The organism is Parabacteroides sp. FAFU027 (assembly GCF_022808675.1).
Classification (GTDB): Bacteria; Bacteroidota; Bacteroidia; order Bacteroidales; family UBA7332; genus CAXXIC01.
The window spans coordinates 230,685-403,689 of the sequence record NZ_JAKZKV010000003.1 but is presented as its reverse complement, the minus strand read 5'-3'; the positions used below and the strand labels follow the sequence as shown (position 1 = coordinate 403,689).

The window sequence follows — 173,005 nt, the reverse complement described above, 5'->3', positions numbered from 1 at the left end:
GTCGGCAAAGCGTTGATGACCACATTGGTCGTGATAGAGTCCACGCAACCAGCCGCATTTGTTACGATGACCTTATAGGTACCGGCATTTGCGAGGGTTACATTCGGGATAGACGGATTTTGCAGAGCAGAAGTGAATCCGTTCGGACCTTTCCATAGATAGGATGTGCCACCACCGGAAGTCAGGTTCAAAGTCTTACCAACGCAAACCGGGGTATTGCTACCGATAGTCGGAGTCGGCAAAGCGTTGATGACCACATTGGTCGTGATAGAGTCCACGCAACCAGCCGCATTTGTTACGATGACCTTATAGGTACCGGCATTTGCGAGGGTTACATTCGGGATAGACGGATTTTGCAGAGCAGAAGTGAATCCGTTCGGACCTTTCCATAGATAGGATGTGCCACCACCGGAAGTCAGGTTCAAAGTCTTACCAACGCAAACCGGGGTATTGCTACCGATAGTCGGAGTCGGCAAAGCGTTGATGACCACATTGGTCGTGATAGAGTCCACGCAACCAGCCGCATTTGTTACGATGACCTTATAGGTACCGGCATTTGCGAGTGTTACATTCGGGATAGACGGATTTTGCAGAGCAGAAGTGAATCCGTTCGGACCTTTCCATTGATAGGATGTACCACCACCGGAAGTCAGGTTCAAAGTCTTACCAACGCAAACCGGGGTATTGCTACCGATAGTCGGGGTCGGCAAAGCGTTGATGACCACATTGGTAGTGATAGAGTCCACGCAACCGGCCGCATTTGTGACGATGACCTTATAGGTACCGGCATTTGCGAGTGTTACATTCGGGATAGACGGATTTTGCAGAGCAGAAGTGAATCCGTTCGGACCTTTCCATTGATAGGATGTACCTCCACCAGAAGTCAGATTCAAAGTCTTACCAACACAAACCGGAGTATTGCTACCGATAGTCGGAGTCGGCAAAGTATTGATGACCACATTGGTAGTGATAGAGTCCACGCAACCAGCCGCATTTGTTACGATGACCTTATAGGTACCGGCATTTGCGAGGGTTACATTCGGGATAGACGGATTTTGCAGAGTAGAAGTGAATCCGTTCGGACCTTTCCATAGATAGGATGTGCCACCACCGGAAGTCAGGTTCAAAGTCTTACCAACGCAAACCGGGGTATTGCTACCGATAGTCGGAGTTGGCAAAGTATTGATAACGACAGTTGTGGTAGTTGAGTCAACACACCCAGCCGCATTCGTTACAATGACTTTGTAGATTCCCGCCATAGCTGCAGTAACATCTGTTCTGGTCGGATTTTGCAGTGTAGAGGTGAATCCGTCCGGACCTTTCCATAGATAGGATGTGCCACCGCTGGATGTCAGGTTCAAAGTTTTACCTACGCAGATAGGTCCATTGTTTCCAGCTGTTGGATTTGGTTTCGGATTAACAACTACAATTCCTGTATCAGGATCGGAATAACATCCGTTAGCACCTATAGCGACAACAACAGCAAATGGCACAATAGCCGGATTTACAGTTAAAGTGTTAGATGTTGTTGGAGTTCCTCCATTCCATGAATACATAAAATAAGGAGTTGGGGGAGTTGTAGATGTGTCATAGAATGGAATTCCTCCATTCGCGATAGTTGTAGCCGTAAAAGTAACAGATGGAGCGCCTTGGCAGATAACAGGATTGTTTACAGATACTTTAGGTTTAGTGCTGATCTCTGCCATTACAAAGTCTTTCATTTCTGCTGACCAGGAGGTTCCGGAAGTAAGGGTAGTGATAAGAGCTCTGGAATAGCAGGGTTCTGCTTGTTGTCCAGGGGCTCCTCCGACTAAATTAAGATCCAGGTAACCTTCAAAGAATTCGTATTGATCATATTGAACTGAAGGGAAAGGCCATCCAGAGGGGACGTTAGCTAGGTTTTGATTTGAGAAAATATCCCAGACAACACCTCTGGTATAGCCAGCACTGTTGATTGAGTCCAGTCCCGTTCCATTCCATTTTGCCACTCGGATATCCGCTTGAGCGCCACCGTTGACTAAGTTGATCTGGACGTATAAGTCCCCAATAGCGTGTTCACCGTGGAATGTGTTGTCTGGAGCCGGATTGGGATAAATATCCCCATTTTTAAACAACCAGAAACCCAAAGTACATGAGCCATTGTTTACAATACGGTCGAAGAAACAGTACAAAAAAGTATGGCCAAATGTCGGACTGCTGACTACCGGGTCTTGGTTAATGGCAAATCCAACGTTGCTAAGGTCAACTTTTGGTGTTGATTTCTGGTCAGTCCAACGCCAGCTAGATATTGGTTGATCGGTTTTTGATCCCTGTACCAGAATGTTATCACCCGTAAAGCTGAATGGGTCATTAATAATCCCCTTAACCGGTATTGCCGGGTTATTTAAAACGTAAGGCCATCCGGTGGGATCTGTTTCAGTCAATATATAGGGATATCCATCAATAAGCGGAGGAGTCCCTTGTCCATACGCTTTGGTTCCCCAAAGCATCAATGTCAGGAAGATGGACAGAATGTACCACCCTCGCGATCGTAAGTCAAATTGTGTTTTCATAACTTCTAAAATTTAAGTGAGTTATTAGAAGAGAGGATACAGCTTTATTTAGGCTGTTTTTAATGAAAACATCGACGAGTAGTAAGACCCCTTTGGGGTCATATTCATGTGCGGCAAGAAATTGTATAAAACAACAATCGCTGATTAACTTTCTATATACATACAACATAGGTCCTTCCTCTTATATATCTTTCGCCGGAGATACATTATATAATATAAGAAGGATGATTAAGGAAAAAAAACGGGCGAGGGAAAAAAGAGAAAGAACTGAATTTCCATATCCATCTATGGGTCGGAAAGCGCTGCAAGCTTTTGCAGTAAATAATAGATTGATTTTGCTTTTTCAGATTGATTTTAGGTTTTAGGTTAATACTATGGTGTGGAAATGAAATACTTATGGATGTGCATCATATTGATGTTTGACGAATCTATAAATAAAACATGCGGTATGTGGAATGGTTCTATATAGCGTGGATTAATCGTGTGTAAATAAGTGTAATAACTGTGTAGTTGTGTGGTCGCTATTTAGAGCTTATTTGTAATCAATGCGTATATTATAGAATAAAAATGCGTCTTCGAACTGTATATCCAAAGACGCATTTGTTATTTTTGAAGTAAAGTGAGGCTTTTTATACCCGGCTGGCTTTCAATCCACGGATAACCGCAGAGGTAAAGCCGGCATGCTCCATTTCGTTTAATCCCTTGATGGTGATGCCTCCCGGAGTGGTTACTTTATCGATCTCCACTTCCGGGTGAGAGCCGTTGGCTAACAGTAATTCTACCGCGCCTTTAACAGTCTGTGCAACAATTTCTTTTGCGGCTTCGGGGTAGAATCCCATCTCCACGCCACCTTCCATTGCGGCACGTACATAGCGAAGTGCATAAGCAGTTCCGCAAGAGGCAAGGGCTGTACCTGCACTCATCATCTTTTCATCCACGATGATGGATTTACCCAATTCGTCAAAGATGGATTTGATCAAAGCCTCTTGTTCATCGGTTGCGTTGCATGACGCCATGATGGTCATGCTTTCCAGGATCGAGATAGCGGTATTCGGGATCACGCGAAATAGGATCGGATCGTAACAATCGTCTTTTTTGAGGAATTCATTCAACTGGTCGAAGGTGATTCCCGCAGCGATAGATACAATGATCTGTTTTTCGTAGTCGATTTCACCTTTCAACTGTTCCAGCACCGATTCCATCAGCCATGGTTTCAGCGCTACGACAATGATATCAGCATCATTGATGGCTTTTTTGCTGTCGGATGTGGTGTTGATTTTTTCGTTGAATGCTTTGAGTGAATCCAGCGCTTGCTGGTTGAGGTCTGATACGGTGATGTTTTCCGCTTTGACCAATGTTCCCTGTGTGAGGCCCCGGGCAATGGCTCCGCCCATGTTTCCTCCTCCGATAATAGCTATTTGCATAGTAAAAGGAATTTGTTAATGCGTCTATATGTTTAGTAATCGTAAAATATACCGATGTGAAATGGTTGGCATTATAGAATTTTACCTCAATTTACAATGATTGCAAACTAAAGTATCTGTGGTGGTCAAAGTTACAGATTCCGATTCATTCAGCCAATCTTTTTTAAGACTAATCCAATGAACAATGAATTACAGGTGGTTGTTTGATTTTATCGCAAACGGATTAAAATCAAGGCAAAATGAAGACAAGTTGGATATATCTGCTAATACTCTTTTTTCTGCCCAATTGTATTCAGTCACAGAAAAAGAACAACATCATGGATAAGTTTAATAAACTGACTCCCGAGGAGGAGTATGTCATTATCAAAAAGGGAACGGAACGTCCTTTTACGGGCAAGTACGTGAATTTTAAAGGGAAAGGTCTCTATCTCTGTCGTCAGTGTAATGCGCCGCTATACCGCTCTTCCGATAAATTTGAATCGGAATGTGGCTGGCCTTCGTTTGATGATGAGATTCCCGGAGCGGTGAAGCGCATCCCGGACGCTGACGGACAACGTACCGAGATTGTCTGTGCACATTGCGGCGGTCACCTGGGACATGTTTTTCTGGGCGAAGGATTTACTCCGAAAAATACCCGCCATTGTGTGAATTCTGTTTCGTTGGATTTTGCTCCTGCCGATACAGCCTATTTTGCTTCCGGTTGTTTCTGGGGAACGGAATATTACTTTGAACGAGCCAAAGGGGTGATTACCACTGATGTCGGATATATGGGAGGTCATTTGAAACACCCGACCTACAAGGAGGTATGTACGGGAACAACCGGTCATGTGGAGACCACTCAGGTGGTGTTCGATACCCGTAAAACCACTTATGAAGAGATGGTGAAGCTCTTTTTTGAAACGCACGATTTTACACAGGTTGATGGCCAGGGACCCGATATCGGACCGCAATATCACTCCGTGCTTTTTTATGAAAACGAACAGCAACATGCTCTTGCAGAGAAGTATATGCAGATTTTGAGGCAAAAAGGTTATCACGTTGCCACAAAGCTGGCACCGGCTTCCCAATTCTGGCGGGCTGAAGAGTATCACCAGAATTATTACACTCACAAAAACGGTACTCCTTACTGCCATATTTACCGGAAAATATTCTGATTATCTGGTTCTATAACGTTTTGGGTAGATATCTATACTATCCTCCATTAGGGGGAGAATTCCCCTGATGGATTTCGTGAAATAATTTGGAGCAAACTCTATCTTTAATGATTTTTGCCACGAATCCACGAATTAAAGTATTGCTTTTAACCTGTAGATAATCAGATATAATAAAGGGCGTAACTTCACGAATCTTTTTTCATTACTGAAAAAAGAAAAGATACAATTTATTCGTGGATTCGTGGCTAAGAATGGTTCAAAACTATTTTATACCAACAACCTTTTAGAACCGATTATTTCTTTCGGATTGCCTTAAAAAACTGTCAAATACCTGAAAAGCGTCATTTGGCAGTTTTTTATGCTGAGGAGAGGATGTTGAGTCGGGATTGATTTTTATCCAAATTGATTGTCTGATAGGAGAGTAGCAGTTTCTGTAATTTGGATTGAATAAAAATGATAGGGGGATAAAAAGATTCTTGTTTTTGCTTTTACAAACCCTGTTTAATTCTAAATCGTAACTAAATAAGCGCTCGGGATTTTATATTAGAAGAAAAAGTGGTTATTTTGCAACAAAATGAAATTAGCAAGAAGCCTGTTTTATTATTCGGTTTTTTCAGTCTGTAAATCGGGACTAAATGTCTAAATTTGCACCACTTATGCCGAAAGTGGAAAGTCTTGATTTTGAATTGTTTAAGAAACAGAACTGAAGGTTTTGATAGGTTGGGGTAGTTTTAAACAAGACTTTTGTCCTGAAATCAGGGAAATTGCCTGATTGAGAATGCAAATCACAGGCATTTCGAAATAATCAAAAAAGATAGTTGTTATGAAGTTTACAAAGATGCACGGAGCCGGCAACGACTACGTTTACATAAACGGTTTTGCCGAGAAAGTTGAAAACCCTGCTGAGCTGGCGATTAAAGTGAGTAACCGTAACTTTGGAATCGGTTCTGACGGTTTGGTGTTGATTTTGCCATCTGCTACCTGCGATTTTCGTATGAGTATGTTCAATGCTGACGGTTCTGAAGCCGAGATGTGTGGAAATGCTTCCCGTTGCGTGGGTAAATACGTGTATGACTTCGGATTAACAACCAAAACTCAAATCACCCTCGAGACTCTTGCCGGTGTGAAAAATCTCAAGCTGAACGTAGAGAACGGCGAAGTCTCTTCTGTTTGTGTGGATATGGGCGAGCCAATTCTGGTTCCCGCAAATATTCCGGTAAATGCGGAAGGCGAAACGGCAATCAATATCCCTATCGAAGTAAACGGCGTGACTTACAAAGCGACCTGTATATCGATGGGGAATCCTCACGCAGTGATTTTTGTGGATGATGTGGCGAACTTCGATGTACATGGCATTGGTCGTATCATTGAAAATCACCCGCTGTTTCCGAAACGTACCAATGTTGAGTTTTGTCAGGTAGTATCTCCTTCTGTGCTCAAAATGCGTGTTTGGGAACGTGGTTCAGGTGAAACCCTGGCTTGTGGAACAGGCGCTTGCGCTACTCTGGTGGCTGCTTCGCTTAACGGCGTTTCATCCAATGAGGCAAAACTGGAGCTGCTTGGTGGCGACCTCAATATCGAATGGAGAAAGAGCGACAACCGCATCTACATGACCGGTCCAGCTACGAAAGTTTTCTCCGGTGAACTTTACTAATCAGATTTCAACGAATTAATAATCACTTAAACGTCAAATGACATGAGGCCTGGATAGGTGTCAGTCATTTACATTCAGGTTCAATATAATTATGGCTTTAGTCAACGACAATTTTCTTAAACTTCCCGGAAACTACCTGTTTTCGGATATCGCGAAAAAGGTAAATGCATTCAAGGTGGTTCACCCAGAAGCTAACCTGATTAGACTGGGTATTGGTGACGTGACCCGTCCGCTTGCACCGGCAGTAATTAACGCTCTTCACTCAGCTGTTGATGAAATGGGTGCTGAAGAGACTTTCCGTGGGTACGGTCCTGAGCAAGGATATCGTTTCCTGATTGATACCATCATCAAAAACGATTTCGAGCCACGTGGCGTTAAACTTGATCCGGATGAAGTGTTTATCAGCGACGGCGCTAAAAGTGATACCGGTAACATCGGTGATATCCTTCGTCATGACAACCGTGTAGCGGTTACTGACCCTGTTTACCCTGTTTATGTTGACTCAAACGTAATGGGTGTACGTGCGGGAGACCTTCAGATTGACGGTCGTTGGAGCAATATCGTGTACATCCCTTGTACTGCTGAAAATAACTTTACACCGGAATTGCCGGAGAAACGTGTAGATATGATCTACCTGTGTTATCCAAACAACCCGACCGGTACTGTTTTGAATAAAAAACAGTTGAAAAAATGGGTGGATTACGCATTGGAAAACGAAGTGTTGATTTTGTTTGATGCAGCTTACGAAGCGTTCATCCGCGAAGAAGATGTACCACACTCAATCTACGAAATCAAAGGTGCAAAACAATGTGCTATCGAATTCCGCAGTTTCTCTAAGACAGCAGGATTTACCGGTTTGCGTTGTGGCTACACCGTTGTGCCAAAAGAATTGATGGGTCGTACTCCGGACGGACAAAAAGTATCGTTGAACGGATTGTGGAACCGTCGTCAGTGTACTAAGTTCAACGGTACTGCTTATATTATCCAGAAAGCTGCCGAGGCTGTTTATTCTCCTGAAGGAAAAGCTCAGGTGAGAGCAACCATCGACTATTATATGGAAAATGCGAAAATGATTCGCGAAGGTTTGGAGGCTACCGGTTTGCAGATCTTTGGTGGAACTAATGCGCCTTACATCTGGTTGAAAACGCCGCAAGATGTAACTTCATGGAAATTCTTTGACCGTCTGCTTTACGAATGCCACGTGGTAGGTACTCCGGGTGTTGGTTTCGGACCAAGCGGTGAAGGTTATTTCCGATTGACAGCGTTTGGTAGCCGTGAGAATACACAGGAAGCTATCGAGCGTATAAAAAATTGGAAAATCTAATTCACTCGTGAGCTGATTCTGAACATTCTATGTAACTTTGCAGGCTAATTTAGAATTTTCAAACCAACATATTTTAAGGATGGCACTCTATTTCCCTAAAAACTATCGGCCGAAACTTGCTCCCGAATCGATGGAGCATGCAATTAAGCTACTGAAAGACACATTCCAACAGGAACTTTCCAAACAACTGCGTTTACGTCGTGTAACTGCTCCATTGTTTGTCCTGGCCGGAACCGGTATCAACGATGACCTGAACGGTACAGAAAGAGCTGTTGGCTTCCCGATTAAATGTATGGGCGAGCGTCGCGCCGAGGTAGTTCACTCTTTGGCCAAATGGAAAAGAATGAAACTGGGCGAGCATGACATTGCTCCCGGATTTGGTCTGTACACCGATATGAATGCAATCCGTGCCGATGAGGACCTGGATAATATCCACTCACTGTATGTGGATCAATGGGACTGGGAACGCACTATCGTAGCGGAAGATCGGAATGTAGAGTTCCTGAAAGATATTGTTGTGAAAATCTATGAGGCGCTGAAGCACATCGAAGCGTTGGTGTATCACCAATTTAATCATATCACTCCTTGCTTGCCTGAGGAAATCACGTTCATTCATACTGAAGAGTTGTTGGCGCTTTACCCGCACCTGACTCCGAAAGAGCGTGAATTTGAGGCGGCTAAGAAATACGGTGCGATATTCGTAATCGGTATTGGTGGCCAAATGGCAGATGGCAAGAAGCATGACGGACGTGCTCCGGATTACGATGACTGGTCAACCATCGCCGAAAACGGACTTCCGGGTCTTAACGGTGACATCGTATTGTGGAACCCTGTTCTGGATAATGCTTTCGAGATTTCTTCCATGGGTATCCGTGTGGACAAAGCTGCATTGCTGCGTCAGTTGGAAATCGAGGGTTGCCTGGACAGAACGAAGATGACGTTCCACAAAGCATTGCTTGAAGACCGCATTCCGCTTTCCATCGGAGGAGGTATCGGACAGTCCCGCCTTTGTATGTATTTCCTACGCTGCGCCCACATCGGTGAGGTTCAGGCGTCCATCTGGCCGGAAGAGATGATTGCAGAGTGTGCTGCGAATAATATTTTCCTGAAATAAAAAAACGCATGGTTACCTATTCCGACATTGACCTAAACCGAATATGCCGGAATCACAGATTATTTATCAGAATAATAATAGAAATAAATAAACAGGAAGCCGCTTTAGCCTCCTTTCAGGGAGGCTTTAGTCCGGCGCTGTAAAGCGTCATTCAAGCTGTCATTTTCGCTGCACTGCGGGAATGACTTTGCTTGTATAACGTTGGAAGGCTCCGGAGGTGGCAAATAATTTAACAACGAAAATGATAGAACAAGGATTGTACAGCCCCGATTTTGAGCACGATGCGTGTGGTGTAGGTTTGTTGGTAAACATCCAGGGCACCAAATCTCACGACGTTGTAGAGAAAGGGTTGAAAGTGCTTGAGCACATGGTACACCGTGGGGCTGAAAATGCTGACCCCAAAACCGGTGATGGTGCCGGAATCATGGTTCAGATTCCGCACGAGTTTATTCTGCTTCAAGGTATCCCAGTGCCTGAGAAAGGCCGTTACGGAACCGGTTTGGTTTTTCTTCCGAAAGACGCAAGCGAGCAAACATGGTGCTTGAACAAAATCAAAGAAGTCATTGAAGGTGAATCGTTACAGTTGATTGCTGTACGTGACGTGCCTGTTGACAGTACACAAATTGGTGAAACTGCTGCTGCGGTAGAACCGGACATCAAACAAATCTTTATCACCGGAGATTTCTCTCAGGAAGATTTGGAACGTAAACTTTACGTTGTTCGCAAGAAAATCGAAAAAGCAGTTCTTGCTTCTGCATTGAAAGTAAAACGCAGCTGTTATATTGTGAGCCTTTCTACACGTACCATTATTTATAAAGGTATGTTGTCATCACTTCAATTGCGTTACTACTATCCAGACCTGACCAGCCCATACTTCACTTCAGGTATGTCGTTGGTACACTCTCGTTTCTCTACCAACACATTCCCGACATGGGATTTGGCTCAGCCATTCCGTTTGGTAGGTCACAACGGTGAGATCAATACTATCCGCGGTAACCGTTCATGGATGGAAGCTCGTTTGAGCTTGTTGAATCCTAAAACATTAGGTTGCTCTATTGAAGATATTTCCCCTGTTATCCAGCCTGCGATGAGTGATAGTGCATCATTCGACAACGCATTGGAATTCTTCATCATGTCAGGTATGAGCCTGCCTCACGCTTTGTCAATGATGGTTCCTGAAAGCTGGAATGCTAAAAACCCTATCTCTTCTGAACTGAAAGCATTCTATGAATTCCATAGTATCCTGATGGAACCATGGGATGGTCCTGCTACTATCCTGTTCTCTGATGGTCGCTACGCTGGTGGTATGCTTGACCGTAACGGTTTGCGTCCTGCTCGTTACCTGATCACTCAGGACGATATGATGGTGGTTGCATCTGAAACCGGTGTATTGGCTTTCGATGCTGCTGAAATCAAAGAGAAAGGTCGTCTGTCTCCGGGTAAAATGTTGATGGTTGACACTGAAGCCGGAACCGTAACTTATGACCCTGAATTGAAACAGGAGCTTGCAGCTGCTCACCCTTACAAAGAGTGGTTGGCTCAGAACCGTATCAACCTTGACGATATCCAGTCAGGACGTAGCGTTAAACACGCTGTTGACAACTACGATGCAAAACTGAAAGCATTCGGTTATACTAAAGAAGACGTTAACACTCTTATCCTTCCGATGGGACGTGATGGTGGTGAACCAACAGCTTCAATGGGTAACGATACTCCGCTTGCAGTTATTTCAAGCAAACCACAACCGTTGTTCCGTTACTTCCGTCAGCAGTTTGCTCAGGTAACCAACCCACCAATTGACCCAATCCGCGAAGAATTGGTAATGTCTCACACCGGTTACATCGGAGCTATTACCGAAGACCTGTTGGAGCCATCAGCTAACCTTTGCAAAATGGTTCGTCTGAACAGCGGTTTGTTGACCAATACTCAATTCGATATTCTTTGCAATCTGCAATACAAAGGCTTCAAAAACACTACTCTTCCTACCTTGTTCAAAGCAAGCGAAGGCGAGAAAGGTCTTGAAGCTGCATTGGAAGATTTGGTTGCTAAAGCAGAAGCAGCAGCTGACGCTGACATCAACTACATCATCCTGTCTGACCGTGGCGTAAACGCTGAAATGGCTCCAATCCCTGCATTGCTGGCTGTTTCGGCAGTTCACCATCACCTGATCAGCAAACGCAAACGCATGCAAATCGCATTAGTTCTTGAATCAGGAGAGCCTCGCGAAATCATGGACTTTGCATTGTTGTTCGGTTACGGTGTGAGCGCAATCAATCCTTATATGGCATTCGCTATTCTGGATAAATTGGTTAAAGACAAAGACATTCAGCTTGACTATCACACTGCCGAGAAAAAATACCTCAAAGCTGTTGACAAAGGCTTGTTGAAGGTTCTTTCTAAAATGGGTATTTCGACCCTTGCGAGCTACAAAGGCGCTAAGATCTTCGAAGCAATCGGTATCTCAAGCAAACTGGTTGACAAATACTTCACCGGTACAGTTACCAAAATCGAAGGTATCGAACTGGAAGATATCGCCCGTGAAACTGTAGCGTTGCATACAAAAGCTTTCCACTGGACAGTTGACGCTCCGCAATTGGATAATCAGGGTAACTACGCTTACCGTCGTGACGGAGAGAAACACGCATGGAACCCGGAATCAATTACTGCATTGCAGTTGGCAACACGTCTTGGAAGCTACAAGAAATTTAAAGAATATACTAAAGTCGTTGACGAAAAGGCAGAGCGTATCTTCCTGCGTGACTTCATGCAGTACAAACGCAATCCGATCGACATTTCTAAAGTAGAACCTGCTTCAGAAATTACCAAACGTTTCGTAACCGGTGCGATGTCATTCGGTTCTATCTCGAAAGAGGCTCACGAAGCGATGGCAATCGCGATGAACATCCTCGGTGGTAAAAGTAATACCGGTGAGGGTGGTGAAGATCCGGAACGTTTCAAAAAACTTGCTGACGGTACTTCTAAACGTAGTGCTATCAAACAGGTGGCTTCAGGTCGTTTCGGTGTGACTACCGAGTACCTCGTTAACGCTGATGAAATCCAGATCAAAATCGCTCAAGGTGCTAAACCGGGTGAAGGTGGTCAGCTTCCGGGCTTCAAAGTGGATAAAGTGATTGCTAAAACCCGTCACTCAATCCCTGGAATCTCGTTGATTTCACCTCCTCCTCACCACGATATCTACTCTATCGAGGACTTGGCTCAGTTGATTTACGACTTGAAAAACGTAAACCCTACTGCAAACATCAGTGTGAAACTGGTATCTGAAAGTGGTGTGGGTACAATTGCTGCCGGTGTGGCTAAAGCTAAAGCTGACCTGATCATCATCGCTGGTGCTGAAGGTGGTACTGGTGCTTCTCCTGCCAGCTCAATCAAACACGCAGGTCTTCCTTCAGAGCTTGGTTTGGCTGAAACTCAGCAAACACTCGTTATCAATAACCTTCGCGGTCAGGTTAGACTGCAAACTGACGGTCAGTTGAAAACAGGTCGCGATATCGTTATCGCTGCTATGTTGGGTGCTGAAGAGTTCGGTTTCGCAACTTCTGCATTGATCGTATTGGGTTGTGTGATGATGCGTAAATGTCACTTGAATACCTGCCCTGTGGGTGTGGCTACTCAGGATGAAGAGTTGCGCAAACGTTTCGTAGGTAAATACGAATACCTCGTTAACTTCTTTACTTACCTGGCTGAAGAGGTACGTGAGCATCTGGCTGAAATGGGTTACACCAAACTGGATGACATCATCGGCCATACTGAACTGATCGAATTCAAACCGGATAACGCTAATCCGAAAGTACAGAAAATCGACCTGTCGAAACTGTTGTACACTCCGGCTGAAGCAAAAGAAAATGCCATCCGTAAAGTGAAAGATCAGATTCACGAAATTCACGAGATCCTTGACCGTGAACTGATCAAAGCATCTCAGTATGCTATCAATTCAGGAAAACCGGTACAGCAAGACTTCCCAATCGTGAACGTTAACCGTTCTGTTGGGGTAATGTTGTCAGGTGAAGTGGCTAAAAAATACGGAAACGAAGGCTTGCCTGAAGACACTATCCGTTTCAACTTCAAAGGTTCTGCCGGACAAAGTTTCGGTGCGTTCCTGGCGAAAGGTGTAACCTTCCGTCTTGAAGGAGATGCGAATGACTACCTTGGTAAAGGTATCTCTGGTGGTAAAGTAATCGTTGTTCCTCCAACAGGAAGCAAATTCGCTCCGGAAGAAAACATCATTGCAGGTAACACTATGCTTTATGGTGCTACAAGTGGAGAGGTTTACATCAACGGTCGCGTAGGTGAGCGTTTCTGTGTGCGTAACAGTGGTGCTACTGCTGTTGTGGAAGGTACAGGTGACCACTGTTGTGAGTACATGACCGGCGGTCGCACTGTAGTTCTTGGTACTGTCGGACGTAACTTCGCTGCCGGTATGAGTGGTGGTGTGGCTTACGTTTGGAATAAGGAAGGCAACTTCGACTTCTTCTGTAATATGGAAATGGTAGAGCTTACCCTGGTAGAAGATATGTACGATGCAAAAGAGCTTAAAGGCTACATCGAACGTCACTTCGAATACACTCAGAGTCCGCTTGCAAAACGCATGTTGGAAAACTGGGATCAGTACCTCGGCCAGTTCATCAAAGTAACACCAATTGAGTACAAAAAGGTGTTGGTTGAAGAAAAGGCAGAAGCTCTTAAAAAAAAAATAGCTGAAGTCGAGAGAGATTATTAATAAAGTAATGGATCAGACGGAATAAACCCCGTCTGGTTTAACTAAGAATATTATGGGAAATCCTAAAGCATTTTTATCAATATTACGCAAAGAAGCCGGATATCGTCCGATTTCTGAGAGAATCATGGACTACAGCGAGGTGGAGCAAACCCTGAACCTGGAAGATCGCAAACTTCAGGCTTCACGCTGTATGGACTGTGGTATACCTTTCTGCCACTGGGCTTGTCCGGTAGCAAACCGCCAGCCGGAATGGCAGGATCTGGCTTACAAAGGAAAATGGAAAGAAGCTTACGAATCATTGGTAGCAACTGACGACTTTCCTGAATTCACAGGCCGTATCTGTCCTGCACCATGCGAAAAAGCATGTGTGTTGAAATTGTCTGCTGACAGCCCTGTAACTATCCGCGAAAACGAAGCTTCTATCGTAGAAAAAGCGTTTGCAGAAGGTTATATAAAAGCGAATCCTCCTAAATACCGTTCAGGTAAAAAAGTAGCTGTAATCGGTGGTGGTCCTGCCGGTATGGCTGCGGCTAACCAGCTGAACCTGAAGGGTCACACTGTTACTTTGTTCGAAAAGAACGAAGCGATCGGAGGTCTTCTTCGTTTCGGTATTCCTGATTTCAAACTGAACAAAAAAATCATTGATCGTCGTTTGGCGTTGATGGCTGAAGAAGGTGTAGAGTTCAAAACCGGCGTAAATGTTGGTAAAGACATCACCGGAAAAGAGATCATGGAACAATTCGACGCTGTATGTTTGGCTGTAGGTGCTGAGCAACCACGTGACCTGCCTATCAAAGGCCGTGAGTTGAAAGGCGTTTACTTCGCTCTTGAATTCCTGGGACAGCAAAACCGTGTAGTTGCGGGTAAAACTTTCTCTGATGCAGAGCGTATCAGCGCAAAAGGCAAACACGTATTGGTAATCGGTGGTGGTGATACTGGTTCTGACTGTGTGGGTACTTCTGTACGTCATGGAGCAGCAAGCGTTACTCAGATCGAGATCATGCCTATGCCTCCTGCACACCACAACCCGGCTACTCCATGGCCAACTTACCCGATGGTGTTGAAAACTTCTTCTTCTCACGAAGAAGGATGTACCCGTCGTTGGAACCTTGAAACTAAACAATTCCTCGGTAAAGACGGTCAGTTGACTGAAGTTGAGATCGAAGAAGTAGAATGGAGACAAGGTGAAACCGGTATGACAATCCACCGCACAGGAAACAAGGAGACTTTGAAAGTTGACTTGGTATTCCTTGCAATGGGATTCGTTCACCCGGTACACGAAGGTTTGTTGACCGAACTTGGAGTTGAGTTGGATGGCCGCAAAAACGTAGCTGTTAACGCTGCACAGCAAAGCTCTGTAAGCAAGGTATTTGCAGCAGGTGATGCTCACCTGGGTGCCAGCCTTGTGGTAAGAGCAATTGCTTCAGGTCGCAAAGCTGCTGAGGAAATCGACACGTTCCTTAAATAACATTCATTTATATAGAACACAGACTATTCTGTAGTCCGTTTCTCATGGATTATGCGTAATTTTGTAGCGCAAAAAACGAGAAGCCGGGGATCAGACATAGTCTGTGTTCTCTTTTTATTTTTATACAAAAACTTTATTCCTGAAAGATGTCCGATAGCATCAAACACGAATGTGGTATAGCCATGATCCGGCTACTAAAGCCACTTGAATACTACAAGGAGAAGTACGGGACTGAGTCCTATGGGTTAAACAAGCTCTATCTCTTGATGGAGAAACAGCATAACCGCGGCCAGGAAGGCGCCGGTGTGGCTTGTGTAAAACTAAACGCTCAACCCGGTGAAGAGTATATCTTTCGGGAAAGACAACTTGGCTCTAATGCCATTCACAACGCTTTTGAGAGCATCAACAAAGACATCGTCAATGCCTCAAACAGACACAACGTACCTTTCAGGGGCGAGCTGTATATGGGACACCTCCGCTACAGTACCACAGGCCGCTCGGGTATTTCTTACGTTCACCCTTTCCTCCGTCGTAACAACTGGAAAAGCCGTAACATCGCGCTTGCCGGTAACTTTAACCTGACCAACGTTGACGAGATCTTCAACTTCATCGTATCTCAGGGCCAGCACCCACGACACAACGCAGACACATTTATCATTCTTGAATTAATTGGTTACCTACTCGATCAGGAGGTGGAGAAGCTACACGAACGGTTTAAAGCCCAGGCGGTAAGCGGAGCTGATCTCAATCAGTTGATTGAAGAACATCTTGACGTAGAGCGAATCATCGGAGAAGCCAGCCGCATGTGGGATGGTGGTTACGTAATGTGTGGTCTTATCGGTTGCGGCGATATGTTTGCTTTCCGTGATCCATGGGGTATCCGCCCGGCATTCTACTATCAGGATGATGAGGTCGTGGTGGTTGCATCTGAACGTCCGGTGATCCAGACGGTGATGAACGTTCAGTACGAAGATGTAAACGAACTGCTTCCGGGACAAAGTATTGTGGTGAAACAAAACGGAGCCGTGAAACTGACACAGATTCATGAGCCGAAAAACGTTTCTCCATGTTCATTCGAGCGCATCTACTTCTCCCGCGGAAGTGACAAAGATATTTACAACGAGCGTAAAGAGCTCGGAAACCTGTTGGTAGAACCGGTATTGAAAGCCATCGACTACGATGTGGACAACACCGTTTTTTCATTCATCCCCAACACCGCAGAAGTTGCTTTCTACGGCCTCGTGGGTGGTATGATGAACTACTACAACCAGAAGAAAGTCCGCATGATCCGTGAGCGAAACGGTAACATCACGGATGCGGAATTACAGTCAATCATCGAGAAACGTATCCGTTTCGAGAAGGTGGCGATCAAAGACATCAAGCTGCGTACCTTTATTGCCGAAGACGGTAACCGCAACGACCTGGCCACTCACGTGTATGACATCACTTACGGGTCTATCCGTCCGGGTATCGATAATCTGGTGGTGATTGATGACAGTATCGTACGTGGTACTACTTTGAAACAAAGTATTATCAAGATCCTTGACCGTCTGCAACCGAAGAAGATCGTAATAGTATCCTCTTCACCACAGATCCGTTTCCCGGACTGCTACGGTATTGATATGTCGCGCATGAACGAGTTTATCGCCTTCAAAGCGGCTATCGAATTGTTGAAAGACGATGGTAACGAGAGCCTGATTCAGGAGGTATATGCGAAGTCAAAAGCACAGGAAGGCAAGTCAAAAGAAGAGGTGGTGAACTTCGTAAACGAAATCTACAGCAACTATACTGACGAGCAGGTTTCAGCAAAGATTGCAGAAATTCTGACTCCAAAAGGAACAAAAGCGAAAGTGGAAATCGTTTACCAATCCATCGAAGCGCTTCACAAAGCTTGTCCGAACAACAAAGGTGACTGGTACTTCTCCGGAAACTATCCGACTCCGGGTGGAACCCGTCTTGTCAACCAGGCTTTCATCAATTACATCGAGGGAAGCGACAAACGTTTCGTGGAATAAGAACCATTTGCACAGATATAGAAAATCCCGATCAACAGCTGTTGGTCGGGATTTTTGTATATAACATTTTTCTAAGTTATCCGGATGTGTTTTTAACGAATAAATCCTCTATTTTTGCACCCGGTAATTTACCCCGTATTAGTTGAAAATTAAAATCATAGCAATGAGAAAGATTAGTTTGAAGTTATTCGTAGCCTTGCTGGCTGTGGTGGCTGTATCCTGCAAAACGGCTCAGATAGAGAAACCCCGGGAGTCGTACATTCCATCGGGCATTGCCCCGGCTGTATCAGAACTTCCCCTTCAGGTGGAACTGGATGTGAAAAAACTCGAAGCGGCTATCAACCAGAAGATGAACGGGCTGATCTTTGAAGGCTCCAACGTAGCCGACAAAGACCTGACCGTAAAAGTGTGGAAGGCGCAACCTTTTACCTTCACCATCAATAACAACGTGATTGAATACCGTGTGCCGCTTAAAATCTGGACCCGTTTTGCCTGGAAGGTACAGAAGCTGGGCATTACCCTTTCCGATAATTATGAAGCAAACGGAACCATTGCATTGTCTTATAAAACCGCTATCACGCTGGATAAAAACTGGAAGCTGGTGGCTAAAACCACCTCTAACGGCTACCAGTGGATCGAGACGCCGAAGCTGAACGTAGCCGGCATCAGCGTACCGGTAGGTCCGGTCGCTAACCTGGCATTGACCCGCTGCGAAAAGATTATCGACGAGAAGATTGACAAAGCATTGTCTGACGCTGTGGATTTGAAGAAATACGTGTCGCAGGCCTGGTCGGAAGTGCAAAAACCGATGCAGGTCAGCCCCGAAAACCAGATGTGGCTGAAGGTGACGCCGAAAGACGTTTACGTGTCGCCGTTCATCACCAATGGCAATAAACTGAACATGGCGATTTCACTTTATTCGCAGATTGAATCGGTCATCGGAGCGCAGCCGTTGATGGGCACTAAGACAGCTCTTCCTGAGTTCAAATATGTGAATCGCCCGCCGCAACAATTTACACTCAATCTGGCTGCTGACGTGACGTTCGAGAAGATTGCCGAGATGGCGAAGAAACAGTTGGTGAACCAGACTTTCGAGCAAGCTGGTAAAAAGATTACCATCAAAGACCTGTCGATTTATGGCAGCAACGGCAAAGCGATTTTCATTGCCGACCTCATTGGCTCGATCAAGGGTAAGGTTTATTTCACCGGTAACCTGACATTCAACAAGGAGAAAAACGCCATTGAAATCACCGAACCGGAGTTTGACATCAAGACCAAAAACGTGTTGGCCAAATCAGCAAACTGGTTGCTTCACGGCATGATTCTGAATAAGATCACTCCTTACCTGACCTATCCGGTAACCGACCAATTGAAACAACTAACTTCTGATACCAATAAGATGCTGGCCAACTATTCGGTTTATCCGGGTGTTAGCCTTCAGGGAAAACTGAGCAATGTAACGGTTGAAAACCTTTCACTGGTTCCGGGAGCTGTCCGTATGCTGGCCTCTGCCAAAGGAAACGTAGGCGTGAAGCTGGCGGATCTGAAGTTCTGACCGGATTAATATTTCTTACACCGGACAGGTGATTTTCTTTCAGGTAAATGCTTACCTTTGAGAAAATCACCTGTTTGTTTTTAATGGGGTTGTCCTGTGAATAAACCCTTCGGAATGTACAACTTATTGGATTTGGCCGTTGTTTAACAAGTAGCTGTAATCCTCCCGCCTGACCCGGTTTGAAATGAAACTTTTCAGATTATTCATCGTCGCCTGGCTCAGTACGTTTCCGTTTACCGGACGACTGCTTGCTGCGCCTGCCGATTCTTTGCTGAGCAAGGAGGATACGGTTCAGCGTGCCCGTGCGAATCTTTTCTATGATGCCTTGAGACAACGTTTCAATAAGCCGGGACTGAAGGGAATGGTGGTGAAATCCATCATCAGTCCGGGCAAGAAGAACGGTAGCGCTGAGCATAGCCTGGTGAAGGAGAAGAAATATTACGAAGCGTTCAAGGGGTTGACGATAAGGGAGGTCTCAATCATCCGTTCCAATGTGTATAATGATGTTGATTCACTGACCGGTGTTCGTAAGTTACTGCACAACTGGCACTGGCTTTCCACTGAACAGACTATCCGCCGTTATTTACTGATAAAAAAGGGAAAGGTTATCGATCCCGATCTGATGGTAAGGAATGAACAATTGCTGCGTACTTTACCCTTTTTGCAAGACGCGTATATTGTATTGCAACAGATCGGAGATAAGGAAGCTGATGTTTACATTTACACACACGATAACCTTTCGTTAAGCCCCGCCTTTACCTCCGAAGGCATTCGCCGGTATTACGTTTCCGTAGCGGAAAACAACCTCCGGGGAACGGGAAGCAAGCTCGAGTTCGGGTCATACCTGAGCTCTGAGAAACCGATGTATCGCGGATACAGAGGCGATTTTAAGGCATTTAATTTATATGGGACTTTTTTCGATTTTGATTTGCTGGCCTATAAAGATTATACCATATCGGACTACCAGACTTCGCTGGATAAAAGCTTCCTGTTGCCCACCGATTACGCCGGGGGATTGTCCTTTGAGCGGAAACGTTACAATGATTACCAGCGAATCGGAGATACAACCGTGCTCATAGTGAATCACATCTGGAATATCTGGGGTGGAAAATCCTTCCGCGTTTCGCCAAAGTTTGGTAGCCTTTATGCCGGTTTACGCTGCTTTGATTCCTATTATCCCAACCGGTATGATGTCAATCCGGCATTCAACCTTAAATTCCATAATGTCAAAGGGCTGTTTCTCACAACAGGGATATATAAAGAGGACTTCTACCGGGGCAACCTGATTTACGGGTTTGGTAAAAGCGAGGATATTCCTTATGGTTTTAAACTGGAGTTCACGGGTGGAATGTCAAATGATGAATACGACACATTGCGTACTTATGTGGCAGGTCGGTTGCAATTTGCGCAAAAGACCCGGTTCGGATATCTGAATGAGGATTTGCAGATGGGGACCTATTATAATACCCATACCGGGAGATATGAAAATTCGGTACTCTCCGCGAATACGAATTATTTTACCAACCTTATTTCAATAGGAAAATGGGGGTTGCGTAATTTCTTTACAGCCCGTTACATGTATGGATTCAACCGGACAGTGGGGGAGGGGGAGAAGCTCACTTTTAATAGTGAAAATACACCGCGGGCTATACGTCTTACCAGCATGAGCCATATTATGGGGTATCGTCGTCTGGTTACGAATCTGGAATCTGTTGCGTTTAGTCCGTTGTATGTGTACGGCTTCCGCTTTGCACTTTACGGATTCTGGGACTATGCCTGGATTGGGTATAACCGGAATATCTTCAAGAATGATTCTTATACGACGGTAGGTTTAGGGATTCGGGTAAAAAACGAACGGTTGATTTTCCAGACCATTCAATTGCGCTTCGGCGTTGCGCTTAAAAAACCACCGGGTGCGGAAATGGACTGGATAAATGTATCAGAATTGCAAAGGATGAATTCTACCCGGATAATCCCCGGAAAACCGGCTGAGATTGAATACAGGTAAGTGAATGAAGAATGGGAAATAAAAAGTGAAGAATGAACAGAGAGTTTATCGTCTCTGCATTCTTCACTTTTTCATTCTTATTTCTTCATTATAACCTATTCAAGGTAAGTATATCCGTAAAGTCCTGAGCGGTAGTTTGACAAGAACTCGCGTCCTTCTTCAGCGGTAATGGTTCCGTTTTTCACTGAGGTAGTAACCCAGGTTTCCACGGTACGAACCATCTTCTTCGGATTGTACTGTACGTAATCGAGTACCTCGTCGATGGTCTCCCCATCAATGATTTTCTCAATCTCGTACTCGTCTTCATATACCTTGATGTGAATCGCATTGGTATCGCCAAACAGGTTATGCAGGTCTCCCAGAATTTCCTGATATGCACCCACGAGGAATACCCCGAAATAATATTTCTCATTCCTTTTCAGAGCATGTACAGGCAAACTGTTAGAGTAACTGCGCGATGTGACAAAATTATCGATTTTGCCATCAGAATCGCAGGTGATATCCTGTATGGTAGCCGAAAGCTCCGGTCTCTCATCCAGTCGGCTGATCGGGATAATCGGGAATACTTGGTCGATAGCCCATGAGTCAGGTAATGACTGGAACAGCGAGAAGTTACAGAAATATTTATCCGGCAACATCTTGGCAATCTTTTTCAATTCATCCGGAGCATGCTTCATCTCTTCAGCTGCAGCTTGTACTTCGCGGGCGATAGACCAAAAGAGTCGCTCTACCTGGGCACGGGTTTTCAGATCAACAAGGCCAAGGCTAAAGCGATCGAGAGTCTCTTCCCGTATCTGCAAAGCATCGTGCCAGGTCTCCATCAGACGCGGCTGATTGATATTACCCCAAAGCTCGTAAAGCTCCTGTACCAGTTCGTGCGCATCTTCCTCCAGATCCTCGTTGGCGTTCCACGTCGGTAATGTGGCGGTTTCCAGTACCTCAAAAACAAGTACCGAGTGATGAGCGGTCAATGAGCGACCTGATTCGGTGATAATATTAGGATGGGGAATTTCGTTCTTTTCGCAGGCATCCACCAATGTCGAGATCGAGTCATTGACATACTCCTGAATGGAATAGTTCATGCTGTAACCGGTGGATGAAGAACGGGTTCCGTCGTAGTCAACTCCCAGACCACCACCAATGTCCACGAAGTCGATTTCGAATTCCATTTTCCGAAGCTGCACATAGAATTGCGAAGCCTCTTTCAGAGCATTCTTGATGTTGCGGATTTTGGTTACCTGGCTGCCAATGTGGAAATGGATCAGCTTCAGGCAATCGCGCATTTTATTTTTATCGATAAAGTCGAGCGCTTCGAGCAGCTCGCTGGAGTTGAGTCCGAACTTACTTACGTCACCGCCCGATTCTTCCCATTTACCACTGCCCGAGCTGGCCAGCTTGATGCGGATACCGATGTTGGGACGGACTTTAAGTCGTTTAGATATTGTGGAGATCAGCTTCAGCTCGTTGAGTTTCTCTACTACGAGGAAGATGCGTTTACCCATCTTCTGAGCCAATAGTGCCAGTTCGATGTATGTTTCGTCTTTATAGCCATTACAGATGATCATCGACTTCACGTCAACGTCAATTGCGAGTACGGCGTGTAGTTCAGGTTTAGAACCTGCCTCCAGTCCGATATTGAATTTCTTTCCGTGGCGTACCAGCTCCTCCACCACTGGACGCATCTGGTTTACCTTAATCGGATAGATAATATGATTGTTCGCCTGGAATCCATACTCTTCGGCTGCTACCTTAAAGCAGTTTGAAATCTTCTCGATACGGTTATCGAGGATGTCAGGGAAACGAAGCAGCATGGGCGAAGTCACGTCGCGAACCTGAAGTTCATCGATCAATTCTTTCAAATCGACCGCGGCGCAACCTTTTTTTGGAGTGACGGTTGCATGTCCCTTTTCATTGATAGAGAAGTAGTTGAGTCCCCACCCGTTGATGTTGTAGAGCTCAGCTGAATCTTCAATACGCCATTTTCTCATTTACGTGAAAGCGATAGGAGGGTGGATAATAAAATTTAGCCTGCGAAAATACAACTATTCTCCGAATAATCAATGTGTTTTAGTAAGCCGTGGGGCTTTGGCAAGCTTCGCTTTTGGAATTATTAGGGAAAATGAAAAAGCGCAATGCCGGTGAGGGGATTGCGCTATCTGGGAAAGTATTTGTAAATATCTTTGCGATGGAGACATCTGATAAAAGTAATTGAATCGTTTTCTATCAAAATGCCTAATCTATATTCACCAATTCTGATTCGGTAGAAGTTTTCAGCTCCTTTCAATTTCTTTAGATTCTTGATTGATGAAATTTGTTCAATAGTCATGATCTGCTCGATACAATCTGCAATTTTCAAGTGAAATGACTTATCCTTTATTTTATTGACATCCTTTTCAAAGGACTTGTCGATACGAACAATCATTTCCGAAGTTTTTTTAGAAAAGAATCTGTGTCAACATATTCATCGGTTTTAGCAGCCTTGATGGCATGTACAAGACCCAAATCTTCCATATCTGCCTCCGATAAAGTCTTGGCTTTAATCCCTATCTTTTTGGCAATTTCCATCAATAGTTTTAGGTCTGATTTTGAATCTGTATCTAAGAGTATTGCTTGCATAATTTCATTTTTTTGATTTACACAAAGATAACGTGATAAACAGAACATTGCCAAAAGGTTGTCCATTAATTATTTGAAAAAGAAAAGCGCAACACCAATCAGGCATTGCGCTTTCGAATATCGGTTATTCGGGGTGCGACTTGGAGTCGCGCCCCGAATGGGGAGGCTAATTACTTCGTGTGACCTTTGATCCAGTTGAAGGCATTGCTGAATGCTTCCATCCATGGAGTCACCTGATCGTTCTCTTTGCGGTCAGTCGGGTAGAAACCACACTGCCAAGGGAAGATTGCACGTTCAGGGTGAGGCATCATCGCTAAGTGGCGACCATCTTTCGAGCAAACACCGGCAGTTGCAAATGCAGAACCGTTCGGATTGGCAGGATATGCGTCGTAGTTGTATTTCGCGATAATGTTGTATTGCTCTTCACCGTAAGGGAATGAGAATTTACCTTCACCGTGAGCCACCCAAACACCGATTTTGCTACCAGACAATGAGCCCAGCATCACCGAGTTGTTTTGAGGAATCTCAAGAGTCACGAAGTTCGATTCGAATTTGTGTGAATCGTTATGCAACATCTTGTGTTTCAGTTCGTGCTCAGGGTATATCATTTCAAGTTCGGCCATCAGCTGGCAACCGTTACAGATACCGAGACTCAACGTGTCAGGGCGAGCCATGAACTTGTCGATAGCCGCTTTCGCTTTCTCGTTGAAGAGAATACCACCGGCCCATCCTTTAGCAGAACCCAGAACGTCTGAGTTAGAGAATCCACCGCAGAATACCACCATGTTTACATCTTCCAATGTTTCACGACCGCTGGCAAGGTCAGTCAGGTGAACGTCTTTCACGTCGAAACCTGCCAGATACAAGGCGTAAGCCATCTCGCGTTCGCCATTAGTACCTTTATCACGGAGGATAGCTGCTTTGATGCCGCTTGCCTCGTGGCGTGGGTTGAGGTTGTATTGTGACATTTTACCGGTGAAAGCCTGGTTGAACTTCCACTCGATAGGCTGTTGTTTGTAGTTTTCAAAACGTGCTTTGGCACAAGCTTCACCGCTCTGTTTGCGATCAAGCAGGTAAGAAGAAGAGTACCACAGGTCACGCAGGTAGTCGATGCCCAACTGGTATTCGATACCCTCTTTGTTGATCAGGATGTGACGCTCGTCGCATGGTTTAGCGATGCGGAGGAATCCTACGCCAGCTTCTTCCAATGCTTTCTCTACAGCAGTTTTGTCTTTTACCTGAATGATTACGCCCGGATTTTCTGCGAAAAGGATTTTGATGATATCTTCTTCGTCGATTTTATCCAGCGTCACTTCCAGACCGCCTTCTACATTGGCAAAACACATTTCCAGCATAGTGGTAATCATACCACCGGCAGAGATGTCGTGACCGGCAAGGATCAGTCCTTTCTCGATCAATCCCTGGATAGTCATGAATGCGTCAGCGAAATACTCAGTGTCTTTGACAGTCGGCACTTCCATGCCGATTTTGTTTTGAGCCTGAGCAAATGCAGAACCGCCGAGTTTGAATGTGTCAAATGAGAAGTCGATGTAGTAAAGGGCAGTTCCTTTTTCCTGTACCAAAACAGGTGAAACCACTTTCTTGATGTCGCTAACTTCACCACCGGCAGAGATGATTACGGTTCCCGGAGAAATTACTTTCTCGTCGCCGTATTTCTGTGTCATCGACAATGAGTCTTTACCGGTCGGGATGTTGATGCCGAGGTCGCAAGCAAACTGGCTACATGCTTCCACTGCTTTGTACAGGCGGGCATCTTCACCGGCGTTGCGGCAAGGCCACATCCAGTTGGCAGAAAGAGAAACGCTCTCCAATCCGTCTTTCATCGGAGCCCACACGAGGTTGGTCAATGATTCGGCAACAGCCAAAACAGAACCGGCTTCAGGGTCAGCCATCGCTGCCTGAGGAGCGTGGCCGATAGAGGTTGCGATACCCGCTTCGCCTTTGTAGTCAAGGGCAACCACACCACAGTCGCTCAATGGCAACTGCAATTCACCCTGACATTGCTGGCGGGCGATTTTACCGGTTACCGAACGATCCACTTTGTTGGTTAACCAGTCTTTACAAGCCACCGCTTCAAGTTGAAGAACGGTTTCGATATAGTTGTGGATATCAGAAGTCTGATATTCCGGTTCTTTGTAAGATTCAACAACTGTGCTGTCGGTCATCACGGTACGTGGCGGTTTACCGAACATCATTTCCAGTTGAAGGTCGATAGGTCGTTCGCCGTCAGCTTGTTCGAATACAAACTTCATGTCGCCGGTAGTTTCACCCACTACGTACATCGGAGCGCGTTCGCGTTCAGCGATTTTTTGTACACGTTCGATATCTTTTTCTTTGATGAGCAAGCCCATACGCTCCTGGCTCTCGTTACCCACGATTTCTTTAGCAGAAAGAGTAGGGTCGCCTACGGGAAGTTTGTCCACGTGGATCAGACCACCGGTAGTCTCTACCAACTCAGAAAGCGAGTTAAGGTGACCGCCTGCACCGTGGTCGTGGATAGATACGATTGGGTTTTCATCCGCTTCGGCCAATGCACGGATTACGTTGGCTACGCGTTTCTGCATTTCCGGGTTGGCACGTTGTACGGCATTCAGCTCAACGGCATTTTCGTAGTGACCGGTATCCACGGATGATACGGCACCGCCACCCATACCGATGCGGTAGTTATCACCACCCATTACCACTACTTTGTCGCCTACTTCAGGCTCGCCTTTCAAAGCGTCTTTCAAAGTACCGTAACCGACACCTCCGGCCAACATGATTACTTTGTCGAATCCGTATTTTTTATTGTTTTCTTCGTGCTCGAAAGTCAGGACAGAACCGCAGATCAGCGGCTGACCGAATTTGTTACCGAAGTCAGATGCACCGTTTGATGCTTTGATCAGGATTTGTTCTGGAGTCTGGTACAACCATTTGCGTTCCGGCATTGCACCTTCCCATTCGCGAACTCCATCGGTACGTGGGTATGAGGTCATGTAAACGGCAGTTCCGGCGATTGGCAAACTCGCTTTACCTCCGCCGAGACGGTCGCGGATCTCACCACCGGTTCCGGTAGCAGCCCCATTGAAAGGCTCAACGGTAGTCGGGAAGTTGTGCGTTTCCGCTTTCAGGGAAATAACGGTTTTGATATCTTTTACCTGGAAGAAATCAGGTTTGTCGGCAGATGCAGGAGCGAATTGCTCCACAACAGGACCTTCGCTGAAGGCAACGTTGTCTTTATAGGCAGAAACCAGCTTGTTCCAGTTGGTTTCGGAAGTCTTTTTGATGAGTTTGAAAAGCGAGCTCTCTTTTTCTTCACCGTCGATTACGAATACGCCGTTGAAAATTTTGTGACGGCAGTGCTCAGAGTTTACCTGAGAGAAACCGAAGATTTCGCTGTCGGTCAGTTTGCGTCCGATTTTTTCACTTACTTCATTCAGGTAAGCCACTTCGTCGTCGCTGAGAGCCAAACCTTCCTGTTGGTTGTAAGCCGCGATGTCCGTAATGTGCAAGATGGGCTCCGGCTGTTTGTTAACGGTGAAAATTGTTTGATTCAAACCATTGTACATGCGCTGCAACATCGGGTCGTGCGCTGCATTTTCGTCAGCAACAGGGAAATACTCCTCGATGCGGGTGATGCCGGTAATGCCTACGTTGAGGGCGATTTCCACGGCATTGGAACTCCATGGAGTAATCATCTCCTTGCGGGGACCTACAAACCAACCTTCGATAGAGTCGGCTTCGATTGGCGTTGCTTCACTAAACAGCCAAACCAGTTTGCGTGTATCTTCGGCAGATAACGCATGGTTTACTTCAACGGCAAGAACCGTTTTAGCAGGATTTTGAAAAAATCGAATCATTGTATTGAGTTACAAGTTACTAGTTACAAGCAAAGATTCCACTCTTCCCGATTGAAACCGGGACTCCCCTTTATGATAGAGGGAGGTCGGGAAAATTGCTGCAAAAGTAACCATTTTTTCTCAGAGCCTTTCTATATAAACCGTTATATTTTAGGCGAAATGGGGCGTTACAGGTCGTCCGGATTTGAATGCAATTGTTTTGAACTTACTCTTTTTTATAATAATGGAAAATGAGAGTCGGTAGAAATCCCGTCCTGCGCCTGTAGAAATTTTTATATCTTTGCATCCCGATAGATGAAACACAATCTGTTACTTCGTGGACGAAACAATCTCAATTATACTCAAAGGCATATTGATGGGCGTGCTGGTATCGGCACCTATGGGCCCAATCGGAGCGCTTTGCATTCAACGGACTCTTAACAAAGGGAGGTGGCATGGATTTGTCACCGGTGTTGGTGCGATGCTATCTGACGTGGTGTATGCCGTGATGGTGGGGATGGGGATGAGTTTTATCGTCAATTTCATCTCTTCGTTTAAGGATATTATTCAGATTATGGGTAGCGCCCTGTTGCTGGGATTCGGGGTGTTCCTCTTCCGTTCCAACCCAATCAAGGCATTTCGCCAGCAACGGAAAAACATCACGACCTACACACAGGATTTTGTGACGGCATTTTTGCTTACGCTTTCCAATCCGCTGATTATCTTTCTATTTATCGCACTCTTTGCCCGTTTGAATTTCTACAACGCCGACTTTTCATTCGGTCAGCATATTCTCGGTTTTGTCTCCATTGCCGTGGGAGCCTTGCTTTGGTGGTTGTTGGTGACTACGCTTTTCGGCAAATTGCGTGACCGCATCAATCTGCGCCGCCTTTGGGTGGTAAACCGCATCATTGCCGGCATCATCATTGCCATTTCTCTGATTGGCCTTATTTACAGCACCTTTGCCGAGGTAAAAACCACTCACGCTTATCACTCCGTGAAGCATATCTGTAGCTTTTCGGTAAAAGATTAAACCAACTAAATCTTCATTTCTCCGGTTATGAAAATCGGATGGAAAATGCTATTTTTACATTTCTATTCGATTAACCCATAAATCACAGAAAATGAAGAGTGCAAATATCCCATATTTACCCCAATTGGCTGAACTGGATGAAGAACGTATCATCCAATTGATGGAAGAAAAAGCCACCCGTCAAAGCATTGATCACGTCAATTGGCCGCAGTTTCACTACAAACCGATTGCCGCCTACTCCATAGCACATGATGCGGACCGCATTTATATCCATTTTTTTGTAAGGGGGAATTGCCTGAAGGCGCTTTATACGGAAGACCAGTCGCCGGTGTGGACCGACAGTTGCGTGGAATTTTTCGTACAGCCGCCGGGTAGCGAGTTTTATTATAACTTCGAATTCAACTGCATCGGTACCTGCTACGCCGCCAAACGCAGTAGTCGCGACGATTTTGCGTTACTTACGGCGGATGAACTGGCGCAGATAAAACGATATCCCGCCTTAGGGCATAAGCCGTTTCAGGAAATGGAGGGCTTGTTTGTCTGGGATGTTCTCGTTTCGATTCCCTTTTCTTTGATTGGTCTTGATGGAAAGAACCTCCCGGATAGCATCCGTGCCAATTTCTACAAATGTGCCGACGGTACCATCCTGCCGCACTACCTGAGCTGGAATCCCATAGAAACACCGAAGCCGGACTTTCACCGACCGGAGTTTTTCGGGGAGCTTTTCTTGCAAAAACCGTAAGATTTCACCTTTTACATGCAATAACGCTTATTTTATCAGCGGCATCGCTCAAATTTACAGCGATGCCGCTGTTTTTTTAAGCGAATACGCTCATTAAAACAGCGAATTCGCTGTTTATTTCAGCTATATAGCTTAATTTATGAGCGAATGCGCTTAAATATTCAGCGATGTCGCTGAATATTTAAGCGGTAAGGCTGTCTTTTTCAGCGATTATTGTTATTTTTGGTGCAATTGCCTATTTCTAAAACACGTATGCTATGGAAAAGATTAATCCCATTCTTCTGATTCGCCGCGAAATGAGCAAAAGGCACATGACCGCTGTTGACCTGGCTAAAAAACTGAACCTGCATCCTTCTACGGTAAAAGTGATGCTGCATAGTGATACCATTCAGGTGCAGCGACTGCTGGAAATCTCTGAAATTCTCCAGTATAATTTCTTACTCGAAATAGCATCGACCTTATCGTATTCCGAACCAAAGATAGAATCGGTTGCGACGGTAGAAAATTCTTCTTCGGCACAAGACGACCACATCAAAGAGCTGGAAATGGAGGTTAAAATATTGCGGCAAACGCTGAAAGAGATAGTGGGGAAAGGGTGAGAATAAGAAGGCTGAAGGCCTGATATATCCTAGCCCAGGACAACGTCCTGGGTAGAGGATGAATCATATAAATGGAGCCCTGAAGGGGCGATATAAAACGGGTTATGTTCCTATATCGCCCCTTCAGGGCTCGGTTGGTCTTGGTATTCATGCCCAAGGCGTTGCCTTGGGCTAGGATATACAGGGCTTTCAGCCCGGGAAATACACACAGATGATATTGACTGCCTTTAGTGGTTGAACCCTTTCAGGGTTCGGCCTCTGCTTTTCACACATTCCCCGGGTGAAACCCGGGGAACAAGGATAAATGATGCCCGAACCCTGAAGGGGTTCAACAATCCTATTTATCATCTGATACATCATCTTCTTCCCTTTTCTCCTCATTCTTCAACGCCTCAAAGCCCGAAACTACATCAAACAACTCCTCATCAATGAGGCTCTGGCGCAGGCTGTGGAATTTGTGTTGCAGGTCATCGAGCAGTTCGTCGATGTTTTTTTCGGCCCGTTGCATGGCGGCCAACCGACTTGCATTTTCGCTCATCAGCGATTCGGCGAGGGCTTTGAAGAGTGACACGAAGAGGTATTCGCGAATCAACGCTGCGAGGGTTTCCTTTTTCCCACCGATCACCTCGGGTAGATTCCCGGAAGGCCAGTGCAGTTCGGCAATGGAATCCCGCCACGTCTCATCCAACGGCAGCCACCGCTGTACGGTCGGGGTATAACCGGCTCCCGGTTTCGGTTGATTGTGGTAGAGGTAGATTTCAACATCGGGGGAATTCTCCCGGAGCAGTTCACTTTGATTGAGCAACTGGGCCACCAGCGGTGTGATGGCCTTGACCGATTGTGGTACGGCAAAGAGATGTTGAAGGTTTAATCCCGAATCCGCCAGTAGAAATTGTACCCGTTCCCCCACGGCCCACACCTCTTGTTTGCCTTGCATTTCCCTTAATGAAGCAATGACATAATCCGCCAGTGTATCATTGAATTGGCCTACCAATCCCTGGTCGGAACCCAATACGATGGCGCATATCGTGCGTTCTTCTTCCTTCTTAGACGTTTTATGTTCCCTACTTCGGGTTATTTTCTCTTCCCTGAAATAGGCCAGAATCCCCAGCTCCACGGTGCGGAAATAGTCGCCCAACGAACTCACCGCTGACTCGTACTGCCCGATGTTGGAGGCAGCCACGGCTTTCATGGTGCGGACGACCGATTTTATTTTTCCGGCGCCCTCCAGTTTGCGGCGTAGGCTTTCGAGGGTATCCATGAGATTGAGATTTTTTATTCTATCGACCGACTCTCTATGAGCGAGTCGGTCGAGGTGCATACTCGAAGGCCTCGCTCATAGAGAGGCCTTCGATAAACATTAGTCAATTTCAAACGCCTTCAATATCTGCCCGGCAAAATCAAGAATAAAACTACGGTCCTCATCGCTGAATGCCGTTCCGGTATAGATACGGTCGAGCAATTCGGCGGGTAGTTGGGGACAAGCCTCAAGAAGTGCGGCTTCGGCAAGCTTCATGTCATCGATGGAAATGGAGTCAAAGTGCCCTTCGGTAAGCGCCAGCAGCACCACGATTTGTTCCGCCACGGAAAGCGGATGCAGCTCCGGTTGCTTCAACCAGGTGCGGATGCGTTTGCCATGCTCAATGATTCGTTTGGTATTATCATCCAGTCGGGTACCGAATCGTGCATAGTTTTCCAGTTCTTCAAATTGGGAATAGGCCAGTTTCAGGCTGCCCGTTACAGTGCGATAAGCTGGGAGCTGCGCCTTTCCACCCACACGGGAGACCGATTTACCCACATCCACCGCGGGCAGGATGCCCAGCTCGAATAGTTTAGGAGAAAGGTAAATCTGACCGTCGGTAATCGAAATCAGGTTCGTTGGGATGTACGCTGATATGTTTTGCGCCTCCGTCTCCACAATGGGTAGAGCCGTCAGCGAACCGCCCTTCAGCTCGTCACAAAGGTGGGTGGCACGTTCCAACAAGCGGGAGTGAATATAGAAAATATCTCCGGGGAAAGCCTCCCGGCCGGGTGGCCGTCGCAACAACAGCGAAAGTTCACGATAGGAACGGGCATGTTCTGTCAGGTCGTCATAAATAACCAGCACATCACGTCCCTGCTCCATAAAATATTCGCCAATGCTGGTGGCGGCGTAAGGCGCAATGTATTTCAGTCCCGGCGGATTGTTGCCTTCGGTGGCTACGACCACGGTGTAATCTATAGCACCGTGATGGCGCAGGTTAGCAATCACCTTGGCGACCGAAGCCGCACGCTGGCCGATGGCACAATAGATGCAAATCACATCTTTTCCCCGTTGGTTGATGATGGTATCAACCGCGATGGCGGTCTTGCCCGTCTGCCGGTCACCCATGATTAGCTCGCGTTGGCCACGCCCTACGGGAATGAGTGCATCAATTGCCTTGATGCCGGTTTGCAGCGGCATGGATACCGCAGAACGGTCCATGATGGGATGGGCGGGACGCTCGATGGGCAGCCGTTCGGTAAAGGGTATTGTACCCAGACCGTCCATCGGTTCACCCACCGGATTGATGACCCGTCCGATGACCGCATTTCCCACCGGAATATCCATGACCCGGCCTGTTCGCTCCACCTCATCGCCCACGTGCAGAAGCCAATCTTCACCCAGCAGGATAACGCCGATTTCGTCTGCATCGATATTGTAGGCAATGCCGTACACATCACCCGGAAACCGGAGCAGTTCTTCAAACCCCACACCGGGCAGTCCGGAGACACGGGCGATACCGGAAGTCACACTGGTAACCGTTCCAATCTCCCGCGGTGAAAGCGTGAAAAGGTGCTGCTCCCTGTTTTTCTCTAATTGGTCAAACAGGTCAGTGACGATAGTATGTAAGTCATTCTTCGGCATCCTTATCTGCTTCGGGTTTTGCTTTTATTGTTTCAGTGATGGCAGATTGCAGCGAATGCAGGTATTCGTCAATGCTCCAGTCTATTTTGTGACCGTTGGCGATGAGTTCGATTCCGCTGACCAAGTGAGGCGACGTTTCGAAGTGACATTGCGGCCGGATGCCTGTTATTTGCGAAACGGCATTTACGATTTCCGTTTGTTGTTTTTCATTCAGGAGAAATGCGCTATGTACCTTTACCGGCTGGCAGTTTTCTTTGAATAAAGCATTAAACTGCTCTTTTTCTTCACCCGACAGTGAATTTATTTTTCGGATAAATGCAGCAACGGCCTGCTCTTCCAGTTCGGTAGAGGCCAGTTCGGTAAAGACCTTGCGGGCAATGGCAAAGATTTCCTCCTGTGCCTTTTGGCGGATTTCCCTGCTCAGGCTTTCCTGCGCTTCGGCTAATACCGCCTTCAGGTTGTCCCGCAATACTTCGGCATCGTGTCGCGCCTCTTCAAGCAGTTGTTGCCGCTTCTCGTTGGTTTCGGTGGTAAATGCACTCATCAGCGCCTGCTTCTCCTGCTCGAAAGCTTCATTCTTTTGGATAAACTCCGCTTGCTCCTTTTCAGCTTCCGCTTTGATGGCTTCGGCCTCTTTGAGTCGGGCTACGATTTTTTTCTCCCGTTCTTCCACCGCTTTGAGAATGGGCTTGTAGAGAAACTTCTTCAGTAACCAGACGAGGATGAGGAAGTTGATGATTTGCGCAGCGACTATAAACCCATTTATTTCCATAGCTAATTATTTTCCAATGATGTAATTCCAGAACGGATTGGCAAAAATGAGAATCATCGACACCACAAAGCAGTAGATGGCGATGGATTCAATCATGGCCAGACCCACAAACAGGGTGCGGGTGATGGTGGGTGCGGCGTCGGGCTGCTGGGCGATGGAGTTGAGTGCCGACGAAACGGATTTCCCTTCTCCGACAGCCGGAATCATGCATCCGATAGCGGTGGCAAGACCCGCCGTTACAATGGATGCGACTGCGATAATTGTTGTACTGTCCATTTTGACCTCCTGTGTATTATTGTTATTCTTCGTGTTTTGCTTCCTGTACGGCTGCGGTGATATAGACCGTTGCCAATACGCTGAAAATATAGGCTTGTACCATTCCGACCAGCAAGCCCAGCGCTTTCATCACGATGGGAAAAATAAGCGGGGTAATGCTCAACAGGATTCCCACAATCATTTCACCGCTCATGATGTTTCCGAAAAGACGGACGGCCAGTGCCAGTGTGCGGGTAAATTCGCTAATCAGGTGAAACGGCATCATGATGACTGATGGTTTCAAATACGATTTCAGGTAATTTCGAATACCGTTTTCCGAAATACCAAAGATAGGCACGGCGAGAAATACTGAAAGTGCCAGTGCCGTGGTCGTTGAAAGTGAGCCGGTCGGCGGTTCGTAAAACGGGAAAATGATACAACTGTTTGACGTAGCGATAAAGAGAAACAGCGTGCCGATATAACCGATGTATTTCTCCGGACAAGGCAGGCCGATGTCGCGGATTTGGTTGTTAATGGTCGTGACCAACGTCTCCAGGATGCACTGCCAGCGGGAGATGTGGATGTCCGTTTTTAAGTTTCGGGTGACGAGCCATGACGCGAGAACGAGCGTGAGCATGATTGCCCACGTCATCACCAGGGTCATGTTGATGGTAATAAATCCATGTTCCCAGAAAACCGTTTCGTCCGGACTCAGCTTCATCGCTTACTCTTTTTGCTGTTGAATCATCTTCTCGTCACGGTTTTTCGTGTAACGAATGACCAGCATTCGCGCCAGCGCAAAACCAACTACACAGACTAATAACCGTTGCCAGCTACCGGCCCCGATGAGGTAAAATCCAACCATCGTAACACTCAAGCGAATAATCAGACTCCCGGCAAACCATAACGCCGGAATCCTGGCCTGAACCGCTTTCCTGACTGTCCACCAAAGGCCGCCAAAGAAGAACGTTCCCAATACAAGGCCTGTGATCAGAGCCAATATCATGTAAATTACATCATTCATCTTTTTTCTCCTCCTTGTTATCGTTGATTTCGTTCCGTTCTTTCGAAACCCAGCTCCAGGCTAGCACGCAACCCAGGAAAAGACCACAGACCAGTCCGGTCAGTGTCCAGGAAAAAGATTGCGGATAACTGTCGTCCAACCATACGCCAACGGCAGTGCCGATCAATGTAGGGATGACGACCGACCAGCCGACCAGCCCGAACATGCTCAGCCCAAACCAGACGCTCTGCTTGCGGCCGCGTTGGGCTTTTAGTTTTAGTTGCTCTTTTTCGCCCACCTTGCGGGTGAAGGAGTCTGTGCTTTGTTTTTCTTCCGGTATCATAATTGTTCTTTTCGAAGTTTTTCAATGCTTGCCACCAGTCCGCTCTCCATTTTATCCATCACCGTACGAAGTTGGGTTTCGCTTTCATCGGTCTGGACGAATTCTTTTTCTACTGCTTCCTTTAATTGTCCCAGACTGGCGCCACCAATGGCATTTCGTACAGAGACAAGAACCTCTGTTCCCGCTTTTATCAAAATGCCTTCGTCGATGGCGATGTAGTGCTCTTCGTTATTGGCCTCATACATGAAAATGCCCGGAACCAATGCTGTGACGCAATCCAGCCGTTGAGGAAGCAGTCCGTACGAACCGGTCGCCGTCTCCAGTACAATCCGGCAGACACCTTCCGTCTCTGTGTAAATGCGGAATGGAAGCAGGATTTTCAGATGCATCAGTTGTTCCATTTTTATCCGGATTTTTTCACCTCATCAATGCCACCTATCATGTAAAAAGCGCCTTCGGGATAATCCTTGAACTCATCCGCCAGAATGCGTTCGCAACCGTCAAGCGCATCCTGCAAGCTCACTTCGCGCCCTTTGATGCTGCTGAAATGTTCCGTGGTAAAGAAGGGTTGCGAGAAGAATCGTTCCAGCCGCCTGGCGCGGTTCACCAGATTGCGGTCGCTCGTGGAGAGCTGTTCCAGACCGAGCATGGCGATGATATCTTTGAGGTCTTCGTATTGTGCCAATGTCTGCCGGATTTGCTGGGCCAGATTGTAGTGGCGCTCCCCGATGATGCTGGGTGTCGCCATTTTCGAACCAGATTGCAACAGGTCGATGGCGGGATAAAGCCCTTCGCTCGCCTTTTTCCTCGAAAGCACGATGGAGGCTGAAAGGTGTGAGAAGGCATGCACGGCCGATGGGTCAGTCAGGTCATCGGCGGGAACGTAAATTGCCTGGATGGAGGTAATTGCTCCCGTATCGGTATTGGCAATGCGCTCTTCCAGTTTGGATAATTCTGTTCCCAAAGTCGGTTGGTAGCCCATGCGCGAAGGCATTTGCCCCATCAGTCCGGAGACCTCCATGCCCGCCTGGATAAAACGGAAAATGTTATCAATCAGTAACAGCACATCCCTGTGTTCATCGTCGCGGAAATATTCCGCCATAGTCAGCGCAGCATGCCCTACCCGGAAACGGGCTCCCGGCGGTTCGTTCATTTGTCCGAACATCATCACCGTATTGTCAAGCACACCAGCCTCTTTCATATCGTGGTAAAGTTCGTGTCCTTCACGGCAGCGTTCGCCGATACCGCAAAACATACTCACGCCCTTATTGTGCCCCACCATATTGTGAATCATTTCGGTCAGCAGCACCGTTTTACCAACGCCAGCACCGCCGAAAAGTCCGGCTTTTCCGCCCCGTTCGAGGGGAATCAATACATCAATGGCTTTGATTCCTGTCAGGAAGATTTCCGATTGTGTCGAACGTTTGGAGAGCGGGGGGGGGGATTGGTGGATGCTTCGTTGTTCCAACTTGGGTAATGGCTCCTTTTTGTCAATGGTATTTCCGAAAACGTCAAACATCCGTCCCATGATGTGACTGCCTACCGGGACAGTCAACTGTTTGCCGCTGTTGAAAACTTCTGTACCGCGGGACAGACCCTGAGTCGGCGTTAAAGCAATACCGCGAACGCTTTGGGCATCGAGCTGGGTCAATACTTCGATGGCGATTTCCCGGTTTTTTCCGGTATATAGCAGGGTATAAATGGCGGGTAACTCCTTTTCAAAACGCACGTCCACGACGCTGCCTCTCACGGCAATGACATTTCCGCAAGCCCGGTTTTCGCTATTATGTGCAGCGGGGATTGACATTTCTCATGGATTTAGTGCGGCTCTTTATATATAATAACAATTCAACGTCCAACTATTCCTGATTTTCCGCTAAAAATTGAAGGATGAATTCATTACAACCTTTTACCTTTGCGGCAAATTAAGAATTCATCTAAATATCATATCTAACAAAAAGAATTATGGCAAACAGAATTTGTGAACTTCTGGGAATAAAATACCCCATTGTGCAAGGGGGAATGGTGTGGTGCAGCGGCTGGGAACTGGCTTCTGCGGTGAGTAATGCCGGTGGACTCGGATTGCTCGGAGCTGGCTCGATGTACCCGGAGATTTTGCGCGACCACATTCGCAAATGCAAGGCGGCTACCGATAAGCCTTTCGGTGTAAATGTACCGCTGATGTATCCGCAGATTGAGGAAATCATGAAGATTATCGTGGAGGAAGGCGTGCAGGTGGTGTTTACCTCTGCCGGAAATCCGAAGGCGTGGACTTCGTTTCTCAAGGAAAAAGGCATCAAAGTGGTGCATGTGATTGCCAACGGTAAATTTGCCCAAAAGTGCGAAGAGGCCGGTGTGGATGCTATCGTGGCGGAAGGCTTCGAGGCGGGCGGTCACAACGGGAAAGAGGAGACAACTACCTTCTGCCTGATTCCGCACATTCGTCAAATCACCTCGTTGCCGTTAATTGCTGCGGGTGGTGTGGTGACCGGTCGCAACGTATTGGCTGCAATGGCGCTGGGTGCGGAAGGTGTGCAGGTAGGGACGGCATTCGCTCTGTCTGCTGAGAGTTCAGCCAGTGACGAATTCAAGCGTCGTTGCCTGAATTTGCCGGAAGGCGAAACCAAATTGTCATTGAAGAAGGTCTCTCCGACGCGCCTGGTGAAAAACGAGTTTTTCCAGCAAATCTATGAACTGGAGTGCAAAGGCGCTTCGGCTGATGAACTGAAAGAAATCATGGGTAAAGGGCGTCCGAAAAAAGGAATGTTCGAAGGCAACATCAATGAAGGAATGCTTGAGATTGGCCAGGGTGCAACGCTGGTCAAAGAGATATTGCCTGTGAGCGAGATTATGAAGAATATGGTGGCCGAATACAATTCAGTATTAAGCAGATTGCAAGGGTTGTAGGAGCATTTTTTCTCGAAATATATTATCCTGATTAATTTTCTGAGTTGAGGAGAAATTAGTGAATAACAGGCAGATGCAGTATTCCCCGCGTCTGCCTGTTTCTATTTTCAACGGAAATAGGGCTCTATCTGTGTTATTTGTGATATATTTGTAACGTTATAGTAATACCATGGAAAGAGCATTATCCGGAATTTATGATTAGAGCTTATACCACTTTAAGTTATACTCAATCACATGATTTTCGGATACACTTAACCACTTCAAGTTAATTACATCAGGATGACAATGAAAGATTTACCTACTCAGACAGCATCAACACAGATGGAGGAAAACAGTGTCCTTAAAACGATTACAGCGGACCGGAACAGAACCAATCTTCTGAAAAAATGGGAACAAAATGCAATTGCATATTTAGTCCAGCGAATACCTTCCTGGATTAGTTCGGATATGTTGACAGCGATAGGTTTTTTGGGAGCAGTGATTATTTTCCTGAGTTTTGTGCTGGCAACCTATGTAAACCGGAATTTGCTTCTGTTGGGCGTTTTAGGATATGCAATCAGTTGGTTTGGTGATTCGCTGGACGGACGCATTGCCTATTACCGGCATAAAGAGCGGAAATGGTATGGCTTTTCTTTGGATATTACCGTTGACTGGTTGGGGATTATGCTGATGGGACTTGGATTTGTCGTTTATGTGCATGATGCCTGGGAATTGGTAGGTTTCGCCCTGGTAGCCTTGTATGGATGGGAAATGATGACCGCATTGTTGCGCTACAAGATTACCGGAAAATATTCCATTGATTCGGGAATAATGGGCCCTACAGAAGTCAGAATCATTATTTCGTTACTGTTGGTTCTCGAAGTTGTTTTGCCGGATTCATTGCTATATAGTTTATCCTTGCTGGCAATATCTCTTTTCATTGCCAATATTGTTGACTCCAAAAATCTTCTGGCTTTAGCCAATGAACGAGACGCCGAAGAGCGGGAAAAACGCAAGGAAAAACAAATCGTCTGATTCTTAAAATCATGAGATTAATATACACAGGAAGGATTGTCTTACCTTTTGGGGAGAGGCAATCCTTCTTTTTTGAAGGAGAAAGCGTAAAGATATTTCAGGGATGAAGTTAAAACCGGACGAAAAGTTAACGGCTTTTTTTCTTCCCTCAAATTAATTATCTTTGCCGTCCTGCCCCTGAATAGGGGATCAACAACGCGATAAATTAATTACTTACTATATGGAACTTACAGGAAGAATCATTCAAATCCTGCCGCTTCAGTCGGGACAAGGAAAAAATGGTGTTTGGAAAAAACAGGATTACATCATCGAAATGGGTGGACAATACCCTAAAAAAGTTTGTTTCAACATCTGGGGAGACAAGATCGATACTTTTGCCATTCAGATGGACGAAGAATTGAAAGTGGACTTCGACATCGAGAGCCGCGAATTTAACGGCCGCTGGTACACCGATGTACGTGCCTGGAATGTAACCCGTGTAGCTGCCGGTGCCGGAGCTGTTCCTCCTGCTTTCGAGCCGAAGCCTGCCGATTTCCTGCAACACGCTCCCGGCGAGGATATGCCTTTCTAAACGAAATCGTTTCAGGATAAATAGAAAAGCCGCTTAATCAGTCATGGTACTGGTTAGGCGGCTTTTTTATCCCTCTTGATTCAATCGAGAGGGGGCGCGTTTATAACGCTTTAATATCTCAAAAGGGAACAGAGAATGGATAATTGAGCCTGTAATATTTGCAATTAACTACCATTTGATGCGTCCCAACCCTGGGAATCTCAGCCCAGCCCTCGGGCTGCCATTCCCAACCTTGGGAAACCTTGCCTACATGCTGGGCGGACTTTCCCAAGATTGGGAATGTTAGTTTTTGGGCTCAGGCGAACTTTCCCAACGTTGGGATTCTTTCCCCAGTCCCCAGGGAGACTTTCCCAACGTTGGGACGGCTTCCTTCGCTTGCGAAATCATTTTCCCAATAAGATTTTTCATCCAAAATGGCCAAAACAGAGTGTCCGACGCGTCGGAATCCTCCACCGAGGGGTCAGGCAATGATTCCGACATGCCGGAAAGCCAGCCCAGCCCTCATGCGAACATTCCGACGCGTCGGAAAGTCTCTTTTTGACCAAAAACAAAGAATCCGACGCGTCGGAATGGTTCCCCAGCTCGTGGTGGGACTTTCCGACACGTCGGACGATAAAAAAGATAGCCCCGAAGAATTTCCCTTCGAGGCTATCTGTCTGTTTTCTTTGCATTTCTTTGTGGTACAAACTTAATTACAATTATTCCTGCAATTCTCATCTCCCTGCTCTATCTGAATCGTAGCATGTTCGATGTGAAAATGGTTATGCAGGTGCTTTTGCACTTCGTAGATAAAGGTATTATCTGTTTCACAACAAGTATTGAGGTGAACGGTCAGGGCAGCATCGGTCGTACTCAGTGCCCAGATGTGCAGGTCGTGAATGGTTGATACTTCGGGTAAAGCTTCGAGGTATTTGCGCACCACTTCGATATCAATGTGTTCGGGGACGGCATCCAGGCCTAGATTGACCGAATCAATCAACAGGTGGACGGTGCTGTAGAGAATCACCGCAATGATGATAAACGAAACCACCGAGTCAATCCAGGTAATACCCGTAAATGCTATAATCACCCCGGCAACTACCACGCCCAGCGATACCAGCGCATCGGCCACAAAGTGGACAAAGGCGCTACGGATGTTTAGGTCGTTCTTTTTCCCTTTGACAAACAGCCATGCCGTGAAACCGTTGATCACAATACCAATAGCCGCCACCAGAATGACATCCTGTGATTTTATCTCCAGCGGTTTGCCTAGCCGGTGAATTGTCTCCCACAGGATAAAGCCGATGGCCACCAGTAGCAGGACGGTATTGAGCAATGCAATCAGTATCGTGGAACGCCGGAATCCGTAGGTAAAGCGAAGAGTCGGTTTTCGCTGAGAGAGAATAACGCCAATCCAGGAAAATGCCAGTGCCAGCACGTCGCTGAAGTTGTGTCCAGCATCGGCTACCAGTGCCATCGAATTGGCGAGATAACCGTAGACAACTTCGATTATGGTAAATACAATATTGAGTGCAATACCAATTTTAAAGGCATTATCCAGATTGATTTCGTGATGATGTTCGTGATCGTGTACCATAACTGTTTAAATTAATCACAGGCCATTTCACCCGCATTCTTTTTCGCAGAAAGCAGGTTATATGCTCCTTTTATAACAACTTTCGCTTTCGTTTGGTCGAAACTGTCGGGCAGGATTATTTCTGTGTATCCTTCGTCACTCACCCCTTTGCGAACCTGTACCATACGGTATTCGGTAAAGGGTTTGCCTCCTTCGCTCTTATTTTTCTCAAAGACAAAAATATAATCCTTGTCGTCGAAGCTCACCACGGCATCCGAAGGCAGGGTGGTAACGTTGTTGACCGTTCCTTCCACAATGGCGTTGGCATACATTCCGGGCATTACGTTTTTGCATTTACCCGTAACTTTTGCATATACCTTATAAGTCTTGTCGGCGTTGATCAGGTTACCCGTTTGGTAGATCACGGCTTCGTGCTGTTCGCTTTCATTGTTGATGTAGAAACGAATCTTCTGACCGGATGAAACTTTATCCGCATCTTTCTCGAAAAGACTCAGCTCAAGTAGCAGTTGGTCGCTGTTGACAATCTCAAACAGCACATCCGAAGGGGCAACAGATTTTCCGATGCTGATGTTGACCGCTTTTACGTATCCGGAAATGGGCGAGGTCACCGCTACTGACCGCCTGATATTGTTCATCGTGAGCTTACCGGTATTGATGCCGATGAGTTCGAGTTTTTGGCGAAGGGCGGTCAATTGTACCTTCAGCGTCTTGTATTCCGAAGTCACCTGCTGTACGTTTTTCTGCGAATAAACATCCTCTTTGTAGAGGTCGTTGTGGCGTTTGTACTCCGCCTCTGCATATTCGAGTTTGCTTTTTACCTCCAGGTAATTTTGCTGTAAATCGACAAACTCAGGGTTTTCCAGTATGGCGAGCGTCTGCCCTTTGCGAACCGTATTGCCCGGCACAAGTGAAGTGCTTTTGACAAATCCGCCCATCGGCATACAGACGGTTGCGAGGTTTTGCGGGGCAACTGCCACCTGCCCGTTAACCTTGAGTGTACCGCTCAGGGAACGCATCTCGATTTTGCCGAGTGAGATTTCGGCAAGTTTGATTTGGTCTGCCCGAAGCTCTACGATGTCTTCGGGAAGAACTTCCTCTTCTTTTTCTGGTTTGGCTTCGGCTTTTTTGCCGCCGTTACAGGACGTGGCGGCTATGATAAATGCCGCTATGATGGATATGGAAATGAATTTATAGGGTTTCATAAATGACCTTGAATTAAAAGATTTTACCTGAAATATTCTCAATACTGATCACCACCTGATTATAGCTGTTCAGCGCATCAAGGTAATTTTCGCGAATAGTCAATGCCCGGCTCAGGCTGAGGATATAGTCCACATAATCCATTGCACCGGCCTTGTAGCTGCCTGATGCCTGACGGATAATCAGGTCGGCTTCGGGCAATGCCTGCTTTTCGTAGTAGTTGAGGCTGTTGCTGTACTTCGCATATTCGCCGAGCAGCGATTTGTAACTTCCGGCAATGGTTTTCGAGTAGTTTTCAGAATTTATGCGGGCTTCCTGCTCTTTGAGTTTTGCGGATTTTGACCGGGCCGTATTGGCAGTGAACCAGAGCGGCACGGAGATACCTGCCAGAATACCGTTGAAGCGGTCATTCGGGCCGAAAGTGCGGGATATTCCATTCACCTCCTGCGTACCCCGCATGGTCTGGCTGAAGTAGCCAATGGTGAGATCGGGCAGCATTTTGCTGCGTTCGAGGTTTTTCTCCATGCGGGAAACCTCTACCTGTTGCTGCATATATTTGACCGAAGGGTTCTGAGCTACAACGGTATCAAGCTCTGCTGTAAACGGGATGCGGAACAAGACTGTATCCGCCGGGATTAAAGCCGTTTCAGCATTCAGCAGTGTCTGTAACTTTTGCCGGAAGATGTCGATGTCCACATTCACCTGTTGCATCCGGTTTTTCACCTCCAGACTTTGGGAATGGGCGCTAATCATCTCGATGCGGTTCGTTTCACCACTGCGGGCACGGAGTTCGGCTGCCCGGTAGAAGCCCGTATAAAGGCTGTCCTGATAAGCGAGCAATTTGCGCAACGAATAGAGATAAGTCAGCTGCCAGTAGGTCTGTTTCACTTGTGTGGCCACTTCGAGCCGGGAGTTTTGGTGTTGCCACTGGCTGCTTTTGATATTCGCTTTGGCCAGTTTGCTTTGGTTGGCATACACCGTGGGGAAGGCAAACGACTGTGATACGGTGAAACTGTTGTCTTTTGACCAGGAGTTGAACTGCCCGTATTGCCCTTCGAGGACGGTTTTCGGGATATCCCAGGCCGCATCTTTGAGCGCCTTTTGCGCTTCGACATTGTAGCCCGACGAGCGGATGGTCAGGTTGCTGTTGAGCGCCAGTTGTATGGCTTGTTGCAGATTTAGCCGAACCGTCTTTTGTGCGCTTCCCGTTGTGAAAAGAGAGATTCCGATGATGAACAGCATTGCGGTCTTTGTGAATTTGCCCTGAACCATTTTCCTGAGGTTTATTCTGGAAAATAAGATGTAGAAGACCGGCAGTACGATCAGCGTGAGCAATGTCGCTGTAATCAATCCGCCGATAACGACCGTGGCTAACGGTTTCTGTACCTCGGCTCCGGCAGAGGTGGAAATGGCCATCGGTAGGAAACCGAGCGAAGCCACCGCAGCGGTCATAATCACCGGGCGGAAACGTGTACGAAGGCCTTTCAGTACCCGTTCTGTGATATCGGTCAGACCCTCTTTTTCCAAACGATTGAATTCTGCAATCAGTACGATGCCGTTGAGCACCGCGACCCCGAAGAGCGCGATAAATCCGACACCCGCCGAAATGGAGAAGTTCATACCACGCAGCCAGAGTGCCACCACACCGCCGATGGCCGACATCGGTACGGCAGAGAAGATGAGCAATGACTGTTTCACCGAGCGGAAGGTAAAGAAGAGCAGCAGGAAGATGAGCGCCAATGCTACCGGTACGGCCATAGCCAGGCGGGACTTCGCCGCTTCGAGGTTCTGGAATTGTCCGCCGTAGGTGACGTAATACCCGGTCGGGAGCTTGATTTCCTTGTCGATGCGTGAAGAGACCTCATTGATTACGCTTTGTACGTCGCGGTTGCGGACATTGAATCCGATGGTGATGCGGCGTTTGGCATTTTCACGGGAAACCTGAGCCGGCCCCGATTTGATTTCTATATTGGCCAATTGCTCCAGCGGAATCTGGCCGCCGTTGGGAAGGGCTACCGACAGACTGCGTACATTGTCAAGGCTTTGGCGGTAATCCTTGTCAAGACGAACCACCAGTGCAAAGCGTTTTTCACCATCGAAAACCACTCCCGCCTGACTTCCGGCAAAAGCAGCCCGCAATACTTTGTTGATATCTTCGACAGACAGGCCATATTGCGCCAGTCGGTCACGGTTATATTCGATCTGGACCTGTGCCAGTCCGGTCACTTTTTCCACATTGATGTCTTCGGCACCTTCTACCTCGCGGATGATTTTCTCTACTTTGGCCGCTTTATCAGCCAGTTCCTCGAGGTCATCTCCGAATATTTTCACCGCAATGTCCTGTTTCGAACCGGATAGCAATTCGTTGAATCGCATCTGTATCGGTTGCTGAAATTCGAATTTCACCCCGGCCAGTGCGACCAGTTTCTCTTGCATCTTTTCTACCAGCTCTTCGCGGGTCTTGGCCGATGTCCATTCGCTTTTATCTTTCAGCGTAATGATGTAGTCGCCCGTTTCCATCGGCGTGGGGTCGGTCGGGATTTCACCCGCCCCGATTTTACAGACGGTATGTTTGATTTCGGGGAAATTATCGAGCAGGATTTTATTGGCTTTTTTCACCTGTTCCACGGTGTGAGTCAACGAACCGCCCTGTAAAGTCATGACTCCGGCGGCTAAATCCCCCTCTTCAAGTTGCGGGATAAATTCGCCTCCCAATCGGGTGAACAGGAAAATGCTGGCCAGAAACAATGCCACGGCAGAAACGGTTACCGCAAGCTTCCGTCTCAGGGCAAGTGCAATCACCGGGTTAAACGCCCGCTGCATTTTCGCCATCAATCGGTCGGAGAAATTCGGTTTATGTTCCGTTTTTTTACTCAGGAAAATAGAGGACGCAACCGGCACATAGGTCAATGACAAAATTTCCGCTCCGAGCAGGGCAAATACCACCACTTGCGCCATCGGCTGGAACATTTTTCCCTCAATGCCGACCAATGCCATGATGGGCAGGTAAACGATGAGGATTATCAGCTGTCCGAAGGTGGCCGAGCTCATCATCCGTTTGGCGGAATCGAGTACATTTTCATCCATCTGCTGCTGGGAAAGCCTTTCCACACCAATGTGATGGTGCTTACTCATCGTGATGCGGTGAACCACACTTTCGACGATAATGACCGCCCCATCCACAATCAGACCGAAGTCGATGGCGCCAAGACTCATCAGGTTGCCCGATACGCCGAAGAGGTTCATCATCGCAATGGCAAACAGCATCGAGAGCGGAATCACCGATGCCACAATCAGCCCCGCCCGTATATTTCCCAATAAGAGAATCAGGACGAAAATTACAATGAGCGCCCCCTCAATCAGATTCCGGGAAACGGTGCCGATGGCTCTTCCCACCAGATCGGAACGGTTGAGGTAAGGCTCGATTTTCACTCCTTCGGGCAAAGACTTCTGAATAGACTCTATGCGGTTTTCCACATTGTCAACCACTTCATGAGCATTCGCCCCTTTGAGCATCATCACCACACCGCCTACCGCCTCGGTCGTATCGATGACCAACGCTCCATAGCGTGTAGCGTTTCCATACTGGACAGTGGCCACATCGCGTATCAGTAACGGCATGCCTGACGGATTGGTTTTTACCACGATTTTCTCAATATCCTCTTTATTCTTCACCAATCCGAGACTGCGGATAAAGTATGAGGTCGGATTTTTGTCGATGTAGGCGCTCCCGGTATTCTCGTTGTTCTTTTCCAGTGCGTCGAAGATGTCGGTCAGCGTGATGTTCATACTGCGAAGCCGGTCGGGATTGACCGCGATTTCGTACTGCTTGACAAAACCACCGTAGCTGTTGATGTCGGCGACACCGGACGTTCCCAACATGGCACGGCGAACCACCCAGTCCTGAAGCGTGCGGAGCTCCATCGGCGTGTAGCGTTTTTCATGCGCCTTATCCACCGAAAGGCGGTATTGGTAGATTTCACCCAGCCCGGTGGAAATCGGAGCCAGTTCAATCTTTGCCAGACCGGCTGGAATTTGTTCTTCGGCCTCTTTCAGCCGTTCGGAGAGCTGCTGCCGTGCCCAGTAAACATTGACATTATCTTTGAACACAACGGTAATCACCGACAGCCCGAGGCGGGAGATAGAGCGGAGTTCCACAATGTCGGGAATATTGGCAACAGCCACTTCGATGGGAGCCGTGACCATGCCTTCCACTTCCTGAACGGCTAGCGAAGGTGCAAGGGAAATAATCTGGACCTGATTGTTGGTGATGTCGGGAATCGCATCCACCGGCAGGCGGGTGAGCGAGTAGCCACCCCACGCGATTAGCGCCACCACAAACAGTCCGATAATGAATTTATTCTTAATCGAAAATTGAATGATACGTGCTATCATTTTGAAAAGAAATTGAGTTAGTCAAATGTGAATAGGAATGGCAATGCACATTATATCCAAAAGAGGAGACAAATGCATCGCATAAGGTTGTAGGTCTCAATGTCTTGAAACTACAATCCTGTGAAAAAATAAAAGAGACTAACCCAGCTTAGGCGGTTGCCAGAAGGAGTTGTAATGGGAAGAAATATACGATGCCGTGTAAGCAACAATGCACTTTTGCATCATGATTACCGGTTTGAAATCAAAGTAATGATAGTGATTAATCATCAGTGGAGCGCTATGAGTACAAGTGCAGAACGGAGTGCAATTGTCGTCGCTATTATCGTGATTATCTGAAGAGGTTTTTGTTATCGCGGTTTTGCACAACACATTATCCCCCGGCTTATCTATGCAAGGATAGATGGTCAGTGCGAGGATGTAAAGGGATAATATAGTTGCTAAGTATTTCATCTTGGTGCAAAGATAAAATAAATCAGATAATAAACATATTGAGATAATGAGCAAATCCCTCCCGTAAACCGATTGCCGGTTTGTTTGCCATTTATACGAGGAAAAAGAATATTTTTGTAAAGTCAATCAGAACGGCAAAATACTTTGTTATAAGTTTTGACGTTAATCAAACTGTAAAAATCTGTGGAGAGCTCTGTTCTCTTACTCCACCAACTCAATCTGAAATGAAAAAGATACAACTCATATTCCTTTCCCTGCTCATTGCCACGACACTGTTTTCCCAAAAGAAAATCTTTATCTCCGGCTATGTGACTGATGCCGAGAATCACAGTCTGGAGAAGGTGCATGTGCAGCAGTGGAACTCTCCCAACGGTATTACGACCAAAGAAAACGGGTTCTACGAAATAGCAGTTCCGGACAAAGATACCGTGGTGCTGGTCTATTCCTGCGTGGGGTACAAAAAGATTAGCCGGACGCTGATCAAACCGGCCAGACGGGTTTTCCTGAATGTGAAAATGGAATCATCCTCCACCGAGCTGAAGACTCTGACCGTTACGGCCATGCGCCGCCAGATGGATATGATGCAGCGGATTGATGCGAATAAGGTGAAATTCCTGCCGGATGCCGCGGGGGGCAACATCGAGTCGCTGATTGTGACCTTTGCCGGAGTGCATTCCAACAATGAAATGAGTTCGCAATACTCGGTGCGTGGTGGAAACTTTGACGAAAACCTCGTCTACATCAATGGCGTGGAGGTTTATCGTCCGTTGTTGGTCCGGGCCGGGCAACAGGAGGGTCTGAGTATCATCAACCCCGACATGGTGGGTTCGGTCGATTTCTCTGCCGGCGGATTCGAAGCACGCTATGGCGACAAGATGTCGTCGGTACTGGATATCACCTACAAAAAGCCGAAAGCCTTTGAAGGTGCTGTTTCTGCCAGCTTGTTGGGCGGGACGGCTTATGTGGGAACCTCTTCCGGTAAATTTACCCAAATGCACGGCATCCGTTACAAACAAAACCGCTCGCTGCTCGGAACGCTCGATACCAAGGGGGAATATAATCCGTCATTCTTCGATTACCAGACCTATCTGACCTATACGTTCAATGACAAGACCGATGTGAGTTTACTGGGTAACATTTCCCAAAATAAATACAACTTTATCCCGCAGGAGCGCAATACTTCCTTCGGTACATTGTCTGAAACCAAACGCTTCAAAGTCTATTTCGACGGTCAGGAGCAGGATTTGTTTGAGACCGGATTCGGAACCCTCTCGTTGAATTACCATCCCAATAAAGAGACCGAACTGAAGCTGTTGACTTCCGGCTTTATCACCCGTGAAAAGGAGACCTACGATATCTCCGGCCAATACTGGTTGAGCGACGTAACCGGCGATGCCTCAACGGGTAAAGTGGCTGATGAACAAACCGTCGGTGTCGGGACATATATGCAACACGCCCGCAACCGCCTTTACGCCCGTGTACTTTCGGTCGGGCACCAGGGGATTCGAAACTGGGAAAACAACCGCCTGCAATGGGGATTAAATCTGCAATCGGAATATTTCCGCGATAAAATCAGTGAGTGGGAAATGCGCGACTCCGCCGGTTATTCGTTAGATCATACATTGCATTATACAGGTAATGGGGCCAGCATCTATTATAACCTGAACCGACCCGATACCACTGTGACCAACCATCGCTTTTCCACCTATTTGCAGGATACCTATAAGCTGCGGGGCGATTACGGCGTCTTCTCGGTGACGGGAGGCGTGCGCGCTTCTTACTGGAGCTTCAACAACGAGTGGATCTTCAGCCCGCGCTTCTCTGCGGCGTGGATTCCTGCCTGGAAAAAGGATTTTACCTTCCGCGCAGCTAGTGGCATTTACTATCAGGCGCCTTTTTATAAAGAATTCAGGGAAATCAAGACTGATACTATAACAGGAAATTCCCGTATTCAACTTAATTCCAATATCAAGTCGCAAAAGTCGGTGCAACTGGTGGTGGGTACGGACTATACCTTTACCCACAATGGTCGTCCCTACAAACTGACGGTGGAGGGCTATTACAAAAAACTGAGCAACCTGATTCCTTACGTGGTGGACAATGTGCGCGTCCGCTATGCCGGTAAGAATATGGGGGACGGATACGCCACCGGACTGGATTGCAAACTTTTCGGCGAATTTGTGCCGGGTACCGATTCATGGGTGAGCTTTTCGTGGATGAAGTCGGAAGAGAACATCAACGGTGTCAAAATGCCGTTGCCGACCGATCAGACCGCCAGCTTCACCATGTTCTTCCAGGACTACTGGCCCACCAACCCGAAATACAAGCTCAACTTGAAGATGATCTGGGCTTCCGGGCTTCCGGTAACAGCCCCTCAAGTGAGTGATCCGGAACATGAGTTTGTCGGAAAATATTTCCGCACTCCGGCTTACCGCCGTGTGGATATCGGCCTTACCCGCCAGTTGGTCGGGGGCGAAGACAAGTGGATGAAGAAACCCATCCTCCGCTACTTCAAAAATATCTCCCTCGGTGTCGATGTATTTAACCTGCTCGACATCAAAAATACCAACTCTTACTACTGGGTTTCAGTAATTGATAAAGATAAAAGTCAGTATGCCGTACCCAACTACCTGACTTCTCGTCAGCTGAATGTAAGGGTGATGGGGGAATTTTGATGATGGCACACGGATGACACAGATGCTGCGCAACACGGATTTTCACGGATAAGAAATAATAAGGGCTTTACTAAGGTGAAGCCCTTTTTTTGTGATTTGTCTCAAAGGGGGACCTTAATGCTAAACCAGTTCACTCAAAAGGTAAACTAGTTTAGGTTTGAGATAGGAGAGATCTCTATCGTGTAGCTAAAACCATAACAGTCTCAGACAGCGAACATCAATAATACAAGTCTGAATTGAAATTATACAGTTTGAAAACTTAAACAATTCTACCGGATATATTCCCTAATCAACAACGCTGCCTCAACGCCATGCGTACGTTTATTGGTTTCCAGATCGATATAGGAGCAGTCTTTGAGTATAGAAATGATTCTCAGGATTTCATCGTGTATATGAAAGGTATCCTTGGTAGCTGCTAGTACCAATACCGGACAATGAACTGTCTCCAACGTATTCCAGATTTCATAACCGGAAATCGCCAACACCGTTTTTTTAAGCTTGACCACGTCGGCACTATCCAGCGCTTTAGCCGAGATATTCACCATCTCCGCGTCGTCCCGTTTGTTGATGATAAAATTACGCAGGTACCATTTGGCGAAAGATTTCAATGTGATACGCTCAAATCCCAGGGTTGCTTTGATGAGTTTCAGACTCCAGTTAGGATAATGAAAGACAGGCGTTGGCACGACAAAGACCATCTGGCGGGGTTTGGCTTTGAGAAAACGATAACTCTCGACAATGACGGGAACTCCCATGGAATAACCGATCAGGATATAATTCTCATGAATCAATCCCAGGGTCTGAATAATCGCCACAATATCAAGTCCGGATGTGATAATATCAAACTTGCCACTTCCATTCACCTGCGAAGAGGCGTGGTCACGGGTTTCGATGTAGTGAAAAGGGTAATCACGGGTCAGTTCATAGATCACACTACCGAAACTCTCCGGGATTGTGGACAATCCCCCAACAAACACGATTGTCGTATTTCGGTCCGTTACAGACGGGGAATAACTAATCACCCGTAGTTTCGTTCGCTTCTCCACGGCAATCATCTGTTCGTGGCATTTCGCGCTTTCATGGCAAAATAGTGTCGTTTTGCTGCCCATGTGACTGTTTTTTATATCAATGAATAGTCCAGAAAGGGGGTGCTATGTAACAGGGAAACGATTTTATCTGTCTCATTTTTCATTGAGCCGATATACATATTGGACTCAAGGGTAATGTGAAGCGGGGCACGGAAAAGTTTCAGATAAGTATTCTTTTCGTGCAATCCAATGGATAGGAAGTGAAACTTTTCTTCGAAGGCAATATTCCGGGCCCGGGTTAGGAGCATTTCCAATGCTTTTTCATGCCCGCTTTTACAGGCAAATGACCGAATGTACAATACCCGTACAGGCTCGTTTAACCGGGGAAAACAAAGACCCGGCAAAGCATTTACTGTCGCGAGCATTATCTTCTGCAAAATCTTCACCTTTAACAATACCTCTTGCTTCCATTCATCCGGATTTGCCAGAGCGATAGCTGCAACAACTTCCTTACCGCAAACAGCTGTTATGATCCGGCATTCCCTGAGATTTGTTTCACTTTGAATCTGGGCAAACTGGTACTTCATCATGAATTTATCCAGAAATCCGGCCACATCCGGATTTGCCAAAACCTCCACCGTTTGATATTTATCCGGCTTCATTTTTAATGGCGAAGGAATAATCTGAAAGACATTAAACTTTCCCGCATCCAGACCCAACGGAAAGAACAACCGCCCCTGAAAGAAAGGCACAATGGCTTTGTTACCCGTCGTTATGGCACAAAAAATCAGATTAGCATTTAACGCGTTCAGTTTCTCAATGGTTGCTTTAGCCAACCGTACTGCAACGGTTGAGCGTTGGAAATCAGGATGTACTTTGAAATCTCCCAGGTAATAGGCCTTTTCTTCTTTGCCTTTAATATAAACGGCTATTTCCGAAATAGAACCTGAACCAATAATCTGATCGTTACATTCCGCTACAAAAGTGTAAAAAGGACCGCGTTGGCGCAGTAACCCAAAGAAATCAGGCTTCCTATCCACGAAAAGGGTGACATTCCCCTTCATCGGAGTCAGAGCGGTTAATTGCAATAAACCCTCATTGTCATAAGGTAAAGCTTCGCGGATAACTATCGGGGAGTATGCCGGCATTAGTCAGGTCTTTCAACTAAAACGCCCAAAACCGGTATTAGTTTTGGGCGTTAGGCATTTGCTATTTATTTGATAGGACTATGATCAAAACCCACCTACATTCAACCTTCCTCCGGTAAGGCATTTTCCGCTGAGGGAGGATGTCGGAATTGTGCTGCTCAGGATCGCATTTTTAATTTCAGCAATTGAGGCATTGAGGTGAATGGAATAATAGAGAGCAACGGCTCCAGTGACATGGGGAGTGGCCATGGAGGTGCCACTATAGATGGCGTAACCGGAAGTAACCTGTCCTTTCTTTGAAATTGGTACGCTTGAATAAATACCGTAGCCGGGAGCGCCAAGATCGACATTGGTTGCACCATAGTTAGAGAAACTGGCTAATCCACCATTGCTCATAATGGCAGCGACAGATATTATATTTGCGTTTGGATAAGCAGCCGGATAGGATAGTGTAGCGTCGATATTACGGCTTTCATTGCCCGCTGCTGCAATAAATAGTATCCCTGCATTATTCGCCCTTCCAATGGCATCCTGCAAGGATTGGGAGAATCCGCCTCCGCCCCAGGAGTTATTGGTTGCGATAATGTTAACACCTTCCAATTTTAATGTGGTGAAATAATCCACTGCTTTAATGGCATTTGCGGTTGTTCCTCCATTTTTACCCAGGAATTTTCCACTGAGGAACCTGACTTTCCAGCAAACGCCGGCAACACCTTTGCCATTTCCACCTACTGCACCGATAGTGCCGGCAACGTGTGTGCCGTGTGCATCCCCTGAACTATTGAATATTTGATTGTTTCCATTGACAAAGTTCCAGCCATACACGTCATCAATGTAGCCATTACCGTCATTGTCGATGCCATCACCAGGTATTTCACCTGGATTTGTACCGACATTTGCAGAAAGATCTTCATGGGTGTACATGTACCCTTCATCAATAATTCCCACATAAACTGAAGCTGAGCCTGTATAACCTTTAGCCCAGGCTTCTCCCGCCTGACATCCGTATTGGTTTTTAGTTGTCGTTGCATCACCGTACATTCCCCACAATGAACCATTGGTGTAATACGGATCATTTGGGATAGAAGAAGCATCAGTGGTATAAATGTAATTGGGCTCAGCGTATTCAACGCCTTCCAGCTTTTTCATTATACCAACAGCATCCAGGGCAGACATAGGAACTTTAAGCAATACGACACCATCATTATCACCGGCATGTTTCATGGCGTGAGTGAGGATTTTTTCGGCAACCTGGGCGTTGACATGGTTGAGTGCATTTTCACGTGCCGTAGCCGAAGCTCCAGCTTTAAATTTTACGATTACTTCGTTGGGAACATATTTTGCTCCATTGTCAGAAGCATTGGTGGAGCGTAACTGCACTTCATTGGAAGATAATGCGTTCAGGGCGGATTCGTCATTCGAACAACTTTGCATGAAAATAGCTGTCCCTCCCACTAGGAATGAGATAGCCACAAGTGTGTTTAGAAAATGCTTTTTCATAGCTTATAGTATTTGGTTTAGGTATAAATGGAGAAATGTCAACGGTAAAAAGGAATATCGTCTTTAACGGAAAGTGATTGAAATGATATTCAATATTAGCGATTCAAAGGTCAGGCCTGTTTATGGCAAATCAGGTTTAGGTGCTAATTAAAAACAACAAAGTTTCGGGGTTTGTTGAGACTAAAGAGTTAATTAATAATTGCATAAAACAACAGAGCCGCAATGCTTTAGACACTGCAGCTCCGGTATTTATGAAGGATAAGAGTTTATTGTTTTACTAATTTATTGACAAGCGGAATTTGGTTTAACGGCATATCGTTTTTAATCATATAATAGATGAATACCGAGATCAATAGGGTTCTGTAAGCCATATTCAATGGGATGGATTGTAAATCAACCAGCATATAGGCTGCATAAAGCCCCAACGTAATCAACGTATAGAGTCCGATGCGCTTCAGATCATATTGGACGGGGTAGTGCTTTTGTCCGATGAAGTATGACATGATCGTTATGATCAGATAGCTGATCAACGATGCCCATGCGCAGGCGATATAACCGTACTTAGGCACAAACAATACGTTGAGCAGAATGGTCAATACACACGCCAAAACGGAAAAATAAGCCCCGTATTTGGTTTCATCGGTCAGTTTGTACCAGAAGGATAGATTAAAATAAACCCCGAACAAAAATTGCCCGATCATCACAATCGGTACTACCCGCAGTCCTTCAAAATAATCGGGAGCAATGATGTACTTCAACAGGTCCATATAGAACATGATCCCCAGGTAGATAAGGCATGATGCGATAATGAAATATTTCATTGCATCAGCATATAATTTCTTGCTATCGGCTCCTTTTTGTTTGGAAAAAACGAATGGTTCGTATGCAAATCGGAAAGCCTGGGTAAACATTACCATTACGACTGCAATTTTAAAGTTTGCCCCATATACCCCCAGTTGTTCCATCGCGGTTTTTTCGTTCGGGATCAGGAATGGAAAGAGGATTTTATCGGCTACCTGATTAAAAATTCCGGCAATTCCCAGGATCAATAACGGAAAACTGTATTTTACCAACTCCTTCAACAGGCTTTTATCCAATACATATTTGAATCCGAGTAGCTCAGGTATTAACGCCATCATCATGACGGCGGTAGCAATCAGGTTCGATATCAGGATATACCCCACGCCGTAGTCGGGTCGGTAGAACCAAGATATCCATTCCGGATGGGATTTGTGGATTGCAGGGCAAAATATCAGGAAGAAGAGATTAAGCGCAATAAACAGGATAATGAACAGCATTTTGATAGATGCAAATCTTATCGGTCTGTTTTTATAACGCAGATAAGCAAAAGGAATGGCGCTGAATGCGTCGATAGATACGATTATTGCCAACAGAAAAATGTATTCCGTGTGGTTACCATAACCTAATGGCGCGGCAAGCATCGGAGCCAGGAGTATGCTACTTCCGGCAAACAACAATGACAGAGCACCGATAAACAGGACAGAGGTAGAATACACCGTAATCGGATTTTTATCCGATTTATTGGCAAAACGGAAAAAGCCGGTTTCCATACCGAAGGTCAGGATGACCAGAATCAAAGCCGTCCAGCTATACATATTCGTGACCATTCCGTATTCGGCGGTGGACCCTAATTGACGGGTGTAAAGTGGAACCAGACACCAGTTGAGGAATTTCCCAAGAATGCTGCTAAGGCCGTAAATCACGGTATCCTTAGCCAGTTTTTTCATTGACATAATTGAGTGGTAAGATGTAAGTCGTACGTCATAAGAGGTATGTCGAAAATGACTTTTGTATCATTGAAACTGTTATCACTGCTTGCGTGTAACTCCCCTGTCTCTATCCTTTGGAGAGGGACAGGGGAGAGGTCTTAAAACAAACTTCCCTGCTCCGAAAATCTTTTCCGGTTGAGGTGCTCGTAAGCCAGGTCGGTGGCTTCACGCCCACGGGGGGTCCGTTTGAGGAAACCCTCCTTGATCAGGAACGGTTCGTAAACCTCTTCGATTGTACCCGCATCTTCACCCAGTGCCGTAGCGATGGTGGTTAGCCCGACGGGACCGCCTTTGAATTTATCGATGAGCGTGAGCAGGATCTTGTTATCGACTTCGTCCAGACCGTATTTATCAATATTGAGTGCTTCGAGGGCATATCGGGCAATGGCGATATCGATTTTTCCATTGCCTTTGACCTGAGCAAAATCGCGCACTCTGCGCAGCAGTGCGTTGGCGATACGGGGAGTTCCGCGGCTCCGGGAGGCAATCTCTCCGGCCGCCTCCTCCGTGCAGGGAGTTTGTAAGATCGCGGCAGAACGACCGATGATGGAGACCAACACTTCGTTGTCATAATACTCGAGGTGACTGTTGATCCCGAAACGGGCACGCAGCGGGCTGGTCAGCAAACCGCTCCGGGTAGTGGCACCGACCAGGGTAAACGGACTCAGTTCGATCTGGATGGAACGCGCACTCGGACCTTTATCCAGCATGATGTCGATGCGGTAATCCTCCATCGCCGAGTACAAATACTCTTCCACGACCGGGCTCAGGCGGTGAATTTCATCGATGAAAAGCACGTCGTTGGGCTCCAGACTGGTGAGAATACCGGCCAGGTCACCGGGTTTGTCCAGAACAGGTCCTGAAGTCACCTTGAAGCCGACATTCAGTTCATTGGCAATGATATTCGAGAGGGTGGTTTTTCCCAATCCGGGAGGGCCGTGGAGCAGAACGTGGTCGAGCGATTCGCCACGCATACTTGCCGCTTTTACAAAGACTTTGAGATTTTCCACTACCTTATCCTGACCACTAAAGTCATCGAAAGATAGCGGGCGAAGGGCTTTATCCAGATCCTTCTCTTTCTCCGAAAGCTTTTGCTCGCGTATATCGAAATTTGATTCCATGCAATCGTATTTATATGGACAAAAGTACGAAAAAAGGGAATACAACTTTCTGTCATCAATTTAGGAGAACGGATTCTTCAACTTAAAAATACAAAACTATCGCATTGAGCTCCGACGGTCAAACAATGGCCTCCGACATTCGCACAGTGACCACCGACGATCATACGGTGGTCTCAGTCGGTCGCACAATGACCTTCGACACTGACACAATGACATTCGTCGGTCGCACAGTGGCTTTCGCATCTGACACAATGGCATTTGTTACTCACACATTGATCTCCACAGGTCACACAATGACCATCTTCAGTCGCGCAATGATATTCTTCGCCTGCGCAATGACGATCACAGGTTGCGCAATGGCTTTCATCAAAATCGCATTTTCTTCCGTTATTCAAAGAAGCACTCGCAGGCAAATGGATTATCTTTGTGTTAATCAAATTATTTACTTCAAAAGTAGAGGGATATATGGAAAACTTTGAATTTTACAATCCGGTGAAAATCCTGTTTGGGAAAGATCAGTTGAAGCAACTGCCGGAGCAAATCGATAAAGATCAGAAAGTGCTGTTGATCTATGGTGGAGGCAGCATTTTCAAAAATGGAGTATATGAGCAGGTGAAATCGGCGTTGGATGGTTATCAGGTGCTGGAATTTGGCGGCATCGAACCCAATCCCCGCTACGAGACGGCAATGAGAGCGGTGGAACTGATCAAGACCGAAAAGGTTGATTTTCTGCTCGCAGTAGGAGGTGGCTCGGTGATTGATGCCACGAAGTTTATCGCAGCGGCGGCGCTTTACGAAGGTGAGGATCCGTGGCATATACTTTCCCGCAGGAAAGAGGTGAAAGCCGCGCTGCCGTTTGGAGTAGTATTGACGTTGCCGGCAACCGGCTCGGAGATGAACAATGGGGCGGTGGTTTCGCGGGTGGAGACGCAGGAAAAGTTCGCCTTTTCCTCCCCCAATACCTTCCCGCAGTTTTCGGTATTGCTGCCTGATGCCGCAGGCACTTTACCCAAGCGTCAGGTGGCGAATGGGATTGTGGATGCCTATGCGCATGTATTGGAGCAATACCTGACCTATCCGGTCAATGCACCTTTGCAAGATCGTTTTGCCGAATCCATCCTGCAAACGCTCGTTGAGGTGGCGCCTGCTGTTTATGCCAACCCTGCCGATTACGATGCGATGTCCACGCTGATGTGGTGCGCCACTATGGCGTTGAACGGGTTGATTGGCTCTGGCGTTCCCGATGATTGGGCGACCCATTTGATAGGACACGAACTGACCGTGTTGCACGGGCTGGATCATGGGCAGACATTGGCTGTGGTTTTTCCCGGCATTTTCAGAGTGTTGAAAGAGGAGAAAAAAGCCAAGCTACTCAAGTATGGGGCACGGGTGTGGGGCATTCGCGAAGGCTCAGAAGAGGAGAGGGTAGAGGCTGCTATTAACCGAACCGAGGAGTTCTTCCGTTCACTTGATGTGAAGACAAAACTGAGTGAATACCATATTCCGGAAGAGACAATTGAGGTGATTGCCCAGCGGTTTGAAAGCCGGAGATGGACGGCCATTGGCGACCGGGGGCTGGTGACTCCCGATGTGGTGCGAAAGGTATTGGCTACCCAGTACAAATAAAAACAGTAGAGACGTGGCCTGCCGCGTCTCTTTTACTCTTTGACAAACGTCCCTTTGTTCCACCGGAGAGTGATTGCCGGTTTGATAAGCGGCTCTATTTTCTTAAAATCCTCTTTGCCGAGAAAGTTTTTGACATCAAGCGTGACGATAAGCTCGCTTTTGTCTTTTGCAAAAGCATAACTGAAAAATGGAATATCCAGAAGTTCCAATGTTTCCGGGGATTTCTTGTCCGCTACGATAAAATCGGCTAAAGCAATATTGGGCATAATATCCGAAACCTTCAGGCTTTTCCAATTGGAGGTGAAAAAACTAATCTTGCTGTCACAAGCCGGTGCGCAAGCTGTCCGGATAACTGCGATCACTTTGGCTGTATCGTTGAGAGGCAACAGTTTCATCTGGAAGAGGGATGATTCGTTCATCTGAAGCGTAAGTTGGTCGTCTGCCAGCTCTTTCAACTCCGATTGCCCTTTCAGCAGATTTTCCACTTTGGCCGTTTTTCCTGCTTTGTACAGGTCAATCAAATCTTTCCGGTTTGCCGCATTCAGGTAGTCGGCAATATCTTCAGGCATACTGGTGAAAAACGGAGAGATATATTGAGCCGGAGCATTCAGCGTGAAAGCTGCCATTGTCAGCGCGAAAAACAGTTTTTTCATAGGTCGTTTTATTTCGAACCCAAATATAAGAAAAACATTCCCAACAATACCAATAGCAGGTCGATAGCTTTGCTTTTGATGTTTTTTTCACGGAGGAATAGCGCTCCGCAAATAAACGAAACCACCACACCGCTGCGGCGTACCATCGAGACAATTGAAATCATCGAGTCGTCAAAACTTAATGCGTAAAAATAGACGAAGTCAGCCATGCAAAGGAACAGCGATATCAGAATGATGCTCCAGCGCCACTCAAACGGGGTTGACTTCTTACGTTGCGGATACCACATAATCATCAGGATAACCGCCATGATGGCAAACTGGTAAAAGGTGTACCATACCTGCACGGTCATCGGGTCGAAACTTTTCAACAGGTATTTATCGTACAGTCCGCTCAGGGCTCCTGTGGTCGTCCCCATTACCATGAAGAAAATCCATTTGTTGCTCCGGAAATGAATTCCCTCTCTTTTGCCTGCCTGAGAGAGGAGGTAAAAGGAGAAAATAGAGATGCTCACCCCAATCCACTGATACATATTCAACCGTTCGGCAAAGATAATCAGCGCCCCCATTAGCACCATAATCGGTTGGGTAGCCTTGATGGGGCCGGTAAGGGTGATGGGAAGGTGTTTGGTGGCAAAGTAGGTAAATATCCATGAGGTTAGCACAATGACCGCCTTCGTGATCATGTAAAGGTGGGTCTGGAAATCAACCTGGGGCACATACACCAGTGTGCCTTTGAGCCAGTCGGGCTGAGTATATGAAATGATAACCAGCGGCAGAAAGAAAAGACTGCTAAAAAGAGTATTCAGAAACAGCACCGGGATGACCGCATTGTGGTCCAGTGAAGTTTTTTTGAAAAAGTCATACATCCCCAGCAGGGCTGCCGATAGAAAAGCGAGTAATAACCACATGTTTTTAAAGTTATACGTTATACGTTTTACGTTATAGGTTTTAGGTGTCTTCGGTGGTCGATTTAGGCTTATAGGTTTTATTAAAATATGAATGGTTTTGAATTGAGGACTATCCTTGATACCCTCAATCCCTCATTCCTTCAATCATTCATTCAATCCCTCAATCATTATTTCCCTTGGATACTCAATATCCACCAGAAACAACGCATGCGCCGGAGCCGATGTGCCGGCTTTGCAACGGTCTTTTAGCTCGATGACGCGTCGGAATCCTTCGAGGTCGATTTTACCGCGGCCCACTTCAAAGAGCGTTCCCACCACTGCCCGAACCATGTTTCGCAGGAACCGGTCAGCCTGGATGGTGAAAACCCACTGGCCGTTTTCCTCTTTCCACTCTGCCTGCATCATGCGGCAGTTGTTGGTCTTCACATCCGTATGCAGTTTGCTAAAGCTGGTAAAGTCGGTGTATTCGAAAAGGATTTTCGCCGCTTCGTTCATTTTGGCAAAATCCATTTTCCCATGAATTTTGCAGGCCAATTCACCGCGGAATACATCCTTCTTATCCGTTACATAATATTTGTAGGTACGTGAAGTGGCATCGAAACGGGCATGAGCATCCGGTTTTACGGGACAAATAGCGGAAATGGCAACGTCACGAGGAAGCAATCGGTTGAGCTTTTCACACAGTTGTGCCGGGTCATCCAGCGGAACTTTCGTGTCAAAGTGAGCCACCATCAACGCGGCATGCACGCCGGTATCGGTTCGTCCCGCTCCGGTGATGCTGACCGGATGGCGTAAGATAGTGGAAAGAGCCTTTTCCAGCTCCTCCTGCACCGTAATGCCGTTGGGTTGAATCTGCCAGCCGCAATAGTTTTTACCGTTGTATGAGAGATAGATAAAGTAGCGCATTGAAGTCGTCCGGGTATCGGGTATAAATAAAAAGCTGCAAATGCCCCGTGAGGAAGTATTTGCAGCTTTTCTATGGTTCAGATAATATTATTTTTTTGCCTGATAGCGTTTGTTGAGCATGTCAATCACTTCATCGGTAATGTTGTAAGCATCTTGTGCGTAAAGGACATTATCAAATGCAGTGTTGCTCAGAATCATGTGATAACCTTTGGTTTTGTTATACTCTTTCAGGAACGAGTTTACAGAGTCACGAAGTCTTTCGTTCATTTTTTGTTGTTCTGCTACAAGCGCTGAAGAAAGGCGTTGGTCAAGTTGTTGCAGCTCCTGTTGTTTGCCCAACAGACGTTGCTGTTCGCTTTCAGCTCTGTCACGTGAAAGGAAAGCGTTGTTTTCCACTTTTTTCTGGAACTCAGCCATTTCTCCTTGCAGCACACGTCCTTTCTCATTGAGGCTGGCACGTGAATTTTCCTGTTTACGGAGCAATGTTTCGTTGAGGTCTTTGGCCAACTGATAGTGAGTCAGCAGAGAGTCAACATTTACGTACGCAAGAGGCAATTTGGTATATTTTACGGAGTCACCGACTTTGACAAAGCTTTGAACTTCACCGGATTTCTTATTCGATTTGAATTGCAGTACAAATAGAATGACTACAGCAACCGCTAAAATTCCGTTTAAGATGTAATTGATATTCTTCATAACATTGTGTAATGATGGTTTTTAATAGATTAGTTTCTCAAGGTTGTTTTGTTGCGGCGGCAACTCTTAAAAATGAAAAGTTAACCGCAGCCCCAAATGTTAAAGGTTGGGCCTGCAAATATACGATGATTCATTTGGAATTATCAAGCTAGAGCGCTTCCGTTTTTTTAGAATAAAGAAAGTGGATTGCCTATTTAATCATTTTTAATGGTTGGTTAACCCGCCTATCCCCGATTAATTTTCTACATTCGAACTATAAATACAAACATTATGACTATTAAAGATTTGAATCCAAGAGTAGTTTGGGCTTACTTTGAAGAGGTAACCCGTGTACCCCGTCCGTCAAACAAGGAAGAGAAAATTATAAAATACCTCAGGGAGTTTGCCGAATCTAAAAGCTTAAGCCAGAAATCGGATAAGGCAGGAAACTTGTTGATTTCCAAACCAGCAACACCGGGATTTGAATATTTCCCCACCGTCGTTTTACAATCACATGTCGATATGGTTTGTGAGAAAAACAGCGACACCGAACATAACTTTGAAACCGACCCTATCCAAACAGTTGTCGATGGAGAATGGCTAAAAGCAAAAGGGACAACCCTGGGAGCTGATAACGGTATCGGTATTGCAGCTCAATTGGCGGTACTGGCATCGGACGATATTCAGCACGGACCGGTAGAATGTCTGTTTACCGTCGCTGAAGAGACCGGATTAAATGGTGCGTTTGGTCTGGAAAAAGACTTCTTTACAGGAAATATTTTACTAAATCTCGATTCAGAAGAAGAGGGTGAAGTCTTTATCGGATGCGCCGGTGGAATTGATTCAACCGTGATTTTTCCTTATAATAAAGTAGCAGCTCCAAAGGATTTATTCTATTTCCATGTGGCTGTATCGAAACTCAAAGGTGGTCATTCCGGCGATGATATTGATAAAGGCTATGCAAATGCCAATCAATTACTGGCCCGTTTCCTTTGGAATCTGAATGAAAAGTTTGGCCTGACTCTGGTGGAAATCAACGGAGGAAACCTGCATAATGCTATTCCCCGTGAGGCAAAAGCCTTTGCCGCTGTTCCGTTTCAATACCGGGAGCCGCTACGCATTGAGCTAAACCATTTTCTGGCTGATGTGGAGGATGAATACAAAACCACCGAACCGAATTTGCGCATTGACCTGGAGTCTGATTCTGTACCCGAAAATTGCATCGGAAAAGCCGATTCTGACAAGTTGATCAGTGCTCTCTATTCCTGTCCGAATGGCGTACAGGCGATGAGTCATGCGATACCCGGGCTGGTTGAAACTTCTACCAATTTGGCTTCGGTGAGAATGCTTCCTGACCAGACAATCAAAATCGTTACCAGTCAGCGCAGCTCTGTGGAGTCAGCGAAATACGACATTGCCCACAAGGTAGAGTCTCTTTTCAAGCTCATCGGGGCAACAGTAACTCACGGTGACGGTTATCCCGGTTGGGCGCCCAACACCGATTCGCCGATTCTGAAAGTTGCCGTTGACACACACAAGGAGTTATTCGGTTACGAGCCCAAAATCAAGGCCATCCATGCCGGACTGGAATGTGGCCTTTTCCTGAAGAAATATCCCGGGCTGGATATGGTCTCTTTCGGACCGACCCTTCGCGGTGTTCACTCACCGGATGAACGGATTCATATCCCTTCGGTCGAATCCTTCTGGAAACACCTTTTAGCGATATTGAAAAATATTCCTCTGAAATAGGCGTTGTACTATTTTAATTTGTTGTATCTGATGCAACGCTAATATATATGATAATGAAGTTATTCTCAAACATAGGATTCACATTACTGGCAATCATAGCTCTGGCATTTACCTTTTCGTGCAGCAGCGAGCTCGATTTTTCCACCAATCCGGCGGATAAGCTGACCTTCTCGGCTGATACGGTTCGGTTTGATACGGTATTTACCTCCATTGGTTCTTCGACCCGTCAGTTGAAGATCTTCAACCGGGGCAAAAAGCCGCTCAAGATTGAATCCATCAATCTGGCCGGAGGTGATGCCAATGGTTTTTCTGTAGTGGTTGACGGACAGAAAGGAACCTCTTTTTCCAATATCGAAATCGGTGCCAAAGACAGCCTTTTTGTCTTTGTCGAGGTGAAAGTCAATCCGCATGATGCCAACAATCCGATTTTGATTTCCGATTCTCTCATGTTTCGGTTAAATGGCAATACCCAGAAAGTACGTATGGAAGCTTACGGGCAGGATGTGATAATTTTACGGGGAAAAACGTTGAAATCAGATACTACATTAAATGCAAATCGTCCATTCCTGATTTACGACAGCCTGATTGTCGCAAATACCTCAAAACTTAATCTGGCTTCCGGTGTAAAACTCTTTTTCCACGATAAAGCTTTCTGTCGGATCGATGGACAAATATCGTCCAAAGGAACAGTTCAGGAGCCCGTTGTCTTCCGTGGCGACCGTATGGACAGGATGCTGAGCGATTTGCCTTATGACCTTTACTCCGGTTTGTGGGGAGGTGTATCTATCAGTAGAAATAGCTATGGCAATGAGATGGAATACACCCAGATTCGTAACGGAATGTATGCCCTGCGACTGGATTCGGCAAATACCGATAATGAGAAAATCAGATTGCTAAACTGTAAACTCACGAATGTGATGGGTACGGTATTTTCGGCAATGAATTGTAAAGTGACGGCTTACGGATGTGAGTTCTCCAACGGTGGAACCGATGTTGTGGCGTTGAATGGTGGCGATTATTCATTCGTTCATTGCACACTTGAAAATCATTTCCTGTATGATAATGGAGCTTTTAGCTCATCGCCTTATGCCTTGCATTTACAGAACTACAAATTGACATCAGATGGTGCATGGAGTTTTTGCCCACTGGTAAAAGCCGATTTTCTGAATTGTATTCTCTGGGGAGTCAGAAGTACAGATATTAATTTTGACAATAAACCCAAAGGCTACGCTGTAAATACTGATTTCAAATATCATTTCGGAAACTGTTTGATTAAATCAGACGGAACTGATGATGCCGATTTTGTCTCTACCATTTGGAATAAGGATCCTAAGTTTATCAACGAAGGCAACAACTATAAGTTTGACTTGCGGTTGGATTCGGCTTCGGTTGCAATTGATGCTGGAGATTATGGTTCTGCACAGGTTTGTCCGGTTGACATGCTTGGACATTCCCGGTTTGCTGACAGTAAACCAGACCTAGGGGCATACGAACGAGTGAAATAATATTCATAGAAACAGAAAACAAAACGCGTTACCAGTTACTTGCTGATTTAGAAGTGATAGGTAGCGCGTTTTTGTTTCAGGTAAATGAGACGACCATGAGAAAAATTGTTTTGCTTTATGTCTGGCTTGTGCAGACAGGCGTTTATGCTCAGGAAAACCTGCGGGTCATGTTTTACAATACGGAGAATCTGTTTGATTGCCGGCATGACTCTTTGAAAAATGACCAGGACTTTCTTCCGGAAGGTAAATATCACTGGAGCCACACCCGCTATCGCAATAAATTGAATAATATCGCCAAAGTAATCACTGCGGTAGGCGAATGGCAAATTCCGGCGTTGGTCGGTCTGTGTGAGGTGGAGAATGATTCCGTGTTGATTGATCTGACACATCATTCGCCTCTGAAAAATCTTTCCTACCGCTACGTTATGACGCATTCCGCTGATGCGCGTGGAATTGATCTCGCCTTGCTCTATCAGCGCGACCAGTTCCGTTTGCTTGGGTATAATGCCTATCATGTCCCTCTTCGGTATCCCACCCGCGACATCCTGCACGTTACCGGTCAGGTCATTAATCACGATACCCTCGATATTTTTGTTTGCCATTTTCCATCCCGATTGGGCGGAGAAGATCAATCCAACGGTCACCGAATCGCGGCAGCAAAAGTGTTACGGGAAAAAGCAGATTCTGTCATTTCAGTCCGAATGCATCCTTCTGTCGTTATTCTGGGGGATTTCAATGATTATCCTGATAATGAAAGCCTATTCAAGATATTAGGTGCCAAATCGCCAACAGAAGTTTCTTCCATTTATGCAAATCTGATGTATCCGATGCTTGATGATCGGGAGCATGGTAGCCATAAATTTCAATCGGATTGGGGAGTTTTGGACCAGATAATCGTCAATCGTGCTCTCCTGCAATCTTCCCGTATTTCGGTGAAAGAAGGCAAAGCGCAAATATTCCGTGCCCCATTTCTTTTGGAAGAAGATAAAACCAACGGAGGAGAACGTCCTTTGCGTACCTTCCTGGGATTCCGCTATCAGGGCGGATTCAGCGACCACTTGCCGGTTTGGATGGATTTGGTGGTCCAATAAAAAGTAAAGACAACAAAGGACAGAGATAAGCACTGTCCTTTGTTGTCTTTATAAGCCCGATTTTGTTATTTTCTGGTTGAACGCTGAAAAAGATCTGGTGTGATAAAAGTTTTTTAATTGTTTATCTTCTTCAGAATCCAGATATCATAAAATTGTGGAGTATATTTGTTTCTGATACGTCGACATTCTTTGACAGCATCTTCTACTTTATCAAAAGTTGCTATAATAACTCTGAACATTTGCTGTTCATTTAATGCCAGAACTATTTTATACCCTTCATTTTCCATTTTGGATTTTAGTTTCAATGCATTTGTCTTATAGATGAAACTGCCTATAACAACAGAATACCTTTTCAATTGTATTGAGTCAGTTCCTGAGTTTGATTGCTGATCACTTACTATCTTTATTTTTTCCTGAATCAGAGATGGCGTATTGTCCTTATTGCGGTCATTTTTGCCTTTTGTTTTCAGTGGTTTATTATTTTCAGTAGAGGACTCATTTTCTATTGAATCAATAGACTGATTTGAAGCCTGAGTTAGTTTGTTATTTTGATCAGAAATATTTTTTACTTTCCTCGGAGGCTGCTCGCTAAGTATTTGGTCTGAATTTTTCTTTTTCTTCCCTAAAGCGAAATATACCCCAACTTTGACCCCATATGCAAATTGTTTGACGTCGTTGACTTGAGACGAACTCAAAACTCCATTATAATTGCCGTTGGATTCGTATATTAATTTGTTTTCTTTCAGAAGTATATTGTTTAATCCATAATTAAGATAACCTCCCAGATATATACCAATGTGATTATTTAATTGATGAAGAGTTCCTAAATCAACTGTCAGTGCATAGGATGTTTTCATTGTTAAATCTCCTTTTGGACGATTGGATATTGTGGTAAACCCGTATTGAGGCAGATTACTAAACTCCACATTCCATTGGCTATAATATCCGGTGGTTGTAATTTCTCCACCTGTGACTTTATAGGTAGTTTTGAATGGAGAAGAAATCTTACCTCCGAGTCCTAATAATAAATGATCTTTATTACTCAATCTTTGTCGGAATTGAAGAGTTAATGGGATTTCCCAAAAAAGACCATATTGCTTTTCTTCCCAGTTTTGAAATTTTGCCCGAAATTCATACGAATCGTTTTCAAAGTCTGTCTCCATGTTCTTAGACGTAAAATTCAGAATTGAATGTCCGGAATAGGTGCTGGCTCCAATTCCTGTTGATATCCCCCAGTTGGAATTTAGAAAGTGTGAATAGTTGACGTTAAGCAGATAACCTGCACTTCCTTGAAAATGATTGGAACTCTCCTGAAAGCTATACTTTAGATTATGGACGCCTCCCCCTCCAAGAATTGAAAAATAATCTTTAGCATCTTGAGAGCGTAATGCTATACATGGAATTAAGAGAAATATAGTTATAAGTATCTTTTTCATCTTATCAGTTATTACAGGTTTTATCATTTCAATGAAGCTCATTTTGTAACGATGAGCTTAAAGGTTTGGTTAAATCCTTTTTCTGATTTGGCTTGTCCGATATAAGTACCACTGGGTAGAGATAAATTCAGAGTAGTTATTTTCTCAACTTTACTTTGCGTGTAAATCGCTTTTCCTTCGCTGTTGAAAATTGTAATATCGGTATTCTCAATATCTTTTTGATCCATTCCTTCAAAAACAATAGAGCAAGACTGATTCGCATTTAGAGGATTGGGGTATACTTTCGCTACTGGTTGAGATGAGGCAGCTTTATTTATTGTTTTAGGGCATGTATTGAATATTGATCCGTCTTTTGTTGTTACTTGTAAAGAATAAATACCATCAAGATCGTTTGGATCATAATAATACTGCTCTGTTGCTCCAACGATGGAATTTCCGTTTTTAAACCATTGATAAGATATAAAATCATTCTCGGTATTGTTGATCAGAATTATATTACCAAATTTCGTAATTAGCTGATCAGCCGAAACGTCAATCTTGAAATTAAAAGGATAAGGGGTACTTTCAATGCCTAATGCATTTCTCATAATTAATGTACCGGAATAGTTACCGTATTTTGCCCCTTGAGGAATCGGTATCGTTAATGTCCCATTAATGGAAGCCGACGGTAAATTAGAGAATTCTGTATTAATAAATCCTGCAGATAGCGCTTTGTCATTAAATGTGATTTTGTACTGAGTGGGGGTGCCACTTTGAGTTACATAATCCATCTTAAAACTCGACGTTTCGCATTCTTGAAGATAAGGTTGCAATGATTGTATCGTAACTTTATCAGATATTATTGCATTGGAAATTACTAATGCTTTGGGTGCGTCATAGTTTGCAGTGTCCTTTCCTGACAATATATAAGTTACAGTAATTACTTTATCAGAACCAATTTCAGGAGAATCATAATTTGCCTGAGCAGAAACCTGTATATCATCTCCACTTACCAAATTGGATAAGGATCCTGTTGAGATGATATTGGCTGTAGTTGTTGCATCATGCATTTTGTTCGTAGTTACCTGGGTCGACTCTATTATCAGCTGTCTTTTGGATATTGACGCGTTAAGTGATGGAAGCTGAGGAAGTGTATAATTATTTGCATCTGCTCCGGTAATACTTAGCTCTGGTATAATCACCGATTTGTTTAAGCCTACATTCTTGTCAGAGAAATGAGCGTTGTTTATTGTGATGCCAACTTGATCCCCGTCAATAATCCCAATCGGATATACATCAGAGATATTAACAGAAGTATTGCCGTCATATATTTTATTATTGACTGTTGCATTTAGCCCAGTTAAAGCAATAGGTGTAATTGAACCATTTGTAGAAAAATAGTCTTCTGGTGCAATATATTTATATGCGTCAGGTCCTGAAATTGTATAAGATACGGTGATTTTTTTATCATTTCCTGTATTTTTACTGTCGTATGAGGCGGAGCAAGAAAGAGTGACCTGATCATTGCTGGCCAAGTTGCTTAAATGAACACTTGAAGAATCAATCAAAGCTTTCACCGTTGAATCATACGTTTTTGAAAGGGTAATAACTGGAGCATTAGCCGTTAACTGACATTTTTTTGTAGTAAAACTGACTTCATTTCCATAACTCGTACCGGCTCCGTTTGTAGCATAAGCTCTGACATAGAAAGTAGTATTGTATGCTAAATCACTTACAGTAGATACGAAAGCTCCTGTATCTGTTGCATTACCATTGTCTGTATGTTGATCTTCGATTGTGGGGGTACCTGTCGTATTCCAGCATATTCCATATGAAGTCGGGTATGGCATTCCCAGGTTTTCTATTGTACCATGACCAACTGCAGTCGAACACGATATATCACTTACTTCTTGAGTTGTAACAGTAGGTGCCGTAAGGGTGTCGTAAACTGTTATATTGATTTTAGTTTGATAGCTTCCGAAATCGTTAGTACCGATAATGGTATATGTAGTAGCTGGAGAAGTTACTGTGGGAGTTCCATTGATGGAGCCTGTTTTTTCGTCAAAATACAATCCAGAAGATAACTCCGGAGTTATTTTGTATAAAGGGGATCGGGTTATTTTTCTTATTTTGTTATTTAATTGGTCGGCAAAAATGATTACCCCACTTGTGTCAACGGCAATTCCGCTGGGTGAGTTTAAGGTTGCATTTTTGATAAAACCATCTGTACTGCCTGCTATCCCTTGTCCGGTAATTGTAGATACATTTCCGGTCGTAGAAATTTTACGGATTGCGTTGTTATCAACATCTGTTACATACAAATTCCCATTTTGATCAATAGAGATGCCATAAGGATTGTTAAATTGAGCAATGTCAGCAGAACCGTCTATTTGACCTGATTGACCATTTCCAGTAAATGTGAAAACTGTATGGTCGGGTGTGATTTTCTTTATTTTATTATTCCCTCTATCAACAACAAATAAGTTGCCCAAATTATCAATGGTGATTCCGGTCGGATAGTTAAAACTAGCATCTGTGCCAATTCCATCTACATCACTTATAAACCCACTTCCTGCAAAAGTGCTGACGTTTCCGTCTTCGGAAATTTCTCGAATAGTACAATTCCCAAAATCGGTAACGAAAATATTACCGGAGTTATCACTAACTACACTCATTGGGAAATTAAAGCATGCATTGTTGGATTGTCCGTCGATATTACCGGATTTCCCGCTTCCCGCTATTGTAGATACAATTCCGTTTGGAGATATTTTTCGGATTCTGTGGTTGTAAGTATCTGCAACAAATAGATTCCCATTTTTGTCTATTGCAAGCCCTGTTGGATAATAAAACATAGCTTCAGTCTGGTACCCATCTTTAAATCCGGCTTTTCCACTGCCAGCAAACGAAGTTACCAGCCCATTTTTACTGATTTTCCTTATCTGATGATTAAGCTGATCCGCAACAAATATGTTTCCATCTTTGTCAACAACGACACCGCTGGGTTGATTGAAGCTAGCAAGTACTCCCTCAGCATTAATTGCCCCTTTTGAGCCATCTCCTGCTATGGATGAAACCTGAAATCCTCCGGTTACTAGCCCACCTTTGTCCGTCGGTTGTAATGTTTGAATCATTTTCCCCAATTTGTAAAATTGAGGAGTAACGTAACTAAATTCAGGTAGTTGTGCAGAAATCTTCCAACTCACCCCTAAGATAACTCCTAGTAGAAATAACCTCTTCATAACCTTAAAATTAAATACCTTCTTCTATTCTAAAATCACAATATCCATCTAGGCTTCACACCTGGAGGGTTTATCTTTATTTGTTCCAGTTTAAGTAGCTCAAGGCTATACCGGATATTTTGATAAAAAATAAATTCAAAAGGCCAAGTGTGTTGTAAACAATGATTAATTTGTCCTTTCTACAAAGGTAGAAATTTATATTAGAAATTATTTTGCTGTTAACTGCATAAATGATATATTAACAATATTGGCGCTTTTGCGTGTTTGTGTTTAAATATATATAACCTTTTTGTGCTTGCTTGGATAGTGAAAATTTGCTTCTAAAAGTATGTCGGGGATGCAACAATTAACGATCCCTCTCTTTTATTTGCCCGCGAATCAATACGCATTTTTTTTGTACCTTTGTCCGCCTAAAATATTGTTTGTCCATGACTTATCAATAAAGGACATAAATCAGTTGAAATTCAGAATAATAATATATCACCAATGGAATTAGCAAGTAAATACAATCCGGCCGAAGTAGAGCAGAAATGGTATGACTACTGGATGGCAAACGAATTGTTTAAGTCGAAACCCGACCATCGCGAACCTTATTGCATCGTTATCCCGCCGCCCAATGTAACCGGCGTGCTCCACATGGGGCACATGCTTAATAATACCATTCAGGATATCCTCGTCCGTCGCGCCCGCATGATGGGAAAGAATGCCTGTTGGGTACCGGGTACCGATCACGCATCTATAGCTACGGAGGCGAAAGTGGTTGCAAAACTTGCTGAAGAAGGTGTCAAAAAGACAGACCTCACCCGTGAAGAGTTCCTGAAACATGCATGGGAATGGACGCATAAACACGGCGGCATTATCCTGGAACAATTGAAAAAGCTGGGTGCTTCCTGTGATTGGGATCGTACCTGTTTTACGATGGATGATCCACGTTCTGAAAGTGTATTGAAAGTATTTGTTGACTTGTTCAACAAAGGCCTGATCTACCGTGGCGTTCGTATGGTGAACTGGGACCCGAAAGCGTTGACTGCTCTTTCTGATGAGGAGGTGATTTACAAAGAACAACAAGGTAAACTTTATTACCTGCGCTATAAAGTGGCTGGAGAAGACGGTACTTACGCAGTAGTAGCAACTACCCGTCCGGAAACCATCCTCGGAGATACCGCTATGTGTATCAATCCGAATGATCCGAAAAACGCCCATCTGAAAGGAAAAAAAGTAATCGTTCCTATCGTTGGTCGTGAGATTCCTGTGATCGAGGACGAATATGTGGATGTTGAATTTGGAACCGGTTGTCTGAAAGTAACTCCGGCACACGATGTAAACGACTACATGCTTGGTGAAAAATACAACCTCGAGACCATCGACATTTTCAATGATAACGGAACCATCAACGATAAAGTGGGCATCTACGTGGGAATGGATCGTTTCGACCTTCGTAAGCAAATCGAGCAGGATTTAATTAATGCTGATTTGATGGAAAAGGTAGAACCATACACCAATAAAGTAGGTTTCTCAGAGCGTACTCACGTGCCTATCGAGCCTAAACTTTCGATGCAGTGGTTCCTCAAAATGGAGCAGTTGGCAAAGCCGGCGCTTGATTCTGTCATGAACGACGACATCAAACTGGTTCCTGCCAAATTCAAAAACACCTACCGTCACTGGATGGAGAATGTGAAAGACTGGTGTATTTCACGTCAGCTCTGGTGGGGACATCGCATCCCGGCTTACTTCCTGCCACAAGGTGGTTACGTGGTAGCGGAAACTCCCGAACAGGCTGTGGAACTGGCTCGCGAGAAAACCGGTAATGCTGACCTACAACTGGCTGACCTTCGTCAGGATGAAGACTGTCTGGATACCTGGTTCTCTTCCTGGTTGTGGCCGATTTCCGTATTTGACGGCATCAGCAATCCTGAAAACGAGGAAATCAAATACTATTATCCAACCAACGACCTGGTAACCGGACCGGACATCCTTTTCTTCTGGGTGGCTCGTATGATTATCTCGGGTTACGAATACCGCGGCGATATGCCGTTCAAGAATGTTTACCTGACCGGTATCGTTCGTGATAAGCTGGGCCGCAAGATGTCAAAATCGTTGGGTAATTCGCCCGAGCCGCTTGACCTGATTAAAAACTTCGGTGCTGACGGTGTGCGTATGGGCTTGATGTTGGCAGCTCCTGCCGGTAACGACATCCACTTCGACGAAGCGCTTTGCGAGCAGGGACGTAACTTCAACAATAAAATCTGGAATGCCTTCCGTCTGGTAAAAGGCTGGCAAGTGGACGAAACTCTGGCTCAACCTGAATCGGCTGCCATTGCGGTGAAATGGTTTGATGCGTTGTTGAGCAAAACCATCGAGGTTGTAAATTATTCGATGGATAAATACCGCATCTCGGAAGCGTTGATGGAAGTTTATAAACTCTTCTGGGACGAATTCTCTTCCTGGTATTTGGAGATGATTAAGCCGGGTTACCAGTTGCCTATTGACAAAGCGACTTATGAAGCTACTCTTGGATTCTTTGACGCTTTGCTGAAATTGCTTCACCCATATATGCCATTCATCACCGAAGAGCTTTGGCAGGCGACTTACGAGCGCAAAGCGGGTGAGAGTCTGATGACTCAATTGCTTCCTGAAGCCAAAGCATTCGATGCGAAACTGATTGGTGACATCGAAGCAGCCAAAGATGTGATTACCGGAGTTCGTAATGTACGTGCACAAAAGAATATTCCTCAGAAAGAAACTGTGGAACTCGAGATTCTGGGAGAACATAACTCTGCTTACGATGCGGTTATTCTCAAACTGAGTAACCTTGCAGCATTAAGCAAATGTGCCGAGAAATCAGCCGGAGCGGTATCCTTCCTGGTTGGAACCACCGAGTACGCTGTTCCTCTGGGCAATATGCTCAATGTGGAAGAAGAGATCAAAAAACTGACTGAAGAACTGGAATACAACAAAGGATTCCTCGTTTCAGTGATGAAAAAGCTGAGCAACGAAAAATTCGTTAGCGGTGCTCCTGAGAAAGTCGTCGAAATGGAACGCAAAAAACAGGCAGATGCCGAGAGTAAAATCAAATCGCTCGAAGAAAGTATCGCAGCCTTACAGAAATAATCCATTTGAGCCCCGGTAGAACTTTAAACTCTATCGGGGTTCATTTTGTTTTACCGGTATAATTTCTATCTTTGTCAAAAGTTAACTGTATCCGAAGATGAAGTTTCTGTCAACCTCCGTCATCCTTTGTGGATTGCTACTTTCTTCCTGTCAGACGGTCTCTGTACTGACCATAGAAGTAAAGCGTCCCGCAGAAATTGTTATCCCGGAAAACGTTTCTAAAGTTGTCGTTGTTAATAATGCGCTCAACCAACCCGATGATTTTGGTCATTCTGCTTCCGTTTTCGATGGTGGGACAATCAAGAAATCTAATCCGGCAATTAATACAGCTGGTCTGGCTGAAGAGTTCACCTCCGAGCTGGCGAAAAGGCTTAATTCATTGAAGTGGTTTAAGGTGTATCAGCAGCGGCTGGCACGTTCGGGTTCTAAGACTTTTCTGGAAGATTTGCCATTGAGCAGAAATCAGATCAGGGAGATCAACGATTCCATTTCACCAGACTTGATTATTTCGCTGGATAGGATGTTGTTCGAAAGTGATATCAATCTCAGGTACCAACCTAACCAATACTTGTACAAGATAACCATGGACGGGCGGGCTTATCCTTCTGTTCGCATCATCGACCCGAAAGGTATGAAGGTGTTATACACCCTTCGGCAGCAAGATAGCCTTTTCTGGCAGGACTATGGTTCCGGTGATAACGTTCAGGAAGCTTTGCGTTATTTCCCCGCTCCACAGAGCTGCTTTGACGATTTGGCTATGTACAGTGTGGACAAGATGATGAAAAAGCTGGTTCCTTACAGTGATAAAGTAGATCGTATCTATTACATCAGCGGCAATATCAACATGCATGACGCAGCCAACTATGTAAAGGCTAACCGTTGGGATGAGGCCGCATCAATCTGGCAATACATATACGAGCATTCCACGCGGAAGAAACTGAAAGCTTTTACGGCATCCAATTTAGCCCTTTATATGGAAATCTCTGATAAATATGATGATGCGATAGAATGGGCTGAGAAATCCCGTTCCCATTTTCTGGAAATGAAGTCTGAAGCGGCACAATCGGAAGCCGAAAACCTGAACAGTTACATTCGGGAGCTGCAGCGTCGGAAATCCGATTCGCAAAAGCTCGATATCCAGTTGCGTTAAACCAATTAGAAACCCTCAAAAACGAAATACTATGAATGCCATCAATGATACAGTAAATATCAAGCTTTCCGAGCTTATTTGCCAGGCAACTGAAAAGTACAAGCAGAAAGAAGAACCGGGTACCCTTACCGATCTTTTTGTGCAGCTGAATACCGCTAATAGTGATGTGGCTGTTTATGACGATTCTGAGCAGTTACTGGCAGAGATGGAAATTTCAGAGTTAGAAGAGATCAATAACACTGACGAAAAGAATATATTCAAGATTATTGAGAATATTCTTCGGGATGTGCTTTCCAAGCCCGATGTATTGGCGAAGTTTGAAGAGCTTGATCCTCTCCGTCCGTTTTCGGTATTGCTTGTGGACGAATCTTTCGAACATCAGGCCGAGATTTACCTACTGGAAGATGGCAACCTGATTATCGAAGATTCCCTGTTTAAAGATATTGATAAAGAACTTGACTCGTTCCTCGATAAACTAATGGAAGAGTAAATGCCTTTTTCTCTTAAAATGAATGCCCCGGAAGATCAATTTCGGGGCATTCATTTTTATAATTAGATTATGTATATTAGTCGGTCGCAGAACAATTCAGTCCGGTCGCAGGTGGATTCTGCCCGGTAGTAGCTCGATTCGGCTCGTTCGCAGCACTACTTTAGTCGGTAGAAGAACAATTCTGTACGGTAGCAGACGGACTCTGGTCGGTCGCAGGAGAACTCTGCCCGGTAGTAGCTCAATTCGGGTCAGTCGCAGCACTACTTTAGTCGGTAGAAGAACAATTCTGTACGGTAGCAGAAGGACTCTGGTCGGTCGCAGGAGAATTCTGCCCGGTAGTAGCTCAATTCCGGTGAGTCGCAGAATCTAAACAAATGACACTTCCTTAAAGTAATACTCGCGCTGTTCTCCGCTATCAGTTATCAGGCAAAGACGACCGGTTTGCGATACTTTTTCGATGCGGGCCATGAATTCCCCATTTGCATCGGCATACTTATGAAATCCATCGCGGCGATACAGTGAATTCAGATAACGAAAGCGTATATCGCCATCTTCATCCTGAATCAGTTTGAGATATTGGGAAAATATGGATTGAAGCAACTCGTTAAGCAACGCTTCCAGATTGAACTCCCTGCCGGTAATCTGTTTCATCGAAACCGGATTGGGGGCACTGCTGACAAACAGTTCCTGATTCACATTCAGGCCAATGCCTATGACCGTGTGTTCGATATGGCTGCCCATCAGGCTATTTTCGATCAGGATACCTGCAATCTTCTTTTCGTGCCAATAGATGTCATTGGGCCATTTTATAGAAACTCCCTCCATATAATTGTCAAGAACCTCCTTGATGCCAAGCGATACCATTTGCGATAAGATAAACTGATCGACAGCAGAAAGAAAATCCGGGAAGAGAACCAGGCTGAAAGTAAGGTTCTTCCCTGCTTCCGATTCCCAGCTATTGCCCTGCTGGCCTCTTCCTGCTTTTTGGAAACGGGTTTGCACGCAAGTGCCCTCTTCGCATTTTTCGCGTTGGAGCAGTTCGTGCAGATATTGATTTGTCGAGTGGACTTCGTCCAGATAGATCAGATTCATACTGGTAATTTGGTTTTTATTGAATCGGTTTTTATTTTGGGAGAGGCTTTCATTATGTCAAATGCCGCATCCAGCCAGATGAAAGCGTCATCAGTACAATGGTTGGGTTCCTGATAGGTTTCGCTGCGTAAATTCCCCAGACGAACGACTACAGCACTTAATTCCGGAATAACGAAAATGTATTGCCCCAAAATACCTCTCATATAAGGTATCGTATAACCTTTGTAATTTATAATCCAAAACTGAAAACCATAAATTCGGTTGGGCTCTCCTGTATCTGCACGTTTGAGTTCGCGGGCGGGAGTGATGGCCTCTGCAAGATAATTTGCCGGCACAACCTGGCGACCGTTCCATCTCCCTTTATTTAACACCAATTGTCCCAATCTTGCAAAATCCCGGGCGTTGGTATTAAAGCAACAATACGCTTTTTCCATCCCATTGGAGTGGTCAAGGCTCCATAGCGCATCGGTTTCTGCATTAATTGGTGTCCATATTTTTTCGGAGACATATTCCGAGAGGTTCATTTTTACCGCTTTTTGTAATACAAACGCCAGTAACTGCGTCACACCACTTTGGTATTCAAATTCCTTATCGGGTGTTCCTTTGAGTTGCATTTGTTGCATCAAAGCCCAGAGATTGTCTCCGTAATAGGCTTCGGTCGTAACATTGAATAGAGAGCTGTGTGCTTCATCCCAGTTGAGTGCAGCGCTCATGGTCAGCAGGGCGCGTAAGGTCAGTTGGCGGTTCTTTAATTGTGGCAAAGCAGGGAGGAAGTCACTCACAGGCTGGTCGATGCTTTTAATATAACCATCACTAATGGCACAGCCGACCAAAAGCGATACGATACTTTTAGACATTGAGAATGAGTTGCTCAACGAGCGCTCTCCATACCCTGACCAATACTTTTCCGTTACAATTGCCGTGTCTTTTACAATCAAAAATGCAACTGTTTCATATTTGGCAAAGTCGGAAAGATATTTCCCCGGTATTGTGTCGGTGACGTAATCGGGCGAGAACTTCCAGGGTTTAGGTGCTTTGGCTTTCACTGTGCGATTCTCAAAAAACTGATAGTCATCAATGTCCGGAGTTCCATGTCGAAGTGCCTGCCGGATGTAGTATGAAACCGGCAACATTAAAAAAATGATCAGTGCGATGGCGCTAATTATACCTGTAACTTTCAGTATTTTCTTCATGAGTTCGCTTTTTGACCGGTTCGTTATTTAGGATCAAACAAAAATATGAAATAATTAAGAGAATCAGATTGTGGATTAATATCTTTTACTACATTTGTGGTAGATAATCATGTTATCGAGCAATGTTATATGATTGAAAAAGAATTAACCTTTCAACAATTGGAGGAAGCGATTCCTGAGTTATTCGGATTCCTCACGGATGAGCAGAAACAGCTCGTTTATGACACTTATCAAATTCAACATTTCAAGAAAAATGAAATTGTGTATGTTGAAGGCGATGTGCCAAAATCCATGATGTGTTTGCTTAAAGGAAAAGTCAAAATCTTCAAAGACGGAATTGGCGGTCGATCCCAGATTATTCGGATGCTGAAGCCGGTTGAATATTTTGCATACCGGGCCTATTTTGCAAGCGAAACCTACGTTACCTCTGCTACGGCATTCGAATCGGCAACCATCTGTATGATTCCGCTGGAAATTGTTTCCAAGCTACTCCAGGAAAACAATCAACTGGCCTTCCGCTTTATTCAGATGCTGGCAGTGGATTTGGGTATTACAGATTCCCGTACTGTAAATCTGACTCAAAAACACATTCGTGGACGTCTGGCTGAGGCTCTTTTATTCCTTCAGGATAATTACGGAGTGGAGGAAGATGGCGTAACTCTTAATATTTATCTGTCGCGCGAGGATCTGGCCAGCTTGTCAAATATGACTACGTCAAATGCTATCCGCACCCTTTCCATTTTTGCAAATGAAAAAATCGTATCGGTCGATGGTCGCAGAATCAAGATTATCGACGAAGAAAAGCTGAAAAAGATCAGTAAGTATGGTTGATGAAAATTCGTCAATGGCAGATAAAATATAACCGGATATAACCCGAAAGAAAAAGGAGAAAGTTTATTGGAGATTTGTTTCAATGAACTTACTCCTTTTTTTGTGGAAATGACAAACAGATTTATTTTTTAGAGAAGGTGATTGTGTCTCAAAACAAAAAAGGCTATCCCGAAAGATAGCCTTCTTAAAGTTGAAATATTGATTCTTTTAAGCTGTTCTAATCAATTGTCCTAAGCTAAGTTTGTTTTTTCTGAGCTTGTTTAGCTTCTTAAGTACTGCAATGGTAGTTCCGTATTTTTCGGAAATCGAAGATAATGTATCTCCCGGTTTAACTTTGTGGTAAGCAATGCCAGATACGTTAGCAAGCTCTTTGCCGGTTTTGCGTTTAGCATTGCTGGCATAGAATACGTAAGTATCCATGTGGGTAACTTTGTTCTTGAAGTCGAAGATTTCAATCGGGTTAACTGCTACACCGAAGAAACGGGTTTCGAAGTGAAGGTGAGGTCCGGTAGAGCGTCCGGTATTTCCTCCTAAAGCAATAACTTCACCTGCTTTTACATATTGACCAACAGTTACCAGATGTTTTGACAAGTGTCCGTAAACGGTTTCCATTCCGTTGCTGTGTCTTACTACGATCACGTTTCCGTATCCACCCATCCATCCGGCAACACGTACTTTCCCATCGAAAGCGGAATGAATGGGATCGCCAACTTTGATTTGCAGGTCAATACCATAGTGCATACGATGCCAGCGTGCGCGGTATCCGAAATTGGAAGTCACAGCTCCCATAGTGGGCATACTCCAGTTGGAAAGATCCATGACGAGTGAGTCAGGAATGGATTTGTTTTTGAAAGGATTTACACCATTGCCCCAGTTGTTTTCGTACAAACCGAGAGCTGGGTACAAGTCTTCTTCGTTTTCGGTATTCACCATGCCTGAATTGCGAAGTGATGAAATAGAATCAAGGCGGAGTTTTTCTTTATTGATCTTAACCTGATCAGCCAATAGATCATTAGCATTAAAAGTGGGTTTAGTACCACGAACCATGTAGGTGCGAGCCACAGATTTATGAGCACGATGTGCTCTGGATCTTGCCTGCACAGTTTCGCTAAAGAAAACTGTACTGATGGAAACTAAGATAAATAAAAAAGCCTTTCTCATATTTTCTCCTTTTTAGGGATTAAACTCGTCTTTTGCATATAAGTAGCCCAAACTGGCCATTTCGTAATCAAACAGTTCTTCATCTTTAAAGAAACGTTTAATCTCTGTGATTGCAGTTTTGGGTGAGTCGGAAGTGTGAACGATATTTTCGGTAACACTCATCGAAAAATCTCCGCGGATGGTTCCCGGTAAGGCAAGGCGACTGTTGGTCACTCCTGTCATCAACCGGATGACTTCAACGGCTCCGACTCCTTCCCAGCAGGTAGCAACGATTGGTGTCGCCATCATGCTGTTTTTGATGTTTTGGAAAAACGGTTTATGCTGCAAATGTGCATAATGTTCGTTCAAAATATCGTCGTTCAGTTGCATCATCTTGATTCCGACTAACCGCAACCCTTTTTTTTCAATTCTCGAAATGATCTCACCAATTAATCCTCTTTGGATTGCACTTGGCTTTAAAAGAAGCAGCGTTTTTTCCATAGTCGAAACATTTAGATTGTCCTGACATCAGCAAAGATAAAAGATACGGTTAAATAACAAAGCCCCCTTGAATATGTTGTTGAGCACTTTAAGGGGGGATTTGGGGTATTTTGGGTGGATTCTTTACGAGGTTGGAATTTTTTCACACTTTCCTGTGAACCTTTTTCTAGCTAATCAAACTCCAGTCAACTTTCTTCCTGAAGAGCTTATCCAATTGATTTTTTAATGTCAGATTTGATGGGCTTTTAAGCTCCGGATCGTCATTTACGACCTCTGTAGCAATGTCTCTGGCCAGTTGCAGAACCTGCCCGTCATGGACCAGATTGGCTATTTTCAGGTTGAATGGGTCGCCACTTTGCTGCGTACCTTCCAGGTCGCCGGGGCCACGGAGTTTCAGGTCTGCTTCGGCGATTTCGAAACCGTCATTGGTGCGAACCATGATCTCCATGCGTTTGCGGGTCACCTCCGAAAGTTTATGAGAGGTAACTAATACACAGAATGATTGATCGGCTCCACGCCCTACGCGTCCGCGCAGCTGATGTAACTGGGACAGGCCAAATCGCTCAGCGCTTTCGATGACCATCACCGAAGCATTGGGAACATTTACTCCGACTTCTATCACGGTGGTGGCGACCATAATATGTGCTTCGCCCGAAACGAAAAGTTGCATGGCGGCATCCTTCTCTTTAGCCTTTAATTTTCCATGTACCATGCAGACATTGTATTCGGGGAAAACCTCCTGTATATGTTCAAATCCTTCTTCCAGATTTTTCCAGTCTGCTTTTTCGCTTTCCTGAATCAGTGGATAAACGATATACACCTGTCTGCCCAGCTCCAGCTGTTTGCGGATTGAGGAATAGAGCGTACCTCTCCGGTTATCGTATTGGTGCAGGGTCTGGATGGGTTTTCTGCCCGGAGGCAACTCATCAATGACAGAGACATCCAGGTCTCCGTATAGTGTCATCGCCAGTGTCCTGGGGATTGGGGTGGCTGTCATGACCAAAATGTGAGGCGGGCGTTTGTTTTTCGCCCAAAGACGGGCCCGCTGTGCGACACCGAAACGGTGTTGCTCATCGATGATGGCCATTCCGAGGTTATCGAATTGTACAATATCCTCAAGCAAAGCATGTGTGCCGATGATGATATGGATATCTCCGGTCAGAAGCTGTTGGTGTACTTTTTCACGGTGCGCTTTTTTGCTGGAACCGGTCAGAAGCACCACATTGATACCGAGTTCTTCGGATAATTTATGAACGGTTTCGTAGTGCTGTGTAGCCAGAATTTCGGTAGGAGCCATCATGCAGGCCTGATAGCCGTTATCGAGAGCCATGAGCATGCTCATAAAGGCGACCAGCGTCTTCCCGCTTCCGACATCTCCCTGTACAAGGCGGTTCATCTGATGGCCTGTCCTGACATTCTCCCGGATTTCCTTCAAAACCCGCTTCTGAGCATTCGTCAGTTCGAAGGGCAGGTTTTGATTATAGAAGGTATTGAAATAGTCCCCGATTTTAGTGAAAACAAATCCTCCCAGTTTCCGGCTGTTGAGTTTCGAGTAGCGAAGGATATTTAGCTGGATGAAAAATAACTCTTCAAACTTCAGCCGGTACTCCGCTTTTCGTAGCAAATCTTGGGATTTGGGGAAATGGATATGGTAAAGTGCTTCATTCAATGAAATCACTTTGGCGCGTTGAGTAATTTGTGGGGTGAGCGTCTCTCCAAACGGAGCTTTGAGGCAGGTGAACAGATTGTAAACCAGTTTCTGTATCATTCTCGAATTGAGAAACTGATTTTTCATCTTTTCTGTAGTGTTGTAAAATGCCTGTAATGCTCCGGCCTGTTTTTCCACCGCTTCGTCATAAACGTCGATATCGGGGTGGGGGAGATTGATTTTGTTGTTGAAAATATTGGGTTTTCCGAAGACGATGTATTCCGTATTCAGCAAATATTTCCCTGTAACAAATTTGAGACCTTTAAACCAGACCAGTTCTATGACGCCGGTCCCGTCGGTGAACTTTGCCGTCAGACGTTTGCTCATGCCTTCTCCCTGCGTTTCAAAAGAGAGAATACGACCTTTAAGTTGCACGTACATCATATCCGCATTGATTTCGCAGACGCGGTGCATACGGCTGCGGTCAATATACTTATACGGGAAATAGTAGAGTAAATCCTCGAAAGAGCGGATTTCTAACTCTTGTTTCAGGACCTCACCTCTTTTTTCGCCTACTCCCGGCAGGAATTTGATGTCTTGTTGGGCTAAATTCATTTTTGTTGCAACAGGGCTTCTGCAATTATCAGATCAAAGGGGGATGTTATTTTGATGTTTTCGCGGTTTCCGTCCACGAGGGTGACGTTATGTCCGATGGATTCTACGACGGAGGCATCATCGGTAAATGCCTCTGAAAATGGTTGCCGGTAAGCTTTTTGTAGAATCTCAGCGGTGAAGACCTGTGGAGTTTGTACCAGTCTGTATTTTGCCCGATCTACGGTTTTGCTTTCAGTTTCGGTCAGTTCGCGGATGGTTTCGTGAACGCTGATCGTTGGGATGGCAGCGCCATATTTGCCGGCGGCATCAAAACAGTTTGCAATCACTTCGGCAGAGACAAACGGGCGCACGCCGTCATGCACTCCGATGAGTGTGGGTTGTTGTGTATTGGCAATAGCCTTCTCAATGCCGTTTTTTACCGAATGGAAACGGGTTTCACCGCCGTTTGCAATTTCATGTTGGACTGAAAAGTGATAACCCGAGCAAAGTTCTTTCCAGTATTCCTGATGAGCCAGAGGTAAAACCAGGATGATTTTCATTGACGCATCGAATTTGTAAAATGCCTCAATCGTGTGCATCAAAACCGGTTTTCCTCCGATGGGAATAAATTGCTTGGGAAGGTCGCTGCCCATGCGCAGCCCTTTGCCTCCGGCTACAATGATGATTTGTTTTTCCATGTTTGCTCTGCTTTGAATGCAAAGTTAGGGAAAATCTCTCTTTCTGAATCTTAGGTTACGCTTTGTTTGACTTTGGCGTAGTCAATCTTTTGCCCAGTTTCATCAGTTTTAATTCGAAATAATAATAGGAGACCAGAGAGAAAATTACAGTAAGAATAACGACTGATGCGGCCATTCCCCAGCCGGGAAGTGATATGACTTTGCTCAAGGCGTTATTAACCACCGGATGCAGTAGGTAAACCCCGTAGGTTACAATTCCGAATTTCTCTAACGGATAATCAATAAATCGGGGGATTTGAATTATGAATTTATAAAAAGATACGACCAGTCCGGTGGAAATGATAACCAGTAATATGCGATGAATTCCGGCTACCAGCACCGATTGGTTTCCGCTTATTGGATAAAATATAAATGCACTGATCGTAATAAGTAAAAGAGCGGCATTTTCGATTTTGGTGAAGTTTACCTCTCTGAAATTGTAAAATATGGCAATGCCGGTCGTGTATAGGAACAGGTTATTGAATGGATTGATGTATATTTTCCATTGTTTGCCTAATTCAATATCCGGTGACAGGGCATAAAAGCAATAATAGCAGCCAATCCCCACTGTAATAGCGAAAAGCAGATTTCCAAGCCATTTTTTATAGTTATAGGCAAATATGAAAACCGGGGTAAACAGATAATATACCATCTCATTGCCAATCGACCAGGCGCCTGTGGCAATATAACCTCTCGGTTCTATAAATCCGAAAGCTGTGGTCAGGTTAATCCAGAGTTTATACCAGTTGACGCCTGTTTTTGCAGAATAGTTGAGAATAACTGTCAGTATAGTCGCAGCCCAAAGCAATGGCCAGATTCTGAAAATCCGTCTGATGAAAAAACTCATGATGCTTTGGATGGAATTCATTGTATGATGATATACAATAGCCATGCTCAGACCCGAGAGGATGAAAAAGATCGAAACCCCATAAATGCCCATTCTCCCGAGAAAAGAGGAGGCGTCAGGTTGGGTATAGTACATGCCCGAAAGGTGATATGCCATGATGGAGATGGCCATCAATCCTCGTAACCAGTCAAGGGAGTCAATGCGTTTGGATGCGGGTTGGCTGTTGTTCATTGTTTCAGAAATAGTTAAATAGAAAAAACCCTTGCAATCGTTTGATTGCAAGGGTTTGAATGTTTTAATCAAGTACCCGGAGGGGGACTTGAACCCCCACAGCCGCAAAGCCAAAGGATTTTAAGTCCTTCGTGTCTACCATTTCACCATCCGGGCAAACCGTGAGCGAAAGACGGGACTCGAACCCGCGACCCTAACCTTGGCAAGGTTATGCTCTACCAACTGAGCTACTTTCGCGTTTGTTTAATTGTTTTCTCTTTCAGGAAGAAGGTGGAGCGAAAGACGGGACTCGAACCCGCGACCCTAACCTTGGCAAGGTTATGCTCTACCAACTGAGCTACTTTCGCGTTTGCGGTTGCAAAGATAGAACTGTTTCTTGTTTTTGCAAAATATTTTGGAGGAAAAAAATGAGGTGTTTTTGGCCTTATTGGTAAACTATCAGAGGCTCAGAGGATTGGTTGATGGTGTATCGACGCAGATAGTAGCTGTTTTTTTGTGCCGGGTCCTTAAGCGGAGCACCGGTGCCATTAAATATTTCAAAAGTAGAACCGCATTTGGGACATACAGCTGTTAGTCCGTCTGATGATGCAGTTACAGTAACTGATGTTTGTACCTCATAAGGACAGGCCATATCAAAGGCATAAAACTGGTCAGCACCGTGAACAACCAATATTCCACCGTAACCGTATCTTTCCTTATATGGAAGTCGCTCATTCCCTCTTTTAAAAAGTTTTGTTGCTCCGATTGTATTTAATTTGACATCCAATCCTTGCAGATAAACCTCTAAATAAACGGATGTATTGGGTATCCGGCTAAAATACTCCGATTCACAACCAAAGCAAATGAGCAACAATATGAGCAGTTTCTTAATCATAACGAAAGGATTTCAATATACAACGGCTGTTGCACTTCATTTATTGAGGATTAAACGGATTTTGGCTTACGCCAGAATCCGTTCAATGATATCTAGTTCTTCGTTGGTGAACTGGAGGTTATTTAATGCTTTCAGATTATCATCGAGTTGGGCAACCGAACTGGCACCTATTATCAGGCTGGTAACGCTATTGTCGCGTAATGCCCAGGCGAGTGCCATTTCGGCCAGTGTTTGACCACGATTGATTGCCAGTTCGTTGAGCTGTTTTACTTTTTCGATAACTTCCGGGGTGACCTGGTCTATTTTGAGAAACCCGTCGGCGCGGGCAGCCCGTGAGCCTTCCGGGATTCCATGCAGGTATTTATTAGTCAATAATCCCTGAGCTAAAGGTGAAAAGCCTACAAATCCAACACCATTATCTTCTGCAATACCCAGGATTTCCTGTTCAATATTTCGGGTAAACATGCTGTATCTGTCCTGGTGCAACAGGCAGGGAACGTTCTGCGATTTCAGATATTCGTATGCAATTTTAGTTTCGCGGGGAGGGTATTTGGAAATACCGACATACAGCGCTTTTCCTTGTTTGGCAATGTCAACCAGAGTCTGTAATGTTTCTTCAATCGGTGTAAACCCATCGTAACGGTGCGAGTAAAACACATCGACGTAATCCAGCTGCATCCGTTTCAGGCTCTGGTTGAGACTGCTGATGAGGTTTTTTCGCGAACTACCGTCACCGTATGGCCCTTCCCACATAAAGTGGCCGGCTTTGGTGGTGATAAGCATCTCATCGCGATGATTAATAAAACTTCTTTTCAGAATACGACCGAAATTTTCTTCTGCACTTCCCGGGACTGGCCCGTAATTATTTGCTAAGTCAAAATGGTTAATTCCGTTGTCAAATGCATGTTTGACCATTGCGGTGGCGGTTTCGAAATTATCGACGCTGCCGAAGTTGTGCCAGAGGCCCAGAGATAATATCGGGAGTTTGATACCGGAATGTCCGCAGGTACGATACTGCATGATGCCGGAATAGCGGTCGGGATTAGGACGGTATTCCATAATGTGTTTGGTAGATTAAAGGTGGGTAGTGGTAAAAAGACAATTGTCGGGTTATTTACCCAACAATTGTTTTTCTGCAGCTTCAACTTTGTCGAAGCCGAATGATATTACGATATCGTTTTTCAATGCTGAAATCTGGTCGTTGCACAGGTTGCCAATGCTGCCTTCATGCGTGTGATTGACGCTTTTATTTGGCTGGAATTCACCGGCTTCAATAGCCAGTCCAACGTGTTTATACGCATCGCGGAACGGCATTCCTTCCGTAGCCAGACGGTTCACTTCTTCCACACTGAATATCAGGTCGTAGCGGCAGTCTTCGAGGATTTGTTCATTTACCTTCATGCCGCCCATCATGCGATTTACCATCACGAGGCAATCTTTCAGCTCGTCAAATGCAGGCAGGAACACCTCTTTGATAATCTGAAGGTCGCGGAAATAGCCCGATGGCAGGTTATTGGCAATCATCATGATTTGTTGAGGAAGAGCTTGAAGCTTATTGCATTTTGCGCGGGTCAACTCGAATACATCCGGATTTTTCTTGTGAGGCATGATGCTCGAACCGGTTGTATATTCGTTGGGTAATTTGATGAAGTTAAAGTTTTGGCTGTTGAACAAACAAGCGTCATACGCCAGTTTGGATAATGTTGCTGCAACTCCTGCTATAGCAAAACCAACAGTGCGTTCCATTTTTCCGCGTCCCATTTGGGCATACACCACGTTGTAGTTCATGCCGTCGAAACCCAACAAGTCAGTCGTCATCTGGCGATTCAGAGGGAATGAAGAGCCATAACCGGCTGCCGAACCCAGTGGATTACGGTTGCAGATGCGGTATGCAGCCTGCATTAGTTGCAGGTCATCCACGAGGCTCTCTGCATAGGCGCCAAACCATAGTCCGAACGAAGAAGGCATAGCTACCTGTAGGTGAGTGTATCCCGGCATCAATACCGATTTGTATTTTTCGCTTTGAGTCAATAAGGTTGTCGCTAACTGGTCAACCAATTCAACGATTTCCTGAATCTGAGCGCGTGTAAAGAGTTTCAGGTCTAGTAAAACCTGGTCATTACGCGAGCGACCGCTGTGGATTTTTTTACCGACATCACCGAGGCGTTCGGTCAGCATTGCCTCTACCTGAGAGTGAACATCCTCTACACCTTCTTCAATAACGAAATCGCCATTGTCTGCCAGTTGGTAGATGTTTTTCAGTTCAGCCAGAAGAGCGGTCAGTTCCTCTTTTTCGAGCAAACCGATGCTTTCAAGCATGGTAATGTGTGCCATTGAACCCAGAACGTCATATTTGCCTAAATAAAGGTCCATTTCGCGGTCCCGACCTACGGTGAAGCGTTCGATGTCTTGGTCTGTATTTGAGTTTTTGTCCCAAAGTTTACGTGCCATGTGTCTGTTTTTTTAGAAAGGGAATGAGGAAATCATATCAGCCAGCTTGTTTACGGCTTCCTGCAATGGTTTTGACACCATGCCTTTGATGAAAATATTCAATTCAGCCTGAAGGGTGATTTTTAGTTTTGTGTCATTTTTACCCATTTCTTTGAGTTGAATCCATACCAAAAAGTCAATTGGAGCCTTTTCTGACTTGAACTTGATGGTTTTGTGAGGTTCTCTCTCTATGATACGAAGTCCGATTTTCCCCACCGGGTCAACAGAAAAGCGTAGAGAATCAGAATCGAATTCTACATCTTTCAGTTTGTCCTGAGGAATCTGGTCTTTGATTTGTTCGAGGTTTGAGAGGTCTGATAGTTTGTTGAATATAGTCGCGGAGTCGCGATAAATGGTTTTGATTTCGCTTTCAAATTTGGTCATACAGGCCTGATGTTATTGTCGGGCAAAATGCGCCGAAGTTGTAGGTTTAATATATGAAATGCTGTCTCCGGTGACAGAGACAGCATTCTTAAATATCTGATAATAATGAATTGACAAAGGAGATCATCCTTTCCAGTTAGCCGGGTCTTTACGCCATTTTTTCAACGTCTCTACATCTTCCTCCTGGATGTATGCAGTTTGTACAGCAGCGTCAAGTACAGCGTTGTAGTTGCTGAGGGTAATCAATTCCACATTAGCTTCTTTGAATTTCTCTTCTGCAACTTTGAATCCGTAAGTGAAGATAGCCACCATGCCGATTACCTCGCATCCGTCTTTGCGAACCGCTTCAACAGCTTTCAGGCTGCTACCGCCGGTCGAAATCAGGTCTTCGATAACCACTACTTTCTGGCCCGGTTTCAGGTCACCTTCAATCAGGTTTTCCAACCCGTGGTCTTTCGGTGTAGCGCGGATGTAAACGAATGGTAAGCCCAACTCTTCCGCAACCATAGCTCCCTGAGCGATTGCTCCGGTTGCAACTCCGGCGATAGCATCCACTTCGCCAAAGTTTTCAAGGATAATGCGTGAAATTTCGAGTTTAATCAAATTACGAAGAGTCGGGTACGACAAAGTTTTACGATTGTCGCAATATATAGGAGATTTCCATCCTGAAGCCCAGGTGAAGGGATTAGAAGGTTGTAACTTTACAGCTTTGATTTTCAGCAACTTCTCGGCAACGAGACTTTCTAACTTTTTCATCTTGATTTTTCTTTGTGATTAAGCTTTGCAAAGTTAGCGAATCAGATTCAAAAAAAGTTATCCAATAGTCTGTTTTTTGTTCCTGAATAACGAAAAATGTTCTATAACAGACCATTTTCATGTAAAAAAGAGAATCCGCTAATGATTGATTATTAGCGGATTTCAGATATACATTTGGGATATTGTTATTCTTTGGGAGAATGTTTTAGGACTTTCGCTTCGAGATAGAAGAAAATTTCTTCGGCAATATTGCTGCAATGGTCGCCAATACGTTCCAATTTACGGAAAATGCTGATAAATTGCAGGCAGTCGTAAGCGCGGTCTGGATTTTGTTCGATATAGTTGGCAATGATACGTGGTGCTTCATTGTTTATATTATCAACAATGTTGTCTTCCGTGAAAATAGCAGCTGCAATTCCGGCTTTTTCATTTTCCAATGATTCAAGTCCCTGTGAAAGCATGTTTTTAACCGCTTCAAACATTTCTTTCAGATGAGTTTCTGTGACTAGATCAGCATCCAGACTCATGGTGGGGTAGTGAATCAGTTGTTTTGACATTCCGTATGCAAAGTCGGCAATCCGCTCCAGATTGGAGTTAATTTTCATTGCTGCCAATACAAAGCGCAGGTCAACGGCAACCGGCTGGTAAAGTGCAATAATATTTTCGCAAATGCTGTCAATTTTCAATTCATAGGCATCTACCCGTTTTTCACGTGCAGAAACTTGCAAGGCCAGTTCACGGTCGTAGGAAAGCACCGCTTCTCCGGCTTTGGTTACCTGAGAAAGCGTCAGTTTCCACATGTCTATTATGTCTTGTCTGAGCGAGACTAATTCCTGTTCTAAATGTCTCATATCTATTTTGTTATTTTATTCGTTAGTATTGTATTGACTCAGTCCTTCGATTATTCATTCCCTCAATCCTTACGAATCATCCGAAACGACCGGTGATGTAGTTTTGGGTGGATAGTTTCTCCGGATTAGTGAATATTTTAGTGGTATCAGCATACTCAATCAGTTCGCCCAGGTAGAAGTAAGCAGTTTTGTCGCTGACACGTGAAGCCTGCTGCATGTTGTGTGTTACGATCACGATGGTGTAATCCTTTTTCAACTCGTAAATCAACTCTTCGATTTTCGAGGTAGAGATTGGATCGAGGGCAGAAGCCGGTTCGTCCATCAAAAGAACTTTTGGAGAAATAGCCAAAGCCCGGGCGATACAAAGACGTTGTTGCTGACCGCCAGATAGAGCGAACGCCGATTTCTTCAATTTGTCTTTCACCTCATCCCACAGTGCGGCTCCTTTCAGTGATTCAACAACACGTTCTTCAATAAAGTTTTTATCCTTTACGCCATTAACGCGAAGTCCGTAAGCGATGTTTTCAAAAATTGATTTAGGGAATGGGTTGGGTTTCTGGAAAACCATCCCCACCTTTTTGCGTAAATCGTCCACATGAACTCCCGGAGCGTAAATGTCCTGTCCTTCTACCAAAACCGAACCGGTCAGGCGGGTTCCGTCGATAAGGTCGTTCATGCGGTTAAGCAATCTCAAAAAGGTTGATTTACCGCAACCCGACGGTCCGATGAAAGCCACCACTTTATTGTTTTCTACCTCCAGGTCAATTCCTTTCAACGCATGAAAATCGCTGTAGTAGAAGTTTACGTTCTTTGCATCAATCGTTAGCATCTGTATATTTACAATTTTATGATTTACAATTTTTGTTGTGTTGTTGTAGAGACGAGGCCTGCCTTGTCTAATCTATTAATTCATTTTTACCTTTTTAGCAAAATAGTTCCGGAGGAAATTCGCTAAAAGATTTACCAGTAATACAATGACAATCAGTACCAATGCTGTTCCGTATGCCATAGCGCGGGAAGCCTCAAGATCAGTACCACTGGTCGAAATCACGTACAAGTGGTAAGGCAGCGCCATCACCTGGTCGAAAATGCTGTGAGGCAATTGCGGCAGGAAGTAAGCGGCTACGGTGAACAGAATAGGAGCCGTCTCCCCGGAAACGCGTCCGATAGACAAGATTAATCCGGTGATGATATTGGGCATAGCCATTGGTAACACTACCTTACGGATGGTCTGCAATTTGCTGGCTCCCAGAGCGAGACTTCCTTCACGGAAAGAGAAGTCGATGGATTTTAAAGCTTCTTCCGTGGTACGGATGACTAATGGAAGAGATAGTAGCCCCAATGTCAATGAACCGGCAATAATCGAATCTCCAAATTTCAATGTATTCACAAACAGTGACATACCAAACAAGCCGAAAACCACAGAAGGGACACCACTCAGGTTGTTGGTCATGATACGGATAAACATTGCCAGTTTGTTTTGACGGGCGTATTCATTCATATAAATCCCCGACATAATACCAATCGGAAAGCTGAAAAGACTACTGCCGATAATCAGATAGAGTGTACCTACGATAGCCGGAAATATCCCGCCTTTGGTCATTCCTTCTTCAGGAGCTTTGGTCAGGAAGTCCCAGTTGATTACGCCAATTCCTCTCATTACGATAAATCCGAGTATCAAAAACAGGAGAGCAACAACGGAATAACTCATTATTTTAAAGATGGTAAATGCGATAGACTGGGTCCTTCTTTTTTGTTTACCACATGAACCGATATGTTCTATAGGAGTCATTTAGATTTACTATTTGATTGATTTACAATTTACTTATTTATTCTTTTTGGCAGAAATAAACTCTACGCTGATACTGATGATGAGTGTCAGGACGAATAATATAGCACCTAATGCAAACAGAGCCTGGTAATGCGCACTTCCGGCAGGAGCTTCACCCAATTCTGCGGCAATAGTTGCCGGAATCGTCCGAACCGGTTCCATGAGCGTGTGGGGAATAACCGCAGCGTTACCGGTTACCATTAATACTGCCATGGTTTCACCGATAGCACGTCCGATACCTAAAACGGCAGCCGACATAATACCCGATTTGGCATAAGGAATCACTACACGGTAGATGGTTTGCCATTGTGTTGCACCCAGAGCAAGGCTCGCCTCTTTCATCGAGCGGGGCGTAGTTCGCATAGCATCTTCTGCTACCGTAATGATAGTCGGCAATGCCATGATGGCAAGAATGATACTGCCGGCGAGTGCTGTTTCACCAACCGCAAGGTGGAATGTCTTTTGTAAAAACGGAACGATAATCACCAATCCAAAGAAACCGTAAACCACGGAAGGAATACCGGCGAGCAATTCGATAACTGGTTTCAATAAATTACGAATGCGAAGAGAGGCAATTTCAGCCAGATATACCGCTACGGCTAATCCGAAAGGCAGAGAAAGTAATATTGCACCTAAGCTTACCCAAAGCGTGCCCAGAATCAATGGCAAAAGACCAAACTGAGCAGATGGCGTTGAGGTAGGAAACCACTCTTTCCCAAAGAAGAAATCCCCCGGCTTTTGAGTGGCATGTTCCATTACATATCCGGTAAAGTTCTTAGGAATATACTGTTCAGGCATGTAGAGTATTGCTGCCGGATGTTTTGTAATCAGGTCATTGAGCTTTTCGGGGATATGCTCAAATTCGGCTCCCAACTCTTCTTCCGTGTAGTAGTTGGTCAAGTCACCCAGACGAATGACTTCGATGTCCTGGTTGGCGCCGCCCAGTTGAGCCCAATTGGTGATTTCCGCATCAAAAACCTGTTTGATTTGGTGAGCGTTCAGCTCTTTTACTTTATTGGTTTTGCTTAACGCAATAACATTTCCGGCTTCCACTACCGGACTGCGAAACAGCCCCGAAGCTTCTTTAAACAAGAAAAGCACGATTAATAAAATCGCAATACTTGTAACGCTACCACTAAGCAGCAGGATACCTTCGATAATTTTTTCTAGAAATCTTTTCACGCTGATTTTTATTCTTGATTGATGCTGCAAAGAAACAACGTCCATGTTAAGTCTGCGTGAAAAAAAGATTACAAAGATGTTACACAGTCGTTTGGTTTAAGCTTTTCATTTTTATATATAGATAATGTATAAGCACAAGTAAAACAGTATTTTACCGATTTGTCTCATTCTGGATATATTGAAATGAAAATGTAACACAATTGCCAAAAGCGTGTAACATTGAGGTGGTTATTTTGCAGCATCAAACATTAAAACAGAAAAAAATGAAATTCAAATCTATTGCTCTTTGTTCTTTATTATTCTCATCTCTGGTTGCCTTTGCGCAGGAGGAAAATGTTGATCCGGTAGAGTCGTTGAACCAACGAGTTACTCACTTGGAAGATGCTAAAAACGTTGCAAGCAAACTTAAAATCTCAGGTTATGTTCAGGCTCAATATCAATCTTCACAAATTGATACTGTGGGTAAGGCTTCAAAAGATTGGAAACCGTCACAAGATATGAAAGTTGGTGCAGGTCGTTCTGGAAGCGAATCAACAAGCATGAATCGTTTTGGTGTTCGTCGTGGACGTATTAAAGTTGCATATGAGGATTTCGGATGTCAAGCCGCTATCCAGTTTGATTTGACTGAAAAAGGTCTCGGTTTGAAGGATGCTTATTTGAACATCCTGGATCCATGGGTAGGTTATGTAGCTGTAAAAGGTGGTGTATTTGACAGACCATTTGGATATGAAATTTCTTACTCTTCTTCTCGTCGCGAGTCTCCGGAAAGAAGCCGTATTTTCCAAACCTTATTCCCTGATGAAAGAGATCTTGGTGCAATGCTGACTCTTCAGGCTCCAAAAACATCTCCATGGAATGTGTTGAAACTTGAAGCTGGTTTGTTCGGTGGAAATGGTATCTATCTTGATACTGACAGCAAAAAAGACTTTATCGGCCACCTTTCATTTGCTAAGGCTTTTGGTAATACAAAACTTGGTTTGGGAGTGTCAGGGTATGAAGGTTTTGTTGCTCGCTCAACCGGTAATGTCTATGTTGTTGAAAATGGTGCTTTCAAGAACTCTCCAGTTGTTGCAAACGCTAACAATGCAAGTGATTTCGGTTTTGCAAAACGTGAATATTTAGGTTTTGACGCTCAGGTAAGTACAAGCTCGGTTTTGGGTTTGACTACATTGCGTGCTGAGTATATCGGAGGAACTCAACCAGGAACCAGCGGAAGCTCTTCAAGCCCAAAATCAGGTAACCTTCCAGGATATACAACATCAAATGCTGCCGCAACAACTATCGGTGTGTCTTCTTCAACTGATGACGTTTATGGTGGTGGAACTTACATACGTAAATTCCAAGGTGGTTATGTGCACTTAGTACAAGATATCGCTGATACCAAACATAGTATTGAGGTAAAATACGACTGGTATGACCCTAACACTAAAATCTCTGCTGACCAAATTGGTGTAGGCGCTAAAACAGGTAAAGGAGACATCGCCTACTCAACTTTGGGTCTTGGTTACCTTTACCGTATGAACGCAAACGTTCGCATCATGGCTTATTATGATATTGTTTCAAACGAAAAAACTAACCTGAAAGGTTACAAAGCTGACCTGAAAGACAATTTGTTTACACTTCGTTTCCAATACAAATTCTAATTCCAAACAATAAGGTTTAGTTAAGCGTTAATTATTTGCTGCTTATCCCTATGGATTTTGGCGGAGATAAATTACGCTTTACTAAACCTGATTTGATAAGTCTAAAACTCTTATAAACAAAACAATATGAAAAAGTTAGTAATCTCAGCGCTGATGGTATGCGCATTGGTTCCTTCATTCCAGGCACAAAAATTGAAAGGTAGTGATACTGTATTGCCTTTGGCTCAAAAAGAAGCAGAAGCTTTCCTGAAGAAAACTCATAAATCAGTATCAGTAGTAGGTGGTGGTAGCGGTGTGGGTATCGCTGCATTGCTCGATGGTACTACCGACGTGGCTATGGCTTCACGTAAAATGAAATTCGACGAAAAGGTAAAAATGCAGGAAGCTGGTTCTACAGCAGTAGAAAAAGTAATCGCTTACGATGCTTTGGCTGTAATTGTGAATCCTTCAAACCCAGTTTCAAAACTTACCCGTGCACAACTCGAAGGTATCTTCACCGGTAAAATCAAAAACTGGAAAGAAGTGGGTGGTCCTGATATGAAAATCATTCCTTATTCTCGTGAATCAAGTTCAGGTACGTATGAGTTCTTCAAAGAGCACATCCTGAAGAATAAAAACTATGCTAATGGTATCATGAGTATGCCTGCTACCGGTGCTATTGTACAATCGGTTAGCCAGACTAAAGGGGCTATCGGATATGTAGGGTTAGCTTACCTTGAAAAAGATGTAAAAGCTCTTCACGTGTCATTCGATGGTAAAAATTTTGTAGAACCATCTATGGCTACGGCTAAAAATAAAACTTATCCGATTATTCGTCCATTGTTCTTTTATATAAATAAGAAGAAAGAGGCAGCTTGCAAACCGTTTGTTGATTTCGTTTTGTCAGCACAAGGACAGGATATTGTTGAAAAAGTAGGTTATGTTCCTTTGAACTAATCGGTTTTTGGATAATTAAAAGCGCGACCGCTGTCGGAGAAATCTGATGGCGGTTTTTTTTATTGTAAGTATCTAAAATGATTTCTGATTTGTAAACAGGTAACGAAAACATACTATTGCTGAAATAAGGCTGACATATCAATGACTTACTTTTATAGTCATTAATTTCCAAATTGAAACCTAATGACTATCGCAAATATCCCATCTGATTTCCTGAATAATATCCTTTGTCACGGATACCTGATTCTCTTTTTGCTGGTCTTCCTGCAAGAAGTGGGAGTTCCCAATCCCATACCGAATGAACTGGTGCTGATTTACTCCGGATATCTGTCCTATTCGGGGCTCCTGAATGCCGGATGGATTATCTTATCGGCATTTGCCGGAGACATGTTGGGCAGTGGGATTTTATTTACACTGTTCTTCCTGTTTGGTAATGCAATTATGGAACGAAAGCCCCGGTGGATTCCTATTTCCATGAAAAAGCTGGATAAGTTGTCGCGAAAAATTCAACGAAAAGGGTTCGCTGGAGTCTTCCTCGGACGGATTTCGCCTTTTATCCGTGGATATGTGGCGGTATTGCTGGGATTAATGAATTATCCGGTCCGCAAATATGCCGTCGTTTTACCTGCGACTGCCATGCTTTGGTCCGTTTTTTATGTGATGGCGGGGTATGTTATTGGTCCTTATTGGCAGAGTGTTTCCGGTTATCTTATCGGAATAAGAATGGGGATGGGAATTTTCCCTTTGGCTCTGCTTTTGTATGTGTTGTACAGGTTGTGGCTTCGGCAGAAAGCAATCCGGATGAAAAAGCTAAACTACAATGCCGAATCATTTGAGTGAAAAATGCTGTGCAATATCTCCTTCAGACAATTTCCCCAGATTAATAGTCATCTCCATCGCATTGTGGTCCGATAAATAGTCCACATCGCCATTCTTCTTATGGGAGTAAATGAACTGTATTTTTCGCTCAATCTTGCGTATTAGCTTGCTGTTTCTGACCAGGATGTAGTCGATGATTCGTTTCTTCCCCCGGGGAATGCGTGCCAACGGGTTGTCAATCTCGTCATACGTTGACGTAATCGAACCGCTGATTTCACCGTTTTGAGCATCCAGTGTCTCCAGCATCTTACGATAGTGCTGCGAATCATCCATATCAATGTTAAAGTCTCCGCAAATCAGTTGCGGGATATGTTCCTGTTCATACGGTTTCAACAGATGTTCGCTGATTTCAAGGCACTGTTGGTCACGTATCAGGTGAGGTTCATCGGCCTGAAGGTGAGTGGCCAATAACTGGAAAGGAGAATTCTGGTAAATGCCTTCAAACAATACCGCACCTTTGCGGGCAATCATATCATACCCCTGGCTTTTGCTAAACTTAATCACACCCAGTTTTTTCAACGGGATTTTACTGACAACCCACAGTCCGCTATTGGTAAAAACCGGAATGTAGTTCGGATTCTCCGGTCCGTATTGATAGGGGAATTTCTCCGCCAACCCTTTAGCAATGATATTCCGGCAACGGCTACTGAAGGCTTCCTGAAAAACAATAATCTGGTAATCTGAATGCTCCAGTTCACGCACAATCATTCGTGCGCGTTCCTGATTGTTGTTCCAGATGCTGATATAAGGGAGCATATAGATGTTCCAACTCAGAATCTTCAGGTCGCGGTCGGCAAATTGTTCGTCGGGGCAGGAGGCGTTCATTGTCATAGTTGCATTAATCATCAGGAACAAAAATAGAAACTTTTTCATCATAACCGTTGTCTTTTGGGATTTACCCAGGCAAAGTAAGTTCGGCTTGATTACAGCGGTATTGAAATATATTGATGTTTCGGTTACTTTTTGTGTTGGGTAAATGTTTGTTTTTAAGGGGAGTACAGGGTGTAAGTGTGCTGTAATGTTTCTGTCATACTTTCGCAATGAAAGTATTATAAGCATTTCATTTCTTTGAGGAAAATACGATTTATGAGTACATACTATACCCGAAAAGAATTCGGTGATGATTTTCAGTGGGGAGTAGCCGCATCTTCCTATCAGATTGAAGGTGCACATGATGCAGATGGTAAGGGGATGTCCATTTGGGACCATTTTACCCAAAAAGGAAAGCGTATAAAAGACGGTTCCAATGGCGATGTGGCCTGTGATTTCTACAATCAATATGCCGAAGATATCTCTATTATTAACGAGCTGAATATTCCGAATTTTCGGTTTTCACTTTCGTGGCCGCGGATACTACCCGACGGCACCGGTCGGATCAACGAAACGGGCATTGACTTCTATCAACGGGTGATAGACTCGTGTCTGGAACGCGGGGTAACTCCCTGGCTGACGCTTTACCATTGGGATTTACCCCTTGAACTGGAAAAAAAAGGCGGCTGGACTAACCGTGATATCCATTATTGGTTTGCTGAATATGCTGACATTTGCTCCCGTCGCTTCGGTGACCGGGTGAAGAACTGGTTTGTAATGAATGAGCCGTTTTCCTTTACGGCATTAGGTTATCTGGTGGGGTATTTTGCTCCGGGGAGATACGGAATTCATAATTTTCTGCCCGCAGTACATCACTCCAACCTCTGTCAGGCAGAGGGCGGACGTATCATCCGCCGCAATGTGCCTGATGCGAATATCGGAACCACCTTTTCCTGTTCGCATGTGCGACCCGTTAACGACCATCCGGCCAATATCCGCGCTGCAAAGCGGGTGGATGCATTGTTTAACCGCCTCTACATTGAGCCGTTATTGGGGATGAATTATCCGCTGATGGAGCTTCCGGTACTCGAGCGTATTGAGAAATACATTCATCCTTATGATAAAGAGCTGATGAAGTTTGACTTTGATTTCATCGGTTTACAGAACTATTACTCGCTGACAGCCCGTTCCTCCATGCTGATGCCTTACCTGAAGGCCTTTTATGTACCGTTTCGTAAGCTCAACCGACCGCTGACGGCAAATGGGTGGGAGGTTTATCCGGCCGGGATATATCATATTCTGAAACAGTTTTCCCAATATCCGATTAAGCAGATTATCGTATCGGAAAACGGGGCTGCATTTCGTGACAAAATAGTCAATGGAAAGGTGCATGATACCCGCCGGACCAAATATTTGCAGGATTACATCGGGCAGGTATTACGTGCGAAACGGGAAGGGGTAAATGTGGGTGGCTATTTCATCTGGACGTTGATGGATAACTTCGAATGGCGGGATGGTTTTAACTCTCGATTTGGTTTAGTCCATGTCGATTTTAAACAACAAACCCGCATCATCAAAGATAGCGGGCTTTGGGTGAAAGAGTTTCTGGGAGAATAAGCGAAATTTGAGGGTCACTTCTCCTCATTGAAATACAACTTATAAAAACTCATCTCCTTATAGGGGTCAAAACCCTTCTCGATGTATTCGGTGCTGCCATCAATTGTGATGCGATAATTGTTGTCGAGGATGATGACGTTCTTCACCTTTTTCGCCTCTTTTTTTACCGCTTCGTTGGAGACGGTGATTTTATCCGGGATGACCACGTTGCGCTCTTTTTCGAAGGTACGTTTGTGTTCGACAAAGGCTTTGCGCATCTGCGCCTCCTGGAGCAGTTGCCCGGCAAAGTCGTCAAACTCCACCTTCTCATTCTCCTTGAGGAAGCTGACCGCCTTTTTCATAATTTCAACCTTCTCTTTTTTCTCCACATCGGGCACCTGCGCCACGAAGCTCTGGCACATCGACATCAGGTTGCCGGTCTGGAAGAACTCATCGTCACGGAAACGGATACGCAGGAAATCATCCATCCAGTATTTTGCCTCTGCCCCGCGGTTGAGAGAGTCAATAGCACAGACGAGATAGCCTCTTTCCTTTTCGGTATTGAAAATAAGACAGCCTTTGTCCAGCTTATTGATGTTGATTCCATTCTCGCTGTTGATTTCAAAGTTGTCGCCCGAGGGAAATACGCGCAGGTATGTCTCTTTCGATTCGGACTTAAACAAACCAACGGCATCCACCACTTCATCTTCCACCACGCAATCCTTAAAGTAAACCACATAAAATTCTCCGGCTTTGATCTTTGGGTGAACAGATTGTTCGTAAAGATGCTTGGCCAGGTTGACCGATTGGTCGTATAAGTTGTCCGGATTCTCAAAAATTCGACTAACAAAGGCATAAACCTCATTCAGCATCAGGTCGCTTTCGTGATGCAGGTTAAAGTAATCTGCATTCTTGAAAGGGGAGAGGAAGTACCTTACCAACAATTCACAAATCGGCTCACTGATATCGATGCATGATTTGGACAAACGAAGTTCTTCCTCGCGCAGCTTATTGCCCACGCGGTGAATGCTGATTTGCTGAATGGATTGCGGCTTTGCTTGTATCATGATGCAAAGATATTCAATTATAGATTACGGGATGATTTAAGTTCTGACGTAAGTTACGGGATGATTCAAAGTCACCCTGTAAATTAGACTGAGAACTGACGGGGTGACTTGAAGTCACCCCGTCAGTTCTCAGTCTAATTTAAATATCAAATATGCAACCCAAATTCTCCTGCCCTGTTTCTATTGATTAATTTCCCATTTCTATATCCTCGATAATCCTGGTAAGATGAATATTCCCATTTTTCAGGAGCATTGACCAGACCGGCATTTACCGGATTGAAATGTATGTAATCAAAGCAGACCTGAGGATATTCATGTTCAGCTTGAGAAATATTGAGCAGAGTACCTCTATGGGTATTGTAGAACGAGGGAGTGATTCCTTCAGATTTGGTGATACATTCTGCTTTTGTAGCTTCACGAAATAATGCTCCGCTACTACCCCTTACCTTGTGAATCGCTCTTGTATAGGAGCGAAGCATGATCGCAATATTATCATTGAAGATAATTTGTTTTGGAGGGAGGTCTTGGGTTGAGGTAGGGCTGATACTGACGGGGTGACTCGAAGTCACCCCGTCAGTATCAGCTTCAACAGTAACCGTCAATGCATTTACATACACCATTAAATGAAAATGATTGGGCATCAGGCACCAGGCTAATATATCTGCATGTGGTAAGATATGGGTATTTATCTTTCGTAGGAAATGCAGATAATTCTCCCGGTTAAAGAATATCTGTTGTTTGTTATTTCCCTGATTATAGATATGATACAGATGTCCTTCTTCAAAAAACATAATAAAGCATTTACAGGATGTGTATTTTCTATGTTTTATTTATGGATGTTCTTATTAACAGGGTGACTTTAAGTCACCCCGTTAATTAACCGCAATCACGTTTCCGAAGAATTGCTCTCGTTGTTGTCCGATGATGAATCTTTAGAGTGAGCCGCAGTGCAGGAAACCTCATACCGGTTGTGCAGCACTTTGTAAAGAGCAATCCACACCGGATCTTCATCAGCCTGGCCTTTGCTGTCAACCCATTTGAGCAAACTGGAAAGGCTTTGGATAAAAGGCTCCCGGTAGTAGGTTGCAGAACCGGCCTCTTTATTCTCCATCTTGGTGGTCTTTGTATCCCGGTAGTTTTTATCAGCCGCTTTGGTTAATAGTTCTAATTTGTCCGTAGCATCTTTCAATGACAGCTTTTGCACGGCGTCGGCATTTTCTGGCAATCGAAGCTTGGTAATCGCTTCGTTGATCCGGCTCGCCTGGTCGCCGATTTTCTGACGTTGGAAATATAGACAGAGCGGTTTGAGCCATTTGTTGATTTGAATGGCTGCCGCTTTGATGTCGGCAATTGGTGCATTGGTCGAACCTTCAACATAATTACCGATAGCAATAAAATCTTCGTCCCGCATCTCTTTACATTCAGCCATTGTCGATCCATCTACGGGATTGCGCCGGATAGCCGTGTTGAGGTCGGTCAGTGCCTTTATCACATTTTGATACTTGGAGTGGGAGGTAATTACCTCTGCCACATCCGATTCACTCACATCATTGATGATCATCTGGCCACAGGTGGAGAGCCCCCTGTTACTCATCAATCTAAATTTGTAATACTGCATAGCAATATGATTTATAGATAAATAAAACCCTCCGTAAAAGCAGGCTATACATATTAGTGTATAACCCCGAAACCGAAATATCAGAGCATTGATCACCTCATCGCATCAGCCGGAGGATTTACCAACCGGTGAAGTGACCTTTGCGAAGCAAATAACAGACTACTTACGGAGCAAAGGTTGTTCTTTGCTGAGGGCAGAAAGCAACCTACGAGTCGTAAATAGTATAATGTCGCGAAACATTGGCTTACTTACGAGACCAAGGTTGCGCATTGTTCATTGCAGTGTGCAACTTACGAGTCGTAAGTAGTGTAATGTCATGAAACAAAGGCTTACTTACGAGGCTAAGGTTGCACATTGTTATTTGCAGTGTGCAACCTACGAGTCGTAGGAGGTCCATTGTTGAGGAATGATGAACCTCATAGGGGACGAAAGAATCTCAAAGCTGAGAGCTTTTAAGCTACTTCTATCCCATTAGAGATAAACATAACCTCTGCCAAGATGCATTTATGGAGGATAAGTCCTTTTTCGTTCGGGAAGGCCGGTTAGTATAAAATCGTGATAGCCCGTCCGAACGGAATGGACATACCACTCCTGATCAGCAATAAAATAGTTAAAGGGTTAAATAGCCATATACCTATATGAGGTATCGTATTGAAAAGAAAAATAATGAAAGGCCAATGATTTTATGGCTTTGCTTAATGTGTGATTGCCTTTCATTGCAAATTAAAACAAATAAATGTAATTGTGCAAGAGGTGTAATCGAAAATATTATGCAGGGATGAAAAATTATTTTCTGGAATAATTGTTCTAAATGGAATAAAAAAGGACGAATCTCACGATTCGTCCTTCCCAATGCAGAAATTAAGATATCCAGTTGCTAAACTATTACTCTACTGCTATTTTTTGAGAAGTACCCAATACGTTTACAGTGTAGATACCCTTGCTAAGTCCATTCATTGAGATGCTCTTTAATGTTTCATTATTGACAGTAGCCTGTGTTATCAATTTACCTGTGATGTCATATATGTTAATATCTCCGCTCTGAGGTTTAGCAAAAGATATATTCAGAACATCTGTTGCCGGATTAGGATATATATTGAATGTTGATTGAGTGGCCGATTTGGCAAAAAGCGGGAGTTGGTTGACAGCATATACCGGATTACTATAAAACCAGAGGTCGGCAAAGGCTTTGGTGGCATTATTTGAACCTTCTTCATCGATAAGTGGATTACCATTTTCATCTGTTTCATTGGGTGTGTTCACAGCCTGGTTGGTACCCCTGAGTCTGAAATACATTTTTTTACCTACCGGTACAGTATAAGTATAAGTCAATTCTTTCCATCCGTCTTCCTTTTCTGTCCAGACTTGCGTAATGATTCCTGATGCATCGGTATATCCGGCTGTTTTACCGAAACGTGCAATTACATGGGTTGTAGTTACATAATCTTTACTATACCCGGTTGCATCTTCCGGAGCAATTTTGTCTCCAACCTCTCCGGCAATAATATCAACGTGATCAAGTTCAGGGTTAGTATAATCGCTGTAATGGTTGTTATTGTTGCCCTGTGGGTCGCGGAGGCGAATGCTTATGGTGATTTGCCCGTTAATCGCCTGATATGTTCCCCCCATGCTGGCATCACCGATTTTGAAATTAAGAGAATCAATCAGGTCTCCCATGACTACATAGGTATTACCGGAACGCATCCCGTCAACAATTGCCTGTGGGTCGTTTTTGCGGGTTACATAGGTATAGTTCTTTTGATATTCGCCGGGGAAGAAGTCATTAGAACTGTTATCATGACAATCCGAGTTGGCAAATAACCAAAAATGACGATCTTCACTCAGCAAAGCATCCCATAAACCACCCACTTGAGCAGACATTTTTCCAGCTCCGCCATATGTGTCAGTTCCGTATGAAGGGCGGTTTGAACCGTATTCACCCCGTTTGGCTGACATTTGGTGTCCGGGTACGCTTTCAAATCCGAAAAATACATCCGGAGCAGCATTGTTGAGGTCGCGGAAGTGGTTAATATTCCATCCGGTTGAGCCATTATATATATAGCGTTCCGGGTGAGCAGGGATTACCCAGCTTTGGGTTGGATAGTTGGCTTGCAACCAAGCCATCGCTTCAATAGCCTTTTCATGTCCGGTTTTGGTACTCTTTACCCATCCGCTCGGAGATGTATCATCTGTATCATTATTATCAAACATGTATTCGAATTGTGCAATCGGATTGACATTCGGATTATTTGCATCAAACTGGTTGGCGATGATAGCAGTAGAGGCATGTTCGTGGCCGGGGACATTCATTTCATATCCCTGGATGATAACTTTGCCCGGAAACACCCTTCTCCACAGTTGTACATCACGAAATGACCAGTCGCGAATGCTTTGCCATCGCCACATTTTGTTGCTATTTGCTTTGCCCAGCAACGAGATGCCAGTATTGGCCCATAGAACAGATGTGCCTAAGTCGGTGCCTGTTGCCAATCCCCAGGTTGTAAATGCGCCACCATGTTCGCTGTTTGCCCACCAGTCGAGCCCAAACTTATTATCCATTTCCATCATTTTACCGATTGAATAACTACCATCGGTATATGTGGTATGCTGGTGGAAATCACCTGCAAGATATCCACCCTGAGCCTGAGCAGGCTCCCCCATACAAACTGCTCCTGTGATAAGAATAGCAGCTGCAAATTGTTGTACTTTTTGTTTCATTTTGTTTTTACCTTAAAATTGTGTGATAAATATCTTCGACAAAAGTATCTGGGTGATGTTAAGATTTCGTTTCTACACTATTTCAATAACGAAAAAATAGTATTAAAAACAAGTGTCTGATTTAGAATCGGATTGGTAGTTGTCTGATTCATGGATTTGTAGCAATAATGTCATGATATTGATATGCGGATAATAGAACTTTGAGGCAAAATTGATGAATTACAGGATGTTGAAAAGGGATTTTTCTTGACTTTAGTGTCCCTTATCGAATAAACAAATAAATAAAATGAAAAGATTAGTAGTAGTTCGCCACGCTAAAGCCGAAAAGACACAATTTGGGCAGACGGACTTCGACAGGGAATTGACAAACCAGGGAAAGATTGATGCGCGGCAGGTAGCTTCAAGGTTACAGTCGGAAAATGTGTTACCGGAATTAATTATCTCCAGCCCATCGTCCCGCGCTTATCAGACGGCAAAAATACTCGGAGATGTTTTCGGGATAGACAAAAAGCAGATTGTGCGCAAAATTCTGCTTTATGATGATATTGAAACGAAGAAAGTTATTGCGTTGCTTAAGGAGGAGGCAAAGCATGCCGACACCGTCTTTCTGGTGGGGCATAATCCGGTGCTTCAACGCATGATATACGAACTGACGAGCGATTTTCACGGGCACCTTTGCACCTCTGGTGTGGCTGTGATGGATTTTGAGGTGGAACGATGGACCCAGATTATGCGTTCAAAAGGGGAGCTCGTTTTATTTGAAACCCCATTGGATGTGAATTCTGTGAATGAAAATAAGCCCGGATTGTAATATAAGGCTGCATTTCAACTGATTTATGTTGTAGAATATATATTCTGGCGCTGCATAGCATGAACTATTTCTTTAGTTTTGCGAATAAGACATTAAGATACACAATAGGGATTCGTATCGCATTATTTGCTGACCAATAGTTCTAAAAATGCAGTTATTATGGTAAAAAAGATATTCCTCCTCGGCGGACACGATTTGGAGATGGCCGAGATAAAACATATCCTTGACGAACGCAAAATCAAATATTTTGATGCCGGGTTATCTTGGGAAAACGCTCAGCTGGCAAACTACCGGGACGAACTCGAAGAGTATGCTGATGATCCTATGTATGTGATCTACGGTGTGGAGCTTCGTGAAGAGAGACCGGTGATGATTCCGCTCAATTACTACCGCGTGCGCCATCACAACGAGTGCATTAATATGCCCACATCGCTCGAACAAGTGGCTTTGTTGCTTGATTATCCGTTGACAGATCGTCAAAAATACATAGCAGCCAACGATCGGGGGTACATACCTGCCATGCAGGCTGCCGGCGCTTCACCGGAAGAGATTGCCGAGATTCGCCGCCTCGACCAAATGGAGCAGGGGATTACCCAAATAGACATCGACATGGCCGAGCAGGCGATTCTGGAGAAGGTGGTGGACGGTGGCGTTACCATTGTGAAGTCACTGACGAAACGTTTTACTTCTATTTGTGACCGCATGTTCCCGTACAACCGACTGATTGTCTATTGCGAAGACGAATTGGTCTATTACGGGGAGGAGATGATGAACGTGGCCAACAATTTTACCTCTCAGGTGATGACGGGCAATGCCTATTACGGTGGTGGTAAAGAGGGTTACTTCAGCATTAAGCTGCAATCGGAAAAAGACCGGACTGCTTACCTCGATGAGATACTCAATCTTGTAAAATAATCATACAAAACGCCCGACAGATGATTGAATCTGCCGGGCGTTTTCGCTATTCCGGGATATTGGGGTTCTCGATTTGTAAGTCGCCCGTCCCTTTTGCAAAAGCAATATTCAGGAAAACGATGCAATCTGCTTTTGATTCTGTGAATTGTGTCTCTCCGGTGTCTAATGTCAGGATGGCCTTCAAATCATTACGCATTTCTTTTAACCTCCACTCTTCCACTTCAAGCAAAAAACTCATTGCAATATCAGAGAAGCGCTGAAAGTTCAGTACAATAGCGTACCGATCGACTATCCGAGTGATATCGCTGATGGCTTGAATGCGTTCTTCGTGGCTGATGCCTGTCCAGTAGTGGCGGTGCATAAGATCAAATTATAGAGATATTTAAATATCGAATTTCGATAGATAAGGAGAAATATAATAAATTAGGGAAGCATGTCGTTTCATTTTTGATTTGAAATTATTTCAATACAATCGTCGTAAAGCTTATAAATACAATTAGGAGCTTGGTCTTTTATACATTGCTCTGCAATAAACTCCAAAATTGATAATCTCTCTGATAATGCTCTTTGAGTTTTGGCTGTCCATTCATTAGCTAATGGAATATGAATTATAGCGATACATTCTCCTCCTCCAAATTCAAAAAATAGTTTGATTTCAGATACAGAGTCTTTATAAATTACATATCCTCCGCGTCCTTGATTTATGTATTCTAACTTTTGTTCCATTGTATAGTATTGTTTAATTCTTTGCGTCTTAGCCCTATCGCGTTCAATCCATTCAAAACTCCGCCATCTTCTCCACCGTCACCACCACTCCTGTAACCGGATGCACAAACTCCAGATATTCCGCATGCAAATAGAGTCGTTCGGCCTTCCGTCCGTAGAGCTCATCGCCGACAATGGGAGTGTTGAGGCCCAGCGGATGGGCGGCATGAACGCGCAGTTGATGCGTGCGTCCTGTGACGGGGGTGAATTCGATGCGGGTATGTTGCGCGGTTCGTTCGAGTACACGCCAAAGGGTGAGAGCCGGTTTGCCACCTTCCATATCCACCATTTGACGGGGACGGTGATTGTAATCGGATGTCAGCGGCAGGTCGATGCTTCCTGAATCTTCCGCAATGAGACCGTCGAGCAGAGTGATATAACGCTTTTTGATGCTGCGCCCTTTGAACTGTGCTTGCAGGGATTTGTGCACCTCCTTCGTTTTGGCAATCAGCAGCAATCCGGAAGTGGACATGTCCAGCCGGTGAACGACCAACGGCCCGGTCGCTTCGGGATAACGTTCGCGGATGCGTTGATAGGCGGAATCGTGGGATGATTTGCCCGGCACGGAGAGCAATCCGGATGGTTTATGGATGATGAGCAGGTAGTCGTCTTCGTAAAGAATTTCAATCTTGATATTTGGGGCAGTAGCTTGTCGTTGAGGGTCGGTATCCAACTCCATCCCCTGCAACATGTGCCCGAGTATCGGTTCGCATTTTCCCTTACAGGCGGGATAAAAGTGCCCGTGGTGGCGAATCTCCGTTTTGGGCGATGCTCCACACCAGAATTCTGCCATAGCGATGGGTTTCAGTCCGTGCCGAAAGGCGTATTGCAGTAGCTTGGGCGCGGCACATTCACCCGCACCGGCGGGAGGAATCTTCTGTGCCGTTTGGGCAAAGATATCGCAAAGTCCTTTGGCTTCCCCCTTGCTGTTAAGCATCTGGAAGCAGTCGAATAGTTTCTGTTGCAGGGCAGCTGATTTGGTTTTGCGTTCGGCTTTGAGTTGCTCGATTTCAGTATGGAAAACAGCTGCCTCTTGCTGAAATTCCGCCAATCGGGTCTGCCACCGTTTTTCCAGTCGCTTATATTCCGCCTTCTCAAACTGGCTCACCCTCACCATTTCCGCCAACTCATTTTCACTTAATGAAGGATTGCTATTGCGACGCTCGTCACGTGTTGCTTTGTTGGCTTTGAGCAGGGCTTTTTGCGAAGCCAGTTCTTGTTGCGCCTGATGAGTTTCTTGTTTCAACAAAGCATGGCAAGCGATGCATTCCGGTGCATGTGACAACTGACGAATGCGGTGATTAATAGCCGTAATCTCGCGCTCTTCCATCTTGAAGAAGCCATCCTTATGCAACAAATCAAACACCGGCGGTACAAAATATTCATGGTCATTCCGCCCGGCCAGATTGCCGGAGAATGCTGCCAGATAGCCCAATTCTCCCGAGTCGGTTTGCACGACAAGCACCCCAAACATTTTTCCCTCGCTCAACTCTTCTGCCCAATCGGTTCGGGTGCGCAAGTAATCCTGCACCTCCCCGCTGGCCACCACGCACAGGGGATGTGGCGTGTAATTGAACGGATAGGTAAACTTCTCCGGCAATGCAAGGGAGTCAATCGGATGTTTGAAAAAATGCAGGGGATGTGGGGTCATTGTTTATTGATTTCTGCCTCAAAAATACGAATTATTGGTACACGGATGACACGGATTATGCTGCTGCATTTTGCAGGAAGTTGGTTGGAGTCAAATTCAACCGGCTGCGTTTTGCAGGAGGTTGCCTGAGATGCCATTCTTGTTCGTGCAAATTGCAGGAGGATGAATGACATTCAATTTGCCTTAGTGCATTTTGCAGCAACTTGAATGAGACCCGATTCAACCTCGTGCAAAATGCAGGAGCTTGGTTGAGATGCTATTCTGGTTCCTGCATTTTGCACGGGCTTGAATCAATAGTATGCGAAGTTCCTGCAAATTGCAGAAGTTTCGTTTTGTGCTTCGTCAATGCTCTACATTTTGTAGAATGCAGAATGAGAGGTGATTCTACCATCTACATTTAGTAGAGGCTTGTCGGGGTATTGAGTGAAGGTTCTCCATTTTGTGGAATGTTGAATGGGACTTTGAAATCTTGAATAAATACATGTCCAATATCACAAATGCTTTTCCAAAACAGGAAAAGAAAAGTTACTTTCTTATTCGTGTATTCGTGGCTAACAATTTAGGCGATTTTAGCCTAAAAGACACTACCCACACAAAACGTTATAGTGCCATAAATCTACATTTTGTAGAAAGCAGAATGGAAAAATAGAGGATTAGATCTTGCCCGCATTCCGCTGAATCCCAACAAATCCCGTCCGCTTAATGGGAGAATGACGGAAGTGTTGACGGAAATCCTCTTCGGTGAGGCTTTGCCATTTAGCCAAATCATATTGGAGAAAGTCAGAGGAGGGGAGGAACTCCGGTGTCAGATGCGGTTGCGCGAAACGGTTCCACGGGCAGACCTGCTGGCAAATGTCGCAGCCATACAAGCGGTTGCGCAGCGTTTCGATTTCGAGTGAAAACTCCCCTTTCTTCTCAATGGTGAGGTAGGAAAGGCATTTGCGGGCATCGAGTTTGTGCTTCGACAATGCTCCGGTGGGGCAGGCATTGGCACAGCGGGTGCATTGGCCGCAATGCGATTCGGTATAAGGCTCGTCGTAAGCCAGGTCGATGTTGAGAATCAGTTCGGAGAGAAAAAAGAACGACCCTTTGCCGGGGATAATCAGCAGGTTGTTTTTACCAATCCAACCCAGTCCGGCACGTTTGGCCCAGTAACGTTCGAGCACGGGAGCCGAATCCACGAATGCACGACCTTCCACCGGCTCTATTTCGCGGTGGATAAACTCCATCAGGGCAAAAAGTTTTTGCTTGATCACCTCATGGTAGTCCTTGCCATAGGCGTAATAAGATATTTGAGGGAGGTGAGGGGCCTGTTCTTCTTGTGGAAAATAATTGTGGGCAAATATGATGACCGACTTTGCGCCTTCCACAAGCAACGTCGGGTCGCAGCGTTTTTCGAAATGGTTGGCCATGTAGCCCATTTCGCCGTGATTTCCTTCAGCGAGCCATTGGGAGACACGTTCGCGGTCTTCTCCCACATCGCCCGCGGGGGCAATTCCACAGCAGTCGAAGCCCAATCGCAGCGCCTCCTGCTTGATCAATGCCGATTTTTCGGAAGGGGAAAGAGTCACGCGTTAGAGTTTTGAGCGGTACTTGGTCTCCTCACCGTCTTCAAGGATGTTGAGGTAGCTTTGGTAGCGCGATTCACTGATGTAATGTTTCTCCACAGCTTCGAGTACAGCGCAGCCCGGTTCGTGACGGTGGGTGCAGTTGTTGAATTTGCAACCGTCCGATACCTTGAAGATTTCGGGGAAATAGTGAGCCACCTCTTCCTGTTTGAAGTCGATGGTGCCGAATCCCTTGATGCCCGGAGTATCAATGATGTAGCCTCCGGTGGGCACTTCAAACATTTCGGAAAATGTAGTGGTGTGCATCCCTTTGTGGTGGTAGCCAGAGATGTCGCCGGTCCGGGCTTTTACGCCGGGGATTAGGGCATTGATTAATGTCGATTTACCAACACCGGAATGGCCGGATAGCAAAGTGATTTTGCCGTTGATGTCCTCTTGCAGCAGGTCAATGCCTTCACCGGTCAATGCCGAAACGCGGAATGAAGGGTAGCCGATTGTCCCGTACAGGTGAATCAATGCTTCAGCATAATCGCGGTCTTCTTCATCTAATGAGTCGAATTTGTTGAAGACCAGCTTCACCGGGATGCGGTACGCCTCGGCCGATGCCAGGAAACGGTCGATAAATACGGTTGTCGTCACCGGATTGTTGATCGTGACAATGAGGAATGCCTGATCCAGATTTGCGGCCAGGATGTGTGACTGTTTGGAGAGGTTGGAGGCTTTGCGGATGATGTAGTTTTTCCGTTCCTCTATTTCGTGAATGAAGGCTGTTCCCTCGTTATTAATGATAATGCCTACCCGGTCGCCCACCGTGATGGGATTGGTACTGCGAATCCCTTTCAGACGGAAATTGCCTTTGATTTTACAATCGACCAAACGGCCGTCATCGGTCTTGACCTGATACCAGCTTCCGGTGTTTTTTATAACGAGTCCTTTCATTCTTCGAGTGCAATTAAGTAGATAAAACAAAGACGCCAATTCGCAGACCGTTACCAGCCTTTGCGCTTTAGCGTCTTTGTGTTTTATGTAATGTAAATGACTGGATTATACAGTCATGATTTCTTTTTCTTTAGCGGCGTAAAGTTCGTCCACTTTTTTGATGTAGCGGTCGTGGATTTTCTGAACATCAGCTTCAGCATCTTTTTCAGCATCTTCAGCCAAGCCTTCTTTAATCAGCTTTTTCAATGCTTCGATAGCGTCACGGCGAGCGTTACGTACACTCACTTTAGCGTGCTCAGCATCCTGTTTAGCCTGTTTTGCCAATATTTTACGACGCTCCTCAGTCAATGGAGGAATAGCCAGACGGATGATTTCACCGTTGTTATCCGGCATGATTCCCACTTCTGAGTTGATGATGGCTTTCTCAATCTCACGAAGCATGCTTTTTTCCCATGGCTGAACTGTAATGGTGCGGGCATCAGGGGTAGATACGGTCGCCACGTTGCTTACAGGTACGTGCGAACCGTAATATTCAACTTTCACGCCGTCAAGCAATTTTGGATTGGCTTTGCCGGCACGGATGTGGTCCAGAGTCTCTTCAAGATACATCACCGCGTGTTGCATCTTCTCTTCAGCGTCGTTCAGGTGTTTTTTTACATCAACCATGATTACGGATAGTTTTTTGAGTTATGAGTTTTGCGTAATTATTTACAAATGGGGTTGGCAAATAACAGTATTATAACCAGTTGGGTCCGTTATTTAGCCGAACAAAATTAGTGATTTTATCAGAAACCGACAACTGTCCCGATATTTTCGCCTGACATCACCTTCTTCAGGTTGCCCACGGTATCCATATCAAACACGATAATCGGCAGTTTGTTTTCCTTGCAAAGGGTAGTTGCGGTCAAATCCATCACCTTCAATCCACGTGCATAAATCTCGTCATAAGTGATAAAATCGAACTTGGTAGCAGAAGGGTCTTTCTCCGGGTCAGCGGTATAGATGCCGTCCACGCGGGTTCCTTTCAGCATGACATCGGCACCGATTTCCACACCACGAAGGGCCGAAGCCGTATCGGTCGTGAAGAAAGGATTACCGGTTCCCCCTGAAAGAATGGCGATCTCACCGTGATTCATAGCTTCGATAGCTTTCAGGTTGCTGTAATGCTCGCCAATCGGATACATTGGGGTAGCGGTAAAAATGCGTGCCGGTTGGCCGATGGCAGTCAGAGCAGAGCTCAATGCCAGACTGTTGATTACAGTAGCGAGCATACCCATCTGGTCACCTTTTACCCGGTCGAAGCCTTTGGCCGCACCGCTTAATCCACGGAAGATATTTCCCCCGCCGATTACGATGCCAATCTGGATTCCCATCGCTGAAATTTCCTTAATTTGCTCGGCATATTCATTCAGACGGACTTCGTCAATACCGTATTGTTTTTCGCCCATTAGCGATTCTCCGCTGAGTTTCAGTAAGATTCTGTTGTATTTAGCCATGTCATTTTTGTTTTCGGCAAAAATACTCATATTTTTCCATCTCTTAAGGTGTGCATTTGATTTTCTGAAAAGAGGTTATAAGGCGAATGTGCATTTAAACGTATTCTTAACTTCCCAGTCATAGCAAATGCGCGTAAAACTATTAAATTTGCAGCAATATGAAATTTGTAACCAAAGTTTGATACGTGGAATACAACGAACTGGAGATAATCAGACAACTTCAAAATCCGGAAAAGCAACGACAGGCTTTTGCGAAGGTTGTGGCACGTTACAGCGAAAAGCTTTACTGGCAGATTCGGAAAATGGTGATTTCTCATGACGATACGGACGATGTGTTGCAAAATACCTTTATGAAAGCTTGGGTGAATATTGAAAGTTTCCGTGGGGAATCAAAACTTTCTACCTGGCTTTACCGCATTGCCATCAACGAAAGCATTACCTTTCTGAATAAGCAGAATAGCCACAGCACAGTTGAAATGGATGATACCGAAAGCTATCTGGCGAACAAGCTGGAGAGTGACGACTGGTTCGATGGTGATGAGTTGCAGATGAAATTACAGAAAGCCATTCTTCGTTTACCCGAAAAACAAAGACTGGTATTTAATATGCGTTATTTTGATGAGATGAAATACGAGGAAATGTCTGACATCCTCGGCACTTCCGTAGGGGCGTTGAAAGCCTCTTATCATCATGCCGCCAAGAAAATTGAAGATTTTATGACAAAGGACATTTAAACCTTTCAGTCATTGAGTAGTCTAAATATCGAATTTTGAGAAGTTATGAAGAATCTGGAAGACATAAAAAAGCAATACGGAAACGCTCAGCCTTTTAAGGTCCCGGAAAATTATTTTGAGCAATTCAATTCCAGAATGATGGAATCATTGCCCGAAAAGGAGATTAAAAAGGAAGAGAAAGTTCCCGTTTATTCACTCTGGAACCGTGTGAAACCGATGTTCTACATGGCGGCAATGTTGGCTGTTGCTTTCTGGTCTGTTGAGCGGTTGACCAATGACCGTTCCGGTTCGGCTCCTATACCTGTAACCGCAGGTGTAAATGAACCTTCAAATGATGCCGTTACCATGAAGTTGGCGATGAGCGTCGATGAATATTCTCTTTGCGAATATATGAGCGAAGACCAATAGTAACAAAGAAATTTCTATCTCTATTTATAATGAAAAGAATCTATCTGTTTTTTATTTTGGTTTTGATGGTGAGCTTGCAAGGTTTCTCTCAAAACGAAAAGAAGGATGAACATCACCCGTTAGATGTTGATAAATTTAATGCTCAAAAAATGGCGTATCTTATTCAGGAGGTGGGCATAACACCTGAAGAGGCAGCGAAACTTTTCCCTCTATATAATGAAATGCAGGAAAAGCGTTTCAAAATGATGAAGGAAACGATTGACAAAGTAAGAGCCTTACGCAAAAATCAGAATCCTAAAGACGAAGAGTGTCTGTCGCTTCTTGACGAGCTGCTGAATAAGCAAGTCTGTGAGGCGAATATGGAGAAAAGCTACTACCAGAAATTTAAGAAAATACTTTCACCACAGAAAGTGCTCAAGCTAAAGCAGGCAGACTTCCGTTTTGCGCGTGATGTCTTGCGTAAAAATGACCAGCGTAAGCCTGATGGTAAAAAATAAACGAAGAAGCGAATCCGAATTTGGGTTCGCTTCTTCGTTTTATGAACCATTGTGAACTACTCTAGAAATCAGTTGATTGATTTCCCCTCCATTTACAGGAATCTATTTTTCTCAAAAAAACTTCGGAAAAAGAGTCTCCATTTCAGAGAAATTTATATTTTTGCTTTTAATAGTTAATGCCGATATAGCTCAGTCGGTAGAGCAACGCATTCGTAACGCGTAGGTCGCCGGTTCAAGTCCGGCTATCGGCTCAATAAGCATCTTGATTTTAGCACGAAGACATATTCGATGACCTTGGTCTCAATGATGGCTTCGTGCTTTTTCATTTTCAGTCTTTTTATCCGCAAACGTTAAAATCGGGATTTCTCAAAAAACAAAGGTAGGGGATAGGGCATTTTATTCGGTATAGGAGTGAATGTCTCTTGAAAAAAGTATTAAGAATCAATCGTTTTTACCATTGACACAGAAGGAATTTAAACTATTGTTTGACCAGTATTTCGATGCGGTACGTAATTACGTATTTTACCGCTGCGGGGATGAAGAGGTCGCAAATGATGTGGCGCAGGAGGTATTTATGCGTATCTGGGAAAAACAGCTTTTCCCAGAAATAAAGAAGGAAAAAGCGCTACTCTTTAAAATTGCCGGTGATATCTTTATTTCCCAATATCGTAGGAAAGTGCTGGAAATGAATTATATGCAATCGTTGGAGATAAATGAACACGAAAGTTCATCTATTGACAACCTGGAATACAAGGAGTTGGAAAAAACGTACAATAATGCTTTGGAAGCAATGCCGGAAGTCTCCCGGGTGGCTTTCCTGATGAGCCGCGTCGAGGAGCTGAAATATTCGGAAATTGCCGAACGGTTACAGATTAGTGTCAAAGCGGTGGAAAAAAGGATGACAAATGCCCTGTCGCATTTGAGAGAAAAATTAGCTTATTATGAAAAAGAGTGATACTTCGGATTATAAAGATTTAGAACAGGCGACATTCAATATCACCTGGAAGAAAAGCAAGGAGGAGATCTGGCAGGAGGTTTTTGCCGGGTTGACAGAGCAAGAGGTACAGCCTGTCAGGAAAATTGTTTCTTTCCAAACTTGGCTACGTTACACAGCCGTGGCAGCGGTAGCCGTTATTACGTTACTTTTCTCCGGCATGTGGTTTTATACCACAACGGTTGTCTCACCTATAGCCTCAAGGGAAACAGTGACTCTGCCGGATGGCTCAACCGTATTGATGAATGCTGAAACTAAAATTACCTACAAGCCCTACTGGTGGAAAATACAGCGGGAGGTGAAACTGGATGGCGAAGCATTTTTCAAGGTCAAAAAAGGAAAACGCTTTACGGTAGTCTCTAAAGATGCCAGTACGACGGTTATGGGAACCAGCTTCAATATCTATGCAAGAATTGACGGATACACAGCAACCTGTATGACCGGAAAGGTGAAAGTAATGACTGCGTCAGGTGCTTCTACTGTATTTTTGACACCGAACTTACAGGCAAATCTGATAAACGGTAGTTTGGAAAAGCAAACCGTTGAGGCATCAAACTCGTTGGCGTGGAGCAGACACGAATTTTTCTTTACTTCAATGCCATTATCGAAGGTGTTGCGCGAGATTTCCCGCCAGTATGGAGTGGTAATTGACTGTAAAGGGACATTCAACGAGCATTATACTGGGAATTTCTCCCGCAGGTTATCTATAAAAGAGGCGTTAAGTTTGGTCTGTTTGCCATTTGGTATTAATTTTACCGCAATCAGTACAAACCATTACTTAATATCTGAATAACACTTGATTCGTCGATTATTAACCTTATATTTTGTCCTTTGTTTTTTGTCTTTATCAGCTCAGAAGATTCATCTTGTTGAATCGGAGAAGCCCTTAAATCAATTGCTGATAGAGATGCGGGAGAAGTACGCCCTGAAGTTTTCGTTTGACGATAAGCTGCTTGCCCGGATAAAAGTCAGAATCAATAAAAAGTTTTCTTCACCGGCAAAAGCCCTGGAGTATCTGCTCCGGCAAAATGCACTTACATATCAGTTGCAGGATGGAGTCTATGTAATCTATCCTGCAATGGCACTTTCTACTAAATCGTCTTCTGTCGGGAAATGGGACAGTAAAATCTCCGGTTCTATTTCGGACAAGACCAGCGGTGAAACCCTACCTAACGCTTCCGTTCTGATAAACGGGTACAATGTCTCCTGTGATGAGATGGGCCGGTTTACCTTTATTTCTGCAAATGACTCGGTTTTTGGGTTAAGAATCAGCCACCTGGGGTATTTGGTTAAAGATACGCTGGTGAAGTCAGGTATGCAGCATAAATTTCAGCTTATCCCGGCTTCATACAAAATAAAGGAGGTGACCGTGGTTCATCAGGTCGAAAAAAGTCTTCGTACCACAGAATTGCCAGGTGTCATCCGGGCAAATAATCTGATAGCCAATAATCTTCCCGGTAATGGAAATGCATCCGTATTTAACTTTCTTCGGTTGATGCCCGGTTTTTTAGCCTCCGGCGAACAAAGTCAGAGTATGCTGATCTGGGGTTGTTATGAGGGACAAAGTCAGTTGTCAGTGGATGGGTATACCTTGTTTGGCCTGAAGAATTTTAATGATAATATCAGTCCGGTCAATCCGTATATAGTAAAAGATATCAAGCTTCTGAAGGGAGGATATGGCGCTCAGTATGGAGGGCGTGTTGGAGGAATGGTCGATATTACCGGCATTGATGGAAATACGTACAAGCCTGAAGTTAAGGTGAATCTGAATAACCTGACGGTGAATGCGATGGCTTCCACTCCAGTTGGAAAGAATTTATCGTTGACCGGTGCATTTCGTCAGACCTTTTACAATCTCTATGATATCGAGAAACTGAACCCATTTCGCGGAGATAATCACTCGACCACAACAACATCACGTACAAACCAGTCTTTAACAGCTCCAAACCAACAAAGTGGGAATGACTTCCAGCCCAATAATGCTTCTCAAAAGAGAGCAGCAGCTATAGAACAACCCGGAAATAATACGCCATCAGCACCAACTCAATCCAATACAACTTCGGTCTATCTTTATCCGGATTATATGTTTCGGGACGGAAACCTGAAATTATCCGGAAGGACCAATGGCGGTGATAGCTATTTTGTCAGTATGTATGGAGGTTTGGATAAATTCGATTATTCACTGAAAGACTCTATTAATAACAGCCCTTATAACTTTGATGCTAATCAGAAATCTACCCAGTGGGGGGCGTCTTCCGGATATAATAAACTATGGCAAAATGGAAATCGTACGGCGTTTAATGTAGCCTATTCTTTCTTAGATGTAAATGCGCAGACAACAAATAATTTGTCTTCACCCGGAAATGAAAGTGGAAATTCTAAAAAAGAAAATATTATCCGGGAGTATAAAATTCAGGCAGAGAATTATTTTACTTTAAGCGAGAAACACTCCCTGGTTTTTGGTGGTGGAATAACCGGAAACTCATACAATTATGATGAAATCCTGAATTCGAAGGCAGAAGAGACTTTGAAAAATGATGTCCAGTTATTGAATGGATACGCCACTGACCAAATCTATCTGAATCGTTCATTGACTTTGAAGCCAGGTCTTCGGTTTGACTATTCATTCCTGCAACATCAGATGTACTGGCAGCCTCGTATTTCCATGAATTATCAAATATGCGATGCCTTAAAAACGGCTTTTTCATGGGGAAAATACAACCAGTTTATCGCCAAGAATTATGTAGTTGACAAGTTTGGTAATTATCAGATGGCCTGGATGGTTTCAGATGGAGAAAGGATTCCGGTTCCGGCTGCTTACCATTGGGTAGCTGGAGGTTATTTTAATAAAAGTGGTTTTTCGGCCTCTGTGGAGGGATATTATAAAAGCATTGATGGTCTGTATCGTGTAGCCCGTAGTCAGGGACAGAATCCAGGTCAATCGCAGACGAAAAATTATTATGGACAGGGGCGGTCCGCAGGAGTAGATTTTCTGGTTAAACAACAATATGGTCGGCATTATGCCTGGGTCTCTTATTCGTTAAGTAAAACAGACGAATTTTTCCCTGATATTATGACTAAATACCAATCGGCTCCACAGGATCAGCGTCAAGAATTAAAATCTGCAGTTATCCTTGATTTTAAACGTTGGATATGTTCTGCCAATTATGTTTACGGCTCAGGATTTCCTGAATATATGCGTAATCTGGAATTGAGCAGTGCAGCCAGAAATAAATATAACCGTTTTGATATTTCCTTAAGCTATCGGTTGGCTCCAAAACGATTTAATATGCAAACCGGGTTTTCAATCCTGAACCTTTTTGATACCGATAATGTAAAAATGAGTGGATTATTCCAGAATTCCGGAAATTCGGTGAGTTCAGAAAAGGTTTTGTCCATTTATTCACATACCATACCATTTACACCGATGTTGTACTTTGAACTGTCATTTTAGCGTCCTGATGGTTTGTTAATACAAACATCCGAAGAAATATCCGACCGTTCATTGCTCTTGACTTTATTCTCCATCAATAAATATGAAAGCCTCCACAAACACGATAGGTTGATTTGTGAAGGCTTTTGATTTTCTCAAGACATAGTTTTGCAGGAGTACTATTTATTTCATCAGCAATGCGACTATTATTTCTTATAGATTAATACCGTTGCATAAGCCGATATTCCCTCTTCGCGGCCTGTAAAGCCCAGCTTCTCGGTTGTAGTAGCTTTAATAGAAATATCTTCAGTATCAATTGCCATCACATTAGCCAGTGTTTCCTGCATGGTCGGTATGTGAGCCTTGAGCTTCGGACGTTCGGCGCAAATCGTGATATCGATATTCGAAATTTCGTATCCTTTTTCGCGAATCAGTTGCATGGTTTTGTAAAGCAGTATTTTACTGTCGATATCTTTGTATTCACCGGCAGTGTCAGGAAAATGATAACCGATATCCCGCATATTGGCTGCTCCCAATAAAGCATCGCACAGTGCATGAATCAGCACATCAGCATCAGAATGTCCCATTAGCCCTTTTTCATGTTCTAACCGGATTCCACCAATCCACAAGTCGCGGTCACTAACCAGGCGGTGTACATCGAACCCAAATCCAACTCGTATTTTCATAACTATTCTATTCGTTTTAATATAAAAAATGCCCCTTACATATTATGTGCAAGGGGCTGTCCATATTTTAATTTTGTTGTTATCGGGCAACCAACGATTTCAGCCCGTCCATATCAAATGACAGGGAGAAACGAAGCGTTTGATCCAAAGGATTGGATTGTGCTGTAGAAACCAGATAAGATACATCCAGTCTGAATACATTCATTTTAAATCCAGCACCTAAAGAAAAGTATTTACGGTTGCCTTTGTACATGCTTTCGTTATAATAACCACCCCGTGCAAAAAACTGGTCGTTGTAGTTGTACTCAGCACCTAATGACCATGCAACTTCCTGAAGTTCTTCTTTCATACCTCCCGGGGCATCACTCAAAGAGGTGAAGATTCCTTTGATCGGAGACATAGTTTCATAGTTTGCCAGTTTTTCAAGATATGTGGGATCTTCATAATTACCATCAGCTGGTATAGGACGGGTAGGAACCAGTAACTTATTCAAATCGCCATATACAGAGATTGAATTATAATTATCAAATGGGTACCTGATACCTCCCCCGAGTCTTAAGTTTGTTGGGATAAAGTTGGAGGTAGAGCCATAATTAATTTTTGATCCGATATTCGAGATATTTAAACCTAAAGACCAGTCGCCTTCATTGCCGTTATTATATTGGATCGGTTTGGTGTAAAATGCAGCAATATCTGCCGCAAATGCAGAAGCTGAATTGTATTCCTCGGACATTGTTTGAAGGTCAGAAAGAATATAACGTAAGGTAACAGCTCCAGAGAAGTTTTCTGACAATTTTCGGGAATAGCCAAGGTCAACTGCCATTTCATAGGGTGATACATCTCCCATCTCTTTGCCTCCGGCATCTGTAATGGTGACTTTCCCGAGAGAAAAATATCTTATTGAACCACTTAACGACTGCATATCATTATTACCGAATTTATAGTAACCAGCCACATATGCCAGGTCAATATCATTGACCAGTTTACGTAACCAAGGAGTGTAAGAGAGAGATAAGCCGGCATTTGATTTCATAAATGCATATTTTGCCGGGTTCCAGTATTGGGAATTAACATCCGGAGTGGTAGCGGCACCGACATCTCCCATACCACCACCTCTTGCATCAGGGGCGATTGTTAGTGATGGAACGCCGGTAATTACCGGGTTTAACCCGATCTCATCTATTGTTGTTTCATCCTGCGCAAAAGCCAGCGATGGAGTAATCAGAGCACCTGCCAGCAGTGCGAAAATCCATGTCTTTCTCATGTAATGTTTATTATTGACCTAAAATAATCAGCTTTTTAGCTTGTGTTGTTTCTTGTGTTTGATTGGTATAAATCGTAGCCCGGTAAATATATATGCCCGGTCTCACGGTTTGACCATTTGACTGTTTGAGATCCCAGGTGATCGGAGTCGGTAAAAACATATCCGATAGTCCTGTTTCTGAGTGCGCCCAAACTTCAATACCGGAAAGATTATAAACGCTCATCTTAACAGATATATTTGTATTTGGTCTGTCATGTTTCAAATAGAAGCTGACTCCTCCGTCTGAGATTTTGATTGGATTCTTAGTCGGGTATAAGTCAAACAAACGAGGTGCGGCTCCTGCCTTTACAATACATTCGATTGTATCACTGGTCGAATTGTTTTGGATATCCCAGGCTTTAAATACCAAGGTGTGCTTTCCTTCACTTAACGTAGGTATATTGTAGTATAATTTCCCCGATTTTGAATCTCCCGGAGTTGTGGAGAAATACCCATTGATATTATAGCTCAGTGATGGCTGATTATCTACAATCAAAGTCATGTCGTGACCAATACCAGTTCCAGATACATTAATGCCACTTTCGTCTGTTAAGTCAGCAATCAGAACCGGCTTTTCATTTACAATGTCACCAGTCTTAAAGTCTGAATTGTTGAGGTAGATCTCGGATATTTTAGGCCCAATTGTATCAATAGTAGCATTGGGATTAGTTCCGTTTAACAGGAAATTCTCATAATATCCCTGAGCCTCATTCCCATTTGTATTGGCAGCATAAAGATTTATTCGACCTGATTTCCCGGAATAGCTCATGTCCTTGGGAATTGTAAATCTGAATGTAAACAACCCATTCTTCACAGAGTCTTTTCCTGCAAACAGAATCTTTGTCCTATCCATATATTTAAACGTCTCTGCAAAGCCATTATTGTTTAGACAGGTGACAGAATCCTGGCTGTCAAATACAGTCGGGATCACAATACCGTTAAATGAAGAATCAAAAGCTCCATCCGTCTGAAGTACGCGGCCTGTTACCTTCACCTCACTCAAAGCACTCAAGGTTTGTTGTTCGCTGGCCGGTTTATCATTAATGGCGGTAATCTCCATTTTGCTTTCTGGATAAGAGAGCTTTAATGCCGGGTCCCCCAGTAGCGTAAAGTTCAGTTTATTTTGATCTCCGTTCAGTGATGATTTTGTGGTTTTCATTATATCCCCGAGTCGTAAACGCGAACCATCGCTGTTTTTTGAAAACAAAAGTTTGTTCACTGCAGAGTTGAGTGAGAAGTTGGGGCCGGAATAAACAACACGGGTAGTTGTGATTAATCCGATTCCTCCCCCCTGGCTATTCAGGAAGACTTCCTCTCCGGCGGTGGTGTTGAAATCGTCGAACCGGCTAAAGTCGCAGGTTGCTGTTACCCACAGAGGGAGTTTCTTCATAGTAAGTCCGATAATCTCACTTTTGGTAATAATCTGTTCGGTTGCCCATCCATTAACACCACCATGCCCGGTATAGTTCAAAACCATTAAACCCGAATTAAGTAGCGAGAAAAGTTGCTTTTTTGCATTTGGATATGAGCTCCCGGTAGATGTAAATTCTTTTTTGTAAGAGTCCAGGAATATTTTGTTGACAATAATCGATTTATTCGAATCCTCAAGGTATTGTGTCAGATAATTGGCATTTTTCATGTGTTCATTGTTGTCATCATCATCTCCGACAAAACAAACGTTATTTTTCCAAGCCCCTTCCACATTGTTGTTGACATAGTTCAATATTTTGTTAACCACATCAGTTGCTTCATCTGCCGTTCTTACAGGAAATCGGCCGATACCCAGATCCATTTTTTCATAGGCTATGTTAGCTCCTTCGTTGTCATCGAGGAACCCGAAATAATCGTCACAAACATAAGAGTCTGTTTCTACTAAAGATTTTACGGATTGATAAGTAAGCAGTTTGTTGGCCGGAGTTGCTGTTTTCCATTCGGTGCCAAGCAATCTGTTATCATACGTACCATCCCCAAAAAGCAGTAAATATTTCGGCTTGTCGGTATCAGAGGTAGCCCGGTCGTAAAACATTTTCAGAAACCAACGGTATGCTGAAGCATCTGGCGTTCCTGATGAGAATTCGTTGTAAATCTGTTCCGGCTGAGCAATAGTAACTCTGAAGTTATCTTTATCCCGGTGCATTTGAGCAATTTTTTCTGCCTGATTGAGGAAGTCGGGATGGCAAATGATAACCATATCGGTCTGAGTAAGAGCATGGAGATTTTGGTTTGTAACTGTACCAACTAATTCCGGTTTAGGGAAAGTGGCATTTACATCAACAGCTACAAACTCGCGAATAGTATCAGCCGGTGATTTAGCCGTAAAGCTCAGTTGTGTTCCTTCAAGTGAGCTCAATACTTGTTTGATCTTTCCGGTTGTAACATCCCAGATTTGCACATTCGCATTTGCTCCTGCAAGCGTGTATTTAGCGATCTTTCCTTTAGATGCAATGACTCGGAAAGGGGTATAGGTATCATACAGCTTCAGGTTGCGTTCCATATTGAGACGAATGTAATTTAGTTTACAATTCGAGTCTCCGCTTTTTCCATAATCAACTTTACAGCTGTAGGAGCTGTTGTCAGCTGATGTGTTGCTATAGCTGCCTGTGGCATAGACTTCTTTAGCCCTGATATAATGTTCATCAGCACCAGTTGCCGGACCAGGCATAGTCGTGTTGATTACGACTGTATTATTGATGCTCAACTTCAGAGTTGTAGAGGCTGCAGCTTTGGATACAAAGTCAATATTCGCAGAAATGGGTGTTATCGTTGTAACGCCACTGATTGTAAACGGAAATGTTTGAGACGTAGTTGCACTAAAGTCCTCTCCGTAGAATTCGCGGCCGGTTGCACCGATATTGGTTAAATCAACTTCATGCAAAGCGTAATCGTTGAATGTCGTATAAGTTGCATCTGGTGTGTCGCTTAACGAAGCTACAGATTGAATGGTGGAAGGTGTTCCCTGACTGTCGGTCAGGAAATAATAGGCATAAGACGAATAAGGATTAATGGTGTGGGTAAATCCAGATCCTGAGTTCGTCCATGAAATAACTCCCTGTGCCCAAAAGAGAATAAAGTCAGTGCCTTTATAGACAGGTACTTCAGGTAAGTCACCTGTCGTTTTTGTGTCTGCTTTCGGATAGTTGAACTGCTCTTTGAGCATAGCTCCGCCAAAACCATAAACACGAACTTTGGTCGGATCGCTAAACCCCATGGAACGTAGGTCCGAATAAGTCAGCTTGTACACTCCGGAGTTGGTCAATTTGATTTTTGCCCATTTCCCGGAGGCCAGCAATGAATTATCGGCATAAGTGTAGTTTCCGGCAAACAGGCTTGAGGTCACACTCGTAATGGCCAGCAATATTATTATGAGAAAATTTCGAATTGACATATGCTTGTTATTTAACTTGAAAGTCCAGCAATTTTTTGTCGCCTATATACCCTTGAAGGTGGTCATTGATATTTACCGGGCCAACTCCGCTGGGCGTTCCTGTAAAAATCAGGTCTCCGATTTTCAACGTGAAAAAGTGACTGACATAGGCAATTATTTCATCAATCTTAAAAATCATGTCAGCACTATTTCCTCTTTGAACGGTATCGTTATTGATGTCCAGATGGAATTCCATATTATTTCTTGATTCATCCGGAATCGGAATAAATTCACCAATTACCGCAGAGGAGTCAAAAGCTTTGCTAATTTCCCACGGGGCGCCATTTTCTTTTAGCTTTTGCTGAAGGTCCCGTGCAGTAAAATCAATGCCCACGGTCACTTCATTGTAGTAACGGTGAGCAAAGCGTGGTGCGATATTTTTTCCTAACCGGTTAATTTTGATAACCAACTCAGCTTCGTATTCAATTCTTTCGGAGAAGTCAGGAATAAAAAAAGGTTTTCCGTCTTTCAGGAGAGCCGAATCAGGCTTCATAAAAATGGTTGGTTCCTTGGGTATAAACGACCGATTCATCTCTTTATTGTGGTCGTGGTAGTTCCAGCCTACTGCTATAATTTTCATAAAACGTCCTGATTCAATCTTTTAAACATTACGGCAAGGTGAGCAAACAGTGAAGTGTCCTGTAATACAATTTCATCAGGTACTTTCACTCTGAATGGCGTAAAATTCCAGATAGCCCGGATTCCGGACGCTACCATTCGGTCAGCTACCTCCTGGGCTTTTTCAGCCGGAACGGTCAGGATTCCGATTTGCACATTCATCGTTTTTCTCAAAGCCTCGCAATCTTCGGGTGCGTATATCCCGATTCCATTTATTTTAGTACCGATAAGTTCCGGTCGGATATCAAAACCGGCTACCATTTCCAATCCATATTTTTCAAGACCTGAGTCATGCATTAGTGCAGTTCCCAGGCTACCAACGCCGAATATAAATGCTTTATGATGGGAGTTAAAACCCAGGAAAGCTTCCAGTACATCTATTAGTTCAGCTACATCATATCCCACTCGCGTTTTGCCTGCAATCTCCACGAATGATAAATCTTTGGCTACCTGAGAGGCGTCAATTCCAATCGCATTAGCAATTTGCGTTGAAGAGACTGCTACTGTGGTTTTATTGTGTAAAATCTTAAGGTAAGCTAAATACCAAGGCAAACGTCTTAAGGTGGGTTCCGGTATTTTCTGCATCGTATCTGTTTTTCCTCTGATTATTAAAGTTTTGTGTTTGAATTACATGCAAATATACTATTTTTTAAAGCAGGTGATTTCAGGCGTCCCATAAATTAATCAAAAAAGAAGACTGGTAAGCCTTAATTGTCATTAGTGAAATTGCATTCGAAAGGGTATATCTATCGTTTTGTCAGAGAGAATATGCTCACTTCTTTTTTTATTGAAAACAATATGGGTTTATCTTGCTTTCGAAGCCGTCCTGTGCTGTTGGTTTTGATTATCAGGTAGATATGTTTGGGGTTATTTAAAATGGTTCCTAAGCTAAGGATGTTTTATTGTTTGGCGGATTAGGAGATTAAATATCTTGAATATTTTTACGATGTTCATAAAAAAACTATTTCCTGAAATTTTTCCCCGAAATAATTTTGCAATACTCGAATTAAGTTTGATATTTGCCATCGTTTTCTAAACAATAGCGGAAAACAATATTGAAGTAGAATTCTCACCGCAGTTATGCGGATTCAGATAAAGATACATACTATCTCTTAATGTTTAAACTGGAGGAATAACGTGTTCCCACTCGGGATCACGGGAAAACTTCCGAAAAAGCCGAGACGTTGTGAAACGTAGTAGGCTTTTTTTGTTTGTGGAAATTAGAACCCGCTATAAACGCAAAAAGACGAATCGAAAGTTCGTCTTTTTGCGTTTATAGCGGGTTGTTTAAAGTTAATGGAAGGCCAGTATACTGCCGCCAATAGCAAAAATAATAGCAATCACATATATAGCCAACATAATGATGGACATGATTCCTACAAATTTGAAATGGGATTTCAGATTCTCAAATGCACTTTCCAGTTCTTCGTTCCTGGATTGCTCCAGCGCTATCTTAAGTTTATCCGAAAAGTTATTCAGATAAATTACCGGCATGGCATAAAGACCAGCAAATGCCAGATAGAGGATGGCGATAAAGATAGAGCCCCCTCCGAATCCGTTTCCAAACATTGGGAAAATTGATGATGCAGTCCCCATAAAAATGGCCAGAAGAACCATAAAGCCAATGCCTATAAAGCCCAAAATGGCAAAGAACTTTGTCCACTTCCGGATTTCATCGAGGAAGCTGATTGTTTGGCTTGAAAGGGTTAAAACTGTTTGCGTTGTCTCTTCGGTGTTTTCTTGTTGATAGTTTTCCATTATGTTTAAATTTAAGGTTGTTGGCAATATTATGAAAAATATTTGGAGTGGAGAACGATAACGACCAAAATCCTTGAAAAAAATTGTTCTAAGAAAAAGAGCAGAAGCTGTCTTCGACTTAAGTTTATCCTCATTATATTTGTCTGAAATAAAATTTTTGAGCTATGAAGAAAAATGACTGGAAAGACCGGTTGAATGTTGTTTATTCGACCAATCCCGATTTTAAATACGAAACCGAAGAGAACGAAGATACAGAGACTTTACCCAAAGAAAAGCAACAATTGCGGGTCTGTTTTGACAAGAAAAACCGTGGAGGTAAAGTGGTGACACTGGTAACCGGTTTTGTGGGAACAGAGGATGACCTGAAAGAATTAGGTAAACTGCTGAAGTCAAAGTGTGGAGTAGGTGGTTCAGCCAAAGATGGCGAGATTCTGGTACAGGGCGATTTTCGACAAAAGGTGCTTGAAATTCTTCAAAAAGAAGGTTATGTAAAAGCCAGAATTATTTAATCGCCTATATCAATTTTCAAGAAAAATATCATGCTCACAGTATATCGCGCTTCTGCCGGTTCGGGTAAAACCCACCAGCTCACCGAAGAATATCTCAAATTACTTTTTACCGGAAATGGCGCTTACCGCCACATTCTTGCCGTGACTTTTACCAATAAGGCTACGGACGAGATGAAGAAACGTATTATTCAGGAGCTTGATATTCTTTCTCAAGGTAGTAAGTCTGATTATCTGGAAACGTTGATGCGTGAGTTTGAACTTTCGGAAGAGGCGGTTTATCAGCGGGCAAACCGCATTTTGCTCAGTATTTTGCATGATTATTCCTCTTTCAATATCAGTACGATTGACCGTTTCTTCCAACAGACGATGCGTGCTTTTGCCCGTGAAATCGGATTGCAGGGAGGGTATAATGTCGAACTCGATACCAATCGCATCCTGACCGAAGCGGTGGATAAGATGATATTTTCCCTGGAAGACCCCGCCAATAAAGAGATACTGAGTTGGTTGCTTCGTTTTTCGGAGGAGAAAATTGAAAATGGAAAATCGTGGAACTTCAAGAAAGAGGTCATCGAACTGGGAACCGAGCTTTTCAAAGAAAAATATAAACAACTCAGCGGTGTAATTCGCGAAAAGTTGCAGGACAAAGGCGAATTGAGGAAGTACATTCAGCAATTGAGCCAGTTGGTCGCTAAGTTTGAAGCAACGGCAAAGAATCTGGGTAACGGAGGATTGGCGGTTATTGACCGGAATGGCTTTACGGCAGATGATTTCTCCGGTGGTGCACGTTCTCCATTACGTTTCTTTTCCACGCTGGCTAAAGGTGAAATCAAACAACCGACTGCGGCTTTCCAGAAACTGGCCGATGATATTGACCAATGGAAAGCAGCCGGTAAATCGAAGCAATACGATGCAGCGATTAAAGCCTCTTTTCTCAATGGCCTGAATGATTGCATCAAGCAAGTTATGGCTCATTTTGAAGAGTATCCGTTATACAATTCAGCATTGATTATCCGCAAGCATATTTACACGCTTGGGATTCTCAATGATATTGATAATAAAATCAAGGAGTTGGCTGCCGAAGATAACCTGATGTTGCTGGCAGATACAACTCATCTGCTCAATCGTATCATAGACGATACAGATACGCCTTTTATTTATGAAAAAATTGGGGTTAAGATTGACCACTACATGATTGACGAGTTTCAGGATACCTCGGTCATGCAGTGGCAGAATTTTTCTCCGTTGATTCACGAAAGTCTGGCTCAGCAGGACTTTTCGTCCGAAAAGCTTTCCAATCTCATTGTGGGTGATGTCAAGCAAAGTATTTATCGCTGGAGAAGTTCCGACTGGAAGTTGCTTGACCAACAGCTTGGACGTGAGTTTAGCGGACAAATGCACGATAAGGTGCTCGGTACCAACTGGCGGAGTTGTCCGGCTATCGTCGGCTTCAATAATGCGTTTTTTACTGTTGCCTCGAGGGCTTTACAGTTGAAATTTAATGATGAGGTTCCTGATAGCCTAAAGAGTGATAAACGACTTGTTCCTTATCTAACCAAAATCTGTGAGGCATACAAAGACGTTTATCAACAGGTTCCCGATAAGAAGAAAGAGCAGGTCGGTCATGTCCGCTTTAACTTTATTGATACATCAGAAATCAAAGAGTGGAAAGATGAGGCAATAGCCCAACTGCCTAAAGTGATCGAGGAGTGGCAGGACAAAGGCTATTCGTTGCGCGATATGGCCGTACTCGTCCGTACCAAAGATGAAGGGAGCCGGGTGGCAGAGCGTCTGCTCCAATACAAGCAGGAACAATCCAATCCGAAATACCGTTTCGATGTCATATCAGATGAAGCCTTGTATGTGAAAAACGCTCCGATTGTCAAACTTATACTGGCTATCCTGAATTACCTGCGCAAGCCAACAGATGAGAATCTGAAACGCATGGCATTGATGGAATATGCCATCTGGATGAATCCGGGAATAGATGCCGCCGATGACTTTTTTAAAAATAACGGAGGTGAGGCTGATTTTCCACAGGAGGTTAAAGTTGAACTGAAAGAGGTCGTAGGATTGCCATTATACGAAATGTGTGAGCGCTTGGTGGCCTTGTTTATGCAATCGGGAAATGATTCGGATAATGTCTTTTTGCAGGCCTTTCAGGATATGGTGCTTGACTTCAGCGGACGAAAATCGGCTGACCTGATTGCCTTTCTCGATTGGTGGCAGGAGAGTGGAGTGAAGAAGACTATCTCTACGCCCGATTCTCAGGATGCTATTCGTATCATGACCATTCACAAATCAAAAGGATTGGGTTTTAAAGCGGTTTTGATTCCATTCTGTGACTGGGAAATTGACCAAAAGCCTAACAATATATTGTGGTGCGAGCCAAAAGTAGCTCCGTTTGATGAAATTCCGTTATTGCCAATTCCATATAATAAATCGCTTGCCGATTCCATTTTTGCCTTTGAATATTTTGAAGAGAAAATCCATTCCTATATTGATAACCTGAATGTCGCCTATGTCGCCTTTACCCGGGCTAAAGAGGAGATGGTCGCTTTTTGTCCCAAATCGGAAAAAGCGGAGACCAAGCGATTGGGCGGTGTGCTCCATTTCTGTATAAATCACTCTTCTGAATACATGATGGAAGATGATTCGGAACGGGAGTTTATTTCCCTCAATTCAAATTATTCGGAAGAGCAATTGGCTTATGAGGATGGTGTGGGATGGAAGCCCCAAATCAAGACGGAAACAAAGTCCGGTGAGCAGAAAATGGCCAACTATCGCTCCGTGAATCCGGATGGGAGGTTGCAGCTACGTTTGAGAAACCGGGATTTCTTTGCCGGAACGGAAGAGCGTCGTTATGGTAATCTGATGCACGATATCCTGAGCCGCATTGTGGTGATAGATGATGTGGAGGATGCAGTGCAGGAACTTGTGTTTGCCGGAGAGATTACAACAGAAAAGGGAGCTGAGATTACAGCGCATCTATATGACCTACTGGATAATCCGGAAATTGCACCCTGGTTTTCACCGGAAGCAGCGGTGAAAAATGAAGTGCAAATCTTACAGCCCGATGGGGCTTTTTACCGACCTGACCGCGTAGTTATTAATGGTAACCAGGTGATTGTGGTTGATTTTAAATTCGGAACGCGAAAAGATAAAAAATACCACAAGCAGGTGTCGCGTTACATGTCTTTAATCAGCCAGATGAAATACGAAAGCGTAAAAGGATATCTCTGGTTTGTGGAGTTGGGAGAGGTCGAAGAGGTGTGAAATAACAAATCCAAAGCCTGTGGACTTTGGATTTGTTATATCTGAAAAGGAATTAGCCGTGGTAAAATTCTTCATTTCGATGCCACTTCAGTGCGCCTGAAGGGCAGGCTTCTACCTGTTTGATGATTTCGGCGGTAGTGGCTCCTTGTGGATTTATCCAGGGTGAATTCCCATTATTGAAAACGGATGGAAGGCCGTTCAGACACATTCCGGAGTGAACGCAGAGGCTGGGTTGCCAGACAACGGTAATTTCTCCGTTTGAGTAATACTTTTTCATGTTCATGGTTTGAGATTTTGGGATTAACAACTGTGCATATCTGTTACTACAACAAAACAAACGATGAAAAAGTAGGAAGGAAAATCAACTTTTTTTGATGGGATAGACTAAAAACAGCATTTTTAGTGAACAAAAAAGCCGGTTGTGATTCACAACCGGCTTTTGCATATATAATTCAGGAATGAATTATTTTACTTTAGCGTAGCCATATACTGCGCGAGCGCCCAATTCTTCTTCGATGCGAAGCAATTGGTTGTATTTAGCCATACGGTCAGAACGGCTCAAAGAACCGGTTTTGATTTGACCAGAGTTTGTAGCTACAGCGATGTCTGCGATAGTAGCATCTTCAGTTTCACCTGAACGGTGAGAAGTTACTGAAGTGTAACCAGCACGGTGAGCCATTTCGATAGCGTCCAAAGTTTCAGTCAAAGTACCGATTTGGTTAACTTTGATCAGGATTGAGTTAGCAGCGCCAAGCTCGATACCTTTTTTCAGGTACTCAACGTTAGTTACGAACAAGTCGTCACCAACCAATTGACATTTGTCACCCAATTTCTGAGTCAATGCAACCCATCCGTCCCAGTCGTTTTCGCACATACCGTCTTCGATAGAGTCGATAGGGAATTTTTCAACCAAAGAAGCAAGGAATTCTACTTGCTCTGCAGAAGTACGTTTTGCACCTTCAGCGCCTTCGAATTTAGCGTAGTTGTAGATACCGTCTTTGTAGAACTCAGAAGAAGCACAGTCAAGAGCGATAGATACATCACCGCCATCTTCTTTACGACCTGGTTTGTAACCAGCGTTTTTGATGGCCAGGATGATGCTGTTCAATGCATCTTCAGTACCGTCCAATGCAGGAGCGAAACCACCTTCGTCACCTACAGCAGTGCTCAGGTTACGGTCGTGAAGTACTTTTTTCAATGAGTGGAATACCTCAGCACCCATACGAAGACCTTCACGGAATGATTTAGCACCTACAGGGCGAATCATGAATTCCTGGAATGCGATAGGAGCGTCAGAGTGAGAACCACCGTTGATGATGTTCATCATAGGAACCGGAAGAACTACAGTGTTAGTTCCGCCGATGTAACGGTACAATGGGATATCGAGGTAGTTAGCAGCCGCTTTAGCAACAGCCAAAGAAACACCTAACAATGCGTTAGCACCTAAGTTAGATTTAGTTTTAGTACCGTCAAGATCGAGCAATTTAGCGTCGATGTCAGTTTGTTGCAATGCGCTCATACCAGCCAATGCAGGTGCGATTACAGTGTTGATGTTTTCAACAGCTTTCAAAACACCTTTACCCAGGTAACGTTTTTTGTCACCGTCACGAAGCTCAAGAGCTTCGTTTTCACCTGTAGAAGCACCAGAAGGTACACCTGCACGGCCAACGATACCTGATTCCAAAATTACATCAACCTCTACGGTTGGGTTACCGCGAGAGTCCAAAATTTCACGTCCAACGATTTTTGCGATTTTCATAATTGTATAATTGATTAATGAAATAAAAACCAAGCGTTTTGAGGGCAAAAACGGATGCCCGGAATGAATCTAATACCCTGAAAAATCAATATGAAACAAATTTGAAAAGAGTGTTTACAAATTGCTCTTGATTTTCACATTTCAAAGATAGACATTATTCTTTTTTGCGTCCAATTCATTTATAGTACGAGGCTGTAGTTTAATGGATTTTAACCTCGGATTTGGCTAAATGCAATGTCTGAGTAGCAATTTTCAATACTTGTATTTGTTCACTCCCGTACCATCCTGCAAAAGCCCGTTAAGGTTGCATGGGGTTCAATAGAGATGGTTGCCATTTGTACATCCCCGTTGATTTGAGCCGATTCGGTGAGGATTAAGAGTTTCTTAACGAGAGCATTGCCATTCAGTGTTCCCGAGATTTCCGCATTTTCACAAATTATATCTCCGGTCACCACACCTTTGGGACCGATAATGATTTTATTCCCGGAGGTGACATTTCCCGTGATTTCCCCGTCAATCCGGATATCCGTTGAGGTGATCAGGTCACCTGTGATCTTTGTGTCCTGGGCGATGGTATTGTGGGAGCTGCCGGTGGAAATATTCTCTTTTGACATGACAAAACAAGTGGCTAAAGCGGTTATATTTTGTGATTTGCGTAAATTTGCAGGCAAAAATACGAATATTTTGTTGATTGACTGAGTTTTGTCTCTGTAAGAAGCTGTAAACTGACGTTTTAGGTAACTACGAAGTAAAATGAAAGCCTCGGTTCGTAAATGCTTTTCAAATTAAATCCCGAAAAAATTCCCGATGAAAACATCCATTCAAATAGATAATATCCGCTTTTATGCCTATCACGGGGTGATGGAGCAGGAGCAGATTGTCGGCAACCATTTTACCGTTTCGATACTGCTCGAAGCTGATGTGGTGAAAGCGACCGCGACGGATGAGCTGGACGAAACCATTTCTTATGCAGATGTGTGTGATGTTGTGAAAGAAGAAATGGAAATTCCTTCGAAATTGCTGGAGCATGTTGCCGGTAGGATTTACCGCAGGTTGCGTTCTACGTTTCCTAAAATAACGGCTTTGGAGGTAAAAGTCTATAAACTGAATCCTCCCGGATGTGGTGAAGCGGAACGTGCCGGAGTGATTCTACGCGATTAATCATTTTCATACCGTTCAACGCAGCTATTACAAGGTATTTTAAGAGTAATTCTGCGTTAATTTTCCCCAAAAGAAGTAGCTTTGCAGCCTAATTCAGTATAGCAAAGCTTAATGACACAACAGACAAAATATATTCTGCTTTCGTTATTCCTCCTTCTTTTACTTTCCACACAAGCACAGAAAGCAATCGGACCTTTGTCGCAGAAGCCGGAGCAGTCCGCTGCACCGAAGACGGCAACGGATTCGGTTGCGTTGCCAAAAGCCGATTCAGCCAAAACCGTAAACCTCAAAGATTCCCTCAAAGCCAAAAAATCGAAGAAGGCTCTCGATGCCACTGTTCAGTATCAGGCGACTGACTCTGTCGTGTTTATGGGAACCAATTATGCCAAAATGTACGGTGATAGTAAGGTAAACTATAAAGAGATTGAGCTGAAAGCCGACTATATCCAGATGAACATGGATAGCAGCATTGTCTATGCCCAGGGACGGAAGGATACCGCCGGAAAAATGGTCGGAGAGCCTATTTTTAAGGAAAAAAGCAACGAGTACAACTCGAAGACGATGCGCTATAACTTCAAGACGAAGAAAGGGTATATTACCAGTGTCGTTACTCAGCAGGGTGAAGGTTACGTTGTGGGGGGCAAAACCAAAAAGACAGAAGGTGATGATCTTTTCATGACCGACTGTAAATACACCACCTGTGACGAACATGACCATCCGCACTTCTATTTCCAGTTAACAAAAGCGAAAGTACGTCCAAAGAGGAATGTGGTGACCGGTCCGGCTTATCTTGTTCTTGAAGATGTACCGCTGCCGTTGGCTATTCCGTTTGGATTTTTCCCCTTTACAGAAAAATATTCGTCAGGAATTTTGATGCCATCTTATGGTGAGGAGCTTACCCGTGGATTCTACCTGAAAGATGGTGGATATTATTTTGCCATAAATGATTACGCTGATATGGCGGTCAGAGGGGAAATTTATACCAAAGGCTCCTGGGGGCTGAGTTCAACCTCGACTTACACGAAAAAATACAAATTCAGCGGGAACTTTAATGCTTCCTACCGGATGACTGTGACTGGTGAGAAGGGGCAATCGGACTATAACAAATCGAAAGACTTCAGCCTGACCTGGTCTCATTCGCAGGATGCAAAGGCCAATCCCAATATGACCTTTTCGGCCAGTGTGAACTTTGCGACATCGAGTTATGCCCGTCATGACCTTTCCAGCTACTACAATGCCCAGGCATTTACCCAAAACAATAAAAGTTCGAGTGTGAACCTTTCCTGGCGTAATCCGCGCTTTCCATTGACGTTCAATACTTCGATGAATATCAACCAGCGTTCGAGCGACTCGTCCATCTCTGTTTCGTTACCCAACCTGTCGATAGCCACCAGCAACCGCATTTATCCTTTTAAAAGAAAGGAGATGATAGGCAAAGAGCGCTGGTACGAAAAGATCGGCTTGACCTATTCCGGACAATTGGCCAATAGCATTGACACCAAGGAGGATAAATTGTTCAATTCCAACCTGATTAAAGACTGGCGAAACGGGATGCAACACTCCATTCCGGTTTCAGCGACCTTCAACCTGCTGAAATATATCAACGTGACCCCGTCATTCAACTACCGGGAAAGCTGGTTTACCAACCGGATCATGAGGTCATGGGATGAGATGAATAATAAAGAGCTGCAAGATACCATCTGGGGATTCAACCGGATGTACAATTACAGTACTAGTGTAAGTGCTTCGACTAAACTCTATGGATTCTATACACCGATGCCGTTTCTGTTTGGCCGGAAAATTCAGGTGATCCGCCATGTTTTTACACCTAGTCTTTCGTTTAATTACTCACCGGATTTCCAAAACAACCGTAGCTTCTGGACCAGTTATTATAATTCGCAGACAAAGGCTAATGTCTATTATTCTCCTTATCAGGGAGGGTTGTATTATTCGGCACCCGGAACAACGAACGGATCGGTTTCATTTAACATGACCAATAATCTGGAGATGAAAGTCCGTTCAAACCGTGACTCCAGCGGCGTAAAAAAGATCAGTCTGATTGATAACTTTACCACCGGTATCAGCTATAACCTGGCTGCTGACTCCATGAACTGGAGCGATGTCAATGCCAGCATCCGGATGAAACTGACCAAAGGTTTTTCACTGAATCTGAGTGGCGCTTTTGATACCTATACTTATAAATTGGACAAAAACGGCAATCCGGTAAAAGTCAATGTAACCCGTTGGGAAAAATACCATTCTTTTGGGTTAGGTCGCCTGATGAGTACCGGAACCTCATTTTCCTATACCTTAAATAACGAGACTTTCAATAAACTTTTCGGTGGAAAAGAGGAGGGTAAAGACAAAGATGGGAAAAAAGATAAGAAACCGGAGACTCAGCCTGACCAGAATCCTGAGTCTGATAATCTGGCCGGAGACCGAGACCCCAATAAGAAAAAAGAGGAGAAACCTACTGCCTCCTTCGATAAAGACGGATATATGTTGTGGAGCGTGCCCTGGAGTTTATCTTTTAACTACTCCATGCGCTACGGATATAGTACCTTCAATAAGGAAAAACTAGAGTATAATCACAAAATCACCCATAACCTCGGCTTTTCCGGAAACATTACACTTACTCCCGGTTGGGTCTTTAATATGTCGAGCAGTTACGACTTTGATACGCATAAGATTTCCTATACCAATATCAACTTCTCCCGCGACTTACACTGTTGGCAAGCGACTGCCGGGGTAGTTCCCTTTGGCGCTTACCGGAGTTTCAATGTTACCATCAGCGTGAAATCGTCCCTGCTGAAAGATGTAAAATACGATAAACGAGGAAACTCGTACGACGCAATTCCTTGGTATTAATTCGTTTTTAAATAGAATAAAACCGGTAGATTTTATCCAAACAGAATGGAAAAATCTACCGGTTTTGTTTTGTCTTCAAGGATGGGCACTTCCACCAATTTCGCTTCCGGGTAATATTTACCTAACTGTTCCCGAAAAACAGATATCGTATCATCGGTTATTACCGGATTGGAAGCTCCGAAGTGGTTAAATACCATTCCAACCACATTTATCCCACGGTGTTTGCAGGCATCCAGCGAAAGCAGGGTGTGATTGATGCTGCCCAGTTTACCGCTGGTCACCAGAATCACCGGATAATTGCAATCTTTCAGGTAATCAATCAGCAATACCTCTTCATTCAGTGGCACCATCAGGCCACCGACACCTTCCACCAATACACATTCGTAACGGTTAGACAGTTCGGTTGTCGCAGCTTTCAGTTTGGCGGGATCGATTCTTGTCTGTTCCAGTTTTGCTGCCAGATGAGGAGAACAGGGTAGAGGAAAAACATACGGGCAAGTCAATCCTTCCTGGTCTTCAGGATATGTTTCTACGCCCATCATTTTTCGGTGAACCTGGATATCTTCCGATTGATTGATACATCCGGTCTGTGAAAGTTTTTGGGTGATAATGTTTATCCCTTTATCGTGTAAATATTTTGCTATTGCACCGGTGATAATGGTTTTACCGGCGTCGGTATCAATGCCGGTGATGAAGTAGGTTTTGTTTATGGAGTTAAAAGGAGTCATAAGTAGTTATTGGAGTTATATGAAGTTAGAGTGATTTTCGACAAACAAAATAATAGACCTGCCAGGTTAATATCACCTTTCCATTTTCAGAAAAAAATAGTCGGTAATTATGATTAAAATCGTGCAGTTTCTTTTTATTCCAGGCAAATGAACTATCTGTCGCCGTCACTCCAGTCTGTTGCAAATGCCTCAGTACCTCACCCGGCGAATCGAAATGCCGGATATGTGTCTCTTCAAATGCTTCCCTGATCTCAAAGGAATCACCAAGCATTTTCTGTAATTGCGACATGTCCGGATAAGGAAGTCCGGATCCAATCAGCGAACGGATTTCCTGAAAATTGGAAGGACCATAGGTATTGAAAATAAAGAAGCCTCCCGGCAACAATGCTTCATTTACCTTCTTGAAAAATCGGGGTAGATCAGTCATCCATTGAATGGCGGAAGCGGACATGATACAGTCAACTTCTGAAGGAAATGTTATCTGTTCGGCATCACCGGGTATAAATCGTAATGCTGTTTGTTCTTTTATCTGATCGGATAAGTCGGTATAATGCAGAGCCAACTCATCCACCAGATCATTCAGCCATAGGTCTTTTACTGTAACCTGTTTTACCAGTTCACGTGTCAGGAATCCCGTTCCGCAACCGATCTCCAGCAATGAATCGCACGAAGCAGGCAAATATTCACCGGCCTTTAGAGCGAGAGTCCCGGCAATAAGCTTCTGCACATCAGCTTGCTGTTCGTAAGTTTGCAGGCTTTTGGCAAAGCGGGATTTTATGAGTTGTTTGTTCATTTGTTTTTTTGATATTTGGCACACAGATGACACGGACTTAGACGGATTTTCACGGATTAGGAAAAATCCGTGAAAATCCGTGTTGCAAAGCGTCCGTGTCATCCGTGTGCTATATAATCACCATCCAATCCTTCATTTCAAAGAACGGATAATGCGGCATCTCCATTTCCACGATTTCAGTACGACTTTTCCAGTAACGCAATTGATTCTCCACAGGAAAAATCGCATCGTTTTTTCCGATAATCGCTTTATTCCATTTCAATTTACTGGTTGTATTTGCATGAAAATCAAAAGCCAGAATGGCAGCCAATTCCTCTTTTTGCTCATCCAAATCACGCTTAGGAGCTATAGCTGAGAACTCTTTCATCGCAGCTGCACTTCCTACCATCCGGCGTTGAAATTTCTGCATCGTTTGCGGATTGAGGTTGTCGTATGTTCCCTGAAAGATGGCACGGGGAATTCCCGTTTCATCATGTGCGGTCGTTGACGTTCCATTGATGGCAATGGCTCTGGTTATTGGTGAATTGCTATCTACGAGAACCTGCTCTGCCGCCCATACCCCGGTGGACCAACCCACCAGAATTACTTCATCGTACAATTGCCATTTCTCCAAATCATTCGTTTCCAACGAACGGTAATCAAAGCAGGTGCAGACATCCGCATCGTGTGACTCAATGTGAGTAGTCGGATTTCCATCCATCGCCCAACCGCTGAAAAAGAGGATCAGCTTGCGCTGACCGTTTATTTGCCAATGTGTTTGCATAATATTTCCGAGAATTGATGGATTTGCTCGTTAGAGATTGCGGCAGTCAGGGAAATGCGCAAGCGCTCTGTTCCTGCGGGAACGGTTGGCGGGCGAATGGGCAGCACAAAGAAGCCCTGTTTGCACAGATATTTTGAGAGTTGAAGCGTTTTGCTCATATCCCGAATGATGATGGGTACAATGTTACTCTCTCCGGCAGTTTCCAATCCGCAAGCGAGAATCGTTTCCCGCAATGCGTTTGATATTTCGGATAAATGAGCCCGTTCGTTTTTCATCGCAGTAAGTCGCTGCATCACGAAGTTCGTCCACTTTACCGACCAGGGCGGCAAGCCCGTGGTAAAAATCAACGTCCGCATCGTGTTCACCAGATACTCTTTGAGAATCTGATTGCAGGCTACGAAAGCTCCCTGCGAAGCAATCGCTTTGCCGAAAGTGCCCACCAGTAAATCGATTTTACCCAACAGGCCAAACTCTTCAATGCATCCTAATCCGGTTTCACCGCGAACGCCCAGCGCGTGGGCTTCATCAACATACAACAAAGCATTGTAACGTTCCTTGATTTCTACTAACCGCTGCAAGTCTGCCAAATCTCCGTCCATGCTGAAAATGGATTCGGTGACGATGAAAACGTGTTCGTATTCATTCCGTTCCTTCACCAGAATCTTTTCCAGACGTTCCAGATCATTGTGAGGAAAACGGATGCATTTAGCTGCCGACAAGCGTATCCCGTCGATAATGCTGGCGTGCACCAGTTTGTCGGCAAGGATCAGGTCTTTGCTTCCGGCCAAAGCAGGCAGGATCCCCATATTGGCGTGGTAGCCGCTGTTGAAAACCAACGCTGCTTCGGTTTTATAAAGCGTAGCGAGCGTTTCTTCCAGTTCCTGATAGGCGGAGTGGTTGCCGGTCAGCAAGCGCGATGAACAGGCGCTACCGGGAAAGAATCCGTTTTCGGTTTGTGCTTCCGTTTGCAGGAATTCTTGCCAGAGTGTTTGGTCGGCTCCCAACCCGAGATAATCGTTGGAGGAGAGATTGACCATATCGTTTCCCTGAAATCCGATGCGTTCAGCGTGCAACGTAATGTCGCGCAATTGGCGCAGGTTACCCGATTGGCGTAGGGATTCCAGGTGTTGTTTGTATTTTTCCATAATCATATTGTTGGCACACGGATAACACGGATTTAGACGGATGACCACGGATTTTTTCTTATCCGTGAATATCCGTGTTGCGTAGCATCCGTGTCATCCGTGTTCCATTCTTATTGTATTCAATAACCCATTGGTTAATTTCGACAATTCATCATCCAAAATAATATACGGCGGCATGATATACACCAGTTTGCCAAACGGACGCACCCAGATGCCCTGATCAACAAACGCGGCCTGCATACGGGCCATGTTCACCGGTTCTTTCATTTCGATCACACCGATCGCACCCAGTACACGTACATCGGCTACATTTTCAAATGCCATTGCAGGAGCCAGCTCTAGTTGCATTTGCGCTTCGATGCGACCGATATTCGCTTGCCAATTGCTGTTTATCAGCAGATCAAAGGAGGCATTCGCCGCAGCACAAGCCAATGGATTTCCCATAAAGGTAGGACCGTGCATAAAGACTCCCGCTTCGCCCCGTGAGATGGTCAATGCCACCTCTTTGCTTGCCAGCGTGGCGGCAAAACTCATGTAGCCTCCCGTAATGGCTTTCCCGATGGTCATGATATCGGGCTGCACATTCGCATGGTGACAGGCAAAGAGTTTTCCGGTTCGGCCAAAGCCGGTCGCGATTTCATCAAAGATCAACAGGATATCCAGCTCTTTGCATAACCTGGAAAGTTCCACCAGATATTGCGGATGGTAGAAACGCATCCCTCCGGCTCCCTGTACAATCGGTTCGAGGATAACAGCAGCGATTTCCCCGCGATGTTTTTGCAATAAAGCGTGCATCGGCTGGAAATCTTCCGGATTCCATTCCCCACCGAATTTACAAGTAGGGGCTGGAGCAAAGTAGTGTACCGGCAATGACGTACCAAACAATCCGTGCATCCCCGTTACCGGATCGCACACTGACATCGCATTCCACGTATCACCGTGATAACCGGAACGAATGGTCGCGAACTTGCATTTTTCTTTTTTGCCCAGGGCATGCTGGTACTGGATCGCCATCTTCATGGCCACCTCCACCGATACCGAACCCGAATCGCTGTAAAAGATATGTTTCAGGTTGTGCGGAACGATGGACAAGAGCTTTTCAGCCAGTGATATGGCCGGTTCGTGCGTCAATCCGCCAAACATGATGTGTGACATCCGTTTCAACTGCCCTTCGATGGCGCAGTTCATCACCGGATGATTGTATCCGTGGATACAAGCCCACCACGATGACATGCCATCTATGAGGCGGCGACCGTCTTCCAGTTCGATATATACCCCATTCGCAGAGCGGACAGGATAAACAGGTAACGGATCAATCATTGACGTGTAGGGATGCCAGATATGCTTCCGGTCGAGTGCGAGCCGTTGCTGTAGTTCAGTTTCAACGATTGACATCAAATCCTGCGGTTTTAAAATCTTCGATATCTTGTTTCATTCCTTTGCTGCCGATGGTGGTCAGCAGGTCGCCGATCAATGCCGCATTGATCCCGGCTTTTAACGCTTTGTTCTGGATATGAACAATCAGGTTACGTCCTCCGGCAAAGCGGATCAGCGCTTTCGGATTCACGAATCGGAACACGGCAATGGTGGTCAGAATCTCTTCGTCAGTAAGTGGGGACTGGTTTTCGAGTTTGGTACCTTCTATGGGATTGAGGATGTTGAGCGGAATGGATTCTACCTCCAGCTCTTGTAGGGTGAGCGCCATCTCTACCCGTTGCGCCATCGTTTCACCCATACCGATGATACCGCCGGAGCAGATCCCCATGCCGAGGTCGCGGGCAATCCGGATGGTTTCGATTTTTTCTTCAGAGGTGTGGGTAGAGCAAAGTTCGGAGAAGAAGGACGGAGCCGTTTCGATATTACAGTGGTAGTTTTTGACACCGGTATCGAGCAGTTTTTGCATCTTTTCCCGATCGAGTAGCCCCATGGAAGCGCAAAGTTCGAGCTTCGGAGTCTCTTTCTTCAGATCAGAGTAAATCTTGCAAAGTTTGTCGAGATGATGATGGGAAATAGCGCGGCCGCTGGTGACGAGGGAGAATTTGTGGGCGCCTGCCGCTTCGTTGTGTTTGGCCTGTTGGAAAGCCTCTTGCGGGTTGACCAGGTCGTAAACCTGAATGTTGGTCTGGTGGTGAGCCGACTGCGAGCACCATTTGCAGTCTTCGGAGCATTTGCCTGATTTGGCGTTGAGGATGGTGCACAGGTCCATTTTATTTCCGCAGAAATGTTCGCGGATGCGGTTGGCCGCCGCGTAAAGTGCTTCATTTTCGGCATGCAGAGCCAGCCAAAGAGCTTCCTCTTCGGTGAGTCGTTCGCCGCATAGCACTTTCTCTTCGAGTTGAGAAACTGTTAGCATTTGTTTTTTGATTGATTTGGTTTTTGGTAGGAATCCGGAGGACACGGAGGCCGTGCATTCCGACATAATCACCTCATAATGACGGGACACGAAGATGGCATACCCCTTTCTCGACCAGCGTCGGAAATGGAGTCGTTTTCTTTTGTTGAATTGTGTCTGTTTGAACATGTTGAGGTATTTTTGCGGGGCAAAGATAGGAATAATATGCACACGGTTGAAAATTCATGGCACACGGATGACGAGATAAGCACACGGATAACACGGATGCAAGCAACACGGATTTTCACGGATAAGAAAAAGGAATCCGTGGTTATCCGTCAAAATCCGTGTCATCCGTGTGCTATAAATTATTTCTTCTCCTCCAGCCCCTTGATATAATCAATAAAGTATAATTCAAACTTCTTTAGCTGATTCATCTCGAACTTTGGATTAGGCTTATACCATTTGAATTTTCGGAAGTAAGTATTCAGGGCTTCATCTTTAAAGATATACCCATGACGGGCATAGACTTCATTACGCATTAGACGTAATGTCGGTTTGGTATATTTGTATTCAAAAGAAAATTCGCCTCTCCCTTCCTTATACGGGTTTGTTGAAATGGTATCATTATAAGCATAATATTTCCAAAATGGAAGTAGTGAAACACTGTATTGCTCACCCCAATCGGGATAGTAGTTTTTAAAAGAATAAACTATACTGTCATTATAAACCTGACGAGTCATGCCCGGACTCAGTTTATGTGTTCCATAGCCGGTGGTATCAACAAAACTTTGCGAAACCAGGTCCGAAAAGTCAAAAGTAATTTTACCGTCACCGATGGTCTCATGCCAGGTTCTTCCGGTTCCGATCAGGTAGCTGATTAATAATGTTCCGTCAGCGCTTCCTCCCCAATTGGCAACATAAGTATTCCAGATTAACAATGTTTCATTCGGTTTGAAATTGGTATCCCAGCAGTACCATCTTTCATAATTGACCTCTGCTGTATCTAACTCTTCGGTAATTTTTTGTGACAATGGTCTTACCTCGGTCTTTTTATTATTAATTTGACATGTAAAATGTCGCAGACTCTCAGAATCCTCCCCAACACATTCAAAGTAATCAGGAAAGCCCATAAAAACATATTGCTTCTCTCTACTGTAATTCTTGAACCAAAACAGACAGGTAACGATACAACTATCCTTTAGCATTTTCACTTTGACATCTTCCTTTGCCATCCTGATATACTTGTTTCTCATGATAGGGAAGACGTTTCCTCCTTGTGAACCTAAGTTGGTATCATCTGCAAAGATCAAAGTAATCTGGATAGTCAGTGTAAAGAGCAAGATGATTTTTTTCATAGTTTGTGTGTGATTATAAATACAATTATTCCGTGTCATCAGTGTGCCATAATCGACTCGGGCAACATCAATAAAAAAGGCAAAGCTTTCGAATAATCCAGTTGATCATACTCAATGCCCAATGCCCGAATGTTCTGGTAATAGGTGTTGTGATGTTCGTAGTAATATTGTTCACTCCGGATAAACCAGCTCTTTTCGCCCAATTTTTGTGCCAAGAACCACTTTTCTATCAGGCGGGCTGTACGACCGTTGCCATCATTCCACGGGTGGATTTTCACAAATACCAGATGTAGCATGGCGGCAAAGTAAAACACCTCGGCAATACTCATCTCCTGATTCAGCAACACCTCCAGATCGTGATAGAATTTCTGCATCTCACTTTCCACTTCAAACGGTGATGCAGCCACATATTCAATCTTTCCATCAGGCGTGATCACATACATGTTTTGTGTACGGAATTTCCCGTGTTGATGCTTCGATAGGATATGTTTACTTAGTAACTTGTGTACCTCTGCTATATTTTCCCGGCTTAGCTCGTGAGTTTTGGCAAAGGTGTAGGCATTGTAGAGGTCGTCAATCTTTTTGGTGTAATCGGGCAGAAACGCCACCCCAAACCGTTTGTGTTTGACATAAGAGTCCAGCTCAATATCTTCCCCCTCTATTTTGCTGGAATAGACGGATGCGACCGAAGTATAGAAGCTGAAGGCATCGGTAGATATTTCGGCATCTTCCAATTGGTCAAATCGTTCCTGTAAATCGGGATTGATTTGGGAGAGGTATTTGGGAAAAAGGGTAGTGGGGATGATTTGGAGATATAAAGTCATAGCTTAATTATTTACTTATCCTCAAATAATTCCATGTTTTGATTGAAATGCAAATATAGACAAACCAAAAAGACAGGGTGTTATATTGAGGTGCTTTTATGGAAAGATTTATTTGCACACAGATGCCACGGATGCTTCTCAGCTCGGATTTGTAAGGATAAGAAAAAGAAATCAGAGGTCATCCGTCAAAATCCGTGTTATCCGAGTGCCATAAACAGCGAAATTCCACCCATTTCATGCGTTTGCCCATAAAAACCGTGCGATGTTTAACCCTTTTACTGCGATCACGTACGGAAAGAGTACGATGTTTTTACACTTGATGTATGATTACTCAAACTCCTTGTTATCCCAATAAAAAAGGTGTAAAGTCGTGACGTAATTTATGGATTGGTATGCTTAGATGAGTTCCTCACGATAAATACCAACTTCCTGCCAAATTGCATAAATACCCAGATTTAACCCACATTTGCCCCACATAATATCCAGATATCCCCCACATCCTATAAGATATGTATTATATCTGGAAATAGTGTAAATTACATATCTGGTTATTCTGGATATTTATGTATTTATCTATGACCTGACCAATTAGGGAGAGTATTACTATTGTCCCGATCATAATCGAAGAAATATGATTTAAATTGACATTTTGTCAAAATATAAAAGCTCAAAAACAGTCCATTTTAGACGTTTGATCCTCTAGGGACACTCTAGAGATCCTCTAGGGATGCTCCAGAGACACACTAGTAACCAGGGTCTGTGGTAAACAATGGACAGAAACTATTATTTTGATATAAAACTACGGTTATTCCAACTAGTATGATAAAATCGTAATCTGGGATTCAATAAACATATTGAAGTGCCATCCATGTAGAATAAAAAAATCATTGCCTTTCCGCTTTGCTGCATCCAGACAATGATTTGTAAATTAACGATTTTCGTATTGCTCAGGAGAGCAGACTTTTTTATAATATTCTGATTTGTTCATCCATAAATTCCACTACCCCTGTCTCTAGGTTATAGAATGCACCAACGAGTCCTATCTCTCCGGCTTCAATCATCTCTTTGAGTACGGGGCTTTTAGCCATAATCTCTCTCATACTTTGCAATACATTTTGGTGTGAGACAGCGTCCACGAAAGTATTATCAGTCATTTGTGTATCGGGATAATGTAATTTCACCTTATCAATTGAGGACTGGAATTTATCCAATAACTGGGTAAGATGGCCCACCTTTGTACCCGAGCAGGCCCCGTAGGTAGCACCGCATTTGCTGTGTCCCAATACCAGGATCAGTTTGCTGCCCGTGATCTTGCAGGCATACTCCAGGCTACCAAGAATATCGTCATTAACAATGTTTCCGGCTATGCGAACGCTGAAAACATCGCCCAATCCCTGGTCGAAGATATGCTCAACCGTAGTGCGGCTATCCATACATCCAAGTATGATGGCAAAAGGAAACTGCCCGTCCTTGTAACTGTTGACTTGTTTCAGCAAGTCATGGTTGGCATTCAGGTTATTGATAAACCGTTGATTTCCATCCTTCAGGAATTGAAGCGCTTTGGCAGGCGTCATGGTAGCCTGTGTCTCGGCGGTATGATACTTCATGGGTTATGAGTTGTTTCAGAATAAATGATTCCCCGTATGATGGGGTTAGTTGTTTTTTATAATCAGGATAGAACTCTTATCCGACAGACCTTCGAATCGGTTTTCCATTACCTGTTTCCAGCTTTCAAAACTGATGATCATCAGGCACTGGCGCGGCAACAGGTTGTTCTCAAACGAATGGTTGCTGAACAGGGTGATGCGTTCCGGTGCCGTTTGTTTCATCTTATTCAACCGGCCATTATGTTCTTTGCTCTTTTGCATATACTGATTCAGGTCGATCAATGCAATAGTGGCATTGCTGTGTTGAAGCAGACGCTCGGCATAATCGAGCAGGAAGCTGTCGCTCTCGGTGATAAACGGAATGAGTACATGCTCAAGGTGTTCGAACTTGTTATTGAGAAATACACCCACCGGCACATCGCACCCTTTCATAATGCGGATGGTGCGGTCACCCAGTCCGGCAGTGTCATATAGCTTGTCGCGTCCGGTGATTTTACCATAGAGACGGTCAGGCATGATAAACGACGAGGTGAATCCAAGCACTTTCCCAAGCAGCGTTCCTTCGTAAATGGAAGGCCCAACGCCGATTAATAACAGGTCGAAGTCGTTTTGGTTCGCCGTATGGCTGATTTCCCGTTCAATATCCCCTGCGGCTTTAAACATGGTGGTGACAGGTAGGTCGAGCAGTTTGGCCTCGTGTTTAATCTGGCGGAAACTCTCCTTTTCAAACTCGTCGATGTTATGCGGGTTGAGGTCGTTACTTGGAGAAAGGTGCAATACGGTGATGTCCGACTGGTCAATCTCCTTACCGGTAAATCCCTGAGCCAGACGGATAAGCGGCTTTCCACTGTGTGGATTTCCTACAGCAAGCAATACTTTGTAATGCTCTTTCTGTCGGATATTTCGGGTTTGAGGTTTTTTCTTTTTCTCCGGGAAAATAAGGCCGATCAGGCTGAGTGCCGGACCCGTCATAAAGGTAGTAGTCAATGCCATCAGGATCATCATGGCAAATATTGTCGGACCCAGTACACCGAGGTCGTAACCGATATTGAGCACGACAAGCTCCATCAGTCCGCGGGTATTCATCAGGGCGCCGATGGTAAGGCTCTCGCGCCAGGTCTGTCCGACAAACTTTGCCGACAGTGCACTTCCCACAAACTTACCAACTACCGCTACCAGAATGATAAAACCGGTAACTTTCCAGAGATAAGGTTCGTTTAGGAGACCGATTTCAGTACGCAAACCGGTGAATACGAAGAATAGCGGTAACAAGAGCAGTAACGATATATCTTCCACCTTTTCCACAAAAATATTACGGAAAGAGATATTCGTAGGCATGATTACCCCGGCCACGAAAGCGCCGAAGAGGGCGTGGATACCAATGGTTTCGGTCGTATATGCCGAGATAAAGAGCATGATAAAGAAGATGCCCACTACCGGTTTGCTCAGGTATTCCTTATTGGTGTATTGCTCACCGAGGCGTTTGTAGAAAGGTCGTACAATCAGAAACATCACCAATACATAACCGACCGCCATAGCGATCGTGTAAAGCGCACTCAGCATACTGCCTGCTTTGACAACGGCAATCACAGCCGCCAGCAAACACCAGGCCGTGATATCATCGGCTGCGGCGCAGGTGATGACCATCGCACCGATTTTGGTTTTGGAAAGGCCGCGCTCCTGTACGATGCGGGCCAAAACCGGAAATGCCGTGATACTCATCGCAATTCCCAAAAAGAGGGCGAAGGAGAGGAATGAGGCATGCTCCGGAGCAAAATCCTTATAGATGTAGTAGGCCAGCCCCATACCGAGTGCAAATGGCAACACGATACTGGCGTGGCTGATGATAATCGCATTCTGGGCTTTATTCTTAAGTACCTTCAGGTCAAGCTCCATGCCCACGATAAACATGAAGAGCACCAATCCGATCTGACTCAGAAACTGAAGGTTTCCCAATGATGCCGCAGGGAAAATAAATTTGGATAATTCGGGAAAATGGTGGCCAAAAAATGAAGGCCCCAGGAATATACCGGCCAGAATCTCACCGATAACGGTCGGTTGGCCAATTTTCTGACAGATAAAAGCAAAGAAGCGGGCTACCACGATAATCACCACAATCTGAAGTAGTAGTATGGATAACGGGTGGGTGAGATTTTCAGTCAGCGTCTGCACCGCCATATCCCAGTGTGAAAGCATGGAGGAGGGCAGGGTATGAATAGGTCTGCCGGTTTCCAGTATTTTGCCGCTTGTCACTACATAATAAATCATCAACGAAAATCCCACGATAGTCGTGATGTAATAGAGAAGGTTTTTGTGTTGACGCATAGGCTTCTTTTTTTATTGGTTATATATATAAATATGGGGGTAAGTTGTTAGCTTACTCCCATTTTTGCGAAAATAGTAAGATTATTGCGGCTTTACAACCTTCTACCCCGGAAACAGCGCTATTTGTCTATTAAAAAGCCAATTCGCTTCGAATTCCTACATTTTTGTGCGGTTGAATATCACAATGTTACATAAACGTTTTAGAATCTTCCTGGGGTCAAATAGTAATTGTTATTGGGTCTCAGTTGATTACGTTTCTGGCACGATTGTTGCCGTTATTTAGGCAAATGAATAACGTATGCGAATTCCCTTTACAATAAATTCTTCCCTCGAAATCAGTAAGGATGGTGTCTGCTTTCTGAACCCCAAACGGGTGGAGCTGCTTAAAAGAGTTGCAACGACCGGCTCGATGCTTGCAGCTTCCAAAGAGATGGGAATGTCATACCAGCAGGCCTGGAACTTCATACAGCAAATGAATCTGTTGTCGCCTGTACCGTTGGTCATTCGCAAACGCGGTGGAACGAACGGGGGAGGAGCGGAGTTAACTAAATTCGGAATAGATATTATTTTCCGTTTTGACCGGTTGGTCGCTCAACATTCTGAGCAGACCCGAAAATTGGGAGAAGAACTGCTGCTGTGCATCTTCTGATTTTTCGTTTGCCTTGCGTTATCTTTTTTCCTTATAACGAATGGATTGGCACGCTGATGACACAGGTTGATTTCAAGAACGTAATACGTAAAACTTAAAACCCAAAGTTGTTTCTCCGGAGGAAATGATTTTCAGATAGATTCTTGAACTAAAAACAATTACGATTATGAACACAAGATTTTCCACAATAGGTACTATCCTGATTTTATTCTGTATGGTGAGCGGGACCATATTTGCTCAGGCTGTAAAAATCGGAGGCGAAATCCGTACCCGGACTGAAATGCGGGACGGATTTAAGTCTCCGGTAGTTGATTCAACGGATGCAGCATTGGTAACAAATTTGCGTACCCGGTTGAATTTGGCCTATACCTCCAATGTATTTAAAGCGAAGATAACCTTGCAGGATACCCGTACTTACGGACAAACGGCGCCGGGAACACAGGTTGCAACAACCACTACCACCACGACGTCAACCACAACTGCTGCGACGACTACCACCTCCGGTACTACCTACAAAAGCACTTCTACTTCCACAAGTACCTCGGCAACCAATGCGACCGGCATTTATGAGGCGTGGGGTGAATATTTGTTTGCACCGGGTATCTCCCTGGCAATGGGACGTCAGGCACTGGAGTATGACGATAAGCGGATATTTTCGGCCAGTAACTGGAGCAATACCGGTAATGCACATGACGTGTTGTTGATGAAATATACCACGACAAACTTCATTGCCCATCTTGGGAGTGCCTGGAACAACGGTAGTGATGTTCAGATAGAAACGGCTTATAAGACGACTTATAAAACAATGAATTACCTGTGGATGACCCGCAGCATAGGTAGCCTTGGCGCTTCAGCGCTTTGGGTAAATGAAGGTTTCCAAAGCATGACAAAAGCAAGCGCATTGCGATACCTGGCTTTCAGGAATACATTGGGAGGAAACCTTTGGTTTAATAATCCTGATTTTCCTGTAAATAGTTACCTGACCGGATACTACCAATATGGATACGATAATTCAACCTCATATAAGAAACTGGAAGGGTTCCTTCTTGCCGGAAAATTACAGGGGAAAATCAACAAAATGATTGCGTTGAATGTCGGGGAAGACTATTATTCCGGTTCAAGTGCAGCAACAGCATCGAACCGCAGCTATACTTTTAATAAATTGTATGGAACGAATCACTCCTTCAATGGCTCAATGGAATACTGGACAACACCGCCTGCTCAGGGGCTTTCGGACCTCTATTTCGGGATCGAGACCAAACCGTTGGAGAAATTAAAAGCTGATCTCACTTTCCACAAATTTGATTTGGCGAAACGTCCGTCTGCCGGTAATAAGGATTTAGGCTCTGAGCTTGACCTGACGGTTAATTATGATGTGTCTCCTGAGTTTTCTGTTCAGGGCGGTTACAGCACTTATTTCCTGACTGATGCGGTGAAAATAGCAAAAAAAATAACAACCAAAGTCGATACTCCTACCTGGGCTTACGTGATGCTGACATTTAAACCTGCATTTCTTAACGTGAAATAATGATCATCTAAATAAATACTGACTTATGAAACGAATCACATTATTACTTATAGCGGCATTAGCCATCCAACTAAGTGCTACTGCACAAAAAGTCCGTATTGCTGCGGCAGCTGATTTACGCTATGCGATGGACAAAGTTGTAGAACTTTACAAGCAAAAGAAGCCTGGTGCGGATATTCAAGTCACTTACGGTTCGTCGGGAAATGCATTTCAACAAATCTCAAATGGGGCGGAATACGAACTCTATTTTTCGGCAGATATCAGTTATCCGAAAAGACTAAAAGAATTAGGGTTTACAATTTCTAAACCGAAACTTTATGCAATCGGATACCTAACCCTTTGGAGTAACACCATTGACCTGAAAGCAGGTATGAATGCCGTGTTAGATTCTAAAGTTTCAAAAATCGCCATTGCTAATCCGGAGCATGCTCCGTATGGTAAACGTGCCGAAGAGTGTCTGAAGTATTATAAACTATATGATAAGATAAAAGAGAAGCTTATTTTGGGTGATAATATTTCACAAACGGCACAATACGTTACATCCGGTAATGCAGAAATCGGATTTATAGCCCTGTCACTTACATGTGCGCCGGCCATGAAAGGTAAAGGCAAATATCTTCTTATTGACAGTAAATCTCATTCTCCATTGAAGCAAGCTTTTGTAATGCTGAAACCAGCCAAAAATAATAAGTTAGCGTATGATTTTGCGAAATTTGTATCAATGCCTGATGCCCGTAATATATTTAAGAACTTTGGTTTTAGATTGCCAAGCGAAAAAGAATCAATTGTAGAATAATAAAGTAAAAGGATGACACAGATACTGCGGAGCACGGATTTTTATGGATTTTCTTTCTTATCTGTGTCCATCAGTTCAAATCTGTGTCATCTGTGTGCCAATCTTTTATTCTCAACAAAACAAGAAACATGATGTCTCCCGAATTTATCGAAACCCTGCTACTGACCGGTAAACTGGCCGGTGCTACGACACTGATATTATTTATCATCGGCATGCCGGTTGCATACTGGCTATCATTCAATCGCTTTCCGTTAAAGTCGGTGGTTGAGGCCTTGATCTGTATGCCGATGGTATTGCCCCCCACGGTGATGGGGTATTATCTGTTGGTAGCATTCAGCCCGCAACATGGTTTCGGCGGATTTCTGGAGAATCATTTCGATTTCAGGTTAGCCTTTACCTTCCAGGGAGTATTGGTGGCGAGTGTACTGTTTGGCTTGCCTTTTATGATTCAACCGCTGCAAAACGGATTGATGGCATTACCGGATAGCCTGCGTGAAGCCTCCTATACATTGGGAAAATCAAAAGTTACCACCTTCTTCCGGGTATTATTGCCCAATATCAAACCTTCTATTGTGACCGCAGTGGCCATGACCTTTGCCCACTGCATCGGAGAGTTCGGTATTGTGTTGATGGTCGGAGGCAATATGCCGGGAGAAACCCGGGTTGCCTCTATTGCTATTTATGACGAGGTGCAGGCGCTCAATTATGAAGTGGCGAATCAGTATGCATTCATCCTCTTTATTCTGTCGTTTGTATTGCTTACTATTATATATAGTGTGAATAAGAGGTTTCGATAACCTTCTTTCGGGAAAGGGTAAATTGTAAATGACTAAATTGTAAATGTAAATGATATACATAGATGTAGAACGCAAGATGCACACTTCCGAAGGCCCGCGAAAGCTGGAGGTTTGCTTAGAGATACCGACCAACGAACTGGTTTGTCTGTTCGGACGTTCCGGTTCGGGAAAAACAACGTTGCTCAGGATGGTGGCCGGATTGTTTCAGCCCGATAAGGGAATCATACGGATAGGTGAAACTACCGTATTTAATTCCTACAAAAAGGTAAATCTGGCGCCACAGAAACGTAATGTCGGTTTTATGTTTCAGGATTACGCCCTGTTTCCGAATATGACGGTAGAGGGAAATATCCATTTTGCCCTCGATAAAAAAGACTATAGCATGGCGGATGCCCTGATGGAAGCCTTTGATCTGGACAATCTACGTCGGCAAAAGCCCGGGAAACTCTCCGGGGGACAAAAACAGCGGGTAGCTTTGGCCCGTGCACTGGTTCGCCAGCCTGAGGTGTTGCTGCTTGATGAGCCTTTGTCGGCTTTAGACTATGAAATGCGACTCGCCCTACAGGATGAAATTGCCAAAGCCCATCATTTGATACAGGCAACCACGCTGATGGTAAGCCACGATAAAGATGAAATCCGTAGATTGGCAACCGGAATTATTAAAATTGACAATGTGAAAATAGAATCGGTTATTACTCCTACAAAATGGTAGAAAAAGCTTCTTTAATGTTACATTGTGATTGGTTTATTATTTGTTGGGCTGTCAATATGATTTTCTTGGTTTTTTTTTTATCTCTGACTCTCAGTTACTTAGGAAAAACTTTCGATAAAAAATGAAGCGCGTGTCCGGTTTGGCACGCGCTTTGTCTTTTCATAAGTGAAATCAATTCTTTACACAAGGTAGAAAACTAAATTTTTAAGGTTATGAGAAAGATTGCAATTTATGGAAAAGGTGGTATTGGTAAAAGTACAACTACTCAAAACACTGTAGCCGGTTTGGCTGAAATGGGAAAAAAAGTAATGGTTGTGGGTTGTGACCCTAAGGCTGACTCTACTCGTCTGCTTCTTCACGGTCTTGCTCAGAAAACCGTACTGGATACTCTTCGCGATGAAGGTGAAGATGTAGAATTGGATGATGTAATGAAAGAAGGATTCAAAAACACAAGCTGTGTGGAATCAGGTGGTCCTGAACCGGGTGTAGGTTGCGCTGGTCGTGGTATCATCACTTCAATCAACTTGCTTGAGCAGTTGGGCGCTTACGATGATGACAAAAAACTGGATTATGTATTCTATGATGTATTGGGTGACGTTGTATGTGGTGGTTTCGCAATGCCGATCCGCGACGGTAAAGCTCAGGAAGTTTACATCGTATGTTCAGGTGAGATGATGGCAATGTATGCTGCAAACAACATCTGTAAATCAATCGCTAAATTCGGCAAAGTAGGTGATGTTCGTCTGGGTGGTTTGATTTGTAACTCCCGTAAAGTGGACAACGAAGCTAACATGATTATAGAGTTCGCTAAAAGACTGGGTACTCAAATGATTCACTTCGTTCCTCGTGACAACATGGTTCAGCACGCTGAAATCAACCGTCAGACTGTAATTGACTACGCTCCTGAACACGCACAAGCTGACGAATATCGTGCTTTGGCAACTAAAATTAATTCAAACACCATGCACGTAATTCCTAACCCGCTTTCAATCCAGGAACTGGAAGACCTGTTGATCGGCTTCGGAATTATGAACTAATTATATTCATCATGTCAATCGCCCGGGGCTAGCCGATGGCCCCGTCCTGATTGGCTGATCATCCTCACAAGAATAATCAATCGTCTTACTGAAGCTTTTTACTGCTGTGTTATAGGATTCATCACGGCCTGGAATTGTATTGAGTTTCGGGATAAAATAAAAGACCGGTTAATGGGGACCCAATCTATTACTAATTAAAAGAAAAGGAGACAATTACATGTATTTATTAAGAGCTATCGTTCGTCCGGAGAAGTCACCAGCAGTAATGAAAGCATTGTTTAATGCAGGCTTTCCGGCAGTAACAAAATTATCAGTTTTCGGTCGTGGTAAACAGCGTGGTTTGAAAGTAGGAGATGTTACTTACGATGAACTTCCTAAAGAGATGCTGATGATCGTAATCAAAGAAAGCGACAAGGATTTTGTGGTAGAGACCATCTTAGGGGCTGCCCGTTCCGGTGATAAAGGACAATTCGGAGACGGTAAGATCTTCGTTACTCCGGTAGAGGAATCTTACACTATCTCAAGTGGTAAAAGAGATTAATTAATCCGAAGCAAAGAGGATGCGGACCGGCAGCATCCAGGCTATCCGCTCACTCTTAGCTTTACAAACTCAATTAGATTATGAAATTAATTCTTGCTATCATACGAATTGCCAAAATGACTGAAACCAAACAATTGCTATCTGATGCGGGACTTCCTTCATTTACAGCAATGTCGGTATTAGGTCGTGGAAAAGGCCACGGTGACCTTGAAAAAGTTATCGAAGCAACTGACCCTGAATATCGTGAACTGATCCAAACCGCTCCCCGTCTCAAATCAAAAAGAATGATCACTCTGGTGGTTACTGATGAGAAAAAAGACCTTGCGGTAGAAACATTGATGAAAGCCAACAATTCCGGTAAAAGCGGTGACGGAAAAATCTTTGTTATCGATACTGCTGATTCAATTCGTGTGCGTACCGCTGAAACGGGAGACATCACACTCGACTAATCATTATTTCAAGTCATCGGTTGAAGGTTACTTTTAAATGTATCCCGCTTCTTTCAGCTAAACCAAAAAGAAATCAGGCCAAAAGCGCATCAACCGAACCATTCATTTTAACATAGGAGACTTTGTTGTGGAAAAAGAAATTAAAGATAAAGGTTTCAATGTCGAAGAACTGAAAACCTTCAAAGAAAAGGTATTGAGCAAATACCCTAAAAAAGTCGCTCGGAAGCGGGATAAAGCTATCTTAGTAAATGACCCTGATACTATTCCCGAAATTCAGGCAAACGTTCGTACAGTTCCGGGTTCTATCACTCAGCGCGGATGTACATACGCAGGATGTAAAGGGGTGGTACTTGGACCGACCCGCGACATCATCAACATTACTCACGGTCCTATCGGTTGCGGTTTCTACTCGTGGTTGACCCGTCGTAACCAGACTAAGCCAATGACCGAGCAAGAGGAAAACTTCATCACTTACTGTTTCTCAACCGATATGCAGGATTCTAACATCGTTTTCGGTGGTGAAGAAAAACTCAAACAGGCGATCCGTGAAGCTTACGAACTGTTCCATCCGAAAGCAATCGCAATCTTCTCTACCTGTCCGGTTGGTTTGATCGGTGACGACGTTCACCGTGTCGCCCGCCACATGAAAGAAGAGATCGGTGAGGACAAAATCAACATCTTCGGATTCTCTTGCGAAGGTTACCGTGGAGTATCACAGTCAGCCGGTCACCACATTGCCAACAACGGTTTGTTCAAAAACCTGATCGGTCGTGATGACGAAGTAAGAGGAAGCCTCAAATATCGCGTTAACCTTTTGGGTGAATATAACATCGGTGGTGACGCATTCGAATTGGAAAGAGTATTCGAAAAATGTGGAATCAACCTGATTTCTACATTCTCTGGTAACTCTACCATTCAGTCATTCGAAAATGCACACACTGCTGACCTGAACATGGTAATGTGCCACCGTTCGATCAACTATGTGGCTGAGATGATGGAAACTGCTTTCGGTATTCCATGGATTAAAGTTCAGCCAATCGGTGCCGGTTCTACTGCAAAAATGCTTCGCAAAATTGCTGAGTACTTCGGTGACCAGGAGCTGAAAGACAAAGTGGAAGAGGTAATCGCAGACGAAATGGTAGAAGTGGAAGCAGCCCGTCTTAAAGCTTTGGCTAAAACCAAAGGCAAAACAGCGATGCTCTTCGTGGGTGGATCACGCGCTCACCACTACCAGGATCTGTTCGAAGAGCTGGGTATGACTACGCTTTCAGCAGGTTACGAGTTCGGACACCGTGACGACTACGAAGGCCGCCGAGTCATCCCGACTATCAAAATCGACGCAGACAGCCGTAACATCGAAGAGATTACAGTTGATAAAGATCCAACTCGCTACAACCCTCGCAAAACTGAAGAGGAATTGGCAGCACTCGATGCAAACGGAATGGACTTCACCGAATACGAAGGTATGATGAAGCAAATGCAGAAAGGTACCCTGGTAATCGACGACCTCAGCCACTACGAGATGGAAAAACTGATCGAGCTCTACAAACCCGATGTGTTCTGCGCCGGTATCAAAGAAAAATACTGCGTACAAAAAATGGGTGTGCCTTTGAAACAGCTTCACAGCTACGATTACGGCGGTCCTTACGCCGGATTCAAAGGGGCTATCAACTTCTACACCGATATCGAAATGATCGCTTGTACCACCATCTGGAAAGAGGTGAAAGCACCTTGGGAAAGCGAAGCAATTGTAGAAGCAGAATATATGTATAACTAACCAGTGATACATTTTACCTGAAGCTTTTTTTCTGACATAGATTCTCTTTCTGCCTCTCCCTCTCCCTGAAGGAGGGGGACGAGCGGAGGAGAACAGAGAATTACACAGGAATGTAAAACGCAAAACTTCAAAATCATGTTACTACGACATACGACCGCAAAAGAAATAGACAGACAAGCGTTGACCATCAACCCGGCTAAGACTTGTCAACCAGTAGGCGCCATGTATGCAGCGCTCGGTATTCACGGATGTTTGCCTCACAGCCACGGTTCTCAGGGATGTTGTTCTTACCACAGAAGTGCTTTGACCCGTCACTTCAAAGAACCGGTGGTTGCTTCTACTTCTTCATTCTCTGAAGGCTCATCTGTATTCGGTGGTTTATCCAACCTTGTTTCAGCAATCGAAACCATCTTCAGCGTTTACGATCCTGAAGTGGTAGCTGTTCACACGACCTGTCTTTCCGAAACTATCGGTGATGACATGACTCAGATCATCGCTAAAGCTTATGAAGACGGTAAAGTGCCTGATGGTAAGAAAGTAATCTACTGTAACACCCCAAGTTACGTGGGAACACACGTTACCGGTTACTCTAACCAGGTTGCAGCTTTCGTAAAACACCTGGCTGTAGCTACTCCCAAAAAGAGAAACGTGATAAACCTCGTGGCAGGATGGATGGAGCCAGCTGATATGAAAGAGATCAAACGTCTCGCTTCAGTAATGGAAACCCGTACATTGATGTTCCCTGATATGACCGGCGTACTGGATGCTCCGATGACCGGAACCTACGAAATGTATCCGAAAGGTGGCATTACTTTGGCAGACATGGCTACTACAGGTGACAGCAAGTTCTCTATCGGTTTGGGTAAATACACTACCGAAGATGCTTGTGTCAAAATGGAGAACAAATGTAAAGTTCCTTTCGAAGTATTGGATATCCCAATCGGTTTGAAAGCAACTGACCGTTTCATCACCTCTTTGAGCCGTCATGCCAATGTGCCTGTACCTGATGCAATCACCGAAGAACGTGGTAAACTGATCGACCTTATCGCTGACAACTCAAAATACTTCTATGGCAAACGTGTGGCTTTGTGGGGTGACCCTGACACATTGGTTCCATTGACAGAGTTCCTGGTATCGTTGGATATGAAACCTGTTTACATCGTAACCGGTACTCCGGGTAAATACTTCGATGAGCAAATGGCGGAAATCCTGAAAGATATTCCGGAAGCTAAATTCAAAAGCGGTGAGCGTGCCGATATGTTCCAAATGCACCAGTGGATCAAACAGGAAGGTGTTGATCTCCTGATTGGTAACACTTATGGAAAATACATCGCACGTGATGAAAACGTTCCTTTCGTTCGCTTAGGATTCCCTGTTACTGACCGCCCGGGATTCAACTTCTTCCCATTCACCGGTTACACAGGAGCAGCTAATCTGGCGATCAAAATCCTGGAAGCATTCCTGGATCACAAAGACCGTACTTGTCCGGAAGAAAAATTCGAATTGGTACTCTAAGCCCCACCCTAACCCTCCCCGATAGGGAGGGGATATGTAAGGCTGAATATTATTACTACAAACTATAAATGCTCCATCTCTCCCCCTAGGGGGGAGCCGGAGGGGGCTTATCTTTTCATTATGGGCGACTTTTTAAAAGATAGAGGAAAGCAAATCGTTACCAAGGGTAAAGATTCGCACGAACTGGTGGGGGGAAAACCCAGTTTGGCAGGCTCTGTCTCACAAAGAGCTTGTGTCTTCTGTGGTTCACGGGTAGTACTTTACCCGATAGCAGACGCCCTTCACTTAGTTCATGGTCCTATTGGTTGTGCATCGTACACCTGGGACATTCGGGGAGCAATGTCATCTGGCCCCGAGCTTCACAGAAGCAGTTTTTCGACAGACTTGCGCGAGAAACACGTTATTTTCGGAGGAGAAACTCAACTTTACAATGCTCTAAACGAGCTCATTGACAAACATTCACCTAAAGCCGCTTTTGTATATTCAACCTGTATTGTAGGCGTTATCGGAGACGACGTACAGTCGGTATGCAAAAGGGTGCAAAAGGAAAAAGGAATTCCCGTCATCCCTGTGCAGTCCGAAGGATTCCAGGGCTCTAAAAAAGACGGATACAAGATTGCCTGTGACGCCATGAATACTCTGGTAGGCACGGCAGACGATAAGGAGATCTCTCCTTACAGTATCAACATCCTCGGCGATTTTAACCTGGCAGGCGAACTCTGGATGCTCAAAGAGTATTACGAAAAAATGGGAATCCAGATTGTTGCTTCCATTACCGGAGACGGACGTGTCAATGACATCCGCAACGCCCACAGGGCGGCACTCAATGTGGTGCAATGCTCCGGCTCGATGATGCACCTGGCTAAATCAATGAAAGCCGAGCACGATATTCCCTTCATGAAGGTATCCTATTTCGGTATAGAAGATATGTCCGATGCCTTATATGAAGTGGCACGCTACTTTAAAAGCGATGAGATGATGGAAAAGGCGCAGGAGTTGGTGAAAGATGAATTGTCGAAATTATTGCCCGCACTCCAGCCTTACCGTCAGGCCCTCGAAGGCCGCAAAGCCGCCATCTATGTGGGCGGGGCATTCAAAGCCATTTCCTTAGTAAAAGCTCTTCGACTTATTGGAATGAAAACGGTGATTGCCGGTACACAGACCGGAAATACCGAAGATTATAAACTGCTCCAGGCGATTTGCGACGATGGTTGTATTCTGGTGGACGACTCCAACCCGGTTGAACTTTCAGAGTTTGTCAAACTTACCGGCGCCGACCTCTTCATCGGAGGTGTAAAAGAGCGACCGATTGCCTACAAACTGGGGATTGGATTTTGCGACCACAATCACGAGCGCAAATTGGCACTGGCAGGTTATGAAGGAATGCTCAACTTCGCCAAAGAGGTCTATGAAACAGTGACCAGCCCCGTCTGGCAGTTTGTCAAGAGGGGATAAATCAAGAGTGGAATCCTGTAACGTCTCTTTTGACCTTTGAGGAATATGAGAAATGTGTTAAGGAGCATAAGATTGGCCTTAAGGAATAGATAAATGGCCTTAAGGAACGCAAGAAGTATGTTAAGGAACACATGAATGCCCTTAAGGAGTACATGAAATATGTTAAGGAACACAAGAACGGCCTTAAGGAGCAAACAAATGGCCTTAAGGAATACATAAACGTCCTTAAGGAACCCAAAATGATAGGTAAGGAAGGGGAATTCCTTTTATCAAAATAAAAAATGAACTCCACTAAGCTGCTTTCTCCCCATCAGGGAGGGCAGGGGAGGGGTCTGTCAAAAAAAGAACTCATGGAAAAGATTAAAAAAGACATGCCAACGGGCGACTCCTTTGCCTCTTCGTGCAATGCTTGCAAGCAATGCACACCGCTGGGAGCCTGTATTGCCTTCAAGGGGATCGAAGGTGTACTGCCCATGCTGCACGGGTCACAGGGATGTGCCACTTACATCCGCCGTTACCTGATCAGCCATTACCGCGAGCCGGTGGATATTGCCTCTTCCAACTTTAGTGAAGAGACAACCATTTTCGGAGGAAATAGAAATTTCAACACCGGAATCGACAACATCATCAGCCAATACCAACCCAAGGTGGTAGCCATCGCAAGTACCTGCCTGAGTGAAACGATTGGCGAAGATGTCCCTAAACTGATAAACGAATATAAAGCGATCAACGCGGATAAACCGGAAGTCCCGGAAATGATATTCGCCTCTACTCCGAGTTACAACGGAACCCACGCCGAAGGATTCTTCAATGCCATACTGGCAGCGGTCAAAACACTGGCCGAAAGCGGTGAAAAAACAGGGAGTCACATCAATCTGATTAGCAGCCTGGTTTCACCCGAAGATATCCGCCACCTCAAAGAGATATTGGAGGATTTCGGCCTGGAGGCAATGCTCTTCCCGGACTATTCCGACACTCTCGATAATACTTCCTGGGACTCCTACACCCGGATCCCCGACGGAGGTACACCCATTTCACAACTCAAGGCCAGCGGTTCGGCCAGAGCAACAGTAGAACTGGGTTTTATTAAAAATTCAGGAGGAATGAATGGCAAAATCAAGGACAACTACCTTGTACAATCAGCCGGACAATTCCTGAAAGATAAATTCGATGTCCCTTGTTTCGAAACCGGACTTCCGGTAGGAATTAATGAGACCGACAAGTTCCTTGAAATCATGTCATCACTCTCCGGTAATCCGGTTCCTGAGAAGTACAAACGCCAGCGCGGTCGTTTGGTGGACCTCTACATTGACGGTCACAAATACCTGTCAGGAAAAAAAACCGTCATATTTGGCGAAGAGGACATGGTAGTAGCTTTAGCGGCCTTTGCATCCGAAATCGGAATCAAACCTGTCCTTTGTGCAACCGGTGGTGAAAGCGGTAAACTCCGCGAAACCCTCACAAAGTTGCTTGGCCCAATGTATGATGAAGAAACCATCATCGGCCAGGGAATGAGCTTCGACCGCATGGACGAAGTGATGCAGCAAATCAAGCCCGACCTGATGATCGGAAACAGCAAGGGATACTACATCGCCCGTAAAATGGACATCCCGATTGTCCGTTGTGGATTCCCGATCCATGATCGCATCGGTGCACAACATTTCCGGATGCTCGGATACGAGGGTGCGACCACCTTCTTCTCGCAAATCGTAAACACGTTGCTGGAAGACAAACAAAGAAAATCGCCGGTAGGCTACAAGTATATGTAAGACCTGATTCATGTTCAGGCAAATCAAAGATTCAATAGGTAATTAGGTATTAATCGTTATTGGCGACTGACTCTTCTACCGGAGGTTTTACAAGGAGCTATTAACAAAACGTGAAAGGGTAAAAAAATGAAAGATTTATCATTACATCCATGCTTTAACGAAGGAGCCAAACATACTCAGGCTCGCGTTCACCTGCCGGTAGCTCCGAAGTGCAACATACAGTGCAACTATTGCAACCGTCTCTACGATTGCTGCAACGAAAGCCGTCCGGGCGTAACCAGTTCAGTACTTTCTCCTGCGCAAGCGGCGTTATACACAAACGCCCTGATGGAGAAACTTCCCAACCTGAGCGTAATCGGTATTGCCGGTCCCGGTGATCCATTCGCCAATCCGGACGAAACTCTCGGTACCATCGAGTTGATTGAAAAAGAGCATCCTGAAATGATCTATTGCCTGTCATCCAACGGGCTGGACCTTGCTCCACACATCGACCGCATCGCTGAACTCAATGTTTCTCACGTTACAATTACAATAAACTCGCTCAATGTAGAGACCCTGGCTCAGATTTACTCTTGGGTACGCTATAACAAGAAGGTATATCGTGGACTGGAAGGAGCCAAACTTCTTTTGGAAAAACAACTTTATTGTGTAGAGAAACTCAAGGAGAAGGGTATGATGGTCAAGATTAATACCGTGATCATCCCCGGCGTAAACGACCAGGACATCGAAGAGTTGGCAAAGAAAATGGCGGAGATGGGAGCCGACACAATGAATTGCATCCCGATGTATCCGACAGCCAATACGGCTTTCGAGGAACTGGAAGAGCCATCCAAAGAGATGATGAAGGAGATCAAGGCGAAAATTTCGAAATACATCAAACCGATGGGACACTGTGCCCGCTGCCGTGCCGATGCTGCCGGATTGCTGGGCAAAGACCTTACCGAAGCGATGGATATGATTAAGCAATTTTCCGCCCTGGTGGTTAACCAAAACGAAGAGCGCAAAAATGTAGCGGTAGCGACTCACGAAGGCCTGTTGGTAAACCTGCACCTGGGAGAAGCGAAACATCTCCACATCTTCGAGCAAACCAAAAACGGCTATAAGTTCATCGAAAAACGGGCAACTCCTCCGCAAGGTAGCGGCGATGAACGTTGGACAAAGATTGCGAATGACGTTCTCTACGATTGCCAGGCCGTATTGGTTGCCGGAGTCGGTGAAAGACCCTCTACCATTCTCCAGAATAACGGTGTACGTGTAATACAAATGAGCGGATTGATTGATTCAGGACTTGACGCTGTATATCTCAACAAACCGTTGAAGACTCTTTGTAAATCTGACTTTGCCAAGTGTGGTGAATCTTGTCGCGGCAACAGCATGGGTTGCGGATGATTTTGAATTCACTATCACTATATATATTGGCGCTCGCAGTAGCGCCACACTCCGAGTTCTTTTTTCAGATGATCAGCCTTCCTCCTTTTCCCCGGGGAGGAAGGTACTGATTACTATTTAAAAATCAGTAAAGACGCACGGTCGTGTGTCTCTTCAATATAAAAATAAAAGATTATGCAAAAGCCCGATTACATGATTATGGTTTGCAACTCTTACAGGGTTGCCGGAGATGCTCAGGGATTCTGTAACAAACAGGGAGCAACTTCATTTGTACAAATGATTAGCGAAGGATGCGGCGATCGCGGCATCGATGCTTTGGTAACCACTACCGCCTGTCTGAGCGTATGCAGCCAGGGTCCGATCGTAGTGATCCAGCCTAACAACTACTGGTATGGCGGAGTTACCGAAGACAGATTGGAGGAAATTCTCGATGCTTTGGAAAATGACGAAGCTGTTGAGGAATACCTTATTGCTAAATAATATCGCATAAAAATTGCCCGGTTTCAATTCCCGGGTAATTCAAAATACGTGGTTTGATTCTGTGACAGGTTAGGCATCCCCGGACGGAAGTTTTTGGGAGATTTTCGGAAAGGATTAGAGTTGTAAAAAAGTTTGAGAGAGGATTGTCATTAGTCATTTGTTATATTCTGATCTTTCGTCAAACGGGATGCCTTAATCTGTTTTCTTAGATTCCAGACAATAAGATAGAAGACGTAAGAACTAAGATGTTAGACCTAAAAGTCTGATGTCTTTGATCTTTTGTCTAAATGCTATTTCCTTTCATCTCTAAACAACAACGACTATGACACATTCAACAACAATAACACCGCCCCGCATCATCGACTCTACCCTTCGTGAGGGAGAACAAGCTCCGGGAGTCGTATTTACGCATAATGAAAAAATTCACCTGGCCCGTCTGCTCGATACTCTTGGCGTGGATGAAATCGAAGCCGGAATACCGGCCATGGGTGAAGAAGAAATTGAAACCATCCGTGCCATTGTAGGATTGAATCTCAATTGCCGTATCTCCGTATGGAGTCGTGCTCTTCGTCAGGACATTGATGCTTGTGCCCGCACCGGAGCGCAAGGCATTCATATCGCATTTCCCCTTTCCGATATTCAACTGAAAACCATCAATAAAGATTGGGGCTGGGTCAAAGAAGAATTGCCCGCCCTGATCGCTTATGCCCGTCAATCCTTCGAATTTGTAAGTGTAGGAGCTCAGGATGCCAGTCGGGCTGACCGTAGCCGGGTGATGGAATACTTTAAACTTGCTGCATCTGAAGGCGTTTGTCGTGTTCGAATTGCTGATACGGTCGGGGTTTTTACTCCGCTTTCCACGATGGAACTGATACGTCAGATTAAAGACGAAATTCCCGGTTTGGCGATTGATTTTCACGGTCATAATGATTTGGGAATGGCTACTGCTAATGCGGTTTCCGCCTGGCAAGCCGGAGCCGAAAATCTGAGTGTAACAGTGAACGGCCTCGGAGAGCGAGCAGGGAATTCCGCTTTGGAAGAGGTTGTCATGACTCTGGTGACTGCTTTCAAATGCCATAAATATTCCACGCCTGTCATTAGCGAATTGTGCGAATATGTGGCCAAAATATCAAACCGACCCATTTCTGAAGGTAAAGCCATCACCGGCAAGCGGGTCTTTAGCCACGAATCGGGCGTACATACCCGCAGCACACTGGAAGACCCGACCGCATTTCAGGCTTTTGACGGAAAAATGGTGGGAAGAGAAACTTCTTTTAATATTTTTGGCAAGCATTCCGGTAAAGCTGCCGTGATTCACTTTTTTGCTGAAAGGGATATTTGTCTGAGCGCTTTGGAAATCGCCCTGATTATGAATCGGATTCACGAGACTGCCCGTCAGCAAAAACGAGAAATTTATCCTTTTGAATTAGAATCGTTCTACACTGAATTGTAAGCTAAAATCGTGTTTTAGCGTTGCTTTTATCACTATTTACCATGCTAAAAGAGATATATAACACAAAATACGCTTGTAAATTGACATAATATCATACCTTTGCATTGAATAATGACAAAATGACAACTCTTAAATAGGTATTAGGTATGTATTGTGATCGTATGAAAAGGGAATGTTACGCGGAGTCGGATCTGACATTCCTGTTTAATATTAGTAATATTATCAGCCGGAGCCAGGATATTAACAGTGACCTGGAGCTGGTACTTGCCAGTCTGTGCAATTTCCTTGGGGCAGATCACAGCATGATTACGATCGTGAACCGTCATTTTGCTCACATCAAAATCGGAGCTGCATACGGAATGACCGAGGAGGAGAAGGGTAGGGGCGTTTACCAGATGGGTGAAGGCATTGTCGGCGAGGTGGTGAATTCAAAGAAACCCATCATTATTCCCGATATCTATAAAGAACAGACTTACCTGAACAAGACAGGTATCGCCCGCAAAGCCGGTCATTCGACCGCATTTATCTGTGTCCCTATTTGTGCAGAGGAAGAAGTGACCGGAACGCTGAGTATTCACATGCACCACAAGAGCCGGATTGATTTTTCTGCCGAAGCGAAATTCCTCAATATCGTAGGATTGTTGGTGGGGCGTAGCGTAGAGGTACGCCAGAACCAAATGGAGGAGTTGGAACTGCTTCGTGAAGAAAACCGTCGTCTGAAAGGTGGCCTGGTCTCACTCCGTCCGGATAATGTTGTGGGAAATTCATCCCTGATGAACGATCTTTTCGAAATGATTAACCGCGTGGCTCAAACCAATGCAACGGTGATGATCCGGGGTGAAAGCGGTGTGGGTAAAGAGTTGATAGCCGAAGCGATTCATAAGGCCAGCTCACGGGCGAACGGTCCGTTTGTTAAAGTCAACTGCGCGGCATTGCCGGAGAATCTGATCGAAAGCGAATTGTTCGGCCACGAGAAAGGGTCATTTACGGGAGCAAACTCCCAGCACGTAGGCCGTTTCGAAATGGCTGACGGCGGAACTATTTTCCTGGATGAAATAGGGGAAGTTCCGTTGTCATTGCAGGTGAAATTGCTACGTGTGTTACAGCAGCGACAGTTTGAACGTGTAGGCGGAAACAAAACCATCAATATTGATGTTCGCATCATCACGGCTACGAACCGTAACCTGGAAGAGATGATTAAAAAGAACGAATTCCGGGAAGATTTCTACTACCGGATCAACGTTTTCCCGATATATGTTCCTGCGCTTCGTGAGCGTCGGGCAGATATTCCGATTTTGGTGGATCACTTTATCGATAAGCTGAATAAAATAAACGGTACCAATGTGAAGCGCATCACCGGTGAGGCCATAGACATGCTGATGATGTATTCCTGGCCGGGAAATATCCGGGAGCTGGAGAATGTGATTGAGCGCTCGATGATTATGAGTACCGACGATGTAATCCGTTCCTATAACCTGCCGCCGACGCTTCAGACGGGAGCTTCATCCGATACGGTGACCAAGGGTACATTAAATTCCGTTATCGAGAAGGTAGAAAAACAGCTCATTCTGGATACGCTTATCGCCACCCGTGGAAATGTTGCCAAAGCAGCGACACAGTTGGGGGTTACCGAACGAATTTTGGGTCTGCGTGTTCATAAATATGAGATCAATCCGAAGAACTATAAACATTTGGCTGATGATGAAGAGAATTGAAAAAATAGATATTGAAGATTGTGATTTCAGCAATCCGGACCACCTAACCTCGGCGGTGGAGCTGATTAATTGCTATATACAGGATGAAATGGGAGGGGGCGCTCCACTTTCGCCAATCCAGCAGCTTCGCTTTGTGGATGGGCTGAATGAACACCCCAAGAAAATTGTTTTGTTGGCCTCTGTTGAAGGGAAATGCGGCGGCATGATTGTCGCGTTCGAGAACTTCTCGACTTTTACAGCCCGTCCCATGGTTAATATCCATGACGTCATCGTGAAAAAAGAGTTTCGGGGAAATGGTATAGGCCGCAAACTGATGGAGGCGCTTGAATTCAGAGCTAAAGAACTGCGATGCAGTCGCATCACCCTCGAAGTGCGTGAAGATAATCAGGTCGCACAGCAGCTATACAAAAGCATGGGCTTCGATGAAACTGAGCCACCGATGCGTTATTGGCGGAAATATTTGTAGGGCTGATCCTTGTGGTTGCCAGCTAAATAGTGATTTCCTATTGGAATATTCTATTAATCACGGAAAGCATTTACCTATATAATAGTAAAATGCCGGATTGTCTTCCATACAGTCCGGCGTTTATGTTTTCAGACACTGCGATTGAAATCAACATATATTCGTGTAACGTGTTATAATTGAAAACGTTTTCATTATGAAGATAGTTATATCCGGTGGTTCCGGCCTTATTGGGAACCATTTGAATTATGAATTTACCAGGCAGGGGAATGAGGTGATCAACCTCGACCGCTCGCTCTATCAGCCGGAACGTTCGGAACGGCTTGCTCAGGTATTGGCGGATTGCCAGGTGGTAATCAATCTGGCTGGCGCAACCATCAATCATCCCTGGACTCCAAAATACAAACAGGAAATTTACAATAGCCGTATCCTGACCACACGTGCCCTGGTCTCTGCAATAAACAGCCTGGATAGTAAACCGAAACTCTTAATTTCAGCATCGGCGGTAGGAGCTTATCCTCCGGATGTCAATTGTGATGAATCTTTTACGGAATACGGTACGGATTTTCTGGCCACCGTCTGTCGCGATTGGGAGGCAGAGGCACGACGTGTCTCCCCGGAAGTCCGTTTGGCCATTACCCGTTTCGGAGTCGTGCTGGCTGCCGAGGGAGGAGCATTGCCTGAAATGATTCGCCCCTATAAATATATGTTAGGCGGAAAGATTGGTAACGGTAGTCAGGGATTTCCCTGGGTGCATGTGGAAGACCTGGTAGGTGCGTTGGTATTTATTGTGGAAAATAAAGAGCTGAGCGGACTCATTAATATTACCTCACCCGAACGGGTGACTAACGACGAGTTTAACCGGGTACTCTCACATGTGCTCAAACGTCCGGCATTGTTATCTGTGCCGAAATGGGCGCTGTTTCTCGCGTTGGGTGAACGGGCAAATATGTTGACATCCGGCCAGATGGTTTATCCCGGAAAGCTTTTTCAGTACGATTATGCCTTCCGTTACCAGAGTCTAAAGCTGGCTCTCCGACATCTTTGTAGCCAAATGAAAGTATTGTAATCGAAAATCAACCATTTTGTAAGTTTTGCGAACTGATTTCTGTTTCTGGTTAAGAAGTAAAGCCTCATGGATTTCTCGTGGGGTTTTGTCATTATGTCAATAAATATGTTGCAAAACATCTGTTTGGTTACCTTTTTGATCTGGATAATTGTCGCTGTAATTGCATTTTGATAGACAAATGTCAATTTGGTAGCCTTTGTTTGGTTTCAAATTGGATTCGTTGTTTTGGTTTTAAAATGAGCAATATGATACCTAAAACATGGAAAAGATACATTTGTGTAGGTTTTTATTCGAAATTAACAACCAAAATGTAGGTTTGTTGCTGTAATGTATATATCTTTGCACCAACAAAACTAATAGCATTATGTTCGACATTGGATTAACTACGTTTATGATTTTGGCTACCAGCCTCGTGATGTTAATGACTCCGGGACTGGCGTTCTTTTATGGTGGATTGGGATGTAAGAAAAACATCCTTAGCATTATGATGCAGAGCTTCGTATCGATGGGCGTATCTACAGTATTGTGGTTTGCTTTCGGTTATTCGGTTTGTTTCAGCGGTGATATGGCTCATGGAACTGACTTTTTCGGAATAATCGGGAATTTCAACAAAGCATTTTACCACGGAATTACCCCAAATACGCTCTATTCAGCCGATAAACGTTTTCCTGAATATATCTTCATCGCCTACCAGATGATGTTTGCCATCATCACTCCGGCCCTGATTACCGGCGCATTTATCAATCGCGTAACTTTCAAAGCCTATATCTTCTTCCTCGTTTTGTGGCAGATTTTCGTTTATTACCCGTTCGTACACATGGTATGGGGTGGCGGATTGCTCGCTCAGTGGGGTGTATTTGACTTTGCCGGCGGTATTGTCGTACACGCAACAGCAGGTTTCGCAGCATTGGCTTCTGTATATTTCGTAGGCTCTCGTCCTGAAAAAAGTGACCCCAATAACATTCCTTTGGTTGCCATCGGTACCGCATTGTTGTGGTTCGGTTGGTACGGGTTCAACGCGGGAAGTGAATTAGCCGTTAACTCTGTAACTATCTCAGCATTCCTGAATACTGATACTGCCGCTTCATTCGCAGCCGTTACCTGGTTGATTATCGAATGGAATACAGGCAAAAAGAAACCAACCTTTATCGGTTTGATGACCGGTGCTGTTGCCGGATTGGCAACCATCACTCCTGCTGCCGGATATGTTGATATCTACTCTTCGGCTGTTATCGGTGTGATTGCTTCAATCGGTTGTTTCATGGCCGTTAAATGGAAAGAACACCAGGGCTGGGACGATGCGCTCGATGTATGGGGTGTACATGGTATGGGTGGTGTAATCGGAACTCTCTGTATGGGCTTCTTTGCCAACAAAGCAATTAACCCGGCTATTCCTAACGGCCTGTTCTACGGAGGTGACGCTTCGTTGTTGCTCAAAGAGGGTGTTGCAATCCTGATGGCTATCAGCGCCGGATTCTTCTTCACCCTGTTGCTCTTTAAACTGATCAACAAGTTTATCCCGGTACGCGTATCGGTGAAAGAGCAGACTGTCGGTCTTGATATCGTCCACCACGGTGAGGTAGCACGCCAGAACTAATCTTTTGATCCAAAGCATAAACTAAACATAAACATAATAACACCTGTGCAAAGGAGCGGATTCGTTTGCTTCTTTGGAGGAAAAGGCCGGATGTGAATCCGGCCTTTTCTTTTTAAGGTGGTTTTGAGTCTTCTTCCTTCGATTTTACGAATGTTAAATAAGTTGATAATTCTGTTTTGTGCCTATTTAGGATTTAGAGAAAATAGTCTTTGGATTTTGGATAGCCGGAGGTGTCTGAAGGTGAAATGATAAGAGCAAAAGTATTGTTGAATTGTTAAAATGCAGGATTTGGGGCATTGTGTGATTCCCAGTAAATTAGATAACTTTTAGATACCGCTACAGGGTATAAAATTGATTGTTTTGGAAGGATGATAACCTGATTGTTGTTCTGGCGTTTCCTTGCAAAATACTGAAAAACAAATTGGTATAATTGATGTTGGAAATGCTGCAAAGAGGGGGCTGGTTTGGATTTTGTACTTGTTAAAATAGAACTCTTCTACTTGATATTTTAAAATTAAGTTTATTCCTTTGTCATGCCGACAGGACGGGTTGAGCTGAGAAGGGTAAAGTCAATAACGACAACTTACTAAGAAGAAAGGAGGGCATCAGCTTATTTTGCCGGTCTGCATTTGTTTCCGTATAGATTTTGTTTTTGACCATATTTTATAACCGTTTAAAACTTATCATTATGTCAGGTTACATCACAGCCACATTCCCTCAAGAAAAAGAGCAACGCGCGTTGGAATTGATTGCCGAGCTCAAAGAAATTCTTCCATTTGTAATAAAATTGTCTCCATCAGACCGTAAAACCATGCCCAAAATAGATGACGGTAGAATTCCATTTGTGGAAAAGAGTCTTCTTTTTGGTAAACAACAACCGATGATTGTACCACCGTTTGCACCGTTGGATGAATTAACGAACGACCTGAGTCTCTTTAGTTCGTTGCGTCGTGTCGCACTGGATTTAGCTACGTTATCGGAAATGGTGTCTGATACCCGCCTGGCAGCAGGAAGCGATGCCTATCAGGCGGCTTTGTCCATCTATAAGTCAGCGAAAGGGGCTTCGAAGATGGGTGTTCCGGGAACACAAAGCATTGTGGACGAGTTAAGCAAATTATTTGACGGGCAAGGCCCCAATGGAAATACCACACCGTCTACCAACTAAATATCCCTAATGGGGTACTTCGGATGTAGGAGGGGGTACTTCCGAAGTACCCCCTCCTACATCAAAGACGAATTAATTCGGGTTGAAGGTGAATTAATTCATTTTACGGGTAAATTAATTCATCCTTGAAGTACCCCCCACTACCTCCAACTTGAATTAATTTACTTCAGAGGTAAATCAATTTACCCCAGAGGTAAATTAATTCACATCAAAGATGAATTAATTCATGTCAGAGGTAAATTAATTCGGGATTGAAGTACCCTCACCCACTTGAATGATGAATTAATTTGGGTAAAAGGTAGATTAATTCAAGCCTGAAGTACCCATTTGCAGAGTAAGATAAAAGTTCCGGAGCTACACAGTGCCGGTTCAACAGAAAGGGGCGGTGACAAAAGTTAACTAAGGTCATAACGTTGCCGTCCCGATCTGTTTTTTTTGAAAGAAATAAGGAGGTTTCCCGAAAATCCGGAATAGAGTAGGGGATTTGTACAAGTCGTTAGTTTATGAAATGTTTATTGAAAGTATTCGCTCTTTTTCTGGGAGTATGTTTTTTGTTTGTGGGATGTAGTGACGAGCCGGATTCTGCAAATTCAAATCAAGGGGGTAGCCTAAATAATAATGTGATAAGTGGCTCCATTGACTCATTCCAAAATAAAAACATTAACGTTACTACGGTAAGTTGTTATGGTACGGGAACCGACATTCTTGGTTCGGGAACAATCTCTTCTTTGGGTAGATTTTCTTTTCCGCTAACCTCTCCTCCTGAAAATTGTTTACGTGAAATATTTGACGGCGGTATTTTTGTCGGAACCATTAGTGATACAACTGCATTGATTGGTTTTTATGCATTACAGACCTTCAAGTCAAATCAAGAAATAGCCTCTTATTGTCTAATAAGGACTAATTGTAATCAAATAAATGAATTAAGGAAAGTTGGGGTAGCATATACATGTCTTGTTTATAGCAATAAGGATGTTTCGATTTTCGGCAATCATACTATTACAGATGAATATGCCGATCCCCAATATAGTGGTAAGAGTGTTCAATATTGCAGCTTCAGGCTGAAAAAAGGGTGGAATGAGCTTGTGTATAAAACAACAAAGAGGGTTATTACGGCATATAGCCATCTTGAAGAGACCAGTTTGACTGATACTATTACAAGTGATCTTAAATGGAAACTATTGTCAGATATTAATTATCAATATGGCAATGCGTATAACAAGAATGTCAATTTAATAGAGTCGATATTCCTTAAATAGTTATTAGTGTCTCATTGATGAAACACTTTTTGGGGTATTTGGGTCCTATATATCAAATTATAAATACAGTATAACAAGATTGGAAAGCGGGTGCCGAAAAGCTGACGAGTAGGCGATAACTAATTTATTTCTATGAAAAATCTATTGAAAATGTCCTTATTGGCTTTATCGTTGTCGGTAGGAATGGTGTTTGTAAGTTGCGGTGGTGATGAAGATGAGCCGTCAGCGAATGCAACCAGTTTGTCAAATTCGGTGTTGAGCGGTAAGGTTGAATCTTTTGACGGAAGTGTTAGTCAGGTAAAGGCTTTAGCTTATACTTCTGATGCAGAAGATACGTACATCAATGTGGGTGAAGGAGCGATCTCATCCACTGGCAGTTTTTCCATTAACTTAGTAGCTCCCGGTAATGCTGGTTTGTGCAAGATTGGTATGGATAGCAGTTTTGTTGGAACTATCAGCGATACTACAGCTTTGATTTCTAAGGAATCATTAGTATTTGCAGCTTATAGTGGTACTTCTGTTAACGGAGCATTGATCAAATCTAATTTTACCAGTACTGATTTGACCGAAAATCAAGGTGCTGCATATTCTATATTTGTTTATAGCGATAAAGACGTAAAGGTCTCTGGAAAATCATCGATCTCGGAGAATATCTCTGGGTATCAACTTAATTATACCGAGAATTACAACTTCACATTGAAAAAAGGATGGAATGAATTGGTGTATAAAGTTTCCAAAGTAAGCTATACCACAACCACTGTAACGGAAGAATTGAGTTTGACCAATACTATTTCCAGTGACCTCAAATGGAGACTTATGTCTGATGCACTTAAAAGTGCAATGGTTGATGATTCTGCTAAGGCACATTTCCTGAAAACACCACTCATCTTTAAATCAAAATAATCATCCGGCTGTGCAGGATTTAATTTGATATTAAGACAAATTGTTTTGCTTGTAATTTTCAGGGGCAGCACGGTTAGGGTTTACCGTTGCTGCCCCGCTTTTATTTCAACAAGAATATTCCTGAAAGCAAAACTCCCCGACCGGACGAACCGATCGGGGAGTTTGTGTTTTGTAAAAGAACCGGATTACAATACACCGATTTCTTTCAATACGTCGTTAGTTGCACGAACGGCAGCAGCGCTCTTCTCGAAAGCAGCTTTTTCAGCGTCGCTCAGTTTAACTTCGAGGATTTTCTCTACACCGTTTTTGCCGATTACAGCAGGAACACCGATGCAGATGTCGCTTTGTCCGTATTCGCCTTCAAGGAATACACAAGAAGGAATTACTTTCTTCTGGTCGCGGATGATTGACTCAGCTACGTAAGCAGCAGCAGCGCCCGGAGCGTACCATGCAGAAGTACCGAGTAATTTAGTCAATGTAGCACCACCTACCATAGTGTCAGCAACTACTTTATCCAGCTCTTCTTTGCTCAACAGGTCAGAAACCGGAATACCTTTGTAGTTTGCCATGCTGGTTACAGGAATCATAGTAGTATCACCGTGACCACCGATTACCATACCTTCTACTTCGTTCATGTTTGCATCAAGCGCTTTGCTCAGGTAGCAACGGAAGCGTGAGCTATCCAATGCGCCACCCATACCGAATACCTGGTTTTTAGGAAGGCCGGTAGCTTTCAATGCCAGGTAAGTCATGGTATCCATCGGGTTACTTACCACGATGATGAATGCTTTAGGAGAATATTTCAGGATGTTTTCAGCAACGGTTTTTACGATACCGGCATTTACACCGATTAATTCTTCACGTGTCATACCCGGTTTCCGTGGAAGACCTGAAGTAATTACAACTACATCTGAACCGGCAGTTTTAGAATAATCGTTGGTAACGCCTGTCAGTTTGGTATCGAAATCCTGCAATGCAGAAGTTTGAAACATATCCAGGATTTTACCTTCAGCGAAACCCTCTTTAATATCGAGAAGAACGACTTCGTTGGCCACTTCGTTAACGGCCAAAACGTTTGCGCAGGTTGCACCTACGGCGCCGGCTCCTACTACGGTTACTTTTGACATAATCTATAATGTTTTTATGAGTTAGAATGTGCTATTTTAGACGCGGGCAAATGTACGATAAATGATTCGATTGCAGAAATATTTCCGTATTCACTTTCGATTAAAGAATATTAATTTGCTATCCCTAATGCCCTAAAACCACTACATTTGCAGCGAATTTTCGGAAAAAGTGAATCTTATGACAAAGAATACAAAGTGGCTTATTGTGGCAGTTGCGGCACTGACTTTGGTGCTGGCAGGGGCTATAATTTACATTACCAGACAACAAAGCGAGATTAAAGGGATGACCGAAGAGTTTGATATTCAGAAGTCCGACCTGGAAAATGAATATTCACAGCTTGCGACGCAATACGAAGGGTATAATAAGATGGACTTTCATAATGACTCCCTCTTTGCCCAGTACGAAAACGAAAAGATGAAGGTGCAGCGACTGCTTGAAGAGCTTCGTACCGTGAAATCGACCAATGGCCGTCGTATC

139 protein-coding genes, 4 tRNA genes and 1 pseudogene (1 of these 144 running past the window's edge) are annotated in these 173,005 nt (G+C 44.4%); 64 read left to right on the top strand and 80 right to left on the bottom strand.

What is annotated here, in order from left to right; translation table 11 throughout:
- Both MLE17_RS06980 and proC read right to left on the bottom strand, forming a co-directional pair.
- Positions 1-2,552: hypothetical protein (locus tag MLE17_RS06980; protein WP_243348036.1), on the bottom strand; the 2,552-nt coding region annotated here is incomplete at its 3' end.
- Positions 2,553-3,181: 629 nt separating this feature from the next.
- Positions 3,182-3,976, bottom strand: coding sequence for a pyrroline-5-carboxylate reductase (proC, locus tag MLE17_RS06975; RefSeq protein WP_243348035.1), 795 nt, complete (start codon positions 3,974-3,976; stop codon positions 3,182-3,184).
- Positions 3,977-4,215: 239 nt separating this feature from the next.
- On the opposite strand from proC, the gene MLE17_RS06970 reads away from it, so the two are divergent.
- The 9 genes from MLE17_RS06970 (at position 4,216) to MLE17_RS06930 (ending at position 21,006) form a co-directional block, all read left to right on the top strand.
- Positions 4,216-5,130: a bifunctional methionine sulfoxide reductase B/A protein gene (locus tag MLE17_RS06970; protein ID WP_243348034.1), complete on the top strand. Its 915-nt coding sequence runs from the start codon at positions 4,216-4,218 to the stop codon at positions 5,128-5,130.
- An 823-nt stretch (positions 5,131-5,953) separates the two neighbouring features.
- The gene (dapF, locus tag MLE17_RS06965) at positions 5,954-6,784 is read left to right on the top strand and encodes a diaminopimelate epimerase (RefSeq protein ID WP_243348033.1); all 831 of its coding nucleotides are present in this window, start codon (positions 5,954-5,956) and stop codon (positions 6,782-6,784) included.
- A gap of 91 nt (positions 6,785-6,875) precedes the next feature.
- Positions 6,876-8,108 carry an LL-diaminopimelate aminotransferase gene (locus MLE17_RS06960; RefSeq protein ID WP_243348032.1) on the top strand — a complete coding sequence of 411 codons (1,233 nt, stop codon included), beginning with the start codon at positions 6,876-6,878 and terminating at the stop codon, positions 8,106-8,108.
- 79 nt (positions 8,109-8,187) lie between these two features.
- The gene (gene asnA, locus MLE17_RS06955; RefSeq protein ID WP_243348031.1) at positions 8,188-9,222 is read left to right on the top strand and encodes an aspartate--ammonia ligase; all 1,035 of its coding nucleotides are present in this window, start codon (positions 8,188-8,190) and stop codon (positions 9,220-9,222) included.
- Between the two features lie 241 nt (positions 9,223-9,463).
- Entirely contained in the window at positions 9,464-13,960 is a 4,497-nt protein-coding gene (gene gltB / locus MLE17_RS06950; RefSeq protein ID WP_243348030.1) for a glutamate synthase large subunit, read from the top strand.
- Positions 13,961-14,012: 52 nt separating this feature from the next.
- On the top strand, positions 14,013-15,428 hold the full coding sequence (locus tag MLE17_RS06945) for a glutamate synthase subunit beta (protein WP_243348029.1): 1,416 nt from the start codon (positions 14,013-14,015) through the stop codon (positions 15,426-15,428).
- 146 nt (positions 15,429-15,574) lie between these two features.
- The gene (locus tag MLE17_RS06940; RefSeq protein WP_243348028.1) at positions 15,575-17,443 is read left to right on the top strand and encodes an amidophosphoribosyltransferase; all 1,869 of its coding nucleotides are present in this window, start codon (positions 15,575-15,577) and stop codon (positions 17,441-17,443) included.
- A 163-nt stretch (positions 17,444-17,606) separates the two neighbouring features.
- Positions 17,607-18,998 carry a DUF4403 family protein gene (locus tag MLE17_RS06935; RefSeq protein WP_243348027.1) on the top strand — a complete coding sequence of 464 codons (1,392 nt, stop codon included), beginning with the start codon at positions 17,607-17,609 and terminating at the stop codon, positions 18,996-18,998.
- 184 nt (positions 18,999-19,182) lie between these two features.
- A complete protein-coding gene (locus MLE17_RS06930) occupies positions 19,183-21,006 on the top strand; it encodes a hypothetical protein (RefSeq protein WP_243348026.1) in 1,824 nt (607 codons plus the stop codon).
- A 95-nt stretch (positions 21,007-21,101) separates the two neighbouring features.
- Here the strand turns inward: MLE17_RS06930 and speA are convergent, their stop codons facing one another.
- The 4 genes from speA to purL all read right to left on the bottom strand — a co-directional run bounded on the left by speA (position 21,102) and on the right by purL (position 27,482).
- On the bottom strand, positions 21,102-22,994 hold the full coding sequence (gene speA / locus MLE17_RS06925; RefSeq protein WP_243348025.1) for a biosynthetic arginine decarboxylase: 1,893 nt from the start codon (positions 22,992-22,994) through the stop codon (positions 21,102-21,104).
- Positions 22,995-23,158: 164 nt separating this feature from the next.
- The gene (locus MLE17_RS18940) at positions 23,159-23,428 is read right to left on the bottom strand and encodes a type II toxin-antitoxin system RelE family toxin (protein ID WP_410795602.1); all 270 of its coding nucleotides are present in this window, start codon (positions 23,426-23,428) and stop codon (positions 23,159-23,161) included.
- Positions 23,425-23,622: a hypothetical protein gene (locus MLE17_RS06920; protein WP_243348024.1), complete on the bottom strand. Its 198-nt coding sequence runs from the start codon at positions 23,620-23,622 to the stop codon at positions 23,425-23,427. Before MLE17_RS06920 ends, MLE17_RS18940 begins: the two co-directional genes overlap by 4 nt.
- A 170-nt stretch (positions 23,623-23,792) precedes the next feature.
- Positions 23,793-27,482, bottom strand: a complete 3,690-nt coding sequence (gene purL / locus MLE17_RS06915) for a phosphoribosylformylglycinamidine synthase (RefSeq protein WP_243348023.1) — start codon at positions 27,480-27,482, stop codon at positions 23,793-23,795.
- 316 nt (positions 27,483-27,798) lie between these two features.
- Here purL and MLE17_RS06910 point away from each other — a divergent pair, with 316 nt between their 5' ends.
- From MLE17_RS06910 to MLE17_RS06900, 3 genes are all read left to right on the top strand, one after another.
- Entirely contained in the window at positions 27,799-28,494 is a 696-nt protein-coding gene (locus MLE17_RS06910; RefSeq protein WP_410795601.1) for a LysE family translocator, read from the top strand.
- Positions 28,495-28,585: 91 nt separating this feature from the next.
- On the top strand, positions 28,586-29,236 hold the full coding sequence (locus MLE17_RS06905; protein ID WP_243348022.1) for a carbohydrate-binding family 9-like protein: 651 nt from the start codon (positions 28,586-28,588) through the stop codon (positions 29,234-29,236).
- A gap of 257 nt (positions 29,237-29,493) precedes the next feature.
- Positions 29,494-29,835, top strand: a complete 342-nt coding sequence (locus MLE17_RS06900; RefSeq protein WP_243348021.1) for a helix-turn-helix domain-containing protein — start codon at positions 29,494-29,496, stop codon at positions 29,833-29,835.
- Between the two features lie 337 nt (positions 29,836-30,172).
- On the opposite strand, the gene MLE17_RS06895 is transcribed toward MLE17_RS06900, so the two are convergent.
- The 9 genes from MLE17_RS06895 to atpD all read right to left on the bottom strand — a co-directional run bounded on the left by MLE17_RS06895 (position 30,173) and on the right by atpD (position 36,902).
- Positions 30,173-31,096: a F0F1 ATP synthase subunit gamma gene (locus MLE17_RS06895; protein ID WP_243348020.1), complete on the bottom strand. Its 924-nt coding sequence runs from the start codon at positions 31,094-31,096 to the stop codon at positions 30,173-30,175.
- A gap of 99 nt (positions 31,097-31,195) precedes the next feature.
- Positions 31,196-32,722: an alternate F1F0 ATPase, F1 subunit alpha gene (locus MLE17_RS06890; RefSeq protein WP_262920294.1), complete on the bottom strand. Its 1,527-nt coding sequence runs from the start codon at positions 32,720-32,722 to the stop codon at positions 31,196-31,198.
- Positions 32,709-33,494 carry a F0F1 ATP synthase subunit delta gene (locus MLE17_RS06885; RefSeq protein ID WP_243348019.1) on the bottom strand — a complete coding sequence of 262 codons (786 nt, stop codon included), beginning with the start codon at positions 33,492-33,494 and terminating at the stop codon, positions 32,709-32,711. Before MLE17_RS06885 ends, MLE17_RS06890 begins: the two co-directional genes overlap by 14 nt.
- Before the next feature lie 6 nt (positions 33,495-33,500).
- On the bottom strand, positions 33,501-33,770 hold the full coding sequence (locus tag MLE17_RS06880) for a F0F1 ATP synthase subunit C (protein WP_243348018.1): 270 nt from the start codon (positions 33,768-33,770) through the stop codon (positions 33,501-33,503).
- 22 nt (positions 33,771-33,792) lie between these two features.
- Positions 33,793-34,470 (bottom strand): F0F1 ATP synthase subunit A, encoded by a 678-nt coding sequence (locus MLE17_RS06875; RefSeq protein WP_243348017.1) that lies wholly within the window; start codon positions 34,468-34,470, stop codon positions 33,793-33,795.
- Positions 34,471-34,473: 3 nt separating this feature from the next.
- Positions 34,474-34,773, bottom strand: a complete 300-nt coding sequence (locus tag MLE17_RS06870) for an ATP synthase subunit I (protein WP_243348016.1) — start codon at positions 34,771-34,773, stop codon at positions 34,474-34,476.
- Complete coding sequence (locus MLE17_RS06865; protein WP_243348015.1) at positions 34,766-35,095, bottom strand: AtpZ/AtpI family protein; 330 nt, start codon at positions 35,093-35,095, stop codon at positions 34,766-34,768. Before MLE17_RS06865 ends, MLE17_RS06870 begins: the two co-directional genes overlap by 8 nt.
- Complete coding sequence (locus MLE17_RS06860) at positions 35,092-35,496, bottom strand: F0F1 ATP synthase subunit epsilon (protein WP_243348014.1); 405 nt, start codon at positions 35,494-35,496, stop codon at positions 35,092-35,094. The genes MLE17_RS06865 and MLE17_RS06860 overlap by 4 nt, the downstream gene beginning before the upstream one ends.
- Positions 35,497-35,498: 2 nt before the next feature.
- Entirely contained in the window at positions 35,499-36,902 is a 1,404-nt protein-coding gene (gene atpD / locus MLE17_RS06855; protein ID WP_243348013.1) for a F0F1 ATP synthase subunit beta, read from the bottom strand.
- 158 nt (positions 36,903-37,060) lie between these two features.
- On the opposite strand from atpD, the gene MLE17_RS06850 reads away from it, so the two are divergent.
- The 3 genes from MLE17_RS06850 to MLE17_RS06840 all read left to right on the top strand — a co-directional run bounded on the left by MLE17_RS06850 (position 37,061) and on the right by MLE17_RS06840 (position 39,587).
- On the top strand, positions 37,061-38,002 hold the full coding sequence (locus MLE17_RS06850) for an NAD(P)H-dependent flavin oxidoreductase (protein ID WP_243348012.1): 942 nt from the start codon (positions 37,061-37,063) through the stop codon (positions 38,000-38,002).
- 285 nt (positions 38,003-38,287) lie between these two features.
- Positions 38,288-39,016, top strand: a complete 729-nt coding sequence (locus tag MLE17_RS06845; RefSeq protein ID WP_243348011.1) for a CDP-alcohol phosphatidyltransferase family protein — start codon at positions 38,288-38,290, stop codon at positions 39,014-39,016.
- 220 nt (positions 39,017-39,236) lie between these two features.
- Positions 39,237-39,587 (top strand): DUF3127 domain-containing protein, encoded by a 351-nt coding sequence (locus MLE17_RS06840; RefSeq protein WP_243348010.1) that lies wholly within the window; start codon positions 39,237-39,239, stop codon positions 39,585-39,587.
- Positions 39,588-40,275: 688 nt separating this feature from the next.
- Here MLE17_RS06840 and MLE17_RS06835 read toward each other — a convergent pair.
- The 4 genes from MLE17_RS06835 to MLE17_RS06820 all read right to left on the bottom strand — a co-directional run bounded on the left by MLE17_RS06835 (position 40,276) and on the right by MLE17_RS06820 (position 47,208).
- Positions 40,276-41,163, bottom strand: coding sequence for a cation diffusion facilitator family transporter (locus tag MLE17_RS06835; protein WP_243348009.1), 888 nt, complete (start codon positions 41,161-41,163; stop codon positions 40,276-40,278).
- Positions 41,164-41,174: 11 nt separating this feature from the next.
- Positions 41,175-42,365: an efflux RND transporter periplasmic adaptor subunit gene (locus tag MLE17_RS06830; RefSeq protein ID WP_243348008.1), complete on the bottom strand. Its 1,191-nt coding sequence runs from the start codon at positions 42,363-42,365 to the stop codon at positions 41,175-41,177.
- Between the two features lie 13 nt (positions 42,366-42,378).
- Positions 42,379-46,758, bottom strand: coding sequence for a CusA/CzcA family heavy metal efflux RND transporter (locus MLE17_RS06825; RefSeq protein ID WP_243348007.1), 4,380 nt, complete (start codon positions 46,756-46,758; stop codon positions 42,379-42,381).
- A gap of 138 nt (positions 46,759-46,896) precedes the next feature.
- Complete coding sequence (locus MLE17_RS06820) at positions 46,897-47,208, bottom strand: DUF6660 family protein (protein WP_243348006.1); 312 nt, start codon at positions 47,206-47,208, stop codon at positions 46,897-46,899.
- Positions 47,209-47,432: 224 nt separating this feature from the next.
- Here MLE17_RS06820 and MLE17_RS06815 point away from each other — a divergent pair, with 224 nt between their 5' ends.
- The gene (locus MLE17_RS06815; RefSeq protein ID WP_243348005.1) at positions 47,433-49,883 is read left to right on the top strand and encodes a carboxypeptidase-like regulatory domain-containing protein; all 2,451 of its coding nucleotides are present in this window, start codon (positions 47,433-47,435) and stop codon (positions 49,881-49,883) included.
- Positions 49,884-50,152: 269 nt separating this feature from the next.
- Here MLE17_RS06815 and MLE17_RS06810 read toward each other — a convergent pair whose 3' ends face one another.
- From MLE17_RS06810 to ruvB, 5 genes are all read right to left on the bottom strand, one after another.
- Entirely contained in the window at positions 50,153-50,992 is an 840-nt protein-coding gene (locus MLE17_RS06810) for an alpha/beta fold hydrolase (protein WP_243348004.1), read from the bottom strand.
- Between the two features lie 11 nt (positions 50,993-51,003).
- Entirely contained in the window at positions 51,004-52,059 is a 1,056-nt protein-coding gene (locus MLE17_RS06805; protein ID WP_243348003.1) for a GNAT family N-acetyltransferase, read from the bottom strand.
- 84 nt (positions 52,060-52,143) lie between these two features.
- Positions 52,144-53,559, bottom strand: coding sequence for a S8 family peptidase (locus MLE17_RS06800; protein ID WP_243348002.1), 1,416 nt, complete (start codon positions 53,557-53,559; stop codon positions 52,144-52,146).
- Between the two features lie 266 nt (positions 53,560-53,825).
- The gene (locus tag MLE17_RS06795) at positions 53,826-55,316 is read right to left on the bottom strand and encodes a lipopolysaccharide biosynthesis protein (protein WP_243348129.1); all 1,491 of its coding nucleotides are present in this window, start codon (positions 55,314-55,316) and stop codon (positions 53,826-53,828) included.
- Between the two features lie 131 nt (positions 55,317-55,447).
- A complete protein-coding gene (ruvB, locus tag MLE17_RS06790; RefSeq protein WP_243348001.1) occupies positions 55,448-56,470 on the bottom strand; it encodes a Holliday junction branch migration DNA helicase RuvB in 1,023 nt (340 codons plus the stop codon).
- Positions 56,471-56,935: 465 nt separating this feature from the next.
- On the opposite strand from ruvB, the gene MLE17_RS06785 reads away from it, so the two are divergent.
- Positions 56,936-58,096, top strand: a complete 1,161-nt coding sequence (locus MLE17_RS06785) for an iron-containing alcohol dehydrogenase (protein ID WP_243348000.1) — start codon at positions 56,936-56,938, stop codon at positions 58,094-58,096.
- 32 nt (positions 58,097-58,128) lie between these two features.
- Here the strand turns inward: MLE17_RS06785 and MLE17_RS06780 are convergent, their stop codons facing one another.
- The 4 genes from MLE17_RS06780 to MLE17_RS06765 form a co-directional block, all read right to left on the bottom strand.
- A complete protein-coding gene (locus tag MLE17_RS06780; protein ID WP_243347999.1) occupies positions 58,129-58,749 on the bottom strand; it encodes a DUF3256 family protein in 621 nt (206 codons plus the stop codon).
- Between the two features lie 8 nt (positions 58,750-58,757).
- Entirely contained in the window at positions 58,758-59,657 is a 900-nt protein-coding gene (locus tag MLE17_RS06775) for a DMT family transporter (RefSeq protein WP_243347998.1), read from the bottom strand.
- A gap of 144 nt (positions 59,658-59,801) precedes the next feature.
- A complete protein-coding gene (gene truA, locus MLE17_RS06770; RefSeq protein ID WP_243347997.1) occupies positions 59,802-60,563 on the bottom strand; it encodes a tRNA pseudouridine(38-40) synthase TruA in 762 nt (253 codons plus the stop codon).
- 87 nt (positions 60,564-60,650) lie between these two features.
- Positions 60,651-61,259, bottom strand: a complete 609-nt coding sequence (locus tag MLE17_RS06765; RefSeq protein WP_243347996.1) for an OmpH family outer membrane protein — start codon at positions 61,257-61,259, stop codon at positions 60,651-60,653.
- A gap of 270 nt (positions 61,260-61,529) precedes the next feature.
- Between MLE17_RS06765 and MLE17_RS06760 the strand changes: the two genes are divergently transcribed.
- The 3 genes from MLE17_RS06760 to MLE17_RS06750 all read left to right on the top strand — a co-directional run bounded on the left by MLE17_RS06760 (position 61,530) and on the right by MLE17_RS06750 (position 65,583).
- A complete protein-coding gene (locus MLE17_RS06760) occupies positions 61,530-62,987 on the top strand; it encodes an aminoacyl-histidine dipeptidase (protein ID WP_243347995.1) in 1,458 nt (485 codons plus the stop codon).
- A gap of 53 nt (positions 62,988-63,040) precedes the next feature.
- Positions 63,041-64,492 (top strand): choice-of-anchor Q domain-containing protein, encoded by a 1,452-nt coding sequence (locus tag MLE17_RS06755; RefSeq protein WP_243347994.1) that lies wholly within the window; start codon positions 63,041-63,043, stop codon positions 64,490-64,492.
- A 95-nt stretch (positions 64,493-64,587) separates the two neighbouring features.
- A complete protein-coding gene (locus MLE17_RS06750; protein WP_243347993.1) occupies positions 64,588-65,583 on the top strand; it encodes an endonuclease/exonuclease/phosphatase family protein in 996 nt (331 codons plus the stop codon).
- A gap of 113 nt (positions 65,584-65,696) precedes the next feature.
- On the opposite strand, the gene MLE17_RS06745 is transcribed toward MLE17_RS06750, so the two are convergent.
- On the bottom strand, positions 65,697-67,019 hold the full coding sequence (locus MLE17_RS06745) for an SPOR domain-containing protein (RefSeq protein WP_243347992.1): 1,323 nt from the start codon (positions 67,017-67,019) through the stop codon (positions 65,697-65,699).
- 38 nt (positions 67,020-67,057) lie between these two features.
- Positions 67,058-70,237, bottom strand: coding sequence for a YDG domain-containing protein (locus tag MLE17_RS06740; protein WP_243347991.1), 3,180 nt, complete (start codon positions 70,235-70,237; stop codon positions 67,058-67,060).
- Between the two features lie 486 nt (positions 70,238-70,723).
- Between MLE17_RS06740 and MLE17_RS06735 the strand changes: the two genes are divergently transcribed.
- From MLE17_RS06735 to MLE17_RS06725, 3 genes are all read left to right on the top strand, one after another.
- Positions 70,724-73,348 (top strand): valine--tRNA ligase, encoded by a 2,625-nt coding sequence (locus MLE17_RS06735; protein WP_243347990.1) that lies wholly within the window; start codon positions 70,724-70,726, stop codon positions 73,346-73,348.
- A gap of 97 nt (positions 73,349-73,445) precedes the next feature.
- Positions 73,446-74,498, top strand: coding sequence for a DUF6340 family protein (locus tag MLE17_RS06730; RefSeq protein ID WP_243347989.1), 1,053 nt, complete (start codon positions 73,446-73,448; stop codon positions 74,496-74,498).
- Positions 74,499-74,529: 31 nt separating this feature from the next.
- On the top strand, positions 74,530-74,988 hold the full coding sequence (locus tag MLE17_RS06725; protein WP_243347988.1) for a hypothetical protein: 459 nt from the start codon (positions 74,530-74,532) through the stop codon (positions 74,986-74,988).
- Positions 74,989-75,354: 366 nt separating this feature from the next.
- Here MLE17_RS06725 and MLE17_RS06720 read toward each other — a convergent pair whose 3' ends face one another.
- Together MLE17_RS06720 and MLE17_RS06715 are read right to left on the bottom strand one after the other, a co-directional pair.
- Complete coding sequence (locus tag MLE17_RS06720) at positions 75,355-76,080, bottom strand: biotin--[acetyl-CoA-carboxylase] ligase (RefSeq protein WP_243347987.1); 726 nt, start codon at positions 76,078-76,080, stop codon at positions 75,355-75,357.
- Positions 76,077-77,273, bottom strand: a complete 1,197-nt coding sequence (locus MLE17_RS06715) for a serine hydrolase domain-containing protein (RefSeq protein ID WP_243347986.1) — start codon at positions 77,271-77,273, stop codon at positions 76,077-76,079. Before MLE17_RS06715 ends, MLE17_RS06720 begins: the two co-directional genes overlap by 4 nt.
- A gap of 129 nt (positions 77,274-77,402) precedes the next feature.
- Here MLE17_RS06715 and MLE17_RS06710 point away from each other — a divergent pair, with 129 nt between their 5' ends.
- Positions 77,403-78,104, top strand: a complete 702-nt coding sequence (locus MLE17_RS06710; RefSeq protein WP_243347985.1) for a Crp/Fnr family transcriptional regulator — start codon at positions 77,403-77,405, stop codon at positions 78,102-78,104.
- A gap of 207 nt (positions 78,105-78,311) precedes the next feature.
- Here MLE17_RS06710 and MLE17_RS06705 read toward each other — a convergent pair whose 3' ends face one another.
- From MLE17_RS06705 to pstC, 17 genes are all read right to left on the bottom strand, one after another.
- On the bottom strand, positions 78,312-79,265 hold the full coding sequence (locus MLE17_RS06705; protein ID WP_243347984.1) for a M23 family metallopeptidase: 954 nt from the start codon (positions 79,263-79,265) through the stop codon (positions 78,312-78,314).
- A gap of 12 nt (positions 79,266-79,277) precedes the next feature.
- Entirely contained in the window at positions 79,278-79,745 is a 468-nt protein-coding gene (ndk, locus tag MLE17_RS06700) for a nucleoside-diphosphate kinase (RefSeq protein WP_243347983.1), read from the bottom strand.
- Positions 79,746-79,911: 166 nt separating this feature from the next.
- Positions 79,912-82,008 carry an ATP-dependent DNA helicase RecG gene (recG, locus tag MLE17_RS06695; RefSeq protein ID WP_243347982.1) on the bottom strand — a complete coding sequence of 699 codons (2,097 nt, stop codon included), beginning with the start codon at positions 82,006-82,008 and terminating at the stop codon, positions 79,912-79,914.
- Positions 82,005-82,685 (bottom strand): 2-C-methyl-D-erythritol 4-phosphate cytidylyltransferase, encoded by a 681-nt coding sequence (locus tag MLE17_RS06690; protein ID WP_243347981.1) that lies wholly within the window; start codon positions 82,683-82,685, stop codon positions 82,005-82,007. The genes recG and MLE17_RS06690 overlap by 4 nt, the downstream gene beginning before the upstream one ends.
- Before the next feature lie 55 nt (positions 82,686-82,740).
- On the bottom strand, positions 82,741-83,802 hold the full coding sequence (locus MLE17_RS06685) for an acyltransferase family protein (RefSeq protein WP_243347980.1): 1,062 nt from the start codon (positions 83,800-83,802) through the stop codon (positions 82,741-82,743).
- A gap of 73 nt (positions 83,803-83,875) precedes the next feature.
- Positions 83,876-83,958: transfer RNA gene (locus tag MLE17_RS06680), tRNA-Leu, on the bottom strand.
- 8 nt (positions 83,959-83,966) lie between these two features.
- Positions 83,967-84,039: transfer RNA gene (locus tag MLE17_RS06675), tRNA-Gly, on the bottom strand.
- Between the two features lie 34 nt (positions 84,040-84,073).
- Positions 84,074-84,149: transfer RNA gene (locus tag MLE17_RS06670), tRNA-Gly, on the bottom strand.
- A gap of 77 nt (positions 84,150-84,226) precedes the next feature.
- Complete coding sequence (locus MLE17_RS06665; RefSeq protein ID WP_243347979.1) at positions 84,227-84,676, bottom strand: hypothetical protein; 450 nt, start codon at positions 84,674-84,676, stop codon at positions 84,227-84,229.
- A 66-nt stretch (positions 84,677-84,742) separates the two neighbouring features.
- Complete coding sequence (locus MLE17_RS06660) at positions 84,743-85,735, bottom strand: aldo/keto reductase (protein WP_243347978.1); 993 nt, start codon at positions 85,733-85,735, stop codon at positions 84,743-84,745.
- Between the two features lie 51 nt (positions 85,736-85,786).
- A complete protein-coding gene (gene argH / locus MLE17_RS06655) occupies positions 85,787-87,127 on the bottom strand; it encodes an argininosuccinate lyase (protein ID WP_243347977.1) in 1,341 nt (446 codons plus the stop codon).
- Positions 87,128-87,139: 12 nt separating this feature from the next.
- Positions 87,140-87,550: an SRPBCC family protein gene (locus tag MLE17_RS06650; protein WP_243347976.1), complete on the bottom strand. Its 411-nt coding sequence runs from the start codon at positions 87,548-87,550 to the stop codon at positions 87,140-87,142.
- Positions 87,551-87,673: 123 nt separating this feature from the next.
- The gene (gene pyrE / locus MLE17_RS06645) at positions 87,674-88,306 is read right to left on the bottom strand and encodes an orotate phosphoribosyltransferase (protein WP_243347975.1); all 633 of its coding nucleotides are present in this window, start codon (positions 88,304-88,306) and stop codon (positions 87,674-87,676) included.
- A 185-nt stretch (positions 88,307-88,491) separates the two neighbouring features.
- A complete protein-coding gene (gene phoU / locus MLE17_RS06640) occupies positions 88,492-89,157 on the bottom strand; it encodes a phosphate signaling complex protein PhoU (protein WP_243347974.1) in 666 nt (221 codons plus the stop codon).
- 76 nt (positions 89,158-89,233) lie between these two features.
- Positions 89,234-89,986 (bottom strand): phosphate ABC transporter ATP-binding protein PstB, encoded by a 753-nt coding sequence (pstB, locus tag MLE17_RS06635; protein WP_243347973.1) that lies wholly within the window; start codon positions 89,984-89,986, stop codon positions 89,234-89,236.
- A gap of 75 nt (positions 89,987-90,061) precedes the next feature.
- Entirely contained in the window at positions 90,062-90,949 is an 888-nt protein-coding gene (gene pstA, locus MLE17_RS06630) for a phosphate ABC transporter permease PstA (RefSeq protein WP_243347972.1), read from the bottom strand.
- 33 nt (positions 90,950-90,982) lie between these two features.
- Positions 90,983-92,170, bottom strand: a complete 1,188-nt coding sequence (gene pstC, locus MLE17_RS06625) for a phosphate ABC transporter permease subunit PstC (RefSeq protein ID WP_243347971.1) — start codon at positions 92,168-92,170, stop codon at positions 90,983-90,985.
- Between the two features lie 200 nt (positions 92,171-92,370).
- On the opposite strand from pstC, the gene MLE17_RS06620 reads away from it, so the two are divergent.
- The 3 genes from MLE17_RS06620 (at position 92,371) to MLE17_RS06610 (ending at position 95,589) form a co-directional block, all read left to right on the top strand.
- Entirely contained in the window at positions 92,371-93,813 is a 1,443-nt protein-coding gene (locus MLE17_RS06620) for an OprO/OprP family phosphate-selective porin (protein WP_243347970.1), read from the top strand.
- A 126-nt stretch (positions 93,814-93,939) separates the two neighbouring features.
- Entirely contained in the window at positions 93,940-94,749 is an 810-nt protein-coding gene (locus MLE17_RS06615) for a PstS family phosphate ABC transporter substrate-binding protein (RefSeq protein ID WP_243347969.1), read from the top strand.
- A 183-nt stretch (positions 94,750-94,932) separates the two neighbouring features.
- Positions 94,933-95,589, top strand: coding sequence for a DedA family protein (locus tag MLE17_RS06610; protein WP_243347968.1), 657 nt, complete (start codon positions 94,933-94,935; stop codon positions 95,587-95,589).
- Here the strand turns inward: MLE17_RS06610 and MLE17_RS06605 are convergent.
- The gene (locus MLE17_RS06605) at positions 95,578-96,504 is read right to left on the bottom strand and encodes an endonuclease/exonuclease/phosphatase family protein (protein WP_243347967.1); all 927 of its coding nucleotides are present in this window, start codon (positions 96,502-96,504) and stop codon (positions 95,578-95,580) included. The two genes, MLE17_RS06610 and MLE17_RS06605, sit on opposite strands and share 12 nt — an antisense overlap.
- Before the next feature lie 210 nt (positions 96,505-96,714).
- Between MLE17_RS06605 and MLE17_RS06600 the strand changes: the two genes are divergently transcribed.
- Entirely contained in the window at positions 96,715-98,055 is a 1,341-nt protein-coding gene (locus MLE17_RS06600; protein WP_243347966.1) for a GH1 family beta-glucosidase, read from the top strand.
- A gap of 14 nt (positions 98,056-98,069) precedes the next feature.
- Here MLE17_RS06600 and MLE17_RS06595 read toward each other — a convergent pair whose 3' ends face one another.
- From MLE17_RS06595 to MLE17_RS06580, 4 genes are all read right to left on the bottom strand, one after another.
- The gene (locus MLE17_RS06595; RefSeq protein ID WP_243347965.1) at positions 98,070-99,101 is read right to left on the bottom strand and encodes a nucleoid-associated protein; all 1,032 of its coding nucleotides are present in this window, start codon (positions 99,099-99,101) and stop codon (positions 98,070-98,072) included.
- 146 nt (positions 99,102-99,247) lie between these two features.
- Entirely contained in the window at positions 99,248-99,892 is a 645-nt protein-coding gene (locus tag MLE17_RS06590; RefSeq protein WP_243347964.1) for a hypothetical protein, read from the bottom strand.
- 95 nt (positions 99,893-99,987) lie between these two features.
- Positions 99,988-100,719, bottom strand: a complete 732-nt coding sequence (locus tag MLE17_RS06585; protein WP_243347963.1) for a DUF6261 family protein — start codon at positions 100,717-100,719, stop codon at positions 99,988-99,990.
- Positions 100,720-101,604: 885 nt separating this feature from the next.
- On the bottom strand, positions 101,605-103,437 hold the full coding sequence (locus MLE17_RS06580) for a T9SS type A sorting domain-containing protein (protein ID WP_243347962.1): 1,833 nt from the start codon (positions 103,435-103,437) through the stop codon (positions 101,605-101,607).
- 286 nt (positions 103,438-103,723) lie between these two features.
- Between MLE17_RS06580 and MLE17_RS06575 the strand changes: the two genes are divergently transcribed.
- Both MLE17_RS06575 and MLE17_RS06570 read left to right on the top strand, forming a co-directional pair.
- The gene (locus MLE17_RS06575; RefSeq protein WP_243347961.1) at positions 103,724-104,248 is read left to right on the top strand and encodes a SixA phosphatase family protein; all 525 of its coding nucleotides are present in this window, start codon (positions 103,724-103,726) and stop codon (positions 104,246-104,248) included.
- 159 nt (positions 104,249-104,407) lie between these two features.
- Complete coding sequence (locus MLE17_RS06570; protein WP_243347960.1) at positions 104,408-105,163, top strand: hypothetical protein; 756 nt, start codon at positions 104,408-104,410, stop codon at positions 105,161-105,163.
- A 46-nt stretch (positions 105,164-105,209) separates the two neighbouring features.
- Here the strand turns inward: MLE17_RS06570 and MLE17_RS06565 are convergent, their stop codons facing one another.
- The 7 genes from MLE17_RS06565 to pyrH form a co-directional block, all read right to left on the bottom strand.
- On the bottom strand, positions 105,210-105,524 hold the full coding sequence (locus MLE17_RS06565) for a hypothetical protein (RefSeq protein ID WP_243347959.1): 315 nt from the start codon (positions 105,522-105,524) through the stop codon (positions 105,210-105,212).
- An 80-nt stretch (positions 105,525-105,604) separates the two neighbouring features.
- Positions 105,605-105,889 (bottom strand): hypothetical protein, encoded by a 285-nt coding sequence (locus MLE17_RS06560; protein WP_243347958.1) that lies wholly within the window; start codon positions 105,887-105,889, stop codon positions 105,605-105,607.
- 52 nt (positions 105,890-105,941) lie between these two features.
- A complete protein-coding gene (locus MLE17_RS06555) occupies positions 105,942-107,579 on the bottom strand; it encodes an RluA family pseudouridine synthase (protein ID WP_243347957.1) in 1,638 nt (545 codons plus the stop codon).
- Positions 107,580-108,232: 653 nt separating this feature from the next.
- Positions 108,233-109,150, bottom strand: a complete 918-nt coding sequence (queG, locus tag MLE17_RS06550; protein WP_243347956.1) for a tRNA epoxyqueuosine(34) reductase QueG — start codon at positions 109,148-109,150, stop codon at positions 108,233-108,235.
- A gap of 3 nt (positions 109,151-109,153) precedes the next feature.
- Complete coding sequence (rsgA, locus tag MLE17_RS06545; protein ID WP_243347955.1) at positions 109,154-110,086, bottom strand: ribosome small subunit-dependent GTPase A; 933 nt, start codon at positions 110,084-110,086, stop codon at positions 109,154-109,156.
- A 105-nt stretch (positions 110,087-110,191) separates the two neighbouring features.
- Positions 110,192-110,752, bottom strand: coding sequence for a ribosome recycling factor (gene frr, locus MLE17_RS06540; protein ID WP_243347954.1), 561 nt, complete (start codon positions 110,750-110,752; stop codon positions 110,192-110,194).
- A gap of 119 nt (positions 110,753-110,871) precedes the next feature.
- Positions 110,872-111,582 (bottom strand): UMP kinase, encoded by a 711-nt coding sequence (gene pyrH / locus MLE17_RS06535; protein WP_243347953.1) that lies wholly within the window; start codon positions 111,580-111,582, stop codon positions 110,872-110,874.
- A gap of 185 nt (positions 111,583-111,767) precedes the next feature.
- Between pyrH and MLE17_RS06530 the strand changes: the two genes are divergently transcribed.
- The 7 genes from MLE17_RS06530 (at position 111,768) to MLE17_RS06500 (ending at position 117,669) form a co-directional block, all read left to right on the top strand.
- Positions 111,768-112,316, top strand: coding sequence for an RNA polymerase sigma factor (locus tag MLE17_RS06530; RefSeq protein WP_243347952.1), 549 nt, complete (start codon positions 111,768-111,770; stop codon positions 112,314-112,316).
- A gap of 45 nt (positions 112,317-112,361) precedes the next feature.
- On the top strand, positions 112,362-112,724 hold the full coding sequence (locus tag MLE17_RS06525) for a hypothetical protein (protein WP_243347951.1): 363 nt from the start codon (positions 112,362-112,364) through the stop codon (positions 112,722-112,724).
- Between the two features lie 29 nt (positions 112,725-112,753).
- The gene (locus MLE17_RS06520) at positions 112,754-113,221 is read left to right on the top strand and encodes a hypothetical protein (protein WP_243347950.1); all 468 of its coding nucleotides are present in this window, start codon (positions 112,754-112,756) and stop codon (positions 113,219-113,221) included.
- Between the two features lie 178 nt (positions 113,222-113,399).
- A tRNA-Thr gene (locus MLE17_RS06515) sits at positions 113,400-113,472 on the top strand.
- A 206-nt stretch (positions 113,473-113,678) separates the two neighbouring features.
- Positions 113,679-114,176, top strand: a complete 498-nt coding sequence (locus MLE17_RS06510; protein ID WP_243347949.1) for a sigma-70 family RNA polymerase sigma factor — start codon at positions 113,679-113,681, stop codon at positions 114,174-114,176.
- Positions 114,163-115,008, top strand: coding sequence for a FecR family protein (locus MLE17_RS06505; protein WP_243347948.1), 846 nt, complete (start codon positions 114,163-114,165; stop codon positions 115,006-115,008). The genes MLE17_RS06510 and MLE17_RS06505 overlap by 14 nt, the downstream gene beginning before the upstream one ends.
- Before the next feature lie 114 nt (positions 115,009-115,122).
- Positions 115,123-117,669 carry a TonB-dependent receptor domain-containing protein gene (locus tag MLE17_RS06500; protein WP_243347947.1) on the top strand — a complete coding sequence of 849 codons (2,547 nt, stop codon included), beginning with the start codon at positions 115,123-115,125 and terminating at the stop codon, positions 117,667-117,669.
- A gap of 185 nt (positions 117,670-117,854) precedes the next feature.
- Here the strand turns inward: MLE17_RS06500 and ispF are convergent, their stop codons facing one another.
- The 6 genes from ispF to MLE17_RS06470 form a co-directional block, all read right to left on the bottom strand.
- Positions 117,855-118,334 (bottom strand): 2-C-methyl-D-erythritol 2,4-cyclodiphosphate synthase, encoded by a 480-nt coding sequence (ispF, locus tag MLE17_RS06495; protein WP_243347946.1) that lies wholly within the window; start codon positions 118,332-118,334, stop codon positions 117,855-117,857.
- Between the two features lie 79 nt (positions 118,335-118,413).
- Positions 118,414-119,598, bottom strand: a complete 1,185-nt coding sequence (porV, locus tag MLE17_RS06490) for a type IX secretion system outer membrane channel protein PorV (protein ID WP_243347945.1) — start codon at positions 119,596-119,598, stop codon at positions 118,414-118,416.
- Positions 119,599-119,608: 10 nt separating this feature from the next.
- A complete protein-coding gene (porU, locus tag MLE17_RS06485) occupies positions 119,609-123,022 on the bottom strand; it encodes a type IX secretion system sortase PorU (RefSeq protein ID WP_243347944.1) in 3,414 nt (1,137 codons plus the stop codon).
- Between the two features lie 7 nt (positions 123,023-123,029).
- Positions 123,030-123,641: a fumarylacetoacetate hydrolase family protein gene (locus MLE17_RS06480; RefSeq protein ID WP_243347943.1), complete on the bottom strand. Its 612-nt coding sequence runs from the start codon at positions 123,639-123,641 to the stop codon at positions 123,030-123,032.
- Positions 123,638-124,264: a redox-sensing transcriptional repressor Rex gene (locus MLE17_RS06475; RefSeq protein ID WP_243347942.1), complete on the bottom strand. Its 627-nt coding sequence runs from the start codon at positions 124,262-124,264 to the stop codon at positions 123,638-123,640. Before MLE17_RS06475 ends, MLE17_RS06480 begins: the two co-directional genes overlap by 4 nt.
- Before the next feature lie 708 nt (positions 124,265-124,972).
- Positions 124,973-125,437 (bottom strand): DUF5362 family protein, encoded by a 465-nt coding sequence (locus MLE17_RS06470; RefSeq protein WP_243347941.1) that lies wholly within the window; start codon positions 125,435-125,437, stop codon positions 124,973-124,975.
- Between the two features lie 164 nt (positions 125,438-125,601).
- Here MLE17_RS06470 and MLE17_RS06465 point away from each other — a divergent pair, with 164 nt between their 5' ends.
- A complete protein-coding gene (locus MLE17_RS06465; protein WP_243347940.1) occupies positions 125,602-125,946 on the top strand; it encodes a translation initiation factor in 345 nt (114 codons plus the stop codon).
- A gap of 30 nt (positions 125,947-125,976) precedes the next feature.
- Positions 125,977-129,219, top strand: coding sequence for a UvrD-helicase domain-containing protein (locus MLE17_RS06460; RefSeq protein WP_243347939.1), 3,243 nt, complete (start codon positions 125,977-125,979; stop codon positions 129,217-129,219).
- Positions 129,220-129,271: 52 nt separating this feature from the next.
- Here the strand turns inward: MLE17_RS06460 and MLE17_RS06455 are convergent, their stop codons facing one another.
- The 3 genes from MLE17_RS06455 to MLE17_RS06445 all read right to left on the bottom strand — a co-directional run bounded on the left by MLE17_RS06455 (position 129,272) and on the right by MLE17_RS06445 (position 131,592).
- Entirely contained in the window at positions 129,272-129,502 is a 231-nt protein-coding gene (locus tag MLE17_RS06455; protein WP_243347938.1) for a (4Fe-4S)-binding protein, read from the bottom strand.
- Positions 129,503-129,682: 180 nt separating this feature from the next.
- Positions 129,683-130,978: a phosphopyruvate hydratase gene (eno, locus tag MLE17_RS06450; RefSeq protein WP_243347937.1), complete on the bottom strand. Its 1,296-nt coding sequence runs from the start codon at positions 130,976-130,978 to the stop codon at positions 129,683-129,685.
- Between the two features lie 269 nt (positions 130,979-131,247).
- Entirely contained in the window at positions 131,248-131,592 is a 345-nt protein-coding gene (locus tag MLE17_RS06445) for a polymer-forming cytoskeletal protein (RefSeq protein ID WP_243347936.1), read from the bottom strand.
- Positions 131,593-131,785: 193 nt separating this feature from the next.
- On the opposite strand from MLE17_RS06445, the gene folB reads away from it, so the two are divergent.
- Positions 131,786-132,139 (top strand): dihydroneopterin aldolase, encoded by a 354-nt coding sequence (folB, locus tag MLE17_RS06440; protein WP_243347935.1) that lies wholly within the window; start codon positions 131,786-131,788, stop codon positions 132,137-132,139.
- Between the two features lie 111 nt (positions 132,140-132,250).
- The gene (locus MLE17_RS06435) at positions 132,251-135,007 is read left to right on the top strand and encodes a putative LPS assembly protein LptD (protein ID WP_243347934.1); all 2,757 of its coding nucleotides are present in this window, start codon (positions 132,251-132,253) and stop codon (positions 135,005-135,007) included.
- Between the two features lie 32 nt (positions 135,008-135,039).
- Here MLE17_RS06435 and bioD read toward each other — a convergent pair whose 3' ends face one another.
- The 9 genes and pseudogenes from bioD to MLE17_RS06385 all read right to left on the bottom strand — a co-directional run bounded on the left by bioD (position 135,040) and on the right by MLE17_RS06385 (position 146,882).
- Positions 135,040-135,735 carry a dethiobiotin synthase gene (gene bioD, locus MLE17_RS06430; protein ID WP_243347933.1) on the bottom strand — a complete coding sequence of 232 codons (696 nt, stop codon included), beginning with the start codon at positions 135,733-135,735 and terminating at the stop codon, positions 135,040-135,042.
- Positions 135,736-135,760: 25 nt separating this feature from the next.
- Entirely contained in the window at positions 135,761-136,528 is a 768-nt protein-coding gene (gene bioC, locus MLE17_RS06425) for a malonyl-ACP O-methyltransferase BioC (protein WP_243347932.1), read from the bottom strand.
- Positions 136,529-136,637: 109 nt separating this feature from the next.
- Positions 136,638-137,291 carry a DUF452 family protein gene (locus MLE17_RS06420; protein WP_243347931.1) on the bottom strand — a complete coding sequence of 218 codons (654 nt, stop codon included), beginning with the start codon at positions 137,289-137,291 and terminating at the stop codon, positions 136,638-136,640.
- Complete coding sequence (locus MLE17_RS06415) at positions 137,270-138,436, bottom strand: aminotransferase class I/II-fold pyridoxal phosphate-dependent enzyme (RefSeq protein ID WP_410795600.1); 1,167 nt, start codon at positions 138,434-138,436, stop codon at positions 137,270-137,272. The genes MLE17_RS06420 and MLE17_RS06415 overlap by 22 nt, the downstream gene beginning before the upstream one ends.
- 93 nt (positions 138,437-138,529) lie before the next feature.
- A pseudogene (bioA, locus tag MLE17_RS18920) lies at positions 138,530-140,789 on the bottom strand (adenosylmethionine--8-amino-7-oxononanoate transaminase).
- Between the two features lie 347 nt (positions 140,790-141,136).
- Positions 141,137-142,126 (bottom strand): YARHG domain-containing protein, encoded by a 990-nt coding sequence (locus MLE17_RS06400; protein ID WP_243347927.1) that lies wholly within the window; start codon positions 142,124-142,126, stop codon positions 141,137-141,139.
- Between the two features lie 38 nt (positions 142,127-142,164).
- Entirely contained in the window at positions 142,165-142,950 is a 786-nt protein-coding gene (locus tag MLE17_RS06395) for a Fic family protein (RefSeq protein ID WP_243347926.1), read from the bottom strand.
- Positions 142,951-143,915: 965 nt separating this feature from the next.
- On the bottom strand, positions 143,916-144,557 hold the full coding sequence (locus MLE17_RS06390; protein WP_243347925.1) for a carbonic anhydrase family protein: 642 nt from the start codon (positions 144,555-144,557) through the stop codon (positions 143,916-143,918).
- A gap of 45 nt (positions 144,558-144,602) precedes the next feature.
- Positions 144,603-146,882, bottom strand: a complete 2,280-nt coding sequence (locus MLE17_RS06385; RefSeq protein ID WP_243347924.1) for a cation:proton antiporter — start codon at positions 146,880-146,882, stop codon at positions 144,603-144,605.
- Positions 146,883-147,180: 298 nt separating this feature from the next.
- On the opposite strand from MLE17_RS06385, the gene MLE17_RS06380 reads away from it, so the two are divergent.
- The 22 genes from MLE17_RS06380 to MLE17_RS06275 all read left to right on the top strand — a co-directional run bounded on the left by MLE17_RS06380 (position 147,181) and on the right by MLE17_RS06275 (position 171,400).
- A complete protein-coding gene (locus MLE17_RS06380; protein WP_243347923.1) occupies positions 147,181-147,531 on the top strand; it encodes a winged helix-turn-helix domain-containing protein in 351 nt (116 codons plus the stop codon).
- A 166-nt stretch (positions 147,532-147,697) separates the two neighbouring features.
- Positions 147,698-149,059, top strand: a complete 1,362-nt coding sequence (locus tag MLE17_RS06375; RefSeq protein ID WP_243347922.1) for an alginate export family protein — start codon at positions 147,698-147,700, stop codon at positions 149,057-149,059.
- Between the two features lie 25 nt (positions 149,060-149,084).
- Entirely contained in the window at positions 149,085-149,855 is a 771-nt protein-coding gene (modA, locus tag MLE17_RS06370) for a molybdate ABC transporter substrate-binding protein (protein ID WP_243347921.1), read from the top strand.
- Between the two features lie 128 nt (positions 149,856-149,983).
- Positions 149,984-150,652, top strand: coding sequence for a molybdate ABC transporter permease subunit (gene modB / locus MLE17_RS06365; RefSeq protein ID WP_243347920.1), 669 nt, complete (start codon positions 149,984-149,986; stop codon positions 150,650-150,652).
- Between the two features lie 49 nt (positions 150,653-150,701).
- Positions 150,702-151,364: an ATP-binding cassette domain-containing protein gene (locus tag MLE17_RS06360; protein WP_243347919.1), complete on the top strand. Its 663-nt coding sequence runs from the start codon at positions 150,702-150,704 to the stop codon at positions 151,362-151,364.
- Positions 151,365-151,576: 212 nt separating this feature from the next.
- A complete protein-coding gene (gene nifH, locus MLE17_RS06355; RefSeq protein ID WP_243347918.1) occupies positions 151,577-152,401 on the top strand; it encodes a nitrogenase iron protein in 825 nt (274 codons plus the stop codon).
- A gap of 217 nt (positions 152,402-152,618) precedes the next feature.
- The gene (locus MLE17_RS06350; RefSeq protein WP_243347917.1) at positions 152,619-152,942 is read left to right on the top strand and encodes a P-II family nitrogen regulator; all 324 of its coding nucleotides are present in this window, start codon (positions 152,619-152,621) and stop codon (positions 152,940-152,942) included.
- 80 nt (positions 152,943-153,022) lie between these two features.
- Positions 153,023-153,391, top strand: coding sequence for a P-II family nitrogen regulator (locus MLE17_RS06345; RefSeq protein ID WP_243347916.1), 369 nt, complete (start codon positions 153,023-153,025; stop codon positions 153,389-153,391).
- A 127-nt stretch (positions 153,392-153,518) separates the two neighbouring features.
- Positions 153,519-155,168 (top strand): nitrogenase molybdenum-iron protein alpha chain, encoded by a 1,650-nt coding sequence (gene nifD / locus MLE17_RS06340; RefSeq protein ID WP_243347915.1) that lies wholly within the window; start codon positions 153,519-153,521, stop codon positions 155,166-155,168.
- 135 nt (positions 155,169-155,303) lie between these two features.
- Positions 155,304-156,683, top strand: a complete 1,380-nt coding sequence (locus tag MLE17_RS06335) for a nitrogenase component 1 (protein WP_243347914.1) — start codon at positions 155,304-155,306, stop codon at positions 156,681-156,683.
- 120 nt (positions 156,684-156,803) lie between these two features.
- Complete coding sequence (gene nifE / locus MLE17_RS06330) at positions 156,804-158,138, top strand: nitrogenase iron-molybdenum cofactor biosynthesis protein NifE (protein WP_243347913.1); 1,335 nt, start codon at positions 156,804-156,806, stop codon at positions 158,136-158,138.
- A 350-nt stretch (positions 158,139-158,488) separates the two neighbouring features.
- Positions 158,489-159,907, top strand: coding sequence for a nitrogenase component 1 (locus tag MLE17_RS06325; protein ID WP_243347912.1), 1,419 nt, complete (start codon positions 158,489-158,491; stop codon positions 159,905-159,907).
- Positions 159,908-160,033: 126 nt separating this feature from the next.
- Positions 160,034-161,296: a radical SAM protein gene (locus MLE17_RS06320; protein WP_243347911.1), complete on the top strand. Its 1,263-nt coding sequence runs from the start codon at positions 160,034-160,036 to the stop codon at positions 161,294-161,296.
- Between the two features lie 174 nt (positions 161,297-161,470).
- Complete coding sequence (locus tag MLE17_RS06315; RefSeq protein WP_243347910.1) at positions 161,471-161,776, top strand: (2Fe-2S) ferredoxin domain-containing protein; 306 nt, start codon at positions 161,471-161,473, stop codon at positions 161,774-161,776.
- A gap of 322 nt (positions 161,777-162,098) precedes the next feature.
- Positions 162,099-163,229 (top strand): homocitrate synthase, encoded by a 1,131-nt coding sequence (locus tag MLE17_RS06310; RefSeq protein ID WP_243347909.1) that lies wholly within the window; start codon positions 162,099-162,101, stop codon positions 163,227-163,229.
- A gap of 161 nt (positions 163,230-163,390) precedes the next feature.
- On the top strand, positions 163,391-164,944 hold the full coding sequence (locus tag MLE17_RS06305; protein WP_243347908.1) for a sigma-54 interaction domain-containing protein: 1,554 nt from the start codon (positions 163,391-163,393) through the stop codon (positions 164,942-164,944).
- Complete coding sequence (locus MLE17_RS06300; RefSeq protein WP_243347907.1) at positions 164,928-165,410, top strand: GNAT family N-acetyltransferase; 483 nt, start codon at positions 164,928-164,930, stop codon at positions 165,408-165,410. Before MLE17_RS06305 ends, MLE17_RS06300 begins: the two co-directional genes overlap by 17 nt.
- 193 nt (positions 165,411-165,603) lie before the next feature.
- A complete protein-coding gene (locus MLE17_RS06295) occupies positions 165,604-166,476 on the top strand; it encodes a TIGR01777 family oxidoreductase (protein ID WP_243347906.1) in 873 nt (290 codons plus the stop codon).
- A gap of 364 nt (positions 166,477-166,840) precedes the next feature.
- Entirely contained in the window at positions 166,841-168,073 is a 1,233-nt protein-coding gene (locus tag MLE17_RS06290) for an ammonium transporter (protein WP_243347905.1), read from the top strand.
- 688 nt (positions 168,074-168,761) lie between these two features.
- The gene (locus MLE17_RS06285) at positions 168,762-169,238 is read left to right on the top strand and encodes a hypothetical protein (RefSeq protein ID WP_243347904.1); all 477 of its coding nucleotides are present in this window, start codon (positions 168,762-168,764) and stop codon (positions 169,236-169,238) included.
- Between the two features lie 503 nt (positions 169,239-169,741).
- The gene (locus MLE17_RS06280) at positions 169,742-170,497 is read left to right on the top strand and encodes a hypothetical protein (protein WP_243347903.1); all 756 of its coding nucleotides are present in this window, start codon (positions 169,742-169,744) and stop codon (positions 170,495-170,497) included.
- Between the two features lie 132 nt (positions 170,498-170,629).
- On the top strand, positions 170,630-171,400 hold the full coding sequence (locus MLE17_RS06275) for a hypothetical protein (RefSeq protein ID WP_243347902.1): 771 nt from the start codon (positions 170,630-170,632) through the stop codon (positions 171,398-171,400).
- 185 nt (positions 171,401-171,585) lie between these two features.
- On the opposite strand, the gene mdh is transcribed toward MLE17_RS06275, so the two are convergent.
- A complete protein-coding gene (gene mdh, locus MLE17_RS06270) occupies positions 171,586-172,527 on the bottom strand; it encodes a malate dehydrogenase (protein WP_243347901.1) in 942 nt (313 codons plus the stop codon).
- 178 nt (positions 172,528-172,705) lie between these two features.
- Between mdh and MLE17_RS06265 the strand changes: the two genes are divergently transcribed.
- Positions 172,706-173,005, top strand: partial view of a hypothetical protein gene (locus MLE17_RS06265; RefSeq protein ID WP_243347900.1) — the 5' end (the start) only. The gene runs 582 nt beyond the window's last position; 300 of the gene's 882 nt are visible here — the first part of the coding sequence; it begins with the start codon at positions 172,706-172,708; the stop codon falls past the right edge of the window.

Bases quoted from the DNA above. Each gene is read 5' to 3' on its own strand.
- proC (WP_243348035.1), bottom strand. From the start codon at position 3,976: ATGCAAATAGCTATTATCGGAGGAGGAAACATGGGCGGAGCCATTGCC.
- MLE17_RS06970 (WP_243348034.1), top strand. From the start codon at position 4,216: ATGAAGACAAGTTGGATATATCTGCTAATACTCTTTTTTCTGCCCAAT.
- dapF (WP_243348033.1), top strand. From the start codon at position 5,954: ATGAAGTTTACAAAGATGCACGGAGCCGGCAACGACTACGTTTACATA.
- MLE17_RS06960 (WP_243348032.1), top strand. From the start codon at position 6,876: ATGGCTTTAGTCAACGACAATTTTCTTAAACTTCCCGGAAACTACCTG.
- asnA (WP_243348031.1), top strand. From the start codon at position 8,188: ATGGCACTCTATTTCCCTAAAAACTATCGGCCGAAACTTGCTCCCGAA.
- gltB (WP_243348030.1), top strand. From the start codon at position 9,464: ATGATAGAACAAGGATTGTACAGCCCCGATTTTGAGCACGATGCGTGT.
- MLE17_RS06945 (WP_243348029.1), top strand. From the start codon at position 14,013: ATGGGAAATCCTAAAGCATTTTTATCAATATTACGCAAAGAAGCCGGA.
- MLE17_RS06940 (WP_243348028.1), top strand. From the start codon at position 15,575: ATGTCCGATAGCATCAAACACGAATGTGGTATAGCCATGATCCGGCTA.
- MLE17_RS06935 (WP_243348027.1), top strand. From the start codon at position 17,607: ATGAGAAAGATTAGTTTGAAGTTATTCGTAGCCTTGCTGGCTGTGGTG.
- MLE17_RS06930 (WP_243348026.1), top strand. From the start codon at position 19,183: ATGAAACTTTTCAGATTATTCATCGTCGCCTGGCTCAGTACGTTTCCG.
- speA (WP_243348025.1), bottom strand. From the start codon at position 22,994: ATGAGAAAATGGCGTATTGAAGATTCAGCTGAGCTCTACAACATCAAC.
- MLE17_RS18940 (WP_410795602.1), bottom strand. From the start codon at position 23,428: ATGATTGTTCGTATCGACAAGTCCTTTGAAAAGGATGTCAATAAAATA.
- MLE17_RS06920 (WP_243348024.1), bottom strand. From the start codon at position 23,622: ATGCAAGCAATACTCTTAGATACAGATTCAAAATCAGACCTAAAACTA.
- purL (WP_243348023.1), bottom strand. From the start codon at position 27,482: ATGATTCGATTTTTTCAAAATCCTGCTAAAACGGTTCTTGCCGTTGAA.
- MLE17_RS06905 (WP_243348022.1), top strand. From the start codon at position 28,586: ATGAAGAGTGCAAATATCCCATATTTACCCCAATTGGCTGAACTGGAT.
- MLE17_RS06900 (WP_243348021.1), top strand. From the start codon at position 29,494: ATGGAAAAGATTAATCCCATTCTTCTGATTCGCCGCGAAATGAGCAAA.
- MLE17_RS06895 (WP_243348020.1), bottom strand. From the start codon at position 31,096: ATGGATACCCTCGAAAGCCTACGCCGCAAACTGGAGGGCGCCGGAAAA.
- MLE17_RS06890 (WP_262920294.1), bottom strand. From the start codon at position 32,722: ATGCCGAAGAATGACTTACATACTATCGTCACTGACCTGTTTGACCAA.
- MLE17_RS06885 (WP_243348019.1), bottom strand. From the start codon at position 33,494: ATGGAAATAAATGGGTTTATAGTCGCTGCGCAAATCATCAACTTCCTC.
- MLE17_RS06880 (WP_243348018.1), bottom strand. From the start codon at position 33,770: ATGGACAGTACAACAATTATCGCAGTCGCATCCATTGTAACGGCGGGT.
- MLE17_RS06875 (WP_243348017.1), bottom strand. From the start codon at position 34,470: ATGAAGCTGAGTCCGGACGAAACGGTTTTCTGGGAACATGGATTTATT.
- MLE17_RS06870 (WP_243348016.1), bottom strand. From the start codon at position 34,773: ATGAATGATGTAATTTACATGATATTGGCTCTGATCACAGGCCTTGTA.
- MLE17_RS06865 (WP_243348015.1), bottom strand. From the start codon at position 35,095: ATGATACCGGAAGAAAAACAAAGCACAGACTCCTTCACCCGCAAGGTG.
- MLE17_RS06860 (WP_243348014.1), bottom strand. From the start codon at position 35,496: ATGGAACAACTGATGCATCTGAAAATCCTGCTTCCATTCCGCATTTAC.
- atpD (WP_243348013.1), bottom strand. From the start codon at position 36,902: ATGTCAATCCCCGCTGCACATAATAGCGAAAACCGGGCTTGCGGAAAT.
- MLE17_RS06850 (WP_243348012.1), top strand. From the start codon at position 37,061: ATGGCAAACAGAATTTGTGAACTTCTGGGAATAAAATACCCCATTGTG.
- MLE17_RS06845 (WP_243348011.1), top strand. From the start codon at position 38,288: ATGAAAGATTTACCTACTCAGACAGCATCAACACAGATGGAGGAAAAC.
- MLE17_RS06840 (WP_243348010.1), top strand. From the start codon at position 39,237: ATGGAACTTACAGGAAGAATCATTCAAATCCTGCCGCTTCAGTCGGGA.
- MLE17_RS06835 (WP_243348009.1), bottom strand. From the start codon at position 41,163: ATGGTACACGATCACGAACATCATCACGAAATCAATCTGGATAATGCC.
- MLE17_RS06830 (WP_243348008.1), bottom strand. From the start codon at position 42,365: ATGAAACCCTATAAATTCATTTCCATATCCATCATAGCGGCATTTATC.
- MLE17_RS06825 (WP_243348007.1), bottom strand. From the start codon at position 46,758: ATGATAGCACGTATCATTCAATTTTCGATTAAGAATAAATTCATTATC.
- MLE17_RS06820 (WP_243348006.1), bottom strand. From the start codon at position 47,208: ATGAAATACTTAGCAACTATATTATCCCTTTACATCCTCGCACTGACC.
- MLE17_RS06815 (WP_243348005.1), top strand. From the start codon at position 47,433: ATGAAAAAGATACAACTCATATTCCTTTCCCTGCTCATTGCCACGACA.
- MLE17_RS06810 (WP_243348004.1), bottom strand. From the start codon at position 50,992: ATGGGCAGCAAAACGACACTATTTTGCCATGAAAGCGCGAAATGCCAC.
- MLE17_RS06805 (WP_243348003.1), bottom strand. From the start codon at position 52,059: ATGCCGGCATACTCCCCGATAGTTATCCGCGAAGCTTTACCTTATGAC.
- MLE17_RS06800 (WP_243348002.1), bottom strand. From the start codon at position 53,559: ATGAAAAAGCATTTTCTAAACACACTTGTGGCTATCTCATTCCTAGTG.
- ruvB (WP_243348001.1), bottom strand. From the start codon at position 56,470: ATGGAATCAAATTTCGATATACGCGAGCAAAAGCTTTCGGAGAAAGAG.
- MLE17_RS06785 (WP_243348000.1), top strand. From the start codon at position 56,936: ATGGAAAACTTTGAATTTTACAATCCGGTGAAAATCCTGTTTGGGAAA.
- MLE17_RS06780 (WP_243347999.1), bottom strand. From the start codon at position 58,749: ATGAAAAAACTGTTTTTCGCGCTGACAATGGCAGCTTTCACGCTGAAT.
- MLE17_RS06775 (WP_243347998.1), bottom strand. From the start codon at position 59,657: ATGTGGTTATTACTCGCTTTTCTATCGGCAGCCCTGCTGGGGATGTAT.
- truA (WP_243347997.1), bottom strand. From the start codon at position 60,563: ATGCGCTACTTTATCTATCTCTCATACAACGGTAAAAACTATTGCGGC.
- MLE17_RS06765 (WP_243347996.1), bottom strand. From the start codon at position 61,259: ATGAAGAATATCAATTACATCTTAAACGGAATTTTAGCGGTTGCTGTA.
- MLE17_RS06760 (WP_243347995.1), top strand. From the start codon at position 61,530: ATGACTATTAAAGATTTGAATCCAAGAGTAGTTTGGGCTTACTTTGAA.
- MLE17_RS06755 (WP_243347994.1), top strand. From the start codon at position 63,041: ATGAAGTTATTCTCAAACATAGGATTCACATTACTGGCAATCATAGCT.
- MLE17_RS06750 (WP_243347993.1), top strand. From the start codon at position 64,588: ATGAGAAAAATTGTTTTGCTTTATGTCTGGCTTGTGCAGACAGGCGTT.
- MLE17_RS06745 (WP_243347992.1), bottom strand. From the start codon at position 67,019: ATGAAAAAGATACTTATAACTATATTTCTCTTAATTCCATGTATAGCA.
- MLE17_RS06740 (WP_243347991.1), bottom strand. From the start codon at position 70,237: ATGAAGAGGTTATTTCTACTAGGAGTTATCTTAGGGGTGAGTTGGAAG.
- MLE17_RS06735 (WP_243347990.1), top strand. From the start codon at position 70,724: ATGGAATTAGCAAGTAAATACAATCCGGCCGAAGTAGAGCAGAAATGG.
- MLE17_RS06730 (WP_243347989.1), top strand. From the start codon at position 73,446: ATGAAGTTTCTGTCAACCTCCGTCATCCTTTGTGGATTGCTACTTTCT.
- MLE17_RS06725 (WP_243347988.1), top strand. From the start codon at position 74,530: ATGAATGCCATCAATGATACAGTAAATATCAAGCTTTCCGAGCTTATT.
- MLE17_RS06720 (WP_243347987.1), bottom strand. From the start codon at position 76,080: ATGAATCTGATCTATCTGGACGAAGTCCACTCGACAAATCAATATCTG.
- MLE17_RS06715 (WP_243347986.1), bottom strand. From the start codon at position 77,273: ATGAAGAAAATACTGAAAGTTACAGGTATAATTAGCGCCATCGCACTG.
- MLE17_RS06710 (WP_243347985.1), top strand. From the start codon at position 77,403: ATGATTGAAAAAGAATTAACCTTTCAACAATTGGAGGAAGCGATTCCT.
- MLE17_RS06705 (WP_243347984.1), bottom strand. From the start codon at position 79,265: ATGAGAAAGGCTTTTTTATTTATCTTAGTTTCCATCAGTACAGTTTTC.
- ndk (WP_243347983.1), bottom strand. From the start codon at position 79,745: ATGGAAAAAACGCTGCTTCTTTTAAAGCCAAGTGCAATCCAAAGAGGA.
- recG (WP_243347982.1), bottom strand. From the start codon at position 82,008: ATGAATTTAGCCCAACAAGACATCAAATTCCTGCCGGGAGTAGGCGAA.
- MLE17_RS06690 (WP_243347981.1), bottom strand. From the start codon at position 82,685: ATGGAAAAACAAATCATCATTGTAGCCGGAGGCAAAGGGCTGCGCATG.
- MLE17_RS06685 (WP_243347980.1), bottom strand. From the start codon at position 83,802: ATGAACAACAGCCAACCCGCATCCAAACGCATTGACTCCCTTGACTGG.
- MLE17_RS06665 (WP_243347979.1), bottom strand. From the start codon at position 84,676: ATGATTAAGAAACTGCTCATATTGTTGCTCATTTGCTTTGGTTGTGAA.
- MLE17_RS06660 (WP_243347978.1), bottom strand. From the start codon at position 85,735: ATGGAATACCGTCCTAATCCCGACCGCTATTCCGGCATCATGCAGTAT.
- argH (WP_243347977.1), bottom strand. From the start codon at position 87,127: ATGGCACGTAAACTTTGGGACAAAAACTCAAATACAGACCAAGACATC.
- MLE17_RS06650 (WP_243347976.1), bottom strand. From the start codon at position 87,550: ATGACCAAATTTGAAAGCGAAATCAAAACCATTTATCGCGACTCCGCG.
- pyrE (WP_243347975.1), bottom strand. From the start codon at position 88,306: ATGAAAAAGTTAGAAAGTCTCGTTGCCGAGAAGTTGCTGAAAATCAAA.
- phoU (WP_243347974.1), bottom strand. From the start codon at position 89,157: ATGAGACATTTAGAACAGGAATTAGTCTCGCTCAGACAAGACATAATA.
- pstB (WP_243347973.1), bottom strand. From the start codon at position 89,986: ATGCTAACGATTGATGCAAAGAACGTAAACTTCTACTACAGCGATTTT.
- pstA (WP_243347972.1), bottom strand. From the start codon at position 90,949: ATGACTCCTATAGAACATATCGGTTCATGTGGTAAACAAAAAAGAAGG.
- MLE17_RS06615 (WP_243347969.1), top strand. From the start codon at position 93,940: ATGAAAAAGTTAGTAATCTCAGCGCTGATGGTATGCGCATTGGTTCCT.
- MLE17_RS06610 (WP_243347968.1), top strand. From the start codon at position 94,933: ATGACTATCGCAAATATCCCATCTGATTTCCTGAATAATATCCTTTGT.
- MLE17_RS06605 (WP_243347967.1), bottom strand. From the start codon at position 96,504: ATGATGAAAAAGTTTCTATTTTTGTTCCTGATGATTAATGCAACTATG.
- MLE17_RS06600 (WP_243347966.1), top strand. From the start codon at position 96,715: ATGAGTACATACTATACCCGAAAAGAATTCGGTGATGATTTTCAGTGG.
- MLE17_RS06595 (WP_243347965.1), bottom strand. From the start codon at position 99,101: ATGATACAAGCAAAGCCGCAATCCATTCAGCAAATCAGCATTCACCGC.
- MLE17_RS06590 (WP_243347964.1), bottom strand. From the start codon at position 99,892: ATGTTTTTTGAAGAAGGACATCTGTATCATATCTATAATCAGGGAAAT.
- MLE17_RS06585 (WP_243347963.1), bottom strand. From the start codon at position 100,719: ATGCAGTATTACAAATTTAGATTGATGAGTAACAGGGGGCTCTCCACC.
- MLE17_RS06580 (WP_243347962.1), bottom strand. From the start codon at position 103,437: ATGAAACAAAAAGTACAACAATTTGCAGCTGCTATTCTTATCACAGGA.
- MLE17_RS06575 (WP_243347961.1), top strand. From the start codon at position 103,724: ATGAAAAGATTAGTAGTAGTTCGCCACGCTAAAGCCGAAAAGACACAA.
- MLE17_RS06570 (WP_243347960.1), top strand. From the start codon at position 104,408: ATGGTAAAAAAGATATTCCTCCTCGGCGGACACGATTTGGAGATGGCC.
- MLE17_RS06565 (WP_243347959.1), bottom strand. From the start codon at position 105,524: ATGCACCGCCACTACTGGACAGGCATCAGCCACGAAGAACGCATTCAA.
- MLE17_RS06560 (WP_243347958.1), bottom strand. From the start codon at position 105,889: ATGGAACAAAAGTTAGAATACATAAATCAAGGACGCGGAGGATATGTA.
- MLE17_RS06555 (WP_243347957.1), bottom strand. From the start codon at position 107,579: ATGACCCCACATCCCCTGCATTTTTTCAAACATCCGATTGACTCCCTT.
- rsgA (WP_243347955.1), bottom strand. From the start codon at position 110,086: ATGAAAGGACTCGTTATAAAAAACACCGGAAGCTGGTATCAGGTCAAG.
- frr (WP_243347954.1), bottom strand. From the start codon at position 110,752: ATGGTTGATGTAAAAAAACACCTGAACGACGCTGAAGAGAAGATGCAA.
- pyrH (WP_243347953.1), bottom strand. From the start codon at position 111,582: ATGGCTAAATACAACAGAATCTTACTGAAACTCAGCGGAGAATCGCTA.
- MLE17_RS06525 (WP_243347951.1), top strand. From the start codon at position 112,362: ATGAAGAATCTGGAAGACATAAAAAAGCAATACGGAAACGCTCAGCCT.
- MLE17_RS06520 (WP_243347950.1), top strand. From the start codon at position 112,754: ATGAAAAGAATCTATCTGTTTTTTATTTTGGTTTTGATGGTGAGCTTG.
- MLE17_RS06505 (WP_243347948.1), top strand. From the start codon at position 114,163: ATGAAAAAGAGTGATACTTCGGATTATAAAGATTTAGAACAGGCGACA.
- MLE17_RS06500 (WP_243347947.1), top strand. From the start codon at position 115,123: ATGCGGGAGAAGTACGCCCTGAAGTTTTCGTTTGACGATAAGCTGCTT.
- ispF (WP_243347946.1), bottom strand. From the start codon at position 118,334: ATGAAAATACGAGTTGGATTTGGGTTCGATGTACACCGCCTGGTTAGT.
- porV (WP_243347945.1), bottom strand. From the start codon at position 119,598: ATGAGAAAGACATGGATTTTCGCACTGCTGGCAGGTGCTCTGATTACT.
- porU (WP_243347944.1), bottom strand. From the start codon at position 123,022: ATGTCAATTCGAAATTTTCTCATAATAATATTGCTGGCCATTACGAGT.
- MLE17_RS06480 (WP_243347943.1), bottom strand. From the start codon at position 123,641: ATGAAAATTATAGCAGTAGGCTGGAACTACCACGACCACAATAAAGAG.
- MLE17_RS06475 (WP_243347942.1), bottom strand. From the start codon at position 124,264: ATGCAGAAAATACCGGAACCCACCTTAAGACGTTTGCCTTGGTATTTA.
- MLE17_RS06470 (WP_243347941.1), bottom strand. From the start codon at position 125,437: ATGGAAAACTATCAACAAGAAAACACCGAAGAGACAACGCAAACAGTT.
- MLE17_RS06465 (WP_243347940.1), top strand. From the start codon at position 125,602: ATGAAGAAAAATGACTGGAAAGACCGGTTGAATGTTGTTTATTCGACC.
- MLE17_RS06460 (WP_243347939.1), top strand. From the start codon at position 125,977: ATGCTCACAGTATATCGCGCTTCTGCCGGTTCGGGTAAAACCCACCAG.
- MLE17_RS06455 (WP_243347938.1), bottom strand. From the start codon at position 129,502: ATGAACATGAAAAAGTATTACTCAAACGGAGAAATTACCGTTGTCTGG.
- eno (WP_243347937.1), bottom strand. From the start codon at position 130,978: ATGAAAATCGCAAAAATCGTTGGACGTGAAATTTTGGACTCTCGCGGT.
- MLE17_RS06445 (WP_243347936.1), bottom strand. From the start codon at position 131,592: ATGTCAAAAGAGAATATTTCCACCGGCAGCTCCCACAATACCATCGCC.
- folB (WP_243347935.1), top strand. From the start codon at position 131,786: ATGAAAACATCCATTCAAATAGATAATATCCGCTTTTATGCCTATCAC.
- MLE17_RS06435 (WP_243347934.1), top strand. From the start codon at position 132,251: ATGACACAACAGACAAAATATATTCTGCTTTCGTTATTCCTCCTTCTT.
- bioD (WP_243347933.1), bottom strand. From the start codon at position 135,735: ATGACTCCTTTTAACTCCATAAACAAAACCTACTTCATCACCGGCATT.
- bioC (WP_243347932.1), bottom strand. From the start codon at position 136,528: ATGAACAAACAACTCATAAAATCCCGCTTTGCCAAAAGCCTGCAAACT.
- MLE17_RS06420 (WP_243347931.1), bottom strand. From the start codon at position 137,291: ATGCAAACACATTGGCAAATAAACGGTCAGCGCAAGCTGATCCTCTTT.
- MLE17_RS06415 (WP_410795600.1), bottom strand. From the start codon at position 138,436: ATGGAAAAATACAAACAACACCTGGAATCCCTACGCCAATCGGGTAAC.
- MLE17_RS06400 (WP_243347927.1), bottom strand. From the start codon at position 142,126: ATGAAAAAAATCATCTTGCTCTTTACACTGACTATCCAGATTACTTTG.
- MLE17_RS06395 (WP_243347926.1), bottom strand. From the start codon at position 142,950: ATGACTTTATATCTCCAAATCATCCCCACTACCCTTTTTCCCAAATAC.
- MLE17_RS06390 (WP_243347925.1), bottom strand. From the start codon at position 144,557: ATGAAGTATCATACCGCCGAGACACAGGCTACCATGACGCCTGCCAAA.
- MLE17_RS06385 (WP_243347924.1), bottom strand. From the start codon at position 146,882: ATGCGTCAACACAAAAACCTTCTCTATTACATCACGACTATCGTGGGA.
- MLE17_RS06380 (WP_243347923.1), top strand. From the start codon at position 147,181: ATGCGAATTCCCTTTACAATAAATTCTTCCCTCGAAATCAGTAAGGAT.
- MLE17_RS06375 (WP_243347922.1), top strand. From the start codon at position 147,698: ATGAACACAAGATTTTCCACAATAGGTACTATCCTGATTTTATTCTGT.
- modA (WP_243347921.1), top strand. From the start codon at position 149,085: ATGAAACGAATCACATTATTACTTATAGCGGCATTAGCCATCCAACTA.
- modB (WP_243347920.1), top strand. From the start codon at position 149,984: ATGATGTCTCCCGAATTTATCGAAACCCTGCTACTGACCGGTAAACTG.
- MLE17_RS06360 (WP_243347919.1), top strand. From the start codon at position 150,702: ATGATATACATAGATGTAGAACGCAAGATGCACACTTCCGAAGGCCCG.
- nifH (WP_243347918.1), top strand. From the start codon at position 151,577: ATGAGAAAGATTGCAATTTATGGAAAAGGTGGTATTGGTAAAAGTACA.
- MLE17_RS06350 (WP_243347917.1), top strand. From the start codon at position 152,619: ATGTATTTATTAAGAGCTATCGTTCGTCCGGAGAAGTCACCAGCAGTA.
- MLE17_RS06345 (WP_243347916.1), top strand. From the start codon at position 153,023: ATGAAATTAATTCTTGCTATCATACGAATTGCCAAAATGACTGAAACC.
- MLE17_RS06335 (WP_243347914.1), top strand. From the start codon at position 155,304: ATGTTACTACGACATACGACCGCAAAAGAAATAGACAGACAAGCGTTG.
- nifE (WP_243347913.1), top strand. From the start codon at position 156,804: ATGGGCGACTTTTTAAAAGATAGAGGAAAGCAAATCGTTACCAAGGGT.
- MLE17_RS06325 (WP_243347912.1), top strand. From the start codon at position 158,489: ATGGAAAAGATTAAAAAAGACATGCCAACGGGCGACTCCTTTGCCTCT.
- MLE17_RS06320 (WP_243347911.1), top strand. From the start codon at position 160,034: ATGAAAGATTTATCATTACATCCATGCTTTAACGAAGGAGCCAAACAT.
- MLE17_RS06315 (WP_243347910.1), top strand. From the start codon at position 161,471: ATGCAAAAGCCCGATTACATGATTATGGTTTGCAACTCTTACAGGGTT.
- MLE17_RS06310 (WP_243347909.1), top strand. From the start codon at position 162,099: ATGACACATTCAACAACAATAACACCGCCCCGCATCATCGACTCTACC.
- MLE17_RS06305 (WP_243347908.1), top strand. From the start codon at position 163,391: ATGAAAAGGGAATGTTACGCGGAGTCGGATCTGACATTCCTGTTTAAT.
- MLE17_RS06300 (WP_243347907.1), top strand. From the start codon at position 164,928: ATGATGAAGAGAATTGAAAAAATAGATATTGAAGATTGTGATTTCAGC.
- MLE17_RS06295 (WP_243347906.1), top strand. From the start codon at position 165,604: ATGAAGATAGTTATATCCGGTGGTTCCGGCCTTATTGGGAACCATTTG.
- MLE17_RS06290 (WP_243347905.1), top strand. From the start codon at position 166,841: ATGTTCGACATTGGATTAACTACGTTTATGATTTTGGCTACCAGCCTC.
- MLE17_RS06285 (WP_243347904.1), top strand. From the start codon at position 168,762: ATGTCAGGTTACATCACAGCCACATTCCCTCAAGAAAAAGAGCAACGC.
- MLE17_RS06280 (WP_243347903.1), top strand. From the start codon at position 169,742: ATGAAATGTTTATTGAAAGTATTCGCTCTTTTTCTGGGAGTATGTTTT.
- MLE17_RS06275 (WP_243347902.1), top strand. From the start codon at position 170,630: ATGAAAAATCTATTGAAAATGTCCTTATTGGCTTTATCGTTGTCGGTA.
- mdh (WP_243347901.1), bottom strand. From the start codon at position 172,527: ATGTCAAAAGTAACCGTAGTAGGAGCCGGCGCCGTAGGTGCAACCTGC.